We start from the raw sequence: 177,480 nt of genomic DNA, 5'->3' as shown, positions 1-177,480 counted from the left end.
GAACGGAACCGGCGCTTAACCCGGAACCAGCGCTTAACCCGGAACCAGCGCTTAACCCGGAACCCGCGCCTGCGCCTGCGCCTGCGCCTGCGCCAGCGTCTTAACTAAACCACTTCCCGAACCAGCCGTGGAATTTCATCATAATAAAATCCCAGATACGCCCGACAAAGCCGCCTTCCGGCACGGCTTCCATTGCCACCAGCGGGCGTTGCTCAATGGTTTTCCCATCCAGCTGAAAATCGATAGTGCCGACAACCTGATTTTTGGCGATGGGTGCTTCCAGCTGCGGCGTATTGAGGGTAAAGCTCGCTTTCAGATTTTTCATCTGCCCCTTAGGCACGGTAATGGCGGCATCTTTCGCTACGCCAAGATTTACCTCTCCCTTGTCACCAAACCAGACGCGCTGGCGGGCAAATGGCTTATCGGCCTTGATAGGCGTTACCGTCTCATAAAAACGGAACCCCCAGGTCAGCAGCTTTTCACTCTCACGAAACCGAATGGCATCGGTTTGCGCACCCAGCACTACGGAGACCAGTCGCATATCGCCATCAACGGCAGACGCGACCAGATTGTTGCCTGCGCCTGAAGTATGTCCGGTTTTAATGCCGTCCACTTTCAGGTTAGAGCTCCAGAGCAGCCGGTTGCGGTTGCGCTGTTTAATATTATTAAACGTGAACTCTTTCTCGCTGTTCAGCGCATACTCGTCCGGCACATCGCTTATCAGCCGCTGGCCGATAATCGCCATATCGCGGGCAGTGCTGTATTGCCCTTCCGCGTCCAGCCCGTGCACCGTCATAAAATGGGTATTTTGCAGGCCAAAGGCTTTCACATAGTTATTCATCAGTCCGATAAACGCATCCTGGCTGCCGGCAACGTAATCTGCCAGCGCAATACAGGCATCGTTACCGGACTGAATAACAATGCCTTTATTTAATTCTGATACCGGAATGCGGTCGCCGGGCTTGAGAAACATCAGCGATGAGCCGCGCAGCTTGGGATTACCGGTTGCCCAGGCGTCCTGGCCGATCGTTACCATATCCCCGTTGTTAATCTTTCCGGATTTCAGCGCCTGCCCTACCACATAGCTGGTCATCATCTTGGTCAGACTGGCGGGATCGAGCCGCTGATCGGCATTCGACTCAGCCAGCACTTTGCCACTGTTGTAATCCATCAGCACCCAGGCTTTAGCCTCGATTTGCGGGGCGGCCGGGGCGTCAACGGCCTGAGAAACCGCAGGAAAAATAAACAACAGAGAGGAAGCAGCCAGGGGCCGTAATAACGATGCGCAAAGGTGTAGTTTCATGGGCGTAACCAGATTGTCCTTGTAAAATCGGGGCTTTCGCGGGCGGGGGAGATCTCGTGTAAAACGCTAACGGTTCACGCGGGCGAAAAAAACCGTTGAATCGTAAAGTTAATTAAGTTTTCTTATATTAATCCAGGTGAGCCTCCTGTCAGGCCCAGTGTAAGCCGTCACCGGCGGTAAAAAAACTGCGCACAATTCTGAATTTGACTGAAAAAGCTAAGCCTGTCACAAAACTCCGCTACGCTGAAACCAGCCAGCCTGAGGAGAGCGTTATGGATCTTGCCGTGTTCGATCTCGATGAAACCCTGATAAGCGAAGACAGCACCAGCCTCTGGTTACGCTGGCTTGTCTCACAGGGATTTGCGCCTGAAACAGTGATTGATGAGGATCGCAGGCTGATGCAGCGTTATCACGCCGGTGAGCTGCCCATTGAAGAGTATATGCACACCACGCTGGCGCCGCTGGCTGGCATGGCCACGCCGACCGTGGCTGGCTGGATAAGACGCTTTATCCACCGCGACATCCTGCCGCGTGTGTTTCCTGCCGCGCGGGAGCGTATTCAGTGGCATCAGCAGCGCGGCGATAAGGTGCTGATCGTTACCGCCAGCGGCGACCACCTTGCCATTCCTATCGCTGAGCGTCTGGGCGTGGACGGTGCGCTGGCCATCCATGCTGAAGTGGTTGATGCGCGCTACAGCGGATCTATTCTCGGCACCGCAACCTATCGCGAAGGCAAAGTGGTGCGCCTGCGCGACTGGCAGACCCGTCAGCAGGCGCTCAGTTTTACACGGACCTGGGCCTACAGCGACTCGTTTAACGATCTGCCGCTGCTGACCTGGGCCGATCACGCCTGGGCAGTCAATCCGGATGCGCGTCTGCAGCATGAAGCGGAGCAGCGCGGCTGGCAGATTTGCCGCTGGGCGCGCTGACTAGTTACGTGTTGCAGCCTGCTCCGGCTCCGGTCCCACCCGAAGCAGTTTACCGCTGGCCTCATCAGTCAGTACATAGAGCCAGCCATCCGGCCCCTGACGCACATCACGGATGCGTTCGTTGCGATCGGTCAGCAGGCGCTCTTCCTCCGTAACCCGATCGCCCTCAACGCGCAGACGGATGAGGCTTTTCTCTTTTAACGCACCGATAAACAGCGCATTTTTCCACTGCGGGAAGCGCGTGCTGTTGTAGAACGCCATGCCGCTGATAGCCGGTGACACTTTCCACCAGAACAGCGGCTGATCGGTTCCGGCTACATGGGTGCCTTGCGCTTCCGGTACCGGCTGCCCGCTGTAATCTATGCCCCAGGTGGCGAGCGGCCAGCCGTAGTTGTGGCCCTTCTCCAGCCGGTTTACCTCATCGCCGCCGCGGGGCCCGTGTTCACTTTCCCACATCTGCTGTGTCCAGGGATTCAGCGCCAGCCCCTGAGGGTTACGCACGCCATAACTCCAGATCTCCGGACGGGCACCCTCTTTGCGGACAAACGGGTTATCCTGCGGCACCCTTCCCTCCTGCGTCAGACGAACAATTTTGCCTGACAGTTTATCCAGCTGCCGGGCGCTGCTGCTGACAAAATTGTCGCCAAACGCCACATAGAGAAAGCCCTGCCGGTCAAACGCCAGCCGGGTACCCAGATTCGCACCGCCGGAGAGTTTTGGCGTCTGCTCCAGCACCACGCGAAATCCGTTAAGCTTCTGCCTGTCCTCACTCAGCTGGCCATACCCCACGACCCCGCCGGCGCGCCCGCTGGCGTCAGCCGTGGTATAACTCAGCCAGACGCGGCGGCTTTGCGCGAAGTCAGGCGCCAGAACCACATCCAGTAATCCACCCTGCCGCTCAGCCCAGACCTGCGGCACGCCCTGGATCGGCTGCGACAGACCGCTTTCAGGTTGCCAGCTGCGCAGCTGACCGGTGCGCTCAGTGATAAGCAGCGTGCGATTATCCGGTAAAAAGGCCACGGCCCAGGGATGAGAGAGTTTATCCTGCAGCACCTGTACCGTCACATCCGCGGCCAGCGCCAGGGAAGAACCGCTTAGTGCGCCGGAAATCAGCGCTGTTCGCCAGATATGCATAGGTTGCTCCTGTGTTCACTCTGCCGTTAAGGGTAGACAGCGCGCGCGCAGCAGCGGATGAAATTTACAAAACATTAAGCCCGGCGGAAGCCGGGCTGGAGGGAATTATTCGAAGCAGGTTTCAGGGTTATCAGACAGGCAGATAAACTCTGCGCCGCCTTTCGTCAGGGCGTTGATTTTGCCCGTTTCGATATCGTAAACCCAGCCGTGCAGACGCAGCTTGCCTTTACGCAGCGCGACAGAGACAGAAGGATGCGTTTTGATATTGTTCAGCTGCGCAATAACGTTCTCTTTCACCATCTCATTAAGGCGCACCTCAACAGAATCGTAGTTACGTTCATCAACCACAGATTTCGCGGCGTTAGCGTAGTGCAGCCAGTGATCGACCGCCGGCATGTTTTCCAGATCGGCATTAGAGGCGATAGCGTTCATCGCGCCACAGTTAGAGTGGCCGCAAATGATAATTTCCGTTACGCCCAGCGCCAGTACCGCATACTCGATAGTGGCAGAGACGCCGCCTGGCTCCGGGCCAAAGGGCGGCACAATGTTGCCGGCGTTGCGGATCACAAACAGCTGACCCGGCTCCTGCTGGGTGACCAGCTCCGGTACCAGACGGCTGTCTGAACAGGAGATAAACAGCGCTTTAGGATTCTGGTTGGAAGCCAGACTCTTGAAAAGATCCTTCCTTTCAGGGAATACGTTCTGTTGAAAATTCAGAAAACCTTTGACGATCTCTTGCATTTGTCTGCTCTCACTCTATGCACTGCTGCGCTGTCATCTCGTAGCCTGCCAGCGCATGCGTTTAAATTCTTCAGCGTTGAGAATAAGTTACCTTCAACAACCCGTCATTTAAGCAAAATCGCAGCCACCGCACAACCCGCTACAGGCTGAAATACCCGGCGTCAGGCGGCGCCGCGCACTCTAAGCATAGCGCTGCATTCGCATTTTGCTGTCAGGCAGATTATCGCTTCAGCTATACATTTTCCGCTGCAACCTCTGTACAATCGCGCTCCTGTCCATACTAATTATGATGAATTTTTATCCTTATGAGCCATGTCACTAATCCGCCACGCGTGGGCTTCGTCTCACTCGGTTGTCCTAAAAACCTCGTTGACTCAGAACGTATCCTGACGGAACTGCGTACTGAAGGCTATGACGTGGTACCACGCTACGATGACGCGGAGATCGTTATCGTTAACACCTGCGGATTTATTGACAGCGCGGTTCAGGAATCTCTGGAAGCGATTGGTGAAGCGCTGAATGAGAACGGCAAAGTGATCGTCACCGGCTGTCTGGGTGCCAAAGTGGATCAGATCCGCGAAGTGCACCCGAAAGTACTGGAGATCACCGGTCCGCACAGCTATGAGCAGGTACTTGAGCACGTGCATACCTACGTGCCTAAACCTGTGCATAACCCGTTTCTGAGCCTGGTGCCTGAGCAGGGCGTGAAACTGACGCCGCGCCACTACGCCTATCTGAAGATCTCAGAAGGCTGCAACCACCGCTGTACGTTCTGCATTATTCCGTCCATGCGTGGCGATCTCGACAGCCGCCCGATTGGCAGCGTGCTGGATGAGGCGAAGCGTCTGGCTGAGTCGGGCGTGAAAGAGTTGCTGGTGATCTCACAGGACACCTCGGCTTACGGCGTTGATGTGAAACATCGTACCGGTTTCTGGAACGGCGCGCCGGTAAAAACCAGCATGGTGAGCCTGTGCGAACAGCTCGCGAAGCTCGGCGTCTGGGTGCGTCTGCACTATGTTTATCCCTATCCGCACGTCGATGATGTCATCCCGCTGATGGCAGAAGGCAAAATATTGCCCTACCTCGACATTCCGCTACAGCACGCCAGCCCGCGCATTCTGAAGCTGATGAAGCGCCCGGGCGCTGTGGAACGTACGCTGGAGCGCATCAAGCGCTGGCGCGAGATCTGCCCGGAGCTGACGCTGCGCTCTACGTTTATCGTGGGCTTCCCCGGTGAAACCGAAGAAGATTTCCAGATGCTGCTCGACTTCCTGAAAGAAGCGCGCCTCGATCGCGTAGGCTGCTTCCAGTACAGCCCGGTAGAAGGCGCTACCGCTAATCAGCTGCCGGATCCGGTTCCGGAAGAGGTAAAACAGGCGCGCTTTGACCGCTTTATGCAGCTGCAGCAGCAGATCTCCAGCGAACGTCTGCAGGAGAAAGTCGGCCGCGAAATACTGGTGATCATCGATGAAGTGGATGAAGAAGGTGCCGTCGGACGCAGCATGGCAGACGCACCGGAAATCGACGGTGCCGTCTATCTCAACGGCGACCGGCAGGTAAAAGCAGGTGATGTGGTGCGGGTGAAAGTGGAACACGCCGACGAATACGATCTGTGGGGCAGCCGCATCTAACCATATTTCTTCTGATGCGCTTTTTTACGCGCCAGATAATCTTCATCAGCGCGTAATTTATCCCAGCACGCTTTAAAGATGGCCGCCGCGGCGGCCTTCTCTTTCTCTACCGTCCGCGGCAGCTCTTTGCCATCAGCATCATATTTACGTCCGCCCTGATGATTGCTGTAGCGCCGGGCGCGCGTATATCCCATCTGAATAAATTTGCGTGCCATATCCATACCGACAAAATCATCTTTCTCGCGATAGTCTTCAAACAGCTGCATGATTTTTTCAGACGACTCTTTCGCCACCTCGACGGTGCGAAAACGCCACCAGGGCAGAATCTCGCTTTTGTAAGGCTCTACCATCAGTACGCCCTGCTCACCCCGCCCCACGCGATAAAGCTCAGGATGCTGTCGCAAATCGAGATTTTTATAATCCTGCTGATAGTCAAACGGTTCCATCTCTTTTCTCCTTTGCGCCCTGACCTGTGATCGGAACTGCTTTGCGCCGGCAGCATGCTTACCGGCAGAGCAACGTCCTGCGAAACGGGCCGGGGAAAATCTGTGAAAGCGTTATTGCTGCTCCTTTAATATTAGACACATTTAGTGGCCCGGGCCGGTCCGCTGCTCAGCTTTTCAGTTTTGGATCCAGCGCATCGCGCAGACCATCACCCAGCAGGTTAAATGCCAGTACGGTCAGAAAAATCGCCAGACTGGGAAAAATAGCCACGTGGGGTGCCATCACCATATCCGCCCGCGCTTCATTCAGCATCGCTCCCCACTCCGGCGTGGGTGGCTGTGCACCGAGCCCCAGAAAAGAGAGGCTGGCGGCGGTAATAATTGAGGTGCCAATCCGCATCGTGAAATAGACCATGATTGATGAGATCGTGCCGGGCAGAATATGCCGTAAAATAATGGTCCGGTCTGAAGCACCGATACTGCGCGCCGATTCGATATAAGTCTGCTGCTTCAGCACCAGCGTGTTACCCCGCACCAGCCGGGCGAACGCGGGTATGCTGAAAATCGCTACCGCCACAATGACATTGCTCATCCCGCTGCCCATAATGGCGACGACCGCAATCGCCAGCAGAATACCGGGAAACGCGAACAGTACGTCGCAGATGCGCATAATCAGGCGATCCCACCAGCCCTCATAGTAACCCGCCAGCAGACCCAGCAGCGTACCGATAAACGCACCGATAATCACAGAGAAAAAGCCCGCCATCAGCGAGATACGGGTACCAGCCAGCACCCGGCTGAATATGTCGCGCCCCAGCGAGTCCACGCCAAACAGATGCAGCCAGGATGGCCCTTCATTCAGGCGATCGTAGTCGAAATAGTTTTCCGCATCGAAAGGCGCGATCCACGGTGCAATACAGGCCACCACAATCAGCAGCAGGACAAAACTGCCTGCCAGCAGCGCCACATGCTGCCGGCGAAAACGGCGCCAGAACTCACGCCACGGGGTACGCACCCGGTTTTCCGTCAGGTGCGGCAGCTGTTTCACCGCCGCATCGCGTCGCCAGTTGTTCAATTGCGACTCCTTATTTGTAGCGAATAGCCGGATTAATCGCCGCGTAAAGCATATCGACAATCAGGTTGATCAGAATAAACTCCAGCGAAAACAGCAGGACTTCCGCCTGAATCACCGGATAGTCACGCATCTCCACGGAGTCCACCAGCAGGCGACCCAGACCAGGCCAGTTAAACACCACCTCCACGACGATAGATCCCCCCAGCAGGAAACCAAACTGCAGGCCCATCATCGTGACCACCGGGATCAGAGCGTTACGCAGCCCATGTTTTACCACCACCAGCGATTCGCGTACGCCTTTGGCCCGGGCGGTGCGCATGTAATCTTCCTGCAAAACCTCTATAAAGGAGGCGCGGGTAAAGCGCGCCATGATCGCCGCGACGGCAGCGCCCAGCGTGACAGAGGGCAGAATATAGTGCTGCCAGCTATCCGCGCCGACGGTAGGCAGCCAGCCCAGCTCCACGGAGAAAATCTGCATCAGCAGCATGCCCAGCGCAAAGGCCGGAAACGAGATGCCGGAAACCGCCAGCGTCATGCCGATACGATCGGGCCAGCGATTGCGCCATACGGCAGAAACAATCCCCAGCGCCATACCCAGCAGCACTGACCACGCCATACTGGCCAGCGTCAGCCACAGCGTCGGATAGAAGCGCATCGCAATTTCATCCGCTACCGGGCGTCTGGAGACCAGCGACTGGCCGAAATCGCCCTGCAGCGCGTTGAAAATAAAGTGCCCGAACTGCCGGATGAGAGGCTGATCCAGCCCCAGCTCGCTGCGTACCAGCGCAACAACGGATGCATCAGCTTCGGGTCCGGCAATCAGACGTGCCGGATCGCCGGGCAGCAGATGCACGAACAGGAACACCAGTACGGCAACAATCAGCAGCGTGGGGATCAGCCCCAGCAATCGTTTAAAAAAGTAGTTGAGCATGCAACATCCTGCGCAGCAGTGGCCAGCCTGAACGGCTGGCCAGTCTGGTTACTTCAGATCCGCTTCGTCGAAATTAAACGAGGTATCCGGCATGACATAAAACCCGGTCAGGTTTTTGTTACTGGCAGAGAGCAGCTGCTCTACCACCAGCGGGATCCACGGGCGATCGTTCCAGATGCGATCCTGCGCATCTTTATACAGCTGCGCTTTGCGTTCACGGTCGGTGGTCTTTAACGCATCAGCCAGATCTTTATCCACCTGCGGGTTACTGTAAAACGCAGTATTGAAGATCGCTGGCGGCCATGAGGTGGTGGCGAACAGCGGCGTCAGCGCCCAGTCGGCTTCACCGGTAGAGGCGGACCAGCCGGTGTAGAACATGCGCACACCGCTCTCTTTCTGCCCCTTACTTTCCACTTCCGCGGCCCGCTGTCCGGCATCCATGGCGGTGACTTTTACCTTCACGCCTACCTGAGCCAGCTGCTGCTGGGTAAACTGCAGCACCTTCTGCGCCGTACTGTGGTTATGCGAGGACCAGAGCGTGGTCTCAAAACCGCTGGCGTAGCCCGCTTCTTTCAGCAGCGCGCGCGCTTTTGCCGGATCATATTTGATAGCCGGATAACGCTGAGCGAAATCGATAGAGGGCGGCACGGTACCGGTAGCGGGGGTGGCATAACCGGCAAACGCCACTTTTGCCAGCGCCTCGCGGTTAATGGCATATTCCAGCGCTTCACGCACTTTCGGGTTATCAAACGGCTTTTGCGTCACGTTGAGGCTGATGTAACGCTGCATGATAGAAGGCGTGGTCACTACGTTCAGCTTACCGTTGCTTTCAAGGCGTTTGGCCTGCTCAAAAGGAACCGGAAACGCAAACGTTGCCTCACCGGTCTGCAGCATGGCCGCGCGGGTGTTGTTATCCACGACTGGCCGCCAGGTGATGGTATCGAGTTTTGGATAGCCCGGCTTCCAGTAGCCCGGCCACTTTTTCACTTTGACAAAATCGGTCTGGTTCCAGGTGTCAAACTGATAGGGTCCGGTGCCGACCGGATGGAAGCCAATCTCTTTGCCATATTTTTTCAGCGCGGTGGGCGAAATCATCGCCGCCGCCGGATGTGCCAGATTGTTGATAAACGCCGAGAACGGCTGCTTCAGCGTAATTTTTACCGTAAGCGGATCGACCACTTCCGTGGTCGCAATATATTTGAACAGGTTATAGCGTTTGAGATGGTTGTCGGGATTACTGGCGCGATCGAGGTTGACCTTCACCGCCTCAGCGTTGAAATCGGTACCATCCTGAAATTTGATGCCGGAACGCAGTTTGATGGTGTAGGTGAGCCCGTCATCGCTGGCCTGAGAGCTTTCGGCGAGCACGTTAACCAGCTTCATCTCCTTATCAAAGCTGAACAGCCCCTGATAGAAGGATTTGGCAACCGCCTGCGATAGCGTATCGTTGGCGTCATAAGGATCCAGCGTGGTAAAGGTCGAGCTCACGGCAATGACCGCGTCTTTTGCCGCCCAGGCGGGCAGCGACAGCGCAGCGCTCAGCACGCCAGCCGTCATAATTCCGTTACGCATAATCTGGTGCATGATGGTGGTTCTCCTGTAGTCCCTGTCTGCTGCGTCCTGGGTTCAGGACGCTCTGTTTTTGTCAGGCGCCACTGATCGCGTGGCGTGCCACAAAGTGTCCCGGCGCGACCTCCAGCAGCGGCGCGATTTCCGGCTCATCTCCCAGCGGACGTACGGCGCTGGGGATCTCATCAACCATTAACGCCCGTTCACGATGCCGGTGTGCCGGATCGGCTACCGGTACCGCCGCCATCAGCTTGCGGGTATAAGGATGACGTGGCTGCTCAAACACCGCCTGGCGCGGTCCTATCTCAACGATCTGTCCCAGATACATCACGGCTACACGATGGCTGATCCGCTCCACCACTGCCATATCATGGGAAATGAACAGAAACGCGATGCCGGTTTCCCGCTGCAGATCAAGCATCAGATTGATAATCTGCGCCTGGACCGATACATCCAGCGCTGACACCGATTCATCCGCAATCACCACTTTGGGATTCAGCGCCAGCGCACGCGCAATACAGATGCGCTGGCGCTGCCCGCCTGAAAACTCATGCGGATAGCGCTGCGCATGCTCCGGCTGCAGCCCTACCCGCTCCAGCAGCCAGGCAACGCGCTTCTCTGCCTGCGCGCGACTCATCACCCGGTGCACCAGCAGCGGCTCCATCACAGAAAAGCCCACGGTAAGGCGCGGATCGAGTGAGGCGTAAGGGTCCTGAAAAATAAACTGAATATCGCGCCGCAGCGCCGCCAGCGCGGCACCCTGCAGCGCGTCGATGCGCTGACCGTCAAAGGTAATGCTGCCGCCCTGACTGGCAACCAGCCGCAGCAGTGAACGACCGGTGGTCGATTTACCGCATCCCGACTCACCAACCAGTGCCAGCGTCTCACCGGCATAGAGATCAAAGCTCACCTTCTCTACCGCGTGCACCCGGCGCGTGACCCGGTTAAAGAGACCGCCACGCAGATCGAAGCGGGTGACCAGGTCGCGCACCTGCAGCACCGGAGGCCGATCGCGGCGCACGGTATCCTGCGGCAGAGCCGGCACCTCTTGCCCGCCGGGGTGGAGCAGCGGAAATTTCGCCGGCAGTGGCTGCCCGCTCATTGCACCCAGCCGGGGCACGGCCGCCAGCAGCGCGCGGGTATAGGGCTGAACCGGTGCGTTAAACAGCTGCTGCACCGGCGCCTGTTCGATAACATCGCCGCGATACATCACCTGTACCCGATCGGCCATCTCAGCAACGACGCCCATATCGTGCGTGATAAAAATCACGCCCATCTGCATCTCTTTTTGCAGCACGCGGATGAGCTGCAGGATCTGCGCCTGAATAGTGACATCCAGAGCCGTAGTCGGCTCATCGGCAATCAGCAGCGCCGGCCGGCAGGAGAGCGCCATCGCAATCATCACGCGCTGGCGCATGCCGCCAGAGAGCTGATGCGGATAGCGCGACAGAATAGCGTGCGCATCCGGAATGCGTACCAGGTCCAGCATGCGACGCGCTTCAGCCAGCGCCTGCTGGTGACTCATTTTCTGATGTAAGCGCACGGATTCAGCAATCTGTTCGCCCACGGTAAACACCGGGTTCAGCGAGGTCATCGGTTCCTGGAAGATCATCGCCATGTCAGCGCCGCGCACCTGCCGCATCTCACCGGCTGACGCACGCATCACGTCCAGGATCTCCCCGTTTCTGCGGCGCAGCTTTATCTCACCGCTTATCTCGCTGCCCGCCTGCTGAATCAGGCGCATCAGCGCCAGTGACGTCACTGATTTACCTGAGCCGGATTCGCCAACCAGCGCCAGGGTTTCACCCCGCAACAGATCGAGCGAAAGATGACGGACCGCTTCAGTTTTGCTCTCTTCATGCTGAAAAGTGACGCACAGATCGCGTACCGCCAGCACCTGCTGCTGTTCCATTCTGCCTGCTCCTTAGCTGTCGCGGTAAATGGCTACCTCAACCGGACCCTCAACGTAAGCAAAGCCCCGGTACATGCCTTCGCTGTTAAACGGCAGTGCAAGATTGCCGTGTGCGTCAACCGCAATCAGACCGCCGCTGCCTTCCAGCTCCGATACCGTATCGTGGATGACGCTGGCGGTCGCCTGCTGCAGCGAACGTCCGCCATATTTCATCTGTGCGGCGACATCATAAGCCGCCAGCGTACGCATAAAGACTTCACCGGTTCCGGTACAGGAGACCGCAGCGCTGTCGTTGCTGGCATAGCAGCCGGCGCCAATCAGCGGCGAGTCGCCCACGCGGCCAGCCTGCTTGTTGGTCATGCCCCCGGTGGAGGTCGCCGCGGCAAGATTGCCGTGCAGATCCAGCGCGACCGCACCCACGGTACCCAGTTTGCGATCCTCATCCAGCGGCGTCGCGGCCACATCGTGATCCAGCGGCGTAGCGTCGCTGTCGCGCACGCGCAGCAGCTGCGCCAGACGTTCTGGCGTTGAGAAAAAGTCAGCGGCAACGGGCTCCAGCCCCTGTGCCACGGCAAAAGCTTCTGCGCCGGCACCGATCAGCAGCACGTGAGGACTCGCCTCCAGTACTTTACGCGCGGCAAGGATCGGATGTTCAATATGACTGACGCCTGCTACTGCGCCCGCCTGCAGCGTACGACCATCCATGATGCTGGCATCCAGCTCGTGTGTGCCCTGATGGGTGAAAACTGCGCCCCGCCCGGCATTGAATAGCGGACACGCCTCCAGCCGTCGCACTGCGTCAGTCACCGCATCCAGTGCGCTTCCGCCTGCGGCCAGAATCTGCTGCCCCGCTGCGATAATGTCGTGCAGCTGCTGCCGGTAATGCTGCTCGCGCGCCGCGCTCATAGTCGTGCGGGAAAGCGCGCCTGCTCCGCCATGGATAGCGATTACTGCTTTCGTCATTAGCTGCACCTGTCAGGATTATCAGCAGAAAAAACACTGATTTAGAATGGTTTTCATCATTTTCAGACAATTTTCGACTATAGGAAGCACCAGGCAGCTTGTAAAGCAGAAAGTGCATCTGCCCTCATAACCTTTTCTCAGGCTTTATAGCTTTTTCCTTTCGCGACAGACCTTGTTAAATGCCCACCGCGCGATCTGTGCGGCCGGATCAAACGGGTCTGGCCTTACGCCAGCGCCTTAACCCATAATAGGTTACATCTGACATTTATCCGTCCGGGAGAGATATGGAACCCAATACCGCTGGCTTAATTTCGCTGGAAGAGGCGCAGCAGATGATGCTGCAAACGCTGCAACCTGTGAGCGGAACCGAACAGGTTACCCTCGCTGATGCTGCCGGACGCATTACCGCAGAGTCGGTGATCTCACCGCTGGATGTGCCCTCATTCGATAACTCTGCAATGGATGGCTATGCGGTGCGGCTAAGCGATCTCAGTGCTGACGGGCCGCTCGCCGTCGCGGGCAAAGCCTTTGCCGGTGCCCCCTGGCGGGGCACATGGCCGGCAGGCAGCGTTATCCGCATCATGACCGGTGCCCCGGTACCGGCAGGCTGTGACGCGGTGGTCATGCAGGAGCAAACGGAACAACACGCAGACGGTATCGCGATCACCGCACCGGTAAACGCGGGTCAGAATATCCGCCGCATCGGTGAAGATATTCGCGCCGGACATCAGGTTCTGGCAGCGGGTGTGCGGCTGGGTGCCGCTGAGCTGCCGCTGCTCGCCTCGCTGGGTATTGCCCGGGTATCGGTGCGGCGCAGGCTGCGGGTGGCAATATTCTCGACCGGAGATGAGCTGCAGGCCGTGGGGGAACCGCTGGCAGAGGGCCAGATTTATGACACCAATCGCCTTACCGTCTCGCTGATGCTCAGCAAGCTGGGCTGCGAGGTTATCGATCTCGGCGTTATCGCTGATGACCCGCTCGCGCTGCGTCAGGCCTTTATGGCAGCAGACAGTCAGGCCGATGTGGTTATCAGCACCGGGGGCGTCTCAGTGGGTGAAGCGGATTTTACCCGGGAGATCCTCGACGAACTCGGCACCATAGGCTTCTGGAAACTGGCGATCAAGCCGGGCAAACCTTTCGCGTTTGGCCAGCTGGCCAATAGTCTGTTCTGCGGGCTGCCGGGCAACCCGGTCTCTGCCGCCGTGACCTTTTATCAGCTGGTCCAGCCGCTGCTGGTCAGGCTGAGCGGTCAGACAACACCGGCAATGCCGCTGCGCCAGCGTGCGCGGACGCTGGACCGTCTGAAAAAATCACCGGGACGCCTCGATTTTCAGCGCGGGGTGCTCAGCCGCAGCAGCGAAGGTGTGCTGGAAGTTCGCTCCACTGGTGCACAGGGCTCTCACGTTTTCAGTTCGTTTGCGCAGGCCGACTGCTTTATTGTGCTGGAGCGCGAACGCGGTACGGCAGAAGCGGGTGAATGGGTTGAAGTTGAGCCTTTTAACCCTCTGCTGGAGGGGTAATGACACGCGAACTTACGCATGAAGAGATGCTGCGCTATAACCGGCAGATTGTCCTGCGCGGCTTCGACTTCGCCGCACAGGAGCAGCTCGCAGAGTCACGCGTGCTGATAACGGGCCTGGGGGGGCTGGGATGCGCGGCCACACCCTGGCTCGCCTCCGCTGGCGTCGGACATCTGACGCTGCTCGACTTTGATACCGTCAGCCTGAGCAATCTGCAGCGGCAGATCCTGCATCGCGATGAAACGATTGGCCAGCCCAAAGTCGACTCTGCGCGCGCGCAGTTAGCCGCAATGAATCCGCACTGCGTGATTGAAACCTGTGACATGCAGGCTGATGACGCAGCCCTGAGTGCGCTGATTGCGCGGCATGATGCGGTGCTGGACTGCACAGATAATGTGGCTACACGTGAACAGCTGAACCGCCTCTGCTTCCGGCAAAAAGTCCCGCTGATTTCCGGTGCAGCGATCCGCATGGAAGGCCAGCTGAGCGTTTTTACCTGGCAGCCTGGCGAGCCCTGTTACCGCTGTATCAGCCGTTTGTTCGGAGAACAGACGCTGAGCTGCGTGGAAGCCGGCGTGATGGCCCCGCTGGTGGGCGTCATTGGCGCAATGCAGGCGATGGAGACGCTGAAACTGCTTACCGCGTTTGGTGAGCCCCCCCGCTCACGCCTGCTGATGTATGACGCAATGCGTGCTGAATTCCGCAGTATGAAAGTAGTGCAGGACGCACAGTGTGACGTGTGTGGTGCCCCCTGAATGCAAACAGGCCGCCCGGTCGGGCGGCCTGTTAAGCAGACAGAAAGATCAGGGTTATGAAATACCCTGGCTGCGCAGGTAATCTTCGTAGTTACCGGTGAAGTCAACGATGCGCTCGCCTTTCATCTCCATCACGCGCGTGGCCAGCGAGCTGACAAATTCACGGTCATGTGAAACAAAGATCAGCGTGCCTTCATACATCTCCAGCGCCATGTTGAGTGATTCGATCGATTCCATATCCAGGTGGTTGGTCGGCTCATCCATAATCAGAATGTTAGGCTTCTGCATCATCAGCTTGCCAAACAGCATCCGCCCTTTCTCACCGCCCGACAGCACTTTGGCCGGTTTTTTGATGTCGTCATGGCTGAACAGTAAACGGCCCAGTACGCTGCGCACGGCCTGTTCATCATCGCCATCCTGCTTCCACTGGCTCATCCAGTCGAACACGCTCAGGTCTTCGGCAAAATCTTCGGCATGATCCTGCGCGTAATAGCCGATGCGCGCATTTTCAGACCATTTAACGCTGCCGCTGTCCGGGGTTAATTCGCCCACCAGCGTTTTCAGCAGCGTGGATTTACCAATACCGTTGGCACCCAGAATTGCCAGCTTCTCGCCCACTTCCAGCATCAGATTCAGCTTATTAAAGAGTGGGCCGTTATCAAATCCTTTCGTCAGCGCTTCCACTTCCAGCGCATTACGGAATAATTTCTTATCCTGCTCAAAGCGAATATAAGGGTTCTGACGACTGGACGCTTTAACTTCATCCAGTTTGATTTTATCAATCTGTTTCGCACGCGATGTTGCCTGACGGGATTTAGAGGCGTTGGCACTAAAGCGGCTGACAAAAGATTGCAGGTCAGCAATCTGCGCTTTCTTTTTCGCGTTATCAGCCAGCAGACGTTCGCGCGCCTGCGTTGCTGCGGTCATGTACTCATCGTAATTGCCCGGATAAACGCGCAGCTCGCCATAATCGAGATCCGCCATATGCGTGCAGACCATATTCAAAAAGTGACGGTCATGCGAAATGATGATCATCGTACTGTTACGATCGTTCAGTACCTGTTCAAGCCAGCGGATGGTATCAATATCCAGGTTGTTCGTCGGCTCATCAAGCAGCAGAATATCGGGATTAGAGAACAGCGCCTGCGCAAGCAGTACACGCAGTTTCCAGCCCGGGGCAATTTCGCTCATTGGCCCGTAATGTTGTTCAACCGGAATACCCACGCCCAGCAATAACTCGCCCGCACGTGATTCCGCGCTATATCCATCCATTTCACCGTAGGCGACTTCGAGATCGGCAACTTTGTAGCCTTCTGCTTCACTCATTTCTGGCAGAGCGTAAATACGGTCGCGCTCTTCTTTTACGGCCCAGAGTTCCTGATGCCCCATTATGACCGTATCCAGCACACTATATTGTTCAAAGGCAAACTGATCCTGACGAAGCTTACCAATACGCTCATTGGGATCGAGTGAGACATTGCCGTTGGTAGGCACGAGATCGCCGCCCAGTATTTTCATAAAGGTCGATTTACCGCTGCCGTTTGCACCGATTAAACCGTAACGGTTACCTCCGCCAAACTTAACGGAGATATTCTCAAACAGCGGCTTGCTGCCGAACTGCATAGTGATATTGCTGGAAACTAACACGGCATTGACCTTTGTTACACGGTGGATGAAAAAACAGCGGGCATTATGCCAGAGATGGGCTATATGAGCCAGTCTGCGCCGGACAATGGCGCAGCTTTTCCGCAAACAGGCTGTTAGCAGATGCAAAATAGTGTTAACAGCATCCGTATCAGGCGATTCTGCCCTGCTGACGTTACGTCATCGTTATCAGTTAGCGCAGTTTGTTACATAAGATAAAAACATCAGCCAATAAAAAAGCCGGGGACAATATGTCCCCGGCTCCCATATACAAGGATTGCGTCGCTTATTTAATCAGGAAACTGTCCAGGCTCTTGCCGGCATCCAGCGCTTTTTTAATCGCTGCTGGCGTGCGTCCCTGGCCGGTCCAGGATTTTTCATCACCGTTTTCGTCGGTATAGGTATATTTAGCCGGACGCGGTGCACGCTTGGCGCGTTTTTTACCGGTTTCAAGTGCGCCCAGTAATTCGTTAGGATCGATACCGTCAGCCAGCAGCATTTCGCGATATTTAGACAGCTTCTCTTCTTTTTCGCGATTTTGCGCTTCTTCGGCTTCAACTTCTTCACGACGTTCAGTCACAACGACAGTTAATTTTTCCAGAATTTCTTCCAGATCGGTCAGCGGCAGTTCACGCGCCTGCGCACGTAATGTGCGAATGTTGTTCAGTACTTTAAATGCGTCACTCATCACAATGTCCTTGTTTAAGGGGTATTAATAAACTGTAGCGGCAAGATTACCCAATTCAAATAAAAAAATAAATTAATTTTGCAGACCGGATTATTCTTAACAGGTTCGCTTATTGTTATTGTTCAGTCAGGATAAGCCGTATCGGTTAACATTAAGCGTTAATAAACTGATAAAGTTTCCCGCCACTTGTTGCATTGATATCGATTTCATTTGCCGATCCCACGAGTGAAACAAGTAGTTAGCAAAATTTTAGTTTGTGACATCCTGCAGGCGAAGCGTAAAAATAATTAATCATGTCGCTCTTATTCACATTTATTGTACTTTTTTATTGATGTGGAAGTCAGCCTGACTATCGCCTAAAAAGAAAAACCGGCGAGCGCCGGTTTTATCAGAGAAATCTATTTTTTATCCGCTTTTCTGGGCTGATGGCCTCATTACCTGACGCGGCGATGTTTCCGTCAGCCAGTCGCGCAGATAATGCTCAATCTGTTCCAGTGAACGATTACGGGTTTCCGGTACACAGCAGAAAACAAACAGCGTACCGAACAGGCCGGCTGCCGCAAAAATAAAAAAGGCACCTGACAAACCCACCCATGCGAGAAGCAACGGAAACAGTAATGAGATAGTAAAATTCGTCAGCCACATGGCAAATACCGCCCCGCCCATAAATATACCGCGCAGCCGCGTCGGGAAAATTTCGGATAATAGCAGCCAGGTGACCGGTGATAATGCCCCCTGCTGAAAACTTAAAAACAGCAGCATACCCAGCAGGACCATATAGCTGCGCAGCATATCAGGCTGACCGTTTAACGTGTCCGGCATAAAGTAGCTGACGGATCCGATAAAGACCAGGCAGGCAGTACACCCTATTTGTCCGATAAGCGTGAGGGTACGGCGGCCAATACGTCCAAGCAGCCAGATCCCGGCAAATGTCATCAGTACTGAGATAACCCCATTGGCGATAGTGGCAAACAACGCGGCATTATCATCCATGCCTACCGCCTTCAGCATCACCGGCGCATAGTACATGATGGTGTTGACGCCGGTAAGCTGCTGGATTGCTGCTATACCTGTGCCGATAAAAAAGAGCTTAAGCAGCCAGGGCTGACGCAACTCGCGCAGACGCGGACGCTGCTGCTGCTCCTCTTCCAGCGTCTCGGTGATTTCGGTCATTTCCCACTCTACGTCTTCACGTGCGCGGGTCCGCTCCAGGACTTTGCGGGCTTCAGCCAGACGTCCTTTCATCGCATACCAGCGCGGCGTATCCGGCATAAACATCATGCCAAACCAGAGCAGGACAGCAGGCAGCGTCGCCACCGCCAGCATCCAGCGCCAGGTACTCTCACCGCCCCAGGCGGCATGGAATCCGGCATTAGAGATGTAGGCCAGCATCTGGCCGGAGACGATCATCAGCTCCTGCATCGTCACCAGCTGACCGCGTTTATTGGCGGGTGCCATTTCCGCAATGTAGACCGGAACAGTAGCGGAAGCACCGCCGACGGCGACCCCGAGGACCAGGCGGAAGAAAATCATCCACTCAGCGTCTGGCGCCAGCGCCGTTCCCAGCGCGCCGGCAGCAAAAATGGTTGCCAGTACCAGAATGATTTTTCTCCGCCCGACCGCCGCGGCAAAATGCCCCGATATCAGTGCGCCAAATGCCGCGCCCAGCAGCAGGCTACTGGTAACGAGACCGGTGGTTAAAGGCGTCAGATGTATATCATCCCCCATAAACAGCAGCGCCCCGGAGATGACGCCGGTGTCATAGCCGAAAAGCAGTCCGCCCAGCGTGGCAACGGCTGCAATCACTTTAACGAAGGGTTCTGTACGCGTATTACTGTTCGGTCCTGAGGCTTTATTGAGGGTAAGCCAGGTTTCACGAGGCATAACTAACTCCATTTTTGAAAAGATGCATCAAAAATAGAGTATTTTTGCCATAAAAATTAAATATGAAATTTTAGTTTTGCCGTGTTCATCATAACTGATGCCAGGAAATTAGATACCGATCACATAAAACCAGCGCACTTGTCTGTTTATGTCAGCTGCAGAAAGCGTAAATTTAAAATCTTATATAAAAAGGAATATTTATTTCAATTATCAGGTCGCCCCGGTGACAGGACGACCTGACGGTCAGTTTGCCTGCGTGGCCGGGCCAAATACCGCATAATCTGGCAGGGTAACCTGCTGATAATTTTCCCAGCCGCCGCCCAGTGCTTTGTAGAGCGCCACCAGATCGAGCGCGCTTTGCGTACGGGCCTGTACCGACTGTGCTTTCGCCTGCGCCAGCTGCCGCTGCGCATCCAGAACGTCAAGAAAGGTGGTCAGACCCTGCTTATAGCTGTCGCTGGCCAGATCAAATGTTCGCTGCAGCGCGCCGGTGGTTTCATCCAGTGCCGTAACCTGCTGCTGATCTGCCCGGTAGCTGACCAGCGCATTCTCTACATCCTGCAGCGCCGTCAGCACTGTCTGCCGGTAATCCAGCGCAGCGCTGGCCTGCTGAGCCCGGGCCAGCTTCACGCTGGACACCAGCCGCCCGCCCTGGAAGATCGGAATAGAGAGTGACGGACCAATGCTGAAGAAATGGCTGCTCCAGTCGTCAAGATAGCTGGCATCGGTGTTACGGACGCCGAGCTGACCGGTCAGGGAGAGATCCGGAAAGAGGCTGGCAACTGAGACGCCAATATTGGCGGTCTGCGCATGCAGCGTGGCTTCAGCCTGACGAATATCGGGCCGCCGGCGCGCCAGCGTCGCCGGGATCCCTACCGGTACCAGGCCAGGCAAGGCCGGCAGCGCTTTTACCGGCATCAGCTCATTATCCAGCGCGCCGGGCGTTTTGCCGAGCAGCACCGCCAGACCGTTCATCGCCTGCCGCGCCTGCGCCTCATACTGTGGCAGCTGTGCATTAAGCGAGGCGAGCTGCGCCCGGGCATTTTCCACATTTGTTGCCGGTGCCAGACCGTTTTGCTGCTGGCTTTGTGTCAGTTCCCAGGTCTCCTGCGCAACGTTGATCTGCGTCTGCAGCGTCGCCAGCACCGCCTGCGCTCCGCGCAGCTGCAGATAGGCACGCGCCACTTCAGCTTCCACTGAAATCAGCACGTCGTCACGCTGTGCAACAGCCGCCTGCTGCTGCGCATCGGCGGCTTCCATCTGCCGGCGTACCTTGCCCCAGATATCCAGCTCCCAGCTGGCATCGAAGCTGCCCTGATAGAGCGTTACAGAGTGATTCAGTCCATCCAGCTGTCCGGCGATATCATTATCCACCCGATCGTATACGCCATTGGATTTAAGCAGGCCTTTCAGACCCAGCTGCTGGCGCGTGACTTTGGCTGAGCCATTCAGAGCGGGAAACAGCCCCCCGCGCGCCTGCGCCAGCTGCTCGCGTGCACCGGCGATACGTAATACCGCCTGCTGCAGTGAGAGATTACCGCTGATTGCGCGATCGATCAGGCTATTGAGCTGCGGATCGTTAAAGCTGCGCCACCAGAGAGGGTTGGGTGCGGCAGCCAGTGGCTTAGAGGTTTCCTGTGATGACAGTGCGTGAAAGCTGCCGGGCGTCTGCGGACGCGGGGGCTGATAGTCGGGGCCAACGGCACAGCCCGCCAGCAGCGTCGTCAGCGTCAGCGGCAGCGCAACGCGTGAAAAGGTTCTCATTTTAGTGTGCTCCTGCACTGCCTTCGCTCTTGATCGGCGAAAGTAACCAACATAGAGGGATCAATATCATCGCGACAATGCTCAGTCCCGTGAACACGTCGATATAGGCCAGAATGCGCGCCTGAGCGATCATCTCCTGATAGAGCTGGCCCGCGGCAAGCTGCAGCGGATCGCCAGCTACCTGCGTAAAATCGCGGATCGCCTGAGCCCACTGCTGCAATGTCAGGTTGAACTGTTCGTTCAGTGGCGACATGTTGTGCACCATGTGCGCAGACCGCACCTGTTCGCGCTCGGTGATGCCGGCGGTGGCCAGTGAGATACCGATCGAGCCGGCCACGTTACGAAACATGGTAAACAGCGCGGACGCATCGGCGTTGAGCTTCTGCGGAATCGTGACAAACGCAATGGTGGTAAGCGGAACAAACAGAAAGCCCAGTCCGATAGACTGCGCGCTGCGCATCATAACCAGGGTTTTAAAGTCAACGTCCGGCGTCAGCGTACTGGAGTAGAAAAAGGCCAGCGCCAGGCAGCTGAAGCCAAAGGCGATAATATAGCGCGTCTGCACTATTGGCATCAGCTTGAGCACCAGTGGAATAGTCAGGACTATCAGTATTGCACCAGGCGACAGCACCAGTCCTGACCAGGTGGCGGTATAGCCCAGGTCCTGCTGCGCCAGCTGCGGCAGCACCACTGAGCTGCCGTAGAGGATCATGGCCATACCGGCCATCAGCAGACCGGCAACCCAGAAGTTGCGATCTTTCATCACGCGAATATCCACCACCGGCTTACGCGCATAGAGCAGCCAGTAGACGGCGCCCACCAGCCCCACCGCTGCCAGCATGGCGAACAGACGGATAAAATGGGAAGCGAACCAGTCTTCATCTTCACCGCGATCGAGAAACACCTGCAGACAGCCCAGGCCAAGTGTGATCAGGCTGATGCCGATATAGTCAATTTTCAGCCGGCCTTTGGCCCACTTGCGCTCCCACGGCGGATCTTCAAGCAGCTGGTAAATCGCCAGCACCGTTAAAATGCCCACCGGGATATTAATAAAGAAGACCCAGCGCCAGCTGTAGTTATCGGTGATCCAGCCGCCCAGCGTGGGGCCGATCACCGGCGCCACAATAATTGCAATAGAGGAGAGGCCAAAGGCTTTACCGCGATCGGCAGGCTTGAAGTAGTCCAGCAGCACCGATTGCTGCACCGGCTGCAGGCCACCGCCAAAAAAGCCCTGCAGCACGCGAAACAGGATGATTTGCCACAGCTCGGTGGCAATGCCGCAGAGAAATGAACAAATAGTGAACATCACAATACAGATCAGGAAGAACTGCTTGCGGCCAAACAGGCGACTGAAAAAAGCAGATATCGGCAATACAATACCGTTTGCCACCAGATAGGAGGTCAGCACCCAGGTGGATTCGTCATAGCTGGAAGAGAGTGAACCCGCAATATGCGGTAGCGCAACGTTAACGATAGTGGTGTCCAGAATCTCCATGAACACCGCCAGCGTTACTGTGATGGCGACCAGCCAGGGGTTGCTGGCCGGGCGCCAGCTCTCGCCTGCACTCATTCTACCGTTACCTCAGGCTCTACCGAGAGCCCAAGCGGCAGCGGATGCTCGGGATCCAGTCCGCTATCAATTACGATCTTAACCGGAACGCGCTGCACAATTTTCACATAGTTCCCGGTCGCGTTCTCCGACGGGAAGGCAGAGAAACGTGAGCCTGACCCCATCTGAATACTGTCGACGTGGCCATGCAGTTTCATATCAGGCCATGCGTCCACGCTGATTTCCACTTTGTCACCCGGGTTCATGCGCGCCAGCTGCGACTCTTTGAAATTAGCGGTGATCCAGATGTCGGGTGACACCAGCGAAAACAGGGCTGACCCCGCCTGCACCAGCGTACCGAGCTGCACGTTACGTTTGGTGACAAACCCGTCGTAAGGCGCGCGCACTTCGGTATAAGAGAGGTTCAGCTCTGCAGTATTGAGCTGCGCCTGCGCCTGCTCTACCTGCTGCTGGCGCGCTTCAACGTTCGTTTCCTGTTGCCGGATCTGCAGTTTTACCTGCGAGGCGACTTCAACCTGCGCTTTAGCGCTCTGCAGCTGTGCTTCAGCCGAACGCAGCTGCGCCGCTGCGGTATCGATATTACGCTGGGACGTTGCCCGGGGATCCACACCGCGCTGACGGCGATAATCCGCCTGCGCATTCAGTAAGCTGGCCTGCGCGCTCGCCTGCTGCGCCAGCGCCTGGTCGCGCTGCGCCGGATACTGCACGCGCGAGAGTGCCAGCTGCGCTTGCGCCTGATGCAGCTGCGCCTGCGCCAGACCCAGCTGCGCTTTAGCCTGATCGCGCTGTGCAGCGCTGTCGCGCGGGTCGATCACCACCAGCAGATCGCCTTTCTTCACCCGCTGATTATCTTTAACCAGCAGCTGCACCACATAGCCCGAGGCTTTAGGTGCCACGGTGACCGCATTGCCTTCCGTAAAGGCGTCATCGGTGGTTTCAATATTGCGGGTGGTAAACCAGAACCAGAAACCCACTATCAGCATAATCACCACAACAATCGCGAGAATGATGAGCGGCTTTTTACCGGGGCGCTTGCGCGGCTGCTCTTCATCCTGGTTATCTTTATCCTGCTGCTGCGGCTGGTTCTTATCCTGCTGCGATTCGTTGTCGTTTTCTGACGGTTTTTGCGGATCCTGCTGCTGATTTTCGCTCATAATTTGTCATCACTGGCTGAAAGCCCGTTCCCCGGGCACAAACGGTCAACTTAACATTAGATAATAAATTGACAAATTCCAGTGTAACTTTACATAAGCAGAGACAGGCGGCACGTTCTGCCACAGTCGCTGAAAAGGCGCTGAACAGAGAGCGCCCGCAGAAGAGAGAAACCTAGTGAAGCCACTGCAGCAGTAGCCAGCCGCAGAGCATTGACCACGCCAGCATCGGCAGTGAGTAGAGATGAAAACGCCACCAGACTGCTTTGTCCTGCGCCATGCGCAGCGCAATCAGGTTCGCCAGCGATCCCGGCAGCAGCCCAAAGCCGCCTATATTGACCGCCCAGGCGAGCACTATAGAGGGATCGGTTTTTTGCAGCAGCAGAATAGTGGCCGGAACATTACTGATAAACTGCGACAGGCCGATAGCCAGTAAATAGATGCCGCCCTCCCCCAGCTGCCCGATGCGGGCGAACCACGGCTGCAGTGCAGGCAGATGCATGAGCAGAAAAACGTCGATAAACATCGCGACAAAGACCAGCAGCAGACTCCAGTCAATTGCGGCCAGTACACCTCGCGCCATCATCAGGAAACAGACCGCGACCAGCAGCAGCGCCCAGCCAGTCATCTTCAGCTCCAGCGCCACGATAAATATGATATAGAGCAGCAGACTTACGCTGAACAGACGCCGGCTCCACTGTTGCGCAGCAGCATCGCTGTGTTTGTCTATATGCTGCGCCGGGAAGCTCCACCAGGTCAGCGCGATCAGCGTTATCATCAGCACGGCCGCCAGCGGCAGCATCTGCAGGACAAATCCACCCACGCTCAGCGAACCGTGACTCCACAGCAGGATATTTTGCGGATTCCCGACCGGCGTCAGCAGCGATCCGGCATTGACCGCCAGCGCTTCAAAGATAATGAGCCGCGAAACCGGCAGATGGGAGAATTTACGCAGCGTCAGCGTCAGCGGGACCAGGATAAACAGTGCGACATCATTGGTCAGGAAGGTTGAAAGCAGCGCGGCAGCGCAGACCATAAACAGCGCCAGCGCGCGTTCATGCTGAAAGCGCTGAATCAGTCGTGCGCCCAGGACGTCAAAATAGCCGCTGTTTTCCAGCCCTTTCGTCAGCATCAGCAGGCCGGTCAGCGTCATAATGGTCTGCCAGTCTACGGAAGCCGGCAGCTGTGGCCAGCGATACTCTGCCAGCGGCAGCAGTATCACACCCAACAGTAACAACAAATGCAAAATACGGTCACGCATTAAGGATCGAAGCACAATGGGCATGATAGCGGCAGGCCTTATAAGTTAACGACTCTCATAAAATTTCTGGAAGACAGCCAGGGTTTCGTCACTGACGTGATGCTCCAGCCCTTCAGAGTCGCGTCGTGCGGTCTCCGGGCTGACGCCTAATGCCAGCAAAAATGTTTCAACGATATGATGGCGAACGCGGCTTGCCTCCGCGAGTTTTTCGCCTTCAGGCGTCAGGAAGACGCCACGATAGGGTACCTGCTCTACCAGGCCTGTCGTGCTCAGACGCTTCAGCATTTTTGCCACAGTGGGTTGCGATACGCCAAGACGCGCCGCCATATCCACCTGACGCGCCTCACCAAATTCACGAATGAGATCGGAAATCAGCTCGACGTAATCATCAATCAATTCACGACGATGAGCTTCGCGCACCTGACGAAAGCCTTCAACATGCTCCTCAATATCCTTAAGCGGCCCCTGAGGGGTATTGATGGCATTTTTCGCACGACGACTCATTAAGCTTCCTCTTTATTATCTGCCGCACCTTACCTGCCGTGCGGACTGGCTGCGCTCATTGTAAACCAGGCGCAAATAAGCACAAATTTTTCATGAATAGTGTTGGCTAAAGAGTATAGCCAATGCTATCTTTGTACATGATGTAAGCGAAAAGCGTGAAAAGGCAGCAGTGTCCGGTACGCAGCCGCGCTTACGCATCATCTGTTATTCATGGGGAGGTGAAGATGAGCACCCTGAAAAACTGCCTTGATTGTGGCAAATGCCCGCAAGCCGCTCAGCGCAAGCCCGCTTTTGATATCAAATCGCTGCTCTGCCTGTTCAGCCGCTCGCCTTTTGCGCTCCGTCTGATGCTGCTGGAAAAGCTCGCAGGCAAAAAGTGTGAACGCCCGTGCGAGCAGATTATCTGGCGCGGCTGAACGTCCGCAAGGCTACTGCTTAACCCGCCCAATGGCGGGTTTTTGTTTTTCTGCCCTGCTCTGCTGCAACTCAACACGCAGGCAAAAAAAAAACGGCCCCCTGCGGGACCGTTTCATGTGCAACTCTGGTCTAAGCTAAACTTAGAAGCTGTAACCGACGCCAGCGATCCAGGTGCCTACGTCAACGTTGCGGATGCGGCTCTGCTCGTAGCCCACGTCCAGCGCAACGTTTTCAATTGGGTTAAACTGCAGACCTGCGCCGTAAGAGAAGCCTACGTCGCTGCTGTCAGATTTAGACTGACCGGCAGTTTCGTTCTGCTGGAATTTACCGTAGCCGATACCTACAACACCGTAGATGCTCGCCCAGTCATTCAGACGGTAAGCCGGACCACCGGTGAAGCCGTAGTACTGGCCTTTGTTGTAAACACCATCTTCAGTACGATCTTTTTCGGTGTAGGTGAAAGAACCGATCCAGCCCAGTGGGTTGGAACCGTCTTCGTAGCGGTATTTCAGGTTGAAGCCGTTAGCTTTGTTAGCAACGCCCTGATAATCGCTCTGTGCGTAACCGCCAGAAACGGTGCTCTGTGCCATGGCTGAACCAGCAGAAACTGCCAGTACACAAGCCAGTGCTGAAAGACATGCAATTTTTTTCATAACCACCTCAAATGTGAAAATACTTCTCTCCTGACAACGCTAAAAATATAACAAAAGTTAGGGAGAAACTCTGCCCGGATTTTGTTGTCCAAGAGATTGTTTGGTGTAACAGAAAGTTAATGAAGTTTCCTATGTCATTCATTTTACTTATAAAATACGCGGTTATTTAGTTCAATAATTCTGCAAACAAAAAATGCCTTTAAGTAAATTCCTAAAGTAATCTGACAATTCTTTACAAAATTGGCCCTGCAAATGGCTCTTTTTTAGCCATTTTCTGAAGCGTAACTGGCCTTATTTTCTCCCTGTCCGCCAGTATTTGCTTTAAGCTACTCCACTTCGCTCACCCCTTATTTCCGGAATCGACAACAGGATGTCTGCGCCTCTTTCTCGCAAAAATAGCTTTCCCGTATGGCTGCCCGTCGTCATTTTACTTGTCGCTATGATGTCACTGCAGGGTGGCGCTTCGCTGGCAAAATTGCTGTTTGACGTGGCGGGCGCGCCTGGCATCACCGCGTTGCGTCTCGGACTCGGAACGCTACTGCTTTGTCTCTTTTTCAAGCCCTGGCGATTGCGCTTTACCCCCGCGCAGCGCAAACCTCTGCTGATTTACGGTCTGGCGCTCGGCTGTATGAACTTCCTGTTTTACCTCGCCCTGAGAACCATTCCGCTGGGAGTGGGCGTTGCGCTGGAGTTTCTCGGTCCGCTGGCGCTGGCGCTGGCGGGCGCACGCCGGCTGCTTGATTTTCTCTGGATCGCCCTGGCGGTCGCCGGCCTGTGGTTTCTGCTGCCGATTGGTGACGGTGTCAGCCATATTGATCCGCTGGGCGCCCTGCTGGCAGTCGGTGCCGGCGTCTGCTGGGCAATCTATATTCTCGCCGGGCAGCGTGCCGGCGCGGAGCACGGTCCGGCAACCGTGGCAATGGGTTCACTGATTGCTTCAGTCATCTTTGTGCCGCTGGGGCTGCTGTTTGCCTCGCCCGGCATCTGGCACTGGGAAATTCTGCCGCTGGCGCTGCTGATCGCTCTGCTCTCCAGTGCCATCCCCTATTCACTGGAGATGATTGCAATGACCCGTTTGCCGGCGCGGATCTTTGGTACGCTGATGAGCCTGGAACCCGCTGTGGCAGCCCTCTCCGGTATGCTATTTCTGGGTGAACGGCTTACTCTGCCGCAGTGGCTCGGTCTGCTGGCGATTATTGCCGCGTCAGCAGGCACAACGCTCACGATGCGACAGAAAGCCCGGCTGAAAGAAGTCGCATGAACCACCTTTAATTATCTCTGGCCGCTGCAGCCTGTTATTTCAGCAGGCTGCAACAGCATCCGGAATCATTATCATTCCGTTATCGCATCGCTAAAGCTGTTATTATTTTGTCACACTGAAAATGCTTTTCAGCTCCATATAATAACCAACTGATTAATATAGGTTATTGCGCAAGCATACTTATAAACCCGCCTTATGTCTTTATCTATCTCTGCTATCGGCCAGAACGCTTCAGCATATTTTATAACAGCTGCTATACTTATTTCCGTGCTTGATTAGGACAACATCAATTAGAGGACATAAATGATGAGTACCGCAAAACTGGTTAAAAACAATGCTTCCGATCTGATTTACACCCGCAATGATGTGGCTGACAGCGAAAAGAAAGCCACCATTGAGGTGCTCAACCGTCTGGTTGTGGAATTCATTGACCTGTCCCTGATCACCAAACAGGCGCACTGGAACATGCGCGGCGCAAACTTCATTGGCGTGCATGAAATGCTGGATGGATTCCGTGCTGCTATTACCGAACATCAGGACACCATTGCTGAACGCGTGATCCAGCTGGGCGGCGTGGCACTGGGCACCACGCAGGTCGTAAATGATAAAACGCCACTGCAGAGCTATCCGCTGAATATTCACAGCGTTCAGGATCACCTGAAAGCGCTGGCCGATCGCTACGCCATTGTGGCTAACGATACCCGCAAAGCGATCACTGAAGTCAAAGATGAAGATACTGCAGATATCTTCACCGCAGCGTCCCGCGATCTCGACAAGTTCCTGTGGTTTATCGAAGCCAATATCGAATAATTATCAGAGGCGGGTTATCCCGCCTTTTTTATTGCTGCTGCCCCGCTTTTTTGACCCTGTTAACACTTCTTTCATCCCACTCTTTTCTTGTCATCATCCTGATGCACACTGTGGCTGCACCAAAAATGTCATATGCACCATAACGGTGCCCATAAATAGTGCATAGGTTCATTTTTCTGCAAAATCGTGTCAGCTGATAGCCCTGCAGCCGGTAATTTCGGGCTGTTATTAAAGTTGGCATAATTTTTTCATATGACAGCCGCAGTGCAGGCCATCAGGCCTGCAGAGCAATAAAGGATAAAATGATGAAGTCTCTGTTTAACGTCTCTGTGGCCGCGCTGGCGCTGGCCTTTTCTCTTTCTTCTACCGCTGCAGACAAAAAACTGATTGTTGCGACCGACACCGCATTTGTTCCTTTTGAATTTAAACAGGGAGACAAATATGTTGGTTTTGATATCGATCTCTGGGATGCAGTGGCGAAAGAGCTGAAGCTGGATTACACCCTGAAGCCAATGGATTTCAGCGGCATCATTCCGGCACTGCAAACCAAAAATGTCGATCTGGCCCTGGCCGGCATTACCATTACCGAGGAACGTAAGAAAGCGATCGACTTTTCTGATGGCTACTATAAAAGCGGTCTGCTGGTGATGGTACGTAATAACGAAAATGACATTAAAGGCATCGACGATCTCAACGGTAAAACCGTTGCGGTGAAAAGCGGGACCGGCTCGGTGGACTATGCCAAAGCGCACATCAAAACCAAAGATTTGCGTCAGTTCCCGAATATCGACAACGCCTACATGGAGTTAGCCACTAACCGCGCTGACGCCGTGCTGCACGATACGCCGAATATTCTCTATTTTATCAATACTGCCGGTAAAGGCCGTTTCAAAGCGGTAGGCGAGTCGATTGAAGCTCAGCAATATGGTGTGGCACTGCCTAAAGGCAGTGATGAACTGCGCGACAAAATTAACGGTGCGCTGAAAACGCTGCGCGACAACGGTACTTACAACACAATCTATAAAAAATGGTTCGGTACTGAACCAAAATAATGCCTGCGTAAACGGGCTTATGCAGCAGGGCGCCCTTTGCGCCCTGCTTTTACCTTTTCCATTGCAACATATTCCGGAGTAACACCATGGAGTTTGACTGGAGCGTCATCTGGCCAGCCCTGCCGATTCTGATCGAAGGCGCCAAAATGACCCTGCTGATTTCCGTTCTTGGCCTGATAGGTGGCCTGATTATCGGCCTGGTTGCTGGCTTTGCCCGCGCCTACGGTGGCTGGATCACCAATAACGTCGCGCTGGTATTTATTGAGCTGATCCGCGGCACGCCGATTGTTGTGCAGGTCATGTTTATCTACTTTGCGCTGCCGATGGCTTTTCCCGATCTGCGTATCGATCCCTTCACTGCAGCGGTCGTGACCATCATGATCAACTCGGGTGCCTATATTGCCGAAATTACGCGTGGTGCCGTGCTCTCTATCAATAAAGGCTTCCGCGAAGCGGGCCTGGCACTGGGCCTGTCGCGCCGTGAGACGCTGCGCTATGTGATTATGCCGCTGGCCCTGCGCCGCATGCTCCCGCCGCTGGGCAACCAGTGGATTGTCAGTATTAAAGATACGTCGCTGTTTATCGTTATCGGCGTGGCGGAACTGACACGACAGGGCCAGGAGATTATTGCCGGTAACTTCCGCGCGCTGGAGATCTGGAGTGCGGTTGCCATCATCTATCTGATTATTACGCTGGTGTTGAGCTTTGTGCTGCGCCGTATTGAGAAAAGGGTGAAAATCCTGTGATTGAATTTAAAAACGTCTCTAAAAATTTCGGTCAGACGCAGGTTCTGCATGACATCAACCTGAAGATTAATCAGGGCGAAGTGGTGGTGATTATCGGCCCTTCCGGCTCCGGTAAGTCGACGCTGCTGCGCTGTATTAACAAACTGGAAGAGATCACCAGCGGCGATCTGATTGTCGACGGCATGAAAGTCAACGATCCGAAAGTTGATGAGCGCCTGATTCGTCAGGAAGCGGGCATGGTGTTTCAGCAGTTTCATCTCTTTCCGCAGATGAGCGCGCTGGATAACGTCGCCTTTGGTCCGATTCGCGTCCGTGGCGCGAAAAAAGAGGATGCTCACAAACTGGCGCGTGAGCTGCTGGGCAAAGTGGGTCTGGCTGAGCGCGCGCACCATTTCCCGGCTGAACTCTCTGGCGGTCAGCAGCAGCGCGTGGCGATTGCACGGGCGCTGGCTGTGAAGCCCAAAATGATGCTGTTTGATGAGCCGACATCTGCGCTTGACCCGGAGCTGCGTCATGAAGTGCTGAAGGTGATGCAGGATCTGGCCGAGGAAGGCATGACGATGGTGATCGTCACGCATGAAGTGGGTTTTGCACAGAAAGTTGCGTCGCGGCTGATCTTCATTGATAAGGGTACGATTGCGGAAGATGGCGATCCGGATACCCTGATCACCTCTCCGCCAAGCGAGCGTCTGCGCGAGTTTCTGCAGCACGTCTCCTGATGCGCTACGCACTCTGAATGAGGCCGCGCCGGGTAACCGGGCGGCCTTTTTTATCCGGCGCTTACCTTAGCGCTTCATCCGCTGTGCGCGGGTAGCGGGGGTCATAAAGCTCCAGGCGAGAAAGCGGCTCTGCTTCTGTCCCTGTGCCATGTTAACGATGCGTACCTCACAGGCCTCTACTGCGGCGAGCCGGTCGCGCAGCGCCGGAAGATTCTCTTTCCGCGAGACCAGCGACGTAAACCAGACAATGCTGCTGCCCTGCACGACGCTCTCATCAATCATACTGCCGATAAACGCCAGCTCACCGCCTTCACACCACAGCTCATTCTGCTGACCACCAAAATTGAGCGGCGCATTCTGCTTCAGTCCGAGATTGCGTACTTTGCGCTGACTGCCTGCTGCGGCATCAGCGGCCGAGGCATGAAACGGCGGATTGCACATAACAGCATGGTAGCGCTCGTTTTTATGGATCACACCGCTGAAAATCGCCTGCGGTTGTTTCTGGCGGCGCAGACGTATCGCACGCTGCAGCCCCGGATTGCCCGCCACAATCTGGCTGGCGGCGGCGATCGCCTCAGCGCTGGTATCTGTACCGGTAAAACGCCAGCCATACTCGGCGTGACCAATCAGGGGATAAATACAGTTGGCCCCGCAGCCAATATCCATGACATCAAGATCGCGCGGGAGCGCCCCGCCGTTGTCTCCCGCCAGCAGATCGGCCAGCGCGTGAACGTAATCCGCTCGGCCGGGTACCGGTGGCGTCAGATAGCCTTCCGGCAGCTGCCAGTTAAGGTTATAAAAGAGCTTCAGCAGCGCCTGATTAAGCAGCATCACCGCCTGCGGATCGGCAAAATCGATCGACTGTTCGCCGTGACCGTTAGGGCGAACCTTCGGCGCAAGCGGCGGATGTGCGGCGGTAAGCGCAGGAAAATCGTAACGCCCCTGGTGGCGATTGCGCGGATGAAAGGGCGTACTGGCGGCTGGCTTATTCATAGTCTCTCCGGAAAGTAAGGCGGGCGTAAGATACTCCGGCTGCTGCCAGCGCACAATCCGCTTACCGCAATTTTACGTTTACACCAGACTCTTTTAGCAACGTTTTTTGCAACGCACGTCGCCCGCCGCGATATGCCTTCATCTTCATTCAGGAGTTTTTATGACGCGCCATCGCTACAGCTACCAGCCCCGGGCCGGACACGGCCTGCCCCACGATCCACTGAACGCCATTATCGGTCCGCGTCCGATTGGCTGGATCAGTTCCCGGAGCCGCAGCGGTCAGGATAACCTCGCGCCTTACAGCTTTTTTAACTGCTTTAACTACCAGCCTCCGATTATCGGCTTCGCCAGCAGCGGCTGGAAAGACAGCGTGCAGAACATCAGCGAAAGCAAGGTGTTTGTCTGGAATCTGGCCACGCGCCCGCTGGCGGAAGCGATGAACGAAAGCTCCGCTTCGGTCGACAATGATGAGTTCGCGCTCGCCGGTCTGACGCCGGTTGCGGCCTCCCATATCGACTGCAGCATGGTGGCAGAGAGCCCGGTTAACTTTGAGTGTCGCCTGACGCAGCTGATCCGGCTGCAGGATGCGCAGGGCAACGAGCTGGAGAGCTGGCTGGTACTGGGTGAAGCGGTCGCCATTCATATTGATGAAGCGCTGCTGGAGGATGGTATCTATCAGACCGCCAGGGCGCAGCCGATTCTGCGCGCCGGGGGGCCTTCTGCCTATTACGGCATCAGCGAGGCGCAGCGTTTTGACCTGGTGCGCCCTGACGCGCGTAAACGGTAAGCGTTTAACGGCTTCCTGCCGTCAGTAGTGCGCCGAGCAGCTGCTGCAGCACCGGCTGCAGCTGTGAAGCGCGCGCCGGCTGCCAGGTGAAAGGCAGCGATTCATCCATGTAGTTGTGCTGCGCCAGCTCCAGCTGTACCGCCTCTACCCCCTGTGCCGGCTGACCATAGGCGCGCGTAATATATCCGCCTTTAAAGCGGCCATTCATCACCCAGCTGAATCGCTGCTGATCGGTACACACCTGCCTCAGCGCGTCGCTGACCGCCGCTGAGCAGCTGGCCCCATCATGGGTTCCCAGATTCAGATCGGGCAGCACACCGCTGAACAGCCGTGGTACCCGTGAAGCGATGGAGTGCGCATCAAACAACAGCGCGTAGCCATATTGCGCTTTCAGACGCGCCAGCTCCTGCTGCAGCTGCTGGTGATAGGGCTGCCACAGCGTCTGCAAATAGCGCTGACGCGTCGCGCTATCCGGCGTCATGCCGGGTGCAAATACCGGCGTGCCATCAAACAGCGTCTCCGGCCAGAGTCCGGTGGTCGCTGTGGTATAGAGCGGCTGATCATCGGGCGGCCGGTTGAGATCGATAACAAAACGGGAATAGCGTCCCGTCAGTACGCTGGCACCGAGATCGTGCGCAAAATCATACAGCTGCGGCAGATGCCAGTCGGTGTCCGGCAGCGAACGTGCCGCGTCGCTCAGCCCCGCCGCCACCTCCGGCGTAAGCTGCGTCCCGGCATGCGGTATTGAGATCAGCAGCGGCAGCCTGCCCGGCGTAAAATCAAAACTCATTGTGCTTCTCCACGATAGATAACCCGGCACGGCAGTTCGCCGCCCAGCCAGTAAGCCAGCTCGCCCGGACGCGTCAGCGGCCAGTGAACAAAGCTGGCGACTTTGCCCGCCTCCAGTGAGCCGTGCGTCTGCTGCAGCCCCAGCGCTTTCGCGCCCCACAGCGTCACCCCCGCCAGCGCCTCCTCCGGCGTCATGCCAAACAGCGTGCAGCCCATGTTCATCATCAGCCGCAGCGAAAGCGCGGGTGAAGTACCCGGATTGGCGTCGCTGGCGAGCGCCATCGGTACGCCGTAGCGGCGGAATAGCGCGACCGGCGGCCGCTGCGTTTCGCGCAGCAGATAGAACGCCCCCGGCAGCAGCACCGCAACGGTACCGTGCTCTGCCATCGCACGGACATCCTCTTCGCTGGCGTACTCCAGATGGTCAGCGGAGAGCGCGCCGTAGCGTGCGGCCAGTGCCGCCCCGCCCTGCGCCGAGAGCTGTTCAGCGTGCAGTTTTACCGGCAGATCCAGCGCGCGCGCTGCATCAAACACCGCGCTGACCTGCGCAGGCGACAGCGCCAGATGTTCGCAGAATGCATCCACCGCATCCGCCAGATTTTCCTCTTTTACCTGCGGCAGCAGCCGCTGGCAGATGATATCGATCCAGCCCTGCGGGTTGTCACGGAACGCCGGCGGGATCGCATGCGCGGCCAGACAGGTTGCGATGACATCAGCCGGCACGCCGGTTGCCAGCTGGCGTATGGCGCGCAGCATTTTCAGCTCGCTCTCTTCATCCAGACCGTACCCTGATTTAATTTCTACCGTGGTCACCCCCTCCGCCAGCAGATGGGCCAGCCGCGCCCGCGCTGACGCCACCAGCGCCTCCTGTGACGCGGACCGCGTGGCGCGTACCGTGGCAAGAATGCCGCCGCCCTGCGCGGCGATCTCTGCATAACTGACCCCGTTGAGACGCTGCTCAAATTCCGCGCTGCGATCGCCGGCGAACAGCAGATGCGTATGGCAATCCACCAGCCCCGGCGTAATGATGCCGCCGCTGAACGTATGCCGCTGACGCGGCGCGAACGCCGGCAGTTCACTGCGCGGTCCGACCCATACCAGACCGCCGTTATCCACGGCCAGCGCACCATCGGGAATGATGTTATAGCGTCCGTCACGCAGCGTAACGATATCTGCGCCCAGCCACAGGCTGTCGATCTGCTTCGCGTTATTCATGTCCGGTTCCCCGCGTGCGGACGATTTACACGTCCTGCTAAAGTATGTATATGTATATACAACTTTCCTGCCTGAAGGATCAACCATGACCACCTATTTTGCCCCGCGCGCCCGGCTGGCAGATGGCTGGCACCACCACGTTACGCTGGAGGTCAGCGACGCCGGTTTTATCACCCGCGTTACGCCAGACAGTACGCCAGGCGCTGCGATACCGCTGGCGGGGGCCGTCATTCCCGCCATGAGCAACCTGCACTCGCATGCGTTTCAGCGTGCGATGGCCGGGCTGGCCGAGGTTGCGGGCGATCCGCAGGATAGCTTCTGGACCTGGCGCGATCTGATGTATCGCATGGTGGCGCGGCTGACGCCACAGCAGGTAGGCGACATCGCCACCTGGCTCTATATAGAGTTGCTGAAAGGCGGCTACAGCCAGGTCGCTGAGTTTCACTATCTGCATCACGATCCGCAGGGCCAGCCCTACCCTGATGATGCCATGCTGCAGCAGGTAATGCTGGCCGCAGAGCGCACCGGTATCGGCCAGACGCTGCTGCCGGTGCTTTACAGCTACAGCGGTTTTGGCGCACAGCCTGCCAGTACCGGACAGCGCCGTTTTATCCAGCAGACCGGCGCTTACCTGCGACAGCTGCAGCGCGTGGCTGCCGCCTGTGCAGATAACCCGCTGCTGAACTACGGCATCTGCTTTCATTCGCTGCGCGCGGTAAGCGAAGTGCAGATGCACGAGGTGCTGGCCGCCGCGCCGCGCGATCTGCCGGTGCATATCCATATTGCCGAGCAGGAAAAAGAGGTCAGCGACAGTCTGGCGTGGAGCGGCGAGCGTCCGATCGCCTGGCTGCTGCGCCGCTTCAGCGTTGATGCACGCTGGTGCCTGATCCACGCCACCCATCCGGATGAGAACGAGCTGCAGCAGCTTGCCGCCAGCGGGGCGGTCGCGGGGTTATGCCCGACGACCGAAGCCAACCTCGGCGACGGTATTTTTCCGGCGAGTGCCTATATTGCACAGGGCGGGCGCTGGGGGATCGGATCGGACAGTCACGTCTCGGTCAGCGCCCGGGAAGAGCTGCGCTGGCTGGAGTACGGGCAGCGGCTGCGCGACAGGCGACGCAACCGCCTTGCGCTGCCGCAGCAGCCGTCAGTAGGCGATCTGCTGTGGCAGCAGGCTGCTGCCGGGGGCGCTCAGGCATGCGGCATTCGCAGCGGCGTGCTGGCACCCGGCCTGCGCGCTGACTGGCTGGTACTGCGCGACGACCCTCTGCTCAGCGTGACTCCCTCCGACGCCCTGCTCAACCGCTGGCTGTTTGCCGGCGCGCGCAGCGGGATCCGGGATACCTTTGTTGCCGGCCGGCAGGTGATCGCTGACGGTCAGCACGCAGAGGAGGCGCAGGCGGCAGTCCGCGCCGCCGCCGCGCTGCGGGCGCTGCAGTGATGCACCGCTTCCGCTACGACGCGCTGCCGGTCAGCCGCTGGCGCAACGGCGGCGGCGAGACGCGCGAAATTGTCAGCTTTCCGCCCGGCGCGGCGGATTTTGGCTGGCGGGCCAGCATCGCCACGCTTGACGCCAGCGGCCCTTTTTCGCTGTTTCCTGGCGTGGATCGGGTGATCACCCTGCTGCAGGGCGACAGCCCGCTGCTGCAGAGCGGCCAGCAGGCGCACCGGCTGCAGAGACACCAGCCGTGGCGATTTGCCGGAGACGCCGCGGTACAGGCGACCGTACACGGCCGCTGCAGCGATTTTAATATCATGACCCGTCGCGACAGCTGGCGGGCGGATGTCAGCATCGTGCAGGACTCACCGCAGCAGAGCCTGCACGGCGTGGCTTATGTGTTATCCGGCGCGTGGCAGTGCGCCTCAGGTGACATGCTGCAGCCGGCGCAGGGGATCTGGTGGCTGGATGAGGCGCTGACGCTGGCACCGCAGAGCTGCGATGCCCTGCTGCTCTGGTGCCGGCTCAGCCGTGTCCTTTAAAACGTCCCAGCAGCTTATAGCGTGAGCCGGGATAGAGCAGCCGCGCATAGGTCACGATCTTACTGTCGCTCCATGTCTGACGCCGGATCAATAAACAGGGTTCATGCTCTTCCAGCGCCAGATGCCTGCGCTGGCGCAAATCGGGCAGTACCGCTTCAACGATATGCTCGCCGGCGGTCAGCGGCGCGACCCGCATCAGATAGGTATAGGGGGTGACGCTCTGGTAATCCTGTTGCAGATAGTCAGGCGCCATCTGCGGGTTCACCAGACGATCTTCCAGCTGCACCGGCAGGTCGTTTTCATAGTGCACCATCAGCGAATGAAACAGCGGCTGGCCGGTGCGCATACCCAGCAGCGCCGCCTGCTCCGGATCTGCCCGCCCCTGCGCCAGCGTCAGGATCTGGCAGCGATGCTGATGACCGCGCTGCGCAATCTCATCCGCAATGTTATGCACTTCCAGCATTGCCGTGTAGCCCTTCATCTCTGCGACAAACGTACCCACACCCTGCATACGCAGCAGATAACCTTCAGCGGTGAGTTCACGCAGCGCGCGGTTGATGGTCATCCGGCTGACGCCCAGCTCGCTGACCAGCTCGCTCTCTGAGGGTACGCGCTGCCTGGCTTTCCACTCTCCGGCACGGATCTGGCTGATAATCGCCTGCTTGACGCGCTGGTAAATCGGTGCCGGTTCATCGCCCATGGCGGCGGCTAACTGCGCCAGTGCCGTTTGCTCGGTCATCTGCTGTTCCTTTCTGCTCTGAGAAGGAAAGTTTACTGGTCCGGCGGGCAGATGTATAGACATGCAGTGGTGCAGTCCGGTCACGTCGGGTGCAGAGGCTGCTGCTTTAGCGTGCAGCAGATTGACTCCCTGACCTGCTCACCTGCAGTGCGGCACATTTCACAAATTACAGGGAAACTGGCATAGTGTTTGCTACTTGTATAGACAGGAATAACGTACCTGTGCTTCACTCGGCTTACTGCAGGCGAGTTCTATAACGCCCGGCGTTACGGCGTATTACTGCGCCTGCCACTTACTTGTATATACAGGAGTAGATCATGTCGCATGCACTGCAGGAAATCTGCCTGGAACCCGGCGAGGTGGATCTCGCAACCCTGCGTACTATCTATCAGCAGCCGGTGACGTTACAGCTGACGCCCGCAGCGCGCAGTGCTGTGCACCGCGCCCATACTACCGTCAAAGAGATCGTCGCGTCCGGCAGCGTGGTGTATGGCATCAATACCGGCTTTGGCAAGCTGGCACAGACGCAAATCCCTGCCGCCCGCCTGGCTGAGCTGCAGCGTAATCTGGTGCTGTCGCACAGCGTCGGTCTGGGCGATCTGCTGCCGGATAACGTCACGCGCCTGGTGATCGCCAGCAAGATTATCAGTCTGGCGCGCGGCCATTCCGGTGTACGCATTGAGCTGGTGGACGCCCTGCTGGCGCTGTTTAACGCCGGGGTTATGCCCTGTATTCCGGCGAAAGGCTCAGTGGGCGCGTCCGGCGATCTGGCGCCGCTGGCGCACCTGTCGCTGATGCTGCTGGGTGAAGGTGAGGTGCGCATTGCAGGCGAACGCCTGCCGGCAGCGGAAGGCCTGGCGCGCGCCGGTCTGACGCCGATTGTGCTCGGGCCGAAAGAGGGACTGGCGCTGCTGAACGGCACCCAGGTTTCTGCGGCCCTGGCGCTGCGCGGCCTGTTTGAAGCGGAAAATATTTTCTCTGCCGCACTGATGGCGGGCGCGCTCTCGCTGGAAGCGATCAAAGGCTCCGTTAAACCTTATGATGCGCGTATCCATCAGGCGCGCGGCCAGCCTGGCCAGATCGCTGTTGCCGCCGCCGTCAGCTCGCTGCTTACCGGCAGCGGGATCCTGCAGTCGCATACCCATTGCGGACGCGTTCAGGATCCCTATTCCATTCGCTGCGTGCCGCAGGTCATGGGCGCCTGCCTTGATAATCTCAGCCACGCCGCGCGCGTGCTGCAGACTGAGGCTAATGCCGCTTCTGATAACCCGCTGGTTTTCAGCGACAGCGGTGAGGTGATCTCCGGCGGCAACTTCCACGCCGAGCCGGTGGCGTTTGCTGCTGACATTATTGCCCTCGCCGTGGCCGAAATAGGGGCTATCTCTGAGCGCCGTCTGGCGCTGCTGCTGGACAGCGGCCTCTCCGGCCTGCCGCCTTTTCTGGTACAGGATGGCGGCGTGAACTCCGGCTTTATGATTGCCCAGGTGACCGCTGCCGCGCTGGCGTCAGAAAACAAGTCGCTGGCGCACCCCGGCAGCGTAGACAGTCTGCCTACGTCGGCCAATCAGGAAGATCACGTCTCTATGGCCACCTATGCAGCACGCCGTCTCGGAGAGATGTGTTTTAACACCGCGGCGGTGGTCGGCATTGAAGCGATGGCGGCCGCTCAGGGCATTGAGTTTCACCGGCCGCTGCAGAGTTCAGCCGTACTTGAACAGGAGATGCAGCGCATCCGCACCAGGGTGGCATTTCTTGCCAGCGACCGCCTGCTGGCACCCGATATTGAGGCGATGCGTCTGTGGGCCGCTGACGCACAGTGGCCTGAGGCGCTAAAAACGTTGCTGCCGAGCCAGCGCCAGAAACAGCACTAAGGAACCGATCATGAGCGATACCCTGACGCAGGCTGTGGCCCGCGAAATCCGTGCCCCGCACGGAAGTGAACTGCACTGCGCTAACTGGCTTATCGAAGCCGCCTGGCGCATGATCCAGAATAACCTTGATCCTGATGTCGCCGAGCGTCCGGACGATCTGGTGGTCTACGGCGGGATCGGCAAGGCCGCACGTAACTGGTCTTGTTTTGAGCAGATCCTGCGCTCACTGCGCCTGCTGCAGCCGGATGAGACGCTGCTGATCCAGTCCGGCAAACCGGTGGGCGTGTTTCGCACTCATGCCGATGCACCGCGCGTGCTGCTGGCTAACTCCAACCTGGTACCGCACTGGGCGAACTGGGGTCACTTTCATGAGCTGGATCGCGCCGGCCTGATGATGTATGGCCAGATGACCGCCGGCTCATGGATCTACATCGGTGCTCAGGGCATTGTGCAGGGAACGTTTGAGACCTTTGCAGAAGCGGGACGACAGCACTATCACGGCGATCTTGCCGGCCGCTGGATCCTCACCGCGGGCCTCGGCGGCATGGGCGGCGCCCAGCCGCTGGCCGGCGTGCTGGCAGGGGCCTGCGTTTTAGCGATTGAGTGTCAGGAGTCGCGCATCGATTTTCGCCTGCGCACCCGCTATCTCGATCACAAAGCGCGCACGCTGGATGAGGCGCTGGCGCTGATTGAACAGGCGACTGCGGCAAAAGAGGCGATCTCTGTCGGCCTGCTGGGCAACGCGGCAGAGATCCTGCCGGAGCTGGTAAACCGCGCCCGCGCCGGCGGCATGCGACCCGATATCGTGACCGATCAGACCTCTGCGCACGATCCGGTAAATGGCTATCTGCCGCAGGGCTGGGATGTGGCACGCTGGCAGGCGGAGCGCCAGCGCAATCCGAAAGCAGTTGAACAGGCGGCGCGCGCCTCTATGGCGGTACACGTCCGGGCCATGCTTGAGTTTCACCATATGGGCGTACCGACCGTGGACTACGGCAATAACATTCGCCAGGTGGCTCTGGATGAGGGCGTCAGCAACGCCTTTGACTTCCCGGGCTTTGTCCCTGCTTACATCCGTCCGCTGTTCTGCGAGGGCAAAGGCCCGTTCCGCTGGGTGGCGCTCTCGGGCGATCCTGAGGATATCTATAAAACAGACGCGAAATTAAAAGCGCTGTTTCCGGATAACCTCAATCTGCATCGCTGGCTCGACATGGCGCAGGCGCGTATCGCCTTTCAGGGTCTGCCCGCCCGTATCTGCTGGCTGGGACTGGGCGAGCGCCATCTGGCTGCGCTGGCGTTCAACGAGATGGTGCGCAATGGCGAGCTGAAAGCGCCGGTAGTGATTGGCCGCGATCATCTCGACTGCGGTTCGGTGGCGTCTCCTAATCGCGAAACAGAAGCGATGCGCGACGGCTCGGATGCCGTATCCGACTGGCCGCTGCTTAACGCCCTGCTGAACACGGCCGGCGGCGCCACCTGGGTCAGCCTGCATCATGGCGGCGGCGTCGGCATGGGTTTTTCACAGCATGCCGGCGTCGTGATTGTCTGTGACGGTACGCCTGAAGCGGATGCGCGGCTGGCGCGCGTCCTGTGGAACGACCCGGCCACCGGTGTGATGCGGCATGCTGATGCCGGCTACGAGCAGGCGCAGGCGTGTGCCGTGCGGCACGGGCTGAATTTGCCGATGCTGACCTGACGACCTGGCGCGCAGGGACGCGTGTCCGCGGCTGGTCAGGATGTTATATTCCATAAAGGTATATTCTATAGCCAAATTATTCCGTTTAGCGATAGACGCTCCGGCGACATATCACTACAGTGATGACTTACCCCCCGCGCTGGCGCGCGCTGCGACTGGAGCCCTCTGTTATGAGTCTGCCTGCTCTTCTGCTGGAAAATGCCCTTACCTGGCGTCATCAGTTACATCAACACCCTGAGCTGGGTTATCAGGAGCAGCAGACCAGCGAGCTGGTCGCCCGGGTACTGGAGGAGGCCGGGCTTCAGGTATTTCGCGGCGTGGCCGGCACCGGCGTCATTGGTACGCTGGAGAACGGTCCGGGTCCGGTGATTGGTCTGCGCGCCGATATGGATGCGCTGCCGATTACGGAAAAAGGCAGCGCGCCGTGGAAATCGACCCGGCCTGGCGTGATGCACGCCTGCGGTCACGACGGTCATACCGCCATGCTGCTGGCTGCCGCCTGTCAGCTCGCTGCCACGCGTGATTTCAGCGGCACCATTCACTTTCTGTTTCAGCCCGCCGAAGAGAACCTCGGCGGCGCACGCCGCATGGTAGAGGAAGGTCTGTTCTCGCGCTTCCCTATGGATGCCGTCTATGCGATGCACAACTGGCCCGGGCTGCCGCTCGGCACGCTGGCGGTGAATCCGGGGGCGATGATGGCGTCGCTCGATTCCTTTGAAATCACCCTTTCCGGCCGCAGCTGTCATGCCGCCATGCCGGAAAGCGGCGCGGACCCGATGGTCGTGGCGGCTGAGCTGGTGCTGGCGCTGCAGACCATCCCTTCACGCCGTCTGTCACCGCTGGCATCCGCCGTGGTGAGCGTGACGCAGATCCATGGCGGCGAGGCGATTAACGTCATTCCGGAGCAGATCACCCTGCGCGGCACGGTACGCTGCCTGCAGCCGGAGGTGCGCGATCGGGTGCGCGGATTGATCGAAGAGTTTGTGACCGCACTGCCGCGTCCGTTTGGCGTCAGCGGCGACATTCACTGGTATCCCGGCTATCCGGTGACCGCGAATCATCCTGACCCGGCACAGCAGGTGCGTGAGGTGGCAGAGCAGATGCTGGGTGACGCGCAGGTAAAATGGGCGTGCAGCCCGTCTATGGCGTCCGAAGATTTCGCCTGTATGCTGGAAGCCTGTCCGGGCGCCTACTTCTGGCTGGGCGCTGACGGCGAAGTGCCTTCTGCGCCGCTGCATAACGCCAGCTACGACTTCAATGATGCGCTTCTGCCGGTGGGGATTACCTTCTGGCAGAAGCTGGCAGAGCGCGTACTGGCAAAACGCTGAGGGCCGTTTTGGTCCGGTAAACCGGGTGCGCAGAACGGCCTGCTCTCGCGTTTACATTCCCGCCTGCTGCAGCCGGATTTCAGCCTCAGACAGCGTTGCCGCCTCACCCGTTGCCACCAGGCAGCAGGCGAGCTGCAGCCGCAGCGACTGCGGCACGGCACGCATGCCGTTCAGCACCTCATCACTCCAGCGCGCGGTCGCTTCAGCCTGTTTGTTCTCCGGCAGCGCTTCCACACGCTCCGGCTGCCGCTCAACCCAGATTTGCGCCTCACCCGCTGCGCCAGCGATGTAATTGATCGCCGGACAGCGTAGCGGACTGGCATACACTTCGCCTTCCGTGCCGTTAAGCAAAATAGCGGGCGCGTCTATCGCCTGGAAAAACGCGCCGACGCGCGGCACATATTCAGGGTGCGACACGCTGGCAAGACGCAGCGCGGCGCGTTCTTCAAACGGCGTGGCCAGCTTTGCCAGCGTGTGCGCACTGTTACGCACGCCCATCCGCCAGCGCAGCGCCAGCTGTCTGGCCATGGGCGGACAGAGCGTATCGATGGTGATAAACGCCAGCTCACCGCGATCCAGCGCCGCCTGCGCCTGCGCGGCGCTGGTTACCGCAGCGATGCCTGACGCAGCGAGCACCGCTTCACTGGTTACGCGCGTGGCGTCTTCGCTGATACCGTGCAGCAGCACCGGAAAACCCAGTTTTACCAGCAGCCGCGCCAGCAGCGGCGTCAGATTGCCCTGACGGCGTGCGCCGTTGTAGCTGGGGATCACAATCGGCATGGGCCGGCCGGCCGGCGCCTGCAGCTGCAGCATACGCTGCTGCATAGCGTGGTAGAAGCCACGCATTTCGGCTTCGCCTTCGCCTTTAATCCGCAGCGCAATCAGGATGGCGCCCAGCTCCAGCTCCGGCACCTCCTCTGCCAGCATGGCGCTGTAAAGCGCCACCGCACTGTCGAAATCGATATCGCGCGCGTGGTTTTTACCGCGCCCGATCTCTTTAATTATTTTATTCAGTTCCATATTACGCTTCCTGCTCTCTGGGCGCGCCGCAGTGCGGCGGCCGGAACGAGTACCCGCTCAGCGCGGCTACTCAGGCTTTTCTTTTGCGCCTGGCGCTTTTTTTCTCTTCCGGCACCGCAGGCTGCTCAATCGGAAATACCGGCAGCGCCGCCAGTAGCCGGCTGCCATAGCTTTTACTGAGCAGACGGCGATCGTAAATCACAATTTCACCAAAGCACTGATGGCTGCGGATCAGGCGCCCGACCTGCTGTATCAGCGTAAACGAGGCGCTGGGCAGACTCTGGACTTCAAACGGATAGCGGCGCAGGCTTTTCAGCCATTCGCCTTCGGTCAAAATTACCGGACTGTCTACCGGCGGGAAAGCGATTTTGTGAATATGCACCTGTGACAGCAGATCGCCTTTGAGATCGAGCCCTTCAGCAAACGACTGCAGACCCACCAGAATGCTGCTGCTTCCTGCTGTCACGCGTTCACGATGCAGCGTGACGAGCCTGGAGCGCGGCTGATCGCCCTGCACCAGCATCGTGAGACGCAGCTCCGGCAGCTGCGCAACAAACTGCTGCATTGCCCGTCCGCTGGCAAACAGCACCAGCACGCCTTTATGTTCGCCTTCTGCCATCTGCTGGCGGAAAAAGCGCGCCATCTCGGCGATGTGCTCAGCTTCGTTTGCCAGCAGCGGCTCGTAGCGCATTTGCGGGATCACCAGCTTGCCCTGATCGACATGATTGAAGGGGGAATCCAGCGCCACAAAACGATCGCCCGCTTTCTCACTCAGCCCTGACATTTCCTGCAGGCGGCTGAAGCTGCTGAGCGAACGCAGCGTGGCTGATGTCACGACCACATGCGGAATTTTGCGCCACAGCAGTTTCTCAAGCTGGTCGCTGACGCGGATGCCGGCGCAGTGAAACAGCAGGTGCGCCTGCCCCTCGCGCAGTTCACGCGTCACCCATTTAGAGACCGGCGCGTTAGAGGCCTTTTCCATTGCGGCCAGCCGCCACAGTTTGCTGATGGCTTCAAACCAGCCGAAGTGACGGTTCAGCTGCAGAATCGCTTTATGCAGGCGCATGATATCCGCTTTGCCGGTCTGCTCGCCCAGTTCGTTCAGCAGCCCTTCACTCAGGCCGCGCAGCGCATCGCTCAGCTTAAACAGCCGGGTACAGAGCGTCAGCAGCGCTTCCGGCAGCTCGCCCAGCACAAAACGAAACTCACCCGGCTGATTATCGGGTGGCAGCAGCGGATTCAGCGCCTGACTTAATGTCTGCAGCAGCTCACGCATCTCTTCGCAGTGCTGTTTCAGCCGTTCAGGATTCGTCAGCGGCGGCGGCGATTTAGGCCGGAACTGCGCCATGATCGTTTCCACCAGCCGTATGAAGAGATCGAGCTGCAGCCCGCTCCAGCCTGGTGTGATCTCCGCGCTCATCTCCAGTGCGTCACGCGCGACCTCCGGCAGATGGTGCCCTTCATCCAGTACCAGCATCAGGTGCTTTGCCGGTGGCAGCACTGACTCGTTCTCCATAGCTGCCATTACCAGCGCATGGTTTGCGACGACGACGTCAGCCTGCTCAATCTCGCGCCGGGCGACAAAAAAGGGGCATTCGCGATACCAGCGGCAGTGGTGAGCAAGACAGTTGGCTTTATCGGTCGAGAGGCGCTGCCACAGGCTGTCATCAATCGCTTTCTCAGCGTGATCGCGCAGGCCATCCCATGTATGGCGGCTGAGATCTTTCTCCAGCCGGGAACAGATTGTCTGCTCCTCCTTTGAGCCGGTCACCGCCTCTTCATCCAGATAAAACAGCAGATCGCCCTGCTGATCGTCGCTGGCGGCCAGGGCGGCCAGATTACGCGGACACACATAGCGTCTGCGGCCAAAGGCTGCCGTAAAGGTAAGATCGGGGATGATCTTTTTCAGCAGCGGGAGATCTTTGGTGAAAATCTGATCCTGCAGCGCTACGTTGGCCGTGCTGATAACCAGCCGTTTGTCATCGGCACGGCTTACCGCAATGCCGGGGATCAGATAAGAGAGCGTTTTACCTACGCCAGTAGGGGCTTCAATAGCCAGATGGCGCCCCTCATCGCCCGCCAGACTTTTTGCCACTTCGGCAATCATCTGGCGCTGCGGCGCGCGCGGGATAAAGTCAGGAACCTGCTGCTGCAGCGCTTTATACCATTGCGCGATCTGGCTTTTAATTGCTGCTGTCAGAGCCATAATTATTACTGTTGAGTTAATCCGGCCTGTATTTTTACACAGTAATCTGACAGCGTCAGCCTCAGCGGGTGATTTTTCGTACCCGCTTCCTGTTACAGCAGCTTATACATCAGGGTGGTCGCCTCCATGACCCCTTCCGTTGAGCAGGCATAGTGCGGAATAGCGCCGGCGATCTGCCAGCCCAGGGAGAGATAAAGCTGGCTGGCCACATCCCCGCTGCGGGTGTCCAGCACCAGCAGCGTTTTTTCCCGCGTCCGTGCCCGTGCCTCTGCCCGCAGCATCAGCTGACGCGCGATGCCCTGCCGTCGCTGCTGCGGGTGTACCAGCAGCTTGCTGATTTCTGCCCGATGGTAACCGTTAGGCATCGTGCAGCTGCTCAGCGTCACGGTTGCTACCGGGATCTGCTCCTGCCATGCCACCAGCAGGTCATCACTCCCGCCGGATAATGTCGCGATTCTCGCCTGCCAGAAGCGCTCTATCGCCTGCCGATCGCGGGCATCGGTGAAGCCCACGCTGGCGCCGTCCGCCACACAGGCCTGCAGCAGATCGCTTAACGGCGCGAGCGCGTGTGCTGCGCTGGCAGCAGTAAGCTGAGAGAACGTTATCATGGTTTGCATACCGCCAGAATATAACGAGCGCCCGCCTGCGCATCGGCGCTGAACGCAGATCGTCCCGTCAGGTGAAAACGCAGGCAATCGCCGGCGGCCAGCGTCCAGCGCTGATCTGCCATGACGATCGTTAAGCCGCCCTTCTGCAACCAGATATGCTGCTCAAGCCCGGACAGGGGTGGCATGTCATAGTGAATATGTGCGCCTGGCGGGAGTACCCCTTCAATCAATTCTGTTTTAAACTGCCTTGCAGGAGGAGAAAGGGTACGACGCTGAAAACCGCTGTCGGGATCGTGCCAGCAGGTTTGCTGGTCAGCTTTTATCAGCAGCACCGTCTCATCTTCAACCTCCTCCAGAAGACGTGACATTGTCACGCCATAAGCATGACATAACCGGTTGAGTAATGCCGCGGTAGGACTGGTCTCAGCGCGCTCAATGCGCGACAATGAGGCCCGGCTGATGCCTGTAGCCTGAGCGAGTGTATCCAGCGACCAGCCCTGCTGTTCGCGAAGTTCAGCAAGCCGCAGCGCCAGCCGGTTATTCGTTTCAGTTGCTGACATAATGCCCCTTTCAAATATGAGAAAAAAATCTCTTATTTGAGAATTAACCGAAAACCGGGATAAAACTCAAGTTGTACAATAAAATAAAGATTGTACAAGGCAGCCCCGACGGTTAAGGTGTTTTTATGCAGGTCGCAATATTTGAGGACATTATGGCCTTATACAGTATCGGCGATGTTGCCGAGCGCTGTGGAATAAACCCGGTAACACTTCGCGCCTGGCAGCGACGTTACGGTCTGTTAAAGCCCCAGCGCACCGAAGGTGGTCATCGCCAATTTGATGATGAAGATGTTCAGCGTATTGAAGAGATTAAACGCTGGATAGAGAGTGGCGTGCCCGTGGGCAAAGTAAAAGCGCTGCTTGAAGGCGAAACGATCAATGTACACGATGGCTGGACTGCGCTGCAGGAAGAGCTGATGAGCGTGCTACGTCACGTACGCGCTTCAAAACTGCGTACCAAAATTGCCACCATCGGACGTGAACACCCGATTGATGCACTGATCGATCACGTTTTTGTGCCGGTACGCCAGCGTCTGGGTCTCGATCAAAACACCGCCCGTACCATGTGCAGTCTGCTGGACGGCGCTATCATCGATTACGTTGCTTTCTGTCTGGCCGGGGCGCGCAAAAAGCCGGGTAAAGATGCGCTGATGATCGGCTGGGCTGTGGAAGATCGCACCCGTATCTGGCTGGAAGCCTGGCGTCTGGCGCAGCACGGCTGGCGTATTGATGTACTGGCTGAGCCGCTGGATATGCCACGCCCTGAACTCTTTCCGGGCCAGCATCTGTTTATCTGGACCGGAAAACGGCCAACGCGGCGTCAGCAGGAGCAGTTTGAGCACTGGCAGGCGCAGGGTTTTTCAATACAGATGCATGAACCGGCGTAATGTAAAACCGCACGTCAGGCCTTTTTCCTGCGCCGGGCGCGCGTTATTATGCCTGACTCCCGGCATCAATCAGGTACTGTAATGAACTGGAATAAAATTTTTATCGGTACGCTGTTCGCGATTATGGCGATTGGCGGCATGGGTGGCATGATGCTGGTAGGCTACAGCCTTATTCTGCATACCCGGTAAACCAGCGCTGTACCCGCTCCAGTAGCCGATCGCAAATCAGCGCCAGCAGCGCAACCAGTATGGCTCCCTGAATGACATAGGCGGTGTTAAAGCCGCTCAGACCAATGATCACGGGCGAGCCGAGGCTGGCAGCGCCTACTGTAGACGCAATAGCTGCTGTGCCGATATTGATCATCACCGATGTACGTATGCCTGCCATCATTACCGGCGCAGCCAGCGCCAGTTCAATCTGCCAGAGGCGCCGCCACGGCCCCATGCCCAGTCCGGTTGCGATCTCCCGGTTACTGGCCGGTACGCTCTCAATGCCCGCCAGCGTCCCCTGCAGCACCGGCAATACGCCATAAAGAAACAGCGCCACAATGGCAGGCGTGGCGCCAAACCCCATTACCGGCACGGCAATCGCTAACACTGCAACCGGCGGGATCGTCTGCCCTGCCGCCGCCAGCGTTTCCAGCGTTGGACGGAACGCACGGCCACAGCGGCGCGTAGCGAAAATTGCCCCGCCCGCGCCCACGATCACTGCCAGCAGGGTGCCACTTGCGACCAGCCAGAGATGGGCCAGCGTCAGGCGCCAGAAGCTCTCCTGCTGATACAGCGGGCGCTCAAGCTGCGGAAACCAGTACGCAAACAGCGGTTCACTGTGCGGCAATCCCCACAGCAGCAGTAAAAACAGCGCGATCAGCCAGCTCAGCGGCTCGTATAACAGGCGCTTCATTGAGCGTCCCGCGGGCGCAGCAGATCGCTGAAATGCAGCACACCTACCCGCTGCTGCTGATCCACTACCGGTAACCTGTCGGTCCCGCGCGCAATAAACTGCGACAGCGCCTCGCGCAGCGACAGCGCGGCGGCAATCGGCTCGGCCTCTACCCATTCGCCGCGGCGCGCCACGCTGCCCGCCTGCCCCAGCGCCAGCAGCCTTACGCCCAGCTCACTACGGCCAAAAAAGTTACGGACAAAGTCGCTGGCGGGCTGCGTCAGCAGTGCAACCGGTGCCCCCTGCTGTACGATTTCACCGTTATCCATTAATACCAGCCGATCGGCCAGCGTCAGCGCCTCATCAATGTCGTGTGTAACCAGCACGATGGTACGGCCAGTGAGCCGCTGAATGCGCAGCATCTCCTGCTGCAGCGCCTGACGGTTTACCGGGTCGAGCGCGCCGAAGGGCTCATCCATCAGCAGCAGCTCCGGATCGGCAGCCAGCGCGCGCGCCACGCCAACTCGCTGCTGCTGTCCGCCGGAAAGCTGGTGCGGATAGCGGGTCGCCAGCCGGGGATCAAGGTTCAGCAGCGCCAGCAGTTCCGCTACGCGTGCCGCTATTTTTTGCGCTGGCCAGCCCAGCAGCGATGGCACGGTGGCGATGTTTTTCGCCACGCTCCAGTGCGGGAATAAGCCGATTGACTGAATGGCATAGCCGATGCGCCGGCGCAGGGCGCGAACATTCATCTGTTCGATAGGCTCGCCTGCAAAGCGGATCTCGCCGCTGTCATGTTCCACCAGCCGGTTGATCATCTTCAGAAGGGTCGATTTACCGGATCCGGACGTGCCGATCAGAACCGTAAAACTCCCCTGCTTAATCTGCAAAGAGAGGCGGGAAATCGCCGTTTTTCCGGCAAACTGTTTACTTACGTCATGAAACTCAATCATGTTTTTTCTCCAGCAGCGCGGACAGCAGCCGCAGCAGCGCATCACAGAGTACCGCCAGCGCCACCACCGGGATCACACCCAGCAGAACCAGATCCAGCGCGCTGCTCAGCAATCCCTGAAAGACGATAGCCCCGAAGCCGCCCGCACCAATCAGCGCCGCCACGACTGCCAGACCCACGGTTTGCACCACTACCACCCGTAAACCGGCCAGCCAGACCGGCAGCGCCAGCGGCAGCTCTGCCTGCCAGAACTGTTGCCCGGCACTCATGCCCATAGCGCGTGCGGTTTCACGTACCTCAGGCGGCACCTGCGCCAGCCCGGCGACCACGCTGCGCACCAGCGGCAGCAGCGCATAAAGCACCAGCGCAATCAGCGCCGGTGCCATACCGATACCGCTGATGCCAAGACGACCAAGCAAAGGAAAGTGTGCAGCCAGCCCCGCCAGCGGTGCGATAAGCAGGCCGAAAAGCGCCACAGAGGGAATGGTCTGGATCAGATTCAGCAGGCTGAATACCGGCCGCTGCCAGCCAGGACGCCGCGCAATGGCCAGTCCCAGCGGGACACCTGCCAGCAGCACAGGCACCAGCGTACCGCAGACCAGCAGCAGGTGCTGGCTAAAGGCCGCATGGAAAGTGGTGCTGCGGCTGGCATACTCTTTTAGCAGCGAAAGCTGATCCAGCCAGCCGGTCAGTAAAAGCAGCAGCGGCAGCACGCCGGTTTGCAGATTCAGCAGGATGCGCCAGACCACCTGCCGGCTTATCGTTCTGATCGCTTCAGCTGCCAGCAGCAGCGTTAATCCGGCCGCACACCATAAACCGCTGCCAGGTGCTGTACGCGCCAGCAGTGAACTGCTGCGTGCCAGCTCGCTGGCCCCGCTGCCGCCGAGGCCGATGAGCAGTACAAGCAGCCCCTGTGCGCCCAGCAGCGTGAACAGTGATGTACGCCGGCCCGGTAGCCCGAACAGGCTCAGCCAGAGTACCGCGACAGGCAGCACCAGCCAGCCAGCGTGCGCAACCTGCCACGCCATCAGCGGCTCACCCGAGACCAGCCGGTTAGCGGCGAAGCGCAGAAACGGCAGCGTCAGCAGCGTTAGCGTGATCAGCGCCGTCAGCAGCAGCGTGACCGGCTGCCGGCCGGGGCGCAACAGCAGCTGTCTCACCTTTTACAGCAACTTGTTCTGCTGCAGCCACGCTGTTGCTACCTGGCTGGCATCCTGCCCTTCCACCGCAATCTGCGCATTGAGCTGCTGCAGCGTTTTTTCATCCAGCTTACTGAACACCGGTTGCAGCCATTCTTTCATCTGCGGATACTGCTTCAGCACCGCTTCACGCACGACCGGCGCCGGTGCATAGATTGGCTGTACGCCTTTGGGATCGCTCAGCGTCTGCAGACCCAGTGCCGCTACCGGGCCGTCCGTTCCGTACGCCATAGCCGCATTAACACCTGAGGTCTTCTGCGCCGCAGCTTTAATGGTAACCGCCGTATCGCCGCCGGCCAGCGAGAGCAGCTGTGACTGGCTGAGTTTGAAGTTGTACGCTTTTTCAAACGCCGGCAGGGCATCGCCGCGTTCGATAAATTCAGCGGAGGCAGCCAGTTTGAACTCGCCGCCCTGTTTCAGATACGCGCTGAGATCGTCAAGCGAGGTCAGCTTATGCTGCTGCGCCACGTCACCACGCACGGCGATGGTCCAGGTGTTATTTGCGGGTGCCGGCGTCAGCCAGACGAGATGATTCTTTTCTGCATCAAGCTGTCTGACTTTCTCATAACCCTGCTGCGCATTTTTCCAGGCGCTTGCTTTTTCATCGTTAAAAAAGAATGCGCCGTTGCCGGTATATTCCGGATAGATATCCAGTTCGCCCGCGACGATGGCGCCGCGTACGACCTGCGTGTTGCCAAGCTGAATTTTATTCACGGTTTTTACACCGTGCTTATTGAGTACCTGCAGAATGATATTGCCCAGCAGCGAGCCTTCTGTATCGATTTTCGATCCTACTTTAACCGCATCGGCGGCATGCGCCGCGCCCATGCTCAGTGACAGGGCAATCAGCCCCAGTAAACCCTGTTTAATCATGATGTTTTCCTTACGCCCTGTTTAGCACCTGGTGATAAACAAGCGTAGCCTGGCGCAGCAGGCGACGGGAAAAAAGCGGAGATTTTACGTCTGTTTTGTTAAGCCGGGCAAAAATTGCCCCGCACAGCACGGGCGTGGTACGCCCGAAAAGAGGAGACGTGTCAGGCGGTCAGGCGGTCAGGCGAAAGTCACCCAGCGTATGCGGAATGCGCGGGAAAGTGTGCAGAAACCACGGGGTAAATTGCTCCGGTTCGGCCTGCATCTGCTGCTGGATTTGCCCGACCGAACGGTAGCACCAGGCGTCCGCTTCTTCCGGATTCAGCACCGGCTCTTCATCGCTGATGGCAAAAAAGACGTGACCATACTCATGTTCAATCAGACCGTTGCTGAGCGGCAGGTTGTAGCTCAGCTCAAACACCGGCGTCAGCGCCAGGTCCAGTCCCATCTCTTCACGCAGACGACGTTCGGCCGCGTCGCGCGTTGGCTCCTGCGGGAAGGGATGACTGCAGCAGGTATTACTCCAGAGCCCGCCGCAGTGATATTTACTGCTGGCACGCCGCTGCAGCAGCAGCTCATGACGCGAATTAAACACGTAAACCGTGACTGCGCGATGCAGTAAGCCTTTTTCATGCACTTCCAGCTTTTCCATCTTGCCGGTGGGACGATCGAGGTGGTCAACAAGAATAACTTCTATGGCAGGCATGAGGGCTCCTTCAGAAAAATCCCTGCTATTGTACACAATCACCGCGGCGGCAGCGGAGAAAATCACGCGCGTTTCGTGCGCTGGCGCGGTAAAAAAATAAGCTTAGCAGGCTTAATCTGAATCGGCGAAGAAGAAGGTATGCAGAGGTAAAGCATGATGAGATTGCGGCAGCGTGTGCGCCACCGCAATCAGGGTTAGTACGGTTACAGCCTGAAGCTTTGCACGACCTGTTCCAGCTGTACGCTCTGCTCTTCCATCGCGCGTGCAGCCGAAGAGACCTGCTCCACCAGCGCGGCGTTCTGCTGGGTGCTGCCATCCAGCTGCGTGATCGCGACGTTAACCTGGTCAATGCCCATGCTCTGCTCACGGCTGGCGGACATGATTTCGCTCATCAGCGTGGTGACGCTGCTGACGCCCTGCATCAGCTCATCCATGGTCTGTCCCGCCTGTTCAACCAGCTGGCTGCCGGTGTCGATATTTGCCACCGACTCCTCAATGAGCTTTTTAATTTCGCGTGCTGAGTTAGCTGAGCGCTGCGCGAGATTACGCACTTCTGAGGCCACCACCGCAAAACCGCGTCCCTGCTCGCCGGCGCGTGCCGCTTCAACCGCCGCGTTCAGGGCCAGAATGTTGGTCTGAAACGCAATGCTGTCGATGACGCTGATGATGTCGACGACCTTACGCGATGAGTGATGGATCTCTCCCATGGTGGTCACGACCTGACGCACGACTTCACTGCCGCGCGCCGCCACGGTGGCCGCGCCGTCAGCCAGCTGATTGGCGTGGGTGGCGTTATCGGCGTTTTGGCGCACGGTGCCGGTCAGCTCCTCCATTGAAGCTGCCGTCTCTACAATCGAGCTGGCCTGCGATTCGGTCCGCGCAGAGAGATCGGCGTTGCCGCTGGCGATTTCACGCGAGGCTGCCGTGATCGCCAGCGCGCTGTCGCCAACCTGACGCATCAGCCCCTGCAGGTAACTGATAAACTGGTTAAAGCTCTCTGCCACGGCGTTAAATTCCGGGCTATTGCTGGCAGGCAGGCGCTGCGTCAGGTCGGCACCGCCGGTGGAGAGTGCTTCAATGTTTTTGTGCAGTACGCCCAGACGTTTCATCATTGCGCGGACAAAGCCCAGCGATACCAGCAGCAGAATGATAGCCAGCGGGATCTGCACCACGCCCAGCCGCGTCAGCATACTGTGCGTCTGCGCATCCAGCAGGCTGGAGGGCACGTCGCTGGCGAGATACCACGGGCTGCCGGGGATCGCCTGCAGGAACAGCGTATGCTCACCATCCTCGCCGCTGAACGTGGTCTGCGCCGGCTCACTACCCGCCTGCGTCAGCAGCGACTTCAGTGCAGCAGCCATCGGCAGCCGGGTCTCGCTCAGGTTTTCCAGCTTTGGCGCACCGTCCAGCAGCGCCGCGTTGCCGACCACTTTGCCATCCGCTTCCACAATCAGCACGCGGCCGTTAATGGCGTCCCCCATCTGCTTCGCCAGCTGATTAAAAAAGCCCAGCGTTACGTCAATGGTAGCCACGCCCCAGACGCTGCCGTCGCGATAGATAGCCATCGCGCAGTTGGTACGCGGCTGCGGGCTGGCCGCATCCTGATAGGCTTTAGCCCAGGCGCACTGCCCTTTTGCTGCGGCCATCCCCGCTTTGTACCACGGCTGCTCCCAGTACTTATCAGCCGCATCAGAATTCCAGTAGGTATTGACCTGCAGCTGATTACTGGCATTGCGCGCAAAAAAGGTGCTGTCTTTCTCTTTTGCCGGATCGCGCCGGTTCGGCAGCGGCCAGATCCCGCCGCCAAACACGTTACTGTCCTGGTACTGGTTCACCAGCGCCGGCAGCAGAATATCTATCGTCGCGCTCTCCATCACGCCGGCAGCTTCCGTTATCGCCCGCTGCTGCGCCTGAACCCGGTTCATCTGTTCGACAATGCGTCCGGCCAGGCCATCAACCTCATAGCGCACCAGGCGGCTCTCATTCTGACTCAGCTGCGGTGCGATAAACTGATTGATCACCAGCACGGTGACCAGCATCAGCACAACAAAAAACGCGACCAGCGTCGCGGTAAAACGGGATTGCGTGGTTTTAAACATTCGGATGCCCTTACCCTGGTTGGCGAGTTGCCTGATCGAGGTTAACGGCGTGTTAATAGGGAACTTGAGAGGGGCGGGATCACAAAAAAAGCAAATAGTTGAATCGGGTGACTATTTTCTGCGGTAAGAAACAAGGGGGGAAGCACAGCGGAAAATCGCCTGCCGGTACCGGCAGCGCGCCCCTCTTCACAGAAGAAGGGCGGGCATTTACTGAGGCGGCGCCACAACCTCCTGACGCGGCCGGAAGATATGGCTATTTCCCTCTGCCAGCAGCCGCTGAAGCAGCTGCTGTCCGCCCTGTTCATCTGACTGTGCGAAGTGGCGTTCCGCTTCGGTGATCGGCGTCGCCCAGAGCAGCTCCGGCCGGTCGCCGTCGCGCTTCGGCAATCGCAGCGACGCCGCCTCCGGTGCCAGCGCGTTAGCCAGCAGGAAACTTTCAAAGCCGACCGGTGCCACTTCAGACGCCAGCGTATGCCCTTCGCCAATCCACGTCAGCCGTGCCCACGGCAGGTGTGCAAACTCCGCCAGCGCGCTCGCCATCTGCACCGCGTTGGCCTCGGTCATTACCTCGCCATCTACCGCCAGCGCCAGTTCAGCCCGCCGGTACTGGGGTGCCAGCTCTTCAAACAGATAATCGACCTGCGGCATCGGACGGATGCTCATTCCCAGCGTGACAAAATACCAGACGCCGTTGTGCCAGTGCTGAGAAAGCGCCATCGGCGGCCAGCTGCCCTGATCGATAGCGTAATATTTGACCGACTCACCAAGTTGCGCCTGGTACACCTGCAGCATTTCATGCTGGATTTTTTCCCACTGCTGGTCGTCGTGCCAGTCACGCCAGAAGTGACGCTGCTGCTCAGCACGCGCATAGTATTCATTGGTGGAGGCTGAACCCAGCGGTGCCGTAAGGCGGTTTTTCCTGATACAGCCGGCTGAGAAGCTGACCTGTTTGCTCTGATAGAGACTCCAGCCAGGGATCACCGCCAGCAGCTGGCCGTAGTACCACAGGGCAGCACCGGTATCATCCGGCTCCCACAATACCTGCAGGCCTGCGGGATCGAGCATTGGCTCCGCCTCCAGCGTGCGGCAATACTCTGCGCTCAGCAGCGGCGCGATCCCCTGCTCCATCGCTTCGCGATCTTCCTCTGCCGGTGCCGGCAGAAGGTTGCGCAGCCAGCAGCCGCGAACAGCGTACTGGCTGCGAAACAGATCATTGGGCCAGATATAAAAATAGGCGGTGCGCGCATCCTGTTCGACGATCGCGGTTAAAGTATGTTGCTGATTCGGCACCTCAGCAATCAGAGGGTAACTGGTCATAACGCCTCGACAATGCCTGGAGGGATCCATTTTCCCCGAGAATAGAGCAGGATCGGCACTCGCGCCATGTGAGACAAGGGTAAAACTCTCAAAGTGCGGCTGCGCTCGCGCTGAGCGCCTGACTTTGCTTCAGCGGTAGCGGACGTCACGGCCCATACGCTGCATCGCCCGTGACCAGGCGCCGCGCTGGATCGACCAGCGCAGCAGGCGCGCCAGCAGCGCCATCTGCCGGTCGGTGCGCCACTGCGTCAGCGGACTGACCGGGCGCTGCAGCTGCAGCTGTGCCCACTCCGGCAGTAAGCCGATGCCCGCCTGCAGCATCGTGCGCATTGCCGGCCGCGCCTGCCAGCCGGGCGCCGGCGCATTCATCAGCAGCGTCATCACCTCCTGAGTACGCGCATCAAAACAGAGTTCAGGACGTATCGCCTGCAGATAATGCGCGACGTCGGTCACGCTGCACGGCACCTGCTCTGCGCCCAGCGCAATCGCCACCTGCGCCGCCTCCTGATAGTAGCGATCCTGCTCAGCCCGGCTGAGCGCCGGGTTTTTATAGCGCAGATGGGCCGCCAGAAAACGGCTGGTTTCCGCTACATGCACCCAGGCCAACAGATGCGGATCGCTGGCCGCGTAAGGATTACCGTTGCTGTCCGTGCCGCTGACCTGCAGATGGATGCGCTTCACCCGCTCAATCAGCGTCCGGGCATCGGCCGTATTGCCAAAGGTCGTTACGGCGATGAACTGGCTGGTGCGGCGCAGCCGGCCGAGCATATCCTGACGGAAGCTGGAGTGATCCCAGACCCCGGCCAGCGCCGCCGGATGCAGCATCTGCAGCATCAGGGCGCTGATACCGCCGCAGAGCATCGCCGGAAAATCACCGTGGATACGCCAGATAGTGGAGTCGGGGCCAAATAAGCCGGGATCGCCGGGGGGCTGCGAGAGGTCAAACTCGTTGAGTGCCAGCCCGTTAAGGCGAAAGATCTGCTGTTCAATGCGATTGCGAAGCGTCATGGTGGCGTGGTGTCGGATAAAAAGGCGTCAGGGATAGCGCCCCCGGCCTGGCGGCCGGGAGACGCGGTTATCCGTTAAAGATAGTCGAACTGTGCATCCTGGGTGCGTACGGAATCCAGGCCAATCATGACGTTAAATTTGCCGGGTTCCGCCACGTGCTGCATCTGCTGGTTCCAGAATTTCAGCGCGTCAGCGTCGATCGTAAAGCGCACGGTTTGCGACTCACCGGCTTTCAGCATAATACGCCGGAAGCCGCGCAGCTCCTGTACCGGACGGCTGATACTCGCCACCGGGTCGTTGAGATACATCTGTACCACCGTCGCCCCGTCGCGTTTACCGCTGTTGGTCACCGTTACGCTCGCTTCAATGCTGCCGCTGCGCGGCATCGTGCGCGCAGAGAGCGTCACCGGTGAAACGGTAAAGCGGGTATAGCTCAGGCCGTAACCAAACGGATAGAGCGGACCGTTAATCGTGTCGTAGTAGTGGGAGGTATATTTATTCGGCTTTTCCGGATTATAAGGTCGCCCGGTAGGCAGATGATTATAGTAAAGCGGGATCTGCCCCACTGACCGCGGGAACGTGACCGGCAGTTTACCGGAAGGGTTGTAATCGCCAAACAGCACGTCAGCGATGGCATTGCCGCCTTCCGTGCCGCTGAACCAGGTTTCCAGCATCGCATCCGCCATGCGGTCTTCATTCACCAGCGTCAGCGGCCGGCCATTCATCAGCACAATCACCAGCGGCTTGCCGGTGGCTTTCAGGGCCGCCAGTAATTTCTGCTGGCTGGCCGGGATCGCCAGTTCACTGCGGCTCGACGCTTCATGCGCCATGCCCTGCGCCTCACCCACCGCAGCGACCACCACATCCGCTTTCTCTGCCTGAGCCACCGCCTCATCGATCATCTGCTGCGGGGTACGCGTATCCACGCTGACCGCCTGCTCATAGAGATTGAGGAAACCCTGAATACCTTTGTTGTCTGAAACGTTAGCCCCTTTGGCGTACAGCAGCGTGCCTTTGTTTGCCATGGCATTGCGCATGCCCTGCAGCAGCGTCACCGACTGCTTTGCCACGCCCGCAGCTGACCAGCTGCCCATGATATCGCGCTGGCTGTCCGCCAGCGGCCCTACCAGCGCCACGGTCGCGTCACGCTTCAGCGGCAGCGTCTCGCGCCAGTTCTTCAGCAGCACCATGCTCTTGCGCGCCACGTCGCGCGCTTCGGCACGGTGCAGGCGGCTCTCAGCGTTGGTATCCTGTGGATCGCTGCTCTGCGGTCCGAGGTGGCTGTACGGATCGTTGAACAGCCCCATGTCATATTTTACATTGAGCACGTGACGGGCAGCGTCATCAATTTCACGCATACTCACTGCCCCGCGTTTCACCAGCGCCGGCAGATATTTGCTGTAGTACTCATCGCTCATGCTCATGTCGATGCCTGACTTCAGCGCAATGCGCACCGCATCCTGCGGATCGCTCGCCACGCCGTGTTTGATCAGCTCTTTAATCGCGCCGTGATCGCTGATGGTGATGCCTTTGAATTTCCACTGATCGCGCAGCAGATCTTTCAGCAGCCATCCATCGGCGGTGGCCGGGGTACCGTTCAGCGAATTCAGCGCCACCATCACGCCACCGCTGCCGGCATCCAGCGAGGCTTTATAAGGCGGCAGGTAGTCCTGCGCCAGCCGCTGCGGGCTCATATCCACGGTGTTGTAATCACGTCCGCCTTCCACCGCGCCGTAGGCGGCAAAATGTTTCACGCTGGTCATCACGGCGTAACGATCGGCCGGGCTCTTGCCCTGCATCGCTCTGACCATGGCGCTGCCCATCTGCGACGTAAGATAGGTATCTTCACCAAAGCCTTCGGAACCTCGTCCCCAGCGCGGTTCGCGGCTGACATCCACCATCGGTGCCCAGGTCATATTCAGACCATCATCCGCGGCCTCATAAGCAGAAACACGTCCCACCTCACCAATCGCATCGCGATCCCAGCTGGCCGCGAGGCCCAGCGGAATCGGAAAAATAGTGCGCTGGCCGTGCACCACATCGTAGGCAAAAAACAGCGGAATTTTCAGGCGGCTTAACTGCATCACCTGATCCTGCATGGCGCGAATATCCTGGCGGGTGACGGTATTAAAAATTGCCCCAACCTGCCCCTGCTGGATCATATCGCGAATCGCCTCTTTCGGCGTGTCGGGTCCGACGCTGATCAGCCGCATCTGGCCAATCTTTTCGTCCAGCGTCATTTTGCTGAGCAGCTGGCTGACATACGCGTCACGCGCCTGCTCCGTCAGGGGATGTGTTTCACGCAGCGTATCGGCAAACGCCGGCTGCAGAGCCAGGGAGACCGCGAGGCTAACAGAGTAAATCCATTTCATCAGGTTGGGTTCTCTTAAGTAACTGCGCACAATGAAGATTAGCGGGGCAGTGTGCCACAAGATGAGGATAGCAGGTAGCCGCCTTTGTCACACGGCGACCAGAGCCGCGCCGCGTGCTACAGTAGAAACGCCACGTTAACGACAAGGACAGGCTCATGAATTCTCACCTTTCTCATCCTGCACTGGTTGCCGACCTGCGCCGTCTGGTTGGTGCCTCTCATCTGCTGACTGATGCGGAGCAAACCGCGCGCTACCGTACCGGCTTTCGCTCCGGCGCGGGCGATGCGCTGGCGGTGGTCTTTCCGGGGTCGCTGCTCGAACTCTGGCGGGTCCTGCAGGCGCTGGTCAGCGCGGACGCTATTATTCTGATGCAGGCGGCCAATACCGGCCTGACGGAAGGCTCCACGCCCAGCGGCAACGATTACGATCGTCCGGTGGTGATCGTCAGCACCCTGCGTCTCGATCGGCTGCAGCTGATTGATGGCGGCAAACAGATCCTCGCGTTTCCCGGCAGCACGCTCTATCAGCTGGAGAAAACGCTTAAACCGCTGGGGCGCGAGCCGCACTCGGTCATTGGCTCCTCCTGCATCGGTGCTTCAGTACTGGGCGGGATCTGTAATAACTCCGGCGGCTCGCTGATCAAACGCGGGCCAGCCTACAGTGAGATGGCGCTGTTTGCGCAGGTGGACGCCAGCGGTAAACTCAAGCTGGTTAATCATCTGGGGATCGACCTGGGCCACTCGCCGGAAGAGATCCTCGGGCGGCTGGATGATGAGCGCTGGCAGCAGAGCGATGTGCGCTGGGATGAGCGTCACGCCTCGGACCATGAATACGCCGGGCGGGTACGTGATATTCACGCCGATACGCCGGCGCGCTTTAACGCTGACGCCCGCCGGCTGTTTGAAGCCTCCGGCTGCGCCGGTAAGCTTGCGGTGTTTGCCGTGCGTCTGGATACCTTTCCGACTGAGCCACAGCAGCAGGTATTCTATATCGGCACCAACGACCCCGCCGTGCTGGGCGACATCCGCCGTCATATCCTGGCAGAGTTCACCCATCTGCCGGTGGCGGGTGAATATATGCACCGCGATATCTTCGATATTGCCGAAGTGTACGGCAAAGATACTTTCGTGATGATCGACAAGCTCGGCACCGATAAGATGCCGCTCTTTTTCACGCTCAAGGGACGGATGGATGCCTGGCTGAACAAGCTCAGCTTTGTGAAACCGCACTTCACCGATCGTCTGCTGCAGCGTATCAGCCGCCTGTTTCCGGCACACCTGCCAAAACGCCTTAAGCAGTACCGCGATAAGTATGAACACCACCTGATGCTGAAAATGTCCGGCGAAGGCGTTGCCGAGGCGCAGACGTATCTGCAGGACTATTTTCGTGAGGGCGGCGGGGAGTTTTTCGCCTGCGACAGCAAAGAGGGATCGCATGCGTTTCTGCATCGGTTTGCCGCCGCCGGGGCTGCCGTGCGCTATCACGCAGTACATGCGGATGACGTGGAAGATATTCTGGCACTGGATATTGCCCTGCGACGCAACGATGAAGAGTGGTTTGAACAGCTGCCGCCGGAGTTTGATAACGATCTGATCCACCGGCTCTACTATGGCCACTTCTTCTGCCACGTGTTCCATCAGGATTACATTGTGAAAAAAGGCGTGGACGTGCACGCGCTAAAAGAAAGGATGCTGGCGCTGCTCAGCGCACGCGGTGCCGAGTATCCCGCGGAACATAACGTGGGTCATCTCTATAAAGCGAAACCGCAGCTGCAGGCGTTTTATCGGGAACTGGATCCGACCAATACCTTTAACCCCGGCATCGGTAAAACCAGCAAGCAGAAAGGCTGGGCAGTAAAAGCCTGAGACCGGCACTCATGCGCAGGGTGGCCTGATAACCACCCTGCCATTGACTCAGGGTTGCGGCGGATCCTGCTCCTGTGTGGCCGCCGCCAGCGCGCGGCGTTCGATGATCATGGTCTGCGGTGCAGACAGCACAATGCCTTCTTTACGCAGGCGCGTCAGAATATCGAACAGCAGATCGCTTTTGGCTCCTGAGATCTGGCGCTGACTGGCGACGTTGCCGGTTACGCTCAGCACAATGCCCGACGGCGTAAGATCTTTAAACGACACGGAAGGATCAGGCGTCTCCAGAATGCGCTCATTCTCGTTATAGACCTCCAGCAGCAGTTCACGCACCCGCACCGGATCGATATCCAGCGGGAACGTCAGCTGAATGGTCACAACGCCCTGCGCATTTCCCATGGTGGCATTACGTACGTTCTGCGAAATCAGCTGCGAATTGGGCACAATCACCGTCGACTTGTCGCCGAGCTGAATCTCCGTGGCGCGAACATTGATACGCCGGATATCGCCCTCAATGCCGCTGATGCTGACCAGATCCCCTACCTTGACCGGTCGCTCAGTGAGCAGGATCAGGCCGGAAATAAAGTTTTTTACAATCTCCTGCAGACCAAAACCGATGCCCACCGACAGCGCGCTGACGATCCACGCCAGCTTATTCCACTGCAGTCCCATGATGGAGAGCGTCAGCAGGATAATCAGCACGTAGCCGATATTGCTGAACAGCGTCACCAGCGAGACGCGCATGCCGACATCCATGGTGGTTTTCGGCAGAAAATCGTTATCCAGCCAGCGGCGTACTGAGCGTAATATCCAGATACCCGCCACGAGGCAAAGCAGGGCATTGACCATATGCGCCGGTACAATATTCAGCGACTCCAGCCCTTTGCCACCCCAGAACTCAATCACTTTCTGAATCAGTTCTACCGGCGTCGAAGAGGCGAACGTGCCGGTCATCAGCGCCAGCGCGACAATGCCCATCAGCAGCGCTTTACCCAGCGCGCTGAGCAGCGTGGCGGCCTGCTGCAGATAGCGCTCATCAATATTCAGCGAACTCTGCAGGCGGCGTCCGGCTGCGCTGCTGGTGGAGAACAGACTTTCACAGCCGTCGGTAATGACGTGACTCAGAAAATAGAAGGAGCCAAACAGGATCCCGCACCACACCACTTCATAGCTCAGAAAACGCGCCAGCGTCACATAGCCAATCGTCAGTGAAATCAGAATCGCCACGGCGGTCAGCGTGAGCGCCAGCTGAACCAGCCCGACCACTGTCGGACGCGCCTCCGGCGGGTTACCCAGCCGGGTCATCCGGCGACGCACGCGGTTGGTGCGCATACTGATAGCGAGCCCGGTGCTGCCAATCAGCAGCGCGGTCAGGCCGTTAGCAAAAATCGTGGTGCTGAGGCTGGTGCCTACCGTGTAGTTAAACGCTTCTGCGGTCTGAAAGATAAACACCAGCGCAGCGGTAATCGGCGGAAACGGCTTCAGCGCCAGCGCAACCTCATTAGAGATGGCCGGCAGTCGCCAGCTGGGACGGCGGGTCGAAAGAAACGCCCGTCCCAGACCGGCAATCAGCCCGCAGTAGACGCTCAGCTGCACCAGGCGGGTAACAAAGTCCTGCACGTCACCAGAGACTTCATCCCGGCGGGTAAACGCCAGCGCGCTGAAGTTAAAAGTCAGCACCACCGCCGCCAGCGTGGTCAGCGCAATGGCGGCAGCGAGAAAGCTGCGCCGCAGCCGCCCTTCCGGCAGTTTGTGAATACTTACCCAGGCGAGAAACTCTTCGCTGTAGCGCCGTCCCAGCGTCATCACCAGCATGGCTGCCACCAGCCAGCCGATAGTGCCGGCACGCCAGTCCGATTCCCACGACAGGGCCGCCGACGCCTTCAGCTCCGTAATAAAGTCACTGATTTTTTCGCCGTCAAGATCCTGGCGGCTCACCAGCGGCGCCCAGAAGCGCGGGCCAAAAATACTGCCGGAGTTCAGCGCCAGCTGGTTTTTCAGCTGATCGCGGCGCAGATTCACAATCTGTGAAGAGAGCACCAGCGCGCCGTTTTTAATGCCTTCTGCCTGTTTGATCTGATCGTCCAGCTTGCCTTTCTGGCTTTCCAGCGAACGGCGTTTGCGCGTGACCTCCGGCGTCTCTTTAACGCCGCTGTCCGCTTTCGGCGCGGGACCCAGTACCGCCAGCTGCGCATCAAGCTGCTGGCGCTGCGGGAGTAACGCCTGCCCCAGCGTCTCTGCATTGCCCGACAGCTCCAGCGCCATCTCATTAAGCTGGTTGAGCTGGTTTTCGCTGGTTTCTCCCGAGACCTGTCCTTTGATCTTGTCGAGAATTTTTTGCATTTTTGGCAGCTCAACCGCCGGATTAACCTGCGGCGGCGCTTCTTCTTCCTGTGCCGGCTGCTGTTGCGTCACATCGGGCGCGTCATCCGCCTGGCTCAGCGCGGGCACACACAGCATGAGCAGTAACAGCGGAATCGTGAAAAAACGAAACTTCATCATAGAACGACATTCCAGCGAATAAGCCAGTTAAATGAGTGTGGCGGCCCGTACAGGAGGTCGCCGCCGGGTGATAACAGGATTGAGCATATCAAATCAGGGAACGGGTGATATGCCGCTTTGCAAGGGGTGCGGTCCGCCTGCTGGCGGGCGCGCACCCTTGCCGTTATTCCACTACCGTGTTGCTGGTAGTGAGTCCCGCTTTCTGTTTTTTATACGCCAGCGCTGCCGCCGGAACCGGGGCTGCTTTACCGGTTTCCAGCCAGTCGCGCAGGCGATTAGCATCGGCAAAGTGGGTATATTTGCCAAACGCATCCAGTACCACCAGCGCCACCGGGCGGTTGTTGATCACCGTACGCATCACCAGGCAGTGGCCCGCCTCATCGGTGTACCCTGTTTTCGTCAGCTGGATCCGCCAGCCCTCTCTGTAAACCAGGTGATTGGTGTTGCGGAACGGCAGTGCGTAGCTCGGGTGCTGAAACACCGCCGTCTGCTCTTTTGTGGTGCTGAGCTGGCCGAGCAGCGGATACTGACGCGTCGCTTTCAGCAGCTTAACCAGATCGCTGGCGCTGGAGACATTCTGCGTGGAGAGGCCGGTGGGTTCTACATAGCGCGTATGCGTCATACCCAGCGCGCGCGCTTTGGCATTCATGGCGCGGATAAAGGCGTTATAGCCGCCCGGATAGTGGTGCGCCAGACTGGCCGCCGCGCGGTTTTCAGAGGACATCAGCGCCAGCAGCAGCATCGAGCGGCGACTGATTTCGCTGTTGAGTTTGACGCGCGAAAACACACCGCGCATTTCGCGCGTCTGGCTGATATCCACCGAGAGCAGCTCATCCATGGGCAGTTTTGCATCCAGCACCACCATCGCCGTCATCACTTTAGTGATAGAGGCGATAGGTCGCACGCGGTCAGGATGGCTTGAGAACAGCACCTTGCCCGTGTCGAGATCAACAATCATGGCGCTGCCGGAGGCGATTTGCGGCTGGGCCAGCGGTGCCAGACCCGGGAGCGCGGCGGGTGCAGCCAGTACAGGTGTTATCGCCGCCGGGGCTGTCATAAACAGCGCCAGCGACAGCAGAGAAACAGGTAATTTTACAGACATCGTGTCAGTGAGATCCGATCAGGAATTTTGCGCTGTGAAAGCTCCACAGGCCGCCCGCATCAGGCCTGTCAGGGTGCGGGCTGGCAGCAGGATAATACGCGCAAATGCAGCAAATTTCTTAGTGAGATTGTTTCCGGGCGTTAAAAAGGCCGCAGTTATGTGCGGCCTCAGAAAAAAGCGCGAATATCAGAACAGCCGAGGCCCATAACCCCACAGTACAACCGTCAGCGCCAGCAGCACTTCAAAGACCAGTACCCCAATCGCCAGCGTGGAGCCGGAGAAGCGCATACTCTCTTCACGATCGATATTTAAAAACACCGGAATACCGACATAGAGCAGATAACCGGTGTAAACCAGCGCCACTGCTCCCGCCAGTACGCAGAGCCACACCAGCGGATAAAGCGCCACCAGACCGCTGAGAAACAGCGGCGTGGCCACGTAGCCGGCGAATACGGTGCAGCGCTGAATACCTGGACGCTGCGGATAGTCGCGCGCCATCCAGTGGATCACCCGCCCCATCACCGCGACGCCGCCCAGAATTAACAAATAGAAGAGAATACCCAGACCGATGCCGGTCATCAGATTGAGCTGAATAAAGCGATTTTCGCCAAGATTCCAGCCAAATTGTGTCGTGCCGATAAAGGCACATATTACCGGTATCGCTGCCATGAGCAGCACGTGATGCGTGTAATGATGTGAAACGCTTTCGTTTTCCTGCTTGATATGGCGCATTTCCTGATTCGGATGCGCCAGAAGACCCCAGACATGATTCATAAAATCACTCCTCTGATGCAGTGGGCCGCCCCTTTAGCATTCAGTCAGACTCCGACAGGCAGCGTCTCTTCAAGTATAACCAGCCCGCCTGTTTTTGCGGCCCGCAGCACAAAAAAAGCCGTCTGCAGCTACACTGCTCAGGTGTTTGTTCTGTGCAGGGAGAAAAAATTGCATCTCGATATCAATGGATTAATCACCCAGTATGGCTATCTGGCCCTGATGATTGGCTGTATTGCCGAAGGGGAAACCTTTACGCTGCTGGGCGGCGTAGCAGCCCATGAGGGGCTGCTGCACTACGGCGGCGTGGTGCTGGCGGCGATGGCAGGCGGGATCATTGGCGACCAGCTGCTGTTCTGGCTCGGCCGCCGCTACGGTACACGCATTTTGCGCCGCTTCAGTAAACATCAGGCGACGATTGGCAAAGCTAAGCGCCTGATCCAGAAGCATCCCAGCCTGTTTGTTATCGGCGTACGCTTTATGTATGGCTTTCGCCTGATTGGGCCGATTATCATCGGCACCAGCCGCCTGAAGCCGCTGCGTTTTTTTGTGCTCAATGTGATCGGTGCTGCGCTCTGGGCGCTGATATTTGTCACGCTGGGCTATTTTGCCGGCGAAATCATTGCGCCCTGGCTGCATAAGCTTGATCAGCACCTCAAACATCTGGTCTGGCTGGCGGCGGCTATCGTCACCGGTATCGTATTACGCTACCTGATCCGCCGCTGGAACCACCGCCGCGCCGGTTAGCTGTGGTAGCCTTTGAACTGCGGATTTGCCAGGGTGAATCCGCCGTCTACCACAAACGACTGGCCGGTAGTATAGGTGGCCCATTCAGAGCAGAGCCATGCCACCAGACTGGCAATTTCACGCGTGTCGCCAGGCCGGCCTATCGGGATCTCCGGCATATGGCGACGACGCGCATCGCTGTTTTCCATATCGTTCATCGGCGTGGCTATCGCACCGGGTGCCACGGCATTAACCAGGATATGGTGCGGCAGCAGACTCAGCGCCATCGATTTAGTCAGCCCGCCCAGCGCATGTTTCGCGGCGGTATACGCCACCGCGCCGGGCAGCGGCGTATGCTCATGCACGGAGGTGATATTGATGATTCGCCCGCCGTCGCCCTGGTCAACCATATGATGGGCAGCGATCTGTCCACAGACAAACGCGCCGTCGACGTCAACATCAAATACCTTACGCCACTCACTAAAATCCATGTCGAGAAAATCAGCCTGCGATACCACCCCGGCATTGTTGACCAGCACATCAATGCGCCCCAGCGAGTTAATCAGCTGTGCCAGCTGTTTGCCGCCCGCCTGCGGATCGGAGAGATCAAGCTGACGCACCTGCGCCTGCTGTCCCTTGCTCTCCACCAGACGCGCAGTCTCCTGCGCGCCCTCCTCATCGGTGTGCCAGGTAATGCCCAGGGTATACCCCGCTTCTGCCAGCATCACGGCACAGCTGCGGCCAATGCCTGAATCCGATCCGGTTACTACCGCGACTCTCTGTTTGCCTGTCATCATCACGCGCTCCTTACTGTCAGGGATTTTTTAGTATAGAAGTTATCCATCCGTGCCACGACGCTGCCCTGCAAACCGTTTCGTCTATAGTTAACAGTCAGATAAGCTATCGGAGGCGGGATGAGCAAAATTAAACGCAGAATTGATGACCACGGTGTAATCGGCGATTTGCGCACCTGCGCCCTGATCGCTAACGATGGCACTATCGACTATCTCTGCTGGCCAGAACTGGACAGCCCTTCTGTCTTTGCAGCGCTGCTCGACAGCGAAGAAGCGGGCCGTTTTACCCTTGCCCCTGACTGGCCGCAGGCGCGTCGCCAGCAGCTTTACCTGCCTGATACCAATATTCTGCAGACCCGCTGGCTGGCCGATGAGGGGGTCGCGGAAATCACCGACTATATGCCGATCTGCGATGAGAGCAGCAAAGTCCCGCGCCTGGTACGCCGCGTAAAAGTGGTGCGCGGTACCGCCACTTTTCAGCTGGTCTGCGCACCGCGTCACGATTACGCCCGGGCAGAAACGCGTGCGGAAATGCGTGAGGGCGGCGTGGCCTTTCTGGCGGAGGGACAACCTGCGCTACGCCTGAGCGCCACGCTGCCGCTGCGCTGCGAAAATCAGGCGGCGGTAGCGGAATTCACGCTGCAGAGTGGCGAACACGCGGAGTTTGTCTTTGGCAACGATGATGACCCGCACGTTGAAACGATCTCAACGGCGCGCTGCTTTCAGGACACGCTTGATTACTGGCTGCGCTGGAGTAATCACAGCTCCTATCAGGGGCGCTGGCGTGAAATGGTGACGCGCTCAGCGCTGACGCTGAAGCTGCTTACGTCGCACGAGCATGGCTCCATCGCTGCCGCCGCCACCTTTGGTCTGCCGGAGGAGCTGGGCGGTGAACGCAACTGGGACTACCGCGCCTCCTGGATCCGCGACGCCTCGTTCAGCATGTATGCGCTGATGCGTCTCGGCTACGTGGAAGAAGCGCACGATTTTACCCGCTGGGTCGGCCGCTGTGTTGAACACAGCCATGATGACACGCCGCATCTGCAGGTGATGTATCGTCTGGACAGCGGCACTGAACTGCATGAAAGCGAACTGCTGAATCTTTCTGGTTACGCTGATTCACAGCCGGTGCGTATTGGTAACGACGCGTGGCGACAGACGCAGCTCGATATTTATGGCGAACTGATGGACGCTATCTATCTGGCCAACAAATATGGCGACGCCATCTCCCACCGTGGCTGGCTGCACGTCTCCAGCATGATTGATTACGTCTGTGACAACTGGAACCAGCCTGACGCCGGCATCTGGGAGATGCGCGGTCAGCCGGAGCATTTTCTTCATTCGCGCCTGATGTGCTGGGTAGCGCTGGATCGCGCGCTGCGTCTGGGCATGAAACGTTCACTGCCGATGCCTTACGATCGCTGGGATCGGGTGCGCAGTGAGATCCGCGACGATATCTGGCAGAACTTCTGGAATGCCGAACTGGGCCATTTTACCGCGACGCGCGGCGGCACCGCTCTGGATGCGTCCATGCTGCTGATGCCGCTGGTACGCTTTGTCAGCTCCACCGATCCTGACTGGCTGGCCACGCTGGATGCGATTAAGGCTAACCTGGTGAGTGATGGCCTGGTACGGCGCTATAATATCAGCGAAACCCCGGCTGACGGACTGGCAGGCGGTGAAGGCGCTTTTGTCGCCTGCTCTTTCTGGTATGTGGAGTGCCTGGCGCGTGCCGGCCGGGTGCAGGAGGCGCACTTTGAGTTTGAGAAGCTGCTGAGCTATGCCAACCCGCTGGGTCTGTATGCCGAAGAGTTTACTGAACGCGGCTATGCCCTGGGTAACGTTCCGCAGGCGCTCAGCCACCTGGCGCTGATCAGTGCCGCCTTTTTTCTTAACCGTAAACTCAGCGGTGAAGTCACGCTCTGGCAGCCCTGACTATTCACAATTTGGGGCATTGCGCCAACAGATTTATCTGTGAAGAAGGACTTTTTGCGTAAAGTATCTTCAGGCAGTAAAAATCATCATTCCCATCGCCGCGGCAATGCACATATAATGCGCAGCGGGTCACACTGACCACGATGGATTCGATACTCTGACAAGCCTGAAACACGGCCATAACGACTTGTAAAAACATGAAAAAAAGCATTCGCGCGTTCGCTTCACTAGCTCTTGCCCTGGCCGCTTTCAGCCAGTCAGCCTTTGCTGTCGTCTATCCGCTCCCTGCAGCGAATAGCCGCCTGATTGGCGAAAACATTGAAATCACCGTGCCGGAAGAGAGTAAACTTCCGCTGGAAGCTTTTGCTGCTCAGTATCAGATGGGCCTCAGCAACATGCTGGAAGCGAACCCCGGCGTTGACGTTTACCTGCCTAAAGCGGGCAGCAAAATGGTGATCCCACAGCAGCTGATCCTGCCTGACGCGCCGCGTGAAGGCATCGTCATCAACAGCGCCGAGATGCGTCTCTACTACTACCCGAAAGGCACTAAGACCGTTGTCGTGCTGCCTATCGGTATCGGTGAGCTGGGGAAAGATACCCCGGTTAACTGGACCACCAAAGTAGAGCGTAAAAAAGCGGGCCCGACCTGGACGCCAACCAAAGCGATGCACGCTGAATATGCAGCACGCGGCGAGAGCATTCCGGCCGTCTTCCCGGCTGGCCCGGATAACCCGATGGGTCTGCACGCGCTCTATATCGGCCGCCTGTATGCGATTCACGGGACTAACGCCAACTTCGGTATCGGCCTGCGCGTCAGCCACGGTTGCGTCCGCCTGCGTGCCGACGATATCAAATGGCTGTTTGACAACGTGCCGGTCGGCACCCGCGTGCAGTTTATCGATCAGCCGGTTAAAGCGACCGTTGAGCCGGATGGTTCACGCTGGATTGAGGTGCATAACCCGCTCTCCACCACGGAAGAGCAGTTCAACTCGCGTGAGCTGGTACCGATCAATCTGACGTCAGCCGTGACAAAAGTGGTTGCTGATGCCAGCACGCGTCAGGATGCGGTCAACAACGCCATCCAGGCACGCAGCGGTATGCCGACCAAAATCAACGGTCAGGCCGATGATGCGCAGCCGGCAGCAATTGCCGTTCAGGAATCGGCTGATGCAATGCCAAAAGAGGAACCGATGACGCCACAGGGCGCAACGGCCGTCGCACCGCCAGCCGATCAGCCTGCTGCACAACCGCAGGCAGAACAGCAGCCGGCACCGGTCGATCAGGCGCAGCCCGCGACCAGCAACAGCCTCTGATGACATTCTGATGCTGTCAGAAAAGCCAGCCTCCGGGCTGGCTTTTTTATTGCCATCATCATTCTGTCACACTGCAGGCGTATCACACTGCCAGTAGCGGATGCGGTGGGTGCATCCGGTCATCAATGGGGTGTGTCATGGCTGAAACCAGTTTACCGGCGGCGCGCGGACGTCCCGACCTGCAGCGCGGCAGCGGTCCGCTCTCCCGCCTGCTGTTTCTGCTGCTGCTGGCTGCAGGGCTGATTTTTACCGCTGTTAACCTGTTTAACGATGTGGCAGAAACCGGCGCGGTGGTCACCACCTATACGCCCTTTTTTCTGCTGGCGCTGGCGTTGCTGATTGCGCTGGGCTTTGAATTTGTCAACGGTTTCCACGACACCGCCAACGCCGTGGCGACGGTGATCTATACCCATTCTCTGACGCCCGGCGTGGCGGTGGTCTGGTCCGGTATCTGTAATTTTCTCGGCGTGCTGCTCTCCAGCGGCGTGGTGGCCTTTGGCATTATTTCGCTGCTGCCGGTCGAGCTTATTCTGCAGGCGGGCAGCGGACACGGCTTTGCCATGGTCTATGCGCTGCTCTTCTCTGCCATTATCTGGAACCTGGGAACCTGGTATTTTGGTCTGCCCAGCTCCTCTTCCCATACGCTGATTGGCTCTATCATCGGCGTCGGGGTGGCGAATGCGCTGCTGCATGGCCGCAGCGGCACCAGCGGCGTTGACTGGGATCAGGCGCTGAAAGTGGGCTACGCCCTGCTGCTCTCGCCGATCGTGGGATTTGTCTGCGCGGCTCTGCTGCTGCTGGTGCTGAAAGCGCTGGTGCGTCATCGCCAGCTCTATCAGGCGCCCGACAGCCCCCGGCCACCGCCGGTCTGGATCCGCGGGCTGCTGATCCTGACCTGCACCGGCGTCTCTTTCGCGCACGGCTCCAATGATGGCCAGAAAGGCATGGGACTGATCATGCTGATTCTGGTGGGCACGATGCCGATTGCTTACGCCCTGAACCGGTCATTGCCGCCGGAGCAGATCCCGCGCGTCGCGGCACTGACGCAGATCACGGAGCAGCAGCTGCTGACGCTGCAGCCGGCACCGGATGCCATGCCGGCTCCGCGCGCGGTGCTGACGGAATTTGTCCGCAGCCGTCAGTACCGTCCTCAGGTGTTGCCGGCGCTGGGCCTGCTGCTGGGTGATATCAGCGAACAGATCAGGCGCTACGGTTCAGTGAATAATATTCCGGCACAGGCGGTGACCAACACCCGTAATGACATGTACCTGGCGTCAGAAAGTATCCGGCACCTGCAGAGCAGCCGCGTGACGCTGCCCGAAGAGACCGCACGCAATCTCAGCGCCGCTAAGCGCGAGCTGGATAGCGCCACGCGCTTTATTCCGCTCTGGGTAAAGGTTGCGGTGGCGCTGGCGCTGGGCCTCGGCACGCTGGTGGGCTGGCGACGTATCGTCATTACGGTGGGCGAGCGCATCGGCAAATCGCATCTCAGCTATGCGCAAGGGGCCAGCGCCGAACTGGTGGCGATGGCGACAATCGGCGCGGCGGACGCGTTTGGCCTGCCGGTCTCAACCACGCATGTACTCTCATCCGGCGTGGCGGGAACCATGGCCGCAAACCGTTCCGGCCTGCAGCTTGCCACGCTGCGTAATCTGGCGATGGCCTGGATCCTGACGCTGCCGGTCTCCGTGCTGCTGGCGGGCGTGCTTTATGCGCTTTTCGCACAGATATGAGCGACGGTAAGGCAAAAAAAAAGCCAGCACGGAGGCTGGCTTTTTATAGCGGGGAAGCGCATAACGCTTAGCGTTCCAGACGCTCCGCATAGCGCTCAATCGCTGCGGCAATATCGGCAGACACCCGCAGCGTCCGTACCTCACTGAAGAGATCGGCCGCTTCAGGGTAGGCTTTACGCAGATAGCCCAGCCACTGTTTGATGCGCGCAACATGATAATTGCCGGTGTCTCCCTGCTTCTCCAGCCGGGTATACTTCAGCAGCAGCGCCACCACATCCGGCCAGCCCATCGGCGCCTCGTTATGCTTCACCACGCGTCCGAGGTTAGGCACATTCAGCGCACCGCGGCCAAGCATCACCGCATCGCAGCCGGTGATGCGCATACAGGCCTGTGCATCTTCCCAGCTCCAGATCTCACCGTTGGCGATGACCGGGATCGACAGCCGCTGACGAATTTCGCCAATCGCCTGCCAGTTAATGCATTCAGCCCGATAGCCATCCTCTTTGGTGCGCCCATGCACCACCAGCTCGCTGGCACCCGCCTGCTGTACCGCATCGGCAATTTCAAAGCGGCGATCGCTGGCATCCCAGCCGAGCCGCACTTTAACCGTGACCGGCAGGTGATCCGGCACGGCAGCACGCATCGCCTGCGCGGCGCGATAGATAAGCTCCGGATCTTTCAGCAGCGTAGCGCCGCCGCCGCTGCCGTTAACCAGCTTTGACGGACAGCCGCAGTTAAGATCGACCCCCCATGAGCCGAGTTCGGCTGCGCGGGCGGCATTTTCTGCGAGCCAGGCCGGGTGCTGTCCCAGCAGCTGCAGCCGCACCCGCGTACCGGATGGCGTGCGGCTCTGATGGTGCAGCTCCGGACAGAGGCGATAGAACGACTTTACCGGCAGCAGCTGATCGACCACGCGCAGAAACTCGGTCACACAGAGATCGTAATCATTGACGCCGGAGAGCAGTTCACGCACCAGTGAATCCAGTACGCCCTCCATCGGAGCCAGTAACACCCGCATTGCGTTATGCGTTCCCGTTGCCTTTGGCAGCCGGACGACGTGAACGTGCCGGTTTGCCTGCGTTACCTGCCGCCGGGCCGTTGCCGCCCTGACGACGCGGCGCACGCGACTCACTCTGCGGGCGCGCAGCGCCATTACCCTGACGCTGACCGCCGCCGGCGCGACCGGCGTTGCCGCCCTGCCCCTGACCACGACCGCGCGGCTGCTGCTGACGACCATTCTGGATCGGCTCCGCTTTAATGCTCGGATCGGGCTCAAAGCCCGGCAGCGCAATGCGCGGGATCTCACGCTTCAGCAGCCGCTCGATATCACGCAGCAGCTTGTGTTCATCAACACAGACCAGCGACAGCGCGGCACCGGTTGCCGCGGCGCGTCCGGTACGGCCGATACGGTGCACGTAATCTTCCGCCACGTTTGGCAGCTCATAGTTCACCACGTGCGGCAGCTCTTCAATATCGAGACCGCGTGCGGCGATATCAGTCGCGACCAGAACACGAATGCTGCCCGATTTAAAATCAGCCAGCGCGCGGGTACGGGCGCCCTGACTCTTGTTACCGTGGATAGCCGCTGCGGTGATGCCATCTTTGTTCAGCTGCTCAGCCAGGTGGTTGGCACCGTGCTTGGTACGGGTAAACACCAGTACCTGCTGCCAGTTGTCACGGCCAATCATCAGCGACAGCAGTTCCCGCTTACGCTTCTTATCAACAAAGTGCACCTGCTGCGACACCTGCTCTGACGCGGTGTTGCGGCGGGCCACTTCTACCTGCTCCGGGTTCGTCAGCAGTTTTTCTGCCAGCGTCTTGATTTCGTCGGAGAACGTTGCTGAGAACAGCAGGTTCTGACGCTTCGCCGGCAGCTTCGCCAGGACGCGACGGATGTCATGAATAAAGCCCATATCGAGCATGCGATCGGCTTCATCCAGCACCAGGATTTCGACCTGCGAGAGATCAACCGCATTCTGATGCGCCAGATCCAGCAGACGACCTGGCGTTGCCACCAGCACGTCAACGCCGCCGCGCAGTTTCATCATCTGCGGATTAATGCTGACGCCACCAAACACGACCAGTGAACGCATGTTCAGGTACTGGCTGTATTCGCGCACGTTCTCACCGACCTGTGCGGCCAGCTCACGCGTTGGCGTCAGGATCAGCGCGCGCACCGGGCGGCGGCCGCGTGCCGCGGCAGGATTTTCAGAGAGACGCTGCAGCAGAGGCAGCGTAAAACCGGCGGTTTTACCGGTACCGGTCTGGGCGCTCGCCAGCAGGTCACGGCCAGCCAGCACTACGGGAATTGCCTGACGCTGAATTGGCGTCGGTTCGCGATAGCCCTGTTCTGCTACCGCACGCAAAATATCGGCATTCAAGCCGAGAGAGTCAAAGGACATGCAGGTGTATTACTCCGAACCGCCCTGATCGCGCTGCGCGATGTAGTTTTCAGGGGGGATATGACGCAGCCCCGGGGGCCTGCGTGTGAAAAGGGCACAAACTACCATGCGTAAGGAGGCGAGTGTACCAGCTTTCACTGCGCACTGCGACCTGCAAAACAGGCACGTCGCCGGTTGCTGCTGCGTGACGTGGGGTACAGCAGGCAATAAAAAGGGAGCCTTTAAGGCTCCCTGACTGGCGGGATGCGCAGCGGTCAGCTACGCTTTTTCTCCACGCGGGGGGCGGGTTCTCTGGCCAGCAAAGAAACCAGCGCCGGGCCCACCAGCATCACGACGCCCAGGCAACCAATCAGCAGGTTGTTATGGAAAAAGCGTGAGATCAGAAACAGCGTCAGCATCGCTGCGCCAAAATAGTAAGTTGTGGTGACCTCTTCCAGAGTGTCACCCATACGGCGTAAACGGGCACTACGCTGCAGGGCCAGCATGGAGATAAACACCACTGCATAAGCTGCCACCAGGGTACTGCTCACTTCAACCAGTGCCTTGTGTTTCCAGCCCCAGACCAGTGCGGCAATCACCAGCAGATGCGTGGCGATGTGCAGACAGGTTTGACCGGTAACAATCTGAACACGATTAGACCATTTCATACTTTTCTCCTGGCAGACCCAACAGGTCGCCCAAGTGTATCTGACCGGAGCCAGACGGATTTCCTCAATGTAAAACAAATTTCAGATAACACCTTAATTTTCTCGCCCTGGCACCACCCGTTTGTGACAAAGACTACACTTTGTTCTATTCATGATGAAAAGGAGCGCGTCGCAGTATGCCACAAAACACGCAAGGATTTTCATTTAAAGTCCTGACGATCAATACCCATAAAGGTTTTACCACGTTTAATCGTCGCTTTATCCTGCCCGAATTACGCGACGCCGTACGCGCCACATCAGCGGATATCGTCTTTTTACAGGAGGTGATGGGCACCCATGCTATTCATGCCGCACAGATAGAAGCGTGGCCTGAAAACTCACATTATGAGTATCTGGCTGACACGATGTGGCGCGACTTCGCCTATGGCCGCAACGCGGTTTATCCTGAAGGCCATCACGGCAACGCGATATTGTCACGCTTTCCTATTGCTGAATATCAAAATCGCGACATATCTGTTGCTGGCAGCGAAAAGCGCGGCATGTTGCACTGTCAGATTACGCTGCCTGACCGGGCGCAGCCGCTGCATGTGATTTGTGTCCATCTCGGCCTGAAAGAGAAGCACCGGCTGATGCAGATGAAAATGATGTGTGACGTGATCAACGCACTGCCGGCAGATGCCCCGCTGGTGGTAGCCGGTGATTTCAACGACTGGCAGGTGCGCGCTAACCGTTTCCTGCAGCGCGGTGCCGGGCTGAAAGAGGTATTCAGCCTGAAAAATGGCCGTCCGGCACGCACCTTCCCTGCACGCTTTCCGCTATTGCGCCTCGATCGTATCTATATTCGTAATGCATCCGTCAGCCAGCCCTGGGCGCTGCCGGTCAAACCCTGGTCTCATCTGTCCGATCATGCGCCGCTGGCGGTGGAGATATTCCTATGAATTTCAACTGGCGTGACGGCAATCAGCTGCGCCTGCTGGAGAACGGCGAAGCGTTTTTTCCGCGCGTATCGGGCGCTATCCAGCGCGCCGAGCGCACGCTGCTGCTTGAAACCTTTATTCTTTTTGAAGATAACGTCGGCAAGGCGCTGCACCGTGACCTGCTGGCGGCGGCGCAGCGCGGCGTAAAAGTCGAAGTCATGGTAGATGGCTACGGCTCTCCCGATCTCTCCGATGATTTTGTTAATACGCTGACGGAGGCGGGCGTTCGGTTTATCTACTACGATCCGCGCCCGCTGGTCATGGGGATGCGTACCAATCTCTTTCGCCGTCTGCACCGTAAGATCGTGGTGATCGATGAGCAAATTGCCTTTGTTGGCGGCATTAATTTCTCGGCAGAGCACAACACCGATTACGGTCCGGAAGCGAAGCAGGATTATGCCGTTGAAGTAAAAGGACCGGTGGTGATCGATATCGCCCGCTTTGTCCAGATGGCGATGGGCAGCGATCAGATCACCCGCCGCTGGTGGGGGAAACCGTCAAAGCACGTGGCCGTTAATGCCCAGCCCGGCAGCGCGCAGGTGCTGTTTGTTTATCGTGATAATAATGAACATCGCGACGACATTGAGCAGCACTATCTGGATATGCTGCGTAAAGCCAAACGCGATGTGATCATCGCCAACGCCTATTTTTTTCCTGGTTATCGTCTGCTGCGCGAGATGCGTAACGCTGCCCGGCGCGGGGTGCGCGTGCGGCTGATAGTACAGGGTGAGCCCGATATGCCGATCGTAAAAGTAGGGGCCGAGCTGCTCTATAACTATCTGGTGGATGGCGGTGTGGAGGTGTATGAGTATTGCCGCCGTCCGCTGCATGGCAAGGTCGCGGTGCAGGATCAGCACTGGACCACGGTGGGCTCCAGTAACCTCGATCCGCTCAGCCTGTCGCTGAATCTTGAAGCCAACCTGATAATTTACGACCGCACATTTAACCAGACGCTGCGCGATAATCTGGAAGGCCTGATCCAGCATGACTGCGTGCGCGTTCAGGATGACAAACTGCCGCCGCGTAACTGGTGGCAGTTAACCAAAGGCGTCATTGTCTTCCACTTTCTGCGCCACTTCCCGGCCATTGCGGGCTGGCTGCCTGCACATACGCCTCAGCTGTCCCAGGTCTCTCCTCCGGTCCAGCCAGAGATGGAGACGCAGGATCGGGTGGAAGCCAATAACGAAGGAGCAAAATCCTGATGAGCAAAAAGAACCCGAAGTGGCGGCTGGCGAAAAAGATCCTGACGTGGCTCTTTTTTATCGCCGTGATCGTTTTGCTGGTGATTTATGCGCGTAAAGTCAACTGGGAGGATGTCTATAAAGTCATTACCGGCTACAACCGCTATGTGGTGCTGGGCGCGGCCGGGCTGGTGGTGGTCAGTTATATTACCTATGGCCTGTACGATCTGATTGGCCGCGTCTACTGCGGTCATAAGCTATCGAAGCGGCAGGTGATGCTGGTGTCGTTTATCTGCTACGCCTTTAACCTGACGCTCAGTACCTGGGTGGGCGGTGTCGCCATGCGCTACCGCCTATATTCACGCCTGGGCCTTTCAGGCAGCACCATTACCCGCATTTTTTCACTGAGCATTGCCACTAACTGGCTTGGCTATATTTTGCTGGGCGGCGTGGTGTTTGTCTCCGGCATGGTGCCGATTCCGCCGCGCTGGTTTATTGGTGAAGGCACGCTGCGTATCATCGGTGGTGCACTGCTGCTGCTGACAGCGGTCTACCTCTGGGCCTGCGCCTTTGCGAAAAAGCGGCAGTGGACGGTGAAGGGCCAGCGGCTGCAGCTGCCTTCACTGCGTATGGCGCTGTTTCAGTTTGCCGTCTCCTGCGCGAACTGGATGGTGATGGGCACCATTATCTGGCTGCTGCTGATGCGCGAAGTGGATTATCCCATCGTGCTGGGCGTGCTGCTGATCAGCAGTATTGCCGGGGTGATTATTCATATTCCGGCGGGTATCGGCGTGCTGGAAGCGGTGTTTCTGGCCCTGCTGAGCGGACAGCACGCTTCACATGGTGAAATTATCGCCGCGCTGCTTGCCTACCGCGTCCTCTACTTTATTCTGCCGCTGCTGCTGGCGCTGGTGCTGTATCTCTGGCTGGAGAGCCGGGCGAAGCATCTGCGACATAAAAATCAGCAGAAAATGGCAGAGCAGTAACTGCAGCTGACGGGATGAAAAACGGGGGCGCATCGCTGCGCCCCCGGTCACATTAAACGCGGCGTGTTAACGACGGTTGCCGAAAATCCGCAGCAGCATCAGAAACAGATTGATGAAGTCGAGATAGAGCGTCAGCGCGCCCATGATAGAGTAGCGGCGTAAATTTTCGCTATCGCGGGCATCAATGTTTTCGCCCACCGCTTTCAGCTTCTGCGTGTCATAAGCGGTCAGCCCCACAAACACCACCACGCCGATATAGGTAATGGCCCACATCAGCGCCGGGCTCTTCAGCCAGAAGTTCACCAGCGACGCCAGCACGATACCAATCAGCGCCATAAACAGCAGACTGCCGATACGGCTCAGATCGCGTTTAGTGGTGTAGCCGTAAAAGCTCATCGCCCCAAACATTCCGGCGGTAACAAAAAAGGTGCTGGCGATAGACGAGTAGGTGTAAACGAGAAAAATACTCGCCATGGTCAGACCGGTCAGCGCCGAATAGAGCATAAACAGCGCGGTCGCCACGGCCCCGCTCATGCGCTGTACCAGGCCTGACAGCACAAAGACCAGCGCCAGCTGCGCGATGATCAGGCCAAAGAAGGTGATACGGTTAGCAAACACCAGCTCCATCACCGCGGGGGTACGTGCGGCAAACCAGGAGACAAACGCGGTAAGCAGCAGGCCGCAGGTCATCCAGCCATAGACCTGAGCCATATAAGCCTGCAGCCCGGCTGACGCTGGCTGCACAAACGAATCATTACGTGGATATCGATCCATGATGCACCTCTCAAATAAAAATTACAGGGTCAGTGTGAAGTGTATACCATGCCGCTTCAACGGCGCGTCATACACTGCTGATATCGGCTATTAACCCGCTGGGCAAACCACGCGGTGGTCAGATTGCGGGTGATTTTCGGGCTCTCCAGTTTGATCCCCGGCAGCATTTCGCGCGGCACCCGCTTGCCCGCCATTTTGTCAGCCAGAATAAAAGTCTGTTTCCATAACGTTGTGTCGCTGAAGCCCGCCGTGTCCCCTTTTTCCAGATCGCGGCGAATTTCCCGGTCGCTCATATCCAGGCGTTTACCCAGCGTACGTACCGCCAGCTCAGTCGAGCCCGCCTGCTCGCTGCCGTAATTGATCAGATCGCCATCCAGCGCCAGACGAATACCGCTGGCGCGCGCAATCGCGGCCTGAAACGCCGCGTTGCGGCTGGCATACCAGCCTGCGTTAAAGTCGGCGAAACGATAGAGGGGCTGACTATAGTCCGCCGGGTAGCCCAGCAGATGCTTCGTGCCAAACCAGATCCCTCCGCGCTGGCTGAACACCTCGCGCCGGATTGAGCCATCGATAGCATACGGGTAGCCCTGCGCATGCGCCTCGGCAAAGGCAACGCTCACCTGCATTGGTCCGCCGGTGTGTACCGGATTCAGCTTGCCAAACAGCGTCTGCCCCATCGGCACCATATCGATAAAATCATCAAAAATGGCGCTCAGCTCTTTTTCACTGCGCACCTTGTCCAGCCGCGCGGCGTAGCTCTGCCCGTTTGAGGATTTAATCAGCAGTGCAGTCCGCACCAGAAAGGCCGGAACATGCAGCTTTGCGGCCCGCCGGTCAATCTCGCCCCAGGCAATTTTGGGTAATCCGGGCACGTTAGCATCCGCGCTGAAATTGGACTCCTGCCCGGCCACGGCAATCACCGCGCACAGATTGCTGGCGCTGGGATCGAGCTGCTGGACACGAAAAGCGGTATAAATGTCATCAGCCCAGGCTGATTTTTGCGTCACGTAACCGGGCAGCAGCTGCTGGATCTGCGCTTTGACATCCGCGGGCTGGCGCGCCGGCGCCTGCGGCTCTTTTTTACTGCTGCAGCCGGCCACGATCAGCGCGGTCAGCAGAAGCGCGCCGCGGCGTAAGAAGGTTGGTTTCATCCTGCTCCCTGATAAGAAAAAGCGTGCCTCAGGCACGTTGCGGGCGTGAGGCTGTCAGCCCCCGCCCTGTCCGTTATGAGTCCCAGCGCGCCGCTGCCTGATGGTCACTGTCGCGTGCATCCACCCAGCGATCCCCCTCCGGGGTGGCTTCGCGCTTCCAGAACGGCGCGCGGGTTTTAAGATAATCCATAATAAACTCTGCCGCCGCAAACGCGCTGCCGCGGTGTGCGCTGCTGACGCCTACCAGCACAATCTCATCGCCGGGAAAAAGCTCGCCCACGCGATGGATCACCGTGATCTGCTGTAATGGCCAGCGCTGCCGGGCAGCTTCAGCAATTTCCGCCAGCGCTTTTTCCGTCATGCCCGGATAGTGCTCCAGCGTCAGTGCCGCCACGTCAGCGCCCAGGTTGTGATTGCGCACTTTACCGGTGAAGGTCACGATAGCGCCATCCCGATCGTCTGCGGCCAGCAGCCGGTACTCGGCTCCTGTATCAAACGGCTCGCGTCCGACGCGAATACGGGTTGTCATGATTAACCTCCGGTGACCGGCGGGAAAAAGGCCACTTCATCCCCTGCCTGCAGCGGATGGGTCATAGGGACCAGCGTCTGATTAACCGCGGCCAGCAGCCTGCCCGACTCCAGCGCCAGCGCCCAGCGATCGCCGCGCTGCGCCAGCGCATCACGCAGTGCCGCCACGTCGGGATAGGTTTCCGTCAGCGTCAGCTCGCTGGTGCCGGTCAGCTCGCGCACCTGGGCAAAGAACAGGACGTTAATCATGGCTGGCCGCCTTAAAATCACCTGATTTACCACCGCTTTTGCTCAGCAGGCGCAGCTGATCGATCACGATATCTTTCTGTACCGCTTTGCACATGTCATAGATGGTCAGCGCCGCTACAGAGGCCGCCGTCAGCGCCTCCATTTCCACACCGGTTTTACCGCTCAGGCGGCAGCGCGAAGTGACGCGCACCCGGCTCTGTGCCGGTTCCGCTTCCAGCGTCACTTCCACTTTACTCAGCATCAGCGGATGACAGAGCGGTATCAGCTCCCAGGTGCGCTTTGCGGCCTGAATGCCGGCGATGCGGGCAGTGGCAAAGACGTCGCCTTTATGATGGCTGCCTTCCATGATCATCTGCAGCGTGGCGGGTGACATCAGCACCAGCGCCTCCGCCTGCGCTTCGCGCACGGTTTCGTTTTTACCGGAGACATCGACCATGTGCGCTTCGCCAGCGGCGTTAATATGTGTTAACTGATTCATACAGTGACTTTCTTCAGGTGAGAGACAAAATTACAGGGCCGGGTGCGCGCATCCAGCTGATCGGCGATGATGCGTTCCCAGCCGCAGCGGCAGGCGCTGGTGGACCCAGGCAGAGCAAATATCAGGGTCTGATTAGCGAGGCCGGCAACGGCACGCGACTGCAGCGTTGCGCTACCGATATCTTCATAAGAGAACATGCGGAACAGTTCGCCAAAGCCGTCAATTTCACGATCAAACAGCGGCAGCAGCGCTTCCGGGGTACTGTTTTTACTGTTAAAACCGGTACCGCCGTTCACAATCACCACCTGAATATCGTCGCTGGCGATCCAGCGCGACACCGTGGCGCGGATGCGGTAGCGATTGTCAGGCAGAATAGCGTGGTCCACCACCTGGTGCCCCGCGTCAGCAAGCGCCTCGCGCAGATAATCACCTGAGGTGTCGCTGGCCGCATCGCGGCTGTCGGATATGGTCAGCACCGCGGCAGACAGGGCGGTAAATTCGCCGGTTGGTTTAGCCATGGCTGTAACTCCTGTGTTTAGCCACCAATGAAAGAGAGATTTTGCGTAATACCGGTCTGGCCCTGATGCAGAAAATGCGTCTGCTTTTTCTGGCCAAGACTGTGGGCGATACGCGCCTGCAGCTCGCCCTGCTGTGCATCGGAAGCGAGCAGATCGCGCAGCTCTACCCCGCCGTCGCCAAACAGACAGAGGTGCAGTTTTCCGGTGGCTGAGACGCGCAGCCGGTTGCAGCTGGCACAGAAATCTTTTTCATACGGCATAATCAGACCCACCTCACCCTGATAGTCAGGATGACGAAATACCTGCGCCGGTCCGTCGCTGCGGCCGCGCGGCTGGCGCTGCCAGCCCTGCATGATTAGCCGATCGCGGATCACCTCACCGGAGATATGGTGACGCCGGAACAGATCGCCTCCTTCGCCGGTCTCCATCAGCTCAATAAAGCGCAGCTGGATCGGACGCGTGCGGATCCAGGCCAGAAACGTATCCAGACTCTGGCTGTTGACATCGCGCATCAGCACGCTGTTGACTTTGACTTTTTCAAATCCGGCGTCAAACGCGGCGTCGATGCCGGCCATGACTTCAGCAAATTTATTCTGCCCGGTAATGGCATGAAACTGCCGCGCATCCAGACTGTCCACGCTGACGTTGATGTGGGTCAGCCCTGCATCGCGCCATGACTGAACGTCACGCGCCATCCGGTAGCCGTTGGTGGTCACCGCGATCTGTCGCAGCGCGGCGTTTTCACGCACGGCAGCAATGATGTCGGTAAAGTCGCGGCGCATTGAGGGTTCGCCACCGGTAAGGCGGATTTTTTCCGTTCCCGCAGCGGTAAAGGCGCGGGTTACCCGGCGGATCTCATCCAGCGAAAGAAAGCTCTTGTTGCGGGTACTGCCAGGTTTATAGCCATCCGGCAGACAGTAAGTACAACGGAAATTACATACATCCGTGATCGACAGGCGCAAATAATAGAAGCTACGCGCCCAGGCATCTGTAAATTGTGGCACCTTAACACCTTTCCAAAGTCGGGAGATGCAGGCATTTCTTTCTGCACCCTGGCAGCATTACGCTGCGGCCAGGCGGCCCTATCATTTGACTTAGGCGCGCAAGGCTTAAGAGTTTGTTGTCATTGAGGACAACGCGGTCTCTGGATGGTAGCGTGCTTTGCGTCAGTCAGCCAGTCACTGCGTGCGTTGTATAATATGATATATAGCGATTTTTAACGGCATTATCGCAGCAGAATAGGCTAAACTGCGCCACATGACGCTGCCTTCCGGCAGCAGAAATCAGCTTTTTGAGCGCAGTAAATCAGGTAAGGAGCAGCATGAATCGAACGCTGGCAGATTTGGATCGCGTGGTGGCACTGGGCGGCGGGCACGGCCTGGGCCGCGTGATGTCAGCGCTGGCACCGCTGGGTTCGCGTCTCACTGGTATTGTGACCACCACGGATAATGGCGGCTCTACCGGACGTATCCGCCGTTCAGAAGGCGGTATCGCCTGGGGAGACATGCGCAACTGTCTTAATCAGCTGATTACCGAACCGAGCGTGGCTTCCGCGATGTTTGAATATCGCTTTGCCGGTAACGGCGAGCTGGCGGGGCATAATCTGGGTAACCTGATTCTGAAAGCGCTGGACCATCTCAGCGTGCGCCCGCTGGAAGCGATTAACATTATCCGCAATCTGCTCAAGGTTGATGCGTTTCTTATCCCGATGTCGGAGCAGCCAGTGGATCTGGTGGCACAGGATGCAGAAGGCAATATGGTTTATGGCGAAACTGCGATTGATGAGATGCGGCAGGCCCCTCAGACGCTGATGCTGCATCCGGCCGTTAATCCCACCCGCGAAGCGCTGGACGCCGTGGCAGAAGCCGATCTGATCCTGATTGGTCCGGGCAGTTTTTACACCAGCCTGATGCCGATTTTGCTGATGGAAGAGATGGCGCGCGCGCTACGTCGTACGCCTGCCACCATGGTCTTTATTGGCAACCTTGGACGCGAGCTCAGCCCGGCGGCAGCCCGCCTTAGCGTGGCAGATAAGCTGGCCATTATGGAACAGGCGATTGGTAAACGGGTCATTGATGCCGTGGTCATCAGCCCGACCGCCGACACGCAGGGTCTGGCACAGCGCGTTATTGTACAGGAGCCGCTGGAGGCCGAGGATATCCGTTACCGTCACGATCGGCAGCTGCTGCGTCTGGCGCTGGAGCACGCCATTCAGGCGCTGTAAGCGCGCCATTCAGGCGCTGTAAGCGCGCCAGGGCCGCATGAATGCGGCCCCTACGGGAGATTCGCGCAGGCGTGCCATTCATGGTGCCCTGATCATGTATAAAACCCGCGGAATTTACGCAGGGGCGCCATTCATGGCGCCCTGATCACGTATAAATACGATGGTGCCTGGATTCGCCAGGGCCGCATGAATGCGGCCCCTACGGGAGATTTGCGCAGGGGCGCCATTCATGGTGCCCTGATCACGTATAAAACCCGCGGAATTTACGCAGGGGCGCCATTAATGGCGCCCTGGCTGCGTATAAATACGGTGGTGCCTGGATTCGCCAGGGCCGCATGAATGCGGTCCCTACGGAATGCGGTCCCTGCGGAATGCGGTCCCTGCGGAGTGCGGCCCCTGCGCAATGCGGCACCGGTAAGGCTCTGCTGTGCCGGTCAGGAAGCGGCGATAAACAGTTCGCGCAGTTCGTGCAGACGGTCGCGCAGGCTGGCGGCTTCTTCAAATTCCAGGTTTTGCGCATGCTGCTGCATCTGCGCTTCCAGTTCGTGAATTTTCTTCTGCATCGCCTGTGGCGTAAGCGCCAGGTAATCGGCATCATTCTCTGCCGCCGTGCGCGTGGCCGTTTTACCCTTGCCGCGGGTTTTCACCACGTTTTTGCCCAGCTCAAGAATATCCGTGATCTTTTTATTCAGCCCCTGCGGCACAATGCCGTGCTCAGTGTTGTAGCGCTCCTGCTTCTCACGGCGGCGCTCAGTCTCTTCAATTGCGCGCGCCATAGAGGGCGTGATCTTATCAGCATAAAGAATCGCTTTACCGTTCACGTTACGTGCAGCACGGCCAATCGTCTGGATCAGTGAACGCTCTGAGCGCAGGAAGCCCTCTTTATCGGCGTCCAGAATCGCTACCAGAGAAACCTCCGGCATATCGAGTCCTTCACGCAGCAGGTTGATCCCTACCAGCACGTCAAATTCACCCAGGCGCAGGTCGCGAATAATCTCCATGCGCTCAACGGTGTCGATATCAGAGTGCAGATAGCGCACCTTCTCACCGTGCTCTTCAAGGTATTCGGTGAGATCTTCGGCCATACGCTTTGTCAGCGTCGTTACCAGCACGCGCTCGTTAATCTCTACGCGCTTACGGATCTCAGACAGCAGGTCATCCACCTGTGTACCCACCGGGCGCACCTCAAGGATCGGATCGAGCAGGCCTGTCGGACGCACCACCTGATCGATCACTTCCGTGCCCGATTTTTCCAGCTCATATTTACCCGGCGTGGCTGACACATAAATGGTCTGCGGGGCCAGCGCCTCAAACTCCTCAAACCGAAGCGGACGGTTATCCAGCGCGGAAGGCAGACGGAAACCGTACTCCACCAGCGTCTCTTTACGCGCGCGGTCGCCACGATACATGCCGCCGATCTGCGGAATGGTCACGTGCGACTCATCCACCACCAGCAGACCGTCGGCAGGCAGATAGTCAAACAGGGTCGGCGGCGCTTCACCCGGCCCGCGCCCCGAGAGATAACGGGAATAGTTTTCGATCCCCGAGCAGTAACCCAGCTCATTCATCATCTCCAGGTCAAACTGGGTGCGCTGCGTAATACGCTGCTCTTCCAGCAGCTTGTTGTTTTCCAGCAGCACTTTGCGGCGCAGGGCCAGCTCATCTTTGATCTCTTCCATCGCCTGCAGGATACGTTCACGCGGCGTAACGTAGTGCGTTTTGGGATAGATAGTAAAACGCGGGATCACTGACTCAATTTGCCCGGTAAGCGGATCAAACAGTGACAGCCGCTCGACCTCTTCATCAAACAGCTCCACCCGCAGAGCGATATCATCAGATTCCGCCGGGAAGATATCGATCACCTCCCCGCGCACGCGGAACGTACCGCGCTGAAACGCCTGATCGTTACGCGCATACTGCAGCTCAGCCAGACGCCGTAAAATACTGCGCTGATCGATGATCATGCCGCGCGTCAGGTGCAGCATCATTTTCAGATAGAGATCGGGATCGCCAAGACCATAAATCGCTGAGACCGACGCCACCACAATCACATCACGCCGTTCCAGCATCGCTTTGGTAGCAGAGAGACGCATCTGCTCAATGTGCTCGTTCACCGCCGCATCTTTTTCGATAAAGGTGTCAGAACTCGGCACATAGGCTTCAGGCTGATAGTAGTCATAGTAAGAAACAAAGAATTCCACGGCGTTATCCGGAAAAAACTCTTTCATCTCCCCATAGAGCTGCGCCGCCAGCGTTTTATTGGGCGCCAGAACCATCGTCGGCCGGTTGAGGTCGGCAATCACGTTGGCAACGGTAAAGGTTTTGCCCGAACCCGTTACGCCGAGCAGGGTCTGATGCGCAAGGCCATCTTCCAGCCCCTCCTCCAGACGGCGGATCGCTTCAGGCTGATCGCCTGAAGGCTTAAAGGCGGAGTTAAGTTTAAAGGCTTTGCTCATGATTTCAGAATTCCTGCTGAAGAAAAGGGCTGGCAGGCTGATAATTCTACTCTGCTATGGCGATTTTGCCAGAAAAAAACACTGGATATATTTACAGATAAACGCCACGATGTACCTTCAGCCTGTGGCATCGCTTCAGAGGCATTAAAGCGGCCGCTGGCTAAAATATGTCGCGCAAGGTTATCCCCAGGCGAGCCGGGCTTTTAACAATTGTCAAGAGAACGTCATCAAAATGCAGCGATAAACTTCAGCGGACATTTTGCAGGCTTGCTTTTAAACAACATACTGAATTTATTGAATATACCTCAAAAGCCCAGTTTCGCAGCATAATGTATCCAGGCCGCGTATTTCCTCGCTTGCGCCCGGTTTTCAGTCGCTAATACACAAGGTTATCCACAGGAATGGTGGATAAGTGAAGCCAGCCCCACGCCCGCAGGCTGTGTATAAAAAATCCCGGCCCGTTCTGCGCTAACAAAAAAATTTTTTTTATGATTATTTTTCCAGCAAGGGCGGCGGGATTAACTATTCTTTTTTGATTCCACAGTGCCGCTACGCCTGGGCCGCGCTGTTTTCCTGCCTTATGCCACTGCTTTATTAATGAACAGATGCACCAGAAAAGTTTAGTAATCAGCACTGTCAAAGTGCAGTGGCTTAATCACCTGCTTTCACAGTTAAGTTTTTCTGATGTTTAAGGCACCGTTGCAGGTATTTGTTAACGCCACACATGCGGAATGATCGATCTGGCCCGCTGCTTGCATCTCTCCTGTTGCGGCAGAACATGCAGGTTTAACAGGGACCCCCTGATGTCTGATACCACCGCGTCACGTTTAATCTGTTACTGCATGCCAGACGACACAGAGCGGGTGCATTCAGGCTAATTATCTGTAAGGAGAAGATCAGATGCTGAGTTTACGTTCGGTGAATCAGTTTTATGGCCAGAACCAGATGCTGTGGGATGTCGATCTTGATCTGCCTCCGGGATCCTGCACCGGCGTGCTGGGCAGTCCGGGAATGGGGAAAACCACGCTGGTCAACTGCATTATGGGCCATCTGCCGGTTAACAGCGGCTCTATCTGCTGGCAGGAAGCGGGTTATCCACCGGAGGATCTGCTGCTGCAGCCCGCTATGCAGCGGGCGCGGATGGGCATCGGGTATGTGCCGCAAAAGCGCCATATCTTTACGCAGATGAGCGTTGAGGACAATCTGCTGATTGCCCTGCTGGCGGCTGAGGATGAGCGCAATCGCGCTATTCCGGAGAGTGTGTTTGACCTGTTTCCTGCGCTCTATACCCTGCGCCATCAGCGCAGCGGCGATCTGCCGGTCAATCTGCAGCAGCAGCTGGCACTGGCACGTGCACTGGTGCTGAAACCGCGCCTGCTGATCCTCGATGAACCCACCGGTACGATGTCGCCCTGGCTGGAAGAGGAGACGGGCAACCTGATCCGGCGACTCAACCGGGAATATGGGCTGACTATCCTGCTGCTGGAACAGCACGTCTCCTTTATACGCCGCGTAGCCGACTACTTTCTGCTGCTGCATCGCGGGCGCAATGTGGCGCAGGGCCGCGTCGCGCAGCTGGATGATCTCACCGTTAGCAAATGGTTAGCGCCTGCCTGATGCCGTTTACACAAGGATTGCCGCTCACGGCAGCGTCAGATAGTGTCCGCACGTGGCCTGCTCCGCCGCCGACGCCAGCCAGGGGATTTCGCCCAGAAATGGCGCCCCGATGCGCTGGCGCAGCGAGGCGATATATTCGTGATGGCGTTTGCCCGGCGGCTGAATATCATTTGCGATCCAGCCTGCCAGCGGCACGCCGCTCGCCTTTATCGCCGCAGCGGTCAGCATGGCGTGATTAATACAGCCCAGCTTTACGCCCACCACCAGTATCACCGGCAGCTGCTCTGCGATAACCCAGTCTGCATATGTCTGTGTCTCAGAGAGCGGTGTGAACCAGCCGCCCGCGCCCTCAACCAGCAGCCATTCCGCCTGCGTTTCCAGCGCGCGCAGGCCCGCTGAGAGCTGTGCAAAGTCGATCGGCCTGCCCTCTTCTGCGCTTACGATATGCGGCGAGGTCGGCTCCATGAATGCCAGCGGGTTAACCTGCTCATAGCGCAGCGGCACGCTGCTGTAGCGCTGCAGCGCCAGCGCATCGCTGTTGCGCACGCCTTCCGCCGTCATTTCACAGCCTGAGGCGACCGGTTTGTAACCTGCGGTACGCAGCCCGGCAGCGCTGGCCGCCTGCAGCAGCGCCCCGCTGGCAACTGTTTTTCCCACTTCGGTATCCGTTCCGGTGATAAACCAGCGTTTCATTTTTGCAACACTCCATACATCAGGTGATAAGTAAGACGATAGCCCTGTTCATCCTGCGGCCAGTGCCGCTCAAGCTGCGCCAGCTGCTGGCGCGTCAGCACACTGTTGCTGCGCCCGTCGTGCAGATGCGTGGCACCAATTCCCTTCAGCGAACGCATCGCGCTCAGCGCATCAGGAAAGTGCAGCGTAATGATCTGCTGCGTGCTGCGCAGCGGCTGCGCGCGCGCGGCTGCGACAATATCACCGGCCTGAAGAAAGCGATTGGCGTGACGGCGCGAATCTATCGCTGCCCATGCGCTATCCACCTCCGGCAGCGATCCCGCCAGCAGCGTTGAAAAAAGCGCGGTGCCTCCGGGCCGCAGCACGCGACAAAATTGCTGCAGAGCCGTGCTCAGATTGCTGCTCCACTGCACCGCCAGGTTGCTCCAGACGCCATCCACGCTGCCTTCAGCCAGCGGCAGCTGGTCGATATCACCCTGCAGATAATCGTGCGCCGATCGCTGCGCGCGCGCGGCGGCCAGCATGGGTAAAGAGAGATCGAGCGCGGTCACCGTACGCCCGCGATCGCGCCAGTACCGGCTGTACCAGCCGGTGCCGCAGCCGGCATCCAGCAGGTGCGGCCCGAATCCGGCAGGCGCGCAGGCGAGCAGCGCATCGCCGCTCAGGCGCTGCAGCGCAGCGTGCTGCTCATAGTGCGGTGCAGCACGGCCAAACGCCTGTGCCACCGCCTGCTTGTTAACCTGCAGCGTCATACAGCGCCTCCAGCAGCGCGTCGATATCTTCCGGCTCATGCGCCGCCGTCAGGGTGATGCGCAGCCGTGCCGTACCGGGCGGCACGGTCGGCGGACGAATGGCGCTGACCCAGCACCCCGCCTGCGCCAGTCGCTGCGAAAGCGCCAGCGCAGCCGCGTTTTCACCGACAATCAGCGGCTGAATGGCATTCTCTGAGGCGGGCAGCACCCACGGCAGCTGCGCCGCGCCGGCGCGAAAGCGACGGATGTTTGCCTGCAGGCGTGCCCGCAGCGCATCGCCCTGCTGCACCTGCTGCAGCGCCGCCAGCAGCGCCCAGCACTGCGCTGGCGGCATGGCGGTGGAATAAATAAGGTGCCGCGAAAACTGCTCAACGTAGTCGGCGGTAGCCTCATCGCACAGCAGCGCCGCGCCGCTGACGCCAAAACCTTTGCCAAACGTCACCACCAGCAGCTCGGGTTTCACCTGCTGCTGCCAGCAGCTGCCGCGCCCCTGCTCACCGCTAATGCCAATGCCGTGAGCATCATCCACCAGCAGCCAGCTATCCGCAGCCCGGGTCGCCGCAGCAATCTCTGCCAGCGGTGCGCTGTCGCCATCCATGCTGAAAACACCTTCGGTGACCACCAGCGTGGCGCCCGCTCCCGGCTGCGCCAGCAGCTTTTGCAGACTTGCCGGCTGATTATGGGCAAAACGACGCAGCGTGGCCGGGCTGTGACTGGCAGCATCCAGCAGCGACGCGTGCGCCAGTTTGTCCGCCACGATGCGGTCCTGCTTCTGCGCCAGCAGATGAACAATCGCCTGGTTGGCGGCAAAGCCGGAGATAAACAGCAGCGCACGTGAATAGCCGAGCCAGCCTGCCAGCTGCTGCTCCAGCTCCGCATGATAGCGACTGTAGCCGGTCACATGACCCGACGCCCCCGCTCCTGCTCCCGCCTGCGCCGCGCCCTGCTGCCAGGCCGCAATCACCGCCGGATGCCGGCTCAGCCCGAGATAATCGTTGCCGGAAAAGTGACGATAGCGCTGTCCGTCCAGGGTGATTTCCCGCACGCTGTTCTGCTCAATACAGCGCCGGTAGCGCCAGCCATCTGCGTCCCGGCGCGCCTGCAGCGCCTGAGTGATACGTTCAGACCACATTCACACCGCCGCGTTGTAAAACTGCGGCGTATCGGCCTGAACCAGCTGCGCCTGCAGCTGATGCTGCTGTTCGTTATCTCCCGCTGCGGTTGCGGTATGTTCCGGATTCAGGCCCAGCTTGCGGAACAGGATCAGATCTTTATCTTCTTCCGGATTGGGCGTGGTCAGCAGTTTGCAGCCATAGAAAATGGAGTTAGCACCCGCCATAAAACACATCGCCTGCGTCTGCTCGCTCATCTGCTCACGGCCTGCTGACAGACGCACGTGTGAGGAAGGCATCATGATGCGCGCTACCGCGATAGTGCGAATAAAATCAAACGGCTCCACATCTTCGTTATCCGCCATTGGCGTGCCTTTGACCTTGACCAGCATGTTGATCGGCACGCTCTCGGGCGGCACCGGCAGGTTTGCCAGCTGCACCAGCAGTCCGGCGCGATCCGTCACCGTTTCACCCAGACCGACAATGCCGCCGGAGCAGACTTTGATACCGGCCCCGCGCACTTTATCCAGCGTATCGAGACGCTCCTGGTAGGTACGGGTCGTGATGACGCTGCCGTAAAATTCCGGTGAGGTATCCAGGTTATGGTTGTAGAAATCGAGTCCGGCCTCTGCCAGACGCTGTGCCTGGTTCTGTTCCAGCGTCCCCAGCGTCATGCAGGTTTCCATGCCGAGCGCTTTCACGCCCTGCACCATCTGCTCCAGATAAGGCATATCGCGTTCGTGCGGGTTTTTCCATGCGGCGCCCATGCAGAAACGGCTGGAGCCGGCCGCTTTAGCTTTACGCGCCGAGGCGAGCACCGCCTCCACCTCCATCAGCCGTTCTGACTCCAGTCCGGTTTTGTAGCGCGCGCTCTGCGGGCAATATTTACAATCTTCCGGGCAGGCGCCGGTTTTAATCGACAGCAGCGTGCTGACCTGTACCTGACGCGGGTCAAAATGCTGGCGATGCACCTGCTGCGCTTCAAACATCAGTTCCAGAAAAGGTTTATCAAACAGGGCCTGGGCCTGAGCCAGTGTCCAGCGGTTAGCCATTACATACTCCAAAAAGGGGTTCATCCCGACAATGATCGTGGTTATACTTGTAAACTAAATCTTTTCAAAATGGTTTACAAGACAGATGTTCACGCCTGACGACCTCGATTTTGACCGCCAGCATATCTGGCATCCCTACACCTCAATGCGCGACCCGCTGCCCTGTTATCCGGTGGTGGCCGCCCAAGGTTGCCAGCTGCAGCTGGCAGATGGACGCGAGCTGGTTGACGGTATGTCATCATGGTGGGCGGCGATCCACGGCTACAATCATCCGCGTCTCAACCAGGCACTGCAGCAGCAGATGGCGCAGATGTCACACGTGATGTTCGGCGGTATTACCCATCCGGCAGCAGTCGCGCTGAGCCGTCAGCTGGTGGCGATGACGCCTGAAGCGCTGGAGTGCGTATTTCTGGCTGACTCCGGATCCATTGCGGTGGAAGTCGCCATGAAAATGGCGCTGCAGTACTGGCTCGGTCGCGGCGAGAGGCGCCAGACATTCCTGACGCTGAAGCGCGGCTATCACGGCGATACCTTTGCGGCGATGGCGGTATGCGATCCGGAAAACTCAATGCACAGCCTGTGGCGTGGCTATCTGCCGGAGCATCTGTTTGCCGCTGCGCCGCAGTGCGGTTTCACTGATGCATGGGATGACGCCGATTTCAGCGACTTTGCCCGGCTGGCGGAGCAGCACCACCGCGACATTGCTGCGGTGATCCTCGAACCGATTGTGCAGGGCGCGGGCGGGATGCGCTTTTACCATCCGCGCTATCTGCAGCAGGTACGGGCGCTGTGCGATCGCTACGGGCTGCTGCTGATCGCCGATGAGATCGCCACCGGCTTCGGCCGCAGCGGGAAACTGTTTGCCTGTGAGCACGCGGGCGTGACGCCCGACATTTTATGCCTCGGTAAAGCGCTGACCGGCGGGACGATGACGCTCGCCGCCACGCTGACCACGCGCGAGGTGGCTGACACCATCAGCCGCAGCGCCGCTGGCTGCTTCATGCATGGCCCGACCTTTATGGGCAACCCGCTGGCGTGCGCAGTTGCCGCTGAAAGCCTGGCCATGGTGGCGGAAGGAGAGTGGCAGACGCAGGTTGCGGCGATTGAGCAGCAGCTGCAGCGGGAGCTGCTGCCGCTGCAGCTGCATCCCGCCGTGGCGCAGGCGCGCGTGCTGGGTGCCATTGGCGTTATCGAAACGCATCAGCCGGTGAATATGGCCGCACTGCAGCAGTTCTTTGTTGAGCGCGGCGTCTGGATCCGCCCGTTTGGCCGGCTGATCTATCTGATGCCACCTTATCTGATTTCTGCGCAGGCGCTGAGCCAGCTCACCCGCGCCATTCGGGACGCGCTGGATCACGCTGGCCATTTTCAGCCCTGACGCCGCTGGTATCTGCTGCGCTTTTGCACCATGATGACCTTCCGCGATTAGTAAAAAAGGAGGAGTTATGCGCCTGTTTAGTCAGGATTTTAACGACGGCGATAAGATGCCAGAGCGCCACGTGTTTAACGGCATGGGTTATCAGGGCGATAACCTGTCGCCCCATCTCGCCTGGGATGAAGTGCCGGAAGGCACAAAGAGCTTTGTCGTCACCTGCTACGATCCCGATGCGCCCACCGGTTCCGGCTGGTGGCACTGGGTGGTAGCGAATATTCCGGCTGAGGTCACGGTGCTGCCGCAGGGCGCCGGTTCCGGCGTGGCAGAGCTGCCTGAAAGCGCCATCCAGACCCGTACCGACTTCGGCCAGACCGGCTACGGCGGCGCTGCACCGCCGCAGGGTGAATCACACCGCTACATTTTCAGCGTACACGCGCTGGATGTGGAGACGCTGGATGTGGATGAAGGCGCCAGTGGCGCAATGGTCGGCTTTAACGTGCATTTCCATGCGCTTGCCAGCGCATCGGTTACGGTGAAATACGCCTGATCGCGCCGGGTGCGCTTCGCTGCGCGCTCTGATAAAGGTCGCCTTCAACGGCGACCTTGCATGACATCATTACGCCAGCGCGTGGATCACCACCCACATCGGCCCCTGCCCGACCGCATAGCGCGCCAGTGGCTGCAGCAGGCCGCGTCCGGCAATCCGGTACACTTCAATATGATGCGACTTCTGTCCCGCTGCGACCAGATAAGCGCCACGGCTATCGATATTAAACCCGCGCGGCTGCGTTTCGGTGGGCTGGTGGCCCTCAATTGTCAGCGCGTCGCCCGCGTCACTGACGCTAAACACGGTAATCGTGCTGCTGGTACGATCGCAGGCGTAGAGCGAGCGGCCATCCGGCGTGATATGAATATCTGCCGCCCAGCGGGTGCCGCTGAAATCCGCCGGCATCATATCCAGACTCTGTACGCACCTCATCTCGCCCTGCAGTGACCAGACATCCACCGTACTGTTGAGTTCGTTGACCACATAGCCATACGCGCCGCCGGGATGAAACACCATATGACGCGGACCGGCGCCTGCAGCGGTCGTGACGTCTGCCTGTGCGCACGGCGTCAGACGGCCATCCTGATGCAGCTGAAAACGGCAGATGCGATCCTGCTTCAGCGCCGGCACCAGCAGCGTCTCGTTACGCAGATCGATGTTGGCCGAGTGGCATCCCTCAAGGCCATTAATCACCTGCGACGGCGCCTGCGGCAGCCCGCTCTCGTCCAGCGGGCTGATGCTGACGCAGGCGTTGTTATAAGAGCCGCAGAACAGAAACCGGCCTTCGCGATCGGTGGAGATGTGCGTCGGGCTGCCCGGCAGCGGCGCTTCCCCCGCCAGCGTCAGCGTTCCGTCTGCGGCAATACGGTAGGCCAGCACGCGAAAATCGGGACGTACGCCCACATAAAGAAACTCTTTTTTCGGGCTCACTACCATGGGCTGCACCTGGCCGGCCACATCGGTCACCTGCAGTAGCGTCAGCGCGCCATCTTCCTGAAGCTGCCAGGCGTGGATCTGCTGGCTCTCGGGACTGGCGGTATACACGACTTGTTTCATGCGTTTTTCCTTATTCGCTGCCTGATGAAAGGGATAACTGTAGCCTGTTTCAGCCGGCTACGCTGGCGGGATTTCTGCCCGCTTTTTTGTCTCAGCGCGGCTGGCAGGTGTAGACTTGATGCCTGTTTATTCAAAGACGGAACCCGTAATGAGCTATCGCGTAATCGCCCTCGACCTGGATGGCACCCTGCTGACACCCACTAAAACCATTCTGCCTGAATCGCTGGAGGCGCTGGCCCGCGCGCAGCAGGCGGGCGTGAAGGTGCTGATCGTCACCGGTCGCCATCACTGTGCTATCCACCCTTTTTATCAGGCGCTGCAGCTGGATACACCCGCAATCTGCTGTAACGGCACCTATTTGTATGATTATCAGGCAAAAAAAGTGCTGGCTGCCGATCCACTGCAGGAAAATCAGGCGCAGCAGGTTCTGACAATGCTGGAAGAAGAACATATTCACGGCCTGCTCTATGCGGATGATGCGATGTTCTACCAGACAGCGACCGGTCACGTTACCCGCACGCTGAACTGGGCCGCTTCGCTCCCTGAGGCGCAGCGTCCGCTGTTTGTGCAGGTGCCCGATCTGCAGCAGGCGGCGCGCGATGCGCAGGCGATCTGGAAATTCGCCCTGTCACATCCAGACACGCGTGCGCTGCAGCAGTTTGCCCGGCGTACCGAAGCGGAGCTGGGTCTGGCGTGTGAGTGGTCCTGGCACGATCAGGTTGATATCGCTCAGGCGGGTAACAGCAAAGGCAAACGCCTGGCGCAGTGGGTGGAGAGCCAGGGCTTCAGCATGCAGGAGGTGCTGGCGTTTGGTGATAACTATAATGACCTCAGCATGCTGGAGCAGGTGGGACTGGGCGTTGCGATGGGCAACGCCGATGACGCCATCAAAGCGCGCGCGGCGGAGGTAACCGGCACCAACCTTGAGCCTGGCATTGCGGAGATTATTCGCCGGGAAGTGCTGTGACGGCAGCGGTCTCCGTCAGGCAATAACTGAAACGCTTTTGAGCTGGACATAGAGCCACTGATCGACGCGAATGCCCAGCTCATCGCGTGCCCACGGCGTGATCCGCGCCCAGAGCTCACTGCTGCCAATGCGTACTCTGACCTCAACCTGATCGTCAATATCCAGCACCTCTGTAACCTGCGCGGGCAGAATATTACGCACAGAGGTGTGCTGCGCCGGCTGCAGCGCCAGCGAGACATCGGCTGACGCGATTCGAATACGCAGCGTGCTTTTTGCCGGCAGGTTAACGCGACTCACCCAGATATGCTGGTCGCCCAGCAGCAGCGCGGTCATGGGGTAGTAAGGATGCTGCTCCAGCACCTGCACGCGCAGCACGCTGGTGCGCTCGCTGGCCGGCAGCCAGGGACGCATTGCGCTGCTGCTCCACACTTTCTCCAGCGGGCCTGCTGCTTTAACGCTGCCGTTATCCAGCACCAGTACGTTGTCCGCGAGCTGCACAATCTCATCCAGGCTGTGCGAGACATAGAGCACCGGTACGGCAACCTGCTTTGTCAGCTGCTGCAGCCACGGCAGCAGCTCGCGCTTGCGCGGCAGATCCAGTGAGGCCAGCGGCTCATCCATCAGCAGCAGATCGGGCGCACTCAGCAGCGCCCGGCCAATTGCCACGCGCTGTTTTTCACCGCCTGAGAGCGTGGCTGGAAAGCGATCCAGCAGCGCATCCAGCCCCAGCAGCGCCACCAGCTGCGCAAACTGCGGTTTCATTGACGCTGCCATGCTGTACTGCAGGTTGCCGCGCACCCGATAGTGCGGAAACAGTCGCGCATCCTGAAACACATAGCCGATACGCCGCTGCTCCGGCGGCAGATTGATGCCGCGCGCGCTGTCGAACAGCACCCGGTCGTTGATCTGAATGCGGCCCTGCTGCGGCTGCGTCAGGCCGCTGATAGCGTTGATCAGCGACGTTTTTCCCGCACCCGACACGCCAAATACGGCGGTGATGCCGTGCGCCGGCAGCGTGGTGTCCACCTCCAGCAGATGGTCACCCAGCCGCTGTGAAAACTGCAGCGTCAGCATCAGGCGATCCCCCAGCGTTTACGGCCCCAGCGCGCCAGTAATTCTGACGCCACCAGCGACAGCAGCGCCAGCGCGATCGCCACCGCACAGAGGCGCGCGGCGGTGCTTTCTGCGCCCGGCGTTTCAATCAGGGTAAACATCGCGGAAGGAATGGTACGGGTTTCACCGGGAATATTAGAGACAAAGGTAATGGTGGCGCCAAACTCCCCCAGCGAGCGGGCAAACGCCAGCACGGTACCGGCAATAATGCCCGGCAGCGTCAGCGGCAGTGTAATAGTGAAAAAGACCCGCCAGCGCCCCGCTCCCAGCGTCCGCGCGGCCTGTTCCAGCCGGGTATCCACCGCCTCCAGCGCCAGCCGGATGGCGCGTACCATCAGCGGAAATGCCATCACCGCTGCCGCCAGCGCCGCACCGCGCCAGCTGAAGGCGAAAGTAAAGCCAAACCAGTCCCAGAGCCAGCCGCCGATCGCCCCGCGACGCCCCAGCGCCAGCAGCAGCAGATAGCCTACCACCACCGGCGGCAGCACCAGCGGCAGATGGACCAGACTGTCGAGCAGGGTTTTACCCGGAAAGCGGCAGCGTGCCAGGATCCAGGCCATGAGAATGCCAAACGGCAGGCTGCACAGCACCGCCACGCAGGAAACTTTCAGGCTGAGCACAACAGCCTGCCACTCGGGATCGCTCAGTATCATCTTTTTGGCGTAAATCCATACTGTTTAAAAATAGCCGCGGCCTCGGGCCCCTGCAGATAGTGCCAGAAGGCGGTGACCGCCGCGTTCTGATGCGCGTTAACAATGGCCATCGGATACTCTACCGGCGGATGCGAGTCGGCGGGAAAACGCCCGGCAACCATCACCCCTTTACTTGCCACGGCGTCAGATCCATACACGATGCCATACGGTGTTTCGTTTCGCTCAACCAGCGCCAGCGCGGCGCGCACGTTGCTGGCTGGCGCAAGCTGTGACGCAAGCTGCTGCCAGGCGCCCAGCTTTTGCAGCGCGGCTTTGGCGTAAATCCCGGCGGGCACATGTGCCGGATCGCCCACCGCCAGGCGCTGCCCCTGCAGCAGATTTTTCCAGTCGGTGCCGGCTGAGATCGTTACCGGCGCCGCGCCGGCGCTTTTAGGCGCGATCAGCACCAGATCGTTACCCAGCAGCGTCACGCGCGTGTTTGCTTCAATGCTCTGCTTTGCCGCCGCGTCATCCATCCACTGCTGATCGGCCGAGATAAAGAGATCGGCCGGCGCGCCCTGTTCAATCTGGCGTGCCAGCGTGGAAGAGGAGGCAAAAGAGGAGACCACCTCGGTCCCACTCTGCTGCTGATACCGGGTGGCGATCTCCTGCAGCGCATTGGTGAGTGATGCCGCAGCAAACACCGTGATTTTGTCAGCCGCCACCGCCTGGCCCGCCAGTGAAATTGTCAGCGCCGTTGTGGCCAGCCAGTAAGAGGATTTGTTCAGCATGTCAGACTCCCTGTTTCGTTGTATATCGAATCATACAACGCTTAGGCAGATGCCGCTATGCGCAGGATGCGGATCAATCTCAACAGAAGGAGTATCGGCAGGAGAGAGCGGAAATTGATAAAAAAACGCCCGCAGGGTGCGGGCGGGTAAATCAGTGCTGTGAGCTTTTCGCCGGGCGGTCATTGCGACGGCCAAATTTGGAGATAATGTTAAACACTTCTCCCAGGCCGTAAATCAGACCCAGCATAATCGCCATCACAATCGGCACCATGATGACCGCGACGGCCAGGCTTTTTATCAGTTCCAGCATGGAAACCTCACGCAGAATTTAAAAAAGTGATTGTAGCGGCAGAGGAAAAAAAGGCACTGCCCTTTTCGTGCTTTTACTTTACGCCGTACACTACCCGCTTCCGACTAAAGGAGCTGACATGCAGGCCGATCTCTCACTTCATATTCGTCTTCAGCAGAAACTGTTTGCCGATCCGCGCCGTATTGAACTGCTGCGACAGATTGCCGAAACCGGATCAATCAGCCAGGGCGCCCGGCTGGCGGGTATCAGTTATAAAAGCGCCTGGGACGCCATCAATGCGATGAACCAGCTGGCGGATGAGACGCTGGTTGAGCGCGCCACCGGCGGCAAAGGCGGCGGCGGCGCCCGTCTGACGCGCTATGGTGCGCGGCTGATCCAGCTGTACGATCTGCTGGCCCAGATCCAGCAGAAAGCGTTTGATGCCCTGCAGCAGGATAACCTGCCGCTGGACAGCCTGCTGGCTGCGATTGCGCGCTTCTCGCTGCAGACCAGCGCGCGTAATCAGCTGTTTGCTACCGTGCGCCGTCGTGACGACCGGCCGGTGCAGCAGCATATTGAGGTGGTACTGGCCGATGGCGTAACGCCGGTTAACGTGGCGCTGACCGCGCGCAGCGCGCAGCGGCTGCAGCTTGTGCCCGGCAAAGAAGTGCTGGTGCTGATCAAGGCACCGTGGATCCGGCTCAGTGACGACGACGAATCCGGCGATAATGCGTTATCCGCCCAGGTCAGCACGATTGAACAGGGCGAAGAGATGAGCGAAGTGCTGCTGACGCTGAGCGGGGGCGAAACGCTGTGTGCCACGCTGAGCGCAGCACAGCTGGCGCAACAAAAGCTGCAGCCGGGTGACAGGGTGACCGCCTGCTTTAGCGCTGAACAGGCGATCATAGCGACGCTGATCTGACTATTCTGCACCGATTGACTTCCGCTGCAGCGGCCGTTACAACAGTAACAACGATGCACAAACCGGAACAGATCATGTCTTTATTGCAGATTTCGCAAGGCACATTTCATCTTAGTCACCATCGTGCGCTCAGCATTGACGCGCTAACCGTTCAGCGCGGTGAGAGCTGGGCCTTTGTGGGCGCTAACGGCAGCGGTAAATCTGCACTGGCCCGGGTGCTGGCAGGCGAACTTAGCGCCGGGAAAGGCCACTTCAGCAGCGATTTTCGTCGACCCATCCGCCTCTCATTTGAGCAGCTGCAGCAGATGGTGAGTGAAGAGTGGGAACGAAATAACACGGATATGCTCAGCGAAGGGGAAGAGGATACCGGCCGCGCCGTCGCAGAGATCGTCCAGACGGAAATCAGCGATCAGGCGCGCTGTCGCGCGCTGGCGCAGCAGTTTGGTATTCAGGATTTGCTGGATCGCCGCTTTAAATATCTCTCTACCGGTGAAACCCGCAAAACCCTGCTTTGTCAGGCGCTGATGACAGAACCGGATCTGCTGATCCTCGATGAGCCGTTTGACGGGCTGGATGTTGCGTCGCGCGCCAGCCTCACCGCGCTGCTGCTGCAGCTGCATACGCAGGGCTATACGCTGGTGCTGGTGCTGAACCGGTTTGAGGATATCCCCGATTTTATTCAGCAGGCGGGCGTGCTGGCAGAGTGCACCCTGACCCACGCCGGTGACCGCAAGACGCTGCTGGCGGAAGCGCTGGTGGCCCAGCTGGCGCACAGCGAACGGCTGCAGGGCATGGCACTGCCGGAGGCAGATCGTCCCGATCTGCTGCCGGCGCTGGCCATGGATACCCCGCGCGTGCTGCTGCGGCATGGCCGGGTCGCCTATGACGATTGCCCCATTATCGATAACCTCAGCTGGCAGGTCAGCGCTGGCGAACACTGGCAGATTACCGGGCCGAACGGCGCCGGCAAATCCACGCTGCTTAGCCTGGTGACCGGCGATCACCCCCAGGGCTACAGCAACGACTTAACGCTGTTTGGTATCCGGCGCGGCAGCGGCGAAACCATCTGGGATATCAAACAGCATATTGGCTACGTCAGCAGCAGCCTGCACCTTGACTACCGGGTGAGCTGTAGCGTGCGCACCGTGGTGCTCTCTGGCTTTTTTGACTCCATTGGTCTTTATCAGGCCGTTTCAGAGCGTCAGAAAGCGCTGGCGCGCCAGTGGCTGGCGCTGCTGGGGATGGATAACGCGCTGGCAGATGCCCCTTTTCACAGCCTCTCTTGGGGGCAGCAGCGGCTGGTGCTGATTGCGCGTGCGCTGGTTAAGCACCCCGCCCTGCTGATTCTGGATGAGCCGCTGCAGGGGCTGGATCCGATTAACCGTCAGCTGGTACGCCGCTTTACGGATGTACTGATTGGTGAAGGCCGCACCCAGCTGCTGTTCGTCTCGCACCATGCTGAAGATGCCCCACGCTGCATTACCCATCGCCTCAGCTTTATCAAAACCCCGGAGGGTTACCGTTATCAGCAGGAGGCGCTGCGCACGCCGCAGACCTGACCGCATTCTGCCCCGCTTACGCCGGGCTGCCGATCCTGCCTGACCAGCGATCGGCAGCAGCGTCTGTCAATGTAACCGCTACCACTAATCTGTGCTAAATTTAAATTGAAGCGTATTACAGGCCGCAAAATTAAGAATAAGGGACTTGTGTAAACGATACCATTTATCCAGACTTGATCACGCTTTTGCCGGCGGGCCTATGCTAGTTTGAGCGCAGAAAACGTTTACTGTTTGCCGTTACCAGGACAAGTTATGCAAAAATTTAATCCGGTGGATCATCCGCATCGCCGCTATAACCCGTTAACCGATCAGTGGATCCTGGTGTCACCACACCGGGCGAAACGCCCGTGGCAGGGTGCCCAGGAGACGCCGGCACGTGAGACGCTGCCGGCGCACGATCCCGACTGCTTCCTGTGCGCGGGCAATACCCGTATCACCGGCGATAAAAATCCTGATTACACCAACACTTACGTCTTTACCAACGACTTTGCTGCGCTGATGGAGGAGACCCCGGATGCGCCGCAGAGCGACGATCTGCTGATGCGCTGTGAAAGTGCCCGCGGCACCAGCCGGGTGATCTGCTTTTCGCCCGATCACAGCAAAACGCTGCCGGAGCTGTCGCTGAGCAACCTTGAAGCGATTGTAGCGACCTGGCAGCAGCAGAGCGCGGAGCTGGGTCAGCACTATCCGTGGGTGCAGGTTTTTGAGAACAAAGGCGCGGCCATGGGCTGCTCTAATCCGCATCCGCACGGTCAGATCTGGGCCAACAGCTTTCTGCCGAATGAAGCGCAGAAAGAGGATGATAACCAGCGGCGTTACTTTGCCGAAAAAGGCACGCCGCTGCTGCTGGATTACGCGGCACGCGAGCAGCAGGACGGCAGCCGTACCGTCGTGGAGACGGCGCACTGGATCGCCGTGGTGCCGTGGTGGGCCGCCTGGCCGTTTGAAACCCTGCTGCTGCCCAAAACGCACGTCAAACGCCTGACCGAACTCAGCGCTGAGCAGAGCAGCGACCTGGCGCGCGCGCTTAAGCTGCTGACCAGCCGTTATGACAACCTGTTTCAGTGCTCATTCCCCTACTCAATGGGCTGGCACGGCGCGCCGTTTACCGAAGAGACCGGCGATCACTGGCAGCTGCATGCGCATTTCTATCCACCGCTGCTGCGCTCGGCAACGGTGCGTAAATTTATGGTCGGCTACGAGATGCTGGCTGAAACCCAACGTGATTTAACGGCGGAGCAGGCAGCAGAACGTCTGCGCTCTGTCAGCGATATCCATTTTCGTGAGGCGCAATAAATGTCTTTGAAATCGACTACCCGGCAGCTGTTCGCTGACACCTTTGGCTATGCCGCCACCCACACCATTCAGGCACCGGGCCGCGTAAACCTGATTGGTGAACACACTGACTACAACGATGGTTTCGTGCTGCCGTGCGCTATCGATTATCAGACGGTGATCGCCTGCGCACGCCGCGACGATCGCCAGGTACGGGTGATCGCCATGGATTATGACAACCAGCAGGATAGCTTCTCGCTGGATGCGCCGATTGAACCCGTAAAGGAGCCTATGTGGGCCAACTATGTGCGCGGCGTGGTGAAGCATCTGCAGCAGCGTGACGCCGGCCTCGGCGGCGTGGATATGGTTATCAGCGGCAACGTGCCGCAGGGTGCCGGTCTCAGCTCTTCAGCCTCACTGGAAGTCGCCGTCGGCACCGTGTTCCGCGAACTGTGGCAGCTGGATCTGGATGGCGCGGCGATTGCGGTTAACGGCCAGGAGGCGGAGAACCAGTTTGTCGGCTGTAACTGCGGCATTATGGATCAGCTTATTTCGGCGCTGGGCAAACGGGATCACGCCATGCTGCTCGACTGCCGTACCCTGGCGACCCGGGCGGTGCCAATGCCGGATAACGTCGCCGTGGTTATTATCAACAGCAACTTCCGCCGCTCACTGGTGGGCAGTGAATATAATACCCGTCGCGAGCAGTGTGAAACCGGCGCGCGCTTCTTCAACAAACCGGCGCTGCGCGACGTCACGCTGGAGGAGTTTGAAGCACGGGCACATGAGCTGGATAAGCTGGTGGCGAAGCGCGTGCGCCACGTTATTACCGAAAACGCCCGTACGCTGGAAGCAGCCGACGCGCTGAGCAAAGGCGATCTTGAGCGTATGGGCGAGCTGATGGCGGCCTCACACGCCTCTATGCGTGACGATTTTGAAATCACCGTGCCGGCAATCGATCAGCTGGTGGCGATTGTCAAACAGGAAGTGGGCCCGCACGGCGGCGTGCGCATGACCGGCGGCGGCTTTGGCGGCTGCATCGTGGCGCTGATGCCGGCAGATCGGGTGGATCAGGTCAGAGCGGCGGTGGCAGAAAAATATGAAGCGCAGACCGGTATCAAAGAGACCTTCTACGTCTGTAAAGCGTCAGAAGGAGCGGGTCAATGGTAAGCGACGTCAACTCTCATGCGCCAGACGGACAGCCGTGGCGCATAACGGTGCTGCGCAACCGTAACGGCATGGTCGCCACCTTTATGGACTGGGGGGCCACCTGGCTTTCGGCGCGCGTGCCGATGCAGGATGGCAGCGTGCGGGAAGCGCTGCTGGGCTGCGCCACCCCGTCAGATTATCTGCATCAGGATGCCTATCTCGGCGCCACGATTGGCCGCTATGCCAACCGTATCGCACAGGCTGAGCTGAAGACGCTTTCGCTGAAGCTGGCTGCAAATCAGGGGCCGCATCAGCTGCACGGCGGACCGGAGGGGTTTGATAAACGCCGCTGGCAGATTGTCAGTCAGAGCGACAGCAGCGTGCACTACCGGCTCGACTCACCAGAGGGCGATCAGGGCTATCCGGGTAATCTTATCGCCTCGGTAACGTATGAGCTGACGGAAGATAATACGCTGGCGATCCGCTATCAGGCAGAAACCGATCGCGCCTGTCCGGTCAACCTGACCAACCACGCCTACTTTAACCTTGATGCGCATCATGGTGACGCCCGCCAGCATCGGTTACAACTGCAGGCAGACCATTACCTGCCGGTAGACAGCGAGGGCATTCCTGATGCGCCGCTGAAAGCCGTTGCGGCAACCAGCTTCGACTTCCGCCAGCCCAAACGCGTGGCGGATGAGTTTCTGGCCGATGCCGATCAGCAGGCAGTCAAAGGCTACGATCACGCATTTTTGCTGAACGCTAAAGGTGACATCACGCAGTGTGCCGCCGGACTCTGGTCCGCTGACGGCGCGCTGCAGCTCAGCGTGTTTACCACGGCACCTGCGCTGCAGTTCTATACCGGCAACTACCTGGCGGGAACGCGCGCCCGCGAGCAGGAGAACTATACTGCTTTCCAGGGCATTGCGCTGGAGAGTGAATTTTTACCGGATTCGCCTAACCATAGCGAGTGGCCGCAGCCCGATTGCTGGCTGCAACCCGGTGACATCTGGCGCTCAGAGACGCGGTATCGCTTTACGGCACACTGAGACGACGGCTGAAAAACGCGCACTGCGTATGCGACAGACTTACGCCGTGCGCCGTTTTCCGTTATGGTATGGCGCTATCAGTGTGCCGCCGCTTCAGGCGGCCGCAGCCGGGTTCATTACTAATCTACTTAAGCATTAAGGAGTAAAGCTATGGCCGTAACTAAGCTGGTTCTGGTCCGTCACGGCGAAAGCCAGTGGAATCAGGAAAACCGCTTCACCGGATGGTATGATGTGGATCTCTCTGATAAAGGTCGCACCGAAGCAAAAGCGGCGGGTCAGCTGCTGAAGAAAGAGGGCTTCGTGTTCGATTTCGCCTATACCTCCGTGCTGAAACGTGCCATCCACACCCTGTGGAACGTGCTGGATGAACTGGATCAGGCCTGGCTGCCGGTAGAGAAAACCTGGCGTCTGAATGAGCGTCATTACGGCGCACTGCAGGGGCTGGATAAAGCAGAAACCGCGGCTAAATATGGCGATGATCAGGTTAAACAGTGGCGTCGTGGTTTTGCCATTACTCCGCCAGAACTGGATCGCAACGATGAGCGTTTCCCTGGCCATGATGCACGTTATAAATCACTGACCGATGCACAGCTGCCAACGACCGAAAGCCTGGCGCTGACCATTGATCGCGTCATCCCTTACTGGAACGAGACCATTCTGCCGCGCATCAAAAGCGGTGAGAAAGTTATCATCGCCGCACACGGTAACTCGCTGCGCGCACTGGTAAAATATCTCGATAACATGAGCGAAGATGAGATCCTCGAGCTGAACATCCCGACCGGCGTGCCGCTGGTGTATGAGTTCGATGAAAACTTCAAGCCTATCAAACACTACTATCTGGGTGATGCCGACGAGATCGCAGCGAAAGCCGCGGCCGTGGCAAACCAGGGTAAAGCGAAGTAAACGATCGCAGTCATCAAAAGGCCAGACATCCGTCTGGCCTTTTTTATGCGTCACTCTCAGCCGCGGCGGGTCCGGATCGCCTGCGCCAGCTGACGCAGCGCTTTTTCCGTATCTTCCCAGCCAATACAGGCATCGGTCACACTCTGACCATACACCAGCGGTTTTCCGCTCTCCAGGCTCTGATTACCCTCAACCAGATGGCTCTCAATCATCACACCGGTAATCGCCTGCTCGCCGCCGGCGATTTGCTGTGCCACGTCTTCCGCCACTACCATCTGCCGCTGGAACTGCTTGCTGCTGTTGGCATGGCTGAAATCGATCATTACCTGCGGACGGAGACCCGCTTTTTCCAGACCGCTCTTCACTGCCGCAACGTGTTCAGCGCTGTAGTTTGGCTCTCTGCCGCCGCGCAGGATGATGTGGCAGTCTTCGTTGCCGCGCGTCTCAACGATAGCCGAGTGCCCATATTTGGTCACTGACAGGAAGCAGTGCGGCGCGCTGGCGGCGCCGATGGCGTCAATAGCGACTTTGATCGTGCCGTCGGTGCCATTTTTAAACCCTACCGGACAGGAGAGACCGGAAGAGAGCTCGCGATGCACCTGTGATTCAGTGGTACGTGCACCGATGGCGCCCCAGCTCATGAGATCGGCCATATATTGCGGCGTGATCATATCCAGGAATTCACCGGCAGCCGGCAGCCCGGTATCGTTGATATCTACCAGCAGCTTACGTGCCAGGCGCAGCCCCTCATTAATCTGAAAGCTGCCGTCCATGTGAGGATCGTTGATCAGCCCTTTCCAGCCTACCGTGGTGCGCGGCTTTTCAAAATAGACGCGCATCACCACTTCCAGCTCGCCGCTCAGCTCATCGCGCAGCGTCAGCAGGCGGGCAGCGTACTCTTTCGCCGCTGCCGTGTCGTGAATTGAACAGGGCCCGATAACCACCAGCAGGCGATCATCCTGGCCATGCAGGATCCGGTGAATGGCCTGACGCGCCTGCGATACGGTCGCCGCCGCACTCTCCGTTGCCGGATATTTTTCCAGCAGCGCAACCGGGGGAAGTAACTCTTTGATCTCTTTGATACGTAAATCGTCGTTCTGGTAATCCATACTTATTCCATTCAGATTTTTGTCCTGCGTGCGCCGGACGTAACCTGTTCAATCTATCCCTTCAGCCGCCATGAGTAAATTAAGAGCGTCATGAAAATGCTTTTGTCTTATTTGCATTTATACAGTCATCGACTAAGCTTTTTAAACGTAAGCACTGAGGAACGAGTCGCTTACACTATATTTTTTTACGCCGAACACTCCTGACGAAATTTAATTTCGTTACGGCCCGCTTTTTTCGTCACACAGCACCCGTGGGTGTCAAACGGCAACTATCCATTTATTACAGGAGCATAATGATGAATAAGTTTGCAATTGTTTTTCTGACGGCAGCAATGACTCTGGGTAGCGGTGCAGCGATGGCTGCAAGCAACAATGGACAGGCCAACGCATCAGCTGAAGCGGGTGCAACAGCAGGCGGCGCAAAACAGAATCTGCCTCCGCACAATGTTGATAACAACGATATCAACACCGGCAACACCAATACCAACGGCGCAGCAATGTCAGGCACTGAGTCAGGCGATATGTCTGCAAAAGAGATGCATAAAAACACCATGTGTAAAGATGGCCGCTGCCCGGACATGAACAAAAAAGTCGAAACCCAGTCGGGTAGCGACAATGTAAATACCAAAACCGACGGCACTACCCAGTAAGGGATGTCTCTGCGGTAATCAGGGCGAGCGCAGGCTCGCCCTTTATTTTTTCCGGCCACGCTTTTCCGCTATGCTAACCGCCATGAAATTCACAGGAACGGTGTCATGGCTACCCTACTGCTTATTGACGATCACCCGCTGGTCGAAGTCGCGCTTCAGGCTGCCTGCCAGCACGCCCCGATCCCTCTGCAGCTCTATGCAGCCGCGGATGAATCTCAGGCGCGCACCTGCCTGCAGCAGCACGCTATTGACGTGATCATTCTTGATATCGGCCTGCCGGATTGCGATGGTCTGGAGCTGCTGCGCCGCCTGCGCGCGCGTGATGCACAGCGCCCGGTGCTGATTTACTCTGCCCAGCAGAGCCGCCATACCTTGCTGAGCGCAGCCTCGCTGGGAGCGGCAGGCTATGTGGTGAAAAGCCAGAGCATGGCCCAGCTGCTCAGTGCCATCCTCGCGGTACTGGGAGGGCAGCAGGCTTTTCCGCCGCTGCCGGAGCGGCTGGACCTGCCGCTGACGGAGAAAGAGCAGCAGATTGTGGCGCTGCTGGTGCGGGGTCTCTCTAACCTGCAGATTGGTGAACAGCTGCATATCAGTAATAAAACCGTCAGCACGCATAAAAAAAATATCATGGCCAAAACAGGCGTGACCTCAGTAGTTGAGCTGGCTGAGCTGTGGAAAGCGCAACAGTGAAGTGGCTCTGGCTGTTGTGCCTGCTGCTGGCGGCCAGCGTGCGCGCTGAACTGCTGCCCGCCAGCAGCGTCATGCTGCCTGCAGTGATGCCCGCACCTCATGCTGCGCCACCGCCGGCCGCGCAGCTGCGCGTAGCGGTGCCGGTGCAGAATAGCGCGCCCTGGTCAATGCGCATCGGCGATCGCCTGTGGGGGATTGATGCTGACTATCTCAGCGCCCTCAGCCAGCAAAGCGGCGTGCGGTTTCAGCTGCAGGGCTACCCTGACCGGACAGCGCAGCTGCAGGCGCTGAAGCGCGGCGAGGTTGACCTGGTCCTGACCACTGAAAGCACGCCGCTGCCTGCCGGCGCCTCGCTCAGCACCAGCTGGTTCAGCACGCCGCTGCGTATTTACCGCAATCGTGAGAATCAGCGCGCGGTGATGTTTAACAGCGACAATGCTCAGCTGACGATTGCCGGCAGCACGCTGACGCAGCTGCCGCCCGCGCTGGCAGCACGCCACCGCTGGCATCCGCTGGCTGGTAATTTGCAGGCGCTCTACGCCCTGCTCAATCAACAGAGTGATTATCTGGTCGCCGATGAAGCCAGTGCTAACTTCCTGCTCAGCCAGCTGCAGCAGGGAGAGATCTACCAGATCACCGCCGATCCGGACGCGGTACTGACGCTGCGCGCGATCGCCCGCGATCCGGCGCTGACAACGTGGATCGATACCCAGCTTCGTCTGCTGCCGGCGGAGTTCAGCCGCCAGGTTGCACAGCGCTGGAGCCCGCCGCTGCCGCGCTATCAGGATACGCAGACGCTGATGCTGAGTCAGGCAGAGCAGCAGTGGCTGGCGGAGCATCCCGTTGTCACCTACGCCGCTGCGCCGGATAATGCACCCTGGAGTTACCGTGACGCCAGCGGTAACGCACGCGGTTTCGGTATCGATCTGCTTAATGCGCTGAGCCAGAGCACCGGCATCCGCTTCACGCCGCGCTGGGTTGCTAATCCGCAGCAGGCGCAGGCGCTGCTGGCACAGCAGACGGTAATGCTTACTCTGCTGGAGCCGCTGGATACGCCTGATGCAGCCTCCACCACGCTTCCGGTATGGCGTGCTATCTGGGGTGTTTACAGCCGGATGCCGCTTGCGCCTGCCGACTGGTCTTCACTGCAGGGTAAACGTCTTGGCGTGCTGCGCGGCGATCTGGCCCGTCAGCTGCTGCCTGCGGGCATTACGCCCCAGTGGTTTGACGATCGAACCCGGCTCTGGCAGGCGCTGGGCAGCGGACAGATTGATGCGCTGGTGGATAATGTCATCTCTGCACGCTGGCATCTGGCCAGCCGCGATGACACCGCGCTGCGCCTGGCCTTTGCCGCCAGCGATATCGCCTGGCCGATGGCGCCCCGGGTGGCGCCGCAGCAGCCGCAGCTGCGCGCCTTGCTCGATCGCGCGCTGCAGCAGATACCACCTGAAACGCTGAACCAGATGCGCGCAAGCTGGGCACAGCCGCCGCAGCCCGGCAGCACGATGATGATGCGCAGCATACCGAAACTGGTGCTGTTTGCGGCAGCGCTGATGATGACGGCGCTGCTGCTGCTGCAGCTGCGTCATGTGCTGCAGCAGCGGCGTGAACGACGGCAGCGTGCGGAAGCGGAGCGCGCCAGTGCGGCTAAAAGCCAGTTTCTCGCGACCGTCAGTCATGAGTTGCGCACGCCAATGCAGGCGATCCTTGGCCTGCTGGAGCTGGAACAGCAGCAGCATGTGCCCGCGCGAATGGCGCTGATGCACAGCAGCGCCCGCTCTTTGATGACGTTGCTGAACGACTTGCAGGATCATGCGCGGATTGAGAATCAGAGTTTTCGCCTGACGCCGCGCCCGCTTAATCTGTCCCGCTGGCTGCAGCAGCAGCAGCAGTACTACCATCCGCTGATGCGTGCTGACGGCCCGCAGCTGCGCGTAACGGCCCTGACGCCGCTGCCCGCGAGCGTACTGCTGGACGGCGATCGCCTGCAGCAGGTTATTAATAACCTGGTGGCCAATGCGCTGAAGTTTACCCGTGAAGGCGAGATCAGCCTTACGCTGGCGGTACAGGAAAAGATCACGCTTGTTGTATCAGACAGCGGCAGCGGTATTCCGCTCAGCGAGCAGGCCCACCTGTTTGAACCGTGGTATCAGGCGCCGTCTGGCCGGCGTCATGCGGTACAGGGCAGCGGGCTGGGACTCTTTATCTGCCGGGAAATTATACAGCGTATGGGCGGTACGCTGCAGCTGCGCTCTGCGCCGGGCCAGGGCACGCGCGTCAGCGTGACGCTGCCGCTCACGCCCTGCGACATCCCGGATGCCGGCGACGATCCGGTCTGGCCGCGTTATCCGCAGCTGCGGGTGGCGATTGTTGACGATCATCCGACTAATCTGCTGGTGCTGCAGCAGCAGCTGGCTGCGTTTGGCGTCCAGGCTGACACCTTTGATGCGGGACGCGCCCTGCTGCTTGCCGATGCCCGGCAGCCGTTTGATGTGCTGTTTATCGATCAGATGATGCCGCATCCCGACGGTCTGACGCTGCTGCGCATTCTGCGCCGCCGCCAGCGACAACGGCCGCGCCCTGCCCTGCGCGTTATCTGTTCCGCCGACGTGCAGCGTTTACGCCTGCCGCTGCAGGCGCATGAGGCGCAGCTGGTGAAACCGGTTACGCTGCAGGCGCTGGCCGCGCTGCTGGCGCAGGCGCAGCCCGATCCGCTGGCGCAGCTGCCGGCAACGCTGCAGCAGCTGGCTCAGCACGACGCCAGCTGGTTGCCACGCGTCTGTGAGACACTGCAGCGCGCCGTCACGCAGGATCGCGATGCGCTGCTGCAGGCCAGCGGTCAGCACGACTGGCCTGCCGTTGAAAAAGCCGCCCATCGTCTGAAAGGCAGCTGGCTGATGCTCGGCATAGAAGAGGCTGCCGGACAGTGTCAGCAGCTGATTGACGCCGCGAAACAGCAGCAGCCCCGTCCTGATACACTCAATTTGCTGATATTATTAACCAACAAGCTACTTAACCAACTGGAACGCTATGGCACATTCTCACTCTCACGGTGACCACAATGCTAATCGCACCCGCCTGGCGGCGGCGTTTGGCGTCACGGCACTGTTTATGCTGGCCGAAGTGATCGGCGGCCTTCTTTCAGGTTCCCTGGCGCTGCTGGCCGACGCCGGACATATGCTGACCGACGCCGCCGCCCTGCTGATGGCGCTGCTGGCGGTGCAGTTTGCGCGCCGTAAACCCAATGCGCGGCATACCTTTGGCCTGCTGCGTCTGACCACGCTGGCCGCGTTTGTGAACGCGATTGCGCTGCTGGTGATTACCGTGCTGATTGTCTGGGAGGCGATCCGCCGCTTTACTCATCCGCAGCCGATCGAGGGTGGCCTGATGCTCGGCATCGCTATCGCCGGGCTGTTTGCTAACCTGCTTTCATTCTGGCTGCTGCACCGTGGCAGCGGCGAGAAAAATCTCAACGTGCGCGCCGCCGCGCTGCACGTTCTGGGAGACCTGCTTGGCTCTGTAGGCGCTATTGCCGCAGCGGTTATCGTTATGCTCACCGGCTGGACGCCTATCGATCCGATCCTTTCCCTGCTGGTTTCCATACTGGTAGTACGCAGCGCCTGGGCGCTGCTGCGCGAGAGCCTGCATGAGCTGCTGGAGGGCGCGCCGGTGAATATCAATATTGATAAGCTGGCGCGCGAGCTGAAGCTGAATATTGATGAGGTGCGTAACGTTCACCATATCCATCTGTGGCAGGTAGGTGAGAAGCCGGTGCTCACGCTGCATGTTCAGGTGGTGCCGCCGTACGATCACGACGGCCTGCTGCACAAAATCCATCACTATCTGCATCAGCACTATCAGATTGAACATGCCACGGTACAGATGGAGTATCAGGCGTGCAGCGGGCCCGACTGCGCGCTCGGATCAGAACACGCGGCTGATGACGATCATCATGCGGTGCTGGACGGGCACGCGCATCATCATCACTAACCCGCCAGCGCACGTGAGCCCTGCTCGCGTGCGCTCTGTATCCACATACGCGAGCCGTTCAGCGCAATCAGCGTAAGAATGGCGTACTCCAGCGACATCGCATACACCCCCTGACGGGCAAAAATCATCACGCTTATTACGTTGATGACCACCCACAGCAGCCAGTTTTCGACATATTTACGCGTCATCAGAATCATCGCTACGATGGAAAGCACCATCATGCAGGCATCCCAGAAGGGAAAGGCGTCAGGCTGCAGTTGCGGCATGCTGACCTGCAGGCCCATTCCCTGCATGATCTGCACCGCGCTGCGGGTGAGGAAACCAAACACCACATCGATATAGCGCGTCATCAGTGCAATTGCGATAACGCAGGCGGCCCCCCATCCCAGCGCTTTCGGCAGCGACAGCCAGCGAATTTTTAACGCGCGCTCATGATCACTGGTTTGCCGGCTCCAGGCGTACCAGCCATAAAGATTGGCAGCAAAGAAAAAGAGCTGCAGCAGCAGGCTGGCGTAGAGCTGGATTTGAAAGAAAATCACCGCAAACAGCGTGACGTTGATCAGACCAAACAGGTAGTTGCTGATTTTTTCCAGGCTGGCCAGCCAGATGCAGAGCAGCCCGGCCAGTGTGCCGATCGCTTCTATCCATGAGAGATCGTACCCTCCCACGCCAAAGGGGATATGTACCAGGATATTTTGCGTGCTGAAAATGTCCATTACGGGCTCCTGTGCCTGAAATGCGCGATGCAGAGTAAAAACCAGGGTTGATTAACTGCGGCGCTGCACGAAATCACATCGCTGCACCTGTGTTTTATTTAATTAACAACAGATGCCAGAAAAATACTACAAAGAACAATAAATGGCCATTGAGTTTTTTATACTAAACAAGCGGCGCATCCGGTTTTTTGCCGGCCAGCTCCAGCTCCAGTAAAAACGCTTTAACCGGCAGACCACCGGCAAAGCCGGTAAGTTTGCCGTTGCTGCCAATAACGCGATGACAGGGGGCCATAATAGAGAGCGGATTTTTGCCGTTGGCAGCGCCCACCGCGCGTACGGCTTTGGGATGGCCAATCTGCTCGGCTATCTGCCGGTAGCTGCGCGTTTCTCCAAACGGGATGGTCAGCAGGGCTGCCCATACCTTTTTCTGAAACGGTGTGCCCAGGGTGTCGTAGTTCAGGGTAAAACACTGCCGTGTGCCGGCAAAATATTCCTGCAGCTGGCGTTCAGCCTCGCACAGCACCGGATGCTGGTCATTACGCGACAGCGGCGTCAGCGGCACGCGCTGTGATCCTTCATTTTCCCACAGCACGGCTGCCAGCCCTTTATCGCTGGCAATCAGCGTCAGCTCGCCGACCGGTGTCACAATGGTTTTTGTATGGTACATAACAGACCTCCGCAGTGGATCACTCCCGACTATTATTGCATTAATCGCGCCGCAAACTGGCTGTTTTCGGACAGGCACATAAACTGATTAGCTGTCCGAAAGCAGCGTGTTTCAGCCACCGGACTGCGCCATGATGCCCTTTATTTACCGGAGAAAACGATGCTGGATCCCGAAATTGCTTACCAGGCGCTGACGTCACGCGACAGTCGCTTTGACGGGCTGCTCTATGTGGGCGTGACCTCAACCGGTATTTACTGTCGTCCCGTCTGCCCGGTGCGCAAACCGCTGCTGAAAAACTGCCGCTTTTTTAATAACGCTGAGGCGGCGGAAAAGGCGCGCTTTCGTCCGTGTCTGCGCTGCCGCCCGGAGCTGGCACCGGGATGTGCACCGCTTGATAACCATCACCGCATTGCCGACCGCCTGATCCGGCGCGTTGAAGAGGGCATGCTGGAAGAGCAGACCTCGCTGGCTGAGATTGCCGGTGAGTTCTTTCTGAGTGAACGTCAGCTGCGACGCGTTATTCAGCAGGAGCTGGGCGTTTCGCCGCTGGAGCTGCGTCAGACGCGGCGTATGTTGCTCGCCAAACAGCTGCTGACCGAAACCGCGCTGCCCGTAACGGAGATCGCTTACGCCAGCGGCTTTCGCAGCCTGCGTCGCTTTAATGACGTGTTTCAGGCGCGCTATCGCATGACGCCTTCTGCGCTGCGCAGGCAGAGTCAGCCGGAGGGCGCTGCCCTGCCGCAGCAAAGTGCGACCCTGCAGCTGAGCTATCGTCCCCCCTATGACTGGGCGGCGATGCTGGATTTTCTTGAAGCGCACGTCATGAAGCAGGCTGAATGGGTGGCCGATGGCGCTTATCACCGTACCGTGGCGCTGGGCGGGTGTCGCGGCTGGGTGCGCGTCAGCGCCCTGCCCGATAAGCATGCGCTGCAGGTTGAGTTCACCACCTCACTGACGCCGGTACTGCCTGCCCTGCTGCGCCGGCTGCGCGATCTGTTTGACCTGGATGCCCAGCCGCAGGCGGTCAGCGATCTGCTGAGCCGCGATCCGCTGCTGGCAGAGAGTCTGGCCCGTCATCCGGGCCTGCGCGTGCCCGGTGCGTTCGATGCGTTTGAACTGAGCGTACGCGCCATTCTTGGCCAGCAGGTTACGGTTAAAGCAGCTGTAACGCTCAGCAGTCGTCTGACAGAGCGGTTTGGCGAGCCGCTGGTGACGCCCTGGCCGGCGCTCTTCCGCTTATCTCCGGATGCGGCCACGCTGGCAGCGGCGACGGTCGATGATATTGCCGTGCTGGGCATCGTCAGCGCCCGTTCAAATGCGATTATCGCGCTGGCTCATGCCTGCGCCAGCGGCGCGCTGCGCTTTAACGGCTCCCTGCCACCGGATACCGTACAGCAGCAGCTGCTGGCGCTGAAGGGGGTCGGACCATGGACCGCCAGCTATATCGCCATGCGGGCGCTGCGCTGGCCTGACGCCTTTCCAAAAGAGGATATCGCTATCCGGAACAATCTCGGCGGCGTGACGGCCAGGGAGGCAGAGCAGCTGTCACAGGTATGGCGTCCGTGGCGCAGCTATGCCGTGCAGCATATCTGGAAAAGTCTGATGCCCGAAAAAGCCCCCCGGAAAAAGCCGGCACGGTAGCGGCCAGGGCGCCATAAATGGGGCCCCTGCGGATAGATGGGCATATTCCGTCAACGCAAACGCATTACCGCTCCTCATACCCGTAGGGGCCGCATTAATGCGACCCTGGCGTGTTAATGCGACCCTGACGCGTTCATTAACCATCGGGGGTTATACGCGGCCAGGACGCCATAAATGGCGCCCCTACGTATGGATGGGCATATTCCGTCAATGCATTACCGCTCCCCATACCCGTAGGGGTCGCATTAATGCGACCCTGGTGTATTAATGCGCGTCTGTGGGGGGCATTACCGTACTGCGGAAAACGAAAAAAGCGCCCGTTGGGCGCTTTTTTCTGAATCTGGTGGGTCGTGCAGGATTCGAACCTGCGACCAATTGATTAAAAGTCAACTGCTCTACCAACTGAGCTAACGACCCGCTGTGGAAGCGGCTTACAACTTTAAACTTGATGGTGGGTCGTGCAGGATTCGAACCTGCGACCAATTGATTAAAAGTCAACTGCTCTACCAACTGAGCTAACGACCCATCAAGGTTGTGAAGCTAACTGAAGAACCCGTCTGAACCTGTGGTTGAGATGGTGGGTCGTGCAGGATTCGAACCTGCGACCAATTGATTAAAAGTCAACTGCTCTACCAACTGAGCTAACGACCCATCTTCAGCGCTGCCGATACGTCTTTACATATGTCCCGGCAACGGCGGCATATATTACTGATTTAGCGGGAGGGCGCAACCCTTATTTTCCCGCAAATGACTCAACTGCTTACCTTTCAGGCGGCAAGACCAGAAATCAGACGAAATCTGGTCTTTTTTGTACACATTACAATCCGGCCAGCCGTTTTTGCGCCTGTTTTGCTGATTCACTATTTGGGAACTGCTTGATCACCTGCTGATAAACCGCTTTGGCTTTTGCCGTGTCTTTTTTATCCTGCATGATCACGCCAACCTTAAACAGCGCTTCCGCCGCTTTCGGTGATTTAGGGTAGTTCTTTACTACCGTGGCGAAATAATAAGCGGCATCATCCTTCTTGCCCTTATTGTAATGCAGCTGCCCCAGCCAGTAATTAGCATTGGGCTGATAGGTAGAGTCAGGGTATTTCTTCACCCATGCCTGCAGCGCAGAGATAGCCTGATCGTACTGCTTCTTCTCCAGAATCAGCGCGACGGCAGCGTTATAATCGGTGTTTGCATCGCCGGTTTGTGCGGGTGCAGCAGCTGTATTACTGCTACCCGCATCAGCGTTTCCCGCTGCGGCACCGGCGCTGGCAGCATCCGCGTTACCGCCGCTCTGTGCAGCGGATTGGCTGCTGCTTAGCGTATCGAGCTGCTGATAAAGCTGCTTCTGGCGCTCAACCGCCTGGTTAAGCTGATAGCTGTTCTGCTGGATCTGCCCGCGCAGGGAGTCGATATCGCTCTGGTTATCGCTCATCTGCTGCTGCAGCTGCTGCAGCAGCTGTGCCTGGGCATTGGAGATACGTTCAAGAGTGGTGACACGGTCTTCGACCGAGCCTGAGCCAACGCTACTGATTGACGCCTGGGCATTAGCGGCCCAGGGGGCCGCTACGCCAACCAGTAACGACAGACCCGCAAGGGATAGTCTGAAGTTACTAATCATGTGATTCTCTTAGTAAACCAGTACGGCACGACGGTTTTTAGCATATGCTGATTCGTCATGGCCCAGTACGGCTGGTTTCTCTTTACCGTAAGATACGATAGACATCTGATCGGCAGATACGCCTTTGCCCTGCAGATACATTTTCACTGCGTTAGCACGACGTTCGCCCAGGGCGATGTTGTACTCTGGCGTGCCGCGCTCATCCGCGTGACCTTCGATAGTCACTTTGTAAGACGGGTTGCCGCGCAGGAAAGCTGCGTGCTGATCCAGCATCTGAGCGTAGTCAGACTGCACGTCATACTTGTCCAGACCGAAGTAAACGATGTTGTTCTGCTGCAGCTGCTGCATCTGCAGACGCGCCTGCTCGTCAGAAGACATGTTGCCGCCGTTCATGCCAGCGCCAGAGCCCGCACCATACGCACCATCAGCACCCATACCGGACTGATCGTTGTTGTTGTTTTTGTGTGAGCTACAGGCAGCGACTGCAATTACTGGCAGAGCCAGCATCAAACCCTTCAGCATTTTGTTCAGTTGCATTTCTTTATCCTATTATTTTGTTTGCCATACATTGGCTCCCCCGCCTGAGAGGCAAGGGAGTGATGCATCACAGATACGGCGACCAGGCAGGTGATTTTACCTGTCCATCAGTTGCCGGAAGACGCGCTTTGAAACGCCCGTCAGTTGAAACCAGCTGCAGCACGGATCCCATCCCCTGAGTAGAGCTGTAGATAACCATGGTGCCGTTTGGTGCCAGACTTGGCGTTTCATCCAGGAACGTGTCCGTTAACGTTTGAACGGCTCCCGTTTCCAGATCCTGTTTGGCGACGTGCTGCGCGCCACCGGCGCTGCTGATCATCACCATGGTTTTACCGTCGGTCGACACATCCGCATCCTGGTTCTGTTTGCCTTCCCAGGTAATGCGTTGTGGCGCGCCGCCGTTAACACCGACTTTATAAATCTGCGGTGCACCCGCCTGATCCGAGGTATACGCCAGTGTCTGGCTATCCGGGAACCAGGTTGGCTCAGTGCTGTTATAGCGGCCGTCCGTTACCTGGCGGATCTGGCCTGAGCCCAGGTCCATCACATAAAGATTCAGGCTGCCCGTTTTAGAGAGGGCGAAAGCCAGCTTAGATCCATCCGGTGAAAAGGATGGCGCACCGTTGTGACGCGGGAAAGAGGCAACCTGACGAATAGCGCCATTCGCCAGCGTCTGGATCACCAGCGCTGACTTACCGCTCTCAAAGGTAACGTATGCCAGCTTGCTGCCGTCCGGTGACCAGGCCGGTGACATCAGCGGCTGCGGTGAACGGTGTACCACAAACTGATTGTAACCGTCGTAATCAGACACGCGCAGCTCATATGGGAACTGACCGCCGTTAGTCTGCACAACATAAGCAATACGGGTGCGGAACGCACCTTTAATGCCGGTCAGCTTCTCAAACACTTCATCACTGGCAGTATGCGCCGCATAGCGCAGCCACTGCTTCGTCACTTTGAAGGAGTTTTGTGCCAGCACGCTGCCCGGTGCACCACCGGTGTCAACCAGCTGATAGGCAACCTGATAGCTGCCATCGGCGTTAGGCGAGACCTGGCCGACGACCACGGCATCAATGCCCAGCGCGCTCCAGACGGCGGGCTGAACTTCCTGCGCGCTGCCGGGCTGCTGTGGCAGACGTGAGCGATCCAGCGGATTGAATTTACCGCTGTTACGCACGTCAGCTGCCACAATGCCGCCGACATCTTCCGGCGCCGCACCAGGTCCGGCCCATTTAAACGGTACTACACCAATTGGACGGGCAGTATTAACGCCCTGCGTAATTTCAATGCGTACTTCTGCGTGCAGCATGGCGGCCCACAGCAGTACAAAAAAACCTAAGGTTACACGAAGTGCCTGCTTCATCTTATCTCCCTTACCTGAACCTGAGTTCACGATAATTCGCACAGTTCCTGAAAAAACACGAGTATTTTATAGAATACGGCAAGCTAACCTTAGTTCAACCTGCCGTACGTTACTGCATTATTGCGGCCTGAAACGCATTGGTGCGTTTTTAAACACTTCATACACCGCCTGCGAAGGCGGCTTAGGTATACGCGCCTGCTTCGCGGCGGCAATAGCAGCCTGACAGAGTGCCGGATCGCCCCCTTCCGATTTCACATCAATCAGCAGCCCATCGGGTGCCAGCTTGATGCGTAAATCGCAGCTCTTGCCGCGATAGAGATCGGCATCATAGAAGCGGCTCTGAATGGCGCTGGTGATCTGGCCCAGATAGGCGTTAACCTCGGCACCCGATGCCCCCGCCTTCTTCTGATTGCCCTGCCCTGCTGCACCACCGCCGCCGGCTGCGGCGCCACTCTTCGGCGCATTTTTACCGGAGGAGAGGCCGCCCAGCAAATCGTCAACATCGCTTTCGCCCTGCGCGGCTTCAGCCGCCGCCTTTTTCTTCGCGTCCGCTGCTGCTTTGGCTTTCGCCGCGGCATCAGCTTTTGCTTTAGCGGCTGCATCCGCTTTCGCTTTGGCAGCGGCGTCCGCTTTCGCTTTCGCCTCAGCGGCCGCCTTCTCTTTTGCCGCCTCAGCTGCTTTCTCTTTAGCCGCTTCTGCCGCTTTTTCTTTCGCCGCTTCTGCTGCTTTCTCTTTGGCTTCCTGCGCAGCTTTGGCTTTCGCCTCTGCTGCTGCTTTGGCTTTGGCATCGGCCGCGGCCTGCGCTTTCGCTTCCGCCTGCGCTTTGGCTTTTGCTTCAGCCGCCGCTTTCGCCTGCTCGGCTGCTTTCTCTTTTGCGGCATCCGCTGCAGCGGCTTTCGCCTGCTCTTCTGCCTGTTTCTTCGCCTCGGCTGCAGCCTGTTTCGCTTCAGCCGCTGCGGTTGCTTTCGCCTCAGCCGCTGCTTTAGCGCGCGCGTCTGCTTCTGCTTTCGCATCCGCTTTCGCCTGTGCAGCAGCCGCTTCAGCCGCTTTCTGCTGTTCCTGAGCCTGCTTTGCAGCCGCTTCGGCCGCTTTCTGCTGCTTAGCCTGCTCTTTTGCTTCCTGCTGCGCCTGCAGACGCTCTTTTTCCAGCGCTTTCAGACGCTGCTGCTCAGCGGCCTGTTTCTGCTGTAGCTCTTCTGCCTGCTGCTGCGCCTGCTTTTTCCGCTGCTGTTCTGCACGCTGGCTGTCGCTCTGCTGATTTTGCTGACGATTATATTGTTCAACCACAGCACCGGGATCGACCATGACGGCATCAATATCGCTACCGCCGCCACCGCCGCTCGCTTCAATATGTTCGTTGAACGAGCTCCAGATCAGCAGCGCAATGAGCACGATGTGCAGCGCCACCGAAACGATGATTGCGCGTTTCAACTTCTGGTTCTGTTCGGTTGCCTTCGACACTCTCGGTTCCCAAAAACAAGTCGCGTTAAATCGGCTGCGTCATCAGACCGACTGATTTGACGCCAGCCTGATGAAGCAGGTTCAGCGCTTTAATGATTTCGTCGTAAGGCACATCTTTGGCCCCGCCAATCAGAAACACGGTTTTAGGATTGGCTTCAATACGACGCTGCGCCTCACTGACCACCTGCTCCGGCGGCAGCTGGGTCATACGATCGTGATCCACCACCAGGCTGTACTGTCCTACACCGGCCACTTCAACAATCACCGGTGGATTATCATCGCTGGCAACCGTTTTAGAGTCAGTGGCGTCCGGCAGATCAACTTCCACGCTCTGCGTAATGATTGGCGCGGTTGCCATAAAGATAAGCAGCAGCACCAGCAGTACATCGAGCAGCGGAACAATGTTGATTTCCGACTTAAGATCGCGGCGTCCGCGACCACGGGTTCTGGCCATCGTAAACCTCGACTTACTTCGTATTGTCGCTAGAGAAAGCCTGACGATGCAGGATAGCCGTGAACTCTTCCATAAAGTTATCGTAACCCTGCTCCAGCTTGTTAACGCGCTGGTTCAGACGGTTATAGGCCATGACCGCCGGAATCGCGGCAAACAGGCCGATCGCAGTGGCGATCAGCGCTTCCGCGATGCCCGGTGCCACCATCTGCAGCGTGGCCTGCTTGACTGCGCCCAGCGCGATGAAAGCGTGCATGATCCCCCATACGGTACCAAACAGACCGATATAGGGACTGATTGAACCCACGGTACCGAGGAAAGGAATGTGGGTTTCCAGCGCTTCCAGCTCGCGGTTCATGGAGATACGCATAGCGCGGCTTGCCCCCTCAACCACCGCTTCCGGCGCATGGCTGTTTACGCGGTGCAGGCGGGCAAACTCTTTGAAGCCGGCGTAGAAAATTTGTTCAGATCCGCCCAGTTCATCACGGCGTCCCTGGCTCTCCTGATAGAGACGCGAGAGTTCGATACCGGACCAGAACTTATCTTCAAACGCGTCCGCTTCGCGCCCTGCCGCATTTAGAATGCGCGTACGCTGGATAATGATTGCCCAGGAGGCAATAGAAAAGCCGATCAAAATCAACATGATAAGTTTGACCAGAAGGCTCGCCTTCAGGAACAAATCAAGAACATTCATGTCAGTCACTGCTTGAACTCCGCGACAATAGACTTGGGAAGCGCAATCGGCTTCATCAGGTGTGGGTTAATGCAGGCGATCAGGACATCCGCCTCGTTGAGCACTCTGCCTTCAGCATTGACGATACGCTGGGTAAAGGTCATGGTCGCGCGGGTCATTGAGGTCACTTCGGTCTGTATCTCCAGAAGGTCATCAAGGCGAGCCGCGGCGATGAACTCCACCGTCATGCGCCGTACCACAAATGCGACCTGCTCTTCTAACAGGACGTGTTGATTGAAATGGCGCTGACGCAGCATTTCGGTACGTGCTCGTTCATAAAAAGCAAGATAGCTGGCGTGGTAAACCACCCCTCCGGCATCGGTATCTTCATAGTAGACCCGCACCGGCCAGCGAAACAGCGTTGTACTCACTCTACATCCCGGTCTCATTTTTAAACGTTGCTACTATACGCAAGAGCGATCCGCTTGGGAATGGTCCGCCAGAGCCAGAAGAAAATAATTATCTGACGGTAACAACCAGAAGGAATTACTCAGGGTTTCCTGACCTGTTGCTGACAAAACTTCTTGTCTGTAGTCAGATATTTACGCCATACGCAGGCATAAAAAAAAGGGCCCGTCTGGGCCCCCTTTTTTACCACACGCCTCGCCTTAACCATCAGGCGTTCTCATCCTGCGCGCGGCGCGCTTCACTCTGCTCCAGCGCCAGTGCGGTGACCACACCCAGCGCACAGGCCAGCAGCGTGCCGAGGATCCAGGCAAAATACCACATGCGAAAGCTCCTTAATCAGTAGAGAGAGTGCGTGTTGCGCTCAATATCATCTTGAGTAATACGACCGAACATTTTGTAATAGCACCAGCTGGTGTAGGCCAGAATGAGCGGTACAAAAATAAGTGCGGCGATGGTCATAATCTTCAGCGTCAGCAGACTGGAGGTCGCATCCCAGAGGGTCAGGCTGCTACCCGGCACGGTGCTGGAGGGCATAATAAACGGGAACAGCGCTATTCCGGCGGTCATAATGACGCAGGCCAGCGTCAGGGAAGAGAAGAAAAATGCCCAGGCGCCCCGCTCACTGCGCGAGCAGAGTAGCGTGAACAGTGGCAGTACCGCGCCCAGCAGCGGAAACGCCCACAGCAGCGGCATCTGCTCAAAATTACGCAGCCAGGCCCCCGCTTCGCGCACCACCTCTTTGCCCAGCGGATTAGAGGCGGCATGGTGATCGATCGCGCTTTTCACCACATAGCCGTCGATGCCATATTTCACCCATACACCCGCCAGCACAAAGCCTGTCAGCATCACCAGCGCACCGACCTGTGCCGCACTGCGCACGCGCAAATGCAGATCGCCGCGGGTACGCATCTGCAGATAGGTTGCGCCCTGAGTGAGGATCATCGCCACGCTAATCACACCTGCCAGCAGGCCAAACGGATTGAGTAGCTGGAAGAAATTGCCGGTATAGAACAGCCGCAGGTAGCTATCCGCATGAAATGGCACGCCCTGCAGCAGATTACCAAAAGCCACCCCTATCACCAGCGGCGGCACAAAACTGCCCGCAAAAATGCCCCAGTCCCACGCAGTACGCCAGCGCCGGTCTTCAATTTTGGAGCGATAATCAAAACCTACCGGACGAAAAAAGAGTGAAGCCAGCACCAGAATCATGGCGACATAGAAGCCTGAAAAGGCGGCGGCATAGACCATTGGCCAGGCGGCAAACAGTGCTCCCCCGGCGGTGATCAGCCAGACCTGATTGCCGTCCCAGTGTGGTGCGATGCTGTTGATCATAATCCGGCGCTCGGTATCGTTGCGCCCGATAACAGGCGTCAGCATACCGACCCCCATATCAAAGCCGTCGGCCACGGCAAACCCGATCAGCAGTATGCCAATCAGCAGCCACCAGACAAAACGTAACACTTCATAGTCAAACATGGTTGTTCTCCTTTAGCCGCGCACCGGCTGTGTGGCGATCTGCGCTGATTCATGGTGATAGCGGCCGGTTTTCAGGCTGGCCGGCCCCAGACGGGCGAACCGGAACATCAGATACATCTCTGCCACCAGAAACAGCGTATAGAGTCCGCAAATCAGCGTCATAGAAAACAGCACATCTCCCACGGTCAGCGAAGAGTTCGCTACGGCGGTGGGTAACACTTCACCAATTGCCCACGGCTGGCGCCCGTACTCAGCAACAAACCAGCCCGCTTCGATAGCCATCCACGGCAGCGGAATGCCATACAGTGCGGCTTTCAGCAGCCAGCGCTGCTGACCGATCCGGTTACGGATCACACTCCAGAATGAGAGTGCGATAATCGCCAGCAACAGCGCGCCGCACAGCACCATGATACGGAAAGCAAAATAGAGCGGTGCCACGCGCGGAATGGAGTCTTTAACGGCCTGTTGTATCTGCGCCTCACTGGCGTCGGTGACCGCCGGGGTGTAGCGCTTAAGCAGCAGACCGTAGCCAAGATCCTGCTTACTGGCTTCAAACGCGCGGCGTACAGCCGGGTCCTGGCTACCGCTGCGCAACGCATTGAGCAGGCCATACGCTTTAATGCCGTTACGGATGCGCACCTCGTGCTGCGCCTGCAGTTCTTTCAAGCCGGTAATGGGTTTATCCACTGAGCGCGTGGCGATAAGGCCAAGCAGATACGGAATCTGAATCGCATAGCGGTTCTCCTGCGTCTCCTGATTGGGTATGCCAAACAGCGTAAAGGCAGCGGGCGCCGGCTGGGTCTCCCACTCCGCTTCAATGGCGGCCAGTTTGGTTTTCTGGACATCGCCCATCTCATAGCCCGACTCGTCGCCGAGCACAATCACCGAGAGCACCGCTGCCATACCGAAACTGGCTGCAATGGCAAAAGAACGGCGGGCAAACGCCACATCGCGTCCTTTAATCAGATACCAGCCACTGATCCCCAGTACAAACATAGCGCCGGCGGTGTAGCCCGCTGCCACGGTATGCACGAACTTCACCTGTGCAACCGGATTAAGCACCAGCTCTGAAAAGCTCAGCATTTCCATACGCATGGTTTCAGCGTTAAATGCTGCGGCGATGGGGTTTTGCATCCAGCCATTGGCCACCAGGATCCAGAGCGCAGAGAGATTCGATCCCAGCGCCACCAGCCAGGTGACCGCCAGATGCTGAACTTTGCCCAGCCGGTCCCAGCCAAAGAAAAACAGGCCGACAAAAGTGGATTCAAGAAAGAACGCCATTAATCCTTCAATGGCCAGCGGCGCCCCAAAAATATCGCCGACGTAGTGAGAGTAATAGGACCAGTTAGTGCCGAACTGAAACTCCATGGTGAGTCCGGTAGCCACGCCCAGCGCAAAGTTAATACCAAACAACTTGCCCCAGAATTTGGTCATATCTTTATAAATTTGTTTGCCCGACAGTACATAGACGGTTTCCATGATCGCCAGCAGAAATGCCATACCCAGCGTTAATGGCACGAACAGGAAATGGTACATCGCCGTCAGGGCAAACTGTAAGCGCGACAGCTCGACAATATCTAACATGATAACTCCTTGCTCTTCGCATGCTGCTGTATTGCCAGACGGTAAATGGCGCAACAGCACGCAGGAAAGGCTGATTATTAATCCCGGTTTTTATTACCTGCAGATAACGCAATCTGCGGCCCGAAATGAGCGAGTAATGGTGGTGATAATTCCCTGAAAATATCGCCTCATATTTCCGCCATGCAGACGTCAGCGTCAGATGCCATAATATTGATCTGCGGGCATACGACTCAGATGGCTGTTATTCGGGACGAAATTATGAATTGATGCAGCGCAATTTATACCGGCTGGGTTGTTTTTAGCCAGCAGAAAACTTTGCTATAACACGCTATTATTTGATCTGGATTAAGATATAAAGTTTACGAATATGTAGCCTGAAAGGTGTTGTTAATGCGATGTCAAAATATGCCGGCTTTATTAAAATTGCGATTACCTTTTCTGTTATTAATTAACGTTGACCGCCAGCAGATCGGATAATCAGGAAATCAGCCGCGCCGCAGGCATAAAAAAAGCCACCCGCAGGTGGCTTAAGCTTATTCATTCAGCGCAATCAGTTAGCAGGCAGAACCGCTTTTACCGCGTCGCCGATATCTGCCAGGCTGCGTACGGTTTTCACCCCGGCCGCTTCCAGCGCAGCAAACTTCTCGTCAGCCGTACCTTTACCGCCGGCAATGATGGCACCAGCATGGCCCATACGTTTGCCTTTTGGCGCAGTTACGCCAGCGATATAGCCGACAACCGGCTTGGTAACGTGCTCTTTGATAAAGGCGGCCGCTTCTTCTTCCGCGCTGCCGCCGATTTCACCGATCATTACGATCGCTTCGGTCTGCGGATCGTCCTGGAACATCTGCAGAATATCGATGAAGTTAGAGCCTGGAATCGGGTCGCCGCCGATACCCACACAGGTAGACTGGCCATAGCCAATATCTGTGGTCTGCTTAACCGCTTCGTAGGTCAGGGTCCCGGAACGTGACACGATACCCACGCGGCCTGGCTGATGGATGTGGCCTGGCATGATACCAATTTTGCATTCGCCCGGCGTGATAACGCCAGGGCAGTTAGGACCGATCATGCGCACGCCTGCTTCATCCAGCTTCATTTTCACGGTCAGCATATCCAGCGTCGGAATACCTTCAGTGATGGTGATGATCAGCTTGATGCCCGCGTCGATCGCTTCCAGGATACCGTCTTTACAGAACGGTGCCGGAACGTAGATAACCGTGGCCGTTGCACCGGTTGCTTCTACCGCTTCACGCACGGTGTTGAACACCGGCAGGCCCAGATGAGTCGTACCGCCTTTACCTGGCGTTACGCCGCCAACCAGCTGCGTGCCATAGGCCAGCGCCTGCTCTGAGTGAAAAGTCCCCTGGCCACCGGTGAAACCCTGGCAGATGACTTTGGTGTTCTTGTCGATCAGAATGGACATTATTTACCCTCCGCTGCAGCAACAACACGCTGTGCGGCGTCTGTCAGGCTGGTTGCTGCAATGATGTTCAGACCGCTGTCCGCCAGTTTCTTAGCGCCCAGCTCAGCGTTGTTACCTTCCAGACGTACCACTACCGGCACGTTGACACCCACTTCTGCCACGGCACCGATGATGCCATCAGCGATCAGATCGCAACGGACAATCCCGCCGAAGATGTTAACGAATACTGCTTTTACAGCATCGTCAGAAAGGATGATTTTGAAGGCTTCTGTTACGCGCTCTTTGGTTGCGCCGCCGCCGACATCAAGGAAGTTCGCTGGCTGGCCACCGTGATGCTTCACGATATCCATGGTGCCCATCGCCAGACCCGCGCCGTTGACCATACAGCCAATGTTGCCTTCCAGCGCGACGTAGTTCAGCTCCCACTGCGTTGCATGTGCTTCGCGTGGATCTTCCTGGCTTGGATCGCGCATTTCGCGCAGTTCAGGCTGGCGGAACAGCGCATTGCCGTCGGCACCCAGTTTGCCATCGAGGCAGATCAGGTCGCCCTGTTTGGTGATCACCAGCGGGTTGATCTCAACCATCGCCAGATCGCGCTCCAGGAACATGGTGGCCAGGCCCATAAAGATTTTGGTGAACTGGCTGACCTGCTTGCCGGTCAGACCCAGTTTGAACGCCAGTTCGCGGCCCTGGTATGGCTGCGGACCCGCTAACGGGTCAAGCGCCATTTTGTGGATCAGGTGCGGGGTCTCTTCCGCCACTTTTTCAATTTCCACGCCGCCTTCGGTTGATGCCATGAAGATCACACGGCGCGTGGCACGGTCCACAACCGCACCCAGATAGAGTTCCTGATCAATATCTGTTGCCGCTTCAACCAGGATCTGGTTAACCGGCTGACCCAGCGCATCTGTCTGATAGGTCACCAGACGTTTGCCCAGCCAGTGCTCAGCAAAGGCACGGATCTCTTCTTTACTTTTCACTACCTTCACGCCGCCCGCTTTACCACGGCCACCGGCATGAACCTGACATTTCACTACCCACGGGCCTGCGCCAATTTTCGAGGCGGCTTCTTCGGCTTCACGTGGCGTGGTGCAGGCATAACCAGTCGGTGCTGGCATACCATACCGTGCAAACAGCTGCTTCGCCTGGTATTCGTGTAAGTTCATGATGTTCTATCCATTCAGATCTGAAACAGTTAAATGTGGGCGCGCATCGGTGCGCGCCCGGCGAAAATCAGACATCCAGCAGCAGGCGCGCCGGATCTTCCAGCATCTCTTTCACTGCAACCAGATAGCCTACCGATTCACGGCCATCAATCAGACGGTGATCGTAAGAGAGCGCCAGATACATCATCGGCAGGATCACCACCTGACCATTCACGGCCATCGGACGATCTTTAATGGCGTGCATGCCCAGAATGGCACTCTGCGGCGGGTTGATGATTGGCGTTGACATCAGCGAACCAAATACACCGCCGTTGGTAATGGTAAAGTTACCGCCGGTCAGCTCTTCAACAGTCAGCTTACCGTCACGGCCTTTCACCGCCAGCTCTTTAATTTTCTTCTCGATGTCCGCCATGCTCAGCGCATCCACATCTTTCAGCACTGGTGTCACCAGACCGCGCGGGGTAGAAACGGCGATGCTGACATCGAAGTAGTTGTGGTAGACCACATCTTCGCCATCAATAGACGCGTTCACTTCCGGGAAGCGTTTCAGGGCTTCAACGACCGCTTTGATGTAGAAGGACATAAAGCCCAGGCGTACGCCGTGACGTTTTTCAAACGCCTCACCATACTGCTTGCGCAGATCCATGATCGGCTTCATGTTGATTTCGTTAAACGTGGTCAGCATGGCGGTGCTGTTTTTCGCTTCCAGCAGACGCTCAGCCACGCGTTTGCGCAGGCGGGTCATCGGCACGCGCTTCTCGCTGCGGTTGGCAACCGGGGCCGTAGCCGCCGTGTCAGCAGCCGGTGCGGCTTTCGCTTCCGGCTTCTTCGCCAGGTGCTTTTCAATATCTTCGCGCGTCAGTCGGCCACCCACGCCGGTGCCTCTGATCTGACTGGCATCAAGATTATTTTCCGCAATCAGACGGCGTACCGCAGGACTCAGCGCGTCGCTGCTCTCTTCTTCCAGCGAAGCAGACTGGCGCTGTGCCGGTGCAGATTCATTGCTCTCAACTTTCGATGAGGTCTCTTTCCCGCCGCTGTTGCCCTCTTTCAGGCGACCGAGCAGCTGGCGCGAGGTGACGGTGGCACCCTCTTCTTCCAGCACGGCTTCCAGAATACCATCAGCAGCAGCAGGAACTTCCAGCACCACTTTGTCGGTTTCAATTTCGACCAGCACTTCATCACGGCTGACTGCATCGCCAGGTTTTTTGTGCCAGGTTGCAACCGTTGCGTCCGCTACGGATTCAGGTAAATCGGGAACGAGAATTTCTACGCTACTCATTTTCTTTCCTTTTTATTAACCAAGGTTCAGCGCGTCGTTGACCAGGTCTTGCTGCTGTTGTTGATGTACGGACATATAGCCCACGGCCGGTGAAGCAGATGCCGGACGGCCTGCGTAACGCAGCGACGCACCAAAGGGAACCACTTCGCGGAAATGATGCTGACTGCAATACCATGCGCCCTGATTCAGCGGCTCTTCCTGACACCAGACGAAATCCTTAACATGGGCGTAATCTTTTAACGCTTCCTGTACCGCTTTATGCGGGAAAGGATAGAGCTGCTCGATGCGCACAATGGCCACATCGCTCTGCTCGTTTTTGCGGCGCTGTTCCAGCAGATCGTAATAGACCTTGCCTGAGCAGAGCACCACGCGTTTAACCTGCTGCGGATCGAGCGCGTCGATCTCGCCAATCGCTGGCTGGAAGCTGCCGTTTGCCAGATCGTCCAGACTGGAGATCGCCAGTGGATGACGCAGCAGCGACTTCGGTGACATCACAATCAGCGGACGGCGCATACCGCGCAGCGCCTGACGACGCAGCATGTGGTAAACCTGAGCCGGTGTGGATGGCACGCAAACCTGCATATTCTGTTCAGCGCAGAGCTGCAGATAACGCTCCAGGCGTGCTGAGGAGTGTTCCGGACCCTGGCCTTCATAGCCGTGCGGCAGCAGCATGACCAAGCCACACATACGGCCCCACTTCTGCTCGCCCGAGCTGATGAACTGATCGATAACGACCTGTGCACCGTTGGCGAAGTCGCCAAACTGCGCTTCCCAGATGGTCAGCACACGCGGCTCCGCGGTGGCGTAGCCATATTCAAACGCCAGGACTGCCTCTTCTGACAGCACGGAGTCCCACACCTTGAACTGACCCTGACCATTATGAATATGGTGCAGTGGCGTATAGGTAGAACCATTGAGCTGATTGTGGATCACCGCATGGCGGTGGAAGAAAGTACCGCGTCCGGAGTCTTCGCCGGAGAGGCGCACCGGAATGCCTTCATCCACCAGCGTAGCGTAGGCCAGATTCTCTGCACCACCCCAGTCAAACGGCTTGTTGCCTTCCGCCATCTCTTTGCGATCGTTATAAATTTTGGCCACGCGCGACTGCACTTCAACCGCTTCCGGAACCGTGCTGATACGGCGCGCCAGCTCCTGCAGACGTTTCAGTTCAACCGTTTCCGGATAGCTCTCATCCCACTCGTGGTTAAGATAAGGTGACCAGGTAAAGGAGTGCAGGCTCATCGGACGCCATTCCGGCACCACGCACTCACCGGCATCCAGCGCATCGCGATAGAGGTTAACCAGTTCGGTCGCATCTTCCTGTGAAGCCACGCCCTGGCTCTGCAACTGATCGGCGTAAAGTTTACGCGGCGTCGGATGCTTTTTGATTTTCTGATACATCAGCGGCTGGGTCGCACTTGGCTCATCCGCTTCGTTATGGCCGTGACGGCGATAGCAGACCAGATCGATAAAGACATCGCGCTTAAAGGTATTGCGGTAGTCGAGCGCCAGACGGGTAACGAATGCAACGGCTTCCGGATCGTCTGCGTTAACGTGGAAAATCGGCGCCAGCACCATCTTACCGATATCAGTACAGTAAGGCGTGGAGCGCGCATCTTTCGGGTTCGACGTTGTAAAACCGACCTGGTTATTGATGACGATACGCACCGTACCGCCCACTTCATAACCACGCGCCTGCGACATGTTCAGGGTTTCCTGTACCACGCCCTGGCCAATGACCGCTGCGTCACCGTGAATGGTGATAGGCAGAACTTTGTTACTGCCCGGCTCAGCCAGACGATCGAGGCGTGCGCGTACGGAACCCATGACAACCGGGCTGACAATCTCCAGATGCGACGGGTTAAACGCCAGTGCCAGATGCACCAGGCCCCCTTCCGTTTCCACATCAGAGGAGAAACCCATGTGGTACTTCACATCACCGGTACCCAAATGTTCTTTGTGCTTGCCGGCGAACTCATCAAACAGATCCTGCGGCTTTTTGCCCAGTACGTTGATCAGCACGTTCAGACGTCCGCGGTGCGCCATACCCAGCACCACTTCACGCGTGCCGCTTTTGCCGGCGTGGCGAATCATCTCACGCAGCATTGGCACCAGCGCATCACCACCTTCCAGTGAGAAGCGTTTGGCACCGGGGAATTTGGCCCCAAGATATTTTTCCAGCCCTTCGGCTGCGGTTAGCTCTTTCAGGAAGCCTTTTTTCTCTTCCGCGCTGAATGAGGCCTGTCCCGCCACTGACTCAAGACGCTGCTGGATCCAGCGTTTCTCTTCAGTGTTGTTGATGTGCATATACTCTGCACCAATCGATCCGCAGTAGGTCTGCTGCAGCGCGGCGTAGAGATCGGCCAGCTTCATCGTCTCTTTGCCAATAGCAAATGAGCCTACGTTGAAGCTTTCCTGAAAATCGGCGTCGGTCAGGTCGTGAAAGGCCGGATCGAGATCCGCCACGATATCCTGTTTCCACAGGCCAAGCGGATCAAGATTGGCGTGCTGATGGCCGCGGAAACGGAACGCGTTAATCAGCTGCAGGACTTTAACCTGTTTGGAGTTAGCGGCCGGATCGGTAACGGTAGAGGTGTAGCGGGTGGCATCCTTCGCCAGCCGGCGGAAATAGTCACGCGTCGTGGAGTGGAACTGCTCTGGTTTTACGCCGGTACCTGGCAACTGCTGGAACAGGTCGCGCCACACTTCATCAACAGAGTCAGGATCGGTCAGGAAATCCTCATAGAGTTGCTCTATGTAAGACTGGTTCGCGCCGGCCAGCCAGGAGGAGTCCAGCCAGGGTTTCATCGCGCTGTTCTGCATTGTGATCCCTTAAGCATCAAGCTGCTTTTTATGAGGTTTCATTTGTTGCCGCTTTCACGGCTTGCCGTAGTGAGTTCAGCGATACGAACCTGTGCGCTACCGGCGCCGGGCCCGTAAGGGAACCTTTATAAGCGTGGTCAGCACCGCGCTTATAGAGGCTTCCATACGCTGCCGGGAACCTGGGTTCCCGGCAGGACTTCTTAGCTTTACGCCCCGCGCTGCAGCAGCATCGACTTAATATGGCCGATGGCGCGCGTTGGGTTCAACCCTTTCGGACACACGCTCACACAGTTCATAATGCTGTGACAGCGGAATACGCTGAAAGCATCACTCAGATTGTCGAGACGCGCATCCGTTTCCGTGTCGCGGCTGTCAATCAGGAAGCGATAAGCAGCCAGCAGGCCGGCCGGACCGATAAATTTATCCGGGTTCCACCAGAACGACGGGCAGGAGGTTGAGCAGCAGGCGCAGAGAATACACTCATACAGGCCATCAAGGTGCTCGCGCTCCGCCGGGCTCTGCAGATGCTCACGCGCCGGCGGGTTCTCACCGTTGTTCAGCAGGAACGGTTTGATTTTCTCATACTGCGTATAGAACTGGCTCATGTCGACCACCAGATCGCGCACGACCGGCAGGCCTGGCAGCGGGCGAATCACGATCTTTTTACTGCCGTTGCCCAGTGCTGAGACCGGGGTAATGCAGGCCAGACCATTTTTGCCGTTCATGTTCAGACCATCTGAGCCGCAGACCCCTTCGCGGCACGAGCGACGAAACGCCAGCGTTGGATCCTGCTCTTTCAGACGAATCAGCGCATCCAGCAGCATCATGTCGCGCCCGTCTTCCGACTCCAGGGTGTAATCCTGCATGCGCGGCTTGTCATCGACGTCCGGGTTATAACGGTAGATTGAAAATTCGAGTTTCATCATGACCTCCGCAATTAATAAGTACGCGCTTTCGGCGGGAAGGCCGCGCGCAGTTTCGGCTGCATGTTCACCTCACGGCGCGTCATGCTTTCCGTTTGCGGAACATAGAGACTGTGACACAGCCAGTTTGCATCATCACGCTCCGGATAGTCGAAGCGGCTATGTGCGCCACGGCTTTCGGTGCGGAAATTTGCAGCAACCGCTGTTGCATAAGCGGTTTCCATCAGGTTATCCAGCTCCAGACATTCGATACGCTGCGTATTGAAATCGGGTGAGCGGTCATCCAGACGCGCACTCTTCAGACGCTCGCGAATCGCTTTCAGCTCCGCCAGGCCTTCGCGCATGGCATCACCTTCGCGGAACACCGAGAAGTTATTCTGCATGCAGCGCTGCAGCGCTTTGCGGATTTCAACCGGATCTTCACCCGTAGTGTTGTTTTCCCAGCGATTAAAGCGCGCCATAGCCGCATCAATCTCTTCCGTCGTGGCGTCACGCAGCTCGCCCTGCTCAGCGATACACTCCATCAGGTGTACCCCTGCCGCACGGCCAAATACCACCAGATCCAGCAGTGAGTTACCGCCCAGACGGTTAGCCCCGTGCACCGATACGCAGGCGATCTCGCCAACCGCAAACAGGCCCGGGATCACTTCATCTTCGCCCTGTTCATTCACGCGCAGCGCCTGTCCGGTGACGCGGGTCGGAATACCGCCCATCATGTAGTGACAGGTTGGAATGACCGGAATCGGCTCTTTAACCGGATCGACATGCGCAAAGGTGCGCGACAGCTCAAGAATGCCAGGCAGGCGCGACTCAAGCACCTCAGCCCCGAGATGATCGAGCTTCAGTTTGATATGCGGACCCCACGGGCCATCGCAGCCGCGACCTTCACGGATCTCAACCATCATTGAACGCGCAACAACATCACGGCCTGCCAGATCTTTGGCATTAGGCGCATAGCGCTCCATGAAGCGTTCGCCATGTTTATTCAGCAGGTAACCGCCCTCACCGCGACAGCCTTCGGTGACGAGTACGCCCGCGCCAGCAATGCCGGTCGGGTGGAACTGCCACATCTCCATATCCTGCATCGGAACACCCGCACGAATTGCCATGCCGACGCCGTCGCCGGTATTGATATGGGCGTTAGTGGTGGACTGGTAGATACGTCCCGCGCCGCCGGTTGCCAGAATAGTCGCTTTGGCTTTGAAGTAGACGGTTTCACCGGTTTCAATGCAGATAGCGGTACAACCCACAATCGCGCCATCTGCGTTTTTCACCAGATCCAGCGCATACCATTCGGAGAAGATAGTGGTTTTGTTTTTCAGGTTCTGCTGATACAGCGTATGCAGCAGGGCGTGACCTGTACGGTCAGCCGCAGCAGCGGTACGTGCTGCCTGCTCGCCGCCAAAGTTTTTTGACTGGCCACCAAACGGACGCTGATAAACGCGGCCATCGTCTAAACGGGAGAACGGCAGGCCCATATGCTCCAGTTCCAGGATCGCTTCCGGACCGGTTTTACACATATATTCGATCGCGTCCTGGTCCCCGATGTAGTCGGAGCCTTTAACGGTATCGTACATGTGCCATTCCCAGTTATCCTCATGGGTGTTACCCAGCGCAACGGTAATGCCGCCCTGCGCCGATACAGTATGGGAACGGGTTGGAAAAACTTTTGATAACAGGGCACAGCTCTGGCCCGACTGGGAGATTTGCAGTGCCGCGCGCATACCCGCGCCGCCTGCGCCGATCACCACGGCATCAAATTCTCTGACTGGCAAATTCATTTACACACCCCACACAACAACAGTGCCATAAACGGCATACGACAACAGCGCGACCACAATAACCAGCTGCAGCAACAAACGCGGCGCCAGCGCTTTCACGTAGTCAGTCAGCACCTGCCACATACCGATCCAGCCATGAACCAGAATGGAGAACAGGGTCAGCAGCGTAAACACTTTGGTGAAGGAGGAGGCGAAAAAGCTGCGCCAGACATCATAGGTCAGCGTATCGGTCATTACGACGAAACCGAGTAGATAGATGATGTAGAGCGTAATCAGGATTGCGGAAGCACGGACCAGAAGCCAGTCGTGGATACCGTTGCGTCCTAAAGCAGAAGCATTGCTTACCATACGAGGACTCCAGCCAGAATTGAGAGCACGACAGTGATAACAAAAACCGCCTGCGCGGTACGGGTTCCCACCTGCAGGGTCTCTGCGGTAAAGCCAAAATCAGCCAGCATATGACGGATACCGCTTGCCGCATGATACGCCAGCGCAGTCAGAATGCCCCACATGATGAATTTGGCAAAGAAGCTATCCATGATGGACGCCGCCTGCTGAAAACCTTCGGGAGAGGAGAGAGAGAGACCCAGTAACCAGAGCAGAATTCCGAGAGCGACAAACGTAATCACGCCGGAGACGCGGTGGAGAATGGACGATATTGCAGTAACGGGAAACCGGATCGTCGTGAGATCCAAGTTAACAGGTCTTTGTTTTTTCACGGTTTTGCCCACACAGCTCTTTTTTATTTTGCTTCCTCCGGTCCTGAGTTGCAGCAGAGCACTGAGCGTGTTCAGACTACAACCGCCACCAAAATAGCAACATCCAGTGTTAAGTGAAGCGGGTAAAACGCTGGGTGACTCCTGGTGTCAGGGTATTCCGGAGACCTGGCGGCAGTATAGGACGATCACATTCTGATTACAATTCCCCTACAATCTGTTTGGTCACATTTAAGCTGAACAGTGATCACTGTCACGATTTTCACAAAATATACATTTTTAATTATCTGATTTGACAATAGATCAACATTTCAGTTACAAACAATCGCACTAAAGCCCTATGATGCACAAAAGTTATGGGGATACACTTTCCCCTAAGCTCAAGTTATGTAACATTGCCCTAACGAGCAACATAAACCGTCAGGTTATTGGTTACCAAGAAGTTATGTCGTGACAGGATCTTTAACATCTGCAATAAGCGCCATGTCATGTCCGAATATCCTTGCCCCGGATGCCTTTGTACTGCGTAACCTCATTACGTGCAGGTTATTGCCAGGTGATAATCTGAAGCGAGTGGTGTTACGCAACATGCGAACTATTCTGGTGTCTAAAGATCCTTACCTACCCAGGCGCTATGGAGACGAAAAATGACAGATAAAAAAGTGACGCTGACCCTACAAGACAACAGCACTCTTGAACTGGATGTGATGCAAGGCACGCTGGGACAAGATGTTGTTGACGTCCGCGCCCTTGGCTCACAAGGCCTGTTTACATTTGACCCCGGTTTTACCTCTACCGCGTCGTGCGAATCCAAAATAACGTTTATTGATGGTGATGAAGGTATTCTGCTGCATCGCGGTTTCCCGATTGATCAGCTGGCAACCCACTCAAATTACCTGGAAGTCTGCTACATCCTGCTGTACGGCGAAGCGCCTACTCAGGAGCAGTTCAAAGAGTTCTGCACTACCGTTACCCGCCACACTATGATCCATGAGCAGATCACCCGTCTGTTCCACGGTTTCCGTCGTGACTCACATCCGATGGCCGTGATGTGCGGCGTAACCGGTGCGCTGGCAGCGTTCTATCACGACTCGCTGGATGTAAACAATGAGCGCCATCGCGAAATCGCTGCGTTCCGCCTGCTGTCGAAGATGCCTACCATGGCAGCCATGTGTTACAAATATTCTATTGGTCAGCCTTTTGTTTATCCGCGTAATGATCTCTCTTATGCCGGCAACTTCCTGCATATGATGTTTGCCACACCGTGTGAAGAGTACAAAGTGAACCCGGTGCTGGAGCGCGCAATGGATCGTATTCTGATCCTGCACGCCGATCACGAGCAGAACGCCTCTACCTCTACCGTCCGTACCGCAGGGTCATCCGGGGCTAACCCGTTCGCCTGTATTGCGGCAGGTATCGCTTCACTCTGGGGACCTGCACACGGTGGCGCCAACGAAGCCACGCTGCGTATGCTGGAAGAGATCAGCAGCGTAGAGCACATTCCGGAGTTTGTACGTCGCGCCAAAGATAAGAATGACTCGTTCCGTCTGATGGGCTTTGGTCACCGCGTTTACAAGAACTACGATCCGCGCGCAACCGTGATGCGTGAGACCTGTCATGAAGTGCTCAATGAGCTGGGCATGAAAGATGACCTGCTGGAAGTGGCGATGGAGCTGGAACACATTGCGCTGAATGACCCCTACTTTATTGAGCGTAAACTCTATCCAAACGTCGATTTCTACTCCGGCATCATTCTGAAAGCGATGGGTATCCCTTCTTCAATGTTTACCGTGATCTTTGCGATGGCGCGTACCGTTGGCTGGATTGCGCACTGGAAAGAGATGCACGATGAAGGCATGAAAATTGCCCGTCCGCGTCAGCTCTATACCGGTTATACCGAACGTCCGTTTGAGTCAGCGCTGAAAAAATAAGCGCCGGCGTTAAACAAAAAAGGGCAGAATTCTCTGCCCTTTTCTTTTGCCTGTAATCTGCCCATAGCAGGTTATAGCTGGCACCCCGGACACCAGTAAAAAGGGCGTGACGAGAGCACGCCTTTCTCAATCAGGGTACCGCAGCGCCGGCACTTTTTGCCCTGCCGGTGAAAGACTTCAAAGCGAAATGCCGCCTCTTCATGGTACTTTTTCATACTGCCGCGCATTTTGTAGGAGAGACGCGGGATTGCCAGCAGCGCTTCACTGAGCCTGTCGAGCTGCGCGTCATCTAGATCCTGCGCCCGGTGCTGCGCACGCAGGCCGGCATGCCACAGGATCTCCACCCGCAGATAGTTGCCCAGCCCGGCGAGAAAAGCCTGGTCAAGCAGCAGTCCACTGAACTGCCGGCGCCGGAACCGTGGCGACAGCAGGCGCTCGCGCACCTCCGCGACGGTCAGCGTGGCATCCAGCACATCCGGCCCGACGCGCTGCAGAAACGGATGTGCACCGAGCGTGTCCGCATTCAGCAGTTCAATATCAGACGCGCTGTACAGCAAAATCGCTTTATCAGCGCTCTCCAGCCGTACCCGCAGCTGACGAGTGGTAGCGGGCTGCGTACCCGCGGCAACCACCCGCCAGACGCCATAGAGCTGATTGTGACTATAGAGCGTCAGGCCATTGGAGAAATGGGTCAGCAGCGCCTTACCGCGCGTTTCAATAGCGTTAACCGTTTCGCCCAGCAGAGCGGGCTCATAGGTTTTTAACGATGGAAAAGCAAACCACACATCGGTAAGCGGTTTGCCCACGATGGCGGCTTCCAGCTGATCCGCCGCCCGACGGATCTCCGGTCCCTCTGGCATACAAACTCCTGATTAGTGTGTTGCGCCACCCGCAACGCGGATATCGTCCTGGGTGCTCATCATGACCTGAATGGCGATTTCCAGTGCCTGTGTCACACTGCTCACGGACATGCTGGGTGCGCCAGGATGGTTCACTGCCTGCTGCGGCATCCATGGAATATGCATAAACCCGCCGCGTGCCGGGTTGCCATGGGTATGCAGCCAGTGCAGCAGAGAGTACATCACGCTGTTACAGGTAAAGGTCCCGGCCGTTTGCGAAACCGAGGCGGGAATGCCCGCCTCCCGCAGCGAGGCAACTATCGCTTTAATGGGCAGCGTGGCGAAGTAGGCCGCCGGCCCGTCTGCCACAACCGGCTCATCCACCGGCTGCTGCTGCTGGTTATCGGGAATACGCGCATCGTGAATATTGATCGCCACCCGCTCCAGCGTAATATCGCAGCGCCCGCCCGCCTGCCCCACGCAAAGAATGCCGTCGGGCTGCAGGGTGGTCAGCGCGTCAGTCAGCACGGCACCACAGGTTGCAAACACCACCGGCAGCTGGCGTACCACCACTTTCACGCCAGCCAGCGTTTTGCCGTCAAAGTCGCGTACCGCCTCCCAGGAAGGATTGAGACGCTCACCGCCAAACGGCTCAAAAGCCGTTAACAACACCGTTTTCATTACTGCCTCACAGAAACATCAGGAAGTAGAGCAGGAAAATATTCACTAACAAGAGTAGTACACCGGTTGGAACCTGAGCCTTGATCACCGCATTACGATCCGGCAGCTCCAGCAGGCGCGCCGGTACGATATTGAAGTTTGCCGCCATCGGGGTCATCAGCGTACCGCAGTAGCCGGAGAACATGCCGATCGCCGCCATGACGGCCGGGTTACCGCCATGCTGCAGCACCAGAATCGGGATGCCGACGCCGGCAGTTACAATCGGGAAGGCGGCAAAGGCGTTGCCCATTACCATCGTCAGCAGCGCCATTCCTCCGGCATAGACCGTCACCGCAATCAGCCGGTTATCCACCGCCAGGTAGTGTTCAGTGAGGTGTGAAATCGCACTGCCGACACCGGCGCTGGTAAACAGCAATCCCAGCGTGGCAAGGATCTGCGGCAGAATAAATGCCCAGCCTACCGCATCCAGCAGACGGCGTGTCTCCTGCATCGACTGCAGCGGCTTTTCCCGCGTAAACGCCAGCGCAATCAGCCAGCCCAGAATACAGCCCACCATCATTGAAAACAGCGTCACCAGCGTGGCGTGGTTGCCCGCGCCAAACACCTGCTCCTGCAGGCCGGGAATATGATTAAACGCCAGTACGCCAATCACCGTAACCAGCGGTATCGCCAGGGCGGGTAAGAACAGTTTATTTCCCAGACGCCTGGCGCTGGCCTGTTTTTCTGCATCCGTGCGCTGATGATAGCGTCCGAGGCGAACACCACCGCAGCCGGCGATCAGCGCCATCACAACCACGACCACCCCGGTGGCAATATGCAGCCAGCGGCGGCCCAGCTCAGCGTCGCCGGCCCACTGCCCTGCCAGCTGATATGCGCCATCACCAATCAGAAAAATCAGGCCGTAGAGCGCCCAGAAGAGACCGGTGGTCAGACGACGCGGATTAGCGCGGTCTCCCCAGGAGAGCAGCGCCACCACCAGCAGAATCGCCCCTGCCAGCCACATCAGATATTGTTGCTGAAACATTACTTCTCCTCCCTGGCGTGCAGCGCCTGCTGATTCAGCGCACCCAGCTCACGCGACAGCTGGCGATCCAGCCGTATCAGACGAGCCGAGTGGATAAGAAAGGCGCACAGCGCGGTCGGGATCCCCCACAGCGCAATATGCAGCGGCTCGGTGGTAATACCGGCTGATTCCTGCATGAAGTTATGCATAAAGATAATGGCGCCAAACGCGACAAAGATATCCTCACCAAAGAAAAGGCCGACGTTATCTGTTGCGGCGGACATGGCGCGCAGCCGGTGACGTATTTCAGGTGAAACTTCACCGTAGCGGTTTTCCGTCGCACCTTCTGCCATCGGTGCCAGCAGCGGACGTACCATCTGTGGATGGCCGCCCAGACTGGTCAGCCCCAGCGCGGCGGTTGCTTCACGCACAAACAGGTAGACGATGAGCAGACGGCCGGCGGTCGCGGTTTTGATCTGCGCAATCCAGCTCTGCGCACGCTCTTTCAGTCCGTGGCGTTCCAGCAGACCGATAACCGCCAGCGGCAGCAGCAGGATCAGCGGCAGGTTGCGCGTATTCAGAAAGCCGGAACCGAGCTTTTCCAGAATGTCGCCGAGCGGCATCTGCGCCGCCAGGCCAGTGACAAAGCCTGCGACAATGACCACCAGCACCGGGTTGAAGCGCAATAAAAAGCCGATAATGATGGCCAGGATCCCCAGCAGGGGCCAGAGGTTAACAACGTTCTCCATGATTTTCCTCACTGAAAACAAAAAGCCCGGCAACAGCGTGCCGGGCAAAAAAGGGAGAGTTATACACTGCTGACGGCAATCTGCTCAGCCGCAAACGCGGCGCGCAGCGTGCGGGCAAACTGCAGCGCGTGCGCGCCATCGCCATGCAGGCAGACCGTCTCCGCATTGACGGCGACCCACTCACCGCTCACGCTTTTTACCTGCTGCTGCTTTACCATCGTCAGCGTCTGCGCCAGCGCCTGATCGGCATCGTCAATCAGTGCACCTGGCTGGCTGCGCGGCACCAGCGCCCCGCTCGCCAGATAGCCCCGATCGGCAAACACCTCTTCACGGGTACGCAGGCCGTACCGCGCACCTGCCGCAATCAGTTCGCTGCCCGCCAGGCCAACCAGAATAAGTCGGGCATCCACCGCCCGCACTGCCCGGGCAATCGCGTCAGCGAGCTGCGGATCGGTGGCGGCCTGATTGTAAAGCATGCCGTGCGGCTTAACGTGGATCAGCCGCGCGCCTTCACTTTCCGTGATACTTTTCAGCGCGCCAGTCTGATAAATCATCTGGGCATAAACGGTCTCCGGTGGCAGCTGCATCGCCGTGCGGCCAAAGTTCTCGCGATCGGGAAAGCCCGGATGAGCGCCGATTGCTACCCCTGACGCATTGGCCCAGCGTACCGACTGCAGCATGGTTTGCGCATCACCGGCGTGAAAACCGCAGGCGATATTGGCAGAGCTTACCAGCGACAGCAGTTCCCGATCGCTGCTGCTGCCTTCGCCAAGATCGGCATTGAGATCAATTTTCATGCGTAAGCCCCCAGGCTATCTGATCCAGCGCGCGCTGCTGCTGCTGTTTTGCCAGCAGCGCCTCCTCCAGCGTGCACGGAATAAAGTGAATCGGTTCGCCGAGCCGGATTTGCGCCAGCTGATAAATATCTGCCTCAATGATGCAGGCGATACGCGGATAACCGCCGGTGGTCTGTGCATCTGCCATCAGCACAATGGGCTGACCGTTTGGCGGCACCTGGACCACGCCAGGCACCAGGCCATGCGAAAGCAGATCGCGCGTGGCGGTACGCTGCAGGCTGTCGCCCTGCAGGCGGTATCCCATGCGATTACTCTGCGGACTGAGTTTCCACGGATTACGCCAGAATGCTTCCTGCGCATCATGGGTGAATTCGCTGTATTCCGGTCCCGGCAGCGCACGAATGCGGTTACCCCACAGCAGCTGCCGCACGCCCGCCGGCTGGCTGAAGCGGCGGGTCGGCTCGCCCAGCGGCAGGCGATCGCCATCCTGTAACTTGCGGCCCTGCCAGCCGCCAAACGCAGCTTTCAGATCGGTGCTGTGCGAGCCCAGCATTTCTGCTACCGCAAACCCGCCGTTTACCGCCAGATAACTGCGCATGCCGCGGGTTGGCATGGATAGCGTAAGGACCTGACCGCGCCGCACCGGCAGGCGCCATCCGGTCCAGACCGGCTTGCCATCCAGCTCCGCGTTGCAGGCCGCGCCCGTGAGCGCAAACCAGCCATCGCGCTGAAATTCCGCTTTGAACTGGCCCAGCACAATCTCCAGCACCGCACTGTTTTCGCTGTTACCCACCAGCATATTTGCCGTACGCATGGAAGGCTCATCCAGTGCGCCGCTCAGGCTGACGCCCAGCTGACGCCAGCCATGACGTCCGCGATCCTGTACCGATGTCATTAATCCGGCGCGTAAAATGTTCAGCATATGCCCTCCTTCTGCGGCACAAACCGTACGCGATCGCCGGGACGCATTAGTGTGGGCGGCTGCTGCTGCGGATCGAACAGGCTGAGTGGCGTATGGCCAATCAGCTGCCAGCCGCCGGGTGCAGCCAGCGGATAGATGCCGGTTTGGCTGCCGCCAATCCCGACGGACCCCGCAGGAACAACCACGCGGGGCTCTGCGCGCCGCGGCGTGTGCAGTCGCGTATCCAGGCCTCCCAGATAGGGAAAACCGGGCTGAAAGCCGATAAAATAGACAATGTAATCCGCGCTGCTGTGCAGCTCTACCACCTGCGGCGGTGTCAGCCCGGCGCGCTCTGCAACCTCTGGCAGATCGGGTCCGGCGCTGCCCCCATACACTACCGGGATCTCAATCAGCCGGGGATCCTCCTGCGGCCGCTCTTCGCTCTCTTCCCACCAGCGCTGCAGACGCTCAATGGCGTCCTGCGCATCGGTTTGTGTCTCGCGCAGTATCAGCGTGAGGTTGTTCATACCGGGGATCACCTCCTGCACCTGTTCATACTGCTGCAGCTGCTGACACAATCCCCAGATGCGCTGCTGACTGGCGAGCGAAACCGGCGGCGCCAGTTCCAGCACAACCGCCCGCTCTCCCAGTAAATAACAACGTGCTCGTTGCAAAACCCACCTCCCGATCGTGAATAACGCGCGCCGCCAGACATACCGCGGCGCGATAAACCTTTCACATAGCTGCTCAGGTTCAATAGGTTATGCAAAAGTGGCGGAGATGTGTCAACCAGTTTGCGCCCGGCGAGCGGGCGCAGAGAGAGAAACTCAGGCAGGATTATTGATATCGATAAAGGTAACATCAAGGTGGTGCTGCTGCGCCAGCCACTCGCCCAGCGCTTTAATGCCGCCGCGCTCGGTAGCATGATGACCGGCAGCAAAAAAATGCAGCCCCTGTTCGCGCGCGCTGTGAATGGTCTGCTCAGAGACCTCACCCGTAATAAACGCGTCCACCCCGGCGGCGGCGGCGCTGTCGATGAATCCCTGCCCCCCGCCGCTGCACCAGGCCACGCGTTTAATCAGCGCGGGTGCATTATCACCACAGTGCAGCGGTGTGCGGCCCAGGCGCTGCGTGATTTTATCTGCCAGATCGCTGCCGCTGAGCGGTGTGCGCAGTTCACCCCAGGGCACCAGCGGCTGGATTTCGCCTTTGACATCAATATCAAACAGACGCGCCAGCTGCGCATTGTTTCCCAGCTGCGGGTGCGCATCCAGCGGCAGATGCCAGCCATACAGATTAATATCGTTCGCCAGCAGCGTGCGCAGACGCTGTCGCTTCATGCCTTTTATCACCGGCGTTTCGCTCTTCCAGAAATAGCCGTGGTGCACCAGAACCGCATCTGCGTTGCGCGTTACCGCTTCATCCAGCAGCGCCTGGCAAGCCGTGACGCCGGTAATAACGGTCCTGATTTCACTGCGCCCTTCTACCTGCAGTCCATTTGGCGCGTAGTCGCTAAACGCGCTGCTGTTTAGCTGCTGGTTAACGATCTGTTCCAGCTCAAAGTTATTCATAAAAGCTCCGTAAGCGCCTCAGGCCGCGCCGCGTGCGCGTTCAAAAGCGTCTAATGTTTTTTTGCGTGCCGCCTTATGTTCCACGATTGGCAGAGGATAATCGAGCTTCCTGTTGTTTTTCTTCGCCCAGACGTGCGGCTGATGAATATCACTGTCAGGCACCTCTTTCAGCTCCGGCAGCCACTGCCGGATAAACGTGCCCTGCTTATCGAACCGTTCACCCTGCGTAGTCGGATTAAAGATGCGGAAATAGGGCACGGCATCGGTGCCGGTGGAAGCCGCCCACTGCCAGCCGCCGTTGTTGGCAGCAAAATCACCGTCAATCAGCTGTTCCATGAAGTAGCGCTCGCCCTGCCGCCAGTCGATAAGCAGATCTTTCACCAGGAAGCTGGCAGTGATCATGCGCAGCCGGTTATGCATCCAGCCAATGCTGTTCATCTGGCGCATGCCTGCATCAACAATCGGAAAGCCGGTTTTACCCGCTTTCCAGGCGTCGAAGTGAGTACTCTCTTTCTGCCAGCTGACGTGATGGGTCCAGTCGATAAACGGCTGATGCTTGCAGAGCGCCGGGTAGGCTACAATCAGATGGCGATAAAATTCCCGCCAGATCAGTTCATTGATCCAGGTAAACGCCTTCCCCCCTTTCAGCGCATCGGCATGCTCTGTCACGATCCGATGCAGGCACTGACGGGGTGAGAGTACGCCGGTTGAAAGATAGGCTGACAGCTGGCTGGTGCCGTCGCTGGCGGGCGCGTCACGCTCTGACGGATAATCCACTACCGGCTGTCTGGCAAACGCGCGCAGGCGTTTTAACGCCGCCGGTTCGCCAGCCGGAAACAGCTTTTCATCGGGTTCTTCAGCCGGATAATCAAAGGCGGGGATTTTTTTCGTGCTTTTCAGCGGCGCCCCCCTGCGTGCTTCAGGGGCCTTATGGCACTCCGGCAATCCCTGCTGCAGCCGTTTGAGAAACGCTTTGCTGAACGGCGTAAAAACTTTAAACGTAGTGTTGTTTCCGGTCTGCACACTGCCGGGCGGCAGCAGCAGGCTGTCATCAAATCCCTGACAGGTAACGCCCTGCTCATCCAGCTGCTTTTCTGCCGCAGCATCGCGTTCACGCTCATTGATTTCATACTGATAGTTATAAAACAGCGCATCCACACGGTGCGTTTTGCAGAAGTCGCGCAGGTAGTCGACCGAAGCCGCAAAATCATCGCACTGATGAAAATGCAGCGGGATGCCGCGCTCCGCCAGCGCCTGCTGCAGCTCACACAGATTCTGGTGAATAAATGTGGCCTGTTTTGCAGACATGCTGTGCTGTTGCCACTGTTTCGGCGTAGCGATAAACAGCGCCAGCACGTCAGCCTCTCTGTCATGACACGCTGCTGCCAGCGCGCTGTTATCGTTAATACGCAGATCGTTGCGCAGCCAGAGCAGGTGTGTGGTCATGGTGCCTCGTCCTTATTGTCCGTAACGCAGACGCAACGCTTCAGGGTAGGGATCAAAATAGCGCTGCTGTGCCAGCCAGGGGTGCGGATACTCAGCCATGTAATGTTTCAGCATGGTGATGGGTGCCAGCAGCGGCTGAACGCCACAGCGATAGCGATCGATCAGCTGTGCCAGTTCCTGACGCTGAGGAGAGCTGAGTTTTGGCCGGAAATAGCCCTGCACATGCATCAGCACGTTGGTGTGATTGCGTCGCGAGGCCCGATGCGACATCAGCTGCATCAAACGATTACGGTACTCAAAGGCATACTCTTCCAGCGACGCCCACTTATCCATAGCGGCAACGAAGCGTCCCAGTTCGCGATAGGCGTCCTGTGCATGCGACAACAGCAGCAGTTTGTAGCGACTGTGAAAGGCGATCAGTTTGTGCCGTGTTAACCCGCTACGCCACATTTCATTGAACTCATGCAGCGCAAACACGCGCCCGGTAAAATTTTCCCGCAGAACCGGATCGTGCAGGCGTCCATCCTCTTCCAGCGGCAGCCAGGGCATCTCCTGCTGCAGAAAAGACGTAAAGATGCCGATACCTGATTTACGGTTGTTATTGGTGGCAGGATCGTAAACGCGCACCCGCTCCAGACCGCAGCTGGGTGATTTGGCGCAAAGAATATAGCCGCAAAGATGGTGCAGCGATTTAACGCGCTCGGCTGACCAGCTGCGCATTTCACTGGTCACTTCTTCATTGTCATCTTTGCTGAAGCAGATATGAATCTGGTCGTCGCCCTGTTTTACCAGCCTTAACGCCGGCCGCGGTGTAGGCAGACCAATAGCCATCTCAGGACAGACGGGCTCATAGCGCACAAATTGCGCGAGTTCGTCCGTTGCAAAGGCAAAACGCTTGTGGCCGCCATCAAATCGGACGTTATCCCCGAGCAGGCAGGCACTGATGCCGACAGGAATTTTCTCGCTCATACTTGTACAACCTCCAAAATCTTGTAGAGGTTTAAGTGTAGCGTAAATGGCAGCGAATGGCATGAGGTGACAGGCGGTGTACAAAAAAATTTCGTCAAAAAAAGCGGGCGCTTTTGGGTAAAAACGTCCGCCTCAGTCAGAAAGTCACCATTACCAGTAGATGCCGCCAGCCAGTTCAGACTGTTCCAGCCATACCGGTTTAGTGCTGGTTTTACACCAGATACGGTGCAGATAGCTATAGAAACGCGCACGATCGCGGCGGAACAGCATAAAAGGAAGCGCTGTAATACCGGCAATCAGCACCAGCGTACGCCGTATAATAATTTTTGGCAGTGAATAGCACTTATCCATCGCATTCCTCCTGAGCAGTTAATTATAAAATGTGATCTGTCGCAAATATTACTCCTGGCTGCACACTTTTGCTACTCATCAGACCACCTGTTCTGAACTTTTTTTGACCGTTTATTGTGGGGTGCGGGATGACGTTACAACGGTGTGAAAGACGGGTTATCTTACTGTGGCAAATACCTGCGCGGACGCCGCTGCGGTTTATTGCTAAAGTAGAGAAAACCGTGTCGCAGGAGCCCGCGTGACAACCATTTTAATTGTGGAAGATGAAAAAGAGATCCGTCGTTTTGTACGCCTGGCGCTTGAAAGTGAAGGCCTCAAAATTGTTGAAGCCGAACAGCTGCAGCGTGGTCTGATTGAAGCGGCAACGCGAAAGCCCGACCTGGTGATCCTCGATCTCGGCCTGCCTGACGGTGACGGCATTGCATTCATTCGCGAAGTACGCCAGTGGAGCACTATGCCGGTTATTGTATTGTCAGCCCGCAGCGATGAGCAGGATAAGATCGCAGCGCTGGATGCGGGTGCGGATGACTATCTGACAAAACCCTTTGGCATTGGTGAACTGCTGGCCAGGGTGCGGGTCGCACTGCGGCGTCATCAGGGCAGTCAGCCCGATGCGCGCGTGCTGTTTGGAGAGGTCTGTGTCGATCTGTCCGCCCGCCGGATTACCCGCAGCGGTCAGGAAGTGCATCTGACGCCAACCGAGTTTCGCCTGCTCAGCCTGCTGCTGAACAACGCCGGCAAGGTGCTGACGCAGCGCCAGCTGCTGAATCAGGTCTGGGGACCCAATGCGGTTGAGCATAGCCACTATCTGCGCATCTATATGGGCCATCTGCGCCAGAAACTGGAAACCAATCCGACGCAGCCGGCTCACCTGCTGACGGAAACCGGCATCGGCTACCGTTTTATGCCATAAAAAAAGGGCCGCAGCAGCGGCCCTTTTCACGGTTTCATTCTCAGGCGTTCTTCAGAACTTCACTGACAATTTCCACCGCTTCTTTCTCGATCAGCTCGCGATGTTCAGCGCCAAGGAAGCTTTCACAGTAAATCTTGTACGCATCTTCAGTACCGGACGGACGCGCGGCAAACCAGCCGTTCTCCGTCATCACTTTCAGCCCGCCAATGGATGCGCCGTTACCCGGAGCAGCCGTCAGGCGTGCAGTGATCGGATCGCCTGCCAGCGTGTCAGCGCTGACCATCTCCGGCGACAGTTTTGAGAGCGCAGCTTTCTGTGCCGAGGTTGCTGATGCCTGCAGACGATTGTAGCTTGGTGCGCCAAAGCGATCTGCCAGTTCATCATAGTGCTGCTGCGGGTTTTTGCCGGTCACCGCAGTGATTTCAGCGGCCAGCAGGCAGAGAATGATGCCATCTTTATCCGTTGACCAGGCTGAGCCATCAAAACGCAGGAAGGACGCTCCCGCGCTCTCTTCGCCGCCAAAGCCAAAGCTGCCATCAAACAGACCATCAACAAACCACTTGAAGCCCACCGGGACTTCTACCAGCTTACGGCCGATATCATTAACCACGCGGTCAATCATTGCGCTGGAGACCAGCGTTTTGCCGACGGCAACATCACTGCCCCACTGCGGACGATGCTGGAACAGATAGTTAATGGCAACAGCCAGGTAATGGTTAGGATTCATCAGGCCAGCTGGCGTGACGATACCGTGACGGTCGTAATCGGGATCGTTGCCAAAGGCGAGATCAAACTTATCTTTATACGCCAGCAGACCGGCCATCGCACACTCTGACGAACAGTCCATGCGCACCACGCCATCTTTATCCAGATGCATGAAGCGGAACGTCTGATCGATAGCGTCATTGACGATGGTCAGATCGAGGTTGTAATGCTCAGCGATGCGCTGCCAGTAAGCCATACCGGAGCCGCCAAGCGGATCTACGCCAATTTTCAGTCCCGCTTTCTGAATCGCCGGGAAGTCGATAACCTGTGCCAGCCCTTCCACGTAAGGCTGAATGAGATCCTGCTCGACAATGTGGCCGCTCTGCCACGCCTGATCCAGCGGCAGGCGTTTCACATCCTGCAGACCGCCTTTGATCAGCTGATTAGCACGATCTTCTACCACTTTGGTAACGTTAGTATCAGCCGGACCCCCGTTTGGCGGATTGTATTTAATGCCGCCATCTTCCGGTGGGTTGTGCGAAGGGGTGATCACAATGCCGTCAGCCTGCGCACCGCCGCGTTTGTTGTGCTCCAGAATGGCATTGGAGATAGCGGGCGTTGGCGTGTAGCCATTATCCTGCTGCACAATGACATCCACGCCGTTCGCTGCCAGTACTTCCAGTACCGACAGGATAGCGGGTTCAGAGAGCGCGTGCGTATCTTTGCCCACGTAGCATGGACCGGTGATACCGTTCTTTTTACGCTCTTCGGCGATCGCCTGTGCGATAGCCAGAATATGCTCTTCATTGAAGCTGTGACGTCCCGCGCTGCCGCGGTGGCCAGATGTGCCAAATTTCACCGCATGGTCCGGGTTAGCCGCATCCGGCTTCAGGACATAATACTGCGAGGTTAATTGTGCAACGTTAATCAAATCGCTCTGCTGGGCAGGCTGCCCGGCACGGGGGTGATTGGCCATTGGCGCTTCTCCCTGACGCTTCAGTTTAAATGGTGCCGCAAACTTTCTCTGTCAGCTCCGAAGGGAACTGCATAGCCAGCATGATGTGTTCCACCATGCTGCATTTACGGCCTGTATTGGTGTTTGTGATGACCCAGTATGGCGTACCTGGCACATGCTTAGGCTTAGTATGCGTGCCATTTTGCAGCAGCGTATGTTCATTACCGGCAAAATAGACGCGCGTACGCCCCTGCAGCGATGCGGTAGCATCGGCAAATGCATCAGGATCGAGACGATAGAGCGTTGACAAAATCAGCATAAAGCGGTTAACCGCTTTTTTCTGCTCGGCATACTCATCTGACAGCATCAGCTCGCGCATGGCTCGCACGCGATCCTGCGGACGCGCTTCAGGCTCGGCTGCTGCTGCCTCTTTTACCGGGGTCGTAGCTGCCGGCGCAGCGGCTGCGCGCGAGCTGGCGGTAAATTTCAGCATGCGACGCAGGATGTCTGAGGCGCTTTCACCGATGTGCTGCGTGTGGCTGGCAATATAACGGTAGAGTTCTTCGTCAACTTCAATCGTTTTCATCTTATTCCGTACGAGTCTGGCAACTAGCAGAATCCCGCATTCTGCAACGCCCTTACCGGTAGCGGGCACGCAGAGAGCCTGGGATCTGACATATTGATTATAAAGTTAAATCCGCAGTAGCTGATAGCGCTGGCAACGTTTACAGGCAAAAGTCAGAATATGCCCTAATACCTGGCGACCGCCACCCGGACAGGTAGAATCATGATACCCTAACCCACGCTCTCAACCGTAAGAACTTTAGCCATGATTTTGAATGCTCGTCTGCAAACTGCACAATCTGATTCTCACAGCGCACCGATTTTGCTTATCCACGGTCTGTTTGGCAGCCTGGATAACCTTGGCGGGCTGGCACGTGGCGTAGCCGATACGCGGACGACGCTGCAGGTGGATGTCCGCAATCACGGTTTATCGGCGCGCAGCAACAGCATGAGCTATGCTGCAATGGCGCAGGATATGGTTGATACGCTGGATGCACAGCAGATAGCACAGGTTGATGTGATTGGGCACTCGATGGGGGGCAAAATCGCTATGGCATTGAGTGCGCTGGCGCCTGAACGCGTTGGCAAGCTGGTGCTGATTGACATTGCTCCCGTCGACTATCAGACGCGCCGGCACGATGAGATTTTCGCGGCGATTCGCGCGGTCACTGCGGCAGGCGTGACGCGCCGCAGCGAAGCGGCGGCGATAATGCGGCAGTTTGTGCCTGAAGAGGGGATCATTCAGTTTATCCTGAAGTCCTTCGCTGAGGGGGAGTGGCGGTTCAATGTGCCCGTATTGTGGGATAACTACACAACGATATCGGGCTGGGAACCTCTCCCTGTCTCTTCTCATCCGGCGCTGTTTATTCGCGGCGGCGACTCTCCTTATCTGGATAATCACTATCGGGACAGGCTGCTGGCCCAGTTTCCTCAGGCGCGGGCGCAGGTCATTGCCGGTGCCGGACATTGGGTACATGCAGAGAAGCCTGATGCCGTATTACGTGCTGTGCGACGCTTTTTTACGCTCTGAAAGCAAAAGCTTACTGCACTATGTTTAAGATTGGCGTCACGTCTGACGCTGGAGTATGATGTCGCGCTAAAATTTTGCCACGGTGGTTATACACGGTGGCTGGGCCGATAATGTGTTTAATCGCGCGGCGCCGTTCGCGCCCACTCAGTTTCGCAAATCATGGCAAAAGAACAGACAGACCGTACCACGCTTGATCTCTTTGCAGACGAGCGACGACCGGGTCGCCCGAAAACCAGCCCGCTGTCGCGCGATGAGCAGCTGCGCATTAATAAGCGCAATCAGCTTAAACGCGATAAGGTTCGTGGGCTGCGGCGCGTGGAGCTCAAAATGTCCGGCGAAGCGGTTGACGCGCTCAACACGCTGGCTGAGCAGCAAAATATCAGCCGCAGCGAGCTGATTGAGCAGATGCTGCTGACACAGCTCAAACTCATATAATTTATGCAGACCGCACAGAGGAACACAAACTCTGCGCTTTGCGCGTTCCGCGCTTTTTCAGGGTCTGCTATCATTCGCTTATCTGTACAGTCTGTTGACTTACTCTCACATTCAGGATTTAAGAGGTTACCTAACCCATGGCAATCGTAGGCATTTTCTTCGGCAGCGATACCGGCAACACCGAAAACATTGCAAAGATGATCCAGAAACAACTGGGTAAAGATGTCGCCGAAGTGCATGACATTGCTAAAAGCACCAAAGAAGATCTGGAAGCGTTTGATATCCTGCTGCTGGGCATTCCTACCTGGTATTATGGTGAAGCGCAGTGCGACTGGGATGACTTCTTCCCGACGCTGGAAGAGATCGACTTCAATGGTAAACTGGTCGCGCTATTTGGTTGTGGCGATCAGGAAGATTATGCTGAGTATTTCTGTGATGCACTGGGTACCATTCGCGACATTATCGAGCCAAATGGTGCGATCATCGTGGGTCACTGGCCTGTCGAAGGTTACCATTTTGAAGCGTCTAAAGGTCTGGCCGATGACAAACATTTCCTCGGACTTGCGATTGATGAAGATCGCCAGCCAGAGCTGACGAATGAACGCGTTGAAGGCTGGGTGAAGCAGATTTTTGATGAGCTGCAGCTCAAAGAAATTATTGAGGCATAATGTGTTGCCGTTACCCGATTCAGGTACTGTTAACATCGGGTAACGGAATTGCCTATAAAAATAATAGCTACGCTTTTTTAACTTTTCTCTGCAATTCTGTAGAATACCCGCAACGGTTAACGGCTTATTCCTCTGTCAGCAGGCTGAGGCTGAGTGAACTGAGAAACCCAGCACTGTATAATCCCGCCGGCGACAGCAAGAGCATTATTCCCGCCTCTGGTGATTTCTTTAGCATTTGCCTGGTTTCTATTCGCCTGCCCCGGTTCTATAATGAGACGCAAATGAGAATGCGCGTTAACCACACATTCAAGGCTGTTAAGCCGCAAATGACTAGCAAAGTAACAGGACAATATCCGCATGACTGACAACAATTCCGCATTGAAAAAGGCTGGCCTGAAAGTCACGCTGCCCAGACTAAAGATTCTGGAAGTGCTTCAGGAACCCCAGTGCCATCACGTCAGCGCGGAAGATTTGTACAAACGCCTGATCGACATGGGCGAAGAGATTGGTCTGGCCACGGTATATCGCGTTCTGAACCAGTTTGATGACGCGGGCATTGTAACCCGCCATAACTTCGAAGGCGGCAAGTCTGTTTTTGAATTAACGCAGCAGCAGCATCACGATCATCTTATCTGCCTGGACTGCGGTAAAGTAATTGAGTTCAGCGATGAGTCGATTGAAACGCGCCAGCGCGAAATCGCGACCCGTCACGGTATCAAGCTCACCAACCACAGCCTGTACCTGTATGGTCACTGCGAAGTGGGTGACTGCCGTGAAGATGAAACCCTGCATAACGATAAATAACGTCAGCTATGCGGCAAGATAAAAAAACCGGTGCAGGCACCGGTTTTTTTGTGGCTGCGATTCAGGCGACCAGCGTCTCCTGCAGGTAGCGCCAGCGCGGATTTGCCGTACTGCAGTCCAGCACTGCCAGCGAAATACGGCTGTGGCTCTCGCCATTCACTATCTGCAGTTCGCGATACTGAATGATGACCTCTTTTTGCTGCTCAGAAATGATCGCATGTTCGCTGGTCGCGATGCGCATCCCTTCACGCTGTCCGCACAGGCGGCGAAACAGATCTTCAACGTCATTCAAATCCAGTTGTCTGCCCTGTGGCGTTACCATCCGGAAATCAGGATGGAAGTGCGACAGCAGCAGCCCCATGGTATCGGTGCTGACATCAGCATGATTAAAAATACGTTCAATGAGCTGATGTAAAACCACAACACTGTGTTTGGCTTCCTGAGCGAGGCTTGTCATTATTTTTCCCTTTTTACTAGCCACAGACCAAGTCCGGAGTGCGCATAGCCTACCTGAAAAAAAGGATTTAACACGGTCAAATGCGTTAATTTTTTTAAAGTCAGACAAGTCGTAAACCCGGGTATGTGCGCGATTTTATTTAATGCAGAATAAATGGTTGCCGCTACGCAAAAGGGGATAATAAAAAAGGGCGAAAGCTCGCCCTTATATAATTTTATGATGCCGGAAGCGGTTATTATTCGCTGCCGATCTTCGCCCAGGTATCGCGCAGGCCTACAGTGCGGTTGAACACCAGCGCTGATGGCTGCGAGTAAACGCTGTCTGCACAGAAATAGCCTTCGCGCTCGAACTGATACGGCGAGGTTGCCGCCGCTTCACGCAGTCCTGGCTCCACAAAGCCCTGCTTAATCTGCAGCGAATCCGGATTCAGCGTCGCGAGAAAATCCTCTGCCGCGCCCGGGTTAGGCACGCTGAACAGGCGATCGTAGAGGCGGAACTCAGCGGGCAGCGCATGAATCGCGGAAACCCAGTGGATCACCCCTTTTACTTTACGGCCATCAGCCGGGTCTTTGCTCAGCGTATCCACATCGCAGGTCGCATAGATACAGGTGATGTTGCCCGCCTCATCTTTTGCCACGCGCTCAGCGCGGATCACATAGGCGTTGCGCAGGCGCACTTCTTTACCCAGGACCAGACGCTTGTACTGTTTGTTGGCTTCTTCACGGAAATCCGCGCGGTCAATCCACACTTCACGGCTGAAAGGCACCTCGCGCGTCCCCATCTCCGGCCGGTTCGGATGGTTTGGCATGGTGATGATCTCATCATGTCCGGCTGGCAGGTTTTCAATCACGACTTTGAGCGGATCGAGCACGGCCATAGCACGCGGCGCATTTTCGTTGAGATCATCACGAATGCACGACTCCAGCGAAGCCATCTCAACGATATTGTCCTGTTTAGTGATGCCGATTCGGCGGCAGAACTCACGGATTGATGCCGCGCTGTAACCACGACGGCGCAGACCTGAAACGGTCAGCATACGCGGATCGTCCCAGCCTTCTACCCGCTTCTCGCTCACCAGCTGCGTCAGCTTGCGCTTCGACATCACAGCATACTCAAGATTCAGGCGCGAAAACTCATACTGCCGCGGATGCACCGGAATGGTAATGTTATCCAGTACCCAGTCATACAGGCGGCGGTTATCCTGAAACTCCAGCGTACAGAGCGAATGCGTGATCCCTTCCAGCGCATCGGAGATGCAGTGCGTGAAATCGTACATCGGGTAGATGCACCACTTGTTGCCGGTCTGATGGTGCTCGGCAAACTTAATGCGGTACAGTACCGGATCGCGCATAACGATAAAGCTGGAAGCCATATCGATTTTGGCACGCAGACAGGCCTTACCCTCTTCAAAGCCACCGTCGCGCATTTTCCGGAACAGCGCCAGGTTCTCTTCAACGCTGCGATCGCGATACGGGCTATTTTTGCCCGGCGCCGTCAGCGTGCCGCGATACTCGCGGATCTGCTCGGGTGACAGTTCATCAACGTACGCCAGTCCTTTGTTGATCAGCTCAACAGCATAACTAAACAGCTGATCAAAATAGTCGGATGAGTAACGAATGTTGCCGCTCCACTCAAAGCCCAGCCATTGCACATCATTTTTGATCGACTCGACGAATTCCATATCCTCTTTAACCGGATTGGTATCATCGAAACGCAGATTGCATTCGCCCTGATAATCCTGTGCAATTCCAAAGTTCAGGCAGATCGATTTTGCATGGCCAATATGCAAATAACCATTGGGCTCTGGCGGGAAACGGGTATGCACAGAACTGTGCTTACCGCTCGCCAAATCTTCGTCGATGATCTGACGAATAAAGTTCGTTGGGCGGGCTTCAGCCTCACTCATCTCAAAATCCTCAAACAATAACGGGTGATTTTACCTCGAAGTAACGGAGTATGATCCACAAAGCGCTGAAGGGAAACAACCGTTTGTTGGCGCTTTTAAAACAAAAAAGGCAGGAATCGCTTCCTGCCTTATCAGTCAGACTTAAGGGGTTAGTTTTTCACCTCATACAGCGGCGTTTCCCCGGCAACAACGGTGCCTGTTGCCAGCAGCGTCAGACCCGCGAAGTCATCACTGTTGCTGACCACTACCGGACTGATCATCGAGCGCGCATGGGCATTCAGATAGTCCAGATCCATCTCGAGGATCGCCTCGCCAGCGCTAACGGGTTTACCCTCTTCCACCAGCCGGGTGAAACCGCGTCCTGCCAGCGCAACGGTGTCCAGCCCCATATGTACCACTATCTCAACGCCGCTCTCTGTTTCAAGGCAGAAGGCGTGATTAGTGTTGAAGATTTTTACTATGGTACCGGCAATCGGTGCCACCACGCGCGTCCCCGTTGGCTGAATCGCCAGACCATCGCCCACCGCTTTGCTGGCGAACGCTTCGTCCGGTACATTATCCAGAGCAACCACGTGACCTGATACCGGTGCCAGCAGCGTGGCAATCGCCTTATGTGCAGCGGCAGAAGCTGGCGCAGCTGCAGTCACCACCGGTTTAGCCACAGGCGCCGCGCTGGCGGCTGCTACCGGGCCTTTGGTCAATACCGTTTTCATCGCGGTAGCGATACTCTCCGCCTGCGTACCCACAATAATCTGCACGCTCTGCTTATTAAGACGGATGACGCCTGACGCGCCGATACGTTTTGCCACGCCTTCGCTGACCTGCGCGGAATCTTTCACGTTTAGACGCAGGCGCGTGATACAGGCGTCAATATGGGTCAGGTTTTCAGACCCGCCAACGGCAGCGATATAGCGACGTGCCAGCGATTCAGTCGCCGTTTCCCCGCTATTTTCCTGCATAACATTCACATCATAACCATCCGTTTCATCATCCGCTGCCAGTTCGCGGCCCGGCGTCAGCAGATTGAATTTGCGGATAGTAAAACGGAACACCACGTAATAGATCACGAAGAAGACCAGGCCCTGCGGGATCAGCATCCACCAGTGCACCGCCAGTGGATTACGCGACGAGAGCACCATATCTACCAGGCCGGCGCTAAAGCCAAAGCCGGCAATCCACTGCATGCTGGCCGCAATAAACACCGAAATTCCGGTCAGTACCGCGTGGATCACATAGAGGACCGGAGCCACGAACATAAAGGAGAATTCCAGCGGCTCGGTGATGCCGGTAAAGAAGGCTGCAAAAGCAGCCGCCAGCATAATACCGCCCACTTTTGCCCTGTTTTCCGGACGAGAACAGTGGTAGATAGCCAGTGCTGCACCCGGCAGGCCAAACATCATAATGGGGAAGAAGCCCGCCTGATAGCGACCCGTAATACCCGGAATGCCGCTGCCGTTAGCGATAGACTGCGCGCCGCCGAGGAATTTTGGAATGTCATTAATACCCGCGACATCAAACCAGAACACGGAATTCAGCGCGTGATGCAGACCAACCGGGATCAGCAGCCGGTTAAAGAAAGCGTATACCCCTGCCCCGACAGACCCCAGCTTTTGAATATGTTCACCAAAGCTTACCAGACCGCCAAAGATTATTGGCCAGACGTACATCAGGATAAACGCCACAACAATCATCAGGAAGGAGACCAGGATCGGTACCAGGCGACGTCCGCTGAAAAAAGAGAGCGCTTTAGGCAGCTCGACATGGCTGAAGCGGTTATACATCTCAGCAGAAAGAATCCCCACCATGATGCCGACAAATTGGTTTTCAATTTTGCCAAATGCCGCAGGTACCTGTTCAACCGGCATCTTCTGGATCATCGCGACCGCAGCAGGTGAACAAAGCGTGGTCACGACAAGAAAGCCGACAAAACCGGTCAGGGCCGCTGCGCCATCTTTATCTTTAGACATACCGTAAGCAACACCAATCGCAAACAGTACCGACATGTGGTCAATAATGGCGGAGCCTGACTTGATCAGTAGTGCCGCCAGCGCATTACCTGCTCCCCAGCTGTCGGGATCGATCCAGTAGCCGACCCCCATCAGGATAGCGGCGGCTGGCAGCGTGGCCACCGGCACCATCAGCGCGCGGCCGACTTTTTGTAAATAGCCTAATATACTCACCTTGTTCTCCCCCTATGAGACTGGCGTATCCCCTGGTACGGGTTGATTTTATTATCCCGGCACCTGGCGTGTTGAAAAGACGATTCTCTGCGAGATGCAGTGTAAAGATAAATTAATTCGCCTCGCAAATTAAAACCGCTCCAGTTGTGACTTTTATCACCTTAATAGCCAATATAAGTCGCTTAATACTGGTCACTGCTACAAACTTATTTTATGATAAAAAATATCAATCGCTCTTTTTCGCTATAGCCTGCTGATAAACGCGCTGACCGCGTTCACACTTAATGACGGCAGCTACAGCACATTCTTTTATCTGTTTAACCGAGGTGCACTATGAGACTGATTCCGCTGGCTACGCCTGCTCAGGTAGGAAAATGGGCGGCCCGCCATATCGTCAACCGAATCAACGCCTTTAACCCAGGTCCGGAGCGTCCCTTTGTTCTGGGGTTACCTACGGGCGGCACTCCGCTGGAAGCTTACAAGCATCTGATTGAGATGCACAAAGCAGGCCAGGTCAGCTTTAAATATGTCGTGACATTCAACATGGATGAATATGTCGGCCTGCCCAAAGCGCATCCGGAAAGCTATCACAGCTTTATGTATCGCAACTTTTTCGATCACGTTGATATTCCGTCAGAAAACATCAATCTTCTGAATGGCAATGCGGAAGATATTGACGCAGAATGTCGCCAGTATGAAGAGAAGATTCGTGCGCTCGGTAAAATCCATCTGTTTATGGGTGGTGTAGGCAATGATGGTCATATCGCGTTTAATGAACCCGCCTCCTCGCTCTCATCGCGTACCCGTATAAAAACGCTGACGCATGATACGCGTGTCGCTAATTCACGCTTTTTTGATGGCGATGTCAGCCAGGTACCTAAATATGCGCTGACCGTTGGCGTGGGTACGCTGCTGGATGCAGAAGAGGTGATGATTCTGGTTACAGGTCACGTCAAAGCGCAGGCGCTTCAGGCGGCGGTAGAGGGCAACGTAAACCATATGTGGACCATCAGCTGTCTGCAGCTGCATCCAAAAGCGGTTGTGGTATGCGATGAGCCGGCGACAATGGAACTGAAAGTTAAAACGGTAAAATATTTCCGCGAGCTTGAAGCGGAAAATATGCAGGGCGTCTGAGAGCACGATGTAGAAGCCTGCTGTCGTTGGCAGCTGGCGCAGCCGGGAGAGAGATAATGTACGCATTAGTAAACGGCCGGATTTTTACCGGCTATGACATTCTGGACGATCACGCGGTAGTTATCGCGGACGGTATTATTGATCGGGTTTGCCCGCGCGCCATGCTGGATGCAGCACTACCGCAACAGGATATGGCAGGCGCATTTATCGCTCCCGGCTTTATCGACCTGCAGCTTAACGGCTGCGGCGGTGTGCAATTCAACGATTCGCCTGAGGCGCTGAGCGTGGAAACGCTGGAGATAATGCAGCGCGCTAATGAAAAGTCAGGCTGTACCAGCTTTCTGCCCACGCTGATTACCAGCAGTGATGAACTGATGCAGCGGGCGGTAGAGACTATGCGAGCCTGGCTGACAACGCATCAGAATCAGGCGCTGGGTTTGCACCTTGAAGGCCCCTGGCTTAACCGGGAGAAAAAAGGGACGCACAATCCCGCCCTGATACGCCAGCCCGATCCTGCACTGGTCGACTATCTCTGTGCCAACGCCGATGTCATTACTAAAGTCACGCTGGCGCCTGAACAGGCAGGCAGCGACGTTATTCGTCAGCTCAGCGCAGCCGGTATTATCGTCTCGGCCGGACACTCTAATGCGACCTATGCCGAAGCAAAAGCCGGATTCAGCGCTGGCATTACTTTCGCGACCCACCTTTATAATGCGATGAGTCCATTTAGCGGACGTGAACCCGGACTGGTCGGTGCGCTGTTTGATTCGCCTGATGTATACTGCGGCATCATTGCAGATGGCTTACATGTCAATTACGCTAACGTGCGCATGGCAAAACGGCTTAAAGGCGAACGGCTGATTCTGGTGACTGACGCGACTGCGCCGGCAGGTGCCGCGATTGATAAATTCATTTTTGCAGGTAAAACAATATACTATCGCAATGGCCTGTGCGTGGATGAGCATGGAACCCTGAGCGGTTCAGCACTGACAATGATTGAAGCGGTGCAGAACAGCGTAGAGTATTGCGGCATTGCCCTGGATGAGGCGCTACGTATGGCAACGCTTTATCCGGCAAGAGCTATGGGCGTGGAAAAACAGCTGGGCACGGTAGCTGCAGGAAAAGCCGCTAACCTCACTGTTTTTACCCGCGATTATCAAATCATTAAGACGTTCGTCAATGGAGAGAGCGTCCTCAGCGAGTAAGCATTGAATGACCACTGGCGGCCAGACTCAAATAGGAAATGTCGATCTTGTCAAACAACTCAATAGCGCAGCCGTTTATCGGTTGATCGATCAACAGGGGCCGATTTCGCGCATTCAGATTGCCGATCTCAGCCAGCTTGCGCCCGCCAGTGTCACCAAGATTACCCGTCAGCTGATTGAACGCGGCTTGATCAAAGAGGTTGAGCAGCAGGCCTCTACCGGAGGTCGCCGCGCCATCTCCATTATTACGGAAACCCGTCACTTTCATACCATCGGCGTCCGTCTCGGGCGCAACGATGCCACGCTCACCCTGTTTGATTTAAGCGGTAAATCGCTGGCGCAGGAAGATTATCCGCTACCGGAACGCACGCAGGAGACGCTGGAGAACGCGCTATTCAATGCCATTAGCGCGTTTATTAACGTGCATCAGCGCAAAATTCATGAGCTGATCGCCATCGCAGTGATCCTGCCCGGTCTGGTCGATCCGGTTAAAGGCATTATCCGCTATATGCCGCACATTGCCGTCAGCCACTGGCCGCTGGTAGCCAGCCTGCAGCAGCGGTTCAGCGTGACCAGCTTTGTGGGTCACGATATCCGCAGTCTGGCGCTGGCGGAGCACTACTTTGGTGCAAGCCGCGACTGTGCTGATTCGATTCTGGTGCGGCTGCATCGCGGGACCGGTGCCGGCATCATTGCTAACGGACAGATTTTCCTGGGCAGTAACGGTAACGTGGGTGAAATCGGCCATATTCAGGTGGATCCGTTAGGCGAGCGCTGCCACTGCGGCAACTTTGGCTGTCTGGAAACCATCGCCGCGAATGGTGCCATTGAAAACCGCGTACGCCATCTGCTGAATCAGGGGTATCCGAGTGTGCTGTCACTGGATAACTGCCTGATGCCGCAAATTTGTCACGCTGCTAATCAGGGCGACGCGCTGGCGTGTGAAGTGATTGAGTATGTTGGTCGTTATCTCGGCAAAGCGATTGCGATCGCAATCAACCTTTTTAACCCGCAAAAGGTGGTGCTGGCGGGCGAAATCACTGAAGCAGACAAAGTGCTGTTTCCCGCCATCGAGAGCTGTATCAATACGCAGGTGCTGCGCGAGTTTCGGAAAAACCTGCCGGTTGTGCGCTCGCAGCTGGATCATCGCTCTGCAATTGGCGCGTTTGCGCTGGCGAAACGCGCTATGCTAAATGGCATTCTGCTGCAGCATCTGCTGGAAGATTAACTGTAACCTGCATGAGCAGGCCTGACCGGGATCGTGTATGACCATTAAAAGCGTAATCTGTGATATTGATGGCGTGTTGATGCATGACAACACCGCCGTGAAAGGGGCTAATGAATTTCTGCAGCGCATTCTGGAAAAAGGCATGCCGCTGGTTGTGCTGACTAACTATCCGTCGCAGACAGCGCAGGATCTGGCCAACCGTTTTTCCAACGCTGGCGTCGACATTCCTGACTCCGTTTTTTATACCTCTGCTATGGCCACCGCTGATTTCCTGCGTCGTCAGGAAGGAAAAAAAGCCTATGTGATCGGGGAAGGTGCGCTGGTTCACGAACTCTATAACGCCGGCTTTACCATTACCGATGTCAATCCTGACTTTGTTATCGTCGGTGAAACGCGTTCGTTTAACTGGGATATGATGCATAAAGCCGCTTTTTTTGTGGCTAATGGCGCGCGCTTTATTGCAACCAATCCGGATACCCATGCGCGCGGCTTTATTCCCGCCTGCGGCGCACTCTGCGCCGGTATCGAAACCATTTCCGGACGCAAGCCGTTTTATGTCGGCAAGCCCAGCCCCTACATTATGCGGGCGGCGCTGAATAAAATGCATGCGCACTCTGAAGAGACGGTAATCGTGGGCGATAACCTGCGCACGGACATTCTGGCGGGCTTCCAGGCCGGGCTCGAAACCATTCTGGTGCTGTCAGGTGTCTCCACCCTGAGCGACATCGATGCGATGCCGTTCCGGCCTGACTGGATTTTTCCTTCCGTCGCCGATATCGATCTGTTCTGACTGGTGCGGTGAACCAGCTGACGCCCTGCTCACTTACCGGTGTGCGGGGCGTTTTTGTTTCAGACCACTGGTGACAAAAAGATCTAAACCGGCAAATTATTAGATGCCATCTAAAAATATGGCTATTATTTTAGATAAAATTCAATTTATTCACCTGTGCAACACTCTATTTATCATAAAAACGTTATTTTGCTTGCGTAACCACCACCAATTAGCGCATTTTCTTATACATCACGCAGCGCAGGCTGCCGGACAAATGCAAAATAACATCGCCACAGGGTGAGATCAGGAGTCAGTTATGTGTTCGATTTTTGGTGTGCTGGATCTGAAAAGCGATTCTGCTGAACTGCGTAAGAAAGCGCTGGAGTGTTCCCGTCTGATGCGTCACCGCGGCCCGGACTGGTCAGGTGTGTTTGCCGACGATAACGCTATCCTGGTGCATGAGCGCCTTTCAATCGTTGACGTTAACAACGGCGCACAGCCGCTGTATAACGCTGACCACACCCACGTACTGGCCGTGAACGGCGAAATTTATAACCATCAGGCGCTGCGCGCTGAGCTGAGCGATCGTTACGCGTTTCAGACCGGCTCCGACTGCGAAGTGATCCTGGCGCTCTATCAGGAAAAAGGTGTCGATTTCCTCGACGACCTGCAGGGTATGTTTGCTTTCATCCTGTGGGACAGCGTAAAACAGCAGTACCTGATTGGTCGCGATCATATCGGTATCATTCCGCTCTATATGGGTAATGATGAGCATGGCAACCTTTACGTGGCGTCTGAAATGAAAGCGCTGGTCCCGGTCTGCCGCTCTATTAAAGAATTCCCGCCGGGAAGCTACCTCTCCAGCACTGACGGTGAGATCCGCCGTTACTGGCAGCGCGACTGGATGGATTTTGCGGCGGTTGCGCAGAACACCACGGATGCTGCCGGCCTGAAACATGCGCTGGAAGAGTCAGTAAAAAGCCATCTGATGTCTGATGTTCCTTACGGCGTGCTGCTCTCAGGCGGACTGGACTCTTCAATCATTTCAGCCGTCACCAAGCGTTTTGCCGCTAAACGGGTGGAAGATGCTGATAAGAGCGACGCCTGGTGGCCACAGCTGCACTCGTTTGCTGTCGGTCTGGAAGGTTCGCCCGATCTGAAAGCTGCACAGGCAGTTGCCGATCATCTCGGTACCGTGCACCACGAAATTCATTTCACGGTGCAGGAAGGTCTGGACGCGATCCGTGACGTGATTTACCACATCGAAACCTACGATGTCACCACCATTCGCGCCTCAACGCCGATGTATCTGATGTCGCGCAAAATCAAGGCGATGGGTATCAAAATGGTGCTTTCAGGTGAAGGCGCGGACGAAGTATTTGGCGGCTATCTCTACTTCCATAAAGCGCCAAACGCCCGCGAGTTCCATGAAGAGAACGTACGTAAACTGCTGGCGCTGCATATGTTTGACTGCGCACGCGCCAACAAAGCGATGTCAGCCTGGGGTGTAGAAGCACGCGTGCCGTTCCTGGACAAAAAGTTCCTTGATGTAGCAATGCGCATCAACCCGGAAGATAAACTGTGCGGCAGCAACGGGAAGATGGAAAAGCACATTCTGCGTGAATGCTTCTCATCTTATCTGCCGGAGAGCGTGGCGTGGCGTCAGAAAGAGCAGTTTTCTGATGGCGTCGGTTACAGCTGGATCGATACGCTGAAAGAAGTGGCGGCGCAGCAGGTAAGCGATCAGCAGCTGGCGACCGCGCACTTCCGCTTCCCGCACAACACGCCTGGCTCTAAAGAAGCGTATCTCTATCGCGAAATTTTTGAGGAGCTGTTCCCGCTGCCGAGCGCGGCGGAGTGTGTGCCTGGCGGACCGTCTGTGGCCTGCTCTTCGGCCAAAGCGATTGAGTGGGATGAGGCGTTCAAATCCATGGACGATCCTTCCGGCCGTGCCGTTGGCGTGCATCAGTCCGCTTACAAATAAGCGTCGTGTCAGAAAAAATAAGGGACCCGCAGCGGTCCCTTTTTAGTTGCAACTGACGCGGATGTGATCGAAAATCGATGAATAAAGCGCCAGGCTGGTTACAAGCCAGACAAACGGGCACCGCAAGGTAAAAAACGGCAAAAAAACTGTTGACGCTACAAAGCTCAATACGCATAATGCGCCCCGCAACGCCGTTGAAGGTAACGCGAAAAAAGATGGCTACGTAGCTCAGTCGGTTAGAGCACATCACTCATAATGATGGGGTCACAGGTTCGATTCCCGTCGTAGCCACCATCTTTTTTGCGGGAGTGGCGAAATTGGTAGACGCACCAGATTTAGGTTCTGGCGCCGCAAGGTGTGCGAGTTCAAGTCTCGCCTCCCGCACCATTTCAGTCTTCGGCAGCCGGATGGGGTATCGCCAAGCGGTAAGGCACCGGTTTTTGATACCGGCATTCCCTGGTTCGAATCCAGGTACCCCAGCCAATCCGATATGTTTTCGTGGATACGCGTTAACAGATGGGATATCGCCAAGCGGTAAGGCACCGGTTTTTGATACCGGCATTCCCTGGTTCGAATCCAGGTATCCCAGCCAGCATCGGGAAAAGCAGTAAAGCAGTAGAATGGCTACGTAGCTCAGTCGGTTAGAGCACATCACTCATAATGATGGGGTCACAGGTTCGATTCCCGTCGTAGCCACCAGATAATTGGGGTGTCGCCAAGCGGTAAGGCACTGGTTTCTGATACCAGCATTCCGGGGTTCGAATCCCTGCACCCCAGCCATACAAAGACAATTTGATCTAACACCTATTGGGGTGTCGCCAAGCGGTAAGGCACTGGTTTCTGATACCAGCATTCCGGGGTTCGAATCCCTGCACCCCAGCCAAATTGCACAACAGGCCCGCTTTTGCGGGCTTTGTTGTTTCTGACGTTCAGTAAAATGCCGCGCATTCTGCCAGCGCGTTGCGCCAGCAGAGAATCCGATCAGAGCCCCAGCGCGTAACGCAGCGCGCGACGCTTCAGTCCGCCAGCGCGCTCCGCCGCCATCAATCCCAGATTACGTGCCAGCCGCAGCGGCGGCAGCGCATTGCTGAAGGCAAAATAGAACAGATCCATACCGCCCTGCATCAGCAGATTGTCACGATAGCGTTCACGCTGATAGCGCTGCAGCACCGCCATCGCTGACCACGTCTGTGCCTGACTGCGCGACTCGGTTAACACCGTAATCAGCGCATCCACATCGCGATAGCCCAGGTTAACCCCCTGCCCCGCCAGCGGATTAATTGTATGTGCAGCATCCCCCACCAGCGCCAGTCCCGGCATGACGTAGCGCGTGGCGTGACGCCGGACCAGCGGGAACGACGCCGCGCTTTTTACCTGGAAACGTCCGAGACGGGCCGGGAAGTTCAGACTGACCTCTTTCTCCAGCTGGCTTAATGGCAGCGCCTGCAGCTGCCGGATACGTGCAGGTGCGTCATACCACACCAGCGATGCATGCTGGTCAAACAGCGGCAGAAAGGCGCGCGGCCCCTGCGGGGTAAATTGCTGCCAGGTGGTATCGCCCGCTGCGTGTTCACATTCAGCACTGATAAGCATGCAGGATTGCGCATAGTTCCAGCCGTGTACACCGATGCCTGACAGCTGACGCACCCGCGAGTTAGCGCCATCCGCGCCAACCACCAGCCGGGCATCAAGCGGTGCGCCCTGATCCAGCGTCACGTGCCAGCCGCCGCTGTGCGGCTGCAGATCCTGCAGGGTTGCCGGGCATAACAGCGCAACGCCATCCTGCTGCATCTGTTCCCACAGCGCCCGCTGCAGTACGCGGTTCTCCACCATATAGCCGAGCACCGGCAGGCCCAGCGATGCCGCATCAAACGTAACGTGCGCGCTCTGCCACTCCCAGGTTTCCAGTTTGCGATAGGGTGCGCTGCGCATCGTCTCTACGCGTGCCCAGGCACCCAGCTGCTGCAGCAGCGCAACCGAAGAAGCACCAATGGCGGATATACGGATATCAGGCTCACGGCTGGCATCAAACGCATCAGGTTCTGCACGCTCAATGACAGCGACGCGGAACTGCTGCTGCGCCAGCCCGCAGGCCAGTGCGGCCCCCACCATGCCACCTCCGACGATGACCACGTCATACTGTCTCTCCTGCATCGATCCTCACCTTTCCTGTTGCCATAACGCCCTACGGCGTTTGCTGATAAACAAAGTGTACCGGAAATCATCCGCAATAGGGGGCTGAGCCGCTTCCCCCTCTCTTTGCCCCCTCGCTGCTGTGCAGCAGTCCGGCTGACACTCAGCAGCGCGAAGTATGACAGGCACGCTGGTCACATCCCCCCCAAAGCATTACACTATGCCCCCTGCACTTCCCTGCTCAGATTCAATGGCTGGTTCAATGACCAAAAAACTGCATATCAAAACCTGGGGCTGTCAGATGAATGAGTATGATTCATCCAAGATGGCTGACCTGCTGAACAGTACGCACGGCTACACTCTGACGGAGGAAGCCGAAGACGCAGATGTTCTGCTGCTCAACACCTGCTCTATCCGTGAGAAAGCGCAGGAGAAAGTTTTTCACCTGTTAGGGCGCTGGAAAAAGCTTAAAGCGGCCAATCCGGATCTTATCATCGGCGTGGGCGGCTGCGTGGCGTCGCAGGAAGGCGATAAACTGCGTCAGCGTGCGCAGTGTGTTGATATCGTCTTTGGGCCACAGACACTGCATCGCCTGCCGGAGATGATTAATCAGGTACGTGGCAATAAAAGCCCGGTCGTTGACGTCAGCTTCCCGGAAATTGAAAAATTTGACCGTCTGCCTGAGCCGCGCGCTGAAGGCCCGACGGCTTTCGTCTCTATCATGGAAGGGTGCAATAAATATTGCACTTTCTGCGTGGTGCCGTATACCCGCGGCGAAGAAGTCAGTCGTCCCTGCGACGATATTCTGCTGGAAATCGCTCAGCTGGCGGCTCAGGGTGTGCGCGAGGTCAATCTGCTGGGTCAGAACGTCAACGCCTATCGCGGCCCAACTTTTGATGACCAGATCTGCACGTTTGCCGAGCTGCTGCGTCTGGTCGCCGCCATTGACGGTATCGATCGCATCCGCTTTACCACCAGCCATCCGATTGAGTTCACCGATGACATCATTGATGTCTATCGCGATACGCCGGAGCTGGTGAGCTTCCTGCATCTGCCGGTTCAGAGCGGTGCCGATCGTATTCTGACGCTGATGAAGCGTGCGCACACCGCGCTGGAGTACAAAGCAATTATTCGCAAGCTGCGCGCAGCACGCCCTGATATCGAAATCAGCTCTGATTTCATCATCGGCTTCCCGGGTGAAACCCAGCACGATTTTGAACAGACCATGAAGCTGATCCACGACGTTAACTTTGATACCAGCTACAGCTTTATCTACTCTGCCCGTCCGGGTACGCCTGCGGCCGATCTGCCTGATGACGTGCCGGAAGAGGAGAAAAAGCAGCGCCTTTACATACTGCAGGATCGTATCCAGCAGCAGGCAATGGCGATCAGCCGCCGCATGGTTGGCACCGTTCAGCGTATTCTGGTTGAGGGCACATCACGTAAAAATGTGATGGAGCTGACCGGACGTACTGAAAATAACCGTGTAGTGAACTTTGAAGGCTCAGTCAGCATGATTGGCAGATTTGTCGACGTTGAAATCGTTGATGTCTACGCCAACTCACTGCGCGGCGTGGTCGTACGCACCGAAGATCGCATGGGACTGCGCGTAGCGCAGAGTCCGGCAGCCGTGATTGCCCGCACCCGCAAAGAGGATGAAACCGGCGTCGGCCTGTATCAGCCCTGACAATTAATGACTGTGCGGCAGCACGCAGCGTGCTGCCGCCTGTTTCATCCGCCAGCCCTTGCATTCTGCAGCGCTCGCCCAAATATCTTTCCCTGCGCTTGCGTCCTGATGCTGTCCCATAAATAATTTTGTCATACGCTGATGACGCGCACGCGCGGCATCCCTACACTTTTTCAACTGGCCCTGTGTGACCCAAAGGATTCAATTGAATATCGAAACTCGTGAAATCGCCCTGGAACCTGCCGACAACCAGCGTCTGATGAGCCTGTGCGGTCCGTTTGATGACAATGTGAAGCAGCTGGAACGCCGTCTGGGCATCGAAATCAACCGCCGTGATAACCAGTTTAAGCTGGTGGGCCGGGCCCTCAGCGTTGACGCCGCTGCACATATTCTGCGTACGCTGTACGTGGATACCGCGCCGGTACGTGGCCACATTCCGGATATCGAACCGGATCAGATCCATCTGGCCATTAAAGAGAGCCGGGTGCTGGAGCAGACCGCTGAAAGCGTGCCGGAGTATGGCAAAGCGGTAAACATTAAAACCAAACGCGGCGTGATTAAGCCGCGCACGCCGAATCAGGCGCAGTATATCGCCAACATTCTCGACCACGATATCACCTTTGGTATCGGCCCGGCGGGTACCGGTAAAACCTATCTCGCAGTAGCCGCCGCGGTTGATGCGCTGGAGCGTCAGGAGATCCGTCGTATTCTGCTGACCCGTCCGGCAGTAGAAGCGGGTGAAAAACTGGGCTTTCTGCCTGGCGATCTGAGCCAGAAGGTTGATCCCTATCTGCGTCCGCTTTATGACGCACTGTTTGAGATGCTCGGCTTTGAGCGGGTTGAAAAGCTGATGGAGCGTAACGTGATTGAGGTGGCGCCGCTCGCCTATATGCGCGGCCGTACGCTGAATGATGCGTTTGTGATCCTTGATGAGAGCCAGAACACCACCATTGAACAGATGAAGATGTTCCTGACGCGCATCGGCTTTAACTCGAAAGCGGTGATCACCGGTGACGTGACGCAGATTGACCTGCCGCGCAGCACTAAGTCGGGTCTGCGCCATGCGATTGAAGTGCTGGCTGACGTTGACGAAATCAGCTTTAACTTCTTCCACAGCGAAGATGTGGTACGCCACCCGGTCGTGGCACGTATTGTAAACGCGTATGAAGCCTGGGAAGAGGCGGATCAGAAACGCCGTGATAAACTGGCGGAAGAGCGTAAACGGGAATCGCTGGCTGCACAGGCTGCGATCGCCACACCACCACAGGAGCCGTCATGAGTACGGTAGTACTGGATTTACAGCAGGCCTGCGCCGAAGCACACGGCCTGCCGGAAGAAACCGCTTTTCAGCGCTGGCTGGAAGCGGCCGTCACCCCTTTTCAGCCTGAAAGCGAAGTGACTATTCGCCTGGTTGATGAAGCGGAGAGTCACGAGCTAAACCTGACTTACCGCGGCAAAGATAAGCCGACCAACGTGCTCTCCTTTCCTTTTGAAGCACCGCCGGGTATTGAACTGCCCCTGCTGGGCGATTTAATCATCTGCCGCCAGGTGGTTGAGCAGGAAGCGGCTGAACAGGGTAAAAGCACGGAAGCCCACTGGGCACATATGGTGGTACACGGCACGCTGCATCTGCTGGGTTATGACCATATTGAAGACAGTGAAGCCGAAGAGATGGAGGCGCTGGAGACTGAGATAATGCTTGCTCTTGGTTATCCCGACCCGTACATTTCGGAGAAAGAAGACGCCTGAGCCACGGGTTCAGGCTACTGTGCTGCCGGCGGGACGCGGGCAGCTATCCTTATCTAACAGCGAGATCGTAATTAAAACGCCATGAGCGACGACCATTCTCAAAACAACGACGCCCCCAGTAGTAAAAAGGGCTTCTTTTCCCTGCTGCTTAGCCAGCTGTTTCACGGTGAACCTAAAAATCGTGATGAACTGCTGAGTCTGATCCGTGATTCTGAACAAAAAGAGCTGATTGATCAGGATACCCGCGACATGCTGGAAGGGGTGCTCGACATTGCCGAACAGCGCGTGCGCGATATCATGATCCCGCGCTCGCAGATGATCACCCTGAAGCGCAATCAGAGTCTGGAAGAGTGCCTGGCAGTGATTATTGAATCTGCACACTCGCGCTTTCCGGTCATCAGCGAAGATAAAGATCACGTTGAAGGCATTCTGATGGCAAAAGATCTGCTGCCGTTTATGAGCAGCAGCGCTGAGCCATTCAGCATGGAAAAGGTGCTGCGTCCGGCGGTGGTAGTGCCGGAAAGCAAGCGTGTTGACCGCATGCTGAAAGAGTTCCGCTCGCAGCGCTATCATATGGCGATTGTTATTGATGAGTTTGGTGGCGTATCTGGTCTGGTTACGATTGAAGATATTCTGGAGCTGATTGTCGGCGAAATTGAAGATGAGTATGACGACGAAGAAGATCGCGACATTCGTCAGCTTAACCGCCACACCTACACGGTACGGGCGCTGACGCCGATTGAAGACTTCAATGAGGCGTTTGGCACTGATTTCAGCGACGACGAAGTGGATACGATTGGTGGTCTGGTTATGCAGGGCTTCGGCCATCTGCCAGCGCGCGGCGAGAGTATCACTATTGATGACTACCACTTCAAAATCGCTATGGCAGACAGCCGTCGTATTATTCAGGTGCATGTGAAAATTCCGGAAGATTCTCCACAACCGCAACTCGAAGACGAATAATTCTATGGCATCAGCCTCTCTTTTTTCCCGCCAGCGGATACGTCTGCTGCTGGCGCTGATTGCGGGTGCCACCGGCACCCTCGCCTTTTCTCCTTACGACTTCTGGCCTGCAGCACTTATCTCGCTGGCGGGTTTGCAGGTCTTACTGCCAGGCCGTCGTCCTGCACAGGCTGCAGCGATCGGCTTTACATGGGGCTTTGGCCTGTTTGGCAGCGGCATTAACTGGGTCTATGTCAGCATCGCTACGTTTGGCGGTATGCCTGGCCCGATAAATGTCTTTCTGGTGCTGCTGCTGGCAGCGTATCTGGCGCTCTATCCGCTGTTGTTTGCCGTGGTGCTTAACCGCTTCTGGCCGCGTGCTACCGTATGGCGGCTGGCGCTGGCGGCACCGGCATTATGGCAAATCAGTGAGTTTTTGCGCGGCTGGGTACTGACCGGTTTCCCCTGGCTGCAGTTTGGCTACAGCCAGATTGACGGGCCGCTGAAAGGTATTGCGCCGCTTGCGGGCGTTGAGACCATCACCTTCCTGCTGATGATGATTGCCGGGCTGCTGGTCTTTGCCCTGCACCAGCGCAGTCTGAGAAGTCTGATCGTTGCTGCAGCCCTGCTGCTGCTGCCGTGGCCGCTGCGTATGCTGCACTGGTATCAGCCACTGCCGGCACGCAGCGTGGATGTGGCGATGGTACAGGGTAATATTCCGCAGTCGATGAAGTGGGATCCGCAGCAGCTGCGCGACACGCTGCGCGTCTATACCAGCTACAGTCAGCCCTTTATAGGCAGCGCACCGCTGATTATCTGGCCTGAATCTGCTATTACCGATCTTGAGAGTAATCAGCAGCCCTTCTTACATGCGCTGGATGCGGAGCTGCGCGCGCGCGGCAGCAGCCTGATCACCGGCATTGTTGACTCACGCATTGAGGGGGATAATCGCTATCATGATTATAATTCCGTCATCGTGCTCGGCGGCAAGCAGCCCTACAGCTATCAGAGCCGCAACCGCTATCAGAAAAACCATCTGGTCCCGTTTGGCGAGTTTGTGCCGCTGGAGAGCCTGCTGCGTCCGCTGGCGCCGTTCTTCGATCTGCCGATGTCCTCTTTCAGCCGCGGGGCTTACGTTCAGCCACAGCTTAACGTGGCGGGTTATAACCTCACCAGCGCCATCTGCTATGAAATCGTCCTGGGAGAACAGGTCCGTGCCAACTTCCGGCCAGATACTAACTTCCTGCTGACGGTTTCAAATGATGCCTGGTTCGGCCACTCAATTGGCCCGTGGCAGCATTTTCAGATGGCGCGCATGCGTGCACTTGAGCTGGGCCGTCCGCTGCTGCGCTCAACAAACAACGGCGTTACGGCGGTAGTCAACGCCGATGGCGATGTTGAGAAGATGATACCGCAGTTTACCCGCCGGGTACTGGAGGCGCGCGTAACACCTACTGCAGGTGAAACGCCCTATGCACGCAGCGGTATCTGGCCTGTCTGGTTACTGACGCTCGCAGCGATCACTGCTGCCATTGTACGCCGTCGCGTCTGACGTACGCACTCTCCCTGAAGCGAAGCTACGGCTTCGCTTTTTTTTGCCGTTTTGCTGCAACATTTTCCTGCACTGCCATCTGATATGGCACGAAGCTTGCTGTTAACCATGGCAACCATGGCTAATGCCGGCAGCAGTCTGCCTGCCGTCAGCATTGCGCACTGTTACCGGGCACGGCTGCGCACTGAAACGGCGCAAGGCAGTGATATTGCTTTGTAATGGTGCGGAGCGGCTCGCAAAAAACAAAGTTTTTTGTTTCATTGCGTTAACATTTCGCTATGTTAGTCCCTATCCTGCGCGCAGTTGCGCTAAAGGGTTATTAAAAAAAGCAGCAGGACACAGACATCACATCACGCTCTGCGCAGTTTTATTCTGCGCGACATCCACACGAAGGAGTTGGAACATGCAAATGCGCAAAGTGGCCTTATCACTTCTGCTGTTGGGAGCAGCAGCGGGCGCGGCTCAGGCAGAAGATCTCACCGGCACGCTGAAAAAGATTAACGACAGCGGCGTTATTGTCGTCGGCCATCGTGAGTCATCCGTTCCCTTTTCTTATTATGACAACCAGCAAAAAGTTGTTGGCTATTCGCAGGACTACTCCAGCGCTATTGTGGCCGCGATCAAAGCCAAACTGAACAAACCCGATCTGCAAATCAAAATGCTGCCTATAACCTCGCAGAACCGTATTCCACTGCTGCAGAACGGCACCTACGATTTTGAATGTGGTTCCACCACGAATAACGTTGAACGTCAGCAGCAGGCTGCTTTCTCTGACACCATCTTTATTATCGGCACCCGTTTACTGGTGAAAAAAGGCGGTGACATTAAAGACTTCACCGATCTGAAAGGCAAAACGGTTGTGGTGACCTCCGGCACGACCTCTGAAATTCTGCTGCGGAAGCTGAATGATGAGAAAAAGCTCGATATGCGCATTATCAGTGCCAAAGATCATGGTGACTCGTTCCGGACGCTGGAAACCGGACGTGCCGTCGCCTTTATGATGGATGATGCCCTGCTGGCTGGCGAACGCGCCAAGGCGAAGAAACCTGATAACTGGGAGATTACGGGCACACCGCAATCCAAAGAAGCTTACGGCTGCATGCTGCGTAAAGACGATCCACAGTTTAAACAGCTGCTGGATGACACCATTGCTAAAGCGCAGACCTCCGGTGAAGCGACTAAATGGTTCGATAAATGGTTCAAACAACCTATTCCGCCCAAAAACCTCAACCTGAATTTTGAGCTCTCCTCCGATATGCAGGCCCTGTTTAAAGCACCTAACGACAAGGCGCTGTAACGTAACAACGATAACACGGGCAGCCAGGCTGCCCTCCTGATTGCTGAACATGCGGTATGGACAGACAGACTGCTGCGGGTCGTTCCCCTGCGGCAGAAAAAAAACCGCTCAACAATCTTATGGGTAGCCTGGCTACCCTTTTTTTACCGGAGCTCGTTATGGGTATCGACTGGAACTGGGGCATTTTTTTACAGCAGGCTCCGTTCGGCAATACGACTTACCTTGGCTGGCTGTGGTCCGGATTTCAGGTGACCGTCGCGGTCTCCTGCTGCGCCTGGATTATCGCCTTTCTGGTGGGATCGCTGTTTGGCATTCTGCGTACCGTCCCTAATCGCCTGCTGGCTGCGATTGGCACCTGCTATGTAGAGCTGTTTCGTAATATTCCGCTGATTGTACAGTTCTTCTTCTGGTATCTGGTGGCACCGGAACTGGTCGGTGAAAAACTCGGCATGTGGTTTAAGGCGGAACTCGATCCAAATATTCAGTTCTTTCTCTCTTCTATGATTTGTCTCGGGCTCTTTACCGCAGCACGCGTCTGCGAACAGGTACGGGCGGCAATTCAGTCGCTGCCGCGCGGACAGAAAAATGCCGGACTGGCAATGGGACTGACGCTGTCACAAACCTATCGTTATGTGCTGCTGCCTAACGCCTACCGTGTCATTGTGCCGCCGATGACCTCTGAAATGCTGAACCTGGTAAAGAATTCCGCCATCGCCTCTACGATTGGCCTGGTAGACCTGGCTGCACAGGCAGGCAAGCTGCTCGACTACTCGGCGCACGCCTATGAGTCCTTTACCGCGATTACGCTTGCCTATGTCGGCATTAATCTGGTGATTATGCTGGTTATGAGTCTGGTAGAACGCAAAATTCGCCTGCCCGGCAACCTGGGAGGGAAATAATGTACGATTTTGACTGGAGCTCTATTCCGCCCAGCCTGCCCTACCTGCTTAACGGCATGGTAATCACGCTGAAGATTACCGCCGTCGCGGTGGTGTTTGGCATTATCTGGGGCACCATTCTGGCCGTCATGCGTCTTTCAACGCTTGCCCCGGTACGCTGGTTTGCAAAACTCTACGTTAACCTGTTCCGTTCAGTCCCGCTGGTCATGGTACTGCTGTGGTTCTACCTGGTGGTTCCGAGCTTTCTGCAGCAGGTGCTGGGCCTGTCGCCCCAGACGGATATTCGTCTTATCTCTGCCATGGTGGCCTTTGCGCTATTTGAAGCTGCTTACTATTCCGAGATTATTCGCGCCGGTATCCAGAGTATCTCACGCGGACAGTCAAATGCCGCACTGGCGCTTGGCATGACGCAGTGGCAATCAATGAAGCTGATTATTCTGCCACAGGCGTTCCGCGCCATGGTGCCGCTGCTGCTTACTCAGGGCATTGTGCTGTTCCAGGATACCTCACTGGTCTATGTCCTGAGCCTGGCGGATTTCTTCCGCACCGCCTCAACTATTGGTGAGCGCGATGGTACCCAGGTGGAAATGGTTCTGTTTGCCGGTCTGGTCTATTTCGCGATCAGCCTGAGCGCGTCGTTGCTGGTTAGCTATCTGAAAAGAAAAAGGACAGTTTAAATGATTAGCCTGAAAAATGTTTCTAAGTGGTATGGGCACTTTCAGGTGCTGACCGACTGCTCAACCGAGGTAAAAAAAGGAGAAGTGGTCGTAGTCTGCGGGCCATCAGGGTCGGGCAAATCCACGCTGATTAAAACCGTCAACGGGCTGGAGCCGGTTCAGCAGGGCAGCATTCAGGTCAACGGCACTGAAGTGAACAACAAAAAGACTAATCTGGCCAAACTGCGCAGTCAGGTCGGCATGGTGTTTCAGCACTTTGAGCTGTTTCCTCATCTGAGTATCATCGACAACCTGGTACTGGCGCAGGTAAAAGTGTTAAAGCGCGACAAAGCGACGGCGCGCGATAAAGGCCTGGCATTGCTGAAGCGCGTGGGACTCTCCGCCCATGCAGAGAAGTTTCCAGGACAGCTTTCAGGGGGGCAGCAACAGCGCGTAGCGATCGCCCGTGCGCTCTGCATGGATCCAATCGCGATGCTGTTTGATGAGCCCACCTCCGCGCTCGATCCGGAGATGATCAACGAAGTGCTGGATGTGATGGTTGAACTGGCCAATGAAGGCATGACGATGATGGTGGTGACACACGAAATGGGCTTTGCACGCAAAGTAGCCAACCGCGTTATCTTTATGGATGAAGGAAAAATTGTCGAAGACACCCGCAAAGATGACTTCTTTAATAATCCGCAGTCCGGGCGCGCGAAAGAGTTTCTGGCAAAAATTCTGCACTAAGCGCTGATCCATGCGCGCCGCCTGCTCAAACGCAGCGGCGCGCAGTGTTAACCACTCTGTCAGGGCTCAAACGGCTGGCGCTGAAACTGGTCGTGATTGCATTCCGGACAGCGCGTCAGACTTTCAGGCGTATAAATAGCGCGCGTAAAGCCGCAGTTTTCGCACACCAGATTGCCCAGACCAACCACCTCGCCGCTCTGATAAACGCCGTGGTGATGCAAATCTTTAAACACTTCGCGCCACTCCAGCTGGCTCTTATCGGTGATATCCGCCAGCTCTTTCCACAGGCTCTCGCGGATCACACGTAAAAAGACCGAATCTTCCAGCGTGCTCTCCGCTTGCGGATAGCTGCGGGAGAATTCGTAGAGATCGCGTCGCACCGCCCGCATAACTTCATCCACTTCTGAAGATGAGAGGCTCTCATCGGTCAGCAGATCCTGACGCGCTTCCGCGACCAGCGCGTCGATATCGCGTTCACCACGCTCCAGTCGCTGGGTTAACGTTGCTACCGTGGTTCGATACGCCTGCGCCACGTTGTTCATTTTATTCTCCTTTCTGCTGTGAGGGCTGCTGTAAGTTTAGCCGCTTTATCACAAAACCTCTGACGGGCATGGCGTAAATTGCAAAAGCGCGGAACCTGCAACGCATTCCGCAGAAAAGCAGAAGAGAGAAACGGTGAAATGTTGTTGAGGGCGGGGCTTATGGGTATGCTATGCGGATCATAAGTAGACAAACCCGGCCTGTTCAATGCGGCGGTGAAGCCACCAGACGATGATGTCAGCGGCTCTGCTGCTGCTGCAGACAGCTTGGGAAAAACGATTTTTACTAAGGATCACAGGCAGCCATGCAAGAGCAATACCGCCCGGAAGAGATAGAATCCCGCGTCCAGCAGCACTGGGACGAAAATGAAACCTTCAAAGTCACCGAGCAGGAAGGCAAAGAGAAATATTACTGCCTGTCGATGCTGCCCTATCCTTCTGGCCGCCTGCATATGGGCCACGTGCGTAACTACACCATTGGTGATGTCATTGCCCGCTATCAGCGCATGCTGGGTAAAAACGTCCTGCAGCCGATTGGCTGGGACGCATTTGGCCTGCCGGCTGAAGGCGCTGCAGTAAAAAATAACACTGCGCCTGCGCCCTGGACCTACGACAATATCGACTACATGAAGAACCAGCTTAAGCTGCTGGGCTTTGGCTACGACTGGAGTCGTGAACTGGCCACCTGCCAGCCAGAGTACTATCGCTGGGAACAGTGGTTCTTCACCAAACTCTACGAAAAAGGTCTGGTTTATAAAAAAACCTCAGCGGTTAACTGGTGCCCGAACGATCAGACAGTGCTGGCTAACGAACAGGTGATCGATGGCTGCTGCTGGCGCTGCGATACCAAAGTTGAGCGCAAAGAGATCCCGCAGTGGTTTATCAAAATCACCGACTACGCTGAAGAGCTGCTTAACGACCTCGACAAGCTGGATGAGTGGCCGGAGCAGGTTAAAACCATGCAGCGTAACTGGATCGGTCGCTCAGAAGGCGTTGAGATCACGTTTGACGTCGCGCACAGCGACGAAAAGGTCACGGTTTATACGACCCGTCCCGATACCTTTATGGGCGCGACCTACATCGCCGTGGCTGCGGGTCATCCGCTGGCGCGTCAGGCTGCCGCAGGCAATCCGGTGCTGGCCGATTTCATCGCCGAATGCAGCACGACCAAAGTAGCAGAAGCGGATATGGCGACGATGGAGAAGAAAGGCATGGCGACCGGCCTGTCTGCTATCCATCCGCTGACCGGTGAAGCGATTCCGGTGTGGGTCGCGAACTTTGTTCTGATGGAGTATGGCACCGGTGCAGTAATGGCGGTCCCGGGTCATGACCAGCGCGACTGGGAGTTTGCCACTAAATATGGCCTGAACATCAAGCCGGTTATCCTCACCCTTGATGGTTCAGAACCCGATCTGAGCAGCGCCGCCATGACCGAAAAAGGCACGCTGTTTAATTCAGGGGAGTTCGACGGTCTGGATCATCAGGCAGGCTTCAACGCGATTGCTGACGCGCTGGCCGCAAAAGGCGTTGGCGTACGCAAAGTCAATTACCGTCTGCGCGACTGGGGCGTCTCACGTCAGCGCTACTGGGGCGCACCTATTCCGATGGTGACGCTGGAAGATGGCACGGTCATGCCAGCGCCAGAAGATCAGCTGCCGGTTATTCTGCCGGAAGATGTGGTCATGGATGGTATCACCAGCCCAATCAAAGCGGACCCGGAGTGGGCCAAAACCACTGTGAATGGTCAGCCGGCACTGCGTGAAACCGATACCTTTGACACCTTCATGGAGTCTTCCTGGTACTATGCACGCTATACCTGTGCTAACTACAACGAAGGCATGCTGGATCCGGCTGCGGCCAACTACTGGCTGCCGGTAGACCAGTATGTGGGCGGCATCGAACACGCCATCATGCACCTGATGTACTTCCGTTTCTATCACAAGCTGCTGCGTGATGCGGGCCTGGTAAATTCGGATGAGCCCGCTAAACGTCTGCTGTGTCAGGGCATGGTGCTGGCAGACGCGTTCTACTACGTTGGCGTTAACGGTGAGCGTAACTGGGTCTCCCCGGTTGATGTCACCGTTGAGCGCGATGATAAAGGTCGCATCACCAAAGCAGTGGATAATCAGGGCCGGGATGTTATCTATGCCGGCATGAGCAAAATGTCGAAGTCGAAAAATAACGGCATCGACCCGCAGCTGATGGTTGAGCGTTATGGCGCCGATACCGTACGCCTGTTCATGATGTTTGCATCGCCAGCTGATATGACGCTGGAATGGCAGGAATCTGGCGTAGAAGGGGCTAACCGCTTCCTGAAACGCGTCTGGAAACTGGCTTACGATCATGTAGCAAAAGGCGCCACTGCCGCACTGGATGTCAGCGCACTGAATAGTGAGCAGAAAGCACTGCGTCGCGATCTGCATAAAACCATTGCAAAAGTTGCGGATGACATTGGCCGTCGTCAGACCTTCAACACCGCTATCGCTGCTATCATGGAGCTGATGAACAAGCTGCTGCGCGCGCCGCAGGAGAGCGAACAGGATCGCGCGCTGATGCAGGAAGCGCTGGTCGCCGTCACGCGCCTGCTCTATCCGTTCACGCCGCATGCCAGCTATGTGC

160 protein-coding genes, 10 tRNA genes and 1 riboswitch (1 of these 171 running past the window's edge) are annotated in these 177,480 nt (G+C 57.3%); of the genes, 69 read left to right on the top strand and 101 right to left on the bottom strand.

The window, feature by feature from the left end; all coding sequences use genetic code 11:
• Positions 1 to 100 precede the first annotated feature (100 nt).
• Positions 101 to 1,303 carry a serine hydrolase gene (locus tag B3041_RS04975; RefSeq protein ID WP_075050747.1) on the bottom strand — a complete coding sequence of 401 codons (1,203 nt, stop codon included), beginning with the start codon at positions 1,301 to 1,303 and terminating at the stop codon, positions 101 to 103.
• A 272-nt stretch (positions 1,304 to 1,575) separates the two neighbouring features.
• Between B3041_RS04975 and B3041_RS04970 the strand changes: the two genes are divergently transcribed.
• A complete protein-coding gene (locus B3041_RS04970) occupies positions 1,576 to 2,232 on the top strand; it encodes an HAD family hydrolase (protein ID WP_065649741.1) in 657 nt (218 codons plus the stop codon).
• Here the strand turns inward: B3041_RS04970 and B3041_RS04965 are convergent, their stop codons facing one another.
• Together B3041_RS04965 and B3041_RS04960 are read right to left on the bottom strand one after the other, a co-directional pair.
• Entirely contained in the window at positions 2,233 to 3,366 is a 1,134-nt protein-coding gene (locus B3041_RS04965) for a PQQ-dependent sugar dehydrogenase (protein ID WP_065649742.1), read from the bottom strand. It abuts the gene before it with no gap.
• A gap of 105 nt (positions 3,367 to 3,471) precedes the next feature.
• Positions 3,472 to 4,107, bottom strand: coding sequence for a carbonic anhydrase (locus B3041_RS04960; RefSeq protein ID WP_065649743.1), 636 nt, complete (start codon positions 4,105 to 4,107; stop codon positions 3,472 to 3,474).
• A gap of 305 nt (positions 4,108 to 4,412) precedes the next feature.
• Here B3041_RS04960 and rimO point away from each other — a divergent pair, with 305 nt between their 5' ends.
• Positions 4,413 to 5,738 carry a 30S ribosomal protein S12 methylthiotransferase RimO gene (gene rimO / locus B3041_RS04955; protein ID WP_065649744.1) on the top strand — a complete coding sequence of 442 codons (1,326 nt, stop codon included), beginning with the start codon at positions 4,413 to 4,415 and terminating at the stop codon, positions 5,736 to 5,738.
• Here the strand turns inward: rimO and B3041_RS04950 are convergent.
• The 6 genes from B3041_RS04950 to B3041_RS04925 all read right to left on the bottom strand — a co-directional run bounded on the left by B3041_RS04950 (position 5,735) and on the right by B3041_RS04925 (position 12,631).
• On the bottom strand, positions 5,735 to 6,184 hold the full coding sequence (locus B3041_RS04950) for a DUF4385 domain-containing protein (RefSeq protein WP_065649745.1): 450 nt from the start codon (positions 6,182 to 6,184) through the stop codon (positions 5,735 to 5,737). The genes rimO and B3041_RS04950 overlap by 4 nt on opposite strands.
• Before the next feature lie 166 nt (positions 6,185 to 6,350).
• Positions 6,351 to 7,256: a glutathione ABC transporter permease GsiD gene (gene gsiD / locus B3041_RS04945; RefSeq protein WP_065649746.1), complete on the bottom strand. Its 906-nt coding sequence runs from the start codon at positions 7,254 to 7,256 to the stop codon at positions 6,351 to 6,353.
• A 10-nt stretch (positions 7,257 to 7,266) separates the two neighbouring features.
• Positions 7,267 to 8,187 carry a glutathione ABC transporter permease GsiC gene (gsiC, locus tag B3041_RS04940; RefSeq protein ID WP_065649747.1) on the bottom strand — a complete coding sequence of 307 codons (921 nt, stop codon included), beginning with the start codon at positions 8,185 to 8,187 and terminating at the stop codon, positions 7,267 to 7,269.
• Between the two features lie 48 nt (positions 8,188 to 8,235).
• Positions 8,236 to 9,771 carry a glutathione ABC transporter substrate-binding protein GsiB gene (gsiB, locus tag B3041_RS04935; protein WP_292969828.1) on the bottom strand — a complete coding sequence of 512 codons (1,536 nt, stop codon included), beginning with the start codon at positions 9,769 to 9,771 and terminating at the stop codon, positions 8,236 to 8,238.
• Between the two features lie 61 nt (positions 9,772 to 9,832).
• A complete protein-coding gene (locus tag B3041_RS04930; protein WP_065649749.1) occupies positions 9,833 to 11,668 on the bottom strand; it encodes a dipeptide ABC transporter ATP-binding protein in 1,836 nt (611 codons plus the stop codon).
• Positions 11,669 to 11,680: 12 nt separating this feature from the next.
• Positions 11,681 to 12,631: an isoaspartyl peptidase/L-asparaginase family protein gene (locus B3041_RS04925; protein WP_292969826.1), complete on the bottom strand. Its 951-nt coding sequence runs from the start codon at positions 12,629 to 12,631 to the stop codon at positions 11,681 to 11,683.
• Between the two features lie 284 nt (positions 12,632 to 12,915).
• Between B3041_RS04925 and moeA the strand changes: the two genes are divergently transcribed.
• On the top strand, positions 12,916 to 14,151 hold the full coding sequence (gene moeA, locus B3041_RS04920) for a molybdopterin molybdotransferase MoeA (protein WP_292969824.1): 1,236 nt from the start codon (positions 12,916 to 12,918) through the stop codon (positions 14,149 to 14,151).
• A complete protein-coding gene (moeB, locus tag B3041_RS04915) occupies positions 14,151 to 14,906 on the top strand; it encodes a molybdopterin-synthase adenylyltransferase MoeB (protein ID WP_292969822.1) in 756 nt (251 codons plus the stop codon). Before moeA ends, moeB begins: the two co-directional genes overlap by 1 nt.
• 54 nt (positions 14,907 to 14,960) lie before the next feature.
• Here moeB and B3041_RS04910 read toward each other — a convergent pair whose 3' ends face one another.
• From B3041_RS04910 to mntR, 8 genes are all read right to left on the bottom strand, one after another.
• Positions 14,961 to 16,553, bottom strand: a complete 1,593-nt coding sequence (locus B3041_RS04910) for an ABC-F family ATPase (RefSeq protein WP_039383434.1) — start codon at positions 16,551 to 16,553, stop codon at positions 14,961 to 14,963.
• A gap of 283 nt (positions 16,554 to 16,836) precedes the next feature.
• The gene (locus B3041_RS04905) at positions 16,837 to 17,238 is read right to left on the bottom strand and encodes an H-NS family nucleoid-associated regulatory protein (RefSeq protein ID WP_065649753.1); all 402 of its coding nucleotides are present in this window, start codon (positions 17,236 to 17,238) and stop codon (positions 16,837 to 16,839) included.
• A gap of 405 nt (positions 17,239 to 17,643) precedes the next feature.
• A complete protein-coding gene (locus B3041_RS04900; RefSeq protein ID WP_065649754.1) occupies positions 17,644 to 19,122 on the bottom strand; it encodes a sugar porter family MFS transporter in 1,479 nt (492 codons plus the stop codon).
• A gap of 243 nt (positions 19,123 to 19,365) precedes the next feature.
• Positions 19,366 to 20,886, bottom strand: a complete 1,521-nt coding sequence (locus B3041_RS04895) for an efflux transporter outer membrane subunit (protein ID WP_065649755.1) — start codon at positions 20,884 to 20,886, stop codon at positions 19,366 to 19,368.
• A gap of 1 nt (position 20,887) precedes the next feature.
• Positions 20,888 to 22,456 (bottom strand): DHA2 family efflux MFS transporter permease subunit, encoded by a 1,569-nt coding sequence (locus B3041_RS04890; RefSeq protein ID WP_065649756.1) that lies wholly within the window; start codon positions 22,454 to 22,456, stop codon positions 20,888 to 20,890.
• Positions 22,453 to 23,610 carry an HlyD family secretion protein gene (locus B3041_RS04885; RefSeq protein ID WP_065649757.1) on the bottom strand — a complete coding sequence of 386 codons (1,158 nt, stop codon included), beginning with the start codon at positions 23,608 to 23,610 and terminating at the stop codon, positions 22,453 to 22,455. The genes B3041_RS04890 and B3041_RS04885 overlap by 4 nt, the downstream gene beginning before the upstream one ends.
• A gap of 172 nt (positions 23,611 to 23,782) precedes the next feature.
• Entirely contained in the window at positions 23,783 to 24,892 is a 1,110-nt protein-coding gene (locus B3041_RS04880) for an SLC13 family permease (protein WP_065649758.1), read from the bottom strand.
• 21 nt (positions 24,893 to 24,913) lie between these two features.
• Positions 24,914 to 25,372: a manganese-binding transcriptional regulator MntR gene (gene mntR / locus B3041_RS04875; protein ID WP_065649759.1), complete on the bottom strand. Its 459-nt coding sequence runs from the start codon at positions 25,370 to 25,372 to the stop codon at positions 24,914 to 24,916.
• Between the two features lie 224 nt (positions 25,373 to 25,596).
• Here mntR and B3041_RS04870 point away from each other — a divergent pair, with 224 nt between their 5' ends.
• Positions 25,597 to 25,788, top strand: coding sequence for a hypothetical protein (locus B3041_RS04870; RefSeq protein WP_065649760.1), 192 nt, complete (start codon positions 25,597 to 25,599; stop codon positions 25,786 to 25,788).
• A 141-nt stretch (positions 25,789 to 25,929) separates the two neighbouring features.
• Here the strand turns inward: B3041_RS04870 and ompX are convergent, their stop codons facing one another.
• Positions 25,930 to 26,442 carry an outer membrane protein OmpX gene (gene ompX / locus B3041_RS04865; protein ID WP_065649761.1) on the bottom strand — a complete coding sequence of 171 codons (513 nt, stop codon included), beginning with the start codon at positions 26,440 to 26,442 and terminating at the stop codon, positions 25,930 to 25,932.
• Between the two features lie 370 nt (positions 26,443 to 26,812).
• On the opposite strand from ompX, the gene rhtA reads away from it, so the two are divergent.
• From rhtA to glnQ, 5 genes are all read left to right on the top strand, one after another.
• Entirely contained in the window at positions 26,813 to 27,703 is an 891-nt protein-coding gene (gene rhtA / locus B3041_RS04860; RefSeq protein WP_292969812.1) for a threonine/homoserine exporter RhtA, read from the top strand.
• 306 nt (positions 27,704 to 28,009) lie between these two features.
• Positions 28,010 to 28,513, top strand: a complete 504-nt coding sequence (gene dps, locus B3041_RS04855; RefSeq protein WP_039383410.1) for a DNA starvation/stationary phase protection protein Dps — start codon at positions 28,010 to 28,012, stop codon at positions 28,511 to 28,513.
• Positions 28,514 to 28,818: 305 nt separating this feature from the next.
• Positions 28,819 to 29,565, top strand: coding sequence for a glutamine ABC transporter substrate-binding protein GlnH (gene glnH, locus B3041_RS04850; protein ID WP_065649763.1), 747 nt, complete (start codon positions 28,819 to 28,821; stop codon positions 29,563 to 29,565).
• A gap of 86 nt (positions 29,566 to 29,651) precedes the next feature.
• The gene (gene glnP / locus B3041_RS04845; protein ID WP_039383407.1) at positions 29,652 to 30,311 is read left to right on the top strand and encodes a glutamine ABC transporter permease GlnP; all 660 of its coding nucleotides are present in this window, start codon (positions 29,652 to 29,654) and stop codon (positions 30,309 to 30,311) included.
• Complete coding sequence (glnQ, locus tag B3041_RS04840) at positions 30,308 to 31,030, top strand: glutamine ABC transporter ATP-binding protein GlnQ (RefSeq protein ID WP_065649764.1); 723 nt, start codon at positions 30,308 to 30,310, stop codon at positions 31,028 to 31,030. Before glnP ends, glnQ begins: the two co-directional genes overlap by 4 nt.
• A 66-nt stretch (positions 31,031 to 31,096) precedes the next feature.
• Here the strand turns inward: glnQ and rlmF are convergent, their stop codons facing one another.
• A complete protein-coding gene (gene rlmF, locus B3041_RS04835; RefSeq protein ID WP_292969808.1) occupies positions 31,097 to 32,023 on the bottom strand; it encodes a 23S rRNA (adenine(1618)-N(6))-methyltransferase RlmF in 927 nt (308 codons plus the stop codon).
• Between the two features lie 160 nt (positions 32,024 to 32,183).
• On the opposite strand from rlmF, the gene B3041_RS04830 reads away from it, so the two are divergent.
• The gene (locus B3041_RS04830; RefSeq protein ID WP_065649766.1) at positions 32,184 to 32,810 is read left to right on the top strand and encodes a flavin reductase family protein; all 627 of its coding nucleotides are present in this window, start codon (positions 32,184 to 32,186) and stop codon (positions 32,808 to 32,810) included.
• Between the two features lie 4 nt (positions 32,811 to 32,814).
• Here the strand turns inward: B3041_RS04830 and hutG are convergent, their stop codons facing one another.
• Both hutG and hutI read right to left on the bottom strand, forming a co-directional pair.
• Entirely contained in the window at positions 32,815 to 33,600 is a 786-nt protein-coding gene (hutG, locus tag B3041_RS04825; RefSeq protein ID WP_065649767.1) for an N-formylglutamate deformylase, read from the bottom strand.
• The gene (gene hutI, locus B3041_RS04820; RefSeq protein WP_292969805.1) at positions 33,597 to 34,814 is read right to left on the bottom strand and encodes an imidazolonepropionase; all 1,218 of its coding nucleotides are present in this window, start codon (positions 34,812 to 34,814) and stop codon (positions 33,597 to 33,599) included. Before hutI ends, hutG begins: the two co-directional genes overlap by 4 nt.
• An 85-nt stretch (positions 34,815 to 34,899) precedes the next feature.
• Here hutI and B3041_RS04815 point away from each other — a divergent pair, with 85 nt between their 5' ends.
• Both B3041_RS04815 and B3041_RS04810 read left to right on the top strand, forming a co-directional pair.
• A complete protein-coding gene (locus B3041_RS04815; protein WP_292969803.1) occupies positions 34,900 to 36,255 on the top strand; it encodes a formimidoylglutamate deiminase in 1,356 nt (451 codons plus the stop codon).
• Positions 36,252 to 36,794, top strand: a complete 543-nt coding sequence (locus B3041_RS04810) for a HutD family protein (protein ID WP_292969801.1) — start codon at positions 36,252 to 36,254, stop codon at positions 36,792 to 36,794. The genes B3041_RS04815 and B3041_RS04810 overlap by 4 nt, the downstream gene beginning before the upstream one ends.
• Here the strand turns inward: B3041_RS04810 and hutC are convergent.
• Positions 36,778 to 37,533 carry a histidine utilization repressor gene (gene hutC, locus B3041_RS04805; RefSeq protein WP_292969799.1) on the bottom strand — a complete coding sequence of 252 codons (756 nt, stop codon included), beginning with the start codon at positions 37,531 to 37,533 and terminating at the stop codon, positions 36,778 to 36,780. The genes B3041_RS04810 and hutC overlap by 17 nt on opposite strands.
• A gap of 317 nt (positions 37,534 to 37,850) precedes the next feature.
• On the opposite strand from hutC, the gene hutH reads away from it, so the two are divergent.
• The 3 genes from hutH to B3041_RS04790 all read left to right on the top strand — a co-directional run bounded on the left by hutH (position 37,851) and on the right by B3041_RS04790 (position 42,428).
• Positions 37,851 to 39,404, top strand: a complete 1,554-nt coding sequence (gene hutH / locus B3041_RS04800) for a histidine ammonia-lyase (protein ID WP_292969797.1) — start codon at positions 37,851 to 37,853, stop codon at positions 39,402 to 39,404.
• Positions 39,405 to 39,414: 10 nt separating this feature from the next.
• A complete protein-coding gene (gene hutU / locus B3041_RS04795; protein ID WP_292969795.1) occupies positions 39,415 to 41,100 on the top strand; it encodes a urocanate hydratase in 1,686 nt (561 codons plus the stop codon).
• Positions 41,101 to 41,270: 170 nt separating this feature from the next.
• Complete coding sequence (locus B3041_RS04790; RefSeq protein WP_292969793.1) at positions 41,271 to 42,428, top strand: M20 aminoacylase family protein; 1,158 nt, start codon at positions 41,271 to 41,273, stop codon at positions 42,426 to 42,428.
• 51 nt (positions 42,429 to 42,479) lie between these two features.
• On the opposite strand, the gene ybiB is transcribed toward B3041_RS04790, so the two are convergent.
• From ybiB to B3041_RS04770, 4 genes are all read right to left on the bottom strand, one after another.
• Positions 42,480 to 43,448, bottom strand: a complete 969-nt coding sequence (gene ybiB, locus B3041_RS04785) for a DNA-binding protein YbiB (protein ID WP_292969791.1) — start codon at positions 43,446 to 43,448, stop codon at positions 42,480 to 42,482.
• A gap of 70 nt (positions 43,449 to 43,518) precedes the next feature.
• Entirely contained in the window at positions 43,519 to 45,654 is a 2,136-nt protein-coding gene (gene dinG, locus B3041_RS04780) for an ATP-dependent DNA helicase DinG (RefSeq protein WP_292969789.1), read from the bottom strand.
• Positions 45,655 to 45,746: 92 nt separating this feature from the next.
• Positions 45,747 to 46,262 (bottom strand): GNAT family N-acetyltransferase, encoded by a 516-nt coding sequence (locus B3041_RS04775; RefSeq protein WP_065649777.1) that lies wholly within the window; start codon positions 46,260 to 46,262, stop codon positions 45,747 to 45,749.
• On the bottom strand, positions 46,259 to 46,822 hold the full coding sequence (locus B3041_RS04770) for a helix-turn-helix domain-containing protein (RefSeq protein ID WP_065649778.1): 564 nt from the start codon (positions 46,820 to 46,822) through the stop codon (positions 46,259 to 46,261). The genes B3041_RS04775 and B3041_RS04770 overlap by 4 nt, the downstream gene beginning before the upstream one ends.
• Before the next feature lie 152 nt (positions 46,823 to 46,974).
• Between B3041_RS04770 and B3041_RS04765 the strand changes: the two genes are divergently transcribed.
• Positions 46,975 to 47,709: a MerR family transcriptional regulator gene (locus tag B3041_RS04765; RefSeq protein WP_065650490.1), complete on the top strand. Its 735-nt coding sequence runs from the start codon at positions 46,975 to 46,977 to the stop codon at positions 47,707 to 47,709.
• Positions 47,710 to 47,878: 169 nt separating this feature from the next.
• On the opposite strand, the gene B3041_RS04760 is transcribed toward B3041_RS04765, so the two are convergent.
• The 9 genes from B3041_RS04760 to bglX all read right to left on the bottom strand — a co-directional run bounded on the left by B3041_RS04760 (position 47,879) and on the right by bglX (position 59,112).
• A complete protein-coding gene (locus tag B3041_RS04760; RefSeq protein WP_292969787.1) occupies positions 47,879 to 48,613 on the bottom strand; it encodes an ABC transporter permease in 735 nt (244 codons plus the stop codon).
• Positions 48,610 to 49,542 (bottom strand): ABC transporter ATP-binding protein, encoded by a 933-nt coding sequence (locus B3041_RS04755; protein WP_292969785.1) that lies wholly within the window; start codon positions 49,540 to 49,542, stop codon positions 48,610 to 48,612. The genes B3041_RS04760 and B3041_RS04755 overlap by 4 nt, the downstream gene beginning before the upstream one ends.
• On the bottom strand, positions 49,535 to 50,701 hold the full coding sequence (locus B3041_RS04750; RefSeq protein WP_292969783.1) for an ABC transporter permease: 1,167 nt from the start codon (positions 50,699 to 50,701) through the stop codon (positions 49,535 to 49,537). Before B3041_RS04750 ends, B3041_RS04755 begins: the two co-directional genes overlap by 8 nt.
• Positions 50,702 to 50,704: 3 nt before the next feature.
• Positions 50,705 to 51,613 carry a glycine betaine ABC transporter substrate-binding protein OsmF gene (osmF, locus tag B3041_RS04745; RefSeq protein WP_065649782.1) on the bottom strand — a complete coding sequence of 303 codons (909 nt, stop codon included), beginning with the start codon at positions 51,611 to 51,613 and terminating at the stop codon, positions 50,705 to 50,707.
• Positions 51,614 to 51,782: 169 nt separating this feature from the next.
• Positions 51,783 to 52,316, bottom strand: coding sequence for an isopentenyl-diphosphate Delta-isomerase (gene idi, locus B3041_RS04740; RefSeq protein ID WP_065649783.1), 534 nt, complete (start codon positions 52,314 to 52,316; stop codon positions 51,783 to 51,785).
• Between the two features lie 203 nt (positions 52,317 to 52,519).
• Positions 52,520 to 54,415 carry a methyl-accepting chemotaxis protein gene (locus B3041_RS04735; protein ID WP_065649784.1) on the bottom strand — a complete coding sequence of 632 codons (1,896 nt, stop codon included), beginning with the start codon at positions 54,413 to 54,415 and terminating at the stop codon, positions 52,520 to 52,522.
• Between the two features lie 207 nt (positions 54,416 to 54,622).
• On the bottom strand, positions 54,623 to 55,732 hold the full coding sequence (locus tag B3041_RS04730) for a suppressor of fused domain protein (RefSeq protein WP_292969779.1): 1,110 nt from the start codon (positions 55,730 to 55,732) through the stop codon (positions 54,623 to 54,625).
• A gap of 129 nt (positions 55,733 to 55,861) precedes the next feature.
• Positions 55,862 to 56,740: an oxygenase MpaB family protein gene (locus B3041_RS04725; protein WP_292969777.1), complete on the bottom strand. Its 879-nt coding sequence runs from the start codon at positions 56,738 to 56,740 to the stop codon at positions 55,862 to 55,864.
• A gap of 74 nt (positions 56,741 to 56,814) precedes the next feature.
• The gene (gene bglX / locus B3041_RS04720; RefSeq protein WP_292969775.1) at positions 56,815 to 59,112 is read right to left on the bottom strand and encodes a beta-glucosidase BglX; all 2,298 of its coding nucleotides are present in this window, start codon (positions 59,110 to 59,112) and stop codon (positions 56,815 to 56,817) included.
• Positions 59,113 to 59,267: 155 nt separating this feature from the next.
• Between bglX and dld the strand changes: the two genes are divergently transcribed.
• The gene (gene dld, locus B3041_RS04715) at positions 59,268 to 60,977 is read left to right on the top strand and encodes a D-lactate dehydrogenase (protein ID WP_065649788.1); all 1,710 of its coding nucleotides are present in this window, start codon (positions 59,268 to 59,270) and stop codon (positions 60,975 to 60,977) included.
• A gap of 48 nt (positions 60,978 to 61,025) precedes the next feature.
• Here dld and B3041_RS04710 read toward each other — a convergent pair whose 3' ends face one another.
• The 3 genes from B3041_RS04710 to B3041_RS04700 all read right to left on the bottom strand — a co-directional run bounded on the left by B3041_RS04710 (position 61,026) and on the right by B3041_RS04700 (position 65,355).
• Positions 61,026 to 63,479, bottom strand: a complete 2,454-nt coding sequence (locus tag B3041_RS04710; protein ID WP_065649789.1) for a DUF3772 domain-containing protein — start codon at positions 63,477 to 63,479, stop codon at positions 61,026 to 61,028.
• 163 nt (positions 63,480 to 63,642) lie between these two features.
• Positions 63,643 to 64,581: a D-alanyl-D-alanine endopeptidase gene (gene pbpG, locus B3041_RS04705; protein ID WP_292969772.1), complete on the bottom strand. Its 939-nt coding sequence runs from the start codon at positions 64,579 to 64,581 to the stop codon at positions 63,643 to 63,645.
• A gap of 186 nt (positions 64,582 to 64,767) precedes the next feature.
• Complete coding sequence (locus B3041_RS04700) at positions 64,768 to 65,355, bottom strand: Yip1 family protein (RefSeq protein ID WP_065649791.1); 588 nt, start codon at positions 65,353 to 65,355, stop codon at positions 64,768 to 64,770.
• 168 nt (positions 65,356 to 65,523) lie between these two features.
• Here B3041_RS04700 and B3041_RS04695 point away from each other — a divergent pair, with 168 nt between their 5' ends.
• Entirely contained in the window at positions 65,524 to 66,099 is a 576-nt protein-coding gene (locus tag B3041_RS04695) for a DedA family protein (protein ID WP_065650491.1), read from the top strand.
• Here the strand turns inward: B3041_RS04695 and B3041_RS04690 are convergent.
• Positions 66,096 to 66,875, bottom strand: a complete 780-nt coding sequence (locus B3041_RS04690; RefSeq protein WP_075050748.1) for an SDR family oxidoreductase — start codon at positions 66,873 to 66,875, stop codon at positions 66,096 to 66,098. The genes B3041_RS04695 and B3041_RS04690 overlap by 4 nt on opposite strands.
• Before the next feature lie 117 nt (positions 66,876 to 66,992).
• Between B3041_RS04690 and B3041_RS04685 the strand changes: the two genes are divergently transcribed.
• The 3 genes from B3041_RS04685 (at position 66,993) to B3041_RS04675 (ending at position 71,853) form a co-directional block, all read left to right on the top strand.
• Positions 66,993 to 68,807 carry a glycoside hydrolase family 15 protein gene (locus B3041_RS04685; protein ID WP_065649792.1) on the top strand — a complete coding sequence of 605 codons (1,815 nt, stop codon included), beginning with the start codon at positions 66,993 to 66,995 and terminating at the stop codon, positions 68,805 to 68,807.
• A gap of 197 nt (positions 68,808 to 69,004) precedes the next feature.
• Complete coding sequence (locus tag B3041_RS04680) at positions 69,005 to 70,120, top strand: L,D-transpeptidase family protein (RefSeq protein ID WP_065649793.1); 1,116 nt, start codon at positions 69,005 to 69,007, stop codon at positions 70,118 to 70,120.
• Between the two features lie 137 nt (positions 70,121 to 70,257).
• Positions 70,258 to 71,853, top strand: coding sequence for an inorganic phosphate transporter (locus B3041_RS04675; RefSeq protein ID WP_292969766.1), 1,596 nt, complete (start codon positions 70,258 to 70,260; stop codon positions 71,851 to 71,853).
• 67 nt (positions 71,854 to 71,920) lie between these two features.
• Here B3041_RS04675 and dusC read toward each other — a convergent pair whose 3' ends face one another.
• From dusC to B3041_RS04660, 3 genes are all read right to left on the bottom strand, one after another.
• The gene (gene dusC, locus B3041_RS04670; RefSeq protein WP_065649795.1) at positions 71,921 to 72,871 is read right to left on the bottom strand and encodes a tRNA dihydrouridine(16) synthase DusC; all 951 of its coding nucleotides are present in this window, start codon (positions 72,869 to 72,871) and stop codon (positions 71,921 to 71,923) included.
• A 4-nt stretch (positions 72,872 to 72,875) separates the two neighbouring features.
• Positions 72,876 to 74,255: an ATP-dependent RNA helicase RhlE gene (gene rhlE, locus B3041_RS04665; protein ID WP_065649796.1), complete on the bottom strand. Its 1,380-nt coding sequence runs from the start codon at positions 74,253 to 74,255 to the stop codon at positions 72,876 to 72,878.
• A 254-nt stretch (positions 74,256 to 74,509) separates the two neighbouring features.
• Positions 74,510 to 74,902, bottom strand: a complete 393-nt coding sequence (locus tag B3041_RS04660; protein ID WP_039383339.1) for a YbhQ family protein — start codon at positions 74,900 to 74,902, stop codon at positions 74,510 to 74,512.
• A 176-nt stretch (positions 74,903 to 75,078) separates the two neighbouring features.
• Here B3041_RS04660 and B3041_RS04655 point away from each other — a divergent pair, with 176 nt between their 5' ends.
• Genes B3041_RS04655 through B3041_RS04645 form a run of 3 tightly spaced genes read left to right on the top strand, consistent with a single transcriptional unit; the run spans position 75,079 to position 78,046 of the window.
• A complete protein-coding gene (locus tag B3041_RS04655) occupies positions 75,079 to 75,840 on the top strand; it encodes an endonuclease/exonuclease/phosphatase family protein (RefSeq protein WP_065649797.1) in 762 nt (253 codons plus the stop codon).
• On the top strand, positions 75,837 to 77,081 hold the full coding sequence (gene clsB / locus B3041_RS04650; protein WP_292969762.1) for a cardiolipin synthase ClsB: 1,245 nt from the start codon (positions 75,837 to 75,839) through the stop codon (positions 77,079 to 77,081). Before B3041_RS04655 ends, clsB begins: the two co-directional genes overlap by 4 nt.
• Positions 77,081 to 78,046 (top strand): lysylphosphatidylglycerol synthase domain-containing protein, encoded by a 966-nt coding sequence (locus B3041_RS04645; protein ID WP_065649799.1) that lies wholly within the window; start codon positions 77,081 to 77,083, stop codon positions 78,044 to 78,046. The genes clsB and B3041_RS04645 overlap by 1 nt, the downstream gene beginning before the upstream one ends.
• A gap of 66 nt (positions 78,047 to 78,112) precedes the next feature.
• On the opposite strand, the gene B3041_RS04640 is transcribed toward B3041_RS04645, so the two are convergent.
• The 7 genes from B3041_RS04640 to moaA form a co-directional block, all read right to left on the bottom strand.
• Complete coding sequence (locus tag B3041_RS04640) at positions 78,113 to 78,820, bottom strand: Bax inhibitor-1/YccA family protein (protein ID WP_039383334.1); 708 nt, start codon at positions 78,818 to 78,820, stop codon at positions 78,113 to 78,115.
• Between the two features lie 56 nt (positions 78,821 to 78,876).
• Positions 78,877 to 79,971, bottom strand: coding sequence for a DUF1615 domain-containing protein (locus tag B3041_RS04635; protein ID WP_292969758.1), 1,095 nt, complete (start codon positions 79,969 to 79,971; stop codon positions 78,877 to 78,879).
• 73 nt (positions 79,972 to 80,044) lie between these two features.
• Positions 80,045 to 80,500 carry a molybdopterin synthase catalytic subunit MoaE gene (moaE, locus tag B3041_RS04630; protein WP_065649801.1) on the bottom strand — a complete coding sequence of 152 codons (456 nt, stop codon included), beginning with the start codon at positions 80,498 to 80,500 and terminating at the stop codon, positions 80,045 to 80,047.
• A gap of 2 nt (positions 80,501 to 80,502) precedes the next feature.
• On the bottom strand, positions 80,503 to 80,748 hold the full coding sequence (gene moaD, locus B3041_RS04625; protein ID WP_065649802.1) for a molybdopterin synthase sulfur carrier subunit: 246 nt from the start codon (positions 80,746 to 80,748) through the stop codon (positions 80,503 to 80,505).
• Complete coding sequence (gene moaC / locus B3041_RS04620) at positions 80,741 to 81,226, bottom strand: cyclic pyranopterin monophosphate synthase MoaC (RefSeq protein WP_065649803.1); 486 nt, start codon at positions 81,224 to 81,226, stop codon at positions 80,741 to 80,743. Before moaC ends, moaD begins: the two co-directional genes overlap by 8 nt.
• The gene (gene moaB / locus B3041_RS04615) at positions 81,223 to 81,744 is read right to left on the bottom strand and encodes a molybdenum cofactor biosynthesis protein B (protein ID WP_065649804.1); all 522 of its coding nucleotides are present in this window, start codon (positions 81,742 to 81,744) and stop codon (positions 81,223 to 81,225) included. Before moaB ends, moaC begins: the two co-directional genes overlap by 4 nt.
• A 17-nt stretch (positions 81,745 to 81,761) precedes the next feature.
• Positions 81,762 to 82,748 carry a GTP 3',8-cyclase MoaA gene (gene moaA, locus B3041_RS04610; RefSeq protein ID WP_065649805.1) on the bottom strand — a complete coding sequence of 329 codons (987 nt, stop codon included), beginning with the start codon at positions 82,746 to 82,748 and terminating at the stop codon, positions 81,762 to 81,764.
• Positions 82,737 to 82,872: riboswitch (molybdenum cofactor riboswitch) on the bottom strand. It overlaps the preceding gene by 12 nt.
• A 193-nt stretch (positions 82,873 to 83,065) precedes the next feature.
• On the opposite strand from moaA, the gene B3041_RS04605 reads away from it, so the two are divergent.
• Positions 83,066 to 83,968, top strand: a complete 903-nt coding sequence (locus tag B3041_RS04605) for a gluconeogenesis factor YvcK family protein (RefSeq protein WP_065649806.1) — start codon at positions 83,066 to 83,068, stop codon at positions 83,966 to 83,968.
• Positions 83,969 to 84,402: 434 nt separating this feature from the next.
• Here B3041_RS04605 and uvrB read toward each other — a convergent pair whose 3' ends face one another.
• Positions 84,403 to 86,424: an excinuclease ABC subunit UvrB gene (uvrB, locus tag B3041_RS04600; protein ID WP_065649807.1), complete on the bottom strand. Its 2,022-nt coding sequence runs from the start codon at positions 86,422 to 86,424 to the stop codon at positions 84,403 to 84,405.
• A gap of 900 nt (positions 86,425 to 87,324) precedes the next feature.
• Here uvrB and B3041_RS04595 point away from each other — a divergent pair.
• Positions 87,325 to 88,041 carry an ABC transporter ATP-binding protein gene (locus B3041_RS04595; protein ID WP_065649808.1) on the top strand — a complete coding sequence of 239 codons (717 nt, stop codon included), beginning with the start codon at positions 87,325 to 87,327 and terminating at the stop codon, positions 88,039 to 88,041.
• A 24-nt stretch (positions 88,042 to 88,065) separates the two neighbouring features.
• Here the strand turns inward: B3041_RS04595 and bioD are convergent, their stop codons facing one another.
• From bioD to bioB, 4 genes are read right to left on the bottom strand one after another with little or no spacing between them, the layout of a single operon-like run.
• Positions 88,066 to 88,734: a dethiobiotin synthase gene (gene bioD, locus B3041_RS04590; protein ID WP_292969751.1), complete on the bottom strand. Its 669-nt coding sequence runs from the start codon at positions 88,732 to 88,734 to the stop codon at positions 88,066 to 88,068.
• A complete protein-coding gene (gene bioC, locus B3041_RS04585; RefSeq protein WP_065649810.1) occupies positions 88,731 to 89,486 on the bottom strand; it encodes a malonyl-ACP O-methyltransferase BioC in 756 nt (251 codons plus the stop codon). The genes bioD and bioC overlap by 4 nt, the downstream gene beginning before the upstream one ends.
• Positions 89,470 to 90,618 carry an 8-amino-7-oxononanoate synthase gene (gene bioF, locus B3041_RS04580; RefSeq protein WP_292969748.1) on the bottom strand — a complete coding sequence of 383 codons (1,149 nt, stop codon included), beginning with the start codon at positions 90,616 to 90,618 and terminating at the stop codon, positions 89,470 to 89,472. Before bioF ends, bioC begins: the two co-directional genes overlap by 17 nt.
• The gene (bioB, locus tag B3041_RS04575) at positions 90,619 to 91,650 is read right to left on the bottom strand and encodes a biotin synthase BioB (protein WP_065649812.1); all 1,032 of its coding nucleotides are present in this window, start codon (positions 91,648 to 91,650) and stop codon (positions 90,619 to 90,621) included. It lies immediately after the preceding gene.
• An 85-nt stretch (positions 91,651 to 91,735) separates the two neighbouring features.
• Here bioB and bioA point away from each other — a divergent pair, with 85 nt between their 5' ends.
• Together bioA and B3041_RS04565 are read left to right on the top strand one after the other, a co-directional pair.
• Complete coding sequence (gene bioA, locus B3041_RS04570) at positions 91,736 to 93,028, top strand: adenosylmethionine--8-amino-7-oxononanoate transaminase (protein WP_065649813.1); 1,293 nt, start codon at positions 91,736 to 91,738, stop codon at positions 93,026 to 93,028.
• 67 nt (positions 93,029 to 93,095) lie between these two features.
• Entirely contained in the window at positions 93,096 to 93,572 is a 477-nt protein-coding gene (locus B3041_RS04565; protein WP_065649814.1) for a kinase inhibitor, read from the top strand.
• A 69-nt stretch (positions 93,573 to 93,641) separates the two neighbouring features.
• On the opposite strand, the gene pgl is transcribed toward B3041_RS04565, so the two are convergent.
• The gene (gene pgl, locus B3041_RS04560; protein ID WP_292969742.1) at positions 93,642 to 94,628 is read right to left on the bottom strand and encodes a 6-phosphogluconolactonase; all 987 of its coding nucleotides are present in this window, start codon (positions 94,626 to 94,628) and stop codon (positions 93,642 to 93,644) included.
• 148 nt (positions 94,629 to 94,776) lie between these two features.
• On the opposite strand from pgl, the gene B3041_RS04555 reads away from it, so the two are divergent.
• On the top strand, positions 94,777 to 95,595 hold the full coding sequence (locus tag B3041_RS04555; protein ID WP_292969740.1) for a pyridoxal phosphatase: 819 nt from the start codon (positions 94,777 to 94,779) through the stop codon (positions 95,593 to 95,595).
• Positions 95,596 to 95,610: 15 nt separating this feature from the next.
• Here B3041_RS04555 and modC read toward each other — a convergent pair whose 3' ends face one another.
• The 4 genes from modC to B3041_RS04535 all read right to left on the bottom strand — a co-directional run bounded on the left by modC (position 95,611) and on the right by B3041_RS04535 (position 98,441).
• Entirely contained in the window at positions 95,611 to 96,669 is a 1,059-nt protein-coding gene (modC, locus tag B3041_RS04550) for a molybdenum ABC transporter ATP-binding protein ModC (protein ID WP_065649817.1), read from the bottom strand.
• Positions 96,669 to 97,361, bottom strand: coding sequence for a molybdate ABC transporter permease subunit (gene modB, locus B3041_RS04545; RefSeq protein WP_065649818.1), 693 nt, complete (start codon positions 97,359 to 97,361; stop codon positions 96,669 to 96,671). Before modB ends, modC begins: the two co-directional genes overlap by 1 nt.
• Positions 97,358 to 98,131, bottom strand: a complete 774-nt coding sequence (modA, locus tag B3041_RS04540) for a molybdate ABC transporter substrate-binding protein (RefSeq protein ID WP_065649819.1) — start codon at positions 98,129 to 98,131, stop codon at positions 97,358 to 97,360. The genes modB and modA overlap by 4 nt, the downstream gene beginning before the upstream one ends.
• A 151-nt stretch (positions 98,132 to 98,282) precedes the next feature.
• Positions 98,283 to 98,441, bottom strand: a complete 159-nt coding sequence (locus B3041_RS04535) for an AcrZ family multidrug efflux pump-associated protein (RefSeq protein ID WP_039383289.1) — start codon at positions 98,439 to 98,441, stop codon at positions 98,283 to 98,285.
• A 118-nt stretch (positions 98,442 to 98,559) separates the two neighbouring features.
• Between B3041_RS04535 and modE the strand changes: the two genes are divergently transcribed.
• The 6 genes from modE to gpmA all read left to right on the top strand — a co-directional run bounded on the left by modE (position 98,560) and on the right by gpmA (position 105,277).
• Positions 98,560 to 99,342, top strand: coding sequence for a molybdenum-dependent transcriptional regulator (gene modE / locus B3041_RS04530; protein ID WP_065649820.1), 783 nt, complete (start codon positions 98,560 to 98,562; stop codon positions 99,340 to 99,342).
• A gap of 74 nt (positions 99,343 to 99,416) precedes the next feature.
• Entirely contained in the window at positions 99,417 to 100,901 is a 1,485-nt protein-coding gene (gene modF, locus B3041_RS04525) for a molybdate ABC transporter ATP-binding protein ModF (RefSeq protein ID WP_292969736.1), read from the top strand.
• A gap of 252 nt (positions 100,902 to 101,153) precedes the next feature.
• Positions 101,154 to 102,197: a galactose-1-phosphate uridylyltransferase gene (gene galT, locus B3041_RS04520; protein ID WP_065649822.1), complete on the top strand. Its 1,044-nt coding sequence runs from the start codon at positions 101,154 to 101,156 to the stop codon at positions 102,195 to 102,197.
• Positions 102,198 to 103,346, top strand: a complete 1,149-nt coding sequence (gene galK, locus B3041_RS04515) for a galactokinase (protein WP_065649823.1) — start codon at positions 102,198 to 102,200, stop codon at positions 103,344 to 103,346.
• Positions 103,340 to 104,374, top strand: a complete 1,035-nt coding sequence (gene galM / locus B3041_RS04510; protein WP_292969731.1) for a galactose-1-epimerase — start codon at positions 103,340 to 103,342, stop codon at positions 104,372 to 104,374. The genes galK and galM overlap by 7 nt, the downstream gene beginning before the upstream one ends.
• A gap of 150 nt (positions 104,375 to 104,524) precedes the next feature.
• Positions 104,525 to 105,277 carry a 2,3-diphosphoglycerate-dependent phosphoglycerate mutase gene (gene gpmA, locus B3041_RS04505; RefSeq protein WP_065649825.1) on the top strand — a complete coding sequence of 251 codons (753 nt, stop codon included), beginning with the start codon at positions 104,525 to 104,527 and terminating at the stop codon, positions 105,275 to 105,277.
• A gap of 56 nt (positions 105,278 to 105,333) precedes the next feature.
• Here the strand turns inward: gpmA and aroG are convergent, their stop codons facing one another.
• Positions 105,334 to 106,386, bottom strand: coding sequence for a 3-deoxy-7-phosphoheptulonate synthase AroG (gene aroG, locus B3041_RS04500; protein WP_292969729.1), 1,053 nt, complete (start codon positions 106,384 to 106,386; stop codon positions 105,334 to 105,336).
• A gap of 296 nt (positions 106,387 to 106,682) precedes the next feature.
• On the opposite strand from aroG, the gene B3041_RS04495 reads away from it, so the two are divergent.
• From B3041_RS04495 to zitB, 4 genes are all read left to right on the top strand, one after another.
• Entirely contained in the window at positions 106,683 to 107,036 is a 354-nt protein-coding gene (locus B3041_RS04495; RefSeq protein ID WP_084798769.1) for a YbgS-like family protein, read from the top strand.
• A 105-nt stretch (positions 107,037 to 107,141) separates the two neighbouring features.
• Positions 107,142 to 107,726 carry a response regulator transcription factor gene (locus tag B3041_RS04490; protein ID WP_292969727.1) on the top strand — a complete coding sequence of 195 codons (585 nt, stop codon included), beginning with the start codon at positions 107,142 to 107,144 and terminating at the stop codon, positions 107,724 to 107,726.
• A complete protein-coding gene (locus tag B3041_RS04485; RefSeq protein ID WP_292969725.1) occupies positions 107,708 to 110,782 on the top strand; it encodes an ATP-binding protein in 3,075 nt (1,024 codons plus the stop codon). Before B3041_RS04490 ends, B3041_RS04485 begins: the two co-directional genes overlap by 19 nt.
• A complete protein-coding gene (gene zitB, locus B3041_RS04480) occupies positions 110,757 to 111,716 on the top strand; it encodes a CDF family zinc transporter ZitB (protein WP_292969723.1) in 960 nt (319 codons plus the stop codon). Before B3041_RS04485 ends, zitB begins: the two co-directional genes overlap by 26 nt.
• Here the strand turns inward: zitB and pnuC are convergent.
• Together pnuC and B3041_RS04470 are read right to left on the bottom strand one after the other, a co-directional pair.
• Positions 111,713 to 112,432, bottom strand: coding sequence for a nicotinamide riboside transporter PnuC (gene pnuC / locus B3041_RS04475; RefSeq protein WP_065649830.1), 720 nt, complete (start codon positions 112,430 to 112,432; stop codon positions 111,713 to 111,715). The genes zitB and pnuC overlap by 4 nt on opposite strands.
• Before the next feature lie 163 nt (positions 112,433 to 112,595).
• The gene (locus B3041_RS04470) at positions 112,596 to 113,099 is read right to left on the bottom strand and encodes a methylated-DNA--[protein]-cysteine S-methyltransferase (RefSeq protein ID WP_065649831.1); all 504 of its coding nucleotides are present in this window, start codon (positions 113,097 to 113,099) and stop codon (positions 112,596 to 112,598) included.
• 159 nt (positions 113,100 to 113,258) lie between these two features.
• Here B3041_RS04470 and B3041_RS04465 point away from each other — a divergent pair, with 159 nt between their 5' ends.
• Positions 113,259 to 114,740, top strand: a complete 1,482-nt coding sequence (locus B3041_RS04465) for an AlkA N-terminal domain-containing protein (protein WP_292969720.1) — start codon at positions 113,259 to 113,261, stop codon at positions 114,738 to 114,740.
• Between the two features lie 341 nt (positions 114,741 to 115,081).
• Here B3041_RS04465 and B3041_RS04460 read toward each other — a convergent pair.
• From B3041_RS04460 to sdhC, 21 genes are all read right to left on the bottom strand, one after another.
• Positions 115,082 to 115,157: transfer RNA gene (locus B3041_RS04460), tRNA-Lys, on the bottom strand.
• A gap of 32 nt (positions 115,158 to 115,189) precedes the next feature.
• A tRNA-Lys gene (locus B3041_RS04455) sits at positions 115,190 to 115,265 on the bottom strand.
• 50 nt (positions 115,266 to 115,315) lie between these two features.
• Positions 115,316 to 115,391, bottom strand: a tRNA-Lys gene (locus B3041_RS04450).
• A gap of 166 nt (positions 115,392 to 115,557) precedes the next feature.
• Positions 115,558 to 116,352, bottom strand: a complete 795-nt coding sequence (gene cpoB, locus B3041_RS04445) for a cell division protein CpoB (protein WP_292969718.1) — start codon at positions 116,350 to 116,352, stop codon at positions 115,558 to 115,560.
• Between the two features lie 9 nt (positions 116,353 to 116,361).
• The gene (pal, locus tag B3041_RS04440) at positions 116,362 to 116,889 is read right to left on the bottom strand and encodes a peptidoglycan-associated lipoprotein Pal (protein ID WP_039383250.1); all 528 of its coding nucleotides are present in this window, start codon (positions 116,887 to 116,889) and stop codon (positions 116,362 to 116,364) included.
• Positions 116,890 to 116,956: 67 nt separating this feature from the next.
• Positions 116,957 to 118,252, bottom strand: coding sequence for a Tol-Pal system beta propeller repeat protein TolB (gene tolB, locus B3041_RS04435; protein WP_065649835.1), 1,296 nt, complete (start codon positions 118,250 to 118,252; stop codon positions 116,957 to 116,959).
• Between the two features lie 117 nt (positions 118,253 to 118,369).
• Complete coding sequence (tolA, locus tag B3041_RS04430) at positions 118,370 to 119,713, bottom strand: cell envelope integrity protein TolA (RefSeq protein ID WP_292969715.1); 1,344 nt, start codon at positions 119,711 to 119,713, stop codon at positions 118,370 to 118,372.
• Between the two features lie 25 nt (positions 119,714 to 119,738).
• Complete coding sequence (tolR, locus tag B3041_RS04425) at positions 119,739 to 120,167, bottom strand: colicin uptake protein TolR (RefSeq protein ID WP_039383244.1); 429 nt, start codon at positions 120,165 to 120,167, stop codon at positions 119,739 to 119,741.
• A 13-nt stretch (positions 120,168 to 120,180) separates the two neighbouring features.
• Complete coding sequence (tolQ, locus tag B3041_RS04420) at positions 120,181 to 120,867, bottom strand: Tol-Pal system protein TolQ (protein WP_039383242.1); 687 nt, start codon at positions 120,865 to 120,867, stop codon at positions 120,181 to 120,183.
• Positions 120,864 to 121,268 (bottom strand): tol-pal system-associated acyl-CoA thioesterase, encoded by a 405-nt coding sequence (gene ybgC, locus B3041_RS04415; RefSeq protein WP_039383240.1) that lies wholly within the window; start codon positions 121,266 to 121,268, stop codon positions 120,864 to 120,866. Before ybgC ends, tolQ begins: the two co-directional genes overlap by 4 nt.
• Before the next feature lie 244 nt (positions 121,269 to 121,512).
• On the bottom strand, positions 121,513 to 121,626 hold the full coding sequence (gene cydX, locus B3041_RS04410; protein WP_065649837.1) for a cytochrome bd-I oxidase subunit CydX: 114 nt from the start codon (positions 121,624 to 121,626) through the stop codon (positions 121,513 to 121,515).
• 15 nt (positions 121,627 to 121,641) lie between these two features.
• Positions 121,642 to 122,781 (bottom strand): cytochrome d ubiquinol oxidase subunit II, encoded by a 1,140-nt coding sequence (gene cydB, locus B3041_RS04405; RefSeq protein WP_065649838.1) that lies wholly within the window; start codon positions 122,779 to 122,781, stop codon positions 121,642 to 121,644.
• A gap of 12 nt (positions 122,782 to 122,793) precedes the next feature.
• Positions 122,794 to 124,365, bottom strand: a complete 1,572-nt coding sequence (cydA, locus tag B3041_RS04400; RefSeq protein ID WP_292969710.1) for a cytochrome ubiquinol oxidase subunit I — start codon at positions 124,363 to 124,365, stop codon at positions 122,794 to 122,796.
• Positions 124,366 to 124,915: 550 nt separating this feature from the next.
• Positions 124,916 to 125,791, bottom strand: a complete 876-nt coding sequence (gene sucD, locus B3041_RS04395; RefSeq protein ID WP_039383236.1) for a succinate--CoA ligase subunit alpha — start codon at positions 125,789 to 125,791, stop codon at positions 124,916 to 124,918.
• A complete protein-coding gene (gene sucC / locus B3041_RS04390; protein ID WP_039383235.1) occupies positions 125,791 to 126,957 on the bottom strand; it encodes an ADP-forming succinate--CoA ligase subunit beta in 1,167 nt (388 codons plus the stop codon). The genes sucD and sucC overlap by 1 nt, the downstream gene beginning before the upstream one ends.
• A gap of 67 nt (positions 126,958 to 127,024) precedes the next feature.
• Entirely contained in the window at positions 127,025 to 128,239 is a 1,215-nt protein-coding gene (odhB, locus tag B3041_RS04385; RefSeq protein WP_292969709.1) for a 2-oxoglutarate dehydrogenase complex dihydrolipoyllysine-residue succinyltransferase, read from the bottom strand.
• Between the two features lie 15 nt (positions 128,240 to 128,254).
• A complete protein-coding gene (gene sucA, locus B3041_RS04380) occupies positions 128,255 to 131,062 on the bottom strand; it encodes a 2-oxoglutarate dehydrogenase E1 component (protein ID WP_065649841.1) in 2,808 nt (935 codons plus the stop codon).
• Positions 131,063 to 131,268: 206 nt separating this feature from the next.
• Positions 131,269 to 131,985: a succinate dehydrogenase iron-sulfur subunit gene (locus B3041_RS04375; protein WP_065649842.1), complete on the bottom strand. Its 717-nt coding sequence runs from the start codon at positions 131,983 to 131,985 to the stop codon at positions 131,269 to 131,271.
• Between the two features lie 14 nt (positions 131,986 to 131,999).
• Complete coding sequence (gene sdhA, locus B3041_RS04370; protein ID WP_065649843.1) at positions 132,000 to 133,766, bottom strand: succinate dehydrogenase flavoprotein subunit; 1,767 nt, start codon at positions 133,764 to 133,766, stop codon at positions 132,000 to 132,002.
• Positions 133,767 to 134,114: a succinate dehydrogenase membrane anchor subunit gene (gene sdhD / locus B3041_RS04365; RefSeq protein WP_065649844.1), complete on the bottom strand. Its 348-nt coding sequence runs from the start codon at positions 134,112 to 134,114 to the stop codon at positions 133,767 to 133,769. It lies immediately after the preceding gene.
• Positions 134,108 to 134,497, bottom strand: a complete 390-nt coding sequence (gene sdhC, locus B3041_RS04360; protein ID WP_039383221.1) for a succinate dehydrogenase cytochrome b556 subunit — start codon at positions 134,495 to 134,497, stop codon at positions 134,108 to 134,110. The genes sdhD and sdhC overlap by 7 nt, the downstream gene beginning before the upstream one ends.
• A 632-nt stretch (positions 134,498 to 135,129) precedes the next feature.
• Here sdhC and B3041_RS04355 point away from each other — a divergent pair.
• Positions 135,130 to 136,413, top strand: a complete 1,284-nt coding sequence (locus tag B3041_RS04355; protein ID WP_065649845.1) for a citrate synthase — start codon at positions 135,130 to 135,132, stop codon at positions 136,411 to 136,413.
• 71 nt (positions 136,414 to 136,484) lie between these two features.
• Here B3041_RS04355 and nei read toward each other — a convergent pair whose 3' ends face one another.
• The 11 genes from nei to B3041_RS04300 all read right to left on the bottom strand — a co-directional run bounded on the left by nei (position 136,485) and on the right by B3041_RS04300 (position 145,720).
• Positions 136,485 to 137,273 carry an endonuclease VIII gene (gene nei, locus B3041_RS04350; protein WP_292969703.1) on the bottom strand — a complete coding sequence of 263 codons (789 nt, stop codon included), beginning with the start codon at positions 137,271 to 137,273 and terminating at the stop codon, positions 136,485 to 136,487.
• A 12-nt stretch (positions 137,274 to 137,285) separates the two neighbouring features.
• Positions 137,286 to 137,933, bottom strand: coding sequence for a pyroglutamyl-peptidase I (gene pcp, locus B3041_RS04345; protein WP_292969701.1), 648 nt, complete (start codon positions 137,931 to 137,933; stop codon positions 137,286 to 137,288).
• Positions 137,934 to 137,940: 7 nt separating this feature from the next.
• A complete protein-coding gene (locus B3041_RS04340; RefSeq protein WP_065649848.1) occupies positions 137,941 to 138,957 on the bottom strand; it encodes a DUF979 domain-containing protein in 1,017 nt (338 codons plus the stop codon).
• Positions 138,957 to 139,685: a DUF969 domain-containing protein gene (locus B3041_RS04335; protein WP_065649849.1), complete on the bottom strand. Its 729-nt coding sequence runs from the start codon at positions 139,683 to 139,685 to the stop codon at positions 138,957 to 138,959. Before B3041_RS04335 ends, B3041_RS04340 begins: the two co-directional genes overlap by 1 nt.
• Positions 139,686 to 139,744: 59 nt before the next feature.
• Positions 139,745 to 140,482, bottom strand: coding sequence for a 5-oxoprolinase subunit PxpA (gene pxpA / locus B3041_RS04330; protein WP_065649850.1), 738 nt, complete (start codon positions 140,480 to 140,482; stop codon positions 139,745 to 139,747).
• Positions 140,472 to 141,404: a 5-oxoprolinase subunit PxpC gene (gene pxpC, locus B3041_RS04325; RefSeq protein WP_065649851.1), complete on the bottom strand. Its 933-nt coding sequence runs from the start codon at positions 141,402 to 141,404 to the stop codon at positions 140,472 to 140,474. Before pxpC ends, pxpA begins: the two co-directional genes overlap by 11 nt.
• Positions 141,398 to 142,057, bottom strand: coding sequence for a 5-oxoprolinase subunit PxpB (pxpB, locus tag B3041_RS04320; RefSeq protein ID WP_065649852.1), 660 nt, complete (start codon positions 142,055 to 142,057; stop codon positions 141,398 to 141,400). The genes pxpC and pxpB overlap by 7 nt, the downstream gene beginning before the upstream one ends.
• Positions 142,058 to 142,210: 153 nt before the next feature.
• The gene (locus B3041_RS04315) at positions 142,211 to 142,954 is read right to left on the bottom strand and encodes a type 2 GTP cyclohydrolase I (protein WP_065649853.1); all 744 of its coding nucleotides are present in this window, start codon (positions 142,952 to 142,954) and stop codon (positions 142,211 to 142,213) included.
• Positions 142,955 to 142,972: 18 nt separating this feature from the next.
• A complete protein-coding gene (gene phrB, locus B3041_RS04310; protein WP_292969694.1) occupies positions 142,973 to 144,400 on the bottom strand; it encodes a deoxyribodipyrimidine photo-lyase in 1,428 nt (475 codons plus the stop codon).
• A 12-nt stretch (positions 144,401 to 144,412) separates the two neighbouring features.
• Entirely contained in the window at positions 144,413 to 145,369 is a 957-nt protein-coding gene (locus tag B3041_RS04305; protein ID WP_065649855.1) for a YbgA family protein, read from the bottom strand.
• Positions 145,370 to 145,519: 150 nt separating this feature from the next.
• A complete protein-coding gene (locus tag B3041_RS04300) occupies positions 145,520 to 145,720 on the bottom strand; it encodes a YbfA family protein (protein WP_065649856.1) in 201 nt (66 codons plus the stop codon).
• 238 nt (positions 145,721 to 145,958) lie between these two features.
• On the opposite strand from B3041_RS04300, the gene kdpE reads away from it, so the two are divergent.
• A complete protein-coding gene (gene kdpE / locus B3041_RS04295) occupies positions 145,959 to 146,633 on the top strand; it encodes a two-component system response regulator KdpE (RefSeq protein ID WP_292969691.1) in 675 nt (224 codons plus the stop codon).
• A 40-nt stretch (positions 146,634 to 146,673) separates the two neighbouring features.
• Here the strand turns inward: kdpE and pgm are convergent, their stop codons facing one another.
• Positions 146,674 to 148,314, bottom strand: coding sequence for a phosphoglucomutase (alpha-D-glucose-1,6-bisphosphate-dependent) (pgm, locus tag B3041_RS04290; protein WP_065649858.1), 1,641 nt, complete (start codon positions 148,312 to 148,314; stop codon positions 146,674 to 146,676).
• Between the two features lie 25 nt (positions 148,315 to 148,339).
• Positions 148,340 to 148,879 (bottom strand): replication initiation negative regulator SeqA, encoded by a 540-nt coding sequence (seqA, locus tag B3041_RS04285; RefSeq protein ID WP_292969689.1) that lies wholly within the window; start codon positions 148,877 to 148,879, stop codon positions 148,340 to 148,342.
• Between the two features lie 243 nt (positions 148,880 to 149,122).
• Here seqA and ybfF point away from each other — a divergent pair, with 243 nt between their 5' ends.
• From ybfF to fur, 4 genes are all read left to right on the top strand, one after another.
• Positions 149,123 to 149,887 carry an esterase gene (gene ybfF / locus B3041_RS04280; RefSeq protein WP_292969687.1) on the top strand — a complete coding sequence of 255 codons (765 nt, stop codon included), beginning with the start codon at positions 149,123 to 149,125 and terminating at the stop codon, positions 149,885 to 149,887.
• Positions 149,888 to 150,046: 159 nt separating this feature from the next.
• Positions 150,047 to 150,322: a LexA regulated protein gene (ybfE, locus tag B3041_RS04275; protein WP_039383184.1), complete on the top strand. Its 276-nt coding sequence runs from the start codon at positions 150,047 to 150,049 to the stop codon at positions 150,320 to 150,322.
• A gap of 137 nt (positions 150,323 to 150,459) precedes the next feature.
• The gene (gene fldA / locus B3041_RS04270; protein WP_065649861.1) at positions 150,460 to 150,990 is read left to right on the top strand and encodes a flavodoxin FldA; all 531 of its coding nucleotides are present in this window, start codon (positions 150,460 to 150,462) and stop codon (positions 150,988 to 150,990) included.
• A gap of 357 nt (positions 150,991 to 151,347) precedes the next feature.
• Positions 151,348 to 151,794, top strand: a complete 447-nt coding sequence (fur, locus tag B3041_RS04265; protein ID WP_039383181.1) for a ferric iron uptake transcriptional regulator — start codon at positions 151,348 to 151,350, stop codon at positions 151,792 to 151,794.
• 61 nt (positions 151,795 to 151,855) lie between these two features.
• On the opposite strand, the gene B3041_RS04260 is transcribed toward fur, so the two are convergent.
• The 3 genes from B3041_RS04260 to nagE all read right to left on the bottom strand — a co-directional run bounded on the left by B3041_RS04260 (position 151,856) and on the right by nagE (position 156,331).
• Complete coding sequence (locus tag B3041_RS04260; protein WP_065649862.1) at positions 151,856 to 152,251, bottom strand: hypothetical protein; 396 nt, start codon at positions 152,249 to 152,251, stop codon at positions 151,856 to 151,858.
• Between the two features lie 235 nt (positions 152,252 to 152,486).
• A complete protein-coding gene (gene glnS, locus B3041_RS04255; RefSeq protein ID WP_065649863.1) occupies positions 152,487 to 154,157 on the bottom strand; it encodes a glutamine--tRNA ligase in 1,671 nt (556 codons plus the stop codon).
• 149 nt (positions 154,158 to 154,306) lie between these two features.
• Complete coding sequence (gene nagE / locus B3041_RS04250; RefSeq protein ID WP_292969844.1) at positions 154,307 to 156,331, bottom strand: N-acetylglucosamine-specific PTS transporter subunit IIBC; 2,025 nt, start codon at positions 156,329 to 156,331, stop codon at positions 154,307 to 154,309.
• Between the two features lie 339 nt (positions 156,332 to 156,670).
• Here nagE and nagB point away from each other — a divergent pair, with 339 nt between their 5' ends.
• The 12 genes from nagB to B3041_RS04190 all read left to right on the top strand — a co-directional run bounded on the left by nagB (position 156,671) and on the right by B3041_RS04190 (position 163,543).
• Positions 156,671 to 157,471 (top strand): glucosamine-6-phosphate deaminase, encoded by an 801-nt coding sequence (gene nagB, locus B3041_RS04245; protein WP_292969681.1) that lies wholly within the window; start codon positions 156,671 to 156,673, stop codon positions 157,469 to 157,471.
• Between the two features lie 56 nt (positions 157,472 to 157,527).
• Entirely contained in the window at positions 157,528 to 158,676 is a 1,149-nt protein-coding gene (gene nagA, locus B3041_RS04240) for an N-acetylglucosamine-6-phosphate deacetylase (protein ID WP_065649865.1), read from the top strand.
• A gap of 7 nt (positions 158,677 to 158,683) precedes the next feature.
• Positions 158,684 to 159,904 carry a DNA-binding transcriptional regulator NagC gene (nagC, locus tag B3041_RS04235; RefSeq protein ID WP_065649866.1) on the top strand — a complete coding sequence of 407 codons (1,221 nt, stop codon included), beginning with the start codon at positions 158,684 to 158,686 and terminating at the stop codon, positions 159,902 to 159,904.
• A gap of 37 nt (positions 159,905 to 159,941) precedes the next feature.
• The gene (locus tag B3041_RS04230; RefSeq protein ID WP_039383168.1) at positions 159,942 to 160,694 is read left to right on the top strand and encodes an HAD-IIA family hydrolase; all 753 of its coding nucleotides are present in this window, start codon (positions 159,942 to 159,944) and stop codon (positions 160,692 to 160,694) included.
• A 298-nt stretch (positions 160,695 to 160,992) separates the two neighbouring features.
• Positions 160,993 to 162,660, top strand: coding sequence for an asparagine synthase B (asnB, locus tag B3041_RS04225; RefSeq protein ID WP_292969675.1), 1,668 nt, complete (start codon positions 160,993 to 160,995; stop codon positions 162,658 to 162,660).
• A gap of 217 nt (positions 162,661 to 162,877) precedes the next feature.
• A tRNA-Met gene (locus B3041_RS04220) sits at positions 162,878 to 162,954 on the top strand.
• Positions 162,955 to 162,962: 8 nt separating this feature from the next.
• Positions 162,963 to 163,047, top strand: a tRNA-Leu gene (locus B3041_RS04215).
• Positions 163,048 to 163,068: 21 nt separating this feature from the next.
• Positions 163,069 to 163,143 (top strand) — tRNA-Gln (locus tag B3041_RS04210).
• Positions 163,144 to 163,177: 34 nt separating this feature from the next.
• Positions 163,178 to 163,252: transfer RNA gene (locus B3041_RS04205), tRNA-Gln, on the top strand.
• A 30-nt stretch (positions 163,253 to 163,282) separates the two neighbouring features.
• Positions 163,283 to 163,359: transfer RNA gene (locus tag B3041_RS04200), tRNA-Met, on the top strand.
• A 6-nt stretch (positions 163,360 to 163,365) separates the two neighbouring features.
• A tRNA-Gln gene (locus tag B3041_RS04195) sits at positions 163,366 to 163,440 on the top strand.
• Between the two features lie 28 nt (positions 163,441 to 163,468).
• Positions 163,469 to 163,543, top strand: a tRNA-Gln gene (locus B3041_RS04190).
• Positions 163,544 to 163,641: 98 nt separating this feature from the next.
• Here B3041_RS04190 and ubiF read toward each other — a convergent pair.
• On the bottom strand, positions 163,642 to 164,814 hold the full coding sequence (gene ubiF, locus B3041_RS04185; RefSeq protein ID WP_292969673.1) for a 3-demethoxyubiquinol 3-hydroxylase: 1,173 nt from the start codon (positions 164,812 to 164,814) through the stop codon (positions 163,642 to 163,644).
• Between the two features lie 241 nt (positions 164,815 to 165,055).
• On the opposite strand from ubiF, the gene miaB reads away from it, so the two are divergent.
• The 9 genes from miaB (at position 165,056) to B3041_RS04140 (ending at position 174,322) form a co-directional block, all read left to right on the top strand.
• Entirely contained in the window at positions 165,056 to 166,480 is a 1,425-nt protein-coding gene (gene miaB / locus B3041_RS04180) for a tRNA (N6-isopentenyl adenosine(37)-C2)-methylthiotransferase MiaB (RefSeq protein ID WP_065649869.1), read from the top strand.
• A 205-nt stretch (positions 166,481 to 166,685) separates the two neighbouring features.
• Entirely contained in the window at positions 166,686 to 167,759 is a 1,074-nt protein-coding gene (locus tag B3041_RS04175) for a PhoH family protein (RefSeq protein ID WP_292969670.1), read from the top strand.
• Positions 167,756 to 168,229 carry an rRNA maturation RNase YbeY gene (gene ybeY, locus B3041_RS04170; protein WP_065649871.1) on the top strand — a complete coding sequence of 158 codons (474 nt, stop codon included), beginning with the start codon at positions 167,756 to 167,758 and terminating at the stop codon, positions 168,227 to 168,229. Before B3041_RS04175 ends, ybeY begins: the two co-directional genes overlap by 4 nt.
• 81 nt (positions 168,230 to 168,310) lie before the next feature.
• The gene (corC, locus tag B3041_RS04165) at positions 168,311 to 169,192 is read left to right on the top strand and encodes a CNNM family magnesium/cobalt transport protein CorC (protein WP_292969668.1); all 882 of its coding nucleotides are present in this window, start codon (positions 168,311 to 168,313) and stop codon (positions 169,190 to 169,192) included.
• 4 nt (positions 169,193 to 169,196) lie between these two features.
• Complete coding sequence (gene lnt, locus B3041_RS04160) at positions 169,197 to 170,723, top strand: apolipoprotein N-acyltransferase (protein ID WP_292969666.1); 1,527 nt, start codon at positions 169,197 to 169,199, stop codon at positions 170,721 to 170,723.
• A gap of 403 nt (positions 170,724 to 171,126) precedes the next feature.
• Positions 171,127 to 172,020 (top strand): glutamate/aspartate ABC transporter substrate-binding protein, encoded by an 894-nt coding sequence (locus B3041_RS04155; RefSeq protein WP_065649874.1) that lies wholly within the window; start codon positions 171,127 to 171,129, stop codon positions 172,018 to 172,020.
• A 158-nt stretch (positions 172,021 to 172,178) separates the two neighbouring features.
• Positions 172,179 to 172,919 (top strand): amino acid ABC transporter permease, encoded by a 741-nt coding sequence (locus B3041_RS04150; protein WP_065650495.1) that lies wholly within the window; start codon positions 172,179 to 172,181, stop codon positions 172,917 to 172,919.
• The gene (gene gltK, locus B3041_RS04145; protein ID WP_065649875.1) at positions 172,919 to 173,596 is read left to right on the top strand and encodes a glutamate/aspartate ABC transporter permease GltK; all 678 of its coding nucleotides are present in this window, start codon (positions 172,919 to 172,921) and stop codon (positions 173,594 to 173,596) included. The genes B3041_RS04150 and gltK overlap by 1 nt, the downstream gene beginning before the upstream one ends.
• Positions 173,597 to 174,322, top strand: a complete 726-nt coding sequence (locus B3041_RS04140; RefSeq protein WP_292969661.1) for an amino acid ABC transporter ATP-binding protein — start codon at positions 173,597 to 173,599, stop codon at positions 174,320 to 174,322.
• A 59-nt stretch (positions 174,323 to 174,381) separates the two neighbouring features.
• Here the strand turns inward: B3041_RS04140 and B3041_RS04135 are convergent, their stop codons facing one another.
• Entirely contained in the window at positions 174,382 to 174,864 is a 483-nt protein-coding gene (locus B3041_RS04135) for a zinc ribbon-containing protein (RefSeq protein WP_292969659.1), read from the bottom strand.
• Between the two features lie 302 nt (positions 174,865 to 175,166).
• Here B3041_RS04135 and leuS point away from each other — a divergent pair, with 302 nt between their 5' ends.
• Positions 175,167 to 177,480: the 5' portion of a leucine--tRNA ligase gene (gene leuS, locus B3041_RS04130; protein WP_065649876.1), read on the top strand. It continues 269 nt past the right edge of the window; only the first 2,314 of its 2,583 coding nucleotides appear in the window; its start codon is at positions 175,167 to 175,169; its stop codon lies beyond the right edge, outside the window.

The organism is Pantoea sp. UBA4549 (assembly GCF_002387285.1).
Classification (GTDB): Bacteria; Pseudomonadota; Gammaproteobacteria; order Enterobacterales; family Enterobacteriaceae; genus Pantoea; species Pantoea borealis.
The sequence above is the reverse complement of the archived record's forward strand: the minus strand, read 5'-3'. Positions and strand labels throughout refer to the sequence as shown.

What these genes read in the sequence shown, in the direction of transcription:
- B3041_RS04375 (WP_065649842.1), bottom strand. Translation starts at nt 131,985, where the DNA reads ATGAAACTCGAATTTTCAATCTACCGTTATAACCCGGACGTCGATGAC.
- B3041_RS04305 (WP_065649855.1), bottom strand. Translation starts at nt 145,369, where the DNA reads ATGAGCGAGAAAATTCCTGTCGGCATCAGTGCCTGCCTGCTCGGGGAT.
- nagB (WP_292969681.1), top strand. Translation starts at nt 156,671, where the DNA reads ATGAGACTGATTCCGCTGGCTACGCCTGCTCAGGTAGGAAAATGGGCG.
- B3041_RS04645 (WP_065649799.1), top strand. Translation starts at nt 77,081, where the DNA reads ATGAGCAAAAAGAACCCGAAGTGGCGGCTGGCGAAAAAGATCCTGACG.
- ybfF (WP_292969687.1), top strand. Translation starts at nt 149,123, where the DNA reads ATGATTTTGAATGCTCGTCTGCAAACTGCACAATCTGATTCTCACAGC.
- odhB (WP_292969709.1), bottom strand. Translation starts at nt 128,239, where the DNA reads ATGAGTAGCGTAGAAATTCTCGTTCCCGATTTACCTGAATCCGTAGCG.
- B3041_RS04355 (WP_065649845.1), top strand. Translation starts at nt 135,130, where the DNA reads ATGACAGATAAAAAAGTGACGCTGACCCTACAAGACAACAGCACTCTT.
- dusC (WP_065649795.1), bottom strand. Translation starts at nt 72,871, where the DNA reads ATGCGGGTGTTACTGGCTCCGATGGAGGGCGTACTGGATTCACTGGTG.
- idi (WP_065649783.1), bottom strand. Translation starts at nt 52,316, where the DNA reads ATGCCTGCCATAGAAGTTATTCTTGTTGACCACCTCGATCGTCCCACC.
- B3041_RS04830 (WP_065649766.1), top strand. Translation starts at nt 32,184, where the DNA reads ATGACGCGCCATCGCTACAGCTACCAGCCCCGGGCCGGACACGGCCTG.
- B3041_RS04930 (WP_065649749.1), bottom strand. Translation starts at nt 11,668, where the DNA reads ATGGAACAGCAGCAGGTGCTGGCGGTACGCGATCTGTGCGTCACTTTT.
- B3041_RS04140 (WP_292969661.1), top strand. Translation starts at nt 173,597, where the DNA reads ATGATTAGCCTGAAAAATGTTTCTAAGTGGTATGGGCACTTTCAGGTG.
- aroG (WP_292969729.1), bottom strand. Translation starts at nt 106,386, where the DNA reads ATGGATTACCAGAACGACGATTTACGTATCAAAGAGATCAAAGAGTTA.
- cydA (WP_292969710.1), bottom strand. Translation starts at nt 124,365, where the DNA reads ATGTTAGATATTGTCGAGCTGTCGCGCTTACAGTTTGCCCTGACGGCG.
- B3041_RS04565 (WP_065649814.1), top strand. Translation starts at nt 93,096, where the DNA reads ATGCGCCTGTTTAGTCAGGATTTTAACGACGGCGATAAGATGCCAGAG.
- B3041_RS04885 (WP_065649757.1), bottom strand. Translation starts at nt 23,610, where the DNA reads ATGAGCGAAAATCAGCAGCAGGATCCGCAAAAACCGTCAGAAAACGAC.
- fur (WP_039383181.1), top strand. Translation starts at nt 151,348, where the DNA reads ATGACTGACAACAATTCCGCATTGAAAAAGGCTGGCCTGAAAGTCACG.
- B3041_RS04155 (WP_065649874.1), top strand. Translation starts at nt 171,127, where the DNA reads ATGCAAATGCGCAAAGTGGCCTTATCACTTCTGCTGTTGGGAGCAGCA.
- gltK (WP_065649875.1), top strand. Translation starts at nt 172,919, where the DNA reads ATGTACGATTTTGACTGGAGCTCTATTCCGCCCAGCCTGCCCTACCTG.
- ybiB (WP_292969791.1), bottom strand. Translation starts at nt 43,448, where the DNA reads ATGGAACTGAATAAAATAATTAAAGAGATCGGGCGCGGTAAAAACCAC.
- tolB (WP_065649835.1), bottom strand. Translation starts at nt 118,252, where the DNA reads ATGAAGCAGGCACTTCGTGTAACCTTAGGTTTTTTTGTACTGCTGTGG.
- B3041_RS04870 (WP_065649760.1), top strand. Translation starts at nt 25,597, where the DNA reads ATGAGCACCCTGAAAAACTGCCTTGATTGTGGCAAATGCCCGCAAGCC.
- gsiC (WP_065649747.1), bottom strand. Translation starts at nt 8,187, where the DNA reads ATGCTCAACTACTTTTTTAAACGATTGCTGGGGCTGATCCCCACGCTG.
- B3041_RS04340 (WP_065649848.1), bottom strand. Translation starts at nt 138,957, where the DNA reads ATGTTTCAGCAACAATATCTGATGTGGCTGGCAGGGGCGATTCTGCTG.
- bioC (WP_065649810.1), bottom strand. Translation starts at nt 89,486, where the DNA reads ATGACGCTGCAGGTTAACAAGCAGGCGGTGGCACAGGCGTTTGGCCGT.
- B3041_RS04685 (WP_065649792.1), top strand. Translation starts at nt 66,993, where the DNA reads ATGAGCAAAATTAAACGCAGAATTGATGACCACGGTGTAATCGGCGAT.
- B3041_RS04900 (WP_065649754.1), bottom strand. Translation starts at nt 19,122, where the DNA reads ATGCCTCGTGAAACCTGGCTTACCCTCAATAAAGCCTCAGGACCGAAC.
- ybfE (WP_039383184.1), top strand. Translation starts at nt 150,047, where the DNA reads ATGGCAAAAGAACAGACAGACCGTACCACGCTTGATCTCTTTGCAGAC.
- B3041_RS04635 (WP_292969758.1), bottom strand. Translation starts at nt 79,971, where the DNA reads ATGAAACCAACCTTCTTACGCCGCGGCGCGCTTCTGCTGACCGCGCTG.
- B3041_RS04595 (WP_065649808.1), top strand. Translation starts at nt 87,325, where the DNA reads ATGCTGAGTTTACGTTCGGTGAATCAGTTTTATGGCCAGAACCAGATG.
- hutI (WP_292969805.1), bottom strand. Translation starts at nt 34,814, where the DNA reads ATGAATAACGCGAAGCAGATCGACAGCCTGTGGCTGGGCGCAGATATC.
- B3041_RS04150 (WP_065650495.1), top strand. Translation starts at nt 172,179, where the DNA reads ATGGGTATCGACTGGAACTGGGGCATTTTTTTACAGCAGGCTCCGTTC.
- nei (WP_292969703.1), bottom strand. Translation starts at nt 137,273, where the DNA reads ATGCCAGAGGGACCGGAGATCCGTCGGGCGGCGGATCAGCTGGAAGCC.
- sdhD (WP_065649844.1), bottom strand. Translation starts at nt 134,114, where the DNA reads ATGGTAAGCAATGCTTCTGCTTTAGGACGCAACGGTATCCACGACTGG.
- phrB (WP_292969694.1), bottom strand. Translation starts at nt 144,400, where the DNA reads ATGACCACACACCTGCTCTGGCTGCGCAACGATCTGCGTATTAACGAT.
- moaC (WP_065649803.1), bottom strand. Translation starts at nt 81,226, where the DNA reads ATGAATCAGTTAACACATATTAACGCCGCTGGCGAAGCGCACATGGTC.
- B3041_RS04735 (WP_065649784.1), bottom strand. Translation starts at nt 54,415, where the DNA reads ATGTTTAAAACCACGCAATCCCGTTTTACCGCGACGCTGGTCGCGTTT.
- sucA (WP_065649841.1), bottom strand. Translation starts at nt 131,062, where the DNA reads ATGCAGAACAGCGCGATGAAACCCTGGCTGGACTCCTCCTGGCTGGCC.
- moaE (WP_065649801.1), bottom strand. Translation starts at nt 80,500, where the DNA reads ATGACAACCCGTATTCGCGTCGGACGCGAGCCGTTTGATACAGGAGCC.
- B3041_RS04495 (WP_084798769.1), top strand. Translation starts at nt 106,683, where the DNA reads ATGAATAAGTTTGCAATTGTTTTTCTGACGGCAGCAATGACTCTGGGT.
- B3041_RS04925 (WP_292969826.1), bottom strand. Translation starts at nt 12,631, where the DNA reads ATGACGAAAGCAGTAATCGCTATCCATGGCGGAGCAGGCGCGCTTTCC.
- cpoB (WP_292969718.1), bottom strand. Translation starts at nt 116,352, where the DNA reads ATGATTAGTAACTTCAGACTATCCCTTGCGGGTCTGTCGTTACTGGTT.
- galK (WP_065649823.1), top strand. Translation starts at nt 102,198, where the DNA reads ATGTCTTTGAAATCGACTACCCGGCAGCTGTTCGCTGACACCTTTGGC.
- modB (WP_065649818.1), bottom strand. Translation starts at nt 97,361, where the DNA reads ATGATACTGAGCGATCCCGAGTGGCAGGCTGTTGTGCTCAGCCTGAAA.
- B3041_RS04880 (WP_065649758.1), bottom strand. Translation starts at nt 24,892, where the DNA reads ATGCCCATTGTGCTTCGATCCTTAATGCGTGACCGTATTTTGCATTTG.
- rhlE (WP_065649796.1), bottom strand. Translation starts at nt 74,255, where the DNA reads ATGTCCTTTGACTCTCTCGGCTTGAATGCCGATATTTTGCGTGCGGTA.
- moaD (WP_065649802.1), bottom strand. Translation starts at nt 80,748, where the DNA reads ATGATTAACGTCCTGTTCTTTGCCCAGGTGCGCGAGCTGACCGGCACC.
- B3041_RS04135 (WP_292969659.1), bottom strand. Translation starts at nt 174,864, where the DNA reads ATGAACAACGTGGCGCAGGCGTATCGAACCACGGTAGCAACGTTAACC.
- osmF (WP_065649782.1), bottom strand. Translation starts at nt 51,613, where the DNA reads ATGATTAAACAGGGTTTACTGGGGCTGATTGCCCTGTCACTGAGCATG.
- pal (WP_039383250.1), bottom strand. Translation starts at nt 116,889, where the DNA reads ATGCAACTGAACAAAATGCTGAAGGGTTTGATGCTGGCTCTGCCAGTA.
- B3041_RS04815 (WP_292969803.1), top strand. Translation starts at nt 34,900, where the DNA reads ATGACCACCTATTTTGCCCCGCGCGCCCGGCTGGCAGATGGCTGGCAC.
- B3041_RS04765 (WP_065650490.1), top strand. Translation starts at nt 46,975, where the DNA reads ATGGCCTTATACAGTATCGGCGATGTTGCCGAGCGCTGTGGAATAAAC.
- moeB (WP_292969822.1), top strand. Translation starts at nt 14,151, where the DNA reads ATGACACGCGAACTTACGCATGAAGAGATGCTGCGCTATAACCGGCAG.
- B3041_RS04965 (WP_065649742.1), bottom strand. Translation starts at nt 3,366, where the DNA reads ATGCATATCTGGCGAACAGCGCTGATTTCCGGCGCACTAAGCGGTTCT.
- uvrB (WP_065649807.1), bottom strand. Translation starts at nt 86,424, where the DNA reads ATGAGCAAAGCCTTTAAACTTAACTCCGCCTTTAAGCCTTCAGGCGAT.
- dinG (WP_292969789.1), bottom strand. Translation starts at nt 45,654, where the DNA reads ATGGCTCTGACAGCAGCAATTAAAAGCCAGATCGCGCAATGGTATAAA.
- B3041_RS04895 (WP_065649755.1), bottom strand. Translation starts at nt 20,886, where the DNA reads ATGAGAACCTTTTCACGCGTTGCGCTGCCGCTGACGCTGACGACGCTG.
- sucD (WP_039383236.1), bottom strand. Translation starts at nt 125,791, where the DNA reads ATGTCCATTCTGATCGACAAGAACACCAAAGTCATCTGCCAGGGTTTC.
- clsB (WP_292969762.1), top strand. Translation starts at nt 75,837, where the DNA reads ATGAATTTCAACTGGCGTGACGGCAATCAGCTGCGCCTGCTGGAGAAC.
- B3041_RS04710 (WP_065649789.1), bottom strand. Translation starts at nt 63,479, where the DNA reads ATGATGAAGTTTCGTTTTTTCACGATTCCGCTGTTACTGCTCATGCTG.
- zitB (WP_292969723.1), top strand. Translation starts at nt 110,757, where the DNA reads ATGGCACATTCTCACTCTCACGGTGACCACAATGCTAATCGCACCCGC.
- B3041_RS04335 (WP_065649849.1), bottom strand. Translation starts at nt 139,685, where the DNA reads ATGGAGAACGTTGTTAACCTCTGGCCCCTGCTGGGGATCCTGGCCATC.
- dps (WP_039383410.1), top strand. Translation starts at nt 28,010, where the DNA reads ATGAGTACCGCAAAACTGGTTAAAAACAATGCTTCCGATCTGATTTAC.
- rlmF (WP_292969808.1), bottom strand. Translation starts at nt 32,023, where the DNA reads ATGAATAAGCCAGCCGCCAGTACGCCCTTTCATCCGCGCAATCGCCAC.
- B3041_RS04555 (WP_292969740.1), top strand. Translation starts at nt 94,777, where the DNA reads ATGAGCTATCGCGTAATCGCCCTCGACCTGGATGGCACCCTGCTGACA.
- B3041_RS04970 (WP_065649741.1), top strand. Translation starts at nt 1,576, where the DNA reads ATGGATCTTGCCGTGTTCGATCTCGATGAAACCCTGATAAGCGAAGAC.
- B3041_RS04490 (WP_292969727.1), top strand. Translation starts at nt 107,142, where the DNA reads ATGGCTACCCTACTGCTTATTGACGATCACCCGCTGGTCGAAGTCGCG.
- bioA (WP_065649813.1), top strand. Translation starts at nt 91,736, where the DNA reads ATGTTCACGCCTGACGACCTCGATTTTGACCGCCAGCATATCTGGCAT.
- pnuC (WP_065649830.1), bottom strand. Translation starts at nt 112,432, where the DNA reads ATGGACATTTTCAGCACGCAAAATATCCTGGTACATATCCCCTTTGGC.
- modC (WP_065649817.1), bottom strand. Translation starts at nt 96,669, where the DNA reads ATGCTGACGCTGCAGTTTTCACAGCGGCTGGGTGACCATCTGCTGGAG.
- bioB (WP_065649812.1), bottom strand. Translation starts at nt 91,650, where the DNA reads ATGGCTAACCGCTGGACACTGGCTCAGGCCCAGGCCCTGTTTGATAAA.
- bioD (WP_292969751.1), bottom strand. Translation starts at nt 88,734, where the DNA reads ATGAAACGCTGGTTTATCACCGGAACGGATACCGAAGTGGGAAAAACA.
- miaB (WP_065649869.1), top strand. Translation starts at nt 165,056, where the DNA reads ATGACCAAAAAACTGCATATCAAAACCTGGGGCTGTCAGATGAATGAG.
- pbpG (WP_292969772.1), bottom strand. Translation starts at nt 64,581, where the DNA reads ATGTCTGTAAAATTACCTGTTTCTCTGCTGTCGCTGGCGCTGTTTATG.
- glnP (WP_039383407.1), top strand. Translation starts at nt 29,652, where the DNA reads ATGGAGTTTGACTGGAGCGTCATCTGGCCAGCCCTGCCGATTCTGATC.
- B3041_RS04755 (WP_292969785.1), bottom strand. Translation starts at nt 49,542, where the DNA reads ATGATTGAGTTTCATGACGTAAGTAAACAGTTTGCCGGAAAAACGGCG.
- B3041_RS04760 (WP_292969787.1), bottom strand. Translation starts at nt 48,613, where the DNA reads ATGAAGCGCCTGTTATACGAGCCGCTGAGCTGGCTGATCGCGCTGTTT.
- B3041_RS04300 (WP_065649856.1), bottom strand. Translation starts at nt 145,720, where the DNA reads ATGGATAAGTGCTATTCACTGCCAAAAATTATTATACGGCGTACGCTG.
- ybeY (WP_065649871.1), top strand. Translation starts at nt 167,756, where the DNA reads ATGAGTACGGTAGTACTGGATTTACAGCAGGCCTGCGCCGAAGCACAC.
- B3041_RS04975 (WP_075050747.1), bottom strand. Translation starts at nt 1,303, where the DNA reads ATGAAACTACACCTTTGCGCATCGTTATTACGGCCCCTGGCTGCTTCC.
- B3041_RS04700 (WP_065649791.1), bottom strand. Translation starts at nt 65,355, where the DNA reads ATGAATCATGTCTGGGGTCTTCTGGCGCATCCGAATCAGGAAATGCGC.
- B3041_RS04230 (WP_039383168.1), top strand. Translation starts at nt 159,942, where the DNA reads ATGACCATTAAAAGCGTAATCTGTGATATTGATGGCGTGTTGATGCAT.
- B3041_RS04950 (WP_065649745.1), bottom strand. Translation starts at nt 6,184, where the DNA reads ATGGAACCGTTTGACTATCAGCAGGATTATAAAAATCTCGATTTGCGA.
- moeA (WP_292969824.1), top strand. Translation starts at nt 12,916, where the DNA reads ATGGAACCCAATACCGCTGGCTTAATTTCGCTGGAAGAGGCGCAGCAG.
- ompX (WP_065649761.1), bottom strand. Translation starts at nt 26,442, where the DNA reads ATGAAAAAAATTGCATGTCTTTCAGCACTGGCTTGTGTACTGGCAGTT.
- B3041_RS04470 (WP_065649831.1), bottom strand. Translation starts at nt 113,099, where the DNA reads ATGTACCATACAAAAACCATTGTGACACCGGTCGGCGAGCTGACGCTG.
- B3041_RS04725 (WP_292969777.1), bottom strand. Translation starts at nt 56,740, where the DNA reads ATGACGCTTCGCAATCGCATTGAACAGCAGATCTTTCGCCTTAACGGG.
- dld (WP_065649788.1), top strand. Translation starts at nt 59,268, where the DNA reads ATGAATTCTCACCTTTCTCATCCTGCACTGGTTGCCGACCTGCGCCGT.
- pxpA (WP_065649850.1), bottom strand. Translation starts at nt 140,482, where the DNA reads ATGAAAATTGATCTCAATGCCGATCTTGGCGAAGGCAGCAGCAGCGAT.
- hutU (WP_292969795.1), top strand. Translation starts at nt 39,415, where the DNA reads ATGAGCGATACCCTGACGCAGGCTGTGGCCCGCGAAATCCGTGCCCCG.
- modE (WP_065649820.1), top strand. Translation starts at nt 98,560, where the DNA reads ATGCAGGCCGATCTCTCACTTCATATTCGTCTTCAGCAGAAACTGTTT.
- bioF (WP_292969748.1), bottom strand. Translation starts at nt 90,618, where the DNA reads ATGTGGTCTGAACGTATCACTCAGGCGCTGCAGGCGCGCCGGGACGCA.
- corC (WP_292969668.1), top strand. Translation starts at nt 168,311, where the DNA reads ATGAGCGACGACCATTCTCAAAACAACGACGCCCCCAGTAGTAAAAAG.
- pcp (WP_292969701.1), bottom strand. Translation starts at nt 137,933, where the DNA reads ATGAAAACGGTGTTGTTAACGGCTTTTGAGCCGTTTGGCGGTGAGCGT.
- hutC (WP_292969799.1), bottom strand. Translation starts at nt 37,533, where the DNA reads ATGACCGAGCAAACGGCACTGGCGCAGTTAGCCGCCGCCATGGGCGAT.
- B3041_RS04315 (WP_065649853.1), bottom strand. Translation starts at nt 142,954, where the DNA reads ATGAATAACTTTGAGCTGGAACAGATCGTTAACCAGCAGCTAAACAGC.
- B3041_RS04770 (WP_065649778.1), bottom strand. Translation starts at nt 46,822, where the DNA reads ATGTCAGCAACTGAAACGAATAACCGGCTGGCGCTGCGGCTTGCTGAA.
- glnH (WP_065649763.1), top strand. Translation starts at nt 28,819, where the DNA reads ATGAAGTCTCTGTTTAACGTCTCTGTGGCCGCGCTGGCGCTGGCCTTT.
- B3041_RS04790 (WP_292969793.1), top strand. Translation starts at nt 41,271, where the DNA reads ATGAGTCTGCCTGCTCTTCTGCTGGAAAATGCCCTTACCTGGCGTCAT.
- modF (WP_292969736.1), top strand. Translation starts at nt 99,417, where the DNA reads ATGTCTTTATTGCAGATTTCGCAAGGCACATTTCATCTTAGTCACCAT.
- glnS (WP_065649863.1), bottom strand. Translation starts at nt 154,157, where the DNA reads ATGAGTGAGGCTGAAGCCCGCCCAACGAACTTTATTCGTCAGATCATC.
- B3041_RS04535 (WP_039383289.1), bottom strand. Translation starts at nt 98,441, where the DNA reads ATGCTGGAACTGATAAAAAGCCTGGCCGTCGCGGTCATCATGGTGCCG.
- gsiB (WP_292969828.1), bottom strand. Translation starts at nt 9,771, where the DNA reads ATGCACCAGATTATGCGTAACGGAATTATGACGGCTGGCGTGCTGAGC.
- B3041_RS04660 (WP_039383339.1), bottom strand. Translation starts at nt 74,902, where the DNA reads ATGAAATGGTCTAATCGTGTTCAGATTGTTACCGGTCAAACCTGTCTG.
- lnt (WP_292969666.1), top strand. Translation starts at nt 169,197, where the DNA reads ATGGCATCAGCCTCTCTTTTTTCCCGCCAGCGGATACGTCTGCTGCTG.
- sucC (WP_039383235.1), bottom strand. Translation starts at nt 126,957, where the DNA reads ATGAACTTACACGAATACCAGGCGAAGCAGCTGTTTGCACGGTATGGT.
- fldA (WP_065649861.1), top strand. Translation starts at nt 150,460, where the DNA reads ATGGCAATCGTAGGCATTTTCTTCGGCAGCGATACCGGCAACACCGAA.
- tolR (WP_039383244.1), bottom strand. Translation starts at nt 120,167, where the DNA reads ATGGCCAGAACCCGTGGTCGCGGACGCCGCGATCTTAAGTCGGAAATC.
- B3041_RS04260 (WP_065649862.1), bottom strand. Translation starts at nt 152,251, where the DNA reads ATGACAAGCCTCGCTCAGGAAGCCAAACACAGTGTTGTGGTTTTACAT.
- pgm (WP_065649858.1), bottom strand. Translation starts at nt 148,314, where the DNA reads ATGGCCAATCACCCCCGTGCCGGGCAGCCTGCCCAGCAGAGCGATTTG.
- seqA (WP_292969689.1), bottom strand. Translation starts at nt 148,879, where the DNA reads ATGAAAACGATTGAAGTTGACGAAGAACTCTACCGTTATATTGCCAGC.
- cydB (WP_065649838.1), bottom strand. Translation starts at nt 122,781, where the DNA reads ATGTTTGACTATGAAGTGTTACGTTTTGTCTGGTGGCTGCTGATTGGC.
- moaB (WP_065649804.1), bottom strand. Translation starts at nt 81,744, where the DNA reads ATGGCTAAACCAACCGGCGAATTTACCGCCCTGTCTGCCGCGGTGCTG.
- cydX (WP_065649837.1), bottom strand. Translation starts at nt 121,626, where the DNA reads ATGTGGTATTTTGCCTGGATCCTCGGCACGCTGCTGGCCTGTGCGCTG.
- B3041_RS04465 (WP_292969720.1), top strand. Translation starts at nt 113,259, where the DNA reads ATGCTGGATCCCGAAATTGCTTACCAGGCGCTGACGTCACGCGACAGT.
- pgl (WP_292969742.1), bottom strand. Translation starts at nt 94,628, where the DNA reads ATGAAACAAGTCGTGTATACCGCCAGTCCCGAGAGCCAGCAGATCCAC.
- B3041_RS04680 (WP_065649793.1), top strand. Translation starts at nt 69,005, where the DNA reads ATGAAAAAAAGCATTCGCGCGTTCGCTTCACTAGCTCTTGCCCTGGCC.
- B3041_RS04890 (WP_065649756.1), bottom strand. Translation starts at nt 22,456, where the DNA reads ATGAGTGCAGGCGAGAGCTGGCGCCCGGCCAGCAACCCCTGGCTGGTC.
- rimO (WP_065649744.1), top strand. Translation starts at nt 4,413, where the DNA reads ATGAGCCATGTCACTAATCCGCCACGCGTGGGCTTCGTCTCACTCGGT.
- B3041_RS04775 (WP_065649777.1), bottom strand. Translation starts at nt 46,262, where the DNA reads ATGATAACGTTCTCTCAGCTTACTGCTGCCAGCGCAGCACACGCGCTC.
- galM (WP_292969731.1), top strand. Translation starts at nt 103,340, where the DNA reads ATGGTAAGCGACGTCAACTCTCATGCGCCAGACGGACAGCCGTGGCGC.
- gpmA (WP_065649825.1), top strand. Translation starts at nt 104,525, where the DNA reads ATGGCCGTAACTAAGCTGGTTCTGGTCCGTCACGGCGAAAGCCAGTGG.
- modA (WP_065649819.1), bottom strand. Translation starts at nt 98,131, where the DNA reads ATGCTGAACAAATCCTCTTACTGGCTGGCCACAACGGCGCTGACAATT.
- rhtA (WP_292969812.1), top strand. Translation starts at nt 26,813, where the DNA reads ATGTCTGCGCCTCTTTCTCGCAAAAATAGCTTTCCCGTATGGCTGCCC.
- bglX (WP_292969775.1), bottom strand. Translation starts at nt 59,112, where the DNA reads ATGAAATGGATTTACTCTGTTAGCCTCGCGGTCTCCCTGGCTCTGCAG.
- B3041_RS04675 (WP_292969766.1), top strand. Translation starts at nt 70,258, where the DNA reads ATGGCTGAAACCAGTTTACCGGCGGCGCGCGGACGTCCCGACCTGCAG.
- nagA (WP_065649865.1), top strand. Translation starts at nt 157,528, where the DNA reads ATGTACGCATTAGTAAACGGCCGGATTTTTACCGGCTATGACATTCTG.
- nagC (WP_065649866.1), top strand. Translation starts at nt 158,684, where the DNA reads ATGACCACTGGCGGCCAGACTCAAATAGGAAATGTCGATCTTGTCAAA.
- B3041_RS04655 (WP_065649797.1), top strand. Translation starts at nt 75,079, where the DNA reads ATGCCACAAAACACGCAAGGATTTTCATTTAAAGTCCTGACGATCAAT.
- B3041_RS04605 (WP_065649806.1), top strand. Translation starts at nt 83,066, where the DNA reads ATGAATCGAACGCTGGCAGATTTGGATCGCGTGGTGGCACTGGGCGGC.
- B3041_RS04905 (WP_065649753.1), bottom strand. Translation starts at nt 17,238, where the DNA reads ATGAGTGACGCATTTAAAGTACTGAACAACATTCGCACATTACGTGCG.
- B3041_RS04730 (WP_292969779.1), bottom strand. Translation starts at nt 55,732, where the DNA reads ATGACCAGTTACCCTCTGATTGCTGAGGTGCCGAATCAGCAACATACT.
- B3041_RS04640 (WP_039383334.1), bottom strand. Translation starts at nt 78,820, where the DNA reads ATGGATCGATATCCACGTAATGATTCGTTTGTGCAGCCAGCGTCAGCC.
- hutH (WP_292969797.1), top strand. Translation starts at nt 37,851, where the DNA reads ATGTCGCATGCACTGCAGGAAATCTGCCTGGAACCCGGCGAGGTGGAT.
- asnB (WP_292969675.1), top strand. Translation starts at nt 160,993, where the DNA reads ATGTGTTCGATTTTTGGTGTGCTGGATCTGAAAAGCGATTCTGCTGAA.
- hutG (WP_065649767.1), bottom strand. Translation starts at nt 33,600, where the DNA reads ATGAGTTTTGATTTTACGCCGGGCAGGCTGCCGCTGCTGATCTCAATA.
- pxpC (WP_065649851.1), bottom strand. Translation starts at nt 141,404, where the DNA reads ATGCTGAACATTTTACGCGCCGGATTAATGACATCGGTACAGGATCGC.
- B3041_RS04690 (WP_075050748.1), bottom strand. Translation starts at nt 66,875, where the DNA reads ATGATGACAGGCAAACAGAGAGTCGCGGTAGTAACCGGATCGGATTCA.
- galT (WP_065649822.1), top strand. Translation starts at nt 101,154, where the DNA reads ATGCAAAAATTTAATCCGGTGGATCATCCGCATCGCCGCTATAACCCG.
- sdhA (WP_065649843.1), bottom strand. Translation starts at nt 133,766, where the DNA reads ATGAATTTGCCAGTCAGAGAATTTGATGCCGTGGTGATCGGCGCAGGC.
- ubiF (WP_292969673.1), bottom strand. Translation starts at nt 164,814, where the DNA reads ATGCAGGAGAGACAGTATGACGTGGTCATCGTCGGAGGTGGCATGGTG.
- B3041_RS04960 (WP_065649743.1), bottom strand. Translation starts at nt 4,107, where the DNA reads ATGCAAGAGATCGTCAAAGGTTTTCTGAATTTTCAACAGAACGTATTC.
- mntR (WP_065649759.1), bottom strand. Translation starts at nt 25,372, where the DNA reads ATGAGTCGTCGTGCGAAAAATGCCATCAATACCCCTCAGGGGCCGCTT.